This is a genomic window from Niveispirillum sp. GW835-FHT14G11 (assembly GCF_058793615.1).
Genome location: NZ_JBXAFZ010000003.1, coordinates 1 through 225,938, shown reverse-complemented (window position 1 = coordinate 225,938; position 225,938 = coordinate 1). Strand labels below are relative to the sequence as shown.

216 protein-coding genes, 2 tRNA genes and 6 pseudogenes (1 of these 224 running past the window's edge) are annotated in these 225,938 nt (G+C 64.7%); 128 read left to right on the top strand and 96 right to left on the bottom strand.

The annotated features are described in order from the left end of the window. The 15 genes from ruvB to AC1Q7F_RS07315 form a co-directional block, all read left to right on the top strand. A protein-coding gene (gene ruvB / locus AC1Q7F_RS07385; protein WP_492505709.1) for a Holliday junction branch migration DNA helicase RuvB crosses the window boundary here: on the top strand, positions 1–106 show its end. It extends 974 nt beyond the left edge of the window; 106 of the gene's 1,080 nt are visible here — the last part of the coding sequence; the start codon falls outside the window, past its left edge; its stop codon occupies positions 104–106. Further along, positions 99–653, top strand: coding sequence for a YbgC/FadM family acyl-CoA thioesterase (locus AC1Q7F_RS07380; protein ID WP_492505302.1), 555 nt, complete (start codon positions 99–101; stop codon positions 651–653). Before ruvB ends, AC1Q7F_RS07380 begins: the two co-directional genes overlap by 8 nt. Positions 654–658: 5 nt before the next feature. Then, entirely contained in the window at positions 659–1,396 is a 738-nt protein-coding gene (gene tolQ, locus AC1Q7F_RS07375) for a protein TolQ (protein ID WP_492505300.1), read from the top strand. Position 1,397: 1 nt separating this feature from the next. After that, entirely contained in the window at positions 1,398–1,862 is a 465-nt protein-coding gene (locus tag AC1Q7F_RS07370; protein ID WP_492505298.1) for an ExbD/TolR family protein, read from the top strand. A gap of 19 nt (positions 1,863–1,881) precedes the next feature. Continuing rightward, positions 1,882–2,805: an energy transducer TonB gene (locus AC1Q7F_RS07365; RefSeq protein ID WP_492505296.1), complete on the top strand. Its 924-nt coding sequence runs from the start codon at positions 1,882–1,884 to the stop codon at positions 2,803–2,805. Beyond that, positions 2,805–4,169: a Tol-Pal system beta propeller repeat protein TolB gene (gene tolB, locus AC1Q7F_RS07360; RefSeq protein WP_492505294.1), complete on the top strand. Its 1,365-nt coding sequence runs from the start codon at positions 2,805–2,807 to the stop codon at positions 4,167–4,169. The genes AC1Q7F_RS07365 and tolB overlap by 1 nt, the downstream gene beginning before the upstream one ends. A 156-nt stretch (positions 4,170–4,325) precedes the next feature. Then, entirely contained in the window at positions 4,326–4,826 is a 501-nt protein-coding gene (gene pal, locus AC1Q7F_RS07355) for a peptidoglycan-associated lipoprotein Pal (RefSeq protein ID WP_492505293.1), read from the top strand. A 300-nt stretch (positions 4,827–5,126) separates the two neighbouring features. After that, complete coding sequence (gene ybgF, locus AC1Q7F_RS07350) at positions 5,127–6,035, top strand: tol-pal system protein YbgF (protein ID WP_492505291.1); 909 nt, start codon at positions 5,127–5,129, stop codon at positions 6,033–6,035. Further along, complete coding sequence (gene tilS / locus AC1Q7F_RS07345; RefSeq protein ID WP_492505289.1) at positions 6,032–7,339, top strand: tRNA lysidine(34) synthetase TilS; 1,308 nt, start codon at positions 6,032–6,034, stop codon at positions 7,337–7,339. Before ybgF ends, tilS begins: the two co-directional genes overlap by 4 nt. Positions 7,340–7,394: 55 nt before the next feature. Beyond that, a complete protein-coding gene (gene ftsH, locus AC1Q7F_RS07340; RefSeq protein ID WP_492505287.1) occupies positions 7,395–9,323 on the top strand; it encodes an ATP-dependent zinc metalloprotease FtsH in 1,929 nt (642 codons plus the stop codon). A gap of 155 nt (positions 9,324–9,478) precedes the next feature. Then, positions 9,479–10,468 (top strand): dihydropteroate synthase, encoded by a 990-nt coding sequence (gene folP, locus AC1Q7F_RS07335; RefSeq protein ID WP_492505285.1) that lies wholly within the window; start codon positions 9,479–9,481, stop codon positions 10,466–10,468. Between the two features lie 55 nt (positions 10,469–10,523). Beyond that, positions 10,524–11,894, top strand: coding sequence for a phosphoglucosamine mutase (gene glmM / locus AC1Q7F_RS07330; RefSeq protein WP_492505283.1), 1,371 nt, complete (start codon positions 10,524–10,526; stop codon positions 11,892–11,894). 13 nt (positions 11,895–11,907) lie between these two features. Then, positions 11,908–12,708 (top strand): bifunctional hydroxymethylpyrimidine kinase/phosphomethylpyrimidine kinase, encoded by an 801-nt coding sequence (gene thiD / locus AC1Q7F_RS07325; protein ID WP_492505281.1) that lies wholly within the window; start codon positions 11,908–11,910, stop codon positions 12,706–12,708. Next, positions 12,705–13,139 (top strand): DUF3293 domain-containing protein, encoded by a 435-nt coding sequence (locus AC1Q7F_RS07320; protein WP_492505280.1) that lies wholly within the window; start codon positions 12,705–12,707, stop codon positions 13,137–13,139. Before thiD ends, AC1Q7F_RS07320 begins: the two co-directional genes overlap by 4 nt. Then, on the top strand, positions 13,136–13,849 hold the full coding sequence (locus AC1Q7F_RS07315) for an RluA family pseudouridine synthase (RefSeq protein ID WP_492505278.1): 714 nt from the start codon (positions 13,136–13,138) through the stop codon (positions 13,847–13,849). The genes AC1Q7F_RS07320 and AC1Q7F_RS07315 overlap by 4 nt, the downstream gene beginning before the upstream one ends. On the opposite strand, the gene AC1Q7F_RS07310 is transcribed toward AC1Q7F_RS07315, so the two are convergent. Then, the gene (locus tag AC1Q7F_RS07310; protein WP_492505276.1) at positions 13,837–14,664 is read right to left on the bottom strand and encodes an MlaA family lipoprotein; all 828 of its coding nucleotides are present in this window, start codon (positions 14,662–14,664) and stop codon (positions 13,837–13,839) included. The genes AC1Q7F_RS07315 and AC1Q7F_RS07310 overlap by 13 nt on opposite strands. 218 nt (positions 14,665–14,882) lie before the next feature. Between AC1Q7F_RS07310 and AC1Q7F_RS07305 the strand changes: the two genes are divergently transcribed. From AC1Q7F_RS07305 to AC1Q7F_RS07270, 8 genes are all read left to right on the top strand, one after another. Then, positions 14,883–16,244 (top strand): lipopolysaccharide biosynthesis protein, encoded by a 1,362-nt coding sequence (locus tag AC1Q7F_RS07305; RefSeq protein ID WP_492505274.1) that lies wholly within the window; start codon positions 14,883–14,885, stop codon positions 16,242–16,244. Next, positions 16,241–17,374 (top strand): CDP-glycerol glycerophosphotransferase family protein, encoded by a 1,134-nt coding sequence (locus AC1Q7F_RS07300; RefSeq protein ID WP_492505272.1) that lies wholly within the window; start codon positions 16,241–16,243, stop codon positions 17,372–17,374. Before AC1Q7F_RS07305 ends, AC1Q7F_RS07300 begins: the two co-directional genes overlap by 4 nt. Before the next feature lie 169 nt (positions 17,375–17,543). Continuing rightward, on the top strand, positions 17,544–19,277 hold the full coding sequence (locus AC1Q7F_RS07295) for a fatty acyl-AMP ligase (RefSeq protein WP_492505271.1): 1,734 nt from the start codon (positions 17,544–17,546) through the stop codon (positions 19,275–19,277). 1 nt (position 19,278) lies between these two features. Then, positions 19,279–20,223, top strand: coding sequence for an NAD-dependent epimerase/dehydratase family protein (locus tag AC1Q7F_RS07290; RefSeq protein WP_492505269.1), 945 nt, complete (start codon positions 19,279–19,281; stop codon positions 20,221–20,223). Positions 20,224–20,435: 212 nt separating this feature from the next. Then, a complete protein-coding gene (locus tag AC1Q7F_RS07285; protein WP_492505267.1) occupies positions 20,436–20,687 on the top strand; it encodes an acyl carrier protein in 252 nt (83 codons plus the stop codon). A 3-nt stretch (positions 20,688–20,690) separates the two neighbouring features. Then, the gene (spt, locus tag AC1Q7F_RS07280) at positions 20,691–21,908 is read left to right on the top strand and encodes a serine palmitoyltransferase (protein WP_492505265.1); all 1,218 of its coding nucleotides are present in this window, start codon (positions 20,691–20,693) and stop codon (positions 21,906–21,908) included. Between the two features lie 125 nt (positions 21,909–22,033). Further along, complete coding sequence (locus AC1Q7F_RS07275; RefSeq protein WP_492505263.1) at positions 22,034–22,327, top strand: type II toxin-antitoxin system TacA family antitoxin; 294 nt, start codon at positions 22,034–22,036, stop codon at positions 22,325–22,327. A gap of 4 nt (positions 22,328–22,331) precedes the next feature. Further along, a complete protein-coding gene (locus AC1Q7F_RS07270) occupies positions 22,332–22,823 on the top strand; it encodes a GNAT family N-acetyltransferase (RefSeq protein ID WP_492505261.1) in 492 nt (163 codons plus the stop codon). Here AC1Q7F_RS07270 and AC1Q7F_RS07265 read toward each other — a convergent pair. Genes AC1Q7F_RS07265 through AC1Q7F_RS07250 form a run of 4 tightly spaced genes read right to left on the bottom strand, consistent with a single transcriptional unit; the run spans position 22,767 to position 26,451 of the window. Next, a complete protein-coding gene (locus AC1Q7F_RS07265; RefSeq protein WP_492505259.1) occupies positions 22,767–23,432 on the bottom strand; it encodes a class I SAM-dependent methyltransferase in 666 nt (221 codons plus the stop codon). The two genes, AC1Q7F_RS07270 and AC1Q7F_RS07265, sit on opposite strands and share 57 nt — an antisense overlap. Further along, positions 23,429–24,367, bottom strand: a complete 939-nt coding sequence (locus tag AC1Q7F_RS07260; RefSeq protein ID WP_492505257.1) for a hypothetical protein — start codon at positions 24,365–24,367, stop codon at positions 23,429–23,431. Before AC1Q7F_RS07260 ends, AC1Q7F_RS07265 begins: the two co-directional genes overlap by 4 nt. Next, complete coding sequence (locus AC1Q7F_RS07255) at positions 24,364–25,317, bottom strand: diacylglycerol/lipid kinase family protein (protein ID WP_492505255.1); 954 nt, start codon at positions 25,315–25,317, stop codon at positions 24,364–24,366. Before AC1Q7F_RS07255 ends, AC1Q7F_RS07260 begins: the two co-directional genes overlap by 4 nt. 6 nt (positions 25,318–25,323) lie before the next feature. Beyond that, on the bottom strand, positions 25,324–26,451 hold the full coding sequence (locus AC1Q7F_RS07250; RefSeq protein WP_492505253.1) for a CDP-alcohol phosphatidyltransferase family protein: 1,128 nt from the start codon (positions 26,449–26,451) through the stop codon (positions 25,324–25,326). Positions 26,452–26,580: 129 nt separating this feature from the next. Between AC1Q7F_RS07250 and AC1Q7F_RS07245 the strand changes: the two genes are divergently transcribed. The 7 genes from AC1Q7F_RS07245 to AC1Q7F_RS07215 all read left to right on the top strand — a co-directional run bounded on the left by AC1Q7F_RS07245 (position 26,581) and on the right by AC1Q7F_RS07215 (position 33,174). Next, positions 26,581–27,498: a metallophosphoesterase family protein gene (locus AC1Q7F_RS07245; RefSeq protein ID WP_492505251.1), complete on the top strand. Its 918-nt coding sequence runs from the start codon at positions 26,581–26,583 to the stop codon at positions 27,496–27,498. 91 nt (positions 27,499–27,589) lie between these two features. After that, complete coding sequence (locus AC1Q7F_RS07240; protein WP_492505249.1) at positions 27,590–28,036, top strand: HIT family protein; 447 nt, start codon at positions 27,590–27,592, stop codon at positions 28,034–28,036. Continuing rightward, positions 28,033–29,280, top strand: a complete 1,248-nt coding sequence (locus AC1Q7F_RS07235; protein WP_492505247.1) for an LptF/LptG family permease — start codon at positions 28,033–28,035, stop codon at positions 29,278–29,280. Before AC1Q7F_RS07240 ends, AC1Q7F_RS07235 begins: the two co-directional genes overlap by 4 nt. Then, entirely contained in the window at positions 29,277–30,359 is a 1,083-nt protein-coding gene (gene lptG / locus AC1Q7F_RS07230; protein ID WP_492505245.1) for an LPS export ABC transporter permease LptG, read from the top strand. Before AC1Q7F_RS07235 ends, lptG begins: the two co-directional genes overlap by 4 nt. Positions 30,360–30,473: 114 nt before the next feature. Then, positions 30,474–31,256, top strand: a complete 783-nt coding sequence (locus AC1Q7F_RS07225) for a sterol desaturase family protein (protein ID WP_492505243.1) — start codon at positions 30,474–30,476, stop codon at positions 31,254–31,256. Further along, complete coding sequence (locus tag AC1Q7F_RS07220; RefSeq protein ID WP_492505241.1) at positions 31,253–32,407, top strand: dATP pyrophosphohydrolase; 1,155 nt, start codon at positions 31,253–31,255, stop codon at positions 32,405–32,407. The genes AC1Q7F_RS07225 and AC1Q7F_RS07220 overlap by 4 nt, the downstream gene beginning before the upstream one ends. A 5-nt stretch (positions 32,408–32,412) precedes the next feature. Next, the gene (locus tag AC1Q7F_RS07215; RefSeq protein WP_492505239.1) at positions 32,413–33,174 is read left to right on the top strand and encodes an NTP transferase domain-containing protein; all 762 of its coding nucleotides are present in this window, start codon (positions 32,413–32,415) and stop codon (positions 33,172–33,174) included. Here the strand turns inward: AC1Q7F_RS07215 and AC1Q7F_RS07210 are convergent, their stop codons facing one another. Next, entirely contained in the window at positions 33,175–34,596 is a 1,422-nt protein-coding gene (locus AC1Q7F_RS07210; RefSeq protein WP_492505238.1) for an aminotransferase-like domain-containing protein, read from the bottom strand. Positions 34,597–34,793: 197 nt separating this feature from the next. On the opposite strand from AC1Q7F_RS07210, the gene AC1Q7F_RS07205 reads away from it, so the two are divergent. The 11 genes from AC1Q7F_RS07205 to AC1Q7F_RS07155 all read left to right on the top strand — a co-directional run bounded on the left by AC1Q7F_RS07205 (position 34,794) and on the right by AC1Q7F_RS07155 (position 46,483). Continuing rightward, a complete protein-coding gene (locus AC1Q7F_RS07205; protein ID WP_492505235.1) occupies positions 34,794–35,396 on the top strand; it encodes a LysE family translocator in 603 nt (200 codons plus the stop codon). Between the two features lie 103 nt (positions 35,397–35,499). Then, entirely contained in the window at positions 35,500–36,858 is a 1,359-nt protein-coding gene (locus AC1Q7F_RS07200; RefSeq protein ID WP_492505233.1) for a pyridoxal phosphate-dependent decarboxylase family protein, read from the top strand. Positions 36,859–36,876: 18 nt separating this feature from the next. Further along, complete coding sequence (locus tag AC1Q7F_RS07195; RefSeq protein ID WP_492505231.1) at positions 36,877–37,665, top strand: PhzF family phenazine biosynthesis protein; 789 nt, start codon at positions 36,877–36,879, stop codon at positions 37,663–37,665. Next, positions 37,658–38,302 carry a LysE family translocator gene (locus tag AC1Q7F_RS07190; RefSeq protein WP_492505230.1) on the top strand — a complete coding sequence of 215 codons (645 nt, stop codon included), beginning with the start codon at positions 37,658–37,660 and terminating at the stop codon, positions 38,300–38,302. The genes AC1Q7F_RS07195 and AC1Q7F_RS07190 overlap by 8 nt, the downstream gene beginning before the upstream one ends. A gap of 12 nt (positions 38,303–38,314) precedes the next feature. After that, entirely contained in the window at positions 38,315–38,752 is a 438-nt protein-coding gene (locus tag AC1Q7F_RS07185) for a GNAT family N-acetyltransferase (protein ID WP_492505228.1), read from the top strand. Positions 38,753–38,950: 198 nt separating this feature from the next. Beyond that, positions 38,951–40,657, top strand: coding sequence for a hypothetical protein (locus AC1Q7F_RS07180; protein WP_492505226.1), 1,707 nt, complete (start codon positions 38,951–38,953; stop codon positions 40,655–40,657). A 547-nt stretch (positions 40,658–41,204) separates the two neighbouring features. Then, positions 41,205–42,362 (top strand): phosphoserine transaminase, encoded by a 1,158-nt coding sequence (locus AC1Q7F_RS07175; RefSeq protein WP_492505224.1) that lies wholly within the window; start codon positions 41,205–41,207, stop codon positions 42,360–42,362. A gap of 186 nt (positions 42,363–42,548) precedes the next feature. Then, positions 42,549–44,129 carry a phosphoglycerate dehydrogenase gene (gene serA / locus AC1Q7F_RS07170; RefSeq protein WP_492505222.1) on the top strand — a complete coding sequence of 527 codons (1,581 nt, stop codon included), beginning with the start codon at positions 42,549–42,551 and terminating at the stop codon, positions 44,127–44,129. A gap of 198 nt (positions 44,130–44,327) precedes the next feature. Beyond that, positions 44,328–44,690: a methyl-accepting chemotaxis protein gene (locus AC1Q7F_RS07165; RefSeq protein WP_054167173.1), complete on the top strand. Its 363-nt coding sequence runs from the start codon at positions 44,328–44,330 to the stop codon at positions 44,688–44,690. Between the two features lie 97 nt (positions 44,691–44,787). Continuing rightward, on the top strand, positions 44,788–46,005 hold the full coding sequence (locus tag AC1Q7F_RS07160; protein WP_492505220.1) for a TIGR03862 family flavoprotein: 1,218 nt from the start codon (positions 44,788–44,790) through the stop codon (positions 46,003–46,005). Between the two features lie 4 nt (positions 46,006–46,009). Then, a complete protein-coding gene (locus tag AC1Q7F_RS07155) occupies positions 46,010–46,483 on the top strand; it encodes a hypothetical protein (protein ID WP_492505218.1) in 474 nt (157 codons plus the stop codon). A gap of 40 nt (positions 46,484–46,523) precedes the next feature. Here AC1Q7F_RS07155 and AC1Q7F_RS07150 read toward each other — a convergent pair whose 3' ends face one another. Next, complete coding sequence (locus AC1Q7F_RS07150) at positions 46,524–48,125, bottom strand: bifunctional aminoglycoside phosphotransferase/ATP-binding protein (RefSeq protein ID WP_492505216.1); 1,602 nt, start codon at positions 48,123–48,125, stop codon at positions 46,524–46,526. 226 nt (positions 48,126–48,351) lie between these two features. Between AC1Q7F_RS07150 and AC1Q7F_RS07145 the strand changes: the two genes are divergently transcribed. Continuing rightward, complete coding sequence (locus AC1Q7F_RS07145) at positions 48,352–51,387, top strand: phosphoenolpyruvate carboxylase (protein ID WP_492505214.1); 3,036 nt, start codon at positions 48,352–48,354, stop codon at positions 51,385–51,387. Between the two features lie 85 nt (positions 51,388–51,472). On the opposite strand, the gene AC1Q7F_RS07140 is transcribed toward AC1Q7F_RS07145, so the two are convergent. Continuing rightward, complete coding sequence (locus AC1Q7F_RS07140; RefSeq protein WP_492505212.1) at positions 51,473–51,679, bottom strand: hypothetical protein; 207 nt, start codon at positions 51,677–51,679, stop codon at positions 51,473–51,475. 127 nt (positions 51,680–51,806) lie between these two features. Here AC1Q7F_RS07140 and gcvA point away from each other — a divergent pair, with 127 nt between their 5' ends. Then, the gene (gene gcvA / locus AC1Q7F_RS07135) at positions 51,807–52,775 is read left to right on the top strand and encodes a transcriptional regulator GcvA (RefSeq protein WP_492505210.1); all 969 of its coding nucleotides are present in this window, start codon (positions 51,807–51,809) and stop codon (positions 52,773–52,775) included. Between the two features lie 6 nt (positions 52,776–52,781). Here gcvA and AC1Q7F_RS07130 read toward each other — a convergent pair whose 3' ends face one another. From AC1Q7F_RS07130 to AC1Q7F_RS07070, 13 genes are all read right to left on the bottom strand, one after another. Then, complete coding sequence (locus AC1Q7F_RS07130) at positions 52,782–53,141, bottom strand: hypothetical protein (RefSeq protein WP_492505208.1); 360 nt, start codon at positions 53,139–53,141, stop codon at positions 52,782–52,784. A gap of 292 nt (positions 53,142–53,433) precedes the next feature. After that, on the bottom strand, positions 53,434–53,817 hold the full coding sequence (locus AC1Q7F_RS07125; protein WP_492505206.1) for a hypothetical protein: 384 nt from the start codon (positions 53,815–53,817) through the stop codon (positions 53,434–53,436). Between the two features lie 108 nt (positions 53,818–53,925). Next, complete coding sequence (mutL, locus tag AC1Q7F_RS07120) at positions 53,926–55,785, bottom strand: DNA mismatch repair endonuclease MutL (protein WP_492505204.1); 1,860 nt, start codon at positions 55,783–55,785, stop codon at positions 53,926–53,928. Between the two features lie 65 nt (positions 55,786–55,850). Beyond that, positions 55,851–57,140, bottom strand: coding sequence for a pentapeptide repeat-containing protein (locus AC1Q7F_RS07115; protein WP_492505202.1), 1,290 nt, complete (start codon positions 57,138–57,140; stop codon positions 55,851–55,853). Between the two features lie 69 nt (positions 57,141–57,209). Next, positions 57,210–59,939 (bottom strand): cation-transporting P-type ATPase, encoded by a 2,730-nt coding sequence (locus tag AC1Q7F_RS07110; RefSeq protein ID WP_492505200.1) that lies wholly within the window; start codon positions 59,937–59,939, stop codon positions 57,210–57,212. Positions 59,940–60,050: 111 nt separating this feature from the next. After that, positions 60,051–60,932 (bottom strand): DUF817 domain-containing protein, encoded by an 882-nt coding sequence (locus AC1Q7F_RS07105; protein ID WP_492505198.1) that lies wholly within the window; start codon positions 60,930–60,932, stop codon positions 60,051–60,053. A gap of 79 nt (positions 60,933–61,011) precedes the next feature. Then, a complete protein-coding gene (locus AC1Q7F_RS07100) occupies positions 61,012–61,398 on the bottom strand; it encodes a type II toxin-antitoxin system VapC family toxin (RefSeq protein WP_492505196.1) in 387 nt (128 codons plus the stop codon). Continuing rightward, positions 61,395–61,658: a type II toxin-antitoxin system Phd/YefM family antitoxin gene (locus AC1Q7F_RS07095; RefSeq protein ID WP_492505194.1), complete on the bottom strand. Its 264-nt coding sequence runs from the start codon at positions 61,656–61,658 to the stop codon at positions 61,395–61,397. The genes AC1Q7F_RS07100 and AC1Q7F_RS07095 overlap by 4 nt, the downstream gene beginning before the upstream one ends. Positions 61,659–61,729: 71 nt before the next feature. Further along, complete coding sequence (gene pgi, locus AC1Q7F_RS07090) at positions 61,730–63,373, bottom strand: glucose-6-phosphate isomerase (protein WP_492505192.1); 1,644 nt, start codon at positions 63,371–63,373, stop codon at positions 61,730–61,732. A 185-nt stretch (positions 63,374–63,558) separates the two neighbouring features. Beyond that, entirely contained in the window at positions 63,559–64,107 is a 549-nt protein-coding gene (locus tag AC1Q7F_RS07085; protein ID WP_492505190.1) for a hypothetical protein, read from the bottom strand. Next, positions 64,107–64,736, bottom strand: coding sequence for a hypothetical protein (locus tag AC1Q7F_RS07080; protein ID WP_492505189.1), 630 nt, complete (start codon positions 64,734–64,736; stop codon positions 64,107–64,109). The genes AC1Q7F_RS07085 and AC1Q7F_RS07080 overlap by 1 nt, the downstream gene beginning before the upstream one ends. 302 nt (positions 64,737–65,038) lie before the next feature. Next, on the bottom strand, positions 65,039–65,773 hold the full coding sequence (locus AC1Q7F_RS07075) for an SDR family NAD(P)-dependent oxidoreductase (RefSeq protein ID WP_492505187.1): 735 nt from the start codon (positions 65,771–65,773) through the stop codon (positions 65,039–65,041). A gap of 166 nt (positions 65,774–65,939) precedes the next feature. Next, positions 65,940–68,945 (bottom strand): Rne/Rng family ribonuclease, encoded by a 3,006-nt coding sequence (locus AC1Q7F_RS07070; protein WP_492505185.1) that lies wholly within the window; start codon positions 68,943–68,945, stop codon positions 65,940–65,942. Between the two features lie 676 nt (positions 68,946–69,621). Here AC1Q7F_RS07070 and AC1Q7F_RS07065 point away from each other — a divergent pair. From AC1Q7F_RS07065 to AC1Q7F_RS07055, 3 genes are all read left to right on the top strand, one after another. Next, entirely contained in the window at positions 69,622–70,779 is a 1,158-nt protein-coding gene (locus AC1Q7F_RS07065; RefSeq protein ID WP_492505183.1) for an N-acetylmuramoyl-L-alanine amidase family protein, read from the top strand. Between the two features lie 107 nt (positions 70,780–70,886). Beyond that, complete coding sequence (locus tag AC1Q7F_RS07060) at positions 70,887–73,403, top strand: penicillin-binding protein 1A (protein WP_492505182.1); 2,517 nt, start codon at positions 70,887–70,889, stop codon at positions 73,401–73,403. 180 nt (positions 73,404–73,583) lie between these two features. After that, positions 73,584–74,957 (top strand): hypothetical protein, encoded by a 1,374-nt coding sequence (locus AC1Q7F_RS07055; RefSeq protein ID WP_492505181.1) that lies wholly within the window; start codon positions 73,584–73,586, stop codon positions 74,955–74,957. A 7-nt stretch (positions 74,958–74,964) separates the two neighbouring features. Here AC1Q7F_RS07055 and AC1Q7F_RS07050 read toward each other — a convergent pair whose 3' ends face one another. After that, positions 74,965–76,386 (bottom strand): methyl-accepting chemotaxis protein, encoded by a 1,422-nt coding sequence (locus tag AC1Q7F_RS07050; protein ID WP_492505179.1) that lies wholly within the window; start codon positions 76,384–76,386, stop codon positions 74,965–74,967. 309 nt (positions 76,387–76,695) lie between these two features. Between AC1Q7F_RS07050 and lpdA the strand changes: the two genes are divergently transcribed. Then, entirely contained in the window at positions 76,696–78,105 is a 1,410-nt protein-coding gene (lpdA, locus tag AC1Q7F_RS07045; RefSeq protein ID WP_492505177.1) for a dihydrolipoyl dehydrogenase, read from the top strand. Positions 78,106–78,361: 256 nt separating this feature from the next. Then, positions 78,362–80,149 (top strand): SUMF1/EgtB/PvdO family nonheme iron enzyme, encoded by a 1,788-nt coding sequence (locus tag AC1Q7F_RS07040; protein WP_492505175.1) that lies wholly within the window; start codon positions 78,362–78,364, stop codon positions 80,147–80,149. A 6-nt stretch (positions 80,150–80,155) separates the two neighbouring features. Here the strand turns inward: AC1Q7F_RS07040 and ruvX are convergent, their stop codons facing one another. Further along, entirely contained in the window at positions 80,156–80,668 is a 513-nt protein-coding gene (ruvX, locus tag AC1Q7F_RS07035) for a Holliday junction resolvase RuvX (RefSeq protein WP_492505173.1), read from the bottom strand. Positions 80,669–80,766: 98 nt separating this feature from the next. On the opposite strand from ruvX, the gene gatC reads away from it, so the two are divergent. Beyond that, on the top strand, positions 80,767–81,069 hold the full coding sequence (gene gatC, locus AC1Q7F_RS07030; protein WP_416571386.1) for an Asp-tRNA(Asn)/Glu-tRNA(Gln) amidotransferase subunit GatC: 303 nt from the start codon (positions 80,767–80,769) through the stop codon (positions 81,067–81,069). After that, on the top strand, positions 81,069–82,550 hold the full coding sequence (gene gatA / locus AC1Q7F_RS07025; RefSeq protein WP_492505170.1) for an Asp-tRNA(Asn)/Glu-tRNA(Gln) amidotransferase subunit GatA: 1,482 nt from the start codon (positions 81,069–81,071) through the stop codon (positions 82,548–82,550). Before gatC ends, gatA begins: the two co-directional genes overlap by 1 nt. A gap of 187 nt (positions 82,551–82,737) precedes the next feature. Here gatA and AC1Q7F_RS07020 read toward each other — a convergent pair whose 3' ends face one another. Beyond that, the gene (locus AC1Q7F_RS07020) at positions 82,738–84,030 is read right to left on the bottom strand and encodes a calcium-binding protein (protein WP_492505707.1); all 1,293 of its coding nucleotides are present in this window, start codon (positions 84,028–84,030) and stop codon (positions 82,738–82,740) included. Positions 84,031–84,074: 44 nt separating this feature from the next. Continuing rightward, the gene (locus AC1Q7F_RS07015; protein ID WP_492505168.1) at positions 84,075–84,419 is read right to left on the bottom strand and encodes a helix-turn-helix domain-containing protein; all 345 of its coding nucleotides are present in this window, start codon (positions 84,417–84,419) and stop codon (positions 84,075–84,077) included. Positions 84,420–84,603: 184 nt separating this feature from the next. Here AC1Q7F_RS07015 and AC1Q7F_RS07010 point away from each other — a divergent pair, with 184 nt between their 5' ends. Continuing rightward, positions 84,604–85,212, top strand: a complete 609-nt coding sequence (locus tag AC1Q7F_RS07010) for a hypothetical protein (protein ID WP_492505166.1) — start codon at positions 84,604–84,606, stop codon at positions 85,210–85,212. Between the two features lie 153 nt (positions 85,213–85,365). On the opposite strand, the gene AC1Q7F_RS07005 is transcribed toward AC1Q7F_RS07010, so the two are convergent. Both AC1Q7F_RS07005 and AC1Q7F_RS07000 read right to left on the bottom strand, forming a co-directional pair. Further along, positions 85,366–86,847, bottom strand: coding sequence for a calcium-binding protein (locus AC1Q7F_RS07005; RefSeq protein WP_492505165.1), 1,482 nt, complete (start codon positions 86,845–86,847; stop codon positions 85,366–85,368). A gap of 79 nt (positions 86,848–86,926) precedes the next feature. Then, complete coding sequence (locus AC1Q7F_RS07000) at positions 86,927–87,256, bottom strand: helix-turn-helix domain-containing protein (RefSeq protein WP_492505163.1); 330 nt, start codon at positions 87,254–87,256, stop codon at positions 86,927–86,929. Positions 87,257–87,947: 691 nt separating this feature from the next. Between AC1Q7F_RS07000 and AC1Q7F_RS06995 the strand changes: the two genes are divergently transcribed. Next, entirely contained in the window at positions 87,948–88,982 is a 1,035-nt protein-coding gene (locus AC1Q7F_RS06995) for a cache domain-containing protein (RefSeq protein WP_492505162.1), read from the top strand. 543 nt (positions 88,983–89,525) lie between these two features. Here the strand turns inward: AC1Q7F_RS06995 and AC1Q7F_RS06990 are convergent. The 3 genes from AC1Q7F_RS06990 to AC1Q7F_RS06980 all read right to left on the bottom strand — a co-directional run bounded on the left by AC1Q7F_RS06990 (position 89,526) and on the right by AC1Q7F_RS06980 (position 92,136). Then, positions 89,526–90,188 carry a redoxin domain-containing protein gene (locus AC1Q7F_RS06990; protein ID WP_492505160.1) on the bottom strand — a complete coding sequence of 221 codons (663 nt, stop codon included), beginning with the start codon at positions 90,186–90,188 and terminating at the stop codon, positions 89,526–89,528. Positions 90,189–90,308: 120 nt separating this feature from the next. Next, the gene (locus AC1Q7F_RS06985; RefSeq protein WP_492505158.1) at positions 90,309–91,613 is read right to left on the bottom strand and encodes a methyl-accepting chemotaxis protein; all 1,305 of its coding nucleotides are present in this window, start codon (positions 91,611–91,613) and stop codon (positions 90,309–90,311) included. Beyond that, entirely contained in the window at positions 91,588–92,136 is a 549-nt protein-coding gene (locus AC1Q7F_RS06980) for a PAS domain-containing protein (protein ID WP_492505156.1), read from the bottom strand. Before AC1Q7F_RS06980 ends, AC1Q7F_RS06985 begins: the two co-directional genes overlap by 26 nt. Positions 92,137–92,323: 187 nt before the next feature. Between AC1Q7F_RS06980 and AC1Q7F_RS06975 the strand changes: the two genes are divergently transcribed. Next, entirely contained in the window at positions 92,324–93,724 is a 1,401-nt protein-coding gene (locus AC1Q7F_RS06975; RefSeq protein WP_492505154.1) for a hypothetical protein, read from the top strand. Between the two features lie 114 nt (positions 93,725–93,838). Continuing rightward, on the top strand, positions 93,839–95,161 hold the full coding sequence (locus tag AC1Q7F_RS06970; protein WP_492505152.1) for a nucleotidyl cyclase domain-containing protein: 1,323 nt from the start codon (positions 93,839–93,841) through the stop codon (positions 95,159–95,161). A gap of 19 nt (positions 95,162–95,180) precedes the next feature. On the opposite strand, the gene AC1Q7F_RS06965 is transcribed toward AC1Q7F_RS06970, so the two are convergent. From AC1Q7F_RS06965 to AC1Q7F_RS06955, 3 genes are all read right to left on the bottom strand, one after another. After that, positions 95,181–97,463 carry an ATP-binding protein gene (locus AC1Q7F_RS06965; protein WP_492505150.1) on the bottom strand — a complete coding sequence of 761 codons (2,283 nt, stop codon included), beginning with the start codon at positions 97,461–97,463 and terminating at the stop codon, positions 95,181–95,183. 4 nt (positions 97,464–97,467) lie between these two features. After that, entirely contained in the window at positions 97,468–98,445 is a 978-nt protein-coding gene (locus AC1Q7F_RS06960) for an ABC transporter substrate-binding protein (RefSeq protein WP_492505148.1), read from the bottom strand. A 187-nt stretch (positions 98,446–98,632) separates the two neighbouring features. Next, a tRNA-Val gene (locus tag AC1Q7F_RS06955) sits at positions 98,633–98,707 on the bottom strand. 174 nt (positions 98,708–98,881) lie between these two features. Here AC1Q7F_RS06955 and AC1Q7F_RS06950 point away from each other — a divergent pair. Then, positions 98,882–99,811, top strand: a complete 930-nt coding sequence (locus AC1Q7F_RS06950; RefSeq protein WP_492505146.1) for an N-formylglutamate amidohydrolase — start codon at positions 98,882–98,884, stop codon at positions 99,809–99,811. Between the two features lie 18 nt (positions 99,812–99,829). Then, positions 99,830–100,375, top strand: coding sequence for a GNAT family N-acetyltransferase (locus AC1Q7F_RS06945; RefSeq protein ID WP_492505144.1), 546 nt, complete (start codon positions 99,830–99,832; stop codon positions 100,373–100,375). On the opposite strand, the gene AC1Q7F_RS06940 is transcribed toward AC1Q7F_RS06945, so the two are convergent. Then, complete coding sequence (locus AC1Q7F_RS06940; protein WP_492505706.1) at positions 100,372–101,289, bottom strand: mitochondrial fission ELM1 family protein; 918 nt, start codon at positions 101,287–101,289, stop codon at positions 100,372–100,374. The two genes, AC1Q7F_RS06945 and AC1Q7F_RS06940, sit on opposite strands and share 4 nt — an antisense overlap. Before the next feature lie 174 nt (positions 101,290–101,463). Here AC1Q7F_RS06940 and AC1Q7F_RS06935 point away from each other — a divergent pair, with 174 nt between their 5' ends. Next, positions 101,464–101,985, top strand: coding sequence for an Lrp/AsnC family transcriptional regulator (locus AC1Q7F_RS06935; protein WP_492505142.1), 522 nt, complete (start codon positions 101,464–101,466; stop codon positions 101,983–101,985). Positions 101,986–102,027: 42 nt separating this feature from the next. Here the strand turns inward: AC1Q7F_RS06935 and chrA are convergent, their stop codons facing one another. Continuing rightward, entirely contained in the window at positions 102,028–103,290 is a 1,263-nt protein-coding gene (chrA, locus tag AC1Q7F_RS06930) for a chromate efflux transporter (protein WP_492505140.1), read from the bottom strand. Between the two features lie 141 nt (positions 103,291–103,431). Between chrA and AC1Q7F_RS06925 the strand changes: the two genes are divergently transcribed. Then, positions 103,432–104,022, top strand: a complete 591-nt coding sequence (locus AC1Q7F_RS06925; protein ID WP_492505138.1) for an FMN-binding negative transcriptional regulator — start codon at positions 103,432–103,434, stop codon at positions 104,020–104,022. Here AC1Q7F_RS06925 and AC1Q7F_RS06920 read toward each other — a convergent pair whose 3' ends face one another. Together AC1Q7F_RS06920 and serB are read right to left on the bottom strand one after the other, a co-directional pair. Continuing rightward, entirely contained in the window at positions 104,023–104,658 is a 636-nt protein-coding gene (locus AC1Q7F_RS06920; RefSeq protein ID WP_492505136.1) for a LysE family translocator, read from the bottom strand. Positions 104,659–104,712: 54 nt separating this feature from the next. Further along, entirely contained in the window at positions 104,713–105,612 is a 900-nt protein-coding gene (gene serB / locus AC1Q7F_RS06915) for a phosphoserine phosphatase SerB (protein WP_492505704.1), read from the bottom strand. A gap of 346 nt (positions 105,613–105,958) precedes the next feature. Here serB and AC1Q7F_RS06910 point away from each other — a divergent pair, with 346 nt between their 5' ends. From AC1Q7F_RS06910 to AC1Q7F_RS06885, 6 genes are all read left to right on the top strand, one after another. Further along, positions 105,959–106,369: a PIN domain-containing protein gene (locus AC1Q7F_RS06910; RefSeq protein WP_492505134.1), complete on the top strand. Its 411-nt coding sequence runs from the start codon at positions 105,959–105,961 to the stop codon at positions 106,367–106,369. Positions 106,370–106,435: 66 nt separating this feature from the next. Then, a complete protein-coding gene (miaA, locus tag AC1Q7F_RS06905) occupies positions 106,436–107,410 on the top strand; it encodes a tRNA (adenosine(37)-N6)-dimethylallyltransferase MiaA (protein ID WP_492505132.1) in 975 nt (324 codons plus the stop codon). 100 nt (positions 107,411–107,510) lie between these two features. Then, positions 107,511–109,277: an acetolactate synthase 3 large subunit gene (locus AC1Q7F_RS06900; RefSeq protein WP_492505130.1), complete on the top strand. Its 1,767-nt coding sequence runs from the start codon at positions 107,511–107,513 to the stop codon at positions 109,275–109,277. A gap of 64 nt (positions 109,278–109,341) precedes the next feature. Then, positions 109,342–109,854, top strand: coding sequence for an acetolactate synthase small subunit (gene ilvN, locus AC1Q7F_RS06895; RefSeq protein ID WP_416571362.1), 513 nt, complete (start codon positions 109,342–109,344; stop codon positions 109,852–109,854). Positions 109,855–109,935: 81 nt separating this feature from the next. Next, on the top strand, positions 109,936–110,955 hold the full coding sequence (gene ilvC, locus AC1Q7F_RS06890; RefSeq protein ID WP_492505127.1) for a ketol-acid reductoisomerase: 1,020 nt from the start codon (positions 109,936–109,938) through the stop codon (positions 110,953–110,955). Positions 110,956–111,119: 164 nt separating this feature from the next. Continuing rightward, positions 111,120–112,013, top strand: coding sequence for a hypothetical protein (locus AC1Q7F_RS06885; protein ID WP_492505126.1), 894 nt, complete (start codon positions 111,120–111,122; stop codon positions 112,011–112,013). On the opposite strand, the gene alr is transcribed toward AC1Q7F_RS06885, so the two are convergent. The 8 genes from alr to AC1Q7F_RS06845 form a co-directional block, all read right to left on the bottom strand. Continuing rightward, a complete protein-coding gene (alr, locus tag AC1Q7F_RS06880) occupies positions 112,003–113,157 on the bottom strand; it encodes an alanine racemase (protein WP_492505124.1) in 1,155 nt (384 codons plus the stop codon). The genes AC1Q7F_RS06885 and alr overlap by 11 nt on opposite strands. Next, positions 113,132–114,637: a replicative DNA helicase gene (locus AC1Q7F_RS06875; RefSeq protein WP_492505122.1), complete on the bottom strand. Its 1,506-nt coding sequence runs from the start codon at positions 114,635–114,637 to the stop codon at positions 113,132–113,134. The genes alr and AC1Q7F_RS06875 overlap by 26 nt, the downstream gene beginning before the upstream one ends. A gap of 104 nt (positions 114,638–114,741) precedes the next feature. Further along, positions 114,742–115,974, bottom strand: coding sequence for a class I SAM-dependent methyltransferase (locus tag AC1Q7F_RS06870; RefSeq protein WP_492505120.1), 1,233 nt, complete (start codon positions 115,972–115,974; stop codon positions 114,742–114,744). 162 nt (positions 115,975–116,136) lie between these two features. Beyond that, positions 116,137–116,691, bottom strand: coding sequence for a 50S ribosomal protein L9 (gene rplI, locus AC1Q7F_RS06865; protein WP_492505118.1), 555 nt, complete (start codon positions 116,689–116,691; stop codon positions 116,137–116,139). A gap of 15 nt (positions 116,692–116,706) precedes the next feature. Continuing rightward, positions 116,707–116,994, bottom strand: a complete 288-nt coding sequence (gene rpsR, locus AC1Q7F_RS06860; protein ID WP_492505116.1) for a 30S ribosomal protein S18 — start codon at positions 116,992–116,994, stop codon at positions 116,707–116,709. After that, positions 116,991–117,458, bottom strand: coding sequence for a 30S ribosomal protein S6 (gene rpsF, locus AC1Q7F_RS06855; RefSeq protein ID WP_492505115.1), 468 nt, complete (start codon positions 117,456–117,458; stop codon positions 116,991–116,993). The genes rpsR and rpsF overlap by 4 nt, the downstream gene beginning before the upstream one ends. Before the next feature lie 258 nt (positions 117,459–117,716). Then, on the bottom strand, positions 117,717–118,025 hold the full coding sequence (locus tag AC1Q7F_RS06850) for a hypothetical protein (RefSeq protein WP_492505113.1): 309 nt from the start codon (positions 118,023–118,025) through the stop codon (positions 117,717–117,719). A gap of 47 nt (positions 118,026–118,072) precedes the next feature. After that, positions 118,073–118,504: a hypothetical protein gene (locus AC1Q7F_RS06845; RefSeq protein ID WP_492505111.1), complete on the bottom strand. Its 432-nt coding sequence runs from the start codon at positions 118,502–118,504 to the stop codon at positions 118,073–118,075. Between the two features lie 337 nt (positions 118,505–118,841). Here AC1Q7F_RS06845 and fabD point away from each other — a divergent pair, with 337 nt between their 5' ends. The 5 genes from fabD to mltG all read left to right on the top strand — a co-directional run bounded on the left by fabD (position 118,842) and on the right by mltG (position 123,415). Beyond that, a complete protein-coding gene (gene fabD / locus AC1Q7F_RS06840; protein WP_492505109.1) occupies positions 118,842–119,777 on the top strand; it encodes an ACP S-malonyltransferase in 936 nt (311 codons plus the stop codon). Between the two features lie 30 nt (positions 119,778–119,807). Continuing rightward, positions 119,808–120,548: a 3-oxoacyl-[acyl-carrier-protein] reductase gene (gene fabG, locus AC1Q7F_RS06835; RefSeq protein ID WP_492505107.1), complete on the top strand. Its 741-nt coding sequence runs from the start codon at positions 119,808–119,810 to the stop codon at positions 120,546–120,548. 205 nt (positions 120,549–120,753) lie between these two features. Then, the gene (locus tag AC1Q7F_RS06830; RefSeq protein WP_416571349.1) at positions 120,754–120,990 is read left to right on the top strand and encodes an acyl carrier protein; all 237 of its coding nucleotides are present in this window, start codon (positions 120,754–120,756) and stop codon (positions 120,988–120,990) included. Between the two features lie 140 nt (positions 120,991–121,130). Then, positions 121,131–122,396 carry a beta-ketoacyl-ACP synthase II gene (gene fabF / locus AC1Q7F_RS06825; RefSeq protein WP_492505104.1) on the top strand — a complete coding sequence of 422 codons (1,266 nt, stop codon included), beginning with the start codon at positions 121,131–121,133 and terminating at the stop codon, positions 122,394–122,396. A 71-nt stretch (positions 122,397–122,467) separates the two neighbouring features. Continuing rightward, positions 122,468–123,415 carry an endolytic transglycosylase MltG gene (mltG, locus tag AC1Q7F_RS06820; protein WP_492505102.1) on the top strand — a complete coding sequence of 316 codons (948 nt, stop codon included), beginning with the start codon at positions 122,468–122,470 and terminating at the stop codon, positions 123,413–123,415. A gap of 13 nt (positions 123,416–123,428) precedes the next feature. Here mltG and AC1Q7F_RS06815 read toward each other — a convergent pair whose 3' ends face one another. Beyond that, the gene (locus tag AC1Q7F_RS06815; RefSeq protein WP_492505100.1) at positions 123,429–124,166 is read right to left on the bottom strand and encodes a glutathione S-transferase family protein; all 738 of its coding nucleotides are present in this window, start codon (positions 124,164–124,166) and stop codon (positions 123,429–123,431) included. A 94-nt stretch (positions 124,167–124,260) separates the two neighbouring features. On the opposite strand from AC1Q7F_RS06815, the gene AC1Q7F_RS06810 reads away from it, so the two are divergent. Further along, positions 124,261–124,953 carry a helix-turn-helix transcriptional regulator gene (locus AC1Q7F_RS06810; protein WP_492505098.1) on the top strand — a complete coding sequence of 231 codons (693 nt, stop codon included), beginning with the start codon at positions 124,261–124,263 and terminating at the stop codon, positions 124,951–124,953. Here AC1Q7F_RS06810 and AC1Q7F_RS06805 read toward each other — a convergent pair. The 3 genes from AC1Q7F_RS06805 to AC1Q7F_RS06795 form a co-directional block, all read right to left on the bottom strand. After that, the gene (locus tag AC1Q7F_RS06805) at positions 124,950–125,849 is read right to left on the bottom strand and encodes a protein phosphatase CheZ (RefSeq protein ID WP_492505096.1); all 900 of its coding nucleotides are present in this window, start codon (positions 125,847–125,849) and stop codon (positions 124,950–124,952) included. The two genes, AC1Q7F_RS06810 and AC1Q7F_RS06805, sit on opposite strands and share 4 nt — an antisense overlap. A gap of 6 nt (positions 125,850–125,855) precedes the next feature. After that, the gene (locus tag AC1Q7F_RS06800; RefSeq protein WP_281262358.1) at positions 125,856–126,239 is read right to left on the bottom strand and encodes a chemotaxis response regulator CheY; all 384 of its coding nucleotides are present in this window, start codon (positions 126,237–126,239) and stop codon (positions 125,856–125,858) included. Positions 126,240–126,443: 204 nt separating this feature from the next. Further along, on the bottom strand, positions 126,444–128,114 hold the full coding sequence (locus AC1Q7F_RS06795; protein ID WP_492505094.1) for an NAD+ synthase: 1,671 nt from the start codon (positions 128,112–128,114) through the stop codon (positions 126,444–126,446). Between the two features lie 171 nt (positions 128,115–128,285). Between AC1Q7F_RS06795 and AC1Q7F_RS06790 the strand changes: the two genes are divergently transcribed. The 5 genes from AC1Q7F_RS06790 (at position 128,286) to AC1Q7F_RS06770 (ending at position 130,887) form a co-directional block, all read left to right on the top strand. Continuing rightward, a complete protein-coding gene (locus AC1Q7F_RS06790) occupies positions 128,286–128,927 on the top strand; it encodes a LolA-like protein (RefSeq protein WP_492505092.1) in 642 nt (213 codons plus the stop codon). Next, positions 128,924–129,412: an FKBP-type peptidyl-prolyl cis-trans isomerase gene (locus tag AC1Q7F_RS06785; RefSeq protein WP_492505090.1), complete on the top strand. Its 489-nt coding sequence runs from the start codon at positions 128,924–128,926 to the stop codon at positions 129,410–129,412. Before AC1Q7F_RS06790 ends, AC1Q7F_RS06785 begins: the two co-directional genes overlap by 4 nt. 79 nt (positions 129,413–129,491) lie before the next feature. Continuing rightward, on the top strand, positions 129,492–130,061 hold the full coding sequence (locus AC1Q7F_RS06780) for an FKBP-type peptidyl-prolyl cis-trans isomerase (RefSeq protein WP_492505088.1): 570 nt from the start codon (positions 129,492–129,494) through the stop codon (positions 130,059–130,061). A 109-nt stretch (positions 130,062–130,170) separates the two neighbouring features. Continuing rightward, the gene (locus AC1Q7F_RS06775; protein ID WP_094457733.1) at positions 130,171–130,371 is read left to right on the top strand and encodes a YdcH family protein; all 201 of its coding nucleotides are present in this window, start codon (positions 130,171–130,173) and stop codon (positions 130,369–130,371) included. A gap of 117 nt (positions 130,372–130,488) precedes the next feature. Further along, positions 130,489–130,887: a VOC family protein gene (locus tag AC1Q7F_RS06770; RefSeq protein ID WP_492505085.1), complete on the top strand. Its 399-nt coding sequence runs from the start codon at positions 130,489–130,491 to the stop codon at positions 130,885–130,887. Positions 130,888–130,944: 57 nt separating this feature from the next. Here the strand turns inward: AC1Q7F_RS06770 and AC1Q7F_RS06765 are convergent, their stop codons facing one another. Continuing rightward, positions 130,945–131,580 carry a LabA-like NYN domain-containing protein gene (locus tag AC1Q7F_RS06765; RefSeq protein ID WP_492505083.1) on the bottom strand — a complete coding sequence of 212 codons (636 nt, stop codon included), beginning with the start codon at positions 131,578–131,580 and terminating at the stop codon, positions 130,945–130,947. 240 nt (positions 131,581–131,820) lie between these two features. On the opposite strand from AC1Q7F_RS06765, the gene folK reads away from it, so the two are divergent. The 9 genes from folK to era all read left to right on the top strand — a co-directional run bounded on the left by folK (position 131,821) and on the right by era (position 139,315). Then, the gene (folK, locus tag AC1Q7F_RS06760; RefSeq protein WP_492505081.1) at positions 131,821–132,330 is read left to right on the top strand and encodes a 2-amino-4-hydroxy-6-hydroxymethyldihydropteridine diphosphokinase; all 510 of its coding nucleotides are present in this window, start codon (positions 131,821–131,823) and stop codon (positions 132,328–132,330) included. A gap of 85 nt (positions 132,331–132,415) precedes the next feature. Next, complete coding sequence (rpoZ, locus tag AC1Q7F_RS06755) at positions 132,416–132,802, top strand: DNA-directed RNA polymerase subunit omega (protein ID WP_492505079.1); 387 nt, start codon at positions 132,416–132,418, stop codon at positions 132,800–132,802. Positions 132,803–132,885: 83 nt separating this feature from the next. Beyond that, positions 132,886–135,078, top strand: a complete 2,193-nt coding sequence (locus AC1Q7F_RS06750; RefSeq protein ID WP_492505702.1) for a RelA/SpoT family protein — start codon at positions 132,886–132,888, stop codon at positions 135,076–135,078. A 28-nt stretch (positions 135,079–135,106) separates the two neighbouring features. Next, positions 135,107–135,655: a DUF2062 domain-containing protein gene (locus tag AC1Q7F_RS06745; RefSeq protein WP_492505077.1), complete on the top strand. Its 549-nt coding sequence runs from the start codon at positions 135,107–135,109 to the stop codon at positions 135,653–135,655. Continuing rightward, positions 135,655–136,404 (top strand): pyridoxine 5'-phosphate synthase, encoded by a 750-nt coding sequence (locus AC1Q7F_RS06740; protein ID WP_492505075.1) that lies wholly within the window; start codon positions 135,655–135,657, stop codon positions 136,402–136,404. The genes AC1Q7F_RS06745 and AC1Q7F_RS06740 overlap by 1 nt, the downstream gene beginning before the upstream one ends. Further along, entirely contained in the window at positions 136,401–136,811 is a 411-nt protein-coding gene (gene acpS, locus AC1Q7F_RS06735; RefSeq protein WP_492505073.1) for a holo-ACP synthase, read from the top strand. The genes AC1Q7F_RS06740 and acpS overlap by 4 nt, the downstream gene beginning before the upstream one ends. A 4-nt stretch (positions 136,812–136,815) precedes the next feature. Next, positions 136,816–137,664 (top strand): signal peptidase I, encoded by an 849-nt coding sequence (lepB, locus tag AC1Q7F_RS06730; protein WP_492505071.1) that lies wholly within the window; start codon positions 136,816–136,818, stop codon positions 137,662–137,664. Continuing rightward, positions 137,664–138,344: a ribonuclease III gene (gene rnc, locus AC1Q7F_RS06725; protein WP_492505069.1), complete on the top strand. Its 681-nt coding sequence runs from the start codon at positions 137,664–137,666 to the stop codon at positions 138,342–138,344. Before lepB ends, rnc begins: the two co-directional genes overlap by 1 nt. After that, complete coding sequence (era, locus tag AC1Q7F_RS06720) at positions 138,341–139,315, top strand: GTPase Era (RefSeq protein ID WP_492505067.1); 975 nt, start codon at positions 138,341–138,343, stop codon at positions 139,313–139,315. The genes rnc and era overlap by 4 nt, the downstream gene beginning before the upstream one ends. Positions 139,316–139,323: 8 nt before the next feature. Here the strand turns inward: era and AC1Q7F_RS06715 are convergent, their stop codons facing one another. Continuing rightward, a complete protein-coding gene (locus tag AC1Q7F_RS06715; protein WP_492505065.1) occupies positions 139,324–140,508 on the bottom strand; it encodes a flagellar motor protein MotB in 1,185 nt (394 codons plus the stop codon). A gap of 137 nt (positions 140,509–140,645) precedes the next feature. On the opposite strand from AC1Q7F_RS06715, the gene AC1Q7F_RS06710 reads away from it, so the two are divergent. The 4 genes from AC1Q7F_RS06710 to AC1Q7F_RS06695 all read left to right on the top strand — a co-directional run bounded on the left by AC1Q7F_RS06710 (position 140,646) and on the right by AC1Q7F_RS06695 (position 143,662). Further along, positions 140,646–141,125, top strand: a complete 480-nt coding sequence (locus AC1Q7F_RS06710; RefSeq protein ID WP_492505063.1) for a flavin reductase family protein — start codon at positions 140,646–140,648, stop codon at positions 141,123–141,125. 68 nt (positions 141,126–141,193) lie between these two features. Further along, a complete protein-coding gene (locus AC1Q7F_RS06705) occupies positions 141,194–142,051 on the top strand; it encodes an alpha/beta fold hydrolase (protein ID WP_492505061.1) in 858 nt (285 codons plus the stop codon). Then, a complete protein-coding gene (locus tag AC1Q7F_RS06700; protein WP_492505059.1) occupies positions 142,044–143,018 on the top strand; it encodes a YheT family hydrolase in 975 nt (324 codons plus the stop codon). Before AC1Q7F_RS06705 ends, AC1Q7F_RS06700 begins: the two co-directional genes overlap by 8 nt. 53 nt (positions 143,019–143,071) lie before the next feature. Then, positions 143,072–143,662, top strand: a complete 591-nt coding sequence (locus tag AC1Q7F_RS06695; RefSeq protein ID WP_492505057.1) for a hypothetical protein — start codon at positions 143,072–143,074, stop codon at positions 143,660–143,662. Here the strand turns inward: AC1Q7F_RS06695 and hemB are convergent. From hemB to AC1Q7F_RS06660, 7 genes are all read right to left on the bottom strand, one after another. Further along, on the bottom strand, positions 143,659–144,663 hold the full coding sequence (hemB, locus tag AC1Q7F_RS06690) for a porphobilinogen synthase (RefSeq protein ID WP_492505055.1): 1,005 nt from the start codon (positions 144,661–144,663) through the stop codon (positions 143,659–143,661). The genes AC1Q7F_RS06695 and hemB overlap by 4 nt on opposite strands. An 82-nt stretch (positions 144,664–144,745) precedes the next feature. Next, entirely contained in the window at positions 144,746–145,423 is a 678-nt protein-coding gene (locus AC1Q7F_RS06685) for an exopolysaccharide biosynthesis protein (RefSeq protein WP_492505053.1), read from the bottom strand. A 137-nt stretch (positions 145,424–145,560) separates the two neighbouring features. Further along, positions 145,561–146,328, bottom strand: a complete 768-nt coding sequence (locus AC1Q7F_RS06680) for an Hpt domain-containing protein (protein ID WP_492505051.1) — start codon at positions 146,326–146,328, stop codon at positions 145,561–145,563. Positions 146,329–146,490: 162 nt separating this feature from the next. Continuing rightward, positions 146,491–147,705, bottom strand: a complete 1,215-nt coding sequence (gene hemA, locus AC1Q7F_RS06675) for a 5-aminolevulinate synthase (RefSeq protein WP_492505049.1) — start codon at positions 147,703–147,705, stop codon at positions 146,491–146,493. 309 nt (positions 147,706–148,014) lie between these two features. Next, a complete protein-coding gene (locus AC1Q7F_RS06670) occupies positions 148,015–149,403 on the bottom strand; it encodes an aspartate aminotransferase family protein (protein WP_492505047.1) in 1,389 nt (462 codons plus the stop codon). 61 nt (positions 149,404–149,464) lie between these two features. Further along, on the bottom strand, positions 149,465–150,466 hold the full coding sequence (locus tag AC1Q7F_RS06665) for a GlxA family transcriptional regulator (protein ID WP_492505045.1): 1,002 nt from the start codon (positions 150,464–150,466) through the stop codon (positions 149,465–149,467). Further along, entirely contained in the window at positions 150,463–151,041 is a 579-nt protein-coding gene (locus AC1Q7F_RS06660; protein ID WP_492505043.1) for an isochorismatase family protein, read from the bottom strand. The genes AC1Q7F_RS06665 and AC1Q7F_RS06660 overlap by 4 nt, the downstream gene beginning before the upstream one ends. Positions 151,042–151,325: 284 nt before the next feature. Between AC1Q7F_RS06660 and AC1Q7F_RS06655 the strand changes: the two genes are divergently transcribed. The 15 genes from AC1Q7F_RS06655 to cysS all read left to right on the top strand — a co-directional run bounded on the left by AC1Q7F_RS06655 (position 151,326) and on the right by cysS (position 166,595). Continuing rightward, positions 151,326–151,871: a flagellar basal body-associated FliL family protein gene (locus AC1Q7F_RS06655; protein ID WP_492505041.1), complete on the top strand. Its 546-nt coding sequence runs from the start codon at positions 151,326–151,328 to the stop codon at positions 151,869–151,871. A 16-nt stretch (positions 151,872–151,887) separates the two neighbouring features. Then, entirely contained in the window at positions 151,888–152,973 is a 1,086-nt protein-coding gene (gene fliM, locus AC1Q7F_RS06650) for a flagellar motor switch protein FliM (protein WP_492505040.1), read from the top strand. After that, positions 152,970–153,509: a DUF6468 domain-containing protein gene (locus AC1Q7F_RS06645; protein ID WP_492505038.1), complete on the top strand. Its 540-nt coding sequence runs from the start codon at positions 152,970–152,972 to the stop codon at positions 153,507–153,509. Before fliM ends, AC1Q7F_RS06645 begins: the two co-directional genes overlap by 4 nt. Further along, positions 153,506–154,375: a MotE family protein gene (locus tag AC1Q7F_RS06640; protein ID WP_492505036.1), complete on the top strand. Its 870-nt coding sequence runs from the start codon at positions 153,506–153,508 to the stop codon at positions 154,373–154,375. The genes AC1Q7F_RS06645 and AC1Q7F_RS06640 overlap by 4 nt, the downstream gene beginning before the upstream one ends. Before the next feature lie 81 nt (positions 154,376–154,456). Beyond that, positions 154,457–155,107, top strand: a complete 651-nt coding sequence (locus AC1Q7F_RS06635; protein WP_492505034.1) for a protein phosphatase CheZ — start codon at positions 154,457–154,459, stop codon at positions 155,105–155,107. A gap of 6 nt (positions 155,108–155,113) precedes the next feature. Next, entirely contained in the window at positions 155,114–155,794 is a 681-nt protein-coding gene (locus AC1Q7F_RS06630) for a hypothetical protein (protein WP_492505032.1), read from the top strand. Beyond that, complete coding sequence (locus tag AC1Q7F_RS06625; protein WP_492505031.1) at positions 155,794–156,489, top strand: OmpA/MotB family protein; 696 nt, start codon at positions 155,794–155,796, stop codon at positions 156,487–156,489. Before AC1Q7F_RS06630 ends, AC1Q7F_RS06625 begins: the two co-directional genes overlap by 1 nt. After that, on the top strand, positions 156,486–159,716 hold the full coding sequence (locus tag AC1Q7F_RS06620; protein WP_492505029.1) for a tetratricopeptide repeat protein: 3,231 nt from the start codon (positions 156,486–156,488) through the stop codon (positions 159,714–159,716). Before AC1Q7F_RS06625 ends, AC1Q7F_RS06620 begins: the two co-directional genes overlap by 4 nt. 77 nt (positions 159,717–159,793) lie before the next feature. After that, positions 159,794–161,086: a replication-associated recombination protein A gene (locus tag AC1Q7F_RS06615; protein ID WP_492505027.1), complete on the top strand. Its 1,293-nt coding sequence runs from the start codon at positions 159,794–159,796 to the stop codon at positions 161,084–161,086. A 20-nt stretch (positions 161,087–161,106) separates the two neighbouring features. Continuing rightward, positions 161,107–161,445 carry a hypothetical protein gene (locus AC1Q7F_RS06610; protein WP_492505025.1) on the top strand — a complete coding sequence of 113 codons (339 nt, stop codon included), beginning with the start codon at positions 161,107–161,109 and terminating at the stop codon, positions 161,443–161,445. Continuing rightward, the gene (locus AC1Q7F_RS06605) at positions 161,442–161,750 is read left to right on the top strand and encodes a helix-turn-helix domain-containing protein (protein WP_492505023.1); all 309 of its coding nucleotides are present in this window, start codon (positions 161,442–161,444) and stop codon (positions 161,748–161,750) included. The genes AC1Q7F_RS06610 and AC1Q7F_RS06605 overlap by 4 nt, the downstream gene beginning before the upstream one ends. Positions 161,751–161,757: 7 nt before the next feature. Continuing rightward, positions 161,758–162,495: a DUF6250 domain-containing protein gene (locus AC1Q7F_RS06600; protein WP_492505021.1), complete on the top strand. Its 738-nt coding sequence runs from the start codon at positions 161,758–161,760 to the stop codon at positions 162,493–162,495. Positions 162,496–162,585: 90 nt separating this feature from the next. Beyond that, positions 162,586–163,752, top strand: coding sequence for an adenylate/guanylate cyclase domain-containing protein (locus tag AC1Q7F_RS06595; protein WP_492505019.1), 1,167 nt, complete (start codon positions 162,586–162,588; stop codon positions 163,750–163,752). A 59-nt stretch (positions 163,753–163,811) separates the two neighbouring features. Next, complete coding sequence (gene gltX / locus AC1Q7F_RS06590) at positions 163,812–165,170, top strand: glutamate--tRNA ligase (RefSeq protein WP_492505017.1); 1,359 nt, start codon at positions 163,812–163,814, stop codon at positions 165,168–165,170. A gap of 54 nt (positions 165,171–165,224) precedes the next feature. Then, positions 165,225–166,595 carry a cysteine--tRNA ligase gene (gene cysS / locus AC1Q7F_RS06585; protein WP_492505015.1) on the top strand — a complete coding sequence of 457 codons (1,371 nt, stop codon included), beginning with the start codon at positions 165,225–165,227 and terminating at the stop codon, positions 166,593–166,595. Positions 166,596–166,809: 214 nt separating this feature from the next. Here cysS and AC1Q7F_RS06580 read toward each other — a convergent pair whose 3' ends face one another. Continuing rightward, positions 166,810–167,766: an alpha/beta hydrolase gene (locus AC1Q7F_RS06580; RefSeq protein WP_492505013.1), complete on the bottom strand. Its 957-nt coding sequence runs from the start codon at positions 167,764–167,766 to the stop codon at positions 166,810–166,812. Positions 167,767–167,918: 152 nt separating this feature from the next. On the opposite strand from AC1Q7F_RS06580, the gene AC1Q7F_RS06575 reads away from it, so the two are divergent. Continuing rightward, on the top strand, positions 167,919–168,332 hold the full coding sequence (locus AC1Q7F_RS06575) for a hemerythrin domain-containing protein (RefSeq protein ID WP_492505011.1): 414 nt from the start codon (positions 167,919–167,921) through the stop codon (positions 168,330–168,332). A 58-nt stretch (positions 168,333–168,390) separates the two neighbouring features. After that, positions 168,391–168,735 carry an ArsC family reductase gene (locus tag AC1Q7F_RS06570; RefSeq protein ID WP_492505009.1) on the top strand — a complete coding sequence of 115 codons (345 nt, stop codon included), beginning with the start codon at positions 168,391–168,393 and terminating at the stop codon, positions 168,733–168,735. Positions 168,736–168,804: 69 nt separating this feature from the next. Here AC1Q7F_RS06570 and AC1Q7F_RS06565 read toward each other — a convergent pair whose 3' ends face one another. Together AC1Q7F_RS06565 and AC1Q7F_RS06560 are read right to left on the bottom strand one after the other, a co-directional pair. After that, positions 168,805–170,022 carry an NADP-dependent isocitrate dehydrogenase gene (locus tag AC1Q7F_RS06565; RefSeq protein ID WP_492505007.1) on the bottom strand — a complete coding sequence of 406 codons (1,218 nt, stop codon included), beginning with the start codon at positions 170,020–170,022 and terminating at the stop codon, positions 168,805–168,807. Positions 170,023–170,184: 162 nt separating this feature from the next. Beyond that, positions 170,185–170,784: an LOG family protein gene (locus AC1Q7F_RS06560; protein ID WP_492505005.1), complete on the bottom strand. Its 600-nt coding sequence runs from the start codon at positions 170,782–170,784 to the stop codon at positions 170,185–170,187. A gap of 252 nt (positions 170,785–171,036) precedes the next feature. On the opposite strand from AC1Q7F_RS06560, the gene AC1Q7F_RS06555 reads away from it, so the two are divergent. From AC1Q7F_RS06555 to AC1Q7F_RS06545, 3 genes are all read left to right on the top strand, one after another. Continuing rightward, positions 171,037–171,498 (top strand): c-type cytochrome, encoded by a 462-nt coding sequence (locus AC1Q7F_RS06555; protein ID WP_492505003.1) that lies wholly within the window; start codon positions 171,037–171,039, stop codon positions 171,496–171,498. Positions 171,499–171,569: 71 nt separating this feature from the next. Then, complete coding sequence (locus tag AC1Q7F_RS06550) at positions 171,570–172,223, top strand: cytochrome b/b6 domain-containing protein (RefSeq protein WP_492505001.1); 654 nt, start codon at positions 171,570–171,572, stop codon at positions 172,221–172,223. Between the two features lie 61 nt (positions 172,224–172,284). Continuing rightward, the gene (locus tag AC1Q7F_RS06545; RefSeq protein WP_492504999.1) at positions 172,285–173,253 is read left to right on the top strand and encodes a LysM peptidoglycan-binding domain-containing protein; all 969 of its coding nucleotides are present in this window, start codon (positions 172,285–172,287) and stop codon (positions 173,251–173,253) included. A gap of 33 nt (positions 173,254–173,286) precedes the next feature. Here AC1Q7F_RS06545 and AC1Q7F_RS06540 read toward each other — a convergent pair whose 3' ends face one another. Further along, complete coding sequence (locus AC1Q7F_RS06540) at positions 173,287–174,063, bottom strand: SDR family NAD(P)-dependent oxidoreductase (RefSeq protein WP_492504997.1); 777 nt, start codon at positions 174,061–174,063, stop codon at positions 173,287–173,289. Between the two features lie 20 nt (positions 174,064–174,083). Further along, positions 174,084–174,890: a nucleoside triphosphate pyrophosphohydrolase gene (gene mazG, locus AC1Q7F_RS06535; RefSeq protein ID WP_492504995.1), complete on the bottom strand. Its 807-nt coding sequence runs from the start codon at positions 174,888–174,890 to the stop codon at positions 174,084–174,086. Between the two features lie 183 nt (positions 174,891–175,073). Between mazG and AC1Q7F_RS06530 the strand changes: the two genes are divergently transcribed. After that, entirely contained in the window at positions 175,074–176,048 is a 975-nt protein-coding gene (locus AC1Q7F_RS06530) for a hypothetical protein (protein ID WP_492504993.1), read from the top strand. Here AC1Q7F_RS06530 and AC1Q7F_RS06525 read toward each other — a convergent pair. Further along, on the bottom strand, positions 176,032–176,445 hold the full coding sequence (locus tag AC1Q7F_RS06525) for a GNAT family N-acetyltransferase (RefSeq protein ID WP_492504991.1): 414 nt from the start codon (positions 176,443–176,445) through the stop codon (positions 176,032–176,034). The two genes, AC1Q7F_RS06530 and AC1Q7F_RS06525, sit on opposite strands and share 17 nt — an antisense overlap. 95 nt (positions 176,446–176,540) lie before the next feature. On the opposite strand from AC1Q7F_RS06525, the gene AC1Q7F_RS06520 reads away from it, so the two are divergent. Beyond that, a complete protein-coding gene (locus AC1Q7F_RS06520; RefSeq protein WP_492504988.1) occupies positions 176,541–179,042 on the top strand; it encodes a ligase-associated DNA damage response DEXH box helicase in 2,502 nt (833 codons plus the stop codon). Between the two features lie 147 nt (positions 179,043–179,189). Further along, on the top strand, positions 179,190–179,564 hold the full coding sequence (locus AC1Q7F_RS06515) for a hypothetical protein (RefSeq protein WP_492504986.1): 375 nt from the start codon (positions 179,190–179,192) through the stop codon (positions 179,562–179,564). Between the two features lie 117 nt (positions 179,565–179,681). On the opposite strand, the gene ald is transcribed toward AC1Q7F_RS06515, so the two are convergent. Beyond that, entirely contained in the window at positions 179,682–180,791 is a 1,110-nt protein-coding gene (gene ald, locus AC1Q7F_RS06510; protein WP_492504985.1) for an alanine dehydrogenase, read from the bottom strand. Between the two features lie 129 nt (positions 180,792–180,920). On the opposite strand from ald, the gene AC1Q7F_RS06505 reads away from it, so the two are divergent. After that, a complete protein-coding gene (locus AC1Q7F_RS06505) occupies positions 180,921–181,391 on the top strand; it encodes an Lrp/AsnC family transcriptional regulator (protein ID WP_416572023.1) in 471 nt (156 codons plus the stop codon). A 6-nt stretch (positions 181,392–181,397) separates the two neighbouring features. Here AC1Q7F_RS06505 and AC1Q7F_RS06500 read toward each other — a convergent pair whose 3' ends face one another. Next, positions 181,398–181,643 carry a phage tail protein gene (locus AC1Q7F_RS06500; RefSeq protein WP_492504982.1) on the bottom strand — a complete coding sequence of 82 codons (246 nt, stop codon included), beginning with the start codon at positions 181,641–181,643 and terminating at the stop codon, positions 181,398–181,400. A 115-nt stretch (positions 181,644–181,758) separates the two neighbouring features. On the opposite strand from AC1Q7F_RS06500, the gene AC1Q7F_RS06495 reads away from it, so the two are divergent. Beyond that, positions 181,759–182,151, top strand: coding sequence for an NUDIX hydrolase (locus AC1Q7F_RS06495; protein WP_492504981.1), 393 nt, complete (start codon positions 181,759–181,761; stop codon positions 182,149–182,151). Positions 182,152–182,349: 198 nt separating this feature from the next. Here the strand turns inward: AC1Q7F_RS06495 and plsY are convergent, their stop codons facing one another. Then, positions 182,350–182,961, bottom strand: a complete 612-nt coding sequence (plsY, locus tag AC1Q7F_RS06490) for a glycerol-3-phosphate 1-O-acyltransferase PlsY (RefSeq protein WP_492504979.1) — start codon at positions 182,959–182,961, stop codon at positions 182,350–182,352. Positions 182,962–182,998: 37 nt separating this feature from the next. Then, the gene (pyrC, locus tag AC1Q7F_RS06485) at positions 182,999–184,291 is read right to left on the bottom strand and encodes a dihydroorotase (protein ID WP_492504977.1); all 1,293 of its coding nucleotides are present in this window, start codon (positions 184,289–184,291) and stop codon (positions 182,999–183,001) included. 221 nt (positions 184,292–184,512) lie between these two features. Here pyrC and AC1Q7F_RS06480 point away from each other — a divergent pair, with 221 nt between their 5' ends. Next, positions 184,513–187,059, top strand: coding sequence for a M10 family metallopeptidase C-terminal domain-containing protein (locus AC1Q7F_RS06480; RefSeq protein WP_492504975.1), 2,547 nt, complete (start codon positions 184,513–184,515; stop codon positions 187,057–187,059). A gap of 10 nt (positions 187,060–187,069) precedes the next feature. On the opposite strand, the gene AC1Q7F_RS06475 is transcribed toward AC1Q7F_RS06480, so the two are convergent. The 4 genes from AC1Q7F_RS06475 to AC1Q7F_RS06460 form a co-directional block, all read right to left on the bottom strand. Beyond that, a complete protein-coding gene (locus tag AC1Q7F_RS06475) occupies positions 187,070–187,372 on the bottom strand; it encodes an SCP2 sterol-binding domain-containing protein (protein ID WP_492504974.1) in 303 nt (100 codons plus the stop codon). A gap of 124 nt (positions 187,373–187,496) precedes the next feature. Further along, entirely contained in the window at positions 187,497–188,108 is a 612-nt protein-coding gene (locus tag AC1Q7F_RS06470; protein WP_492504972.1) for a LysE family translocator, read from the bottom strand. 95 nt (positions 188,109–188,203) lie between these two features. Continuing rightward, positions 188,204–189,568, bottom strand: a complete 1,365-nt coding sequence (locus tag AC1Q7F_RS06465; protein WP_492504971.1) for a sensor histidine kinase — start codon at positions 189,566–189,568, stop codon at positions 188,204–188,206. Beyond that, complete coding sequence (locus tag AC1Q7F_RS06460; protein ID WP_492504969.1) at positions 189,558–190,964, bottom strand: sigma-54-dependent transcriptional regulator; 1,407 nt, start codon at positions 190,962–190,964, stop codon at positions 189,558–189,560. Before AC1Q7F_RS06460 ends, AC1Q7F_RS06465 begins: the two co-directional genes overlap by 11 nt. 187 nt (positions 190,965–191,151) lie before the next feature. Between AC1Q7F_RS06460 and AC1Q7F_RS06455 the strand changes: the two genes are divergently transcribed. Together AC1Q7F_RS06455 and AC1Q7F_RS06450 are read left to right on the top strand one after the other, a co-directional pair. Further along, the gene (locus tag AC1Q7F_RS06455) at positions 191,152–191,598 is read left to right on the top strand and encodes a (2Fe-2S)-binding protein (protein ID WP_492504967.1); all 447 of its coding nucleotides are present in this window, start codon (positions 191,152–191,154) and stop codon (positions 191,596–191,598) included. A 20-nt stretch (positions 191,599–191,618) separates the two neighbouring features. Further along, positions 191,619–193,817 carry a xanthine dehydrogenase family protein molybdopterin-binding subunit gene (locus tag AC1Q7F_RS06450; RefSeq protein WP_492504965.1) on the top strand — a complete coding sequence of 733 codons (2,199 nt, stop codon included), beginning with the start codon at positions 191,619–191,621 and terminating at the stop codon, positions 193,815–193,817. Positions 193,818–193,926: 109 nt separating this feature from the next. Here the strand turns inward: AC1Q7F_RS06450 and AC1Q7F_RS06445 are convergent, their stop codons facing one another. The 7 genes from AC1Q7F_RS06445 to AC1Q7F_RS06415 all read right to left on the bottom strand — a co-directional run bounded on the left by AC1Q7F_RS06445 (position 193,927) and on the right by AC1Q7F_RS06415 (position 203,102). After that, on the bottom strand, positions 193,927–194,613 hold the full coding sequence (locus tag AC1Q7F_RS06445; protein WP_492504963.1) for a class I SAM-dependent methyltransferase: 687 nt from the start codon (positions 194,611–194,613) through the stop codon (positions 193,927–193,929). A gap of 272 nt (positions 194,614–194,885) precedes the next feature. Then, complete coding sequence (locus tag AC1Q7F_RS06440; RefSeq protein WP_492504961.1) at positions 194,886–196,061, bottom strand: PQQ-dependent sugar dehydrogenase; 1,176 nt, start codon at positions 196,059–196,061, stop codon at positions 194,886–194,888. A 96-nt stretch (positions 196,062–196,157) separates the two neighbouring features. Then, positions 196,158–196,562, bottom strand: a complete 405-nt coding sequence (locus AC1Q7F_RS06435) for a response regulator transcription factor (RefSeq protein ID WP_492504959.1) — start codon at positions 196,560–196,562, stop codon at positions 196,158–196,160. A gap of 8 nt (positions 196,563–196,570) precedes the next feature. Further along, positions 196,571–199,726 (bottom strand): hybrid sensor histidine kinase/response regulator, encoded by a 3,156-nt coding sequence (locus AC1Q7F_RS06430; protein ID WP_492504957.1) that lies wholly within the window; start codon positions 199,724–199,726, stop codon positions 196,571–196,573. A 68-nt stretch (positions 199,727–199,794) separates the two neighbouring features. Further along, positions 199,795–200,244 (bottom strand): GNAT family N-acetyltransferase, encoded by a 450-nt coding sequence (locus AC1Q7F_RS06425; RefSeq protein ID WP_492504955.1) that lies wholly within the window; start codon positions 200,242–200,244, stop codon positions 199,795–199,797. Further along, positions 200,241–200,642, bottom strand: a complete 402-nt coding sequence (locus AC1Q7F_RS06420; protein WP_492504953.1) for a response regulator — start codon at positions 200,640–200,642, stop codon at positions 200,241–200,243. Before AC1Q7F_RS06420 ends, AC1Q7F_RS06425 begins: the two co-directional genes overlap by 4 nt. A gap of 63 nt (positions 200,643–200,705) precedes the next feature. Then, positions 200,706–203,102 carry a response regulator gene (locus tag AC1Q7F_RS06415; RefSeq protein ID WP_492504951.1) on the bottom strand — a complete coding sequence of 799 codons (2,397 nt, stop codon included), beginning with the start codon at positions 203,100–203,102 and terminating at the stop codon, positions 200,706–200,708. Between the two features lie 379 nt (positions 203,103–203,481). Here AC1Q7F_RS06415 and AC1Q7F_RS06410 point away from each other — a divergent pair. Then, positions 203,482–203,571, top strand: a tRNA-Ser gene (locus tag AC1Q7F_RS06410). 66 nt (positions 203,572–203,637) lie between these two features. On the opposite strand, the gene AC1Q7F_RS06405 is transcribed toward AC1Q7F_RS06410, so the two are convergent. The 5 genes from AC1Q7F_RS06405 to AC1Q7F_RS06385 all read right to left on the bottom strand — a co-directional run bounded on the left by AC1Q7F_RS06405 (position 203,638) and on the right by AC1Q7F_RS06385 (position 208,265). Continuing rightward, a complete protein-coding gene (locus AC1Q7F_RS06405) occupies positions 203,638–204,456 on the bottom strand; it encodes a hypothetical protein (protein WP_492504949.1) in 819 nt (272 codons plus the stop codon). A 410-nt stretch (positions 204,457–204,866) separates the two neighbouring features. After that, a complete protein-coding gene (locus AC1Q7F_RS06400; RefSeq protein ID WP_492504948.1) occupies positions 204,867–205,568 on the bottom strand; it encodes a 2OG-Fe(II) oxygenase in 702 nt (233 codons plus the stop codon). Positions 205,569–205,651: 83 nt separating this feature from the next. Beyond that, entirely contained in the window at positions 205,652–206,233 is a 582-nt protein-coding gene (locus AC1Q7F_RS06395; RefSeq protein WP_492504946.1) for a hypothetical protein, read from the bottom strand. Positions 206,234–206,307: 74 nt separating this feature from the next. Next, positions 206,308–207,282, bottom strand: coding sequence for an aspartate carbamoyltransferase catalytic subunit (locus tag AC1Q7F_RS06390; protein ID WP_492504944.1), 975 nt, complete (start codon positions 207,280–207,282; stop codon positions 206,308–206,310). Positions 207,283–207,389: 107 nt separating this feature from the next. Further along, a complete protein-coding gene (locus AC1Q7F_RS06385) occupies positions 207,390–208,265 on the bottom strand; it encodes a dienelactone hydrolase family protein (protein ID WP_492504942.1) in 876 nt (291 codons plus the stop codon). A gap of 212 nt (positions 208,266–208,477) precedes the next feature. Between AC1Q7F_RS06385 and AC1Q7F_RS06380 the strand changes: the two genes are divergently transcribed. Beyond that, positions 208,478–208,786 carry a hypothetical protein gene (locus tag AC1Q7F_RS06380; RefSeq protein ID WP_492504940.1) on the top strand — a complete coding sequence of 103 codons (309 nt, stop codon included), beginning with the start codon at positions 208,478–208,480 and terminating at the stop codon, positions 208,784–208,786. Here AC1Q7F_RS06380 and AC1Q7F_RS06375 read toward each other — a convergent pair. Then, complete coding sequence (locus AC1Q7F_RS06375) at positions 208,783–209,157, bottom strand: VOC family protein (RefSeq protein WP_492504938.1); 375 nt, start codon at positions 209,155–209,157, stop codon at positions 208,783–208,785. The genes AC1Q7F_RS06380 and AC1Q7F_RS06375 overlap by 4 nt on opposite strands. Positions 209,158–209,313: 156 nt before the next feature. Here AC1Q7F_RS06375 and AC1Q7F_RS06370 point away from each other — a divergent pair, with 156 nt between their 5' ends. Beyond that, entirely contained in the window at positions 209,314–210,069 is a 756-nt protein-coding gene (locus tag AC1Q7F_RS06370; RefSeq protein ID WP_492504936.1) for a substrate-binding periplasmic protein, read from the top strand. Positions 210,070–210,110: 41 nt separating this feature from the next. On the opposite strand, the gene AC1Q7F_RS06365 is transcribed toward AC1Q7F_RS06370, so the two are convergent. Beyond that, positions 210,111–212,351 (bottom strand): xanthine dehydrogenase family protein molybdopterin-binding subunit, encoded by a 2,241-nt coding sequence (locus AC1Q7F_RS06365; protein WP_492504934.1) that lies wholly within the window; start codon positions 212,349–212,351, stop codon positions 210,111–210,113. 3 nt (positions 212,352–212,354) lie between these two features. Next, on the bottom strand, positions 212,355–212,816 hold the full coding sequence (locus AC1Q7F_RS06360) for a (2Fe-2S)-binding protein (RefSeq protein ID WP_492504932.1): 462 nt from the start codon (positions 212,814–212,816) through the stop codon (positions 212,355–212,357). A gap of 288 nt (positions 212,817–213,104) precedes the next feature. Between AC1Q7F_RS06360 and AC1Q7F_RS06355 the strand changes: the two are divergent. Then, positions 213,105–213,953 (top strand): annotated as a pseudogene (locus tag AC1Q7F_RS06355) (YifB family Mg chelatase-like AAA ATPase); the annotation flags it as partial. A gap of 105 nt (positions 213,954–214,058) precedes the next feature. On the opposite strand, the gene AC1Q7F_RS06350 reads toward AC1Q7F_RS06355, so the two are convergent. The 5 genes and pseudogenes from AC1Q7F_RS06350 to AC1Q7F_RS06330 all read right to left on the bottom strand — a co-directional run bounded on the left by AC1Q7F_RS06350 (position 214,059) and on the right by AC1Q7F_RS06330 (position 218,595). Further along, positions 214,059–215,008, bottom strand: a protein-coding gene (locus AC1Q7F_RS06350) for an IS630 family transposase (protein WP_492504930.1) whose coding sequence is annotated in 2 segments (ribosomal slippage) — positions 214,059–214,669 and positions 214,669–215,008 — 951 coding nt in all. Because the reading frame shifts where the segments join, the coding sequence is not laid out codon by codon here. Between the two features lie 263 nt (positions 215,009–215,271). After that, the gene (locus tag AC1Q7F_RS06345; protein ID WP_492504929.1) at positions 215,272–215,502 is read right to left on the bottom strand and encodes a hypothetical protein; all 231 of its coding nucleotides are present in this window, start codon (positions 215,500–215,502) and stop codon (positions 215,272–215,274) included. Positions 215,503–215,688: 186 nt separating this feature from the next. Beyond that, positions 215,689–215,838 (bottom strand): annotated as a pseudogene (locus tag AC1Q7F_RS06340) (helix-turn-helix domain-containing protein); the annotation flags it as partial. 82 nt (positions 215,839–215,920) lie between these two features. Further along, positions 215,921–218,317, bottom strand: coding sequence for a hypothetical protein (locus AC1Q7F_RS06335; protein WP_492504927.1), 2,397 nt, complete (start codon positions 218,315–218,317; stop codon positions 215,921–215,923). An 8-nt stretch (positions 218,318–218,325) separates the two neighbouring features. Then, entirely contained in the window at positions 218,326–218,595 is a 270-nt protein-coding gene (locus AC1Q7F_RS06330) for a hypothetical protein (protein ID WP_492504925.1), read from the bottom strand. Positions 218,596–219,130: 535 nt separating this feature from the next. Between AC1Q7F_RS06330 and AC1Q7F_RS06325 the strand changes: the two genes are divergently transcribed. Then, positions 219,131–219,391, top strand: a complete 261-nt coding sequence (locus tag AC1Q7F_RS06325) for a type II toxin-antitoxin system RelE family toxin (RefSeq protein ID WP_492504923.1) — start codon at positions 219,131–219,133, stop codon at positions 219,389–219,391. Continuing rightward, positions 219,388–219,771 carry a helix-turn-helix domain-containing protein gene (locus AC1Q7F_RS06320; protein ID WP_492504921.1) on the top strand — a complete coding sequence of 128 codons (384 nt, stop codon included), beginning with the start codon at positions 219,388–219,390 and terminating at the stop codon, positions 219,769–219,771. Before AC1Q7F_RS06325 ends, AC1Q7F_RS06320 begins: the two co-directional genes overlap by 4 nt. Positions 219,772–220,325: 554 nt before the next feature. Here the strand turns inward: AC1Q7F_RS06320 and AC1Q7F_RS06315 are convergent. Continuing rightward, complete coding sequence (locus tag AC1Q7F_RS06315) at positions 220,326–220,517, bottom strand: response regulator transcription factor (protein WP_492504919.1); 192 nt, start codon at positions 220,515–220,517, stop codon at positions 220,326–220,328. Between the two features lie 13 nt (positions 220,518–220,530). Further along, positions 220,531–220,848, bottom strand: a pseudogene (locus AC1Q7F_RS06310) (transposase); the annotation flags it as partial. 267 nt (positions 220,849–221,115) lie between these two features. On the opposite strand from AC1Q7F_RS06310, the gene AC1Q7F_RS06305 reads away from it, so the two are divergent. Genes AC1Q7F_RS06305 through thcA form a run of 4 tightly spaced genes read left to right on the top strand, consistent with a single transcriptional unit; the run spans position 221,116 to position 223,979 of the window. Continuing rightward, positions 221,116–221,595 carry a TIR domain-containing protein gene (locus tag AC1Q7F_RS06305; protein WP_492504918.1) on the top strand — a complete coding sequence of 160 codons (480 nt, stop codon included), beginning with the start codon at positions 221,116–221,118 and terminating at the stop codon, positions 221,593–221,595. A gap of 16 nt (positions 221,596–221,611) precedes the next feature. Further along, positions 221,612–222,214 (top strand): TIR domain-containing protein, encoded by a 603-nt coding sequence (locus AC1Q7F_RS06300; RefSeq protein WP_492504916.1) that lies wholly within the window; start codon positions 221,612–221,614, stop codon positions 222,212–222,214. Further along, positions 222,214–223,395: a Thoeris type III anti-phage system protein ThcB4 gene (gene thcB4, locus AC1Q7F_RS06295; RefSeq protein WP_492504914.1), complete on the top strand. Its 1,182-nt coding sequence runs from the start codon at positions 222,214–222,216 to the stop codon at positions 223,393–223,395. Before AC1Q7F_RS06300 ends, thcB4 begins: the two co-directional genes overlap by 1 nt. Further along, positions 223,395–223,979 carry a Thoeris type III anti-phage system protein ThcA gene (gene thcA / locus AC1Q7F_RS06290; protein ID WP_492504912.1) on the top strand — a complete coding sequence of 195 codons (585 nt, stop codon included), beginning with the start codon at positions 223,395–223,397 and terminating at the stop codon, positions 223,977–223,979. Before thcB4 ends, thcA begins: the two co-directional genes overlap by 1 nt. Before the next feature lie 39 nt (positions 223,980–224,018). Here thcA and AC1Q7F_RS06285 read toward each other — a convergent pair. Continuing rightward, positions 224,019–224,303 (bottom strand): annotated as a pseudogene (locus AC1Q7F_RS06285) (transposase); the annotation flags it as partial. 109 nt (positions 224,304–224,412) lie between these two features. On the opposite strand from AC1Q7F_RS06285, the gene tnpA reads away from it, so the two are divergent. Together tnpA and tnpB are read left to right on the top strand one after the other, a co-directional pair. After that, positions 224,413–224,853 carry an IS66-like element accessory protein TnpA gene (gene tnpA / locus AC1Q7F_RS06280; RefSeq protein ID WP_492504910.1) on the top strand — a complete coding sequence of 147 codons (441 nt, stop codon included), beginning with the start codon at positions 224,413–224,415 and terminating at the stop codon, positions 224,851–224,853. Continuing rightward, a pseudogene (tnpB, locus tag AC1Q7F_RS06275) lies at positions 224,850–225,023 on the top strand (IS66 family insertion sequence element accessory protein TnpB); the annotation flags it as partial. The gene tnpA and the pseudogene tnpB, both read left to right, overlap by 4 nt. 68 nt (positions 225,024–225,091) lie before the next feature. Here tnpB and tnpC read toward each other — a convergent pair. Next, a pseudogene (tnpC, locus tag AC1Q7F_RS06270) lies at positions 225,092–225,859 on the bottom strand (IS66 family transposase); the annotation flags it as partial. Positions 225,860–225,938: the final 79 nt, after the last annotated feature.

Genomic DNA, 225,938 nt, shown 5'->3' with positions numbered 1-225,938 from the left:
GCCGGCCACGCCGGCGCGTCAATTGGACCTGCTGGGTGGTGTGCCGACGGTGGGAAAGGGGAGTGCGCCCGTGGGCGATCTGTTCGACGGGGATGACGATGCCTGACGCCGCCATGCCAGGTGGGGGCGCACCGTCTTCCGGCTGGTGGGAGCGGACATCCCACGTCTTTCCGACCCGCGTCTATTACGAGGACACGGACGCCGGCGGCATCGTCTATCACGCCAATTACCTGCGGTTCGCGGAGCGGGCGCGCAACGAGATGCTGCGCCTGGCCGGGTTCCCGCATGCCGCCATGGTGGCGGCGACCGGCATGGCGCTGACCGTGCGCCGGTGCGACATCGATTTTCGGCAACCCGCCCGTCTTGACGACGCGCTTGTGGTCGTCACGCGGATTGTCGATATCGGCGCCGCAACATTGGATATCGAACAGGATGTGTGCCGCGTGTCCGGGCTTGCCTGGGGCGGGGTGGCGGCCTCCACGGGGCCGCAGCCGCTGGTCCGCATGGGCTTGCGCCTGGCATGCATCAACGTACAGGGGCGGCCGGTCCGCCTGCCGGCCGCGTTGCGGGCGGTTCTGCTTACTGGTTTGCCGCCCGCCGACCGCGCTGCTGTTGGCAATGGTCATGAATTATCTACGCAAGGTCAGGACTGAACCCGATGTTTCCCACCCTTCTGCAAGCAGCGTCCGCGCTGGGCGGCACCACCGCCCCGGCCCATGAACTGACGGCGCTGGGCCTGTTCCTGCAGGCCGATTTCGTCGTGAAGCTGGTGATGCTGGGCCTGCTGGCCGCGTCGGTCTGGACCTGGGCCATCATCTTCAACAAGGTGACCAAGCTGCGCCGCCTGAAGGCGGCGGCTGCCGATTTCGAGGAACAATTCTGGTCGGGCGGTTCGCTGGACCAGCTCTATGACAAGGTCGGGCCCACCCCGGCCGACCCGTTCTCCGCCGTCTTTGCCGCCGGTATGCGCGAATGGCGCCATGCCAACGAGCGCGGCCTGTCATCGTCGGGCGCCATGCGCGCCAACCTGTCGCAGCGCATGGAACGCGTGATGTCGGTGACGGTGGGGCGCGAGATGGCGGAAACCGAACGCTACATGACGGTGCTGGCCTCGGTCGGTTCGGCCGGTCCCTTCGTCGGCCTGTTCGGCACGGTCTGGGGCATCATGGGCGCCTTCACCAACATCGCGGCCCAGCAGAACACCTCGCTGGCCGTCGTGGCGCCCGGCATCGCCGAAGCCCTGTTCGCCACCGCCATCGGTCTGGTCGCCGCCATCCCGGCCGTGCTGGCCTATAATTATTTCTCGTCGGAGATCGGGCGGTTCGGCGACCGGCTCGACTCATTTGTGACAGAATTCTCCGCGATTCTGCAGCGTCATCTGGAAGAGCGGGGCTGACATGGGGGCGAGCCTTCCCGGCAAGCATTCCGGTCGCGGGCGACGGCGTGGCCGCCGCGCCGCGATGTCGGACATCAATGTGACGCCCTTCGTCGACGTCATGCTGGTGCTGCTGATCGTATTCATGGTGGCGGCCCCGCTGCTGACCGCCGGCATTCCCGTCAACCTGCCCAAGGGGGCGGCGCAGGCCCTGAAGTCGGAGGAGGACCCGCTCTGGGTTACCGTCACGGCCCAGGGCCGCATCTCCTTCAAGGACAAGAAGGTCTTCGACAACGAGATGTTCGATCTGGCCGAACTGGGCCCCCGCTTGGCCGTGGTTGCCGAACAGACACCCGACCGCAAGGTGCTGGTCCGTGGCGACCGTGAGGCCACCTATGCCAGCATCGTCGATGTGCTGAGCGAGGCGCGCCGTGCCGGCCTGTCGGAGGCCAAGCTGATCATCGAATCCGACGGCCGCGGAAAGTAGGGGCGGAAGCCAACGCACCATGCGCAGCACCCTGATCCTTTCCGGCATCCTCCATCTGGCGCTCCTGATCCTGGCGCTGATCGGCCTTCCGCACCTGATCAAGGAGCGGGAGGTCATTCAGCTGCAGGAGGTTCCGGTCGAGGTGGTCGAGGTTGGGCCGATGACCATCGCCAAGCTGGCCGAGCCCAATCCCAAGCCGCTGCCCCCGCCGCCCAAGCCAACCCCGCCGAAGCCGGAACCCCCGCCCCCGCCGCAGCAGGCCAAGGAGGCGCCGCCACCGCCGCCCGAGGTGAAGGTGCCCGAGCCGCCCAAGCAGGTTGCCGAAAAGCCGCCTGAGCCGGAGCCGCCGAAACCCGATCCCAAGCCGGAACCGGAACCGAAGAAGGAAGAGCCCAAGCCGGAACCTCCCAAGAAGGAGGAACCCAAGCCCAAGCCGCCGGAGCCGAAGAAGGAAGAGCCCAAGCCGAAGCCGCCCAAGGAGGAGCCAAAGCCCAAGCCGCCCGAAAAGACGCTCGACAGCGTGCTGAAGAACGTCGCCAAGCTGAAGACGGACTCGCCGCCCGCCAAGAACCCGCCGAAGGAAACCGCGTCGGAGCCGCCGCAGCCGGTGGCCGCGAAGACGGGCGAGCGGTTGAGCATCAGCGAGGAGGACGCGCTGCGCCGTCAGATTCGCGATTGCTGGAACGCACCGGTGGGTGCCAAGGGCGTGGAAAGCATGCAGGCGGAAATCCGGGTCTTGTTCGATACCAACTTGCGCGTCACAAATGTGCAGTACGTGTCCGGTACGGGTAATCCCAACACCGATCCGCATTTTCGGGCTTTCGTGGAATCCGCCTTACGGGCGCCGCTTTTGCCCGGCTGTAATACGTTGAACATCCCGCGCGACAAATATGCGGATAAAGGCTCAATCCTGATGAAGTTCAGCCTGAAGGACATGTTCTGATGCAAGCCAACGCTCTTTTCTCCACGGGCGGCTGGCGGGTTGTTGGCCGCTTCCTCGCCCTGGTGGTGGCGGTCATGGCGGTCGGTTTCACCGCACCCGCCCGCGCCGAACTTGAGATTAACATCACGGAAGCCAATCCGACGCCGATTCCCATCGCCATCACCAATTTCGCCGGCGATAATCCCAATGCACAGCAGATCGGGAACAATATCGCCGCCGTGATATCGGCGAACCTGGAGCGCTCGGGCCTGTTCCGTCCGCTGGAGCCGGCCAAGTTCGTGCAGACGCCTGACAGCCTGAAGACCGGCGTGCGCTTCGCCGACTGGCGCTTGATCCAGGCCCAGGGCTTGGTGACGGGGACCGTGACCCAGTCGCCCGACGGCCGCACCCGTATCGAGTTCCGCTTGTTCGACGTGACGGCGGGCCAGCAGGTGACGGGTCTGGCCTATACCGTACAGGCCGATGGCTGGCGGCGAGTCGCCCACATCATCTCCGACGCCATCTATAAGCGCGTGACCGGTGAGGAAGGCTACTTCGATACCCGCATCGTCTATATCGCCGAGTCCGGCCCTGCGTTGCAGCGCGTCAAGCAACTCGCGATCATGGATCAGGATGGCCAGAACCATCGTTTCCTGACCGACGGCCGTGTCCTGGTGCTGACCCCGCGTTTCTCGCCCAGCACCCAGGAAATCACATATCTGAGCTACTTCAACAACAAGCCTCGGGTGTATCTGTTCAATATCGACACGGGCCGCCAGGAAGTGCTGGGCGATTTCCCCGGCATGACTTTCGCCCCGCGCTTCTCCCCCGATGGTAATAAGGTGATCATGTCGCTGGCCACGTCCGGCAACAGTGATATCTATGCGCTGGACCTGCGCACGCGCCGCCAGACACAGTTGACCAACCATCCCGGCATCGACACTTCGCCCTCTTACTCGCCCGACGGTAATAAAGTCGTGTTCGAGAGCGACCGTGGCGGTACACAGCAGCTGTACACGATGAATGCCGATGGCAGCGACGTGAAGCGGATTACTTTCGGGCAAGGCCGTTATGGTACGCCCGTCTGGTCCCCGCGCGGCGATCTCATCGCCTTCACCCGTCTGGCCGGTGACAAGTTCTACATCGGTGTCATTCGGCCGGATGGCTCAGGCGAGCGACTTTTGACCGAGGCCTTCCACGTCGAAGGGCCTACCTGGGCCCCAAATGGACGAGTGCTAATGTTCTTTAAGGAACGGCCTTCTGGACAGGGGGGCAAACAGCGCCAAGCCAAGCTATACTCAATCGACTTGACAGGGTTTAATGAACGGCAGGTCTTGACGCCCACCGATGCTTCTGACCCTGCATGGTCGCCCTTGATTCCGTGAGTGCGTCACACTAGTTTCGCAACGCAAGAACAGTGCTCAAATCCGCTGGTCCTCAAAGATCGCGTTCATGCGGCGGCTGGCTGTGGTTCGCACTGTTCCGTGGGGCAAAACGCAATTCCTAACCTGAACTCGAGTTCCACCTAGGGGGTCTCTCAAATGCGCTTCAAGATGCTCAGCCTCGTCGCGGTCGCCCTGCTGGCCACCGCCTGCTCCAGCAAGCCGGAACAGGCCGCGACCGCCACCACCGGCGGCACCACCGCCGCTCAGCCGGCCATGCCGGCCAAGCCCTCGGGCCCGGTTCCGGGCTCCGCCGAAGACTTCATCGTCAATGTCGGCGACCGCGTCTTCTTCGGCTTCGACAAGTTCGACCTGACCCCGGAAGCGACTGCTACCCTGGATCGTCAGGCCGCTTGGCTGAAGACCTACAAGTCCGTGACCATCACCATTGAAGGTCATGCTGACGAGCGCGGCACCCGTGAGTACAACCTGGCCCTGGGCGATCGCCGCGCCACGTCGGTCAAGAACTACCTGACCGCCCTGGGCGTCGAAGCCGCCCGCGTTCAGACCATCTCCTACGGCAAGGAGCGTCCGCAGGTCGTTGGTTCCAACGAAGCCGCCTGGACGCAGAACCGCCGTGGCGTGACCGTGATCAACTGATCACCGTCATCCGACAGGTTCGGGCGACAGCCTGAAGGAAGCGCCGTCCGGGAAACCGGGCGGCGTTTTCGTTTTCGTGGAGTCTCGTCAAGCCTCACCGAATGAATCTCCCAGGCCGGCGACTGCCGGCCCGCGCCCGCGTGGGCGCGCAAGCCCAGCCGCCGGATGGCGGTGCCCGGCGCCTGAGGGCGCCAAACACAAGCCGCCATAATCATGCCTTACCGCCTGTGGACACTTTCCCGGTCCCTGCCGACGCGGTAGGGTCGCGCCATCGCAATCCCCGCCAGACATTGGTCCCCGATGATCCGCCCCCTGCGTTCCGTCAGTCTCCGTTCCCGCCGTCTGTCCGTTGCCGCCGTTGCATTGGCGGTGGCCATCGCCACCATGCCGGCATCCGGCCAGTCTGACACGCGCGAGATAGCCAACCGGCTGCAACGGCTGGAGAACGAGCTGCAGACCTTGAGCCGCGAGGTCTATCGCGGCGGCGGCCGGCCTGCCGGAACGGCACCGGCGCCCGCCATGGGCGGCAATGTCGCGGCCGATTTCGAGGTGCGCCTGCAGCGCCTGGAGTCGGAGATGCAGACCCTGACCGGCCGCTATGAGGAATCCACCTTCCAGGTGGCGCAGCTGCGCGAACAGCTGGCCAAGATGCAGCAGGATCTGGAGTTCCGCCTGAGCCGGCTGGAGCAGGGCCAGGGCGGTGGCCTGTCGGCCGCCCCCGCTGCCGGTGGGAGTGACGCAGCGTCCCCCGGCAATGGCGCCCCGCCGCCGGTGTCGCCCTCCGCCAGCGTTCCTCCCCCGCCGGCCGACCTGCCCAGCGGATCGGCGCAGGAACAGTATGACAGCGCCTTCAACCTGCTGCGCCAGGCGGAGTATGACAAGGCCGAGACCGCCTTCAGCCGGTTCATCAGTGCCAACAGCGCCAGCCCGCTGGCCAGCAACGCCCAGTACTGGCTGGGTGAGACCTTTTATGTGCGTGGCAAGTACAAGGAAGCGGCGGTGGCCTTTGCCGAGGGGTACCAGAAATACCCCAAGAGCCAGAAGGCGCCCGACGCGCTGCTGAAGCTGTCATTGTCGCTGTCGGCCATGAAGTCGACCGAGGATGCGTGCGCGGCGTTGGGCGAGCTTTCCAGACGCTACAAGGACACCGCCCCGCAAACCATCCTGCGCCGGGCCGACGCGGAAAAGAACCGCCTGAAATGCAAGTGAGCGGGCCCATCGGGCCGGTCGGGTTCGATCGGCTGATGCAGGCCCTGGGTCCGTTCGAGTCGGCCCCGCATATCGCCGTCGGTGTTTCCGGCGGTGCCGACAGCATGGCGCTCGTCCTGCTCTTGCATCGCTGGCTGGCCGGCTGCGGCGGTCATCTGCTGGCATTGACCGTCGATCACGGACTGCGCCCCGACAGCGATGCGGAGGCGAGGCGGGTTGCGGCATGGATGGCCGCGCGGGGGATCGACCATCGCATCCTGTATTGGCAGGGGGCGAAGCCCGTCACGGGTATTCAGGCCGGCGCGCGCCATGCCCGCCTGCGCCTGCTGGCCGACGCGGCGGCCGATGCCGGCATCCTGCATCTGGCCCTGGCCCACCATGCCGACGATCAGGCGGAAACCCACCGGCTGCGGGCCGACCGGTCCAGCGGGCGCCAGGGCTTGGCCGGCATGCCCGCCATCCGGGAGATGGAACGGCTGCGGCTGATCCGGCCGCTGCTGCCCGTGGGCAAGGACCGGCTGGTCGCCACCTGTCAGGCCATGGGGCAGGAATGGGTGGAGGACCCGTCGAACAGCAATCCCGCCTTCGCCCGTGCCCGGCTGCGCCTGTCGGAGTCGGTGGGAGAGGGGGAGATGACGGGGGCACTGGCGGCGGCGCGCGACCGTGCCCGCGACGATGACGAAGCGGCCTCCCTGCTGGCCGCCCATGCGCGGTTCCAGCCGGCGGGCTGGGTGATCCTGGACCATGCCCTGGTCGATCATCCACCGGCCCTGGGCCAGCGATTGGTCGCAACCCTGCTGCGCGCCGTGGGCGGGGCGACCTATCCGCCGTCGCCCGCTGCCGTGGCCCATCTGGTCGCGGGTCTGGTGGCGCAGCCTGGGCAGGGGCGGACCTTGGCCGGCTGTCGCTTCACGCCGATTGCCGGCGGCTGGCGGCTGATGCGGGAGGCGCGCAACCTGCAAGGGCCGGTCCGGTTTGGCGGCGGCGGGCCACCGGTCACATGGGACGGCCGATTTCGCCTGTGGGCTGAACGGGTTGGCGACTATATCGTCCGCGCGCTGGACGAGGATCTGTGGCGTCGCGCCCTGGCCGACCGGCCGGCGCTGGGGCGCCTGGACCTGCCGGCGGCGCTGCGCTGGACACTGCCGGCGGTGCTGTCCGGGGATCGGCTGATTGCCATATCCCATATGGACTATCGGGTCGTCCCCCTGGCCGATCCCGGTCTCCATATAGTGCCATTGGTATCGGTTCCGGCAGTTCCCGCGCGGTTCGCTGTTGTCACCGCCGCAGATGACATTATCTAATGGAAGGAGTTCCCCCGGCCAGTCCTGGGGGTGCGGTCGATGAAAGGTCAGGGCTGTGAATAATTTCGGTAAGAATCTGGCGCTGTGGCTGGTGATCGGGGTGCTGTTGATCGCCCTGTTCAACCTGTTCCAGACCTCCTCCACCCGCTCGTCCCAGTCCGGCATGGCCTATAGCGACCTGCTGTCGGAAGTGTCGCGCGGGTCGGTGTCGGCCGTGACCATCAAGGGCGACCAGATTTCCGGCACCACCAATGACGGCCGTCCCTTCACCGTGACGGTGCCCCCGGGTGCCAATGTGGCCGACCGCCTGGTCGACAAGAATGTCCGTGTGTCGGTGGTGGCCGAGGATAACAGCCCGACGCTGTTCTCCATCCTGCTGTCCTGGTTCCCGATGCTGCTGCTGATCGGCGTCTGGATTTTCTTCATGCGTCAGATGCAGGGTGGCGGCGGCAAGGCAATGGGCTTCGGCAAGTCGCGTGCCCGGCTGCTGACCGAAAAGGTCGGGCGCGTCACCTTCGACGATGTCGCCGGCATCGATGAGGCCAAGCAGGAGCTGGAGGAGGTCGTTGACTTCCTGAAGGACCCGCAGAAGTTCCAGCGCCTGGGCGGCAAGATCCCCAAGGGCGTGCTGCTGGTCGGCCCGCCGGGTACGGGTAAGACCCTGACGGCCCGCGCCGTGGCCGGTGAGGCGAACGTTCCCTTCTTCACCATCTCCGGCTCCGATTTCGTGGAGATGTTCGTGGGCGTCGGTGCGTCCCGTGTCCGCGACATGTTCGAGCAGGGCAAGAAGAACGCGCCCTGCATCATCTTCATCGACGAGATCGACGCCGTCGGCCGCCATCGCGGCGCCGGCCTGGGTGGGGGCAATGACGAGCGCGAGCAGACCCTGAACCAGCTGCTGGTGGAGATGGATGGGTTTGAGGCGAATGAGGGGGTGATCCTGATCGCCGCCACCAACCGTCCCGATGTGCTGGACCCGGCCCTGCTGCGTCCCGGCCGCTTTGACCGTCAGGTCGTGGTGCCCAATCCCGACGTGCTGGGCCGCGAGAAGATCGTGAAGGTCCATATGCGCAAGGTGCCGCTGGCGCCCGATGTGGACCCTAAGATCATCGCCCGTGGCACGCCCGGCTTCTCCGGTGCCGATCTGGCCAATCTGGTGAACGAGGCGGCCCTGCTGGCGGCCCGTGCCGGCAAGCGTGTCGTTGGCATGGCTGATTTCGAATCCGCCAAGGACAAGGTCATGATGGGCGCGGAACGCCGCTCCATGGTGATGTCGGAGCGGGAGAAGAAGCTGACCGCCTATCACGAGGCTGGCCACGCGCTGGTGTCGCTGCTGGTGCCGGAATATGACCCGCTGCACAAGGTCACCATCATCCCGCGCGGCCGCGCGCTGGGCGTGACGATGAACCTGCCGGAACGCGACCGCACCAACTACACCAAGCGGGAGATGGAATCCCGTCTGGCCGTGCTGTTCGGTGGTCGCGTGGCCGAGGAGATCATCTTCGGCGGCGAGAACGTGACCACCGGTGCCGCCAGCGACATCCAGCAGGCCACCCGCTGGGCCCGCGCCATGGTCGCCGAGTATGGCATGTCCGACAAGCTGGGCCGCGTGCGCTACAATGCCAATGAGCAGGAGGTGTTCCTGGGTCATTCGGTGTCGCAGCAGCAGAATGTGTCGGAAGCAACCGCCCAGATCATCGACGAGGAAATCCGTCGCCTGATCGAGGAGGGTGAGGCCCAGGCACACCGGCTGCTGACCGAGCATCTGGACGATCTGCACAAGGTGTCGGAAGCGCTGCTGGAGTTCGAGACGCTGTCGGGCGAGGAGGTGAAGGCCCTGATGCGTGGCGAACAGGTGGTCCGCACCGATCCGCCGGCCCCGCGCCCCCAGGCGCCGGAGCCGCCCAAGTCCACAGGCCGCCGCGCGTCGGTCCCCACCTCTGGCAAGGACGGCATCGAACCGGAGCCGCAGCCGGGTGTGTGAAACGGTTTGAGTTGAGGTAGCAGACCCCCGGCATGCCAAGTGCCGGGGGTTTGTTGTTTGTGCATCGTTTCTTAAATGTCTCGCTTCTTTCTCCTTTCACGTCATCCCGGCTTTCGCCGGGATGACGTGAAAGGAGAGCATTTTTTCGAGGCCTCATGCCCCGCCCCCTCGCCATCCTTTCCGGCCCCGCCGCCCGGGTCGCTGTTGCTGCTGGCCATGCAAGCCCCCTGGCTGGTGGCCCCCTGGCCTTCGCGCTGGCTGAAACCGCGGACGGTATCATACCGGCCATGGCGTTGCCGCCCGATCACCCGCTGATCACCCCGCGCGCGCTCTGGGCTGGATTCGACCTCGCCCGGCCGGTGATCATGGGCATCGTCAATGTCACGCCCGACAGCTTCTCCGACGGGGGCGACCATGGCCAGACCGACGCTGCCATCGCCCATGGAAGCCGCCTGCTGGATGAGGGTGCGGACATCCTGGATATCGGTGGCGAGTCGACCCGGCCGGGTGCCGCCCCCGTGCCGGTGGATGTCGAGATCGCCCGCACGGTACCCGTCATCCGGGCGCTGGCGGCCGAGGGTGCCATCATCTCCATCGACACGCGCCATGCGGCCGTGATGAAGGCGGCGGCCGAAGCGGGTGCCAGGATCATCAACGATGTCACCGCCCTGACCGGTGACCCTGACAGCCTGTCCGTGGCCGCATCCACCGGCCTGCCCATAGTGCTGATGCATATTCAGGGTGAGCCGCAGACCATGCAGGATGCGCCGCATTACGATGATGTCGGGCGTGAGGTGCTGGACTGGCTGTCGGCCCGCATTGACGCGGCCATGGCCGCGGGCATCGCGCGGGACAGGATCGCCATCGATCCCGGCATCGGATTCGGCAAGGACCTGTCCCACAATGTCGATCTGCTGGCCCGCACCGGCCTGCTGCATAATCTGCGCTGTCCGCTGCTGATCGGGGTCAGCCGCAAGCGCTTCATCGCTGGCCTGTCGAAGGGGGAGGCGCCCAAGGACCGGGTCGCCGGGTCCATCGCCGCCGCCCTGCACACGCTAGGGCAGGGGGCCCATATCCTGCGCGTGCATGACGTGGCCGCGACGGTGCAGGCGGTCGCTGTGTGGCAGGCGCTGCAATCGGCGTGATATAGGGTGGATTACGATCAAGGCCCCGGTCGGGCCCTCTCCAGGACGAGAAGACATGTCGCGTAAATTGTTCGGTACAGATGGCATCCGCGGCACCGCCAATACCGAGCCGATGACGGCGGAAACGGCGCTGAAGGCTGCCATGGCGGCGGCGCTGCATTTCCGGCGCGGTGACCATCGCCACACGGTGGTGATCGCCAAGGATACCCGCCTCTCAGGTTACATGCTGGAACCGGCGCTGACGGCGGGTTTTGTGTCCATGGGCATGGATGTGATCCTGGTCGGGCCGCTGCCCACGCCGGCGGTGGCCATGCTGACCCGGTCGATGCGCGCTGACCTGGGCGTGATGCTGTCGGCCAGCCATAACCCGTTCCAGGATAATGGCATCAAGCTGTTCGGTCCCGACGGCTACAAGCTGTCGGATGAGATCGAGGCGGAGATCGAGGCGCGCATGGCGCTGCCCTTCACACCCGATCTGGCAGCACCCCGTGACCTGGGCAGGGCGCAGCGCATGGAGGATGCGTCCGGCCGCTATATCGAGGTGGTGAAGAGCAGCTTCCCGCGCGCCTTGCGCCTGGACGGGATGAAGATCGTCGTCGATTGCGCCCATGGTGCCGCCTATAAGGTGGCGCCGCGCGTGCTGTATGAGCTGGGGGCGGAGGTGGTAACCCTGTTCAACCAGCCCAATGGCTTCAACATCAATGACAAGTGCGGTGCCACGTCGGTGGGCGCCATGCGCGCGGCCGTGGTGGAGCACAAGGCCGACCTGGGCATCGCGCTGGACGGCGACGCCGACCGCCTGATCCTGGCCGACGAGACGGGCAGCCAGATCGACGGCGACCAGATCATGGCCCTGATCGGCCAGAGCTGGGCGGAAAGCGGCCGGCTGCGCGGCGGCGGGGTGGTGGCCACCGTCATGTCCAATATGGGCATGGAACTGCACCTGAAGAAGCTGGGCCTGACGCTGGCCCGCACGGCTGTGGGCGACCGCTATGTCGTGGAGCATATGCGCGAGCATGGGTTCAACGTGGGCGGTGAACAGTCCGGCCATGTCGTGCTGTCCGACTTCGCCACCACGGGCGATGGCTTGCTGGCGGCGTTGCAGGTGCTGGCCTGCATCCGCCAGTCCGGCCGGCCGGCATCCGACGTGCTGCGTGTGTTCCAGCCACTGCCCCAGCTGTTGAAGAATGTCCGCTACGACGCCTCCACCGGCATCCGCCCGCTGGACGCCGACAGTGTGCAGGCGGCGATCCGGGCAGGGGAGGAGAAGCTGGCCGGCGTGGGCCGCGTCCTGATCCGCAAGTCGGGCACCGAACCGCTGATCCGCGTCATGGCGGAGGGGGAGGACGACGATCTGGTGACAAGCGTCGTGGACGATATCTGCGACGCCGTGCGCAGCGTGACCCAGGCTGTGGCCGCAGAATAAGGGAGACCTTCCGATGAAGGGACGTGTCCTCATCATCGCCGGGTCCGATTCGGGCGGCGGGGCCGGCATCCAGGCCGACATCAAGGCGGTCACGGCGCTGAACGGCTATGCCATGACCGCCATCACGGCGCTGACGGCCCAGGATACGAACGGCGTCCATGGTGTGCTGCCGGTGCCCATCGATTTCGTGGCGCAGCAGATGCGGTTGGTGCTGGGCGATATCGGGGCCGACGCGGTGAAGATTGGCATGCTGGCCACGGCCGAGATCATCGATGCGGTGGCTGACACGCTGATCCAGGCCGCCCCCGGCGTCGCTGTCGTGGCCGACCCGGTGATGGTGGCCAAGGGCGGGCACCGGCTGCTGGATGAAAGTGCCACGGGTGCCCTGATCCGCCGTCTGCTGCCGCTGGCGGCCATCGTCACGCCCAATGTGCCGGAGGCGGAAGCCATGACCGGCATGGCCATCACCAGCGTGGACGATATGCGCCGCGCCGCCACCGCCATGCTGGAATATGGCGCCAAGGCGGTGCTGATGAAGGGCGGGCACATGGACGGGCCGGTGCTGACCGACCTGCTGGTCACACGCGATGGCGAACATGCCTTTACCGGTCAGCGGGTAGAGACGCGCCATACCCATGGTACGGGCTGCACCCTGTCATCGGCCATCGCCACCGGTCTGGCGCAAGGGCTGGACGTGGTGTCGGCCGTCGCCCGCGCCCGGCGCTATGTCGATATCGCCATCCGCACGGCCCCCGGCTTCGGCCGGGGCCATGGCCCCTTGAACCATGCCCATACCGTGGGGGACTTTGCATGAGCGGTTTCAGCTCTGACCTTCTGGCCGCTTACCAGCAGACCAGTTACGTGGCGCTGGACGGCAAGCGCACGGCCACGGCCCGCATCATGGCCGACGGCGCGGAGATCGATGCGCTGCTGGAGAAGCGGGGAGCGGCGGAGGTGGTGTTTGTCACCGCCTGGAATCCGAAGAGCAAGCGGGTGGGGGAGGCGGTCAATGTCGCCGCGCATGCCCGCCTGACCGACATCCTGGAGGATGAGGAGCTGGATTACATCCCGGCCGAACTGCGCCCGGCGACCAAGGACTGGCCGATGGAGAAGGGGGTGGCCATCTTCGATCTGGCACCCTTTGACGCGCTGCAACTGGCGGAGATGCTGGGCCAGTATGCCATCGTCTGGCAGGGGCAGGGACAGCCGGCGCAACTGCTGTTTACCCGCCTGGCGTTGGGGTGACGAACCCGTCCGCGCCCTATACGCAGCAGCAGATGCGCGACCGCGTGCTGTACCAGGATGAACGGGTGATCATCCTGGATAAGCCGCCGGGGCTGCTGGTCCATTCCGTGGGCGACGGGGATGCGGACCTGGAGCAGTATCTGCCCCTGATCCAGGGTGACCGGCCACACCCGCCGCGTCTGGCCCACCGGCTGGACCGCGACACGGCCGGCTGTCTGGTCCTGGCCCGTGATGGAGAGGCGGCGGCCCGGCTGGGCGCCATGTTCGTGGACGGCCGGGTGCGCAAGACATACTGGGCCGTCGTGCAGGGCGGGCCGAAGGCGGCGGAGGGGGTGATCGACCTGCCCCTGCACAAGGTCTGGGTGCCCGGCGGATCGAAGATGGTGCTGGATGCGGCGGGCAAGCCCGCCCTGACCCGCTGGAAGCGGCTGGGCGAAGCTGGGGGCCTGTCGCTGCTGGAACTGTACCCCCGCACCGGCCGCATGCACCAGCTGCGCGCCCATTGCGCCTATATGGGCATGCCGATCCTGGGCGATAAGATCTATGGGGCGGAGCGGCCGCCCCTGCTGCCGCTGCACCTGTTGGCCCGGTCGATCCGCTTTCCCAGCCTGGATGGCTCAGGGGCCGAAGTAACCGCAACCGCTCCCCCGCCGCCGCATATGGCGGCGACATTGGCGGGGGCGGGTTTGAGGCCGGATCAGTTATCGTAGTTGGGGATGTCCGGCATCTGCTCCACGGCGGGCTTGCCGTCGCGAATCCAGCCGTCCCGGCGCTGGCGGTAGAGGGAACGCATGGAGGCGTAATAGTCGAAGCTGTTGCGCTTCACATCGTCCAGCGCCTCGATATATTCCGCGCGCGTGTCCAGGGCCGACAGGCCGGCGCGGGTATAGTTGACCCAATCGCGGTCGGTGTTGGAGGCATAGTTCGATACCGGGTCGGCCAGGAACTCTCCCGCCGTGCCAGTGGCATCGCGCAGCGAGGACGGGCCCAGCAGCGGCAGCACCAGATATGGTCCCTCCGGAATGCCCCAGACGGCCAGCGTCTGGTCCAGGCTTTCATACTCGTAGGGGATGCCGTTATCGCCCGCCACGTCGATCAGGCCGACAATGCCCACCGTGCTGTTGATCAGGAAGCGCTTCAGCACATTGCCCGCCCCGTCCCAATCGCCCTGCAGCAACTGGTTGGTCAGGTCCAGCGGCGAGCGCAGGTTGCGCAGCGCGTTGCGCACGCCCTTCTGCGCCGGGTTGGGCAGCACGGTGCGATAGACCTTGGCCGCCGGCCGGATCAGCACGACGTCCAGCCCCTCATTCACCCAGAAGATGGCACGATTCACCGGTTCCAGCGGATCGTTCACATCTTCGGTCTGGATCTGGGCTACCTGGTCGTCAGTGAAGGCGGTTTGATCCACATTCAGCGCCGGGGCGGGTGTCTCCTGTGCAGCGGCCGGCAGCGTTGCGATGGACAGGGCCAACAACGTCGCCATCGCCGTGCGGCGCAGCAAAGGGGCGGTGGACGGGCGGAACATGCGGGGCAGCCTCGGCAATCTGGACGAATAGGCGGGAACGGTCGGTGCGAACCTTGTTCATTTAGGCCGCAACGCGGTGCAACAAAGTGATCACAGTCACAGTTAACGACGCCATTGCCAACGTTGCATTTCGTCTATCCCCGTATGCATGGCCTATGCGGCCGGGATACATGCTGCTAAATGGGCGGACATACCCATTTCAGACAGCTCGATCCTTCGTGATAGCCAAGCCCCCCCGTTCCGCCATCACCGCCTGGTTCCGCGACGACCGTTTGCGCCGGCTGTTCGGCAATGCCGGCATCCTGCTGGGCGGCAAGACCGTCAACGCCATCGCCGGTTTGGCCGGTCTGGCCATCGCCGCGCGCGCGCTGGGCGTGGAACAGTTCGGCATCCTGGTGCTGATCCACACCTTCACCCAGGCCATCGGCGAGATCGCCAAGTTTCAGAGCTGGCAGGCGGTGCTGCGCTATGGCACCCCTGCGCTGAACGAGGGGCGGATCGGCGATTTCCAGCGCCTGCTGCGCTTCACGGCCTATCTGGACGGATGGAGTGCCATTGCCGGCACCTTCCTGTCAGTGGCGGTGGCCTGGGCACTGGGTCCTTCTTTCGACTGGCCGGCGGAATTGATGCCGGCGGCGCTGATCTATGTGACGTCGGTGCTGTTCATGGTGCAGGCCACGCCCACCGGCATCCTGCGCCTGATCGACCGGTTCGACATCTTGTCGGTGCAAAGCACGCTGGGGGCCATCATCCGTATGGTGGGGGGCGGCATTGCCTGGATCATGGGGGGCGGCATCGTCGCCTTCCTGGTGGCCTGGTACATCGCCACGGCCATCGCCGGCATCTATCTGATCGCCAAGGGCTGGTCGGAATTGCGCAAGCGCGGCCTGCTGGAGGGCTATCGCTGGCGGGGCGACGGCACACCCATGACCCATGGATTCGATGGGGTCTGGGGCTTCGTCTGGTCCACCAACCTCTCCTCCACCCTGGAACTGGCCTATACCCATATCGGCACGCTGGCCGTGGGCTGGATGCTGGGCCCGCGGGAGGCGGCTTTGTTCCGCATCGCCCGCCAGCTGGGGGAGGCGCTGGCCAAGCCGGCCAAGCTGCTGATCCCCGCCATCTATCCTGAACTGTCCCGCATGATCGAGGCGCGGCGCTTCGGGGAGATGCGGTCGCTGATCGAGCGCTCGGTTCTGCTGGCCGGTGCCGGCGCCCTGCTGGCCCTGGTCATCTGCTGGGGCATCGGGGAGATCGGCCTGCGCCTGATCGTGGGACCGGAATTCGTGCCTGCCTATCCGGTGATGATGTGGCTGGTGGCCGCCGCCGTGGTCGGCATCTGGTCCTTCCCGCTGGAGCCGGTGATGGTGTCGGCCGGCGAGGCGCACAAGGCGCTGGTGGTGCGGCTATGGACCACGGCCATCTATATTCCCGTGCTTCTGGCCTGCATCCACTGGTTCGGCTTGATCGGTGCCGGCTGGGCCCGCATGTTCTCCGCATTGCTGGTGCTGGTGGCGTTCGCGGTGCCGGTGGTGCGCTGGTTCCGCCACCGGCTGGCGGAGGAACGGGACAGGGCATGAGGGTCGGTTTCCTCTATAACAGCCAGAACCATCAGATCCTGCATTCCCTGCCCACGGCGCTGGAACTGTCGATCCTGCGCCCCGACTGGCAGGTGGAGGTGCTGGCCCCGTCCCAGGCCCATCTGGATTATATCGCACAGTTCATCGACCTTTATCCCGGCGCCCGCATCGCCATGCGCCTGCTGCGTCAGCCATTGGCCGTCGATGCTTTCCGCTATTTCCGCCCGCTGCCGGTGCCGCCCAAGGTCTGGTCGCTTTTGCACAACCGATCCTATCTGAACCGGTTCGACGCGTTGGTGACGACGGAGAAGACCAGCCTGTGGATGCGCCGCTTCGGGGTCACTCACCCCAAGCTGGTCAATACCGAGCACGGGGCAGGCGACCGGGACGTAACCTTCGACCCAAGGGTGGCCAGGTTCGATTTCAACCTGATCCCCAGTCCGAAGACGGTCCGCCGGCTGCTGGCGGAAGGATATCTGACGCCCGGCCGCTACGCGCTCGCCGCCTATGCCAAGTTCGATGCCGTGCAGCGGATGGCGGTGACCCGGCCGCCCCTGTTCGCCAATGGCCGCCCCACCGTGCTTTACAATCCGCATTTCGAGCCGGCGCTGTCATCCTGGCCCGCGCTGGGGATGAAGGTGTTGGAGGTGATGGCGGCGCAGGACCGCTTCAACCTGATCTTCGCCCCGCATATGCGCCTGTTCGAACCGGTGACGCTGGCCCGGCAGATGGGATTCGACCGGTTCCAGGGGCTGGAGCATCTGCGTATCGACCTGGGGTCCGATGCCAGTTGCGACATGACCTATACGCTGGGTGCTGATCTGTATCTCGGCGATGTCAGCAGTCAGGTCTATGAGTTCCTGCGGCGGCCGCGGCCCTGCGTATTCCTGAATGCGCATGACGTCGTCTGGTGCGACAATGCGAACTACCGGTTCTGGACATTGGGGCCGGTGCTGAGCGCGGCGGATGTGGCGACGCTTCCCGACCGGCTGGCCGACGCCATCGCCCGTCATGGGGAATGGCGCACGGCCCAGGAGACAGCGTTCGCCGCCAATTTCGACCTATCCATCCCTGACCCCGGCCGGCACAATGCGCAGCTGCTGGCGGACTGGCTTTCCAGGGTCAATTAACACCCGGCAGGGTAGCCCCGACATCCGTGCCGATTGCCCGAACGGCCCCGCTCTGGTATGAGGCCGGCTGGCACGCGCCTTCATCCACCGGGGGCGCGCGGCTGTCCGTTTGCGCGTTGAACAGCCTTCAAGCCTTGTTTTCAAGTCTCTCTGTCCGGAACAGTACGCCATGGTCAGCCCCACCCCTTCTAAGCATGCGCTTGCCTCCCGCCTGGCGGATTTCGCCACGGTGCCGGAAGCGATCGAATACGCATCCCGCGGGGAGACCGGCCTGAATTTCTATTCCGGCAAGGGCGAGCTGACCGAGGCGCTGCCCTATGCTCGGATGTATGAGCAGGGCATCGCGCTGGCCCGGCGCATGCTGGCCAAGGGGCTGGTCAAGGGTGACCGCGTCGCCATCATCGCGGAGAGCGACGGCGACTTCATGCGCGCCTTCACGGCCTGCCAGTTCGCGGGCCTGGTGCCGGCGCCGCTGCCGCTGCCGGCGGCGTTCGGTGGCAAGGACGCCTATATCGACCATATCCGCCGCATGATGCAGGGCGCGTCGGCATCGGCCGTCGTTTCCCCCGCGTCCCTGGCCGACTGGGTGGTGCTGGCCGCCGACGGGCTGGACCTGAAGGCCGTGGGCACGCTTGCCGTGTTCGATGATGTCGATGGCAGCGGTATCGAACTGCCGGCCGTGGGGCCGGACGATCTCTGCTACCTGCAATTCTCGTCGGGTTCCACGCGCTTCCCGCTGGGCGTGGCGGTGACGCAGAAGGCGCTGATGGCCAATGCCCATGCCATCACCCATCACGGACTGAAGATCACCGCGGCCGACCGCTGTGTTTCCTGGCTGCCGCTCTATCATGACATGGGGCTGGTCGGCTTCCTGCTGACCCCGCTGGTCTGCCAGGTCTCTATCGATTATCTGCCCACGCGCGAATTCGCCCGCCGGCCGCTGTTGTGGCTGAGCATCATCTCCCGCAATGGCGGCACGCTCTCCTACAGCCCCAGCTTCGGGTATGAGCTGGCGGCGCGCCGGGCAGAGACGGCATCGACCGACGGCATCGACCTTTCGACCTGGCGCGGGGCCGGCATCGGTGGCGACATGGTGCGTCCGCGTGTGCTGCGCAAGTTCGCCGAAACCTTCGCTGCGCGCGGCTTCAACGCTGGGGCCCTGGTGCCGTCCTATGGCATGGCCGAGGCTTCGCTGGCCCTGTCCTTCGCACCGCTGGGCGCGGGGCTGGTTACCGACCTTGTCGATCTGGACAAGCTGGAGAACGAGGCCATTGCCGCCCCACCGGGACCGGATACGGAGCGGGAGCGCGAGTTCGTGCTGAACGGCCCCGTGCTGCCCGGCCATGCGCTGGAAGTGCGCGATCCCAATGGCAAGATCCTGTCCGGCAAGCAGGTGGGCCGCATCTTCGCGCGCGGCCCCTCCCTGATGCGGGAATATTTCAACCGGCCGGAGGATACCGAGGCCGTTCTGTCGGCCGATGGTTGGCTGGATACCGGCGACCTGGGCTATATCTGCGACGGGCAGATCGTCATCACCGGCCGCGCCAAGGACCTGATCCTGGTCAATGGCCGCAATATCTGGCCGCAGGATCTGGAATGGTCGGCCGAACATGCGGTCGAGTCCCTGCGCTCGGGCGACGTGGTCTCCTTCTCCATCGATGGCGATGGCGGGGAGCAGGTCATCGTCCTGGTCCAGTGCCGCCCCACGCAGGAGGAGGCGCGCGCAGCACTTGCCGCCCAGGTGCAGGGCGTGCTGCGCGCCGCCCATGGGCTGGAGGTTAAGGTGGTGCTGGTGCCCACCCATTCGCTGCCCCAGACCTCGTCGGGCAAGCTGTCCCGAACCAAGGCCAAGCAGATGCTGCTGGCTGGCGAGTTCGGTGCCAACGCCACCCTGTCCGCCTGAGATGGCTATCGCCGCCATCACCGGTGGCACCGGCTTTCTGGGCCGCTATGTCGTCGCAGCACTGCATCGCGCCGGTTTTTCCGTGCGCATGCTGGTCCGCCAGGACCCGGTGCACCCGCTGCTGGCCGATCTGCGACCGGAACTGGTACCGGGCGACCTGCGCGATGACGCGGCGCTGGCAAGGCTGGTCACCGGTGCTGATGTCGTCATCCATGCCGCCGGCCTGATCAAGGCGCGTGATCGTGCCGGCTTCTACGCGGTGAATGAGGGCGGGTCGGCCGCCGTCGGGCGCGCGGTGGCGGCACATGCGCCCCAGGCCCGGTTGCTGGTCGTCTCCAGCCAGGCCGCGACCCAGCCGCATCTGTCGCACTATGCGGCGAGCAAGCGTGCGGGGGAGGTGGCGGCGATCAAAGCCTATGGCGGCGATGATTGGGTCGTCGTTCGCCCGCCCGCCATCTATGGCCCTTGGGACCGGGAAACCCTGTCTTTGTTCAAGGCGGCAAGCGGTCCCGTCGTGCCGGTCCTGGGCGGGCGCGACGCGCGGCTGGCCATGGTGCAGGTGGCCGACGCGGCCGATGCCATCGCCGCCCTGGCCGCCCCCGGCGGGCCCGGCGGACAGGAATATGCCCTGTGTGATGGTGTCGCAGGGGGGTATGACTGGACGACGATTCTGGATTGCGCCGCCGGGGCGGTTGGTCGACGGGCGATGCGCCTGCCTGTACCGACGCCGCTGCTGCGCGTCATCGGTCTGGGCGGCAGCATCCAGGCCGCTGTGACCCGCAAACCCGTCATGCTGACCCTGCCCAAGACCCGCGAAATCACCCATTCCGACTGGTCCGTCGCGTCGCAGCAAATGCCTCCTGAATCGCTCTGGAAACCGCGTGTCGGGCTGGAGAAGGGCTTCGCGGATGCGGCAAAATGGTATCGGGAGCATCGCTGGATATAGCGATTTGAACGAAGTTCGCTGCAAACTGTTGCGGAATTGCCCGGCGGTGTGTCATCTGTCACAGGTGTTCCATGCATTGTGTGGTTTGTTCTTGCATCCGTGAGCGTTGCAATTACCTTACCGGAAAGTGACGCTTTTTAGGACATTGCCGGGGGGCACCGGCATGTTCGCCACTGCAACAACCTTGCTACGATAGATTACCGGGGCGCTTTATGACTGCCGACGTCAACGACATCGTCGAAACCATCATCGCAGCCCTGGTCAAGACCTTGCCAACGCCGGTCACCGTCACGACGGAGACCAGCATCACACGGGATCTCGGCCTGGATAGCCTGGCTGTCATGGATTTCGTGATGGTGCTCGAGGATAAGTTCGACGTCTCGATCCCGATGGAGCGGATCGCTGAGGTCGAAACCATCGGCGACCTGGCCAGGACCATATCGGAACTCCGGGGGCACGCCTGAGACATGACGATCCTTGCCAAGTACACCAAGCTCCGCGAGCATTATCACCGGATCGCCGGCGCTGGCCGTGATCCTTTCACGGTCAAGTTCGACAGCATGCTCTCCCCCACGGAAGGCATCCTGAACGGCCGTCGCACCATTCTGCTCGGCACCAACAATTATCTGGGCCTGACCTTCGACCAGAGCTGCATTGATGCGGGCGTCAATGCGCTGAAGTCGTTCGGCACGGGCACCACCGGGTCACGCATTGCCAATGGCAGCTATGATGGCCATGCGGCACTGGAGCGGGAACTGGCGGCCTTCTACGGCCGTGAGAACTGCATGGTCTTCACGACCGGCTATCAGGCGAACCTGGGCATCATCTCCACGCTGGTCGGCAAGGATGACCTGCTGTTCCTGGACAGCGACAGCCATGCCAGCATCTATGACGCCGCGAAGATGACGCCGGCCCAGGTCATCCGGTTCCGTCACAACGACCCGGAAGACCTGAACAAGCGCCTGCGCCGCGTGGCCGACCATCCCGGCAACAAGCTGGTGGTGGTGGAAGGCATCTATTCGATGCTGGGCGATGTGGCGCCCTTGAAGGAATTCGCCCAGGTCAAGCGCGAGAATGGTGTCTACCTGCTGGTGGACGAGGCCCATTCCATGGGTGTGCTGGGTGATACCGGCCGTGGTCTGGCGCAGGAAGTGGGTGTCGAGGATGATGTCGATTTCATCGTCGGCACCTTCTCCAAGAGCCTGGGTGCCGTCGGCGGTTTCTGCGTCTCCGACCTGCCGGATTTCGACGTGATGCGCGTGGCCTGCCGCCCCTACATGTTCACGGCCTCGCTGCCGCCGTCGGTCATCGCCACAGCGCTGCAGTCGCTGGTGCGGTTGCAGGAGGAGCCCGGCCTGCGCACCAAGCTACGGGCCAATTCCGAACGGCTGTATCACGGCCTGCGCAACCTGGGCTTCCAGGTTGGTCCCGACGTGAACCCGATCGTGGCCGTGTCGCTGCCATCCGTGGAGATGGCGATCACCTTCTGGAACCGTCTGCTGGAAGAGGGTCTGTACCTGAACCTCGCCTTGCCGCCGGCCACGCCCAACAGTCAGTCCCTGCTGCGCACCAGCATCAGCGCCGCCCACACGACCAAGCAGATCGACACCGCGATCGAACTGTTCGCCAAGGTGGCCCGTCAGCTGGGCGTGCAGCCGGCCCTGGTGCAGACCGCCGCCGAATAAGCCTAGTTCGTTCATGCATTGAAAACCCCGCGGACGCCGAAAGGTTCCCGCGGGGTTTTTGTTTTTGGGCCAGTGGCGTGCAATTCCGTTCCGGCTTATAGTGCTTGATAGGTAGGAGCAGGAACATGGCGCGCCCATCCCGCAAGTCGGAAACCCCGGAAGACAGCATGCAACTGCGGCTGGACAGTCGCACGCGTGGTTTGCTGGAGCGTGCGGCTGCCTATCGCGACCAGTCGCTGCCGGCCTATATCCTGGATCAGGCGGTACGAGCCGCCGTACGGGAGATCGAGAGCCGGGAACATATCGTTCTGGCGGATGCGGACTGGCAGGCGCTGACTGACGCCCTGGCGTCCCCGCCGGCCCCGTCGTCCGCGTTGCTTGCCCTGGCCAATCGGCATCGGGTGGGCGGTGACGGCTGAACGGATGGTTCTGCCCCTGGCCTCCCATCACGACCGGCTGGGCTTTTCCTGCGGTGTCGCTGCCCTTGACGACTATCTGCGCAAACAGGCTTCTCAGGATGTCCGCCGCCGCGTCGCCCGTGTCTATGTTGCCGCCTCCGGTGATGATGCGCGGATTGCCGGCTTTTTCACCTTGGGTGCGGCCTCCTTCGGTCGCGAAGTGCTGCCAGATGCTCAGGCGCGCCGCCTGCCGGCCTATCCCATCCCGGCGGCCTTGATCGGACGGCTGGCGGTGGATAAGGCGTTCCGGGGACAGGGCGTGGGCGGCCTGTTGCTGCTGACGGCGTTTCGGTTGGCTGTGCGGACCACTGATCTGATGGCTGTCCACGCAATCATGGTCGATGCCAAGGATGAAGCCGCTATCGGTTTCTATCAGCGCTACGGCTTCACACCCTTTCCATCAACGCCCAACCGTTTGTTCATCCCCGTCGAGACGGTGATCCGCGCCGGGATTTAACCGCCACAGCGTCGCCAGCCAATCCTGCCGGTGCCGGGCCAGCCCCTCCGGCCGGCGCCACTCGGCTTCCAGCTGGAACCCGGCACCTCGCACCGCCGCCTTCCAACTCTGGGGACGGCGGAATGCCAGGTGGCGGCCATCGTGCGCGATGCCCTCCATCCCGTCGCCCGTCGGATCGCAAGCATAGAATATCCCGCGCGGGCGCAGCCAGCCGCGCAGCCGGTCCAGGATGAAGGGCAGGGCGGGGCTGGGCAGATGGAAGAACAGGTGATGCGCCCAGATGCCGTCGAAGGCGGCTTTACCCCAGGGGGCAGTTGCACCTGACAGCAAGTCCAGCCCATGCACGGGACAGCCCGTGCGATCCGCCGCGATGGTGGCCAGCGGTGCCGCGCCATCGGCCCCCACCACCCGGCAGCCGGCATCGCGGAATCCCGCCATGTCGCGTCCGGCGCCGCAGCCCAGGTCCAGGATGTCGGGCGCTGCCTGCCCGATGGTGGCAATGAACCGGTCGCGGGCGCCGGCGCTGTCATGGTCGGCCAGCAGACCGGCATAAAGCGCGGCATGCGCGCTGTAATGGGCGAGTGTGGAATTCCCCGCCCGGCCCCTCACCGTATCGCCCCCATGCGCCTCAGCTTCCACAGGATGCCGGGGGCGGACAGGATGGGGTGGCGCCGCTGCCAGGAGGTCAGCTCCAGGCGCACGCCGGAATGGCGGTGCAGCTTCCACAGCAGGTAATCCACCCCGCCGGTGAAGGTGAAAGCCGCCTTCACCAGCCGAGCAATGTTCAGCGCCTTGCCGAACCGGCGACGCCAGCCCCAGGCCGCCGCTCCCCGCGCCCGTTCCGCCGGCGACAGCAGCGGCCGGTGCTGATCACCGGGCCGATCTTCGAACGGGATGCGCGCCGCTGCCCAGGCCGGCACCAGCAGGGCGGCATACCGGTCGGCGGCATGGTCCACCAGGCTGACCCCGCGCGACGTCTTCTCCACGCGCAGTTCGGCGCTGTAGGTCGCCTTGAAAAGCGCCTCCCAGTAATCGCGCGCCGTGCCCGTCTCCGGTCCCAGCAGCGCCGCCCAGCGCGCCGCCGACGCGACGGCCTGCGCCACGGCATCCAGCGCCTGTCCGCGCGCCGCACCGTCGCGGGCGAAGGCCAGCAGCACCGGCTGGGCGAAGCGGGCCCAGATGGTGGTATCCAGCCGGTCGAACCGCGTGCGCTGGGCGAACTGATCGCTGCCCATTATCGCCACCTTGGCGCGCAGCGTGTGGCCCTGCCAGGGCAGTTCCCAATATTCCACCGTGGGCGGCAGCAGGCGGGTGGCCAGCGCCAGCGACCGGCTGTCGCGCCAGCGGACCAGATCATCCACCAGCACATAGAAATCCAGCACCCCCTCCACATCGCCCGACCGCAGGTTGGACCCGTAGAACAGCACGGCGGACACCGTGCCGCCGCCATGATCGACGAGTGCGGCCACCATGGCGGCGGCCGGCGGTGGCAGGTCGGTCCTCCATTCGGTGCTAAGAAGGTCGGTGAGGGGGCTGGCGGTCACGGGATGATGAAATCGACGCTGTCGGAGGCCGACAGAATGACACGGCCGGCCGGATACGTCTCCCCATCCATGATCAGCGGGCGGGTCAGATGCAACTCGATCCGGTCCGCCCCGCCGGAACGATAGGCACCGGAGGTCCGCATGGCGTCGCTGGGATTTCCCTTCAGCAGCCGCGGTATTGCGGCCAGCAATCCGGGCGGGTTGGCCCCCAGATCCAGATAGCGCAGCCGTCCTTCCCCATGGTCCCAGAAAGGCCAGATCCCCATGATCAGCCGATGCAGGGTGGTGGCCAGGAACAGGAAGCGATGGCCTTCCTGCGGCGCTGCATCGTCGATGCCCACGCCACAGGGCTCTCCGGCCAGCCAGCCATGCTGGTCCTTGCCGATCAGTGCCCGGCCCAGCACACCGGCCATGGTGATGGCGACGGCCAGCTCCTGGGTGAAGCCTGCCTTGTGGACATGGCTGTTGGCCAGGTCGGTGCCGCGGGTAAAGGCACCGACGCCCATGAACATGCCACGCACATCGGCATGTTCGCCGTCGGGCCAATGCAGGGTCAGTACAGGCCGGCGGCTGATGCGCCCGCCCAACCGGCCCTGCCGCGCCTCGCCCATCAACCGGGCCAGACCCTGCCGGCCCCGACCGGGCGTGCCCACGTCGGCGGCGATCAGGTTGGTCTTGCCCGACGCCAGAATCGACAGCAGCGGCGGTCGATCCTCATAGACGAAGGGCAGGGCAGTCAGCACGTCGCTCACGGTGCCGTCGCCGCCATCAATGCATAGCACATCCACCCCGTCATCGCGGAAATCGGCCAGGATTTCGCGCAACTCCAGGGGGGTCGCGGGCTCGGCGAAGTAGAAGCCCAGCAGGGAGGCGGCCTGTGCCGCCTTGTCGCCACCCACCCCTTTGTTGCGCTGACTCATGGGGTTACGGATCAGTCCCAGACGCGCCATGATGGATCAGGAGGCCAAGTGCGAAACGATAGGGCCCTTCTTGGCCGCCTGATGCGCCTGGACGATCTGCGCCATATGCACGGCGAAGCAGGCCACGATCCAGAAGATCACCAGCGCCATGCCGATATCCGGACGCCCCAGCAGGGTGGCCAGGGTCAGGATCACCAGATTGGGGTTGCGCCGCGCGGTGATCAGCCGGAAGAAGCCGTCGAACGGCCGCCAGGTATGCATGTCGATCTTGAACTTCCGGATGAAATAGCCTTCCTGCAGGCGCTGGGAGACATAGCCCGTCCAGATGACGATCAGCGCGAAGGCCTCTCCCCCCGGCATGGCGAATCCAGCCGCCGGCAGACCCGCGACCCAGGCCCACCACCAAAACGGCGGGTGCACCAGATCGATGCCATGGTCAAAGATATTGCCCCATTTGCTGCTGGTCAGGGTGACGCGGGCCAGCTTGCCGTCCACCGTGTCCAGGAAGGTCATCACCCAACCGCAGGCCAGGCCCGGCAGATAGTGGCCCTGTGCGAACAGCCACAGGGCCAGCAGCATCAGCACCGCGCCGATGCCGGTCACCATGTTGGGCGTCATGCCGATGACGGCGCAGGCCTTGGTGACGTGCCGGGCCGGCAGGGGCCAGACATATTTGGTAATGACGTCCGTCACACCCTTGTAGCTGCCGGCGAACATCCGCTGTTCGATCCGGGGCAGCGCCTCCGGCGTCAGGCGCAGCAGGAACGGCACCTCGCGCTTGCGCAGCGCGTGGTTATAGGAGGAGGAAAGCTCGTCCGGCTCCAGCACGCGCAGCCGGGCCGACAGGCCGCCGGGCACGATTCGGCTGCTGGACAGCATTTCCGCCGCTTCCGCCGCGTCGTTCGCCGTCACATGCGCCGCCACCGGCTCCCTATTGCGGGCATCGACCAGGATGGTGCCCGGCCGCTTGGCCAGATCGCGCACCAGCACCTCGTCGAACACCCAGTCGGTGCGCAGCAGCAATTGTGCGTGGCCGCTATCCAGCCCGTCCCAGGCCCGCACATCCTTCACGCCGTTGCGCACGCATTGGCGGCGCAGGCGCTCGGCGGAGGTCATGCCCCAGAGGCGGACGGGATTGTCGCCGATGGTGGCAGCCATCGGCATTGTGGTCTCAGCGGAGGGATTGTCGGCGGACAAGGTCTTGAACCATGGTCAGGGGAGATTCCTGAACGACTTCATACATCCAGACGCGGCCTTTGCCTATGGGCCGCGCGGCATTGTAGGTTGGCGTCCATGCAGCCCTTCCGCTTCGCCCATCTGTCCGATCCGCACCTGCCGTTGGCGCCTGACCGGCCCCGGGGCCTTGAATGGCTGTCGAAACGCACGCTCAGCTATCAGTCCTGGCAGCGCAAGCGCCGCCATGCCCATACGCCCGCCATGCTGGCCGCCATCGTCGCGGACATAAGGTCGCAAGGCGTGGACCATTGGGCCGTGACCGGCGACATCGCCAACATCTCCCTGCCGGGGGAGTTCCAGCGGGGGGCCGACTGGCTGCGGTCCATCGGGCCGGGCCGGGGCGTCAGCTATGTGCCCGGCAACCATGACGCCATGGTGCCGGTTCCCTTCGACCAGGGCCTAGGCCTGTGGGCTGACTACATGACCGGCGACGGTCTGGCAGCGGTCGCCTTCCCCTATCTGCGCCAGCGCGGGCCGGTGGCCTTCATCGGCGCCAATTCCGGGGTGCCCACCGCACCGCTGCTGGCCCAGGGGCATCTGGGGACCGAACAGATCGAACGGCTGGGCGACATGCTGTCCGATGCCGGGCGACGCGGGCTGTTCCGGGTGCTGATGGTGCATCATCCCGTGGCCGACGGTGTGGTTTCCAACCGCAAGGGCCTGACCGACCGCAAGGCGCTGCGCGCCCTGCTGGCAAGGACGGGGGCGGAGATGCTGCTGCACGGCCATGCCCACCATGCCGACCTGTCGATGATCAGGGGACCGCTGGGCCCGATCCCCAGCCTGACGGCGCCGTCGGCCTCGGCCATCGGCTATCGCCATGACATGCCGGCCCGCTGGCACCTTGTGACGGTGGACACAGACGGGCCCGATTGGCGCGTGCAGGTGGAGGTGCGCGGCGTCGAACGCCGCGATGCGCCCGTCACGGCGCTGGGTGGCTGGTCCCTGCGGCTGCCGGGTACCGGTGCTGGATGAATCGGCTACGTTTGAGCGTTCGTTGCCACATCCGGCGTTAATCTCTAAAGTGGACGCTTGCCCGCATGCCTGTCCCCGAGTTCCGCCTGCCATGACCATACCCAACGCCACCATGCTGAAATTCGGCCATCCGGCCAGTGTCGTGGCGGAGACCGCGTTCTGGTCCGTGCAGGTGCGGCCGCACCAGCCGGCGCTGGGCGCCCTGGTGCTGGTCTGTAAAGAGCCGGCAACGGCTTTCGGCCAGTTAAGCCCGGCCGCCTTCGCGGAACTGCAGACCGTCGTGGCCAGGGTGGAGACGGTGCTGACCCGCTTCACCGCCTATCAGAAAATCAACTATCTGATGCTGATGATGGTGGACCCCGACGTGCATTTCCACGTTATCCCCCGGTATGAGGGTGTTCGCGACTTTGCGGGGCTCAGCTTCGCCGATGCCGGGTGGCCCGGTCCGCCGGCGCTGGGTCAGGCCGTGGCGCTGGATGCTGCGACACTGGCCGCCCTGGTCGCCGACCTGAAGGCCATCTGGATGGATGCGACGTGACCGGTTCCCCCCTTCCGGCTGAACAGCCGGGCCCGCTGCATTCAACGCAGCGGATCGACCGCTATATCCTGATTGAGACGCTGAAGCCGCTGTTCGCGTCGCTGGCCGTGGTGCTGGTGGCGCTGCTGATGGAACGGCTGTTGCGCCTGTTCGACCTGCTGGCCAACCATGGCGGGCCGTTCAACATGGTGATGTGGCTGGTCGCCAATCTGGTGCCGCATTATCTCGGTCTGGCCCTGCCCGCCGCCTTCTTCATCTCCATGTTCATTATCGTCGCCCGCATGGGGGAGGATAATGAGCTGGACGCGCTGCAATCGGCTGGCCTGTCCGTGCCGCGCATCGCCCGGTCCTTCCTGGCCTTGGGCGTGGCGCTGATGGTATTTTCCATCCTGCTGTTCGGCTATCTCCAACCCTATGGCCGCTATGGCTACAGCGCTATCTATCACATGGTGGTCAATGCCGCCTGGGATGCGACGGTGCCGCAGGGCACCTTCGTGGATGCCGGCGAAGGCGTCACCATCTCCGCCGACATCGTGGACATTACCGGCCGCCGGCTGGAGAAAGTGTTCGTGCAGCAGGAACGCGACAATGGCGAGAAATGGGTGACGACATCAGCCACCGGCGCCCTTGCCGCCACAGAGGACCGGCAGCGCGTGCTGCTGACCCTGCATGACGGTGTGCAGGTGCGCGTGCTGCCCGATGGCCGTCGGCAGGTGATGGAATTCGGGGAGTTGACGCTGGACAAGCCGTTCCAGCTGGTCACCGAACCGTTCCGCGACCGTGGTGGCAGCGAGCGCGAACTGACCCTGCATGAGCTGTGGACGGAAATGCAGGACCCGACATCGATCGTGCCGCACACAAGGCTGGAATCGGAATTTCATGCGCGGCTGGCCCGGTCGCTGTCGCTGCCGCTGCTGCCGCTGCTGGCTGTGCCCATGGGCATGGCGGCCAAGCGAGCGCGGCGCGGGCAGGGCATCGCGCTGGCCACCCTGATCCTGATCCTCTATCACCATTTGATCCAGCTGGGTGAAAGCCTGGGTGATGTCGGGCGCCTGTCGCCCATGATCGGCATCTGGGTGCCGTTCGGGCTGTTCTGCCTGCTGTGCGGCTGGCTGTTCCATCGTGCCGACGTGCGGCCGGGGGAGAACCCGTTCGCGGCCATGTTCGATGCCATCGACACGGTTGGCGCCATGATCGCCAAGCTGTTCAAGCGCAAGAAGAAGGCGGGGGGTGCCAAGTCATGAACCGCAGCACCATCACCCGCTACCTGACCCGCACCTTCCTGGTCCGTGTGCTGTCGGTACTGTTTGCCTTGTCGGCGTTATTGCAGTTGCTGGATCTGCTGGACGCCGCCTCTACCGTGCTTGAACGCGGATTGGGCGGCGGTGGGCTGATCTATTACACCATCATCCGCCTGCCCATGGTGGTGGAGCGGGTGGTGCCGCTGGCGGTGCTGATCGGCTCCCTCTCCACCCTTTGGACGTTCGCATCCACGAACGAGATCGTGGCCATGCGGTCGGTGGGCATGACGCCGTACCAGATCATGGGGGCGCTGCTGCCAGCGGCGCTGGTGGTCGCCATCGGCCATTTCCTGCTGTCCGACCAGGTGGCGCCGCGGGCCGAACGCGCCTTCGTCAGCTGGTGGGCCGCCACCGACAATGTAGCCGACAACCCCGATGACGACAGTCCGGACAAGCCCGTCTGGTTCCGTCTGGGCGACAACGTGGTCCGCATCGCCAGCATCTCCGACGATGGCCGGAAAATCACCGGGTTGGAAATGGTCAGCCGTGACGCGACGGGAAAGGCCACCGCCCTGATGTCGGCCGCGCGCGGGGAGCACGGGCCCGATGGTTGGCGCCTGTTCGATGTCAACCGCACCCGCATCGGCGATCCGGTACGCACCACGCATGAGGACAGCACACTGTGGCGCGAGGACCTGTCGCCCAACAACATGGTCGACCTGCGCAAGCCGATGGAAAACATCTCCTTTCACCGGCTGCTGCGCATCGTGCGGGGCACCTGGGCCGGTGGTGGCAGTCCGGCCTTCTATGCCACCCGCCTGCATTCCACCTATGCCGCTCCGTTGGCATCGCTGGTCATGCTGCTGCTGGCGGCCCCCGTGGCGCATGGCATGCGCCGGCGCGGCGGGGCGATGGGCAGCCTGGCGCTGGGCACTGTGATCGGCTTGGTCTTCCTGCTGTCAGCAGGCATCCTGGGCTCGATGGGCCAAGCCGGCGTGCTGCCGCCGGTCGTGGCGGTTTGGGCGCCGCTGATCTTCTTCGCCGCCATCGGCGGGGCGATCATGGTCTATGTTGAAGGATAGGCGGTACGGCGTCGCAATGCCGCATCGCCCTTGATGCCGGCCCTTACGGGGCCTAATTTGACGGCACGATGATACTGGCCTGTGGCTGGTACTGATTTTGGAAAGGGTAGGGGCATGTGGGGCGATGCCTGGAGCGGCCGCAGCTATGACCTCGGCAAGATGAACCTGCGGGAACTGGCGTTTGCCTATTCCACGTATCCGGCGATCCAGGCCTACGCGGCGCTGGCGGCGATCTCTGCCGTCTTCGCGCTGATCTGGACGGAGAATTGGGGCCGGATGGCGGTGATCGTGCTGGTCGCCTCCTTCATCTACCCGCTGGCCTGGTACCTGATCCACCGCTACATCCTGCATGGCCGCTGGCTCTACCGGATGAAATGGTCGGCGGCCCTGTGGAAGCGCATCCATTTCGACCATCACCAGGACCCGCACAAGCTGGAGGTGCTGTTTGGCAGCCTGGCCAACACCTTGCCCACCATCGCCCTGGTCACCGTCCCCGTCGGCTGGTCCATCGATGGCCAGGCAGGCGCGGCCACGGCGCTGGCCACCGGGCTGGTCACCACCTGCATCTATGAGTTCTTCCACTGCATCCAGCACCTGAACTACAAGCCGCGCTGGGCCTGGGTGGCGCGCATCAAGCAGCTGCACCTCTACCATCACTTCCATAATGAGGATGGGAATTACGGCATCATCTCCTATGGTCCCGACATGCTGCTGGGCACCTTTTACGGTGAGGCCAAGCAGAAGCCGCGCAGCCCGACGGTGTTCAACCTGGGCTATGACGTGGAGGAGGCGAAGCGTTATCCCTGGGTGATGGAACTGACCGGCGCCCCGCCGCGCGACCGGCCGCCGCGTCCGCCGGCATCGGGCAACAGCGATGGCGTGAAGGCCGCATCTTGACCGCCCGCCAGGGCGGGGACGCCGGCATCCGTATTGAACAGGTGGAACCCGGCTCCAAGGGCGTGGACCGGTTCATCGCCCTGCCATACCGCCTGCATGAGGGCGACCCCAACTGGGTCCCGCCCTTGTATATGGAGCGGCAGGAGACGCTGTCGCCCAAGCTGAACCCCTATTTCCAGCATGCCGAGGTCATGTTCTTCCTGGCCCTGCGCGGGGAGACGGTGGTGGGCCGCATCTCCGCCCAGATCGACCGCGCCGGGCTGCATATCCGCAAGGATGCCACGGGCCATTTCGGCCTGCTGGCGGTTGAGGATGACCAGGCGGTGGTGGACGCGCTGTTCGCCGCAGCAGCCGACTGGCTGCGTGCGCGGGGCATGGTCCATATGGTCGGCCCCTTCAACCTGTCGATCAATGAGGAGACGGGGCTGCTGGTCGATGGCTGGGACCGCCCGCCCATGCTGCTGATGGGCCATGACCGCCCCTATCTGGGGCCGCGGATCGAGGCGGCGGGCCTGACCAAGGCCAAGGATATCTACGCCTATCTCTATGACATCCAGCACGACCTGCCCAAGGCGGTGCGTCAGATCATCGACCGGCCGCTGCCGGCCACCTTGACCCTGCGCATGCTGGACATGAAGCGGTACGAGCAGGATCTGGAGAGCATCACCTCCATCTTCAACAATGCCTGGTCCGGCAACTGGGGCTTCGTGCCCCTGTCGGAGGCCGAGACCAAGCAGATGGCCAAGTCGCTGAAGCTGCTGATCAATCCCAAGCTGGCCTGGATCGCGGAGGTGAATGGCACCCCCGTTGCCTTCGGCGTCTGTCTGCCCAATCTGAATGAGGCGATTGCCGATCTGGGCGGCAAGCTGCTGCCCTTCGGCCTGATCAAGATGCTGTGGCGGCTGAAGGTGAAGGGCGTGAAGACGGCGCGTGTGCCCCTGATGGGGGTGCGGCGTGACGTGGGCGGCTGGATGCAGGCCGTCCTGCCCTTCCTGATCGTCGATAGCATGCGTCGCGAGGCCAGACAGCTGGGTTATGAATGGATCGAGCTGTCCTGGATTCTGGAGGACAATCTGCCCATGCGCCGCATCATCGAGGCGGTGGGCACCTCCCGCTACAAGACCTATCGCCTGTACGGCAAACCGCTGTGAGTGCGATGACGACCCTGGTCCTGGCGGGATCGCGCGGGCCCGACGATCCGGTGGCCAAGCTGATGGGCGTCAGCCACAAGGCGTTCGCCCCCATCGCTGGCGTGCCCATGCTGGTGCGCGTGGTGCGCGCCCTGATCGCGTCGCCGTCGGTGGGGATCATCCATATCGCCATCGAGCGGCCGGAGCTGGTGGCGGATCATCCGGAACTGGGCCTGTTGCTGGCCGGCGGACGTCTGGCCCTGCTGCCGGCGGAAGGCAGCCCCAGCCGTACCGTGTCGGCGGCATTGGCGGCGCTGGGCACGCCGCTGTTCGTGACCACGGCCGACCATGCGCTGCTGTGTCCGGAATGGGTCGATCATTTCCTGTCGCACCTGCCGGACGGGTCGGATGTCTGCGTCGGCCTGGCGCGGGACAGCGTCATCCAGGCGGCGGTACCGGAGACCAAGCGCACCTATCTGCGCTTCGCCGACGGGGCCTTTTCCGGTTGCAACCTGTTTGCCTTCCGCACGCCGGCATCGGAAGGCGTGGCCCGCATCTGGCGGCAGGTGGAGGCCCAGCGCAAGCATCCGCTGCGCATGATCCGCCTGCTGGGCCCGCTGTCGATCCTGAAATTCATCACCGGCCGCCTGACCGTGGCCGGTGCGCTTGACCGGCTGGGCCGCATTACCGGGGCGAAGGCCGCCATGGTCGAGATGCCCTTCGGCCTTGCCGCCGTCGATGTCGACAAGGCGGCGGATGTGGAACTGGCGGAGCGGTTGCTCTCCTGATCATACCCAGGCGGCACTGGTCGCCACGGGATTGCTGATCAAGCCTTCCACCACCGACAGGCCCTTTTCCAGCTGACAGGCATGGTCCACGCCCATCAGGCAGATGCGCACGGCGTTCTGCACTTCGCCCTTGCCCAGGCCGAACCCGTCGGCCGACGTGATCTTCACCCCGCGTTCCAGCGCGCCGCGCACCAGTTCCTCCCGCCGCACATTGTCAGGCAATGGCAGCCACAGATGGGTAACGGCGGGGTCGGAACCGGTGAGGTCCAGCCCCGACAGGGCGGCACGGGCCAGGGCCTGGCGTTCGGCCACCAGCAGGCGGCGGCGATGGGCGATGCGCCCGGCTTCCCCGCTGTCGATCAGTTCGGCCGCGATCACCGTGCCCATATGGGCCGGGGCCAGCACCGTGGCGCGCAGGATGGTGGCCAGCCGGTCGAACAAGGGCCGGGGCCCGACGACATAGCCGGTGCGCAGGCCGGGGAACAGCGATTTGGACAGGCTGGAAATATAGAGCGTCACGTCCGGCCCCAGGCTGGCCAGAGTGGGCGGTGCCGGCTGCTTCAGGAAGCCGTAGACATCATCCTCGATCAGCATCAGCCCGATGCGCCGCGCCACGTCGACCAGCGCCCGGCGCCGTTCCAGCGACAGGGTCACCGTGGTGGGGTTCTGCAAGGTCGGCATGCAATAGAGCGCGTGTGCGCCATGCGCGCGCGCCGCCTGTTCCACCGCGTCGGGCAGCAATCCGTCGGCATCCATGGAAACCGGCACCAGCCGCAGGCCCAGATGCAGCGCCACGGCCCGCAGGCCGGGATAGGTCAATTGTTCGACCAGCAGCGTGTCGCCTGGCCGGGTCACGGCGGACAGGGCCGTCAGCATGGCGCCCTGGCCGCCCACGGCCAGCAGCACCTGTTCTGGCGCCACATGCATGTTGGCGCTGTCAGCCAGCCAGTCGGCAATGGCGGCGCGCAGGCGCGGATGGCCCAGCGGCGTCTGATAGGACATCAGCGCCACCAGGTCCGGGCGAAGCGCCACGGCCTGGGTTGCGGCGGACAGCGCCTGGGCGTCGGGCCACAGCGCGGTCGCGTTCACCGACAGGTCGATCAGCCCGACATTGACATCCATCAGGCTGCCGCCGGCTTCCACCACCGGTTCCGTCAGCCGCCGCGGGTCGCGCACGAAGGTGCCGCGCCCCACCTCGCCGCCGATCAGGCCCTGGCGCTCGGCCTCCTGATAGGCCCGCGTGATGGTGCCGACGGTGACCTTCAGGTCCCAGGCCAGGTCACGATGGGTCGGCAGGCGGGTGCCGGGCGGCAGGGTGCCGTTGGCGATATCCTCCGCCAGCGCCGCCGCGATGGCGCGGTACAGCGGTCCGGGACGGCTGGCGATGGCGGGCTGCCAGCGGACGGTGGCGGGCTGGTTCATGGCGCATCCCTCCGTGGCGGAAATTGTCCCCCATTGTCGCATGGGTGTCAGGAACAATCCGCACATTGACGCTTGATTGTCTCCACAATATCCAGAAGAGGCGGCTGGCTCAACCCGGCAAAAATGCGAAGCAGGGTGACAATTACCGCAACTCGACGGTGACAATATGGATTGTCACCCTTCCCATGGAGGGCGCGATGGATAACAGCCTGACCGAAATCCTGTTGGCCTTGGCCGCCTATTGCATCGTCACCTCCGTCACGCCCGGCCCCAACAACATGATCGTGGCCGCATCCGGCGCCACCTTCGGCTTCCGCCGCACCGTGCCCAACATGCTGGGGATCGTCGTCGGCTTCGGTTCCCTGCTGCTGCTGGCCGGCGTGGGGGGAGAGGCGTTGATGCATGCGGTGCCGGTGTTGGAACCGGTGCTGAAATATGCCGGCGTGGCCTATATGCTGTATCTGGCCTTCAAGATCGGCACGGCGGGCCGGCCGGAAGCGGGATCGCGAGCCAAGCCGCTGACCTTCATGCAGGCTGCTGCCTTCCAGTTCATCAATCCCAAGGGCCTGGCCATGGCCTTGTCGGTGCATGCCATCTATCGCATGCCGCAGCTGGGCGAATGGGGCAGCATCCTGACCATCACGGCCGTCTTCCTGCTGCTGGGCATGCCCTGGACCCTGCTCTGGGTGCTGTTCGGCCAGGCCATGGGCAACTGGCTGCGCGATGACCGCCGCCTGCGCCTGTTCAACGGCTTTCTGGGCTTGGCCACTGCGGCGAGTGCGCTGCTGTTGCTGCTGTGATCTTGTTATGGGTACAATTTCGGCATTGAGCCCTCATTGTCCTGATTGTACCTAATGATTGTGCTGCTTGCTTGCGGCGTTGCCCTTTCTGACAGGGACAATCATGGACGAGCTTGCCCTGATCCGCGATGCGGACAATCGCGCCGCCGCCTATCTGGCAGGCGTGGCCGATCGCCGGGTGTTTCCCGATGCCGATGCGCTGGCGGCCCTCTGGGCCTTCCAGGAACCCATGCCACGCCATGGGCGTCCGGCGGCGGAGACGCTGGACTTGCTGGACCGGATCGGCACGCCCGCCACGGTCACCAGCAATGGCCCGAACTATTTCGGCTTCGTCATCGGTGGCGCCCTGCCGGCTGCGGCGGCAGCCGAACGGTTGATGCTGGCCTGGGATCAGTGCGCATCCTCCTTCGACAATTCACCCGTGGCGGCGACGCTGGAGAAGCTGGCGGGGCAATGGCTGCTGGAAGCACTCGACCTGCCGCGTGATGCCGCTGTGGGTTTCGGCACCTCTGCTACGGCCTGCGGCCTCGCCTGTATCGCGGCGGCACGGCGGTCGCTGTTGGCGCACAAGGGCTGGGATGTCGACCGGCAGGGACTGGCCGGATCGCCGACCGTGCGGGTGGTGGTGTCGGAGACGGTGCATGTCACGGTGCGCAAGGCCCTGCGCATCCTGGGCTTCGGCCTGGACAATCTGGTCATCGCCACCACCGATGATCATGGCCGCGTCGATCCCGCCCGTCTGCCGCCGCTGGACGACATGACCATCCTCTGCCTGCAGGCCGGCGAGGTGAATATGGGTGAATTCGACCCGTTCATCCCGCTGATCCAGGCTGCCCGTGCGGCCGGGGCCTGGGTGCATGTCGATGGCGCCTTCGGCCTCTGGGCCCGCCTGTCATTGGACGCCGTGCGCCTGACGGCCGGGCTGGACGGTGCGGACAGTTGGACCACCGACGGGCATAAATGGCTGAACACGCCCTATGACGGGGCCATCGCCATCTGCCGCGACGCGCGTGCCCTGGCCGATGCCATGAACAGCGACGCCGCCTATGCCGCCGCCGATCCGTTCGCACAGAAGAACCTGACTTTGGAATTCTCCCGCCGGGCACGCGGCGTTCCCATATGGGCGGCGCTGCGTACGCTGGGTGTGGATGGGATCGCCGCCATGGTGGACCGCCACCGCGCTCTGGCCCGTCGTCTGGCCGATGGCCTGCGCGCCACGGGTTTCGAGGTGCTGAACCGTGTCGTCCTGAACCAGGTGCTGATCCGGCTGGAGGGGGATGAGGATGGCGCCCGTCTGACCCGCATCCGGAAGGCCGCCGAAGCATCCGGCGAACTCTGGTTCGGCCCCACTGTCTGGCGCGGCCGGCCTGCCGCCCGCCTGTCCATTTCAAGCTGGCGCACGGGGGAGGCGGAGATCGATCGCGCCATCGCCGTGCTGGCCAGCCTGCGCGAAACCGTCTGACCCTTCGAGGAACCGATCATGCGCCTGCCCCTCTATCAGGTCGATGCCTTCACCGACACATTGTTTGCCGGCAATCCGGCCGCCGTGGTGCCGCTGCAAGACTGGCTGCCTGACACCGTGATGCAAGCCATCGCGGCGGAGAACAACCTGGCCGAAACCGCCTTTTTCGTCCGTGATGGCGATGGCTGGTTCATCCGCTGGTTCACGCCGGCCAATGAGATCGACCTGTGCGGCCATGCCACGCTGGCCTCGGCCTTCATCAGCCGGAACTTCATCGACACGGACGCCACGGAATTCACCTTCCGCACCAAGGTGGCGGGAAGCCTGCGTGTGCTCTATGCCGACGATCTCTACACGCTGGATTTCCCCACCCGCGCCCCACAGGCGATCGATGTGCATCCCGACCTGATCAAGGCCCTGGGCGGGCCACCGCCGGAACTGGTGCAGGCCGCGCGCGACTGGTTCGTGGTCTACAAGGATGCGGCCACGGTGCGGGCGCTGTCGCCGGACTTCGCCCTGCTGAACGGTGTGGGCCGCATGACCATCGTGACGGCGCCGGGGGATGAGCCGGGGGTGGATTTCGTTTCCCGCTTCTTCGCGCCCATGGATGGCATTCCCGAAGATCCGGTCACCGGCTCCGCCCATTGCACCCTGATCCCTTATTGGGCCGACCGGCTGGGCAAGGACGTGCTGGAAGCGCGCCAAGTCTCTGGGCGCGGCGGTAAGCTGCAATGCCGCCTGCTGGGTGACCGGGTGCATATTGCTGGCAATGCCGTGCTGTACCTGGAGGGGACGATCCATGTCTGACCTTTTCGCGCTGGTGCCGCCGCCTGTTCTAGGTGGTTTCGCGGCCTTGTGCCTGGGCATGGTGCTGACGCCCGGCCCCAACATGGCCTATCTGGTTTCCCGCTCCATCTGCCAGGGGCGGGCTGCGGGTCTGGTGTCGCTGCTGGGTGTGGCGACCGGCTTCATCATCTTTCTGACCGCTACGGTGCTGGGGTTGGCGGCGATGCTGAAGGCCGTGCCGCTGGCCTTTGAGGTCATCCGCTGGGCTGGTGCCGCCTATCTGGCCTGGCTGGCCTGGAACGCCCTGCGTCCTGGTGGCCATTCCCCCTTTCAGGTGCGCGACCTGCCCCCGGACGGACCCTGGCGGCTTTATTCGATGGGATTGCTGACCAACCTGCTGAACCCCAAGGCGGCGATGCTGTACCTGTCGCTGCTGCCGCAATTCATCGATCCGGCACGCGGCTCTGTACTGGTCCAGGGCCTGACGCTGGGTGCCATGCAGATCGCCATCAGCCTGTCCATCAACAGCGTCTTCATCCTGATCGCCGGTGAAATCGCACGGTTTCTATCGGGCCGGCCGCTGTGGGCACGGGTGCAGCGTATGGTGATGGGCTCCGTCCTGGCCGGGCTGGCAGCCCATATGGCCATCAACCGCTAGGGAGTAGACGAGGTGGATATCTGGGAAGTCCGTCACGCTGACGGGCACGTCATCAGCAATGATCCGGCCCGGCTGGATTTCGATTTCATCCATCCGGCATTGGCATCCAGCTACTGGTCGCCGGGAATCACCCGCGAAAAGGTGGAGCGTGCGGCCCGCCATTCCGTGGCCATCGGGCTCTATGATTTCAATTGTTTCCAGATCGGCTATTGCCGGGTCATCACCGACCACACCAGTTTCGCTTATCTGGCCGATGTCTGGATGGACCCGCCGCGGCGGGCCGGCGGGCTGGGAACCTTTCTGGTGGACACGGTGGTGAACCGTCCGGAATGGGCGGATTTGCGCCGTTTCATGCTGTTCACCGCCGACGCGCAAGGGTTGTATGCGAAGTTCGGCTTCTGTCCGATCGATACACCGGAAAGAGTAATGACACGGTCGGCGCGGACCTGAACTGTCGCTTTGGTTGCTCTCATAGGTGGTAAAACAGTTCTATGCCTTTCGGCCTAAACTGCTCAGCCGTTATTCCACTGTTTACCCCGGATGGAGAATTGAGCAAGATAGCCCGGCTTTCAGACCTGCCAGCCGTTGGCGTCGACCGCGACCCGCCACGTGGTCGGCGTTGCGGACGGTTTTATCGAGCCCTTGCCTGTGGACAAACAGAAACTCATCGGTACCGTCCAGACGGTCTATGAACTGCACAGTTTCCACGGCGACCTGTGGCTGGTGGTGCGGGAGTCGCCCGACCTGCGGCAGCTGGAGCCGTCTGCGGCCATGCTGGTGCAGCGCAACGAGGTGGATGGCATCCGCCTTGTCCGCCGGTCCGACTACAAGGATCATGAGTTCCTGACCACCGTGACCATGGTGAAGCGCCTGCGCAATGGCGTGCAGGAGGCGGACCCTCTGGCACGCGCCAATCCCGGCCGCGACGCGTCCTGGTGCGACAAGCCCGAAGACCTGATGGGCGATATCCAGCGGCAGATGTTCCGCGCCTTCTTCGCCAGGTTCCTGGACGAGAAGCGCCTGACACCGCTGGAAATCCTGAATTACGAGGTGCATGCCCGTGTCCTGGACCAGGCCGGCACCACCGTGCAGGGCGCCTTGCAGCGACTGGCATCCGTGCAGGTGCGCGGCACGAAGCAGACGGCTGTGTCGCGCATGAAGGAGTTGATGAACATCGCCGATAACGGCTTGGCGGTGCTGGTCAAGGAAGGCAAGGGCAACCCGCCGCTGAAGATCGGCCCCGGCGGCCTTCTGGATGTAGTTGCGGCGTATAAAGGTCCGGCCGACGGCCTGTCCCGTGCTCTCTACCGCGCCGTGGCGGCGCATCTGGCCGATGCCAAGAGCTGGGTGGAAAAGCTGGACCGGCTGTTCCTGCTGTCCACGCCGGACCTGTCGGTGCGGGAAATGCGCATCTTGGACAGCATAGCGGCGGAAATCCTGGCCTCTCCCTTCGCGTTGAAGGAACTGGCCGGGCAGGAGAAGCAGCGGCTGGAACTGGTGCTGAGCGCCGTGGATCTCTATGTCGGCAATATGGGCAGCGGGCAGGGGGAGCAGCCGGCGGGCGTCAAGGCGCTGTCGATGCTGCTGTCGGAAGGTGTGCTGCCCCGCACGCTGGCCGAACTGCGCCTGGGCCTGTTGCGCCATCTCCATTCCCGCCTGCCGCTGCGCAGCGACCGCGGTATCCGGGACGAGATGGAAGCGACGGTCGAGGTCATCACCTATCTGCGCAAGCATGCACCGACCCTGGCGAGGGACGAGGAAGTGCTGGAGGCGCTGGCCCAGCGCGCCGACCGCTTGATCCAGCCCGAGGCCATGTCGGAACTGATCGGCCCGATCCGCAGCCCCATGGGCAAGGCGGAAACCGTGCTGTCCCTGGCGGAGACCGCCCCCGGTGATGCTCCCAAGGCCAAGATCGCCACCTACCTGCGCAGCCTGATCGTGCCGGAGGATCTGATCCGCGAGATGGGCAACCGCATGGAGTCGATCAAGACCCTGGGCGGATTCGCGCGGCGCATCGTGATGTCGGGCATGCCGGCCGCAACGAAGCGCGAGATGGCGGAAATCCTGGACAGTTCGATCTTCGACAGCATCCGCACGGAGATCCTGGCCAATAACAGCATGCCGTTCGCCGATCGTATCCTGACCATCGTGCGCTTGTGCGGCGGCCTGCCGGAGGGACGTGCCCGGCAATTGGCGGCTGATCAGCTGACCCAGGCATTGAAGCGCCCGGAATTCATCCTGAACTATCTGGAGCGCTTCCCCGGCGCCCAGGAACGCCGCGACGCCTATTTCAAGCTGTGCAACGCCATGCTGGAATCGGGGCTGGTGGACAAGTCGCTGCTGCCGATGGGATAAGATCGATGAAGCCCATTTTTCCCATCGTTTGGAATAATATTCATCGAGTTGATGCGGTTTTTCTATTTCTGTCACTTGCCCTGCTCATGCCATACATACCGTCGAACGATGAGTGCCCGGAGCCAGTTTCCAATATTCCTCTCGTGTATTTTTTCTTCGTGATGTCAAGATTAATGAGGCATCGTGTAAATAGCCATCCATATTGCTCTATTATCGTTCTTTTGGAAACAGTTGTATTTTCCTTCTTTATTGAAGGCTTAGATATGGACTTCGATTTTCTTGCCGACGGGACCGAGAAGTACTGCAGAAGCCGTTTCTTCTGACCTAAGCCACGGCTTACGCTTGGCGGTGTATCGGCGCGTTGTAGGTTAACGATCCCTGGCGAGCGGTAACGTCTGTCGTGTTCTTTCCCCCGCGTGCTTCGCAGAGCAGAAATCTGATCCGTGCGCAGCGATGCCCCATTGACGGGCATCTGCCCAAGCAATAGCTTCGGCGGCGGGTCACATCCCCCCAACGGGATGCTACTATTCTGGAAGGAATAGCCATAATGGCTGCGCCGAAGCCGGGCAATCGCCCCGCTAATCCGCAATTCTCGTCCGGTCCCTGCGCCAAGCGCCCGGGCTGGTCGATCGAAGCCCTGAAGGGCGCCCTGGTGGGCCGCTCGCACCGCTCCAAGCCCGGCAAGGCCAAGCTTGAGCAGGTGATTACCCTCTCCAAGGAAATCCTGGGCATTCCCGCCGATTATCGGCTGGGCATTGTTCCGGCCTCCGACACCGGCGCCGTCGAAATGGCCCTGTGGTCGCTGCTGGGTGCCCGCGGCGTCGACATGGTCGCCTGGGAAAGCTTCGGCAAGGACTGGGTCACCGACGTCGTGAAGCAGCTGAAGCTGCAAGACGTCCGTCAGCTGACCGCCGGCTATGGCAAGCTGCCCGACCTCAAGACCATCGATTTTTCCCGCGATGTGGTCTTCACCTGGAACGGCACCACGTCGGGCGTCCGCGTCGCCAATGGCGACTGGATTCCGGCCGACCGCGAAGGCCTGACCATCTGTGACGCGACCTCTGCCGCGTTCGCCATGGACCTGCCCTGGGACAAGCTGGATGTCGTCACCTGGTCCTGGCAGAAGGTGCTGGGCGGTGAGGCGGCACACGGCATGCTGGCGCTGAGCCCCCGCGCCGTGGAACGGCTGCTGAACTACACGCCCCCCTGGCCGATGCCGAAGATTTTCCGCATGGCCAGCGGCGGCAAGCTGTCGGAAGGCATCTTCAAGGGTGAGACAATCAACACGCCTTCGATGATCGCGGTCGAAGACGCGCTGGACGGCTTGAACTGGGCCAAGTCCGTCGGCGGTCTGGAAGGGTTGATCGGCCGGTCGGAAGCCAACCTGAAGGCCGTGGCCGACTGGGTATCCGCGACCGACTGGGTCGACTTCCTGGCCGAGACGGCGGAGAGCCGTTCCTGCACCTCCATCTGCCTGAAGATCGTCGATCCCTGGGCGACGGAACAGCCGGCCGAGGCGCAGGCGGAAATCGCCAAGAAGCTGACCAGCCTGCTGGAAAAGGAAGGCGTGGCGCTGGACGCCGGATCCTACCGCGATGCGCCCCCGGGCATCCGCATCTGGGGTGGCGCCACGGTCGAAAACGCCGACATCGTGGCCCTGCTGCCCTGGCTGGACTGGGCCTACGCCACGGTCAAGGCCGGCTGATCCAGCGCTCGCAGATCTATTCCGCGTCATCCCGGCGAAAGCCGGGACCCAGGGGCCACCGGTTCTACCCTTCCGGCAATAGACAGTGACGCAGCGTCACCCACTGTTCCCCCGACCCCTGGGCCCCGGCTTACGCCGTGGTGACGAGAAAATTCAATCCCGCATCTTCATGCGAAGGACCCCCAAATGCCCAAGGTTCTGATTTCCGACAGCCTAAGCCCCCGCGCCGTTGAGATTTTCAAGGAGCGTGGCGTCGAGGTCGACGTCAAGGTCGGCCTGAAGCCCGACGAGCTGAAGGCCATCATCGGCGAATATGATGGTCTGGCCATCCGGTCCAACACCAAGGTGACCAAGGATATCCTGGCCGCCGCCACCAACCTGAAGGTTGTCGGCCGCGCCGGTATCGGTGTCGATAACGTGGACATCCCGGCCGCCACGGCCCGTGGCGTTGTCGTCATGAACACGCCGTTCGGCAACTCGATCACCACCGCCGAGCATGCCATCGCCATGATGTTCGCGCTGGCCCGTGAGATCCCGGCCGCCAACGCCTCCACCCATGCCGGCAAGTGGGAAAAGAACCGCTTCATGGGCGTGGAGCTGTTTGGCAAGGTGCTGGGCGTCATCGGCTGCGGCAATATCGGGGGCATCGTCGCCGACCGCGCCATCGGCCTGAAGATGAAGGTCATTGCCTTCGACCCGTTCCTGTCGCCCGAACGCGCCACGGAAATCGGCGTGGAGAAGGTGGAGCTGGACGAGCTGCTGAAGCGCGCTGACTTCATCACCCTGCACACGCCCCTGACCGAGGCCACCAAGGGCGTTCTGGACGCCAAGGCCCTGGCCAAGACCAAGAAGGGCGTGCGCATCATCAATTGCGCCCGTGGCGGCCTGATCGTGGAAGAGGCCCTGCAGGCTGCCATCGAGGCCGGCCATGTCGCCGGCGCCGCCCTGGACGTTTTCGCGGAGGAGCCGGCCAAGGCCCACCCGCTGTTTGGCAATGAAAAGGTCGTCGCCACCCCGCATCTGGGTGCCTCCACCACGGAAGCGCAGGAGAATGTGGCCCTGCAGGTGGCCGAGCAGCTGGCCGACTATCTGGTCAGCGGTGCGGTCGTCAACGCCCTGAACATGCCGTCGGTGACGGCCGAGGAGGCCCCGCGCCTGCGCCCCTACATGAAGCTGGCCGAACAGCTGGGCGGCTTCGTGGGCCAGCTGATCGACGGCAACCTGAAGGGCGTGACCATCGAGTATGAAGGCCAGGCCGCGACGCTGAACACCCGTCCGCTGACCGCCATCGTCCTGAAGGGCCTGCTGGGCCCGCTGATGGAGTCGGTGAACATGGTCAACGCCCCCGTCATCGCCAAGGAGCGTGACATCAAGGTGGCGGAGACCAAGCGCGCCGTGGACGGCGATTACCACACCCTGGTTCGCATCATTGTCACCACCGACAAGGGCGTCAGCAGCGTGACCGGCACCCTGTTCGGTGGCGACAAGCCGCGCCTGGTCGAGATCGACGAAGTGCCGATCGAAGCCGAGGTGACGCCCTTCATGCTGTTCGTCCGCAACGAGGATAAGCCGGGCTTCATCGGCAAGCTGGGCACGACGCTGGGCAATGCCAGCGTCAATATCGCCACTTTCCACCTGGGCCGCACGGCGCCGGGCGCCAACGCCATCTGTCTGGTGTCGGTCGATCAGAAGGTGGACGAGGCCCTGCTGGCCACCATCCGCGCCCTGCCCAGCGTGGTGCGCGTGACGGAACTGGCATTCGCATAAACCTTCCCGATCATCGGGGAATGGTGAAGGGGGAGGGCTTCGGCTCTCCCCTTTTTCGTTGGTCGCGCCCTATCCGAAAGTGGTGCGCGATGTGGAAAATCGTAACCATGCCGTTCGATAGTTTGTGCTATGTAATCTGTCGGACCCGGCAGGAAGCGGGTTCAAGACGGGCAACCCATAGACGCAAGGCCTTTGCAGATGAAGTACGGCAGCGAATCGAGCAATCTCTCCGGCGCTGGCAAGAGCGAGGTTTCCTCCGCCTTGCAGGAAATCAGCCGCGAGTTGGAAGGCCTGCGGACCGAAATTGAAAAGGTCGGCACGGTGGCGCAGCAGATCGACGCCATCGCCAAGCAGACCAACCTGCTGGCCCTGAACGCCACCATCGAAGCCGCCCGCGCAGGTGAGGCCGGCAAGGGCTTCGCCGTCGTGGCCGGTGAGGTGAAGAACCTGTCGGGCCAGACCGCCGCCGCCACGGCCGAAATCTCCGCCGTGCTGCAGAGCCTCACCAAGCGCACCCAGCATCTGGGTCAGCTGGTCGAGCGCGCGATCACCCACGCCTGATTTCGGCACCGGGTTTGGATAAAGGGCGGTGCCGGCGACGGCGCCGCCCTTTCTCGTTCACAATGCTTCTCCCGCCTCACCGTTCGGAACTTTGCCCATGACCCGCCCCATCCTGATCATCGGTGCCGGCCCGGCGGGCCTGATGGCAGCTGAAATACTGGCCGGTGCCGGGCATGCGGTGGAAATCCACGACGCGATGGCGAGCCCGGCGCGCAAGTTCCTGATGGCGGGACGCGGCGGGCTGAACATCACCCATTCCGAACCGCTGGACCGGTTCATCACCCGCTATGGCGCTGCCCGACCCTTCATGGACCCGCATATCCGCGCCTTTACACCCGCGCAGTTGCGCGACTGGTGCCACGGGCTGGGGGTGGAGACATTCGTGGGCAGTTCCGGTCGCGTCTTCCCCAAGAGCTTCAAGGCCTCCACCCTGCTGCGCGCTTGGTTGCAGAGGCTGGATAAGATGGGCGTGGAGCTGTTCACCCGTCACCGCTGGACGGGCTGGGCTGCCGACGGCGCCGTCAGTTTCGACACGCCGGCGGGCGTGATCACCGTTGAACCCGCCGCCACGCTACTGGCGCTGGGCGGGGCCAGCTGGCCGCGTCTGGGCTCCGATGGCGGTTGGGCGTCGCTGCTGGCGGATCGGGGTGTGCCACTGGCGCCGTTCCGCCCGTCCAACAGCGGCTTCGACGTGCCCTGGAGCCCGGGTTTCCTGGAGCGGTCGGAGGGGGAGCCGCTGAAGCGAATCGCCATCGCCTTCAAGGACCGCACGGTGCCGGGCGAACTGGTGGTGACGAAGACCGGGCTGGAGGGCGGGGCGCTCTATGCGCTGTCCACCCCCCTGCGCGATGCCATCGATCGGGACGGCAAGGCCCTGGTGCATCTGGACCTGAAGCCCGACCTGTCGCTCGCCCAGGTACAGAACAAGCTGGCCCGCGTGCCGCCGGCCGACAGCCTGGCCAACAAGCTGCGCAAGGGGCTGAGTTTGGCCCCGCCCATGGGTGCCCTGATCCGCGAATTCGCCGGCGATGCCGATCTGGGTCGGACGTCGGTGCTGTCGGGTCTGGTCAAGGCGCTGCCCGTGCCCCTGTCCGGCCAGCGCGGCCTGGACCGCGCCATCTCATCCGCGGGCGGCGTCAAGCTGTCGGCGCTGGATGGCAACCTGATGCTGCGTGACATTCACGGCACCTTCGCCTGCGGGGAGATGCTGGACTGGGAGGCGCCGACCGGCGGCTATCTGCTCCAGGGCTGCTACGCCACCGCCGTGGCGGTGGCCAGGGGTGTCGAGAATTTTCTCCTTCCAGCCGTAAGGTGACACGATGGGCTGGGGGATCGTTGAAACGGTGTTGGCAGCGTTTGGCGTCCGCACCCGGTCATCCAATGGCACGACTGATGAGGTCAAGACAAGGCTGATGGAGTTGCCTTTCAGTGACCCGGCCATCACCTCGGGACCCGATTTCAGGACGGAGGGTGGCGGCGCTTCATTGCTGGCGCGATATTATGACGAGAATCGGCAGATGGAGCGGCCATTCCAGCTTCATTTCGATCGGGTGCGTGCGTTTCGCAAGCGCGCGGACGGGCATTGTACCGCTTGGCACATCAGTGATTGTTATGAAGTGCTATGCGAAGTGCAGGATTCCGTTTGGATCCGGGAGTTGCGCGAGGCGCAATCGCCGCCGCGATATCCCTGGGTCTTGCGGCATTTCATCCTTTATATTGAAGAGATCGGGTGTCTGGAAATTATGGCGGAATCCTTTTCCGTTATTACGGACGAGGTCGGAACGGCGGCGTGATCGCAGCCGCACTGTCTGGTCGTCGGCTTGGAAGGCGCCACTATTTTGCGATATGCCGCATGGCAATCGCTGTCGTCTCATCGGCGTCGCCGCTGGCCGGGATCACTTCCCACCGCATCTCGCCCAGGTCATAGGCGGCCTGCCGGCGTACCACCTGCGCGGTGGCGTCCGACGCATCGCCCCGGCGTCGCGCGACGCGGGCCATGGCCACTGCCTGATCAGCGACCAGCCACAGGCCGGTGAAGCCAAGGCCCGCCGCCCTAGCCACATCCTCGATGGCCTGGCGCTGGTCGGGGCGCGCATAGACGGCGTCGCAGATGACGCCGTGATGCCCGTCCAGCACCAAGCCGGCCTGTCCCGTCAGTTCCGCGTAGGTCTGGGCGGAATGATCGGGGCCGTAGAAGTTTTCCGGCAGATGCTGGCTTTCCTCCACCCCGGCCAACCGTTTGCGCAGCGCGTCCGACCGCAGGATCACCGCCCCCGGCGCCGGCCCCAGGTTGGGGGCCAGGGCGCGGGCCAGGGTCGTCTTGCCCGTGCCCGACAGGCCACCGATGGCGACCAGAGAAGGCGGCGGCGGGTCCAGCAGCCGGTGGGCCAGCTCCAGATATGAGGCCGCCTCTGTCTTCAATGCCGCCGCCTGCCGCGCATCGGATTGGCCAGCCGCAGCCGACGCTGTCAGGTGCGCCCGGATACCGGCCCGCACCGACATGAACAGGGGCAGCAACGACAGGCCGGCCAGATCGCCGGTAATGTCCAGATAGCGGTTGAACAGGATATTGGCCAAGCCCCGCAGCCGCCGGTGCTCCAGATCCATCAGGAGAAAGGCCAGGTCGTAGAGCACATCGGTCACCGCGATTCGGTCGCCGAACTCCACGCAGTCGAAAGGCACCGGCCGCCCCTCCAGCATCACGATGTTGCGCAGGTGCAGGTCGCCATGGCAGTGGCGGATATAGCCTGCATCGCGGCGCCGGTCGATCAGGTCCGCCCCCGTCGCCAGCGCCGTCTCCGTGGCCCTGTCCAGCCGATCCACCATGGCAGCATCGAACAAGGCGCCATGTTTGCGCATCTCGCTGATGTTGGTGCGGGCCAGGTCGGCCATCTCCTCGGCGCCCGGCGCCTTGGGCCTGGGTTCCGCCGTCTCGTGGAATTCCGCGATGGTGGCAGCCAGATCCCGCATGATGGAAGGGGACAGGGTGCCGTCGCCGGCCATGCAGTCCAGCAAGGCCGCCTGTGGGAAGCGCTTCATGGTGACCAGATACTCGATCACCGTCGGGTCGGGCCCGCCATCGGCGGCCACCGGTGCCTGTTCGACCAGTTGCACCTTGCCGTCGGCCCCGCGCACCAGCCCGCCCACGCCTAGATACAGATCGGGCGCCGTGCGCCGGTTCAGCGCCAGTTCCGCCTCGCACGCGTCCAGCCGCTGCGACAGGGTGGCATAGTCGAAGAAGGGATAGGTGACGGCGCGCTTCATCTTGAAGGCACGGCTGCCGGCCATGAACACGCGGGCCGCATGCGTATCGATACGATCAACCGAGCCACCGGGCGGCAGCCCATGGGTGGACGCGTCAGACAACAGGGCGATGGCCAGGGTCTGGCCGCCCTCTCCGATCTCTTCGCGGTCGCGTGCCGGACTGCTGTGCATGCGCAACACCCTTGTACTGATCTCACCTGTAAGCGAATGACGTTACAAGTAATCTATCGCCAGCGGACCCCACCTCAATTATTCTATCGCTTCAATCCGAGGCGCAATGCGGACTGATTATGTCCGTCATTACCCATTCGGCGTTGACAGATGTAACGGAGTTACCTCACCCTGCGACGCTGCGCCGCAGCAGAATGCCGCCTTCGCGTATAAGATGGAAGCCCCCATGCCGCTGGATCCCGCCATGCCCCAAGCCGCCGCCCCGTCTGATCTGGAATTCCTGGGCACCACGACGGCCAAGGGGGCATTGCTGTCCACCAAGCAGGCCCGCTTCCCGGCGCCCAAGGGCCTGGATGTGCGGACCCTGGCATCGGACCTGATGGGCCAGCTGGACCGGTTCAGCACCGAAGGGGCGAAGGATCCGTTTGCCAATCCCGTCATGCTGCTGGCGCTCGACATTTCCCGCCGCGTCGCGTCAGGCGAATTGTCGCCCGGCGCGCTGGAGCAGTTGATCCAGTACCTGTCGGCCGAAGGTTTCCTGGCCCGTTCCGCCCGCCTCTCCAATTACTTGGGCGAGGCATCGCCCGAAGCCAATGCCAGCCGCATGGAAGAATTGCTGGACGTGGCCGCGGCCGGCAGCGGTGGCGATCCCCTGACGTTCGAGGCGTTCCAGAAGCTGGTGGAGAAGGAGGTGTTCGGTATCGTTATTACCGCGCACCCGACCTTCAACCTGTCGGGGACGCAGATGGTGACCATGGCCTGTCTGGCCACGGGCCGCGACCAGACCGGCAAGCCGCTGACCGCCGAGGCGCGCGAGGCCCTGATCCGCCAGATGGCGACGGCCGAACACGCGCCCGAAGACATGTCGCTGACGCGCGAGCATGAGCTGTCGCTGGACGCCATCGCCAATATCCAGATCGCCATCCGCGCGCTCTACCGCGCCGTGCTGCGCGTGGGTCGCCGGCATTATCCGGAACGCTGGACGGAACTGACGCCGCGGCTGCTGACCGTAGCGTCCTGGGTCGGCTACGACCTGGACGGACGGTCCGATATCCGCTGGTCCGACACGCTGCACAAGCGCCTGATCGTGCAGCAGCGTCAGTTGCGCTATTACCTGTCCAACCTGCGCGACATCCGCGCCGGCGCGCCGGTGCTGGAGGATTTGCGCCACACACTGGCTTTGATCGAAAGCCGGCTGGCCCTGGCGCTGAACCAGGTGACGGACGAGATCGCGGCCTTCGGCGGATCAGAGGCCCAGGATCTGGAGCATCTGCGCCGCATCGCCAAGCGCATGCATGAAGGCCTGCCCCTGCGTCTGGTCGATGCCACCGAAGCCATCGAATTTGTGAACCGTGCCATCCGCCTGTCCGCCGCGATCGAGGGTGACAAGGCCTTGGACACGGTGGAACAGCTGGCCGTGCTGCGGGCCGAACTGGCGACCTTCGGCCTGGGCATGGCCCATACCCATGTCCGACTGAACAGCACCCAGGTCCACAATGCCATCCGCAAGGCGGTTGGTCTGGATACGGCGGCGGATGACCCGCGCTACCGCCAGTCCTACCTGGCCACCCTGACCGACCTGTTGGACAAGGTGGAGCCGGTCGATATCAATTTCGGCTCCGTCGTGGCCGAACGCACCAGTGCCAAGCGCCTGTTCATGGTCGTGGCGCAGATGCTGAAATATTCCGATGCGCGCACGCCGATCCGCTTCCTGATCGCGGAGAGCGAGAGCGCCTTCACGGTGCTGTCGGCCCTCTATTTCGCCAAGCTGTTCGGGGTGGAGGACCGGGTCGATATCAGCCCGCTGTTCGAAACGGAAAAGGCGCTGGAGACCGGCAGCCGCATCATCGAACAGCTGCTGGAAAACCCGCATTACCGCGCCTATGTGCAGAAGCGTGGGCGCCTGTGCATCCAGACCGGCTATTCCGATGCCGGCCGCTATCTGGGCCAGACGCCGGCCAGTGCGTCCATCGAACGCCTGCGCCTGCGCGTGCTGCGCCTGTTCACCCGCCATGCGCTGACCAATGTGCAGCTGGTGATCTTCGACACCCATGGCGAAAGCATCGGCCGCGGCGGCCACCCCGCCAGCTTGCATAACCGTCTGGCCTATGTCAGCCCGCCGGCGACGCTGGCTTTCGCGGCCAAGCACAATATCGATCTGAAGCAGGAGGTCAGCTTCCAGGGTGGTGACGGCTACACCTATTTCGTGACACCGGCTTCGGCCATGGCCGTGGTCACCCGCATTCTGGAATATATGATCGGCACGGCCAAGCCGGACCTGGACCATGACGTGTTCTATGCCAAGGGCGATTATATCCGGGAATTTTTCACCACCGTGAAGGCCTTCCAGGTCGGGCTGGTCGAGGACCCGAACTATGGCGAGTTGCTGGCCGCCTTCGGCACCAACCTGCTGTTCCCCAGCGGCAGCCGCGCCATCAAGCGCCAGCATGATGCCGCCCCCGATCCGGCGGCCCGCGTCATGGCCGGGCAGTTCCGTGCCATTCCGCATAATGCCGTGCTGTTGCAGATGGGCTTGGCGGCCAATGTGCTGTCGGGTGTGGGCGAAGCCATCGACCGTGATCCCGAACAGTTCCGCACACTCTATGCCACGTCACCGCGCTTTCGCGAACTGATCGGCATCGTCATCTATGGCACGGCGGTCAGCTGCCCTGATGCGCTGAAGGCCTATGTCGACACGCTGGACCCCGGTCATTGGCTGACGCGGGCGGCGCGCACCGACAATCCGCTGGAAGCCGACGATATGCGCCGCATCGCGGCCGTGCTGGAGGAGACGCCGACCCAGGCCCGCCTGATCCGCATCTTCCGCAAGCTCTATCGCGATTACGGCGTGCTGCGGCAGAATCTGGAGCGGGCGGGGGCAGCACCCAAGCCCAATCCGGAGCTGGACCGGCATCTGGCCCTGTTGCATGCCGTGCGTCTGTCGCTGATCCATCAGGTCTATCGCTTGGCCGTGCATATCCCGGAATTCTCCAGCCAGCATTCCATCACTAATCAGCGGCTGGTGACCCGCCTGCTGCACCTGGATATTCCCTGGGCCCTGGAACAGCTGGCCCGCATCTTCCCGGCGCGTACCGAGGCCACCCTGGACGAAGGGTTCGGGGAGGTCGCCACCTATGTCAGCGACGAGAGCCAGGATTATAGCCAGGAGAATCAGAACATCTTCCGGCCGCTGGCCTCGCTCTATGAACTGATCCGCCGGACCAGCAACGCGCTGACGCAGCGGATTGGGTTCTTCGGATAAGCCAAACGTCGAAGCTGAAACGAACAGGGCGGATCGGTTATCCCGATCCGCCCTGTGCTGCTTTCCGGGGACTGCACCGTCGCGCTCAACCCCAATACCCCACATCCCGCTTCAATTGCGGCGGGATGCCGTGGCGATAGGCTTCGCCGGCCAGCAGTTCGGTCAGCACTGCTTGCAACTGCGCGGCCAAGCCCGACAGGGCCGTCATCCGGCGGGATGGGGGTGTGGTGCAGGCAAGCACCAGGGTTTGCGGCCGCGATGCAGCCCCATGGACCAAGTTCAGCTTTTGCATTGTCAGGGTTCCTTTCCGAACCGCCATTGGGTCTCTGTTGGACCATTTTTTGCCCATTCCGGCCTGGACGACAAACGAGTAATCCCGATAGGATGCAATAACTGGCCTTGTGCATAGGGAGCTGTTCATGGACAAGCGTCTGCCGCCGCTGAATGCGCTCCGTGCCTTTGAAACTGCTGCCCGCCACCTGTCCTTCACCAAGGCGGCGGACGAGATGGCCGTCACCCAGGCGGCCGTGTCCTATCAAATAAGACAGCTTGAGGACCATGTCGGGCGGGAACTGTTCCGCCGCCTGACGCGCAAGCTCGAACTGACGCCGGCCGGGCTGGAATTGCAGGCGGCGGTGGAGGATGCGTTCGACCGTATCCGCTCTACCATGCACAAACTGACCGACGCGGCGCAGGACAAGGTACTGTCGGTGACGACGCTGCCCACCTTCGCCTCGCACTGGCTGGTGCCGCGCCTGGGCCATTTCCAGCTGCGCCGGCCTGACCTTGCCGTACGGCTGGACAGTTCGGTGGGGATCGGCGACCTGAACCACCAGTTCGACGTCGCCATCCGGTCGGGCCATGGGCAATGGTCGGGTACGGTGTCGGAAAAGCTGGTGCAATACCGCCTGACCCCGGTGATCAGCCCGATCCTGGCCGACCGCATGGGCGGCATCCGCCACCCGTCGGACATCGCGCGGTTGCCGCTGCTGGATTATAACGACCAGGAGGATATCCGCTATTGGCACCAATGGTTCGCCCAGGCCGGGGTGGCCGTGGACCGGATGCGCAGCGGCCCGCAATATGACATGCAGTCGATCACGGGGCAGGCGGCGGTGATGGGCCAGGGCGTGGCGCTGGTCTGCCCCGCCTTCTTCGCTGCCGACATCGCCTCGGGCCGGCTGGTGGTGCCGTTCCCGGATCTGGTGCTGGTCACCGACCGGTCCTATTGGCTGGTCTGTTCCCAGCGCCGGGTGGACGAGCCGAAGATCAAGGCCTTCCGGGACTGGATCCTGTCGGAGGTCAATGCCTGTGAGGGGCAGTGCGGGGCGCTGGGTGGGATATTGAATATCCCCCTGGCCGGGCCGCGTCTGGCGGCAAATGGCTGAACCGCTTCAGTCCGCGCTGCGCAGCCCGAAATGGGCGGCCGTTCGGGCGACGAGGATGCCGGCCAGGGCGCCGGCGGCGGCCGGCAAAAGCGCCACGGCCGCGGCGATCAGCCCGCGCTCCAGTACGGGCAGGGAACTGCCCGGTGGCGGATAGGCCATCAGATGCGCCAGCAGCACGCCGCCGGCCAGGCCCATCACACCCAGGGCGGCGAGCCGCGGCAGGAACAGGGCGAAGAGAAAGGCCGAGGCAGCCAGAATGGCCAGCGTTCCCGACAGCGTGTCGGCGGTCATGTCCCATAGGCCGGCGCACGCCCCCAGCAGGGCCGCCAGGCAGGAAAGGACCAGGATTTTCATCGCGAAACTCATAACCGCCACCTTGTCGTCATCGGCGCCAGCTGGCGTCCATGGACAAAGATGGAGAGAGATTGCGGCGAAACCCGGTCAAGCACCGGGCGGTGGCGGGGCGGGCCGGCGGATTTGCCATGGCCCGTCCCGCACTCACCGGACTTGTCACAGCCCATACACACGCTGCATTGTTCATGACTGTTGGTCACGATCAATGCCCTCAATCGCCGGCGCGGCCCTCCGGCCGTTTGGCGACGCGCGCATGGGCGCGCGGGCGCTCAATGCGCCAACCAACCTGCGTCGCAGGTTGGTATTATTCTGCCGCGACGATCCCGCGCGATGGCGGCGTGAACATCGCCACCTTGGGCAACGGCCGATCAGCGCGCACGGAGGCGGCGTTGGACGGCAGGTTCATGGCCGCCCGGGTCAGTTCGGCATGTTCGCGCACCAGGTTGCGCAGTACGGCCCAGTGGCGGCGGATGCTGTCTTCCACCTCGCGCAGGCGCATGTCGGGCTGGGCAGGTTCTGCCGTCAGGGCGGCAAGAATTTCCGCCAGGCCGACATTATCCTTGGCGTCGTCCAGCAGCCGCAGCCCGGCGGGCAATCCGTCGAAACCGCCGGCGGGCTTGGTCTCCTTGGTACGCAGGAAGGAGGCTGTCGGCTTGGCAACCCCCGGGCGCTGTAGTCGGTCGTGCATGTGGACCCTCCCGGTGAAAAGGACGGGAGGGTATAAGCAAGCCACATGCCGGCTTTTATCAGGAAAATTCTGCCGGGTTTCGGGGGGGGGGCAGTTTCAGGAACAGATTTACCTTCTCCCGAACAGTCTTTCGATGTCGCCCAGTTTCAATTCGACATAGGTGGGGCGGCCATGGTTGCACTGGCCGGAATGGGGCGTGGCCTCCATCTGGCGTAGCAGCGCGTTCATCTCCTCCACATTCATCGGCCGGCCGGCACGGACCGAGCCGTGACAGGCCATACGGGAGCAGATGGCGTCCAGCTTCTCCTTCAAGGCATGGGCGTCACCCATCTCCGCCAGTTCGTCGGCGATATCCTTGATCAGGCCGCGCACATCGGCACGCGCGCCCAGCATGGCCGGTACCTCCCGTACCACGATGGCCCCCGACCCGAAGCTTTCCAGGACCAGGCCCAGTTCCGCCAACTCGTCCGATCGCTCGCCCACGCGCTCGGCATCGGCGGGGTCCAGTTCCACCACTTCGGGGATCAGCAGGCCCTGCCGCTTCACTCCGCCGCCCAGCATCTCCTTCTTCATCCGCTCATAGACCAGCCGTTCATGTGCGGCGTGTTGGTCGACGATGACGATGCCATTGTCGGTCTGGGCCACGATGTAGGTCGCGTGCAACTGCGCCCGTGCGGCGCCTAAGGGAAAGCTGGGTGCGGTGGCGGCGATGGCATCGGCTTCCTCCATCCGCGCCGCCGGGGCGAAATCGGTGGGGGCAGGGGGTGCGCCCATGGGCTGCGGCGCCTGGAAATGCCAGGCGGCCTCTGCCATCTCCCGGCTTACCGGCGGCGCGGCGTGATGCTGCTGGGCATAGGGCGGCGGATTGGTGGGGCGCTGCGGTTCCCAGAGCAGGCTGCTCTGCGGGGCGATGCGCGGCGTCAGGCTGGCCAGCGTGTCGGCGGCGACGGTGGTGCTGGCGCGGTGGCCGGCGGCGGCCAGGGCATGTTTCAGGGCGCCGACGATCAGGCCGCGGATCAGCGCCTGGTCGCGGAACCGCACCTCCGTCTTGGCGGGATGGACATTCACGTCCACGTCATGCGGGTTCAGCGTCAGGAACAGGGCCAGCACGGGATGCCGGTCACGGGCCAGGAAATCGGCATAGGCGCCCCGCACCGCCCCCACCATCAGCCGGTCCTTCACCGGCCGCCCATTGACGAACAGGTACTGACCGGCCGATGTCGGCTTATTATAGGTGGGCAGACCGATATGCCCGACCAGCCGTACGCCGGCCCGTTCGGCATCCACGGGAATGGCATTCTCCTGGAACTCCCGTCCCAGCACGGCCCCCAGCCGGCCCAGGCGGGCCATCGCCGCCTCGCCCGTGCTGGCGGTCAGGCGTACCGGTGTGCGCCCGTCGTCCGTCACAGTGAAGGCGACATTTGGATGGGCCATGGCCAGGCGTTCGACCACATCGACGGCATGCTGGCTTTCGGTGCGGCTGCCCTTCAGGAATTTCAGGCGGGCCGGCGTGGCGAAGAACAGGTCCCGCACCTCCACCCGCGTGCCCAGACCGCCCGGCGCCGGGCCCACCGGATGCACTGTGCCGCCCTCTACCAGGATGGCGCTGGCATGGTCGGCATTTTCGGTACGGCTGGTGATGGTCAGGCGGCTGACGGCACCGATGCTGGGCAACGCCTCGCCCCGGAAGCCCAAGGTGCGGATGTCGGTCAGGTCGCCATCAGGCAGCTTCGACGTTGCATGCCGTTCCACCGACAGGGCCAGTTGCTCCGGCTCCATGCCGCACCCATCGTCGGCGACGGACAGCAGCGCCTTGCCGCCGTCGCGCAGGGTGACATCGATGCGCCGCGCCCCGGCATCCAGCGCATTCTCCACCAGCTCCTTCACAGCGGCGGCAGGACGCTCCACCACCTCGCCGGCGGCGATCTGGTTGACGAGATTATCGGGAAGGCGGCGGATGGTCGGCATGGGACGGTCATAGCACCGATGGGGGCTGTCCGCCAAGCCAGCCACAAGTTATGGGAAGCCGGGGTCTAGCCTGGAATCTTGATCCCTACCACTTCCGCCATCTGCTCCCGCTTGACCTTAGCGCCCGACAGACGAACCCCCGTCAGGTCCGCCTCCTTCAAATCCGCCTGCAGCAGATTGGCGAAGGACAGGTCGGCACCGGCGAAATTGGCCTTCACCAGCCGCGCGCCCGACAGGTTGGCATAGCGCAGCTTGGCGCCCGCCAGTTCGCTGCGCACGAAGCGGGTGGCGTCGATCTTCAGATAGCCCAGATTGGCCTCCGACAGATTGGCATTGCCCAGCATGGCGTCGGTCAGGTTGATGCCGCGCAGGTCGCAGCCCGACAGGTTGGCCCCGCGCAGATCGGCACCCGCCAGATTGCCCACCTGGATCTGCGCGGCCGACAGGTCCATGCCATAAAGGATGACGCCCGGTGCGTGCAGGCGTGTCAGGCAGGCATGCGACAGGCTGCCCGCGTCGCGCAGATCATATCCGGTCAGGTCCAGCGCCAGTCCCGACTGTCCCGCCGTGCCCACCCATTCGGCATGCAGCTTCAGCATCTGCTCCAGAGGGCGGGGCAGGGCGCTGGCGGGCTTGCCGGCCGGCTTGTCGGTCAAGGCCCCGGCCATGTCGGCATTGGCCATTTCCGTCATCACCAGGACCGCTCCGGTCAGCACAGCCCCCTTCAGGCTGGCGCCGCGCACATCGGCGCCCGACATGTCGGCCCCTTCCAGGATGGCGCCGTCCAGGGTGGCGTTGCGCAGGTTGGCGCGTACCAGTTTGGTCCCGCGCATCACCGCGTCGGTGAAGTCGGTATGCATGGCCACCGCACCCGACAGCTTGGCCTGTGACAGGTTGGCATTGGCCAGTTTCGCCCCCTGCATGTCGGCCGGGCTGGCATCGCTTTCCACCACCACGATCTTCAGGCTGCCATCGGCGCCGCGTTCGGCCAGCGACCCGTCGCGCAGATCGGCGCTGACCAGATTGGCACCTGTCAGGTCGGCCCCGCGCAGGCTGGCGCCGCGCAGATCGACCTTCACCAGGGACGCGCCGGTCAAGGTCGCCTCCCGCAGGTCGGCGGCGAACAGGGTGCAGCAATCCAGATTGGCGCCGGCCAGGTTGGCGCGGCGCAGGATGCAGCCGGTCAGGTCGGCATGGGCCAGGTCGCGGCCCGACAGGTTCAGCCCCGACAGGTCGTAATTGGCCAGCACGGCGCGGGCCCCGCCCATGCGGGCGTTCCGGAACATCTCGTGCCGCTTCAGGATGGCGTCCAACTGTTCCTGGGTCGCCTTGTAATGGGCCCTCTGGTCGGCCAATTTCGCTTCTCCCGGCTGGGCAATTTTCAATACATGATGAGCCATCCTTGGTCGGGATTTACAAAAATTTTATGAATCAAGGTCACTGAACAGTCCGAAACGGCGGATCAGCGCCTTCTCCGCCTCCAGCACCAGCAGCAGCAGGATGCCCGTGGACACCACCAGCAGCGCGTCCAGCAGCCCCAATGGCCTTGTGTCGAACAGCACCTGCATGAAGGGGAGATAGGTGAAGGCTGCCTGCGTCACGGTGATGACAGCCACCGCGATCAGCACAACGCGCGTGTCAATGATCCCGCGCCAGATGATGGAGCCCGCATGCAGACAACGCACATTGAACAGATAGAACACCTCCAGCACCACCAGGGTGTTGGCCACCATGGTCCGCGCCGTCTCGATGTCCAATCCTCCTGCCAGCGCATAAAAGAAGACGGAGAGGGTGCAGGCCAGGAACAGGCCGGAGACGAAAAACAGCCGCCAGACCATGAAGGGCGACAGCAGGGCCGCTTTGCCGGGCCGGGGAGGACGGCGCATGATGCCTGGTTCCGCCGGTTCGAACGCCAGCACCAGACCCAACACGACGGTGGTGACCAGATTGACCCAGAGGATCTGGGTCGCGGTCATCGGCATGGCAAAGCCGGCCAGGATGGCGGCGATGACGGTCAGCACCTCGCCCCCGTCGGCCGGCAGTGTCCAGACGATGACCTTGCGGATATTGTCATGCACCGCCCGGCCTTCCCGCACGGCGGCGACGATGGTGGCGAAGTTATCATCCAGCAGGACGATCTGCGCCGCCTCCTTCGCCGCTTCCGTGCCCTTGCCCCCCATGGCGATGCCGACATTGGCCTGTTTCAGGGACGGGGCGTCGTTCACCCCGTCCCCCGTCATGGCGACGATGCCGCCTTCGGCCTGCAGCGCCCGGACGATGCGCAGCTTATGTTCAGGGTTGGTGCGGGCAAAGACGTCGGCCCGGCTGGCCACAACGCGCAACTCACCCTCCGACAGCGGGTCCAATGCCGCCCCGGTCACCACCTCCGGTCGTTCGGCGAAGCCCAACTGGGTGGCGATGGCGGCGGCGGTGGTGCCATGGTCGCCGGTGATCATCTTCACCTTGATGCCGGCGGTGCGGCATTCGGCGATGGCGGCCACGGCTTCCGGCCGGGGGGGATCGATGAAGCCGATCAGGCCGATGAAAACCAAGCCCGCCTCCAGTCCGATGACGGACAGACGATCCAGCCCGTCCGGGGTGGGTTTCACCGCGAAGCCCAGCACGCGTTCGCCCTGTTCGGCCGCCCGGGCAATGCCGGCCTGCCAGAAGGCGACATCCAGCGGCTCCGGCCCGTCTGCACCCATTTGCGCCGCCGCCATGGACAGAAGCTTTTCCGGGGCGCCCTTCACAAAGATCCGTCCCCCTTCCGGCCCCCGGTTCAGGGTGGCCATGAAGCGGTGTTGCGCATCGAAGGGGATTTCGTCCAGGCGCGGCCACTCGCCGCGCACATGCGTGGGGTCCAGCCCGGCCTTCATCACCAGGCAGATCAGTGCCCCTTCCATCGGGTCGCCGTCCACCTGCCAGCCGGTGGCACCCTGGCGCAGTTGTGCGTCGTTGCACAGAATGGCCGTGCGCAGCAGTGGCGACGCCATGGCCAGCGATAGCACATCCTCGTCCCCGCTACCGGCGCTGAAGCTGCCTTGCGGGAGATATCCGGCCCCGCTGACCTTCACCTCATGCCGGGTCGTGATCAGACGGGTGGCCATCATCTCGTTGCGGGTCAGGGTGCCGGTCTTGTCCGAACAGATGATGGAGGTCGACCCCAGCGTCTCCACGGCCGGCAGGCGGCGGACAATGGCCTTGCGCGCCGCCATGCGCTGCACCCCGATGGCCAGGGTGATGGTGATGACGGCGGGCAGCCCCTCCGGGATGGCGCCCACGGCCAGTGCCACGACGGCGATCAACGCCTCTTCCCAGGCATAGTGCCGGACCAGAACGGCGAAGGCGAACAGCAGGGCCGCGACAATGGCGCATATCCAGGTGAAACGCCGGCCAAAGCTGTTGATCTGAACCAGAAGCGGGGTGGTGATCTCCTGCACCTGGCTGATCAGGCGGCTGATATGGCCAATCTGCGTGTCGCTGCCCGTGGCCACCACAACGCCCGTCCCCTGGCCCGCCGCCACCAGCGTGCCGGAAAACGCCATGCAGGTGCGCTCCGCCAGCGGGGTTTCCGGCGTCACCGGGGCGGTCCGCTTTTCCGATGGCATCGACTCGCCGGTCAATGCCGCTTCCTCCACCAGCAGGAAGCGGGCCTTGATCAGTCGCAGGTCGGCGGGTACGCGGTCGCCGGCCTCCAGCAGCACCAGATCACCCGGCACCAGATCGGCCGCGGGCACCGTGCCGCGCACGCCGTCGCGGATGATGTTGGCATGGGGGGAGATCATGGAGCGGATGGCGTTCAGCGCCATTTCCGCCTTGCCCTCCTGCACGAATCCGACAAGGGCGTTGAGGATGACGACGGCCAGGATGACTGCTGAGTCGATATGATGCCCCAAGGTCCAGGCGGCGATGGCGGCGGCCAGCAGGAAATAGATCAGGGCATTGTTGAATTGCGCCAGGAAGCGCAGCAGCGCGTGCCTGCCGGGGGTGGCAGGCAACTGGTTGAGACCGAAACGGTTGCGCCGCGTAGCGATCTCCGCCGCAGTCAGCCCGGCCGGCCCGCAGCCCAGTGCCGCCTGCACGTCATCGGCCGGTAATGTGTGCCAAGCCCTGTCGTCGGTTGCAACAACCGGCGAGGCCGCCATTTTGACCATTTACACCTGACTGCTATTTTGTTTCCCGGAAGTGACGCAGGGTCGGCGCGTTTCGTTCCGCAATCTTACCTGCGCTTTGATGGCATGCCGTTGATCCCTGTCAAACAGGGTTCAGTTTCCCATCCGTTCGGCCGGGCGCCGGACCAGCGCCACCAGGGCGTAGGAAATCAGCATCAGCAGGAACCAGGACCCGAACTTGGCGACGGAAACCATCGCCCATCCCTGTTTCTGGCTGGGATAGATCCAGGCGCCGGCAAAGGTACCCAGGTTTTCCGCGAACCAGATGAACAGGGCCACCAGCGCGAACCCGACCAGCAGCGGCATGCGCCGGTCCTGTTGCCACACCCGGAAATAGATCCAGCAGCGCCCGAAGATCAGCCCCGCCAGCGCGAACAGGCCCCAGCGCAGGTCCCACCAGAAATGATGCAGGAAGAAATTGGCATAGACGGCGATTGCAAAGCCCAGCACGGCCCAGAGGGGCGGATGGTGGCTGAAGCGAAAATCGAACAGCCGCCAGGCGCGCGCGATATAGGAACCGACGGCGGCATACATGAAGCCGGTGAACAGGGGCACCCCGCCGATGCGCAGGAAACTGTCCTCCGGATAGACCCAGGAGCCCATCGCTGTCTTGAAGATCTCCATGCCGGTGCCGACCAGATGGAAGATCAGGATGACCAAAGCCTCCTCCCGCGTCTCCATCCGCAGCCGGATCAGTGCCACCTGCAGCGCCAGGGCGGCGATGGTCAGGAAATCGTAGCGGGGCAGGCCGGCATCGCGCGGATAGAACAGGTAGGTGGCCAACAGCAGGGCCAGCATCAGCCCGCCATAAAGACAGGCCCAGGCCTGCTTCACCCCGAAGCGCAGGAATTCGTAGGAACCTGCCGCCCAGGGACCACGCGCCTTCGCGGCCGCGCCCAGGGCGGCCTCACGCGCGATGAACCGGGTCAGCAGAGGCCAGTCGCTGGTGGCGCTGGGCGGATGGGGTTTCAGCATGGGCCGGGGCGCTGCGCATGGGGGGAAGGAACGGGGGCTTTGTGGCAGGCGGGCGCGGCGGAAAGATGGCGTGATGCCGTCAACGTCCGATAGCGGGCACGATATCGGTGCGGCTGAAGTCTGACCCGACAAAAAGTAACGGCCAGTCCCGTTGCTTGGCCAACGCATAGGCGAAGCAATCGCCATAGTTCAAGCCTGCCGGATGGTTGCCCTTTCCCCAGCGGGCGTAAGCGGTGCCAACAGATCGGGCAAAGCGTTCATCGACCTTGACGACTTCCACGGCCAGTTCGTCAATCATCTGCTCTGCTTTCTCTGCGACACCCCGCTGGCCGGCGACAATCAGCAGTTCAGCCAAGGTGCCGGCGGAGATGGCCATATCCGGCGTGCATAGCGCCTGCATGCAGGCCACCGCGGCGGGTTCATCCAGCAGGACAGCCATGAAGGCTGATGTATCGACGACAATCATCGCGGCAGGCCGTCATCCCCATAAAGGAAATGGTCCGCCAGTTCCGCCGGCGGGCCGGCCTTGACGATGGCGGCGGATTGGCGGGCAAGATTCTGCAAAAAAGCCATGCGCCGGTTCATGTCGATGCCCGGCTTTGTGGCCATGGGCACAAGCCGGGCCACGGCATGTCCATGGCGGGTCAGGACAATATCCTCCCCCGCCTCGGCCCGCCGGACCAGTTCGGTCAACTGTGCCTTCGCATCACTGACAGGGATTTCCATGGCACACCTCCATCACATGTCCAAATATGGACCAGATAATGGTCCATGACAATGTGATGGCGGCCGCAACCTCATCCCACCTTGCCGGCATTCACCACGCCGATCAGCCCGGCCGTGCTGGCATCGTGCGCCTTGGGTGCCTCGCCCTCCAGTTCCGGCAGGATGACCTTGGCCAGTTGCTTGCCCAGTTCCACGCCCCACTGGTCGAAGCTGTTGATGTTCCAGACGATGCCCTGCACGAACACCTTGTGCTCATAGAGCGCCACCAGCATGCCCAGGCGGTAGGGGTCCAACTGGTCGACCAGGATGGTATTGGTGGGCCGGTTGCCGGTGAACACCTTGTGCGGGGCCAAGGCCTCCAGGATGTCGCCGGCCTTGCCCTCCTTCTCCAGCTCCGCCCGCACCTCGGCCGGGTTCTTGCCGCGCATCAGCGCCTCGGTCTGGGCCAGCGTGTTGGACAGCAGCATGGCATGGTGCCGGCCGTTCGGGTTCTGGCTGTTGACCGGCGCGATGAAGTCGCAGGGGATCAGGTGGGTGCCCTGGTGGATCAGCTGGTAGAAGGCATGCTGGCCGTTGGTCCCCGGCTCACCGAAGATGATGGGGCCGGTGGTGTAGTCCACCGCGTTGCCGTCACGATCCACCGACTTGCCGTTGCTCTCCATATCCAACTGCTGAAGATAGGCGGGCAGCCGGGCCAGATACTGGTCATAGGGCAGAACGGCATGGGCCGTGGCCCCCCAGAAATTGCCGTACCAGACGCCCAGCAGGCCCAGGATCACCGGCATGTTCTGTGCCAGCGGCGTGGTGCGGAAATGTTCGTCCATGGCATGGGCGCCGGCCAGCAGTTCCCCGAACTTCGACGGCCCCACCATCAGCGCGATGGGAAGGCCGATGGCGGACCACAGGCTGTAACGCCCGCCGACCCAATCCCAAAAGCCGAACATGTTGTCGGTATCGATGCCGAACTTGGACACTTCCGCGGCGTTGGTTGACACGGCCACGAAATGCTTGGCCACCCCGGCCTCGTCCCCGCCATTGGCCAGGAACCAGTCGCGCGCCGTGTGGGCGTTGGCCAGCGTCTCCTGCGTCGTGAAGGTCTTGGACGCGATGATGAACAGGGTGGTAGCGGGATCGACGTGGCGCAGCACCTCAGCAATGTGGGTGCCGTCGACGTTGGAGACGAAATGCGCCTGCAAATGCGGGTGGTGCCACGGGGTCAGCGCCTGGGTCACCATCACCGGCCCCAGATCGGACCCGCCGATGCCGATATTGACGATGTCGGTGATGGGCTGCCCGTCGAAGCCGCGCCATTCGCCGTCGCGCACCTTGTGGCAGAAGGCATACAGGCGGGCGAGCACATCATACACGCTCGGCATAACGTCCTGCCCATCCACCAGGATCGGGCGGTCGACACGGTTGCGCAGGGCCACATGCAGGACGGCGCGGTCCTCGGTGATGTTGATGCGCTGGCCACTGAACATGGCGTCGCGCATCTCCTCCAGCTTCTGCTGCTCTGCCAGATCGATCAGCAGCGACAGCGTTTCATCCGTCACGCGGTTCTTGGCATAATCCAGCAGCATGCCGTCGACCGTGATGCGATAACGGTCGAAGCGGACGGGGTCGGTGGCGAACAGGTCGCGCATCGTCACCCCATCCAGGGTGCTGCGGTGGGCGGCCAGGGCCTGCCAGGCGGGGGAACGGGTCAGGGCGGACATAGGGGCTCTCTCCGGCCGAAGCGTGACGGTCTGCCTGCGATTGATAGCATGCCCGATCAGGCCGACAAGCCCGCAACCACGACAAAATCCGCGATGGTTACCGATTTCGACGATGCGTGGTCGTGTTGCGACAGTAAAGATATCCGGCTGACATTCATGTAACTGCGTTACATTACGCGATCTGCTCAGAACGCCTCCGGATCGCCTTCGAACGGGGTGATCGCCCCGACCCGATAGCCCTTGTCTTGGTTGAAGCGCATGCCGGCCTTGGCCATGGCCATCTTTTCGCTGGCGGCCCAGACCATGTAGCGTCGGCCCGATTTCCAGGAAAGGGTCACCTCTTCGGGCGCATTACGGGCAAGGTTGTTGAAGTCGGGATGGCTGATGGACAGGACGTAGGCCATGTCGCCGACATTCTTGCGCTCGTCGAAGACATAAATCTGCGCTTCCATGGATTTGTCGTGTTCGGCCTGGACTTCGCCCTGGTCGATCTGGCTGTTCAGACGTACCAACTCTTCGCGCATCTGCCGCTCCTCGCGCCGCAATGCCAGTGTGGCGGCTGCGCGTTCGCGCACGGCCCTGCTGGCATTGCCTACGCGGTTTTGCTGGCCCTCATGCATCTTGCGGGCACGGCGCAGGCGCTTGCGGGTATGGGCGGTCATCTGCAGGGCAACGACCCCGCCGCCTAGAATGCCGAACCAGAGCGGCAGACTGTCGAAAAGGGCGGCCAGCATCAGTTCAGCCCCCGTTCATGCGCCGCGGCGTGCAGTTCCGCACTCTCCAGCGCCGTCAAATCCTCTTCTCCACCGCTATTCGGTTCAGAGATTTCGGCGATGAAGAAGCCGGTAGCGGGCGGGAAGGCCTTCTCCGCCAGGATCTTGGCATCGCCGATGGTCGGGGCCCAGATCACCGCCTGCTGGGTGCGTGACCAGCCGCGTGACAGGAACGGATGTTCCTTCTGGTCCATCTGGGCGCGTTGCACATGGCGGTTCACGATCTGCGCGACGAATTTGCGCGCCGGCCGTTCCGCCCGCAGAAAGGCGTCCTCCTCCCCCAGCGCGCGCATCAGCTGTGACCGGGCGACCTTCAGGTCCATGATCTTCTTATTGACCATGTAATGCCGGCGGCGGGCGGACTTCACCTCGGCATCCAGCTTCACCAGCATGGGCAGCATCTTGTCCTTTCGCGCCTGCAGGCGCTGGGCCAGGATGTTCAGCTTCTGCATGCGCCCGTCCAGGCCCACGCCCTGCTGCCGGTTGCGAATGGCATTCTCCGCAGCGCTGGCGATGCCGGACCCTAAAAGATAGGCGATACCGGAGATCACGAAGAAGGCGATCACCGCTTCGGTAAGTTTTTCGAGCATGCTTGACGGTCCCCGGCGGCCATGCTGGACGCCAGATTGATTATAGATCGAAGCCTGGGGTTGGCGGAAGATTTTGTTAACCGTGTGCGAACGGGGCGGATGCCCTTGGCCGTTGGCGGAGACCAACCGACAGACGATGCGACAGGGAAAAAAGAAAACCCGCCGGCCCGGGGCGGGGCGGCGGGTTGAAGGCGGGGTCGTCGGCGGGATGGGAAAGGGATGGAACCCATCCGCCACTGAACGGGGAACGGTCAGTGATCAGATCCTATACCGGCGGGGGCGGTACGCCACTGTGACCCTGGTCACGCCGTGCGCAGATCAATCAGATCGCCATGCAGGGCGCAGGCGGGCACCGCAAATTCCACGATGGCGCGGGCCGTTTCGGCCGGCGTGGCGATGGTCGCCGGGTCTTCGCCAGGGAATGCCTTGGCGCGCAGGCCGGTGGCCACGGGACCGGGATCGACCAGATTGATGCGCAGTCTGGTGTTCAGCGTCTCTGCGGCCCAGGTGCGGGCCATCATGTCCAACGCGGCCTTGGATGCGGCATAGGCCGACCAATAGGCCGTGGGCTCACGCCCCACCCGGTCGGTCAGGAATATCGCGCGGCCGGCATCCGACAGACGCAGCAGCGGGTCGGTGGTGCGGATCAGGCGCATGGCGGCGGCGATGGACACACCCATGACCTTGTCCCAGTCCTTGGGGTCGGAATGGGCGATGGGACCCAACGTGCCCAACTGGCCCGCGGCATGAACCAGCACATCCAGGCGGCCGAACCGCTCGTAAAGGGCCGGGCCCAGGCTATCCAGCTTGGCGCTGTCCATCAGGTCCTGGGGGATGATGGTGGCAGCCCCGCCCAGCGACTTGATTCGGTCATCCAACTCCTCCAGCGCGCCTAGCGTGCGGGCCAGAAGCACGACATGGGCCCCCTCACGCGCCAGCTGCTCGGCTACGGCGGCACCGATACCGCGCGAGGCGCCGGTGACAAGCGCGACGCGATCAGTCAGGCGCGGATTGGGAAGGGCGGCAGCACCGGTCATGGCAGATCTCTTCAAACTGAATTGCGCGGTTGATTACCGCATTCACGCGCAAGGCGACAAGCGGCGGATCGCCGCTATGCCCCGTTTGGTTATCATTACGAGGTCGAAATGAAATGGGGGAGGTGTTCAACACCTCCCCCATTTCATTGCGTATGTGGAACAAGCCTTACGACTTGCGGCTCCACCAGCCTCGCTTCGGCTTTTCAGCCGACGGGTTGACCTCTGTGGCCGGTTCCGCCGGGGTCGGTACCTCTTCGGCAACCGGCTCCGCGACCGCTTCCACCACCGTCTCGGCCACGGTCTCAGCCGGCGCGGCCTCCGCCTCGGCAGCCTTCTTGCGGCTGCGGGTAGCACGCTTCTTCGGGGCCGGGGCTTCCTCCGCCACAGGGGCGGCGGGTGCTTCCTCGACCAGCACGGGGGCCGGCTCCAGCACCGGTGCGTCGGCCGGCGCGGCTTCAGCTTCCGCAACCTTCTTGCGGCTGCGGGTTGCCCGCTTCTTCGGGGCCGGGGCTTCCTCCGCCACAGGGGCGACGGGCGCTTCCTCGACCAGGACGGGGGCCGGCTCCAGCACCGGTGCCTCAGCCGGCGCGGCTTCGGCGTCCGCGACCTTCTTGCGGCTACGGGTGGCGCGCTTCTTGGGCGCCGGGGCGTCTTCCGCCGCAGGCTCCGTCACGACCGGTTCGTCAGCAACAGCGGGGTCCACGGCAGCAGCAGTGGGTGCCGTCTCAGCTGCCGCCGAGACGTCGCCCTCGGCCGCGGCCTCCTCGTCGCCCTCATCCTCACCGGCGGAATCGGTCGTTCCATCCTCCCGACGGCCCCGCCGACGACCACCACGCTTGCCGCGACGACGCTTCTTGCCGCGCGCATCCTCGTCTTCGCCGGCCACGGGAGCAGCCGGGGGCTCACCCTCGCTGGCCTCGGTGACGTCGCCCTCAATGGCGGCTTCGGCTTCCTCGCCGGACTCGCTTTCGGTCTCATCTTCGGCCTCACCGCCCTCGGACGTACCACCATTTTCGCCGCGTTCCCCGCGGCGGCGGCGGCGGCGGCGGCGGCGGCCGCGGATGTCGCGGTCACCGTCCCGGTCGGCACGACCCTCACCGCGACCCTGGGGCTTGGCTTCCTCGGCCTCGTCTTCCGCCTCGATCTCGGCGGCTTCCTCGGCTTCGGCTTCCTCGATCTCGATGGCGCGTTCGGTCTGGGCCATCACCCGCTCCGCGCTGACCGGGGCCGCGGTGACCAGATCATCGGCGGCGGTGCGTGCGCGCAGACGATCGATATGATGGTTGGGGCCGATCAGCTTGTCGTCACCCTGCAGGTAGACGCGCAGCCCATGACGCCGCTCGATATCCGCCAGCGCCTCGCGCTTGTGGTTCAGGATATAGAGCGTGACATGGCTGGCGCAGGTCACCGTAATCTCGGCCGACCGCTTGCGGATGCCCTCTTCCTCCACGGCGCGCAGTACGGCGAGAGCGGCGCTCTCCAGGCTGCGGACCATGCCGGTGCCTTCGCAATGCGGGCAGCGTTCGAAGTTGATTTCCTGCAACGAGGGGCGCAGCCGCTGACGCGACAGTTCCAGCAGGCCGAAGGCAGAGATGCGACCCAGCTGGATGCGGGCCCGGTCGGCCTTCATCGCTTCCTTGATGCGCTTCTCGACCGCTGCATTGTTGCGCGGGTCTTCCATGTCGATGAAATCGACTACGACCAGACCGGCTAGATCGCGCAGGCGCAGCTGGCGGGCTACCTCTTCGGCGGCCTCCAGGTTGGTGCGCACCGCCGTCTCTTCGATATTCCGCTCCTTGGTGGAACGGCCCGAATTGACGTCGATGGCGACCAAGGCCTCGGTCTGGTTGATGACGATGTATCCGCCCGACCGCAGCTGGACGATGGGGTTGAACATCGTCTCGATCGCCCCTTCCACCTGGAACCGGTGGTACAGCGGGATGGAGGTGTCGTTATAGAGCTGGATCTTCTTGGCATGGCTGGGCATCAGCATGCGCATGAAGTCCTTGGCCACCCGGAAGCCGGCCTCACCCTCGACATGCACTTCGTCGATGTCGCTGGAATAGAGGTCGCGGATGGTGCGCTTGATGAGGTTGGCTTCCTCATAGATCAGCGCCGGTGCGACGGACTGCAAGGTCGTCTCGCGGATGCTGTCCCAAAGGCGCATCAGGTATTCAAGGTCACGGCGGATTTCCGGCTTGGACCGCTCGATACCCGCGGTGCGCAGGATGACCGACATGCCCGACGGGATATCGAAATCCTCCAGCATCTCCTTCAGGCGCTTGCGGTCGGCCGGGTTGGTGATCTTGCGGCTGATGCCGCCGCCGCGCGGCGTATTGGGCATCAGCACGGCATAGCGGCCGGGCAGCGACAGGAAAGTGGTCAGCGCGGCCCCCTTGTTGCCACGCTCCTCTTTCGTCACCTGCACCAGCAGGATCTGGCGGCGCTTGATAACTTCCTGAATCTTGTAGGATTTCAGGGGGCGGCGGCGCTGCTGGTTGCTGCTGTGGTGGTGATGGGGACGCTCCTCCACCTCCTCCTCGACGCTTTCCTCAGCACCCTCAACCGCGGCGGGCTGGGGGCGATAGCGGCGGTTGCGCTCGCGGCCCGACGAATGCACGAAGGGCGAACCTTCGCCGGTATCTGCGGTTTCGCCATCGGCGTCACCGCCGACATGTTCACCCTCGGTCGCAATACCCTCGGCATCGCCGGCTTCAACGACTTCGGCGGCGATCAGGGGCTCACCCGCATCCTCGGCCACGATGGGGGCCGGGGCCGCACCGCCGATTTCTTCAGGCGGCAGGGTGGGGGGCGCTTCCTCGATATGGCCGTTCTCGGCGATATCATCCTCGCCACGCTCGGCGCGGGCCTCCCGCTCCTCCGCCAGCTCCTGCTGCTCGCGCAGCAGCGCCTCGCGGTCGGCGACCGGGATGCGGTAATAGTCGGGGTGGATTTCGGAAAAGGCCAGGAAACCGTGCCGGTTGCCGCCATATTCCACGAAGGCCGCCTGGAGCGACGGTTCGACCCGGATGACCCGGGCCAGATAGATATTGCCCTTGAGCTGCTTCCTGGAGGCGATTTCGAAATCGAGCTCTTCCAGGCGGTTACCATTGACCACAACGACCCGGGTTTCCTCCGGATGCGTGGCATCGACAAGCATACGCTTGGCCATATGTCTTCCCCGTGGCAAAGGGCACCGCAGCCTCCGCGCGACGGGACGGAACAACGGGCCTTGCCACCATAGCGGTGCGAGACTTGTCGGCAAAGACGGGGAAGGTCATCGAACAGCGCGCCCACCAAAGCCCCGCGAAGGACCCGTGGAACGCAGCCAGGATGAACCAGCGCCAATGCCGGGCCCGTGCCGGATGAACCGGACAGGCCAGCCTCAAGGTTTCCACTGCACCGCGCGCCGCTGGGGTCGAACCCTTGTGGCGTCACATCCAGGGGGCCGCTGCATGTCGGCAATCACAGCCGGCGGCGGGTCCCAAAGGGCGACGCCGATGCCCGTTTCAGGGCCCTGGCGAAGCGCGGTTTGTCGCGACTGTCACCATAAACACACACCCCCCGGTTCCACAATGATAGAATTGCGGTCGATGCGTTTGTTTGCACCGATTCCCGACCTTCATCGCGATACCATCGGTGCCAATTGAGTCGTCAGGTGATGATAGGCGTTGAAGTCACTGATTCGGCGTGTTTATAGTGCGATCGAACAAATCGCCGTTTTCGATTCGCCCGAAGGGGGAAGGGCAACCGTGCCGCAGAACGGGGCAATCCGGACCAGGGCCGCAAGGTCAGTGTCAACGGCGTGCGCGCTGTTGGCCGGGTTGCTGCTATGCCTGTGCTTGGAAATGGTCGCAACGGCCCAGGCGCCTGTGCAGACAGCGTCGGTGGTGTCGTCGATGGTTCTGCCGGACGGTCCGCGGATCGGGGCCGCCCGGCTGGGCGATCATGGCGACAAGACCCGTTTCGTCTTGGAACTGACGCGTGATGCGCCTTTCACCATCGTGCCCGATGCCAAAGCCGTGGTGGTGGAGATGGAGGCGGCGCTGGACGCTCCCCTGCCGCCGGCCAAGGGGCTGGTGCGGGCCGTGGGTGTCCGGCCGGGGAGTAAAGCCGGGCGCCTGCGCCTGGTGCTGACCACCGCCGTGCCAGTGCGGGTGCTTCTGGCCGAGGTGATCCCGCCGCGCGACGGCAAGCCGCCCCGTTTCATCATGGATCTGGCCGCGGGCACAGCCGGGCCGGGGGCCGTGCTGACGCCGGCCAGCGTCAGCACGCTGAACCCGCCGGTGCCCAGGGAAAAGCCCAAGCCGCCCTTGCCCATGATCGTCATCGATCCCGGCCATGGCGGCCAGGACCCCGGCGCCATCGCGGTCGGCGGCGCGTATGAGAAGGACATCACGCTCGCCATGGCCAGGGAGGTGCGGCGCCAGCTGCTGGCCACCGGCCGCTACCGGGTCGCGCTGACCCGGGACAAGGATGTATTCATCCCCCTGCGCGACCGGTCGGCCATTGCGCGTGCCAAGGGGGCGGATCTGTTCATTTCGCTCCATGCCGACAGCATCAATTCCAAGCAGATCAGGGGCTTGTCCATCTATACCCTGTCCGACAAGGCATCGGACAGGGAGGCGGAGATGTTGGCCCAGCGCGAGAACCAGTCCGACGCCATCGTGGGCATGGACCTGTCGGGCCACCGTGCCGACGTCGCCACCATCCTGATCGGCCTGTCGCAGCGCGAGACGATGAACCAGTCCCGCCGCTTCGCTGCCACCCTGCTGAAAAGTCTGGACCCCAACATCGCCGTGCTGCCCGGCCCGCTGCGCTCGGCAGGTTTCGCGGTGTTGACCGCGCCCGACGTGCCGGCCGTGCTGGTGGAGATGGGGTATCTGTCGCACAGCCAGGATGCCAAGCTCCTGACCAGCGATACCTATCGCAAGCGTGTGGCGTCTTCCCTCCTGCGTGCCGTGGATGGCTTCTTTACCGGCAATGCGGCCTCACCCCGGTCATGACCGCGACATAATCCCGTTTGCATTGTTATACTGCTGACGTGGCGCCGCCCCCGACCGGGCGGCGCTTGTTCTATGGGCCGTTGCCGGCCGTTCGGGTGGGTTGGGAAATGAATCGCGTCGTTAAGGGCTTGTTGATCGCCGGTGTCTCGCTGGGTGTATTGGGGGTGGCCACCGCGGGAGGGGCCTGGATCTATTTCAGCAAGGACCTGCCCGACCATACGACGCTGGCCAATTACAACCCGTCTGTGGCCACCCGTGTGCATGCCGGTGATGGCCGCCTGGTGGCGGAATTCGCCAGTGAGCGCCGGGTCTTCGTGCCCATCGCCGCCATTCCCAAGCGGGTCAGCAATGCTTTCGTGTCGGCGGAAGACCAGAATTTCTACACCCATCACGGGGTGGACTGGATCGCCGTGGTCCGCGCCCAGCTGCAGAATGTGAAGAATATCGGCCAGGGCCGCCGGCCCATCGGCGCCAGCACCATCACCCAGCAGGTGACGCGTATCTTCCTGCTGTCGAACGAGGTCTCCTACGTCCGCAAGATCAAGGAAGCCATCCTGTCCGGCCGCATCGAGGAGGCGATGGGCAAGGACAAGATCCTTGAAATCTATATGAACGAGATCTTCCTGGGCAACCGGGCCTATGGCGTGGGTGCGGCGGCGCTGAACTATTTCAACAAGTCGATGGATGAATTGACCATTGCGGAGGCCGCCTTCCTGGCCAGCCTGCCTAAGGCGCCGGATCGCTATTACCGCGAGCGCCATCGCGACGCCGCCATCGCGCGCCGCAACTATGTCATCGGCCGCATGCAGGAGGATGGCTATATCAGCCGGGAGGAAGCGGATATCGCCCGCGCCGAACCGCTGAACTTCGCCGACCGGTCCAATGACAGCAATGTCCGCGCCGAGTATTTCGTGGAGGAGGTGCGGCGCGAGCTGGCCAAGCTCTATGGTGAGCAGACGCTCTATGCCGGCGGCCTGTCGGTGCGCACCACGCTGGAGCCCGACATCCAGGCCGCTGCTTCCACGGCGCTGCGCAACGGATTGCTGGCTTATGACCGCCGCGACGGCTGGCGCGGCCCCGTTACCCGGTTCGAGAGCCTGGAAGGCTGGCAGGAACAGCTGGAGGATGTCCGCGCCCCGGCAGGCGGGGAGGAATGGGATCTGGCCGTCGTGCTGTCCGCCGGGACCGATGCGGTGGAGGTCGGCTTGGCTGACGGGTCCAAGGGCCAGATTCCGCTGTCGGAACTGAAATGGGCGCGCAAGGTCAGGGACGGCAAGTTCGTCGGCCCCAGCATCCAGAAGGCGTCCGACGCCCTGTCATCGGGCGAGGTGGTGTTCGTGGAGCCGCTGGACGACAAGGCCCATAATCTGGGCCTGCGCCAGATCCCCGAGGTGCAGGGGGCGCTGGTGGCCATGGACCCGCATACGGGCCGTGTGCTGGCCATGTCCGGCGGGTTCAGCGCCCGCATCAGCGTGTTCAACCGCGCCACCCAGGCCTATCGCCAGCCCGGTTCGGCCTTCAAGCCGTTTGTCTATCTGGCGGCCCTGGATGAGGGATTCACGCCCAGCACCCTGGTGCTGGATGCGCCCTTCGCGCTGGACCAGGGTGGTGGGCTGGGCAAGTGGAAGCCGTCGAACTACACCGAGAAATACTATGGCCCCACGCCGTTGCGGGTGGGGATCGAGAAGTCGCGCAATGTCATGACCGTGCGCCTAGCCCAGTATGTCGGCATGGACAAGGTGGTGGACGTGGCACGCCGCTTCGGCATCAAGGATGATCTTCAGCCCACGCTGGCCATGGCGCTGGGGGCGGGGGAGACGACGGTGCTGCGCCTCACGGCCGCCTATTCCATGCTGGTCAATGGCGGGCGCAAGATCGACCCCAGCTTCATCGACCGGGTGCAGGACAAGGCCGGCAAGACCGTCTATCGCCATGACAACCGCGACTGCACCGGCTGCCGCAGCCCGCTGGCGACAGAGGTGGCGGCGACACCCCCCGGCATGGTGCCGGTGTCGATGCCGGCCCCGGTTCCAATGGAGCCCGTGCTGGCTGCGGACCCGAACATGCTGCCGTTGATCCCCGACACGCGTGAGCAGATCGCCGATCCGCGCAGCGTCTATCAGATCGTCTCCATGCTGGAAGGTGTGGTGCAGCGGGGGACGGGTGTGCGCCTGCGCGAGATCGGCAAGCCGCTGGCCGGCAAAACCGGCACCACCAATGACGCCATGGATGCCTGGTTCGTAGGCTTCTCCCCCGATCTGGCCGTGGGCGTGTTCGTGGGCTATGACCAGCCGCGGTCGATGGGCGACCATGAAACCGGCTCGACCATCGCGGTGCCCATCGTCAAGGATTTCATGACGGCCGCACTGAAGGACGCGCCGGCCACGCCGTTCCGCGTGCCGCCGGGCCTGCAGCTGGTCCGCGTCGATGCGGAAACGGGCCGCCCGGCCAGCCCCGGCCAGCGCAACGCAATCTGGGAAGGCTTCATCCCCGGCACGGAACCCCGCGGCCAGCAAGGAGTGCTGGATGGCGGGGATAGCGGTGCCGGATTCGTCCAGGGCCAGCCCGCCGGCCCCGGCCAGCCGCAGCCGACGGTGGGCACGGGCACGGGCGGGGTTTACTGAACCGCGATCCGGTGAGGGCGGGCCCGAATCCCGCCCCGGACTTCAATTCTTAACGTGTCTTGCGGTGTCAGGTGACGGATTTGTCATAGCTTTGACATCAACCAATCTTTAACCATTATCATCTTCGTTTGTCTGCTGGACAGTCACGGTCGCCTTTGTATAGTGCCGGTCCTTCCGCCGATGCGCCTGCCCATGCCTGCCGACCGCCACACGCCCCTCTCCTTCAACCGCCTGCATATCGTCCGTACCGCGGGCGGGGCCGATGCGTTGCGCCGGGGGCTGGCGGCCTTGTCGGATGCCGATGTCCGGCATCTGGCCCGATCGCTGGAGTTCCAGGGGGTGCTGGAAGGGGAGATGCCGGACCTGCTGGCCACGCTGCGCCCGCGTTTGCGCGACCTGCGACCGGAGCGGGTGGGGTCGGTGGAGCGCATGTGCTGGCGCCCGCTGGAACGGTTCCTGACGGACGAACCCGGGATCGTGCCCGACGCGCCCTGGATCGTGCCGCGCCACCTGTTGCGACCCTTGTGGGAACTGGTGGAGGCGGCCAATACCGATCTGGTGGATCAGTTGCGCCGCCGCCACCTGACGGCCTGTTTTGATGGCGACCAGTTGGCTCTGGACCAGGTGGCGCATCAGATCACCGACCTGGCGGCCTTCATCTTGAACAATGCCGCCAATATCCCGGCCCGCCTGAAATTGTCGGTGCATGAGGCGGCGGTGGTGCGGTTCGCGGCCCGTGTGCTGAAATGGCACCGGCTGGTCATGCCCAATGTCCGCTATTTCCAGCAATCGCACGCCCGCCAGACCGACCAGGTGCAGGCCTTGCGCCTCTATTCCAACTGGTACGGTGTGTTCGAATTGCTGGAAACGCAGTTCGACCTCTATGTGCTCTACCTGTTCGAGATGACGCCCAACCCCGTGGATGTCATCGACGCCTTCCCTTTTTACTTCGATACGTTGGCCGAGCCGGTGGGGCTGGCGGTGCAATGGCTGCACCACCGGCTGGATAATCTGGCCGCCGATCTGGCGACGCTGCTCTCGCGTCCGCCGCGCACCCAACCCACGGAGGTTCTGCTGGAACTGGCTGACCGGGTATTCCTGCTGAACAGCCTGGTCACCCGTCTGCGCCGCATCCCCCTGTTCGGTACCGAAGGGGCGGGGGCGGAGGGGATCACGGCCCTGCTGCGCGGTCGTCTGGGCTTTGACAGCGTCGAACGGCTGGGGGAGGGGCTGATGGACTGGCTGCATGACGTGCTGATGGGCCCGGCGGAAAAGCGCATGCGCGCCACCATGGTACTGGGCCCGCTGGCCGGTATCTATCCGGCCCTGTTGATGCTGATTGATAGCGGGGAACGCGGCAGCCGCGCCTATCGGCTGCGCACGCGTCTGGGTGACAAGGCGGTGGACGATGTCGACCGCTATCTCCGCAGCCACGAAATGGCCCCCAACGCCCGCCACACCACTGCCGCCAACATCGCCCCGCTGATGGAGATGTGCCGCGCCTTCGGCAAGGCGGAAGCGGTGACGGACCTGGAGCGGAGGCTGCGGCGGTGATGCAAACTCACACCCGGTACGCCAGCCGCACCGATCCCCAATGTTTGCCCGCCACGATGATGGGGGCGGAGCAGTCCTTCATCAGGGCGAAACTGCCATTGCCCATGTCGCGGCGATAGGCCTGCAACAGGAATGGGCTGGTGTTGCGCCCCGCCGCCAGGCCGACCCGGTCGTCGAAGATGCGGCGGTTGCGGCAGTTGGCGGTGTTCCAGGCCACGTCGCCCGGCCGCTGCGGCTGGCTGAACTTGCGGTTATGGGTGGGCAGATAGCCGTTGCGATCCACGGCGGCGCAGAACACCACCTTGTCGGACAAGGCCAGCGCCGGCTCCTGGATGTCCGGCAGCAACCGGTCGGTCAGGTCGGTGAAGCGGGTGCGGTGCTGTACCGGGTCGGTGCCGGGAATGGGCTGGTATTTGTCATCGAACAGGTCGGCGACACTGACCACCCCTTCGGCCACTGCGCGCTCGAAACCCGCGGCCACGCGGGCCGCGATCTCGCGCACGGTACGGATATAGGGCGTGTCCACGGTTTCCACATCCAGTTCGGCCGAATGCCCGATCAGCCGTTCCGACGTGGACAGCAGCTTGTTCAGCCGGTCGCCCGCCACGGACAGGCCGGCGGCGCTGTCCTTCACATCGCCGGCCAGCCCGTCGATGCGGCCATCCACGGCGGCTATGGAGCCGGCGATGGCGCGGGCGGCGCGATCGATCTGGTCCTGCTGGCCGTCAACCTCCGCCATGGCCTTGTCCAGCGTGTTCATCACGTCGCCGATGCGGGTGGTGTCGTTGCGCACGGCGGTGGCCTTGGCGGCCCCGGCAGCCCCCTTGGCCGACAGGGCCTTCACCTGTTCGCCCAGGTCGCGCATGGTGGCGTCGATCTCCTGCGTCGCCTCCGCCGTCTTGTTGGCCAGCGCCTTAACCTCCGTCGCCACCACGGCAAAGCCGCGGCCGGCGTCACCGGCCCGCGCCGCCTCGATCGTGGCATTCAGCGCCAGCAGGTTGGTCTGCTTGGCGATGGTGTTGATCTCCGCCGCCACGCGGCCCACCCGGGTCAGCGCCTCGGTCAGGCCGGATAATTGCCGCTCGATGCCGTTCACATCCTCCGCCAGGGCGCGGATATCGGCCAGGGCGTGGTCCACCTGGGATCGGCTCTGCGCCACCTCGCGTCGGGCGCGGATGGTGGCCTCGCGGGCGGCCGATGCCGCCTCGGTCACACGGGTGTTGCCGCCGGCCATTTCGTGCGCCTGATGGCGCAGCTCCTCGAAAATGGCGGCCTGGCGGGCGATGCGGATGGACACATCGCCGACATGGCCGGCGACGTCGGCGATGGCGACGCCCAGCGTTCCGACCTCCTGCGCCAGTTCGGCGATGGCGTTCTGCGTGCGTTGCGCGGACGTGGCGGTGTCCCGCCAGGGCGTGGCGTGGTCCATGTTTCCTCCCAACTCCTGCGCCATTGTCGTTCACCTTTTGGTGGAACCGGCTTTGTGCTTATAAGGCACAAGCATGGCACCCTTTCCTGTCCGAAGGTAGATCGCCTTTGGTCGATAATTTCCTAAAACGCCTGTGATTTTTCCCGGTTGTTTTACTAAAACGTGTTGCCCCATCTCAGCCATGTGCGGCGGCGGCATCTGTCCCCAGGGCCGCGCGATGGACATGGGCGCCGGGGATTGCCATAAATCCCGCGACAAGAACCCAGGGCCTCGGCGATCGGGGTCGCACAATAACGGATGGTCATTCCCATGGCTGATACGCAGTTCGACCTCGTCGTCATCGGTGCCGGTCCCGGCGGTTACGTGGCCGCCATTCGCGCCGCCCAGCTGGGCATGCGCGTGGCCGTCGTGGAAAAGCGCAAGACCCTGGGCGGCACCTGTCTGAATGTTGGCTGCATCCCGTCCAAGGCCCTGCTGGTGGCGTCGGAGAAGTACAGCGAGGCCAAGCACCATCTGGGTGCCTTCGGCGTGAAGGTGACGGGTGTGGAACTGGACCTGCCCGGCATGATGAAGCACAAGGACGAGGTGGTGAAGTCCAACGTCACGGGCGTGGATTTCCTGTTCAAGAAGAACAAGATCACCCGCCTCATGGGGCTGGGCTCGATCAAGGCTGCCGGCACCGTGACGGTGACCAAGGATGATGGCAGCACGGAAGATGTGGCGGCCAAGAACATCCTGATCGCCACCGGCTCCGATGTCGCCCCGCTGCCGGGTGTGACCATCGATGAGAAGACCATCGTGTCGTCCGATGGCGCCATCGCGCTGGACAAGGTGCCGGGCCGTCTGGTCGTCATCGGCGGCGGCGTCATCGGCCTGGAACTGGGGTCGGTGTGGCAGCGCCTGGGTTCGCAGGTGACCGTGGTCGAATTCTTCGACCGCATCCTGCCGACCATGGATGGCGAAGTGTCCAAGCAGATGCAGCGCATCCTGGGCAAGCAGGGCATGGGCTTCAAGACCTCCACCAAGGTCACGTCGGCCGTGACCGAGGGCGGGGCGGTGAAGCTGACCCTGGAGGCCGCTGCTGGCGGCAATGCCGAGACGCTGGAAGCCGACATCGTGCTGGTCGCCATCGGTCGCCGTCCCTTCACCACCGGCCTGGGCCTGGAAGAAGTGGGCGTGGCGCTGGATGAGCGCCGCCGGGTGAAGATCGACCATCATTTCCAGACCAACGTGCCCGGCATCTATGCCATCGGCGACGTGGTGGCCGGCGCCATGCTGGCCCACAAGGCCGAGGAAGAGGGCGTTGTTTTCGCCGAGATCCTGGCCGGCCAGACGGGACATATCAATTACGACGCCATCCCCGGCGTGGTCTATACGTGGCCGGAAGTGGCCTCTGTCGGCAAGACGGAGGAGCAGTTGAAGGCCGAAGGTGTCGCCTACAAGGCCGGCAAGTTCCCCTTCACCGCCAATGGCCGCGCCCGGTCGATGAACGCCACCGACGGTTTCGTGAAGATCCTAGCCGATGCCAAGACCGACCGCATCCTGGGCGCCCACATCATCGGTGCGTCGGCTGGCGAGATGATCGAGGAACTGGGCCTGGCCATTGAGTTCGGCGCGTCGGCCGAGGACGTGGCCCGCACCAGCCATGCCCATCCGACCCTGACCGAGGCGATCAAGGAAGCGGCCCTGGCCGTGGACGGTCGCGCCATCCATATGTGATCGGGTTGGTGGACAGGGTAGAAAGGGGCCGGGGCGAAAGCTTCGGTCCCTTTTTCTTTTGTAGCATTATAGTGTAACCGTCGGTGTGGTGCAAAAAAATAGACTTGTATTTGTTAAAATTGACCATGATCAATAGTGTATTTTGATTCCAGGATATTTACATTAAACTTGCACGTGTTGCGATCTCTCACACAATATGTTCCAGCCGACCGGCAATGCTTGGCTTGCCGGTGCTTGACCATGGGTGGGGATGGACATGCGCAGCCTGTTGGTGTTTCTGGCCGGTCTTTTCCTGCTGCTTCTGGCATCGACAGTGCAGGCCGGCCAGAATGTGGCGCTGGTCATCGGCAATGGCGCCTATCGGGAGGCGTCGGCATTGCCCAATCCGCCGTCCGATGCCAAGGCCATGGCCGCCTCGCTGCGGCGTATTGGGTTCAAGGTGGTGGAAGGCCACGACCTGACCCTGGCCGGCATGCTGGAACAGCTGAACCGGTTCGAGGGCATGGCCCAGACGGCCGATATTGCCATCATCTTCTATGCCGGCCACGGCATGCAGGTGGAGGGGCGCAATTTCCTGCTGCCCGTCGATGTCAAGCTGGCGCATGAGCGCGACCTGCCGCGTGAGGCGGTGGCCCTGGACGAGATCATGTCGCGCGTTCCCGACAGCCGTGTTCTGCGGCTGGTGGTCCTGGATGCGTGCCGCGACAATCCCTTCGTGCGCAAGCTGGCGCAATCCATGGGCACACGGTCCAGCATGCTGGGGCGCGGCCTGTCCGCGATCGATGGGGAAGGGCGCAATACCCTGGTCGCTTATTCCACCAAGGCCGGGCTGGTGGCGGAGGATGGGGAGGGGGCCAACAGCCCCTATACGGAGGCGCTGCTGCGCCATCTGGAAACGCCGGGGCTGGAGGTGGCCAAGCTGTTCGGGCGCGTGCGCGACGATGTGGTGCGTGTGACGCAGGAACGCCAGCAGCCCTTCACCTATGGCTCCATCGGTGGCGATGCCATCTATCTGGTGCCGCCCAAGGTGGTGCCGGCAGTGCAGGTCGCCGAGGCCCCGCAGGCGCCGGCCGTCAGCGGTTCGGCCCTGGAACTGTCCTTCTGGGAGACGATCAAGAACAGCACCAATCCCGCCGACTACCAGGCCTATGTTGATCGATTTCCGGGTGGCACCTTCGTTGACCTGGCCCGCAACCGGCTGGCTGGTGGGGCCAGGGGGCCTGCAACCTTGGCAGCCGTGCCGTCGATGGGTGGCATGTCGCGCGCGCCGACGGTGGCGCTGCCCGGCAATGCCGCCGGGGCCGGCAGCACGTTCCAGGATTGCCCCTTCTGCCCGTCCATGGTGGTCATGCCCGCCGGCAGCTTCCTGATGGGCAGCCCCCTGGGGGAGCCGGGGCGCGAGCCGGATGAGGACCCGCACAGGGTGGAAATTCGCCAGCCCTTCGCCATCGCCCAGTTTGAGGTGACCTTCCAGGAATGGGACATGTGCCGGGCCGAAGGCGGGTGTAACGGCTATGCCCCCCCGGACCAGGGATGGGGACGCGGCCGCAAGCCGGTAATCAATGTCAGCTGGCTGGACGCGCAGGCCTATATCGCCTGGCTGAACAACAAGCTGGGCCTGTCGGGCCGGCCGGATCGGTTCCGGCTGCCGACGGAGGCGGAATGGGAATATGCGGCCCGTGCCGCCGGCCAGGACTTTAATGCCGGCGCGATTACGCCGATGGCCATCAATTACAAGCCGGACGCCAAGGACACTTTCCGCGCCCAGACCGTGATCGTCGGCAGCCTGCCGGCCAATGTGCTGCACCTGCATGAGATACTGGGCAATGTCCGGGAATGGGTGGAGGATTGCTATGGCAACTATGCCATCGCGCCGACCGACGGCAGTGCTGCCGCCAGCGGCGACTGCAGGGAACGGGTGCGGCGCGGCGGCTCCTGGAACAATCCATTCTCCGGCGTCCGGCCGGCCAACCGCGCCAAGGATGATCCCAAGGACCGGGGCAATGATCTGGGATTCCGTCTGGCGCGCTCGCTGGTGCCGTAAGGAAGGTTACTCCTCCCCGGCCTCATCATCCTGTTCCTCGGCCTTCTTCAGGAAATCCAACGCGCCTTGCAGGATGTAGGCGGCGGCCATCTTGTCCACGACCTCGTCCCGGCGTTTGCGGGTCATGTCCCATTCGATCATCATGCGGTCGACGGCACTGGTCGACAGCCGTTCGTCCCAGAACGCGATCTCCGGCTCGACATTGCCGAAGAATTGCGGCCGCAGCAGCAGGTTGCGGGCGAATTCGCGCACCGACTCACAGCGCGGCCCCTCCGTCCCGTCCATGTTGACGGGCAGGCCAATGACCAGGCCGCGCACGTCGCGGTCCTTCATGGCACGGGCCAGTTCCTGCGCATCCTGGGTGAATTTGGTGCGCTTGATCGTGCCGATGGGCGAAGCGACGGTGAAGCCGGGGTCGCATACCGACATGCCGATGGTCTTTTCGCCGATATCGAGCCCGATAAGGCGTGCGTGCCGCGGCATGACCGCTTTCAGTTCCACAAGGTTGCGGATGGACATGATGGGATGCTAGCTTCCTGACCGCTTTCACGCCCGCGTCTTCCATATCGGCGGACGGCCGGGGCGACAGGCCCGCAGCAAGGATGAGATTTAGCACCATGTCGCAGGACAAGGCCACCCTGGACGCCAAGACCGTGGCGAAGATCGCCCATCTTGCCCGCATCAAGGTCCCCGCCGAGGAGCAGGAGCACCTGGCGGGTGAGTTGAACAAGCTGCTCGACTGGGTCGAGCAATTGGGCGAGGTCGATACCGACGGGGTGGAGCCGATGACGTCGGTCGCGGCCCAGACGCTGCGCCGCCGGCCCGACGCCGTGACCGATGGCGGCTATCCGGACAAGGTCGTGTCGAACGCCACCGACGCCGCCGAACATTTCTTCTCCGTGCCCAAGGTCGTCGAATAATGACCAACCTGACCCATCTCTCCATGTCCGAAGCCCTGGCCGGGCTGAAGGCCAAGGATTTCACGGCGCTGGAACTGACCAACGCCTATATCGCCGCCGTCGAGGCAGCACGCCCGCTGAACGCCTTCATCACGGAGACGCCGGACATCGCCCTGGAACAGGCCAAGGCGTCCGATGAGCGCTATGCCAAGGGTGAGGCGCTGCCGCTGGATGGCATGCCGCTGGGCATCAAGGACCTGTTCTGCACCAAGGGTGTGCTGACCACCGCGGCCAGCCATATCCTGGACGGGTTCAAGCCGGAATATGAAAGCACGATCACGGAGAACCTGTTCCGTGACGGTGCGGTGATGCTGGGCAAGCTGAACCTTGACGAATTCGCCATGGGTTCGGCCAACATCACCAGCTATTACGGCCCCGTGCTGAACCCCTGGACAGGTGAGAACCCGGCCGCGGCCGAGCGCAAGCTGGTGCCCGGCGGTTCATCCGGCGGTTCCGCCGCGTCGGTCTCCGGCCGCTTCGCCATTGCCGCCACCGGCACCGATACGGGCGGTTCGATCCGTCAGCCGGCCAGCTTCACGGGCATCGTTGGTCTGAAGCCCACCTATGGCCGCTGCTCCCGCTGGGGCACCATCGCCTTTGCCAGCTCGCTGGATCAGGCCGGCCCGATGACCCGCACGGTGCGCGACGCCGCCCTGATGCTGCAGAGCATGGCCGGCTTCGACCCCAAGGACAGCACGTCCGTCGACATGAAGGTGCCGGACCTGCTGGCCTCCCTGACCGGCGATATCCGTGGCCTGCGCATCGGCATTCCCAAGGAATATCGCGTCGATGGCATGCCGGCGGAGATCGAGCGGGTGTGGCAGCAGGGGATCGACTGGCTGAAGGAAGCCGGCGCCACGCCGGTGGAGGTCAGCCTGCCGCACACCAAATACGCCCTGGCCACCTATTACGTGGTCGCCCCCGCCGAATGCTCCTCCAATCTCGCCCGCTATGACGGCGTGCGCTTCGGCCTGCGGGTCGAGGGCAAGGATCTGGCGGAGATGTATGAGAATACGCGCGGCGAGGGCTTCGGCAAGGAAGTGCGCCGCCGTATCCTGATCGGCACCTATGTGCTGTCGGCCGGCTATTACGATGCCTATTACCTGAAGGCGCAGAAGGTCCGCGCCCGCATCGCCGAGGATTTCGCCAAGGCGTTCGAGCAGTGCGACATCCTGCTGACGCCGACGGCCCCCAGCACGGCATTCGCCATCGGGGAGAAGCAGGACGACCCGATTTCCATGTACCTGAACGACGTGTTCACGGTGCCGGCCTCGCTCGCTGGTCTGCCGGGCATGTCGGTGCCGGCGGGTTTGGCGTCAGATGGTCTGCCGCTGGGTCTGCAGCTGATCGGCCGTCCGTTCGATGAGGAGACGCTGCTGCGCGTAGCGGACGTGATCGAGAAGGCCGCCGGCCCGCAGCCGCTGCCGCCCTTCTGCCGGTGATGTCTACCATTCGTAGGTCGAGGGTGAGGTGAAACCGAGCCCCGACAAACGACGGTGAGGGCAAATGTCGGGGTTCGCTTTGCTTACCCCGACCTACGGCGAATGACCGCTAATATCTAAATACACAAAGGCCCCGTCGCTCGTCAGCGGCGGGGCCTTTGCTTTCCCGGCCAATGGGGTGGGGCTGTTAACCCCAGAAGCCGGTATCGGGTGGCGTGATGACGCCGGTGGTTTGCAGGCCGGGAAGGCTGATCGCGCCCAGCATCGACACGTCGTCAGTCCGCAGGGTCAGACTGCCGCTGTTGGCGGCGCTCAGCACCGTGTCGATCTGGCCATCACCGTCGATATCGATCTCGATCTGGACATTCATGCCGCCGACGCGGCCGTCATCCTGCGGCACCTCGAACCCTTCACCCCCGGTCAGGATGGTGACGTCCCAGTCAATGGTGCCGAAGGACAGGCGGTCGCCTTCCGACAGGGTGAAATCCTTTAACTGTTCCAGCAGGTTGATGGTCCCGCCGCTTTGTGACACGGACACCCACTGGCTGACCACGCTGTCGGTGATGACAAACATGTCGGCCCCGGCGCCGCCATAGGCGATGTCGTCGGCATCCAGGACCAGCACTTCGTCGCCGGCCCCACCCACCAGCGTGTCATGCCCGGCCCCACCGATCAGGGTATCGTTGCCGGCCCCGCCTTCCAGCCGATCGTCGCCATCGCCGCCGATCAGCAGGTCATGCCCGTCACCACCGCGCAGCGTGTCGTTGCCCGCCCCGCCGACCAGGGTCGCGTCGGGTGCATCGGGCAGGGGGGCGGTCTCGATAATCAGCCCTTCGTCATGATGGACGGGCAGGGACAGCGGCCGCACGGCAAGGGCGGCCGGAAGCGGCAGGAGGCTTGCGTTCCGATCCGGAACCACTAGATCCGGGGTCCCGGCCAGCAGCAAGGCGCCATGCGGCCGGTCACCATCGACGTCTGCCACGGCGTGGGTGCGGGCCTCGACGATCTGCGCATCGGCCAGCAGGCCGGCAAGCGGGAGGATGGCGGCCAGTGCCATGTCGTCATCGGATACTGCCACCGCCGACGTTTCCGCGGCCTCGGCCGGCTCCGTCGTCAGATAGAACTCCACCACCATGGCCAGGGCCGCCAGCACCACGACATTCTGTGCCTGGGCGAACAGCTCCTCGCCCCGACCGGACGCACGGCCCAGCAGACGACGCAGATCGTCGCCTTCCACCAGCAGGTCGCGTGACATCTCATGCACGACGAACTTGCCGGCGATGCGGGCCACATGCACCAGCACATCGCCGGTCACGGCGTGATAGATCACGAACCAGGGATCGCCCGCATCGCTGATGCCGGCCGCCGTCTCGATCTCCACATTATCGTCCGACAGCGTGTCGGTCAGGCGGAACAGCGCGGCCTTTTCCTGGTTGGTCCATTGTCCGGTCTGCCGCACGGCCCGGATGAAATTCAGCACGTCGCCCAAATGCGTCCTCCCCAAAAACGCGTCGGTCTGATTGTTCAGGCGGGAATGGCGGCCGCATCGCCCGGAAACAGCAGGCGATAGACGTCGGGCTCATAGAAGCGCAGCAACTGCTTGGCGAAGTCGCGGCGTTCAACGCCGATGCAGTCGGCCCATTGTTCGAAATGTTCGGACGGCACGCGGCCATGGCCGCCTTCCACCTGGCTGACAAAGGTGTAGTAGCGATAGCCGACCTGTTCGGCCAGCTGCGCCTGGGTGATGCCCGCCGCCTCGCGCCGCCCGGACAGCCACTTGCCCGCCTGCTTGCGCATCTCCTTGGTCAGCTTGCTTTTCGGATTGTCCGCGCTACGGGCTTTGCCCCGCTGCTCCGGTTCCGTGCTCATCACAGCCTCCACCTCAAACCGGGCCCAAGGCTGGCACAGGGGACGGACATGCGCAACAATGAATTTCGTAGATCATAGTTTCAAAAATGCTTGACTGTAATTTTAAGTTTCAAGATTACTGTACATCGCGACGACCGACGCGATAGGGGTAACCCGCCAGCGCCGGGTGCTCGTAAAACCTTGTTTGCGCATGGAGCATAAAATGTTTGTCGAAAATGGCGCCCAGCCGATCGCGGGCGAAGTCACCATCATGAGCCTGCCGGCCGATGATGGCGTGTTCACCATTCAGCCGTATCCCCTGCCCACGGATGACGGCGTCTTCACCATTCTGCCGTTCGATGGCGATGTCAGCATTCAGCCGATCTCGGCCGAAGACGGCGTTGTCAGCATTCTGCCGTTCCCCATGCCGGGCGACGACGGCGTGTTCACGATCCTGCCGTACTTCCCGGAAGGTGAGATGAGCATCATGCCGGTGTTCGACGAAGGCATCTTCGCCGTCCGTCCGCTGAGCTTCAATTTCGACTTCAGCGCCCTGGCGATCGGCAGCATCGATCTGTCGGCCGTGGACTGGACCAACCTGCTGCCGGCCGACCTGGCCGCCACGTCAGGCTTCGGCTTCCAGTCCTTCGTGCTGACCGATGAGGGTGTGAGCCTGACGCTGCTGGATGGTTCGGTGTTCAACCTGACCTTGGGCGAGACCCCGATCGACATCGTCGGCACTGGCCGCCTGGCCATCGACCCGGCGGGTCTGTCGGGCGCCCTGCTCGACGGGTTCAACGCGGGTTGGATCTGATCCCTGGGCGCGGAAATTCTTCGCGCTTAAGGCCAAGTAACCGGCCGTCAAGGCGTCTGACAGGCTGTTGACGGCCGGGCGGCGGACCGCGGGATACGAACCATCCGTCAGGATGGGACGTCAATGCGGTCCGCCGCAACTGGTAGCGGGCATTCAGCCCCAGTAACCCCAATCATCCGTGGGTGACAGGCCCGCCAATCCCGAAAGATCGACGTCGCCCGCCGCATCGTCGGCCGTTGATGCGGGGCGCACCGTGATGATCGTGTCCACGACCCCGTCATTGTCGGTGTCCAGTTCCACCACGGTGCTGGGGCCGGGACCGGGGACAAGGCTGGTACCGCCGGAGGGCAGCAGGCTGGTGCTGAAATCATCCCCATCGCCCGAACTGATGGTGAAATCGCCGACACCATTATCCTTGTCGCCACCGTCGATCTGGCGGTTGCCACCGTCGGCAGGGCGGGTCAGGTCGTCGCTGCCACTTTTCGCTTCACTCTCATCGGTGGCGGGTCGCACAGGTCGCGTACTGATCAGGTGGTCAACCGTCACCTGCCATTGCTTGACCGCGAAGGACAGGCGGTCGCCCTCGGCAAAGCTGAAATCCTGCACATTGTTGGCAAAGACCACTTCCTTGCCGGCCTGGGCCAAGGTCATCCACTGACCGACCAAGCTGTCGGTCATCACGAAACGGTCGGCCCCCGAGCCACCGTGAGCCACATCCTGGGCATTGACCACCAGTGTGTCATTGCCGGTCGCGCCTTCCAGCGTGTCACGCCCAGCGCCACCCACCAGCGTATCGTCGCCATTCCCGCCGATCAGCAGGTCATCGCCGACGCCACCCACCAGCAGGTCGTTGCCATCCCCGCCGCGCAGCGTGTCGTTGCCGGTGCCACCCACCAAGGTGTCGTGCCCCGTTGAGCCCGTCAGATCCAGCGGCGTGCTGTCCGTCCCGACTGCGGGCAGGACGGATAGGATCGTCGGCAGGGGCAGGGTGGCGGCGCGCGTATTGTCCGCTATCAATGCCAGTTGCGTTTCTGTCTGGGCCGGGCGTTCGCCGCCGGGGGTCAGCAGCATGCTTTCGCCGACAACGGGCAGGGTGGCCCATTGCACCTGTCCATGGGTACGGTCGCTGGAACCCGCCCGTTCCCCCGGCACCGCATCGGGCGGCGGCAGATCAAGATGCATATGGGCAAGGGCAAGCGTGGCAAAGGCACCGGGCAGATCGGCACCCGACGACTCCTCAGCCGCCTGCGCCTTCTCCGTATTGAGGAAGAAATCGACGACCAGGGCCAACGCCGCCAGCACCACGACATTATTATAGCTGCCGCCCGCCAGTTCCGCCGCTTCGGCGCCCGCCGCGCGGCTGACCAGGCGTCGCAGGTCGTCGCCTTCCAGCAGCAGGTCGCCCGACATGTCATGCACGACGAACTTGCCAGCGATGCGGGCCACATGCACCAGCACGTCGCCCGACGCGGCGTCATAGACGATGAACCAGGGATCGCCAGTATCGCTGATGCCGGTCGCTGTTTCGATCCCCAACCCCTGGCCAGACAGTTCCTCGGTCAGGCGGAAAAGCTCCGCCTTCTCCTGGTTGGTCCAGTAGCCGGTTTGCGTCACGGCCCTGATGAACCGCAGCACGTCGCCCAATTCCGCCCCCCTGTCGGCTGCCGCGAGTTGGAGGCCCCAGCCCCACCGCGCAGCTCAACGCGTCAGTCGCTCATTCCTCGCCGCCAAACAGCAGGCGATGGATTTCCGGTTCATAAAATCCCAAAAGCTTCCGGGCGAAGACCGGTGGCGACACGCCGATGGCCTGGGCCCAGAGTTCGAAATGCTCGGATGGCACGCGGCCATGCCCGCCTTCAACCTGTGAGACGAAAGTGTAATAGCGATAACCGACATGATCGGCAACCTGCGCCTGGGTCACACCAGCCTTCTCCCGCTGCGCGCTCAGCCATCGGCCGGCATCGCGCCGCATCTGGCGGGTCAGCTTGGTCTTTTCACTTTCCTCACCACGCGGTTTGGCGCGCGGGGTCACGGCTGCGGCCATGCTCAATATCTCCGAACTCACTGATATCCAAGGTCGCATGCCGGGCGTGTGGGGGCAAGGGGCAAAAATTCAGGTTCGCTCATTAGAATTTTGCTTGACATAAACTCTACGTTTCAGGATTACTGGACATCGTTCGAGGCACGAAGCATCGCCCCTGTCTTCGGGTTTCGAACAAAAAGCTCCGGGGGCGGCGCTCGCGCCGTCCCCGGGACTAAAATTTCAGAATACCGCCGATGCAGAGCCCCATCCCGCATCGGTGGCGAAGGCGCCGATACCCTGTGATGCCCCAATTGCGCGGTATCGGGTGGCGGGCCGGCCGGGGAACCTATTCGCCCCTTGGAACCCTGGCCGGTCCGTCACACGTCCTTCACGGTTGCAGCCATAGGCTCCCGTTATGGGGTTATGCAAATCCGGTATGACAGCCCCCAGCCGCGTTTCCGCACTGGCAAAATCAGAAAGTGCCGTTCCAGCGGTACTTTTGGGGATTGTTTCAATTGTAACCGCCATCCAGTACAGCATTTTCTACCGTTCTGTCTAAAATATAGGCAAACGAAAGGTTTGTACCGTAACGCCGACATTTAACTTCTTTAAAACTTCTTAAATGAGTCAAAGGGTTAAGTTTCCGTAACGGAAGGGCATGCAAATTGCTTTTGTCGGGGTGGAATGTTTGCGCAAGGCAAGGGCACCGACCATGGATAACAGCCTGATCGACCTGACGAGGAACGTGCTGGATGTGGCGAGCCAGAAGGTTTCCGCCATTGAGGACATCAACCGCACCACCAAGATGCTGGCCTTCAACGCCCTGATCGAGGCGGGCCGTGCAGGCGATGCGGGTCGCGGATTCGCTGTGGTGGCCAATGAGGTGAACTCCATCTCCCGCCAGGTCAGTGTGGTGGCCAGTGAACTTCGCTCAGAAATTGGGCAGCTGGTTGATCGCATGGCCACGGTGGGCGAAGACCTGATGGTCCGGTTCCGGGGACAGCGGCTGGCCGATCTGGCCCTGAACATGATCGAGATCATCGATCGCAATCTTTATGAACGCTCCTGCGATGTGCGCTGGTGGGCGACCGATAAGGCCGTGGTGGACTGTCTGGCGGACCCCTCAACCGATGCCACCGCTTTCGCCTCGTCCCGTCTGGGTGTGATCCTGGACAGCTATACGGTCTATCTGGATCTCTGGGTGGCGGACCGCCAGGGCCGGGTCATCGCCACGGGCCGGCCGCGCCGCTTCCCGCAGGCCATCGGCACCAATGTCGCCAACGAGCCCTGGTTCCGCCAGGCGCTGAATACCCGCGACGGGTCGGACTTCGCGGTTGTCGATGTTACGGCCAACCAGGTACTGGATGGTCGCACGGTGGCGGCCTATTCCACCGCCGTCCGTCGCGACGGTGCCGTGGATGGCGAAGTGATCGGCGCCATGGGCATCTTCTTCGACTGGGAACCGCAGGCCCGTGCCGTGACGTCCGGTGTGCGCCTGGATCGCAGTGAGGAATCGCATACGCGCTGTTTGTTGGTCGATGCGTCGGGCCGCATCATCGCGTCGTCTGATGGACGCGGGCAACTGACGGAAAGCTTCCCGCTGGAAACCCAGGGCCGTTCCATGGGCCATTATGTCGACCGGTTCGGCCGGCTGGTGGGCTTTGCCCTGACGCCGGGATATGAGACCTATCGCGGTCTCGGCTGGTACGGCGTGATCGTCCAGAATGGCGGCGAGACGGCGCATTGATCGCCGCCTGTTGATATATCTGCCGGGTAACCGGTGGCAATCGGGGCGTCGGCTGCAGGCCGGCGCCCTTTTTGTTTGAGTTGGGACGGGGTGCGACAAACCGTCCTGTACCTGTGTTACAGACGTTTCGGGATGTGAACCAAATGGCCGCTGCCGGAAATGATGTGGTCAGTCTGAAACCGGCCGTTCGTGCCATTTTTCGGCGCCAAATGGCGCTTATGCTGCGGTGCAATACGTATCGACTTTAGTCGAATGCCATCTAAGCTGCTGTTTCTCTTGGTTGCGCTAGAACCTATTCGCATGGCCACTGTACGATTTTGCACTTGCACAATGGCCTTCAGGCGCGCATATTCTGTCTTGCGACACGGCCCTATGCCCTCTGTCGTAACGCACTTCTTGGGCGTTTCCTCCCTAAACTCAGGCCGTGGCAATGCCACGGCCTTTTTTTCTGCCCGAAATGTAGCGGAATTACCTTGTATGGTAGGCTGAAATGGAAGCCGCCTAACAAGATGGACGGCTTCCCCGGTTGACCGACGCGCGGGATCAGGCGGTGGTCTTGGCGTACTTCACCGAACAGCCATAAGCGCGGCTCGAACTGACGGCGACGGGCCTGCCGGCGGCGATATCGGCCAGCGCGGCGCGGACATAGTTCTTGGAGCCGGGAATATCCGCCTTCTCGGCCGTCGGCTTGTCATCGATGGCGCCGTCATAGAGCAGGGTGCCATCCTTGCCGATGATGAACAGGTGCGGCGTGGTCTTGGCCGCATAGGCGCGGCCGATGGCGCCCGTGGGGTCCAGGATGGTGGTGGTGGCGGCCCATTTCTCCGCTGCGGCGCGGGCCTTGGCATCGGCGGGGCTGACATTGCCCTGCTCGCCGGGGGCGGAGCTGATGATGTTCAGCCAGACGGCGCCGGCGGCGACGGCTTCCGCCTGCACGGCCTGCATATTGCCCGAATCATAATGTTTGCGGACAAAGGGGCAGCCATGGTTGGTCCATTCCAGGATCACCAGCTTGCCCTTGAAGTCGGCGAGCGACACGGCCGCGCCGTCGACATTGGTGCCGGTGAAGGCCGGGGCGGCCTTGCCGATCACAGCAGCGGCCGGGGACCCGAAGGCGGGCAGGGACAGGATCGGCGTAATGGCACCGACCCCGGCGACGGCCGCGGTGCTGTTCAGGAATGTGCGGCGGGTGAGATGAAACGACATGGCAGACCTCCCGTTCATGCAGGTGGCCTTCATCTGGTATCGCAACCGGCTAAGATCAAACCCCGTTCGCCTGGAATCCGCATGATTTTTCAAGCGAACGGGATATTTTGTTTCCCGGCGTCAAATCACCCGGCGCAGTGCCCCCAGGAAGTCACCCATGGCGGCGCCCAACTGGCCCGACCGCTGGGACAGGCGACCTGCCGAACCAAGCACCTGGGTGGAGGCGGCACCGGTTTCAGATGCTGCGCGGGTCACCTGGGCGATGCGTTCGGATACGGAACGGGTGCCGACGGCGGCCTGTTCGACATTGCGGGCGATCTCCGCTGTGGCGGCACCCTGCTGTTCCACGGCGGCGGCGATGTTCACCGTGGTGCCGTTGACGTCGGCGATGACCTGGGTGATCTCACTGATACTATCTACGGCCGACTGGGTGGCAGCCTGGATGTCGGCCACCTGATGCTGGATGTCCTCCGTGGCGCGCGCCGTCTGCCCGGCCAGATTCTTCACCTCCGACGCGACGACGGCAAAGCCCTTGCCGGCCTCTCCGGCGCGGGCGGCCTCGATGGTCGCATTCAGCGCCAGCAGGTTGGTCTGGGCGGCGATCTCCTGGATGAGGCCCACAACCTCCCCGATGCGGAGGGCGGCTGCCGACAGGGTGGCGACGCGGTCATTGGCGGCCCGCGCCCGGCCCACGGCGGCATTGGTGATGTCGCGTGACCGGTCCACCTGCTCCGTAATCGACCGGATGGCGGCCGTCAGTTCCTCCGCGGCGGCGGCCACGGTCTGGACGTTGGAACTGGCCTGCTCGGCGGCGGCGGCGACAGCCATGCTCTCATGGTTCGTACCTTCGGCCGCATGTGTCATGGTATCGGCCGCGCCCTCCATCTCGTGCGCGGCGCGACCCAGATCGTCGGCGACGGACTTGATCGTCACCTCGAATTCGTCCGCCACGCCGCGGAAGCCGGTCACCTTGGCCGCCATGGCGTTGTTGGCTTCGTTGATGGCGCGGCTGCCCACCAGGAAGGTGCCCAGCATGCCCTTCTCGATCACCCGGCGGTGATAGTTCTGGTTGGTGATGGCCTGGAGCGAGGCCGTGGCTTCACGGACGAAGGCGTCGGCGCGGTCGGTCACGTCGTTGATCCGATGCAGCAACTCGCCCAACGGCCCGCCTTCGCGGATACCGATGACGCGCGCCTCGTAATCGCCCCTGGCCAACCGTTCCAGTACCTCGCCGGCGCCGGTCAGCACCCGGTCGACGCGGGCCAGATAATAGAAGCTGGCCAAAGCCGCCAGCAAGGTGATGACGCCGCCGGCCACAGCGACCCCGTGCACGCCCAGGAAATTGCCCACCAGATCGACCGCCGACCCGGCCAGCACGGCCACGCCCGTCAGGCGCGCCTTAAAGAGAGAAGATGAGTTGTTCATAGCTCAAACCCCGGTCGCGCAGCAGTCCCACCAACATCGCCTCGCTGGCCGCCATCCCTTCACGGATGCGGCTGTGTTTGGCCTCCTCGGCCAGCAGCGATTTGTAGAGGGGGCTGATGATGTCGTTCACGATGCGCTTGTCCGCCGTGCGGCGGCTGGAATGGAAACCGATGATGTTGCCGCCTGTGTCGCGCGATGGCGTGACATGGGCGAAGACCCAGTAATGATCGCCGTTCACCGCGCGGTTCAGCACATAGGCGAAGATCTCGTTGCCCGCCCCCAGTGTGTCCCACAGCAGCTTGAACACCACGCGCGGCATGTCGGGATGGCGGATCAGGTTATGTGGCTGGCCCAGCGCCTTCTCCTCTGTCAAGGCGGCGACGCGCAGGAAGGTGCGGTTGGCATAGGTGATACGGCCCCCCTTGTCGGTCTTGGTGACGATCAATTCGTCATCGTGGAACGGGCGTTCCATCCCGGTCAGGAAAGGCCGGGATTTTCCCGGTGGCGCGTCGGCAATGGTCATGACGTTTCCATCCTTTTCCATCTGCCCTCAGGCAGTCTGCCATTTGCATGCCTGAATGGTTGGTTGGCCGCATTGATCCAAATCAGGTTCGCGGCGGATGGCCCTGTACCGAAAGTCAGCTTGACCCGCCGCCCAAAGCGGCAAACATGAAGGTGACCCGTCGGTTGCGGCGGGAGGGGGCAAGTCGATGCGTAAATTCATGGCTTCCATCCTGAAAACGCTGTTCGGTGCCGAAGGCCGGCCGGAGCGGCCGCGGCCGATGCCGCGCCCGCAATTCCGCCGGGTCGAACCGCTTGCCCCGGCGCCTGCCGCCACGGTGCCGTCGGATCAGTCGCAAGGACATGATCACGATCTGGCGCTGCGCCTGCGGCGCATCTTCGACGGCCGTGACCCGACGCAGGCCGGCAGCCTGCACCTGCTGGGTCTGGGCAGCCTGCATGAAAAACTGGGGGCGCGCTGGGCCGACGTGGCGGCCCGTGTCCACACCTTGGCGGACAAGTTGCTGAACCAGCATCTGTCGGATCAGGATGCCTGGTTCCGGCATGGCGAGGAAAGCTATGTCGTGGTCTTTGCCCATCTGGGGCCGGAGCAGGCCAGGCTTGTCTGCGCCAAGGTGGTGGAGGAATTGCAGGTCCTGCTGCTGGGCCATGCCGATACCGACAGCATCAAGGTGCTCACTGCCGTACATGAGATCGGGTCGGACATCGTGCTGGTGCCGGCCAGCCTGACGGAGATGCTGGCCGCCGCCCGCCACGCGGCCGAGGGGGCGACGCAGGGGGGGGCCATGCTGATCCGGCCCACCGGCTTCCGCGACCACCTGCTGGCCCGCGCCAGCCCGCCGATGGTGCGTTACCGCCCCGTCTGGGATGTGCGCAAGCAGGTGCTGTCGCTCTATATGGCCCGCTGTTGCCGCGAGCGGGAGGGGCGGGCGCCGCTCTGGGGCTATGAATGCCTGGATGATCCCGACGATGTGGCCGGTATCTTGGAGTTGGACCTGCATGTGGCGCGTGATGCGCTGGAAACCGCGCTTGAGCTTTACGACAACCGCTTCCGTTTCTTCCTGTCGCTGCCGTTGCATTTCGAAAGCCTGGCCGTGACGGCGCGGCGGCAGGAGGTGATGAACACTCTGCGATCCATCCCGCGCCACCTGCTGCCCTTCATGACCTATCACCTCTATGGCGTGCCGGCGGGGGTGCCCGGCGGGCGCCTGTCGGAACTGGTCGCTGCCGTGAAGCCTTTCGGCCGCACGGTGATGTTGGAACAGCCGGCCCCCGGCATGGGGCTGGCGGCGGCGGAGACGGCGGGTGTGCGCGTCATCAACATGACCCTGCCACCAGAGGCGTCCATGGAGCGCTGGCGGCCCGAGGTCACCCGCTTTGCCGCCAATGCCGCCCGTCATCGGCTGCTGCCCGCTCTGGAAGGAGTGGGGAGCCTGGCCATGGAGGATCTGTGTGAGGAAGTGGGCGTGCGTTTCCTGTCCGGCGACCTGATCGGCGGTTGGGTGGACGTGCCCGAGCATGTTGTCCGTCGCTCCCGCACGGATTTCGAGCGTCAGGGTGTTATGCCGCGCCCTGGAGTGCCAGACTGAAAAAAGGGTCATATAACCCTTCGCGCGCTACCATCGCCGGGCACCGGGAGTACCATCAGACCATCCTCGCAGATGGAAAGGCGGCTCCCCATGCTCAGGCTGATCGGGAAGGTTATGACGGCATTCCGTGGTGAAGCCGGCCAGGGCTCTATGCATGCCGGCTCCTCCGATTGGGCTCGCATTTCCTCAGGCAAGCAGGCGGAGACTACCCCGCCCCAGGCGGATACGAACGCAGCAGACGCCTTGCGCCGCATCTTCTCACGCCGTGATCCGGTCCAGGCCGGCAGCATCCACCTTATGGGGTTGGAGAGTTTGAGGGACCGGCTGGGCTCGCGTTGGACCGCCGTCGCCGACCGGGTCCATATGCTGACGGCTCGGCTGCTGGAGGGCTATCTGTCACCGCATGACACCTGGTTTCGTCATGGCGGGGAAGCCTATGTCGTGGTCTTCGCCCAACTGGCCCCGGAACAGGCTCGCCTGATCTGCGCCAAGGTGGTGGAGGAATTGCAGATCCTGCTGCTGGGGGAAGCGGATACCGCCTCCATCATGGTGCGTACCGCCGTACATGAGATCGGATCGGACATGATGCTGGTGCCGGCCAGCCTGCAGCAGATGCTGGATGAAGCAGCCGGTCGCCTGAAACGGGAGGCGACGGAGGCCAGCAACTCCCTGGACCGGCCTGCCGTCGCCCGTGCGCATCCGGGCGAAAGGCCCAGCCGGATAGAGGTGCGCTATCGCCCTGTCTGGGATGTGAAGCAGCAGGTCGTCTCCGTCTTCATCGCCCGTGGCTGTCGCCTGCGCGGGGGCCGTACGCTGGTCTGGGGCTATGACGGGTTGGACGATCCGGAGGACCCGCAGCAGATCCTGGCCATGGACCTGCAGGTGATCAAGGAGGCGGTCGGCGAGGCGTTGGAGCTTTACGAGAACCGGTTCCGCTTTTTCCTGTCGGTGCCCGTACATTTCGAAAGCCTGGCTGTGCTGGGCCGGCGACGGGAAATGGTGGCCGTCCTCCAATCCATCCCGGTACATATGCGGCCCTTCATGACCTATCACCTCTATGGCGTGCCGCCGGGCGTACCCACAGGCCGGCTGGCGGAGATGGTGGGAACGCTGCGCCCCTATGGCCGCACAACCATGGTCGTGGTCGATCCCAATACTAGTGACCTGCCGACCCTGGCCGCTGCCGGTGCCCGCGTGGCCTGCGTGCTGCTGCCCTCCGGGGCCACGGCAGACCGCCACCGGGCCGAGCTGCAGCGCTTCGGCGCCGTCGCCGCCAAGAACCGCCTGCAGATGTCGGTGGAAGGTGTGGATGACCTGGCGATGGAGACGTTATGCGAGGAGGTGGGGATCAACTATTTGTCAGGCAATCTGATCGGTGACTGGTCGGAAGTCCCTGAGCATGCCGCCCGCCGCTGCCTCGCCGATTTCCAGCGGTAAACTGGGCGCAAGTCCCGGCTTATTCCGCCGCGGAGGCAGAAAGTTTGGCGATGATGCGGTGGCCCATGGCCAGTGCCGCGTCGCATAATGCGGGCATATCGGCGCTCAGCAGGGCAACCTGGGCCGCATCGCCGTCATTGGCGGCGTTCATCAGCGCGCGCGATCGCCGTGATAGAACCATGAAGCCCAGATTGCCGGCGGATGAAACCAGGGAGTGTGCCTCCCGCTCCACTTGTGCCAGATCGTCCCCGGCCGCCATGATCGCGTCCACCCGCGTGCGGAAGGATGACAGCGCGTCGGTCAGCAGCTGTATGCCGATATCGTCGCCCACCACCAGCAGCAGATTGTCCAGAATCTCCTGGTCCAGTGCCGGCTCAGCCGGTCCCGCCACGGGTTCCGGGCGGGGCCCCGCATCCATCCTGGTGGGACGGAAGCCGGCGATCTCCGCAATGGCCTGGTTGAGCGCTTGTGGCGTCACCGGCTTGGCGACATGGCCGTTCATCCCCGCTTCCAGGCAGGCTTCCCGCTCCTCACGCAGGACATTGGCGGTGAGCGCCAGGATGGGCAGGGTGAAGCCGGCTTGGCGGATGCGGCGCGTGGCCTCCATCCCGTCCATCACCGGCATCTGTACATCCATCAGCACCAGATCCAGCTCGTCCTCATCACGGGTCACGGTGATGATGGCATCGGCCCCGTTCTCCACCACGATGACGCTGTGCCCGGCTTTTTCCAGGATCGTTCGTACCAGCATCTGGTTGGCGAACACGTCCTCCGCCAGCAGGATCGACAGGGGCCGGAAGGAGGGCAGGGTGGCCGGCGGCGACAGCGACTCCGCTTCCGGCGGTGGGGCCGTGGTGACGGCCAGCGGCAGCGTCACCTCGAACCGGCTACCGGAACCGGGCTGGCTCTTCACCTCGATGCGGCCCTGCATGGCCTCCACAAGGCGCTTGGTGATGGCCAGCCCAAGGCCCGTCCCACCGAAGCGCCTTGTGACCGATGCGTCCAACTGGCTGAAAGGCATGAACAGATGCTTCAGCCGGTCGGTGGGAATGCCCATGCCGGTGTCGCTGACCATCAGCCGCAGTTGCACGCCCATGCGGGCCACGGACAGCACGACGCTGCCCTTGGCTGTGAATTTCACGGCATTGGACAGCAGGTTCAACAGCACCTGCCGCAACCTTGCCTCGTCCCCCAGCACCCATTCCGGCAGGTCGGACGATATCTCCGTGCGCACGGCCAGCCCCTTGTCGGCGGCGCGCGGCGCCAACAGGGCCATGCAGCTTTCCGCCAGCCGCGCCGGGTTCAGCGGTCCCATCTCCAGTTCCAGCCGTCCCGCCTCGATCTTCGACAGGTCCAGCACGTCGTCGACAATGGCGACCAGGGCGCGCGACGCCTCCATCTGCAGGGCAAGCCATTTCTCCCGCTCCGCCTCCGGCGCCTTCTCGTCGCGCAACAGGTCGGCGAAGCCGATGATGGCGTTGAGCGGTGTGCGGATCTCATGGCTCATATTGGCCAGGAAGGCGCTTTTGGCGCGTTCGGCGGCTTCCGCCTGCACCTTGGCGGTGGACAGCGCCTCCACCTTGCCGCCGATGTCGGCATAGAGGTTCTGCAGCTGTTCGGCCATGCGGTTGACACCGGCCGAGAGCACTGCGAACTCATCCTTGCCGGACACTTTCAGCCGGTGGTCCAGCCGGCCCTGGCCGATGGCGGCGATACCGTCGGCGATTCGGTCCAGACCGGCCAGAACCCGCCGGCTGGCAGCGGTGGCCAGCGCCACGGTGACGGCGAGCAGCAAAAGCGGTAGCACCTGCAGCACCAGCAGTAGCCGGCCCCAGGCGTTCACCCGCTCATTGGCATGGGCGGCCAGCCGGTCGGCATCCGACGCCATCACGTTGTATCGCAGTTGCAGTGTGTCCTGTGCCACCCGTGCCGTCTGCGTGGTGGTGCGCGACTGGGTGAGGCGCAACATGCCGTCCAGCATCAGTGCGTTGTCCGCAGACAGCCGGTGCAGCAGCGCCAAATCCACCGGGTCCTGGATGCCGGCGCGAAGCCGCATCAACTCGGTCGACAGCCGCTCATGGGAGCGCTGCCACTGGAACAGGGCCCGTTCGCTGCCCGTGTCGGCATATTCATGGACCAGCAGGCTCAGCTCGAAAACGGAGCGGACCAGGGCTTGGGCTTCCGTCACACGCGTCGTGGACTGGCCCATCCATTGCCAGGACCACAGGGCCGATGCCACCGACATGGCCAGGGCGACCGCCGCGAAGACCAGGGTCGTGGTGATTCGCGTGCGGATTTTCATCAGTTCAGTCCAACACCGTAACGCGTGTAGGGTCGACCTCCCTCAGGATGTCGCTTTGTAGATAGGCCAGCATTGCCGGCCCAGGATTGTCGCCCGCCCGGCGCAGATGCCCTTCCAGCGAGAGCAGCAACGCCTGATCCAGACGCAGATTGAAACCATAACTCCCCCAATGGTTCCGGACCAGCGTCTCGTCAAGGCCGATGGCTTCCGCGACAATGCGGATGGCCTGTTCACGGTCTTTCATAATGGCCCATTCCGCTGCCAGCAGGGCGCGTACGAAACTCACCAGGGCTGGGCGTCGTGCCTCGACAACATCCATGCGCGACGACAGAATCCAGCTCCCGGTATAGAGACCGGGCACAGAAAGGTTGTCCAGGCCCCGGGTGAACGGGCCACTGCCGGCGATGCGCACCGTTGTCCAGACCGATGCCGCATCGATCTTCCCCTCCGCCATGGCTTGCATGATCTGGTCGCTGTCATAGGCAAGCGTGGCAACCTTGCCGACCAGTCCGGTCTGCATCAACAGCAGGTCCAGGAAATATTGGGAGTTCGTGTCGGGCGTATAGCCAATGCGCTTGCCGACCAGGGCGTCGGCATGGGTCAAACCGGCACCAGCCGGCGAAGCGATCACCACGTCGCGGTCTGAGGTCTGCACAGTCGATATAATTCGCACAGACTTGCCAGCCAACATGGCACTGGAAGCCGGCACGTCTGACGATAGGGCCAAGTCGGCCTTACCGTCGATCAGCGCCTGCATCGCCACCTTGCCATTGGTCACGGGCAGCAGATCGACCGTCAGGCCCTCATCGGCGAAATAGCCATTGGCCCGTGCCACGAAAATAAGAGCCGACATCATCTGCCGGCTCTCGGCCACCACCAGATGCTGCGGCTCTTCGTGGCCACGCAGGATAAAGGCGCCTACGGCCGCGGCGGCTGCAAGGAGCAGAACAAGGATCAGTTCCCGGTAACGCCCGACATTCATGCCTGCACCAGAACCCTATCCTTGGGCGCGATCGGCGCCGGTTTCCAAGAAGGACAAGCCTATCAGGACCGACCCCAGCGGGTCGCAGGACAGAACCTATCCTTTTGGTCAGCAGGCGTGCAGGCTGGGCGTAAAAAGCCAAAGGGCCGGCCCCTGGCGGGTACCGGCCCTTTTGGTTTGGAACGGATGGTGGGCGCGACAGGGATTGAACCTGTGACCCCTACCATGTCAAGGTAGTGCTCTCCCGCTGAGCTACGCGCCCATCCGTTCATCGCCCCGCTTCGTGCCGTTCGTCGGCAGCGCCGTCGGGGTGGGCGTGCTTATAGCGACCTGATCCGGGCATTGCAACAGTCTGTTTTCAGAAAATCGCCGATTTTTTTCCAACCGCTTTCGTTCGGCTGGCGACGCATCTCGCAATTCGATACATCTGTCAGGCATGAGCAGCCTGGGCCCTACCTTTTCCAGCGACAAGCCTGGCGCCCGTCCCCCGGACGTCGGCACGGGCGGCGGCGTGTTCCGGATTTCCCGGCCGCCGCGACAGGTGCTGCCGGTTGTCATGGCGTCCCCGCATAGCGGACGCGACTATCCGGAAAGCTTCGTGGCCAGGTCGCGGCTGGATGCGCGGGCACTGCGCCGGTCGGAGGATTGCTTCGTTGACGAGATTTTCCGGCCAGCCGTGGATTTGGGCGTGCCGTTGCTGGAGGCCTTGTTTCCCAGAGCCTATCTCGATCCCAACCGGGAGCCGTTCGAGTTCGATCCCGGCATGTTCGAGGGCGCGCTTCCATCCTATGTGAATAGCCGCAGCCCCCGCGTGGCGGCGGGCCTGGGCACCATTCCCCGCATCGTGGCCAGCGGGGAGGAGATTTATCGTCAGCGATTGCGCTTTGCGGAGGCGGTGGAGCGGGTGGACCGCTGCTATTACCCCTATCATGCCGCCCTGCGCGCCCTGATCGACCAGACGCGGGCGGCGTTCGGCTTCTGCATCCTGATTGACTGCCATTCCATGCCCTCCATCGACCTGCCGCCGGAGGCGGCCGCCAGCGGTGCGATGGACATGGTGCTGGGCGATTGTTTCGGCAGTGCCTGCGATGCGGTCTTGACCCGTGTCGCTGAAGAGACGTTGACCGACCTGGGGTATGTCGTGGGCCGAAACGCGCCTTATGCCGGTGGCTATACGACGCGCCATTACGGGCGGCCCGGCGATGGGGTGCATGCCCTGCAGATTGAACTGAATCGCTCCCTTTACATGGATGAGGTTGCCTTGGCACGCCGTCCCTATCTCGACACTCTGGCCGACCATATGTGCCAGCTGGTCTCTCGCCTGGCTGCGGTGCCGGCCCCGGCATTGCATCCGCGTGACCGCTGAGCCGGGGAGGGGAGAGGGATGCTGATCCGGACCGCCGGTGCGGGTGACGCTGCCGCCATCGCCGCCATCTATGCCCCGCATGTCAGCGAGGGTACGGCCAGCTATGAGTCGGTTCCTCCCGACGCGGGTGAAATGGCGCTGCGCATGGCGGCGATCCAGGCCCAGGGCTTTCCTTATCTGGTGGCCGAGCGAGCTGGGCATATTCTAGGCTACGCCTATGGCAGCCCCTTCCGGTCGCGCCCCGGCTATCGCTTCACGGTGGAGAATTCCATCTATGTGGCACCCCAGGCCCAGGGGGCGGGGGTGGGGCGGGCCCTGCTGAAGGCCCTGATCGACCAATGTACCCGCGCCGGCTTCCGCCGCATGGTGGCGGTGATCGGCGATGGCAGCAACGAAGGGTCGGTGGGTCTGCACCGTGCCTTGGGCTTCGAACTGGCGGGGACGGTGCCCGGCCTGGGGGTGAAGCATGGCCGCTGGCTGGATTGGGTGCTGATGGTTCGTCCCCTGGGCGACCCTGCGGCCCCGCCGCCGGGTGCGGATGAATATCCGGGATTGAGCATTTAACCCGCGCGGCGATCCATCAGCGCCCGTACCCGCTCCGCCAAATGCCGCGTATCGTCCAGCGGCTGGTAAGTCCAGGTCTCCAACGCGCCCCTGAACGCCCGGGTCACGCCCGTTTCCCGCAGCAGCGCGTGGAAGCGCTCGAATTTCGGTGCGTTGCCGGGCAGGTCGATGACATGCACGGGTTTGCCCGTGCTGGCTGCCTCCGAGACCATGGCCACGCTGTCGGACGTGACGATCAGCGCATCGGCCAATGCTAGCATCCCGAAATAGGGATTGGGGTCCGTGCCATCCCAGATGAAGACCGGTAGCCCCGCCAGCCGATCCTTCAGGATTGCCTCGTTCTCCGCACCCGTGCGCCGCGAGGTGGTGATCAGCATGCCGACATGGCGGTCGCGCACCAGTGCTGCCAATTGGTCGGCCAGGTTCGCCATCATCGCGGGTGTCAATGTGCAGAACCGGTTGGACCCGCCGATCATCACCGATACCAGTGGCCGGCTGCGTCCCTCCGCCAGGGGCGCGAATTCATCCGCCGCCGCATTCAGCTTCTCCTGCGTGACCCGATGGATGGCGCCGATGCTTTCAGCCAGATTGACGCCCGACTTGCCGTCATGGCGGGGCAGAGAGACCAGGTCGAACCGGTCGAAGGGCACGCCCGGATTCTGGATATGCACCCGCACCGTCGCCGGCGACCGCCGCCCCACGGCCATAGACAGGGCCACCGCCTGGCGGCCTGAACTGATCAACAGGTCCGGCCAGGGTGCCTCCAGCCGGTCGGATGCCGGGGCCAGCGGCAGACGGATACCCGGCAGCGGCAGATAGGGTGTCGCCTGCCGCCAGGGCGTACGCAGCTTCACCCGTTTCACCATGGGCACCAGCCCCAGTGCGTCGGCCAGCCCCAGGCACGGATTCTCGATTCCCGCCCTTCCGTCGGAGACTACCCAGCAAGTCGGGCCTTTGTTGTTCGCATACGTATGCGAAGACTTGTCCCCAGGAAATTTTGTGTCGCAAACCGGGTCGCCCTTGCGGGGCGGAGCGTCCCGTGTAATATCCTTGCTCAAATCGAGAACTCCTGGAGTTAAAAAATCACCATGCGGCGGGTCAAACTCGACCGAATTGATCGGCGCATCCTGCGCGACCTGCAGGCGGACGGCCGGATGACCAATGTTGAATTGGCGCGGCGTGCCGGCATTTCGGCCCCTCCCTGCCTGCGGCGCGTTCGCGCGCTCGAGGAGGCGGGCTATATCCGGGGCTATCATGCCGACATCAATCCGGAATCCATGGGCTTCCATGTCACGGTTTTCGCACAGGTCGGTCTGTCGTCCCAGGCGGAAAGCGACCTGAAGCGCTTCGAGGCCCTGGTCAATTCCTGGCCGGAGGTGCGGGAGTGCAACATGCTGGCCGGTGAGACGGACTTCCTGTTGAAGGTTGTCGCCGTCGATTGGGACAGCTATCAGCGCTTCCTGACCACCAAGCTGACGGCGGCCCCCAATGTCAGCCATGTGAAATCGGCACTCGCCATCCGTCAGTCCAAATACGCTCCCGGCGTGCCCATCGATGTCGATGTCGGCCCGGAGTCGAAGGACGATGACGACGAGGATTCAGAAGTCTGATTCACGGAAGCATAGGGCGCCCCACCGGGCGCCCTTTCTATTTCAGCTCCAAACCATTCGGGCCAGGCCAAAGCCCGCTCCGGCCAGCACCAGCCAATGCACGGCCAGCTTGAAGCGCAGCAGCGCCACCATGGCGACCCCCGCCACCGCAAGCGCGACCCAATCCATCCGCCCGCCGGGCAACAGCACCTGTTGCCCCAGCACGACGCCGAGGTTCAAGATCACCCCCACCACGGCGGCGGTGATGGCGGCCAAGGCACCGGCCGCAGCACGGTTATGCACCAGCGCCTCCACATAGGGCGCGCCCGCGAAAATGAAGAAGAAGCAGGGCAGGAAGGTCACATAGGTGGTCAATGCCGCCCCCACCAGCCCGGCCAGACCCGGTGACAGGGTGCCGGGATTATTCCAGCCCGCGAAGAAGCCGACATATTGCGTGACCAGGATCAGCGGGCCCGGCGTGCTTTCGGCCAGGGCCATGCCGTTCAGCATGTCGGCCGGCGTCAGCCACTGATAGGCCCCCACCGCCCGTTCGGCGATATAGGGCAGCACGGCATAGGCACCGCCGAAGGTGACGAAGGCCGCACTGGTGAACAGGTCCGCCACATCGACCCAGGGTGTGCGCCCCAGCAGCAGCACGATGGCCACCACCGGCACCAGCAGCAGGACGGCGAAGATCAGCGACAGGCGCAGCAGGCGTTTGCCGTTGCGGTCCACCGGCCGGTCATCGGGCACGAATTCATCCCCGCCCGCATGCCCGGCCGGTGCGAAGAGCGGCTTTCCAGCCTTGGCCGCCAGATAGCCCACCAACGCCGCCGCCGCGATCAGCAGGGGGAAGGGCATATGGCCCAGGTAAAGCCCCAGGAAGGCCGCAGCCGCCAGGGCCAGCGGCGCCGGCCCCTTCAGCGTGCGCCTTCCCAGGCGCCAGACCGAGGCCGCGATGATGGCGATGACCACCGGCTTCACCCCGTCGAACAGGGCCGCCACCCAGGCCAGATCCCCATGTTCGGCCGCCAGCCAGGACAAGGCCAGCAGCACCACCGCCCCCGGCAGTACGAACAACCCGCCGGCCGCCAGCCCGCCGATGGTGCCGTGCAGCCGCCAGCCGATATAGGTGGCCAATTGCTGCGCCTCCGGTCCCGGCAGCAGCATGGCGAAGTTCAGCCCATGCAGGAACCGCGTGCCATCGATCCAGCGGCGCTTATCCACCAGTTCCTGTTGCATCAGGGCGATCTGCCCCGCCGGCCCGCCGAAACTGACGCAGCCCAGCCAGAACCAGAACCGCAGCGCCTCTCTGAAATCGGGCATCGCATCTTCCCCCGTTGAAATCCGGGCGATGCTGCGGGTCGGCGGGTCCGGATGCAACCTTGTCCTTATGACAAGACAAAGAATGCGCGCCCGCCCGTTCTGCGTCAGGAAGACAGCGCCCCCGATCCAGGACCGCCCAGCATGTACATGCCCACGCATTTCAAGATGGAACAGGAGGACGCGCTTGCCGTCCTTCAACAGCAGAGCTTCGCCACCCTGGTCAGCTTTACGGCTGGCGGCTTGATGTCCACGCCGCTGCCGCTGCTGCTGGATCGCTCGCACGGCGACATCCGTCTGATCGGGCATGTGGCCCGCGCCAACCCGCATTGGAAGCGGTTCGACCCGTCGGTGCCGTCGCTGGCCATCGTCAATGCCGGTGACGGCTATGTCGCACCCGCCTGGTACGTGGCAAAGGCGCAGACGGGCAAGGTCGTGCCCACCTGGAACTATGTCACCGTGCATGCCCATGGGCGGCTGGAAGCAGTGGAGGATGCCGATGCCCTGCTGGACATCGTCACCCGCCTGACCGACCGACATGAGAATGGGCGGGCAATCCCCTGGAAGGTCTCCGACGCGCCGGCCGATTATATTGCCGCCAATCTGCGCGGCATTGTCGGGCTGGTGCTGCATGTGGACAGGCTGGAGGGCAAGGCCAAGCTGTCGCAGAACAAGGACGCGGCCGACCGCGCCACCATCCGCACCGGAATGGAAGGCGTGTTGGATATCCCGTGATTACACCCGGCTCATCAACCCCAACCGCACGGCCAGGCCCAGGAACACCGTGCCCGACGCCCAGTTCAGCACCTTGGCCGCCATCGGGTTGCGGGCCAGCTGCCGGCCCAGCCCACCGGCGCCGATCCCTACCAGGGCGTTCACGATGGTGCCGGAAATGTTCAGCATCGTGCCCAGGATCAAAGCCTGGATGATGACGCTGCCCCGCGCCGGATCGATGAATTGCGGCAGGAAGGCCAGGAAGAAGATGGCCACCTTGGGGTTCAGCAGATTGGTGACCATGCCGCGCAGGAAGATGCGGCGGATGTCCTTCTGCGTGACCTTGGTGCCCTCCGCCGCCGGCGGCGCGGCGCGGAAGGTGTTCCAGGCCAACCAGACCAGATAGGCCGCCCCCGTCCAGCGCACGATCTCGAACAGGGTCGGCGAGGCCATCAGCAGTCCCGCCAGCCCGAAGGCGGCGGCGGCCGTATGCACCATGGCCCCCAATGCCACACCCAGCGATGCGGCCACCCCTGCCTTGGGTCCGCGATGCGCGCCGCTGCCAAGGCAGAACAGCATGTCCGGTCCCGGCGTCAGGTTCAACGCCAGGGCGGCGGCCATGAACAGCAGCAGCGTGTCGATGGGGAAGTCGGGCATTGCGGGCGCTCCATCAAGGACCGGATGCCCGATATGCTGCCGTTGCCGACGCCCTTAGACCACCACGATTTCGGCAGCCCTGTATCCCTGGATATAGAGCAGGGCGGTCAGGTCGCCATGGTCGATGCGGGCCCGCGCCTGGGCGGCGACGCTGGGCTTGGCGTGATAGGCCACACCCATCCCGGCCGCCAGCAGCATGGGCAGGTCGTTGGCGCCGTCGCCCACGGTGATGCTGGCCGCCACCGGCACGCGCTTGGCCGCCGCGATGCGGATCAGGGCCTGATGCTTGGCATCCTTGTCCAGGATGGGCTCGAACACGGTCCCCGCCAGCTTGCCGTCCGCCACGATCAGGTCGTTGGCCTGATCTTCGTCAAAGCCCAGGGTTTCGCGGACATAGGCCGTGAAGGTCTTGAACCCGCCCGACACCAGGGCGCAATAAACGCCATGCTTCTTCAAGGTGGCGATCAGGGTGGCCGCACCCGGCATATAGGTGATGCGGCCGATCATGTCGGTCAGCACGCCCGCATCCAGCCCGGCCAGCAGGGCCACGCGCTCGCGCAGTGCGCCCTTGAAATCGATCTCCCCATTCATGGCGCGATGCGTGATGGCGGCGATGCGGTCGCGCGCGCCGACCAGCTCGCCCAGCTCGTCCAGCATCTCCTGCTGGATGATGGTCGATTCCATGTCGGCGACCAGCACCGACTTGCGCCGCCCCTCCACCGCCTGGGCCACGATGTCGATGGGTCGGCCGGTCAGCGCCTTGGCCACCGCCGCCTGCGCCTGATCGTCGTTCAGCCCGTTGAAGCCAATGTCGCAAGCGATGCCGGCCGCCAGCCAGTCCGCGGGTGCGGTCTCCGCCCCCAGATCGGCCAGGGCGGAGCGCGCACTTTTGGCGATAGCATCATCCAGGGCAGGCGCCGCCGGATCGGCGATCAGGGTCAAGACTTGGCGCAGCATCGGATATCCCGTCCATCAGGGTTGGTCGATTGCCGCCCTTATCGCCGCTGCCGGGCGGGAGCGCAATGGTGCCTGGGCGGGGGGCGGGGGTTTGCTAAATGCGGGGCAGGGGGTAACATCATGAATAAAGCGAGGGAGCTTTCCATGCCTGCGCTGCCTGCCAGGAAGAGTGGTACAGATGCGACACCCGCCAGGACAGCCGGCAGGCAGAGATGGTGCGCCTGAAAGCCCTTATGGACCAGTCCCCGCTGCCGGCTGAATTGGGTGGCTTATCGGAAGAGGAAATAGCCCTTATGGCGGATGACATGGTGAAGGAGGTCAGATCCTCCCGCTGTGGCGCCGCATGACATGCGGGTGGATCGACTGCAACGTCGTCGTTTCCGCTGCATTGGGAAGCACTGTTTATCAGGCCGCTTTGGCCGAATGCGAGCTTCGGCACATCATCCTGCTGGATCAGGCGATCCTGGCCGAGTATCGGCGGGTCGCAACATATCCGAAATTCAAGCCGGTCGTGCGGGAGCGCATGTCGGTATTGGTCGATGAACTGGCCGGTATTGCCGACAAGGTTTTTGTCTCGGATGGCCATGTCGCTGAAAGTACGATCAAGGACAGGGACGATCTGATCTATCTGATCGTCGCGGAAGTGGGCCAAGCCGATTTGATCATGACCGGCAACAGCCGCGATTTCGTCGAAACGCATTACGGGCGCACCCGTGTCATCACGGCCCGGCAGTTTCTGGCGGAGTTCGGCTGATCGACAGCTTGCGAATCCGAGGGGTGGGCGCTACCACAGCCCATGCACTCCGATCCCGATCTCCCCATGCCCGAACCGGCTCCCCCCCGCCCCGTCCTCGTCATCGGCGGCCCCACCGCTTCGGGCAAGTCGGGCTTGGCTTTGGCCTTGGCGAAGCGTGCCGGCGGCGTGGTGATTAATGCCGACAGCATGCAGGTCTATGCCGATCTGCGCATCGTCACCGCGCGCCCGTCGGCGACGGACGAGGCCGAGGCGCCGCACACTCTCTATGGTGTCGTGCCAGCCTCCACCCGGATGAGTGCGGCGCGCTGGCGGGAACTGGCGCTGGCGGAGATCGACAGGGCGCATGCGGCCGGGCGTGTTCCCATCGTGGTTGGCGGCACGGGGCTCTACCTGCGGTCCCTGATGCAGGGCCTGTCCGATATTCCCGATATCCCGGCAGACATCCGTCAAGCCGCCATGGATTTGCAGGCGGAAATCGGCAGTCCCGCCCTGCATGCTCGTCTGGCAGAGATCGATCCCGTTACCGCATCCCGCCTGCACCCGACCGACAGCCAGCGCCTGATCCGCGCCTGGGAGGTGATCCAGGCCACCGGCCGGTCGATCAGCGACTGGCAGGCCGCCCCGCCCACCGATGCACCCACGCATCTCTCCTTCACCACCCTGGTGGTCGAACCGCCGCGCCCCCGGCTCTATGCCCAGTGCGACCAGCGGTTCCTGATCATGCTGGAGCAGGGGGCGGAGGCGGAGGTGGCGGCCCTGATGGCCCAGAACCTTGATCCGGCATTGCCGGCATGCAAGGCGCTGGGCGTGCCGGAGATCGCGGCGATGCTGTCGGGTGCGCTGGATCGGAATGCGGCGACGCAAAAGGCCCAGCAACTGACCCGCAACTATGCCAAGCGCCAGCTCACCTGGTTCCGCAACCAGATGCCTGCCGCACTGCGGTTGGATTCGACGGAACTTGCATCTGAAACAGCGTTCACGAAATTTTATGACCAGATCATGACAGGCATGACTAAGAACATTGCTAAAACCGGTTGACCAACTTTCCGGTTCCATCTAGGGTGCCGCCACGTCGCCCTTCGCCCTTGCGAGAGGCGGCGTTTTTCAACCCCGTTGGAACTGTTTGAAAGCGTCTGCCATGTCTTCGGGAACCATCCTCTCCGGTGCGGAAATCGTCATCAAGGCCCTGCGGGACCAAGGTGTAGATACGATCTTCGGGTATCCGGGTGGGGCGGTACTACCCATCTATGACGCGCTGTTCAAGCAGAACCAGATCAAGCATATCCTGGTTCGCCACGAACAGGCCGCCGTGCATGCGGCGGAGGGCTATGCCCGTTCGTCCGGCAAGGTCGGTGTCGTGCTGGTCACGTCCGGCCCCGGCGCCACCAATGCCGTCACCGGCTTGGTCGATGCGCTGATGGACAGCATCCCCATCGTCTGTCTGACGGGCCAGGTGCCCACGCACCTGATCGGCAACGATGCGTTCCAGGAATGCGACACGACCGGCATCACCCGGCCCGCGACCAAGCATAATTACCTGGTCAAGGACGCCAACAATCTGGCCCGCACGCTGCACGAGGCGTTCTATGTGGCCAAGAATGGCCGTCCGGGGCCGGTCGTCATCGACATCCCCAAGGATGTGCAGTTCGCCGACGGCGTTTATCGCACGCCGGGCGAAAGCCAGCCCAAGTCCTACCGCCCGCAGGTCAAACCTGATCTGAACAAGGTCGAGGAAGCGGTGGAGATGCTGGCCAATGCCAAGCGTCCCATCTTCTATGTCGGCGGCGGCGTCATCAATTCCGGCCCCGTGGCCAGCCAGCTGCTGACCCAGCTGGTGCGCATGACGGGCTATCCCTGCACCACCACCCTGATGGGCCTGGGCGCCTATCCGGCGCATGACCAGCAGTGGCTGGGCATGCTGGGCATGCACGGGACCTACGAGGCCAATCTGGCCATGCATGGCTGCGATCTGATGATCTGCGTCGGCGCCCGCTTCGACGACCGCGTCACCGGTAAGGTCAGTGAGTTCAGCCCGCATTCGAAGAAAATCCATATCGATATCGATCCGTCGAACATCAACAAGAATATCCGGGTCGACCTGCCCATCGTCGGCGATGCGGCCTATGTGCTGGAAGACATGATCCGCATCTGGAAGGCGCGCAACAAGCGGGCCGACCAGACGGCGCTGAAGGCCTGGTGGGACCAGATCGCCGTCTGGCGGTCCAAGGATTGCCTGAAGTACGAGAAGACCGACAAGGTCATCAAGCCGCAATATGCGCTGGAGCGTCTGCGCGCCGCCATCCAGGGCCGCGACGATGTGTTCATCTCCACCGAGGTGGGGCAGCACCAGATGTGGGCGGCCCAGTTCCTGCCCTTCAACAAGCCCAACCGCTGGCTGACCTCGGGCGGGCTGGGCACCATGGGTTACGGCCTGCCGGCCGCCATCGGCGCCCAGATCGCCAATCCCGGTGCCTTGTGCATCGACGTGGCGGGTGAAGCCTCGATCCAGATGAACATCCAGGAAATGTCGACGGCCCTGCAGTACCGCCTGCCGGTCAAGGTGTTCATCCTGAACAATCAATGGATGGGCATGGTCCGGCAGTGGCAGGAACTGCTGCACGGCTCGCGCTATTCGGAAAGCTATTCCGAAGCGCTGCCCGACTTCGTGAAGCTGGCAGATGCGTTTGGCGGCGTGGGCCTGCGCGCCAGCAAGGTGTCGGAAGTGGATGATGTCATCGCCGAGATGATCGCCACCCCGCGCGCCGTGATCGTCGATATGTGCGTGGATCAGAAGGAAAACTGCTTCCCCATGATCCCCGGCGGCAAGGCGCATAACGAAATGCTGCTGGGCCCGGCGGACCGCGTGTCCGAGGCGACGCCGGAGGAGGGGATGGTGCTGGTGTAACCGGCACCTGTCCTCAAGCCCCCTTCCGCACCCCAGAACAAGACCTCACTGGAGCCTTTCGCCCGTGACCCAAGATACCAGCATCCGCCGCCACACCATCTCCGTGCTCGTCGATAACGAGCCGGGTGTGCTGGCCCGCGTCATCGGCCTGTTCTCTGGCCGCGGCTATAATATCGAAAGCCTGACGGTGGCGCAGATCGATGCCGGCGACAGCCTGTCGCGCATCACCGTCGTTACCTCGGGCACGCCGATGATCATCGAGCAGATCAAGGTGCAGCTTGAGCGCCTGGTGCCCGTCCACAAGGTCAAGGACCTGACATTGGAAGGCCCGTTCATCGAACGGGAGATGGGGTTGGTCAAGGTCGTGGCCAATGGCGAGAAGCGGGTGGAGAGCCTGCGTATCGCCGATGTGTTCAAGGCCCGCGTCGTGGACGCCACGATTTCCAGCTTCGTGTTCGAGATTACCGGCACCGCCGACGATCTGGACCGCTTCATCGACCTGATGCAGCAGCTGGGCGAGGTCGATATCAGCCGTACCGGGGCCGCTGCCCTGTCGCGCGGCACCTCGACCCTGTAAAAGAACACCCATCACCGCAATGCCGGACCCCGTGTCGGGGCCGGATATGACAACAGCAGAGCAAGACGAAGGAACATTCCCATGCGCGTCTATTACGATCGCGACGCCGACGTGAACCTGATCAAGGGCAAGAAGGTCGCCATTGTCGGCTATGGCAGCCAGGGCCATGCCCATGCCCAGAATCTGCGGGACAGCGGCGTTTCGGACGTGGTCATCGCGCTGAAGGCGACCTCAGCCACCCGCGCCAAGGCCGAAGCCGCCGGCTTCAAGTGTGTGACCCCGGCCGAGGCTGCTGCCACTGCCGACGTCATCATGATCCTGACGCCGGACGAGCATCAGGCCGAGCTGTACAATAACGAGATCGGCCCGAACCTGAAGCAGGGCTCGGCCATTGCCTTCGCGCACGGCCTGAACGTGCATTTCCGCCTGATCGAGCCGCGTCCCGATACGGACGTGTTCATGATCGCGCCGAAGGGCCCTGGCCACACCGTGCGCGGCGAATACAAGAAGGGCGGCGGCGTTCCCTGCCTGGTGGCCGTCCACCAGAATGCTTCGGGCAATGCGTTCGATGTTGCTCTGTCCTACGCGTCTGCCGTTGGCGGCGGCCGTTCGGGCATTATCGAGACCACCTTCAAGGAAGAGTGTGAAACCGACCTGTTCGGTGAGCAGGCGGTGCTGTGCGGCGGCCTGACCAAGCTGATCCAGGCCGGTTTCGAGACCCTGACCGAGGCTGGCTATGCCCCGGAAATGGCCTATTTCGAGTGCCTGCACGAAGTGAAGCTGATCGTGGACCTGATCTACGAAGGCGGCATCGCCAACATGCGCTACTCCATCTCCAACACGGCCGAATATGGTGACTATGTCACCGGTCCGCGCATTGTGACGGACGAGACCAAGGCGGAGATGAAGCGCGTTCTGGACGATATCCAGTCCGGCCGCTTTGTGCGCGACTGGATGCTGGAAAACAAGGCCGGCACGCCGTCCTTCAAGGCCACCCGTCGTCGCCAGGCCGAACACCCGATCGAGGAAGTGGGCGCCAAGCTGCGCGCCATGATGCCCTGGATCGCCGCCAACAAGCTGGTGGACAAGTCGAAGAACTAAGCTGTTTCAACGGTTTGGTGCTCAAGTTGCCGCCCGGCGGAGCGATCCGCCGGGCGGTTTCCGTTTCGGTGACTATCACTAAAGATACAATTTTAGCTTCTTGAGCCTATCGCGCGAATGGCTTACCTTTTATGCGGATCAAAATGATCGCATCGGGGGAGCCCATGATCTCGCTAAACGCGGGTTCGCTCTTCAACGCCACGAATGCGCAGGCGATGAAGACGGCTATCAACCGCCATGTCGACAAGGCGGTTGAGGAGCGGTTCAAGAAGGTCGACAGCCCGGAATATCAGGGCACGTCCCAGAAGGACATGTTCAAGCGGCTGATGGATATCGGCATCACGGGTGGCGCCTTTGAGGATGCCGCCAAAAGCGCCGCGCGTGTCGAGGAACTGGGCAAATATATGGACATGGCCCGGTCCGAGATCGACCGCAAAGCCGCTACCGAGAAGCTGAACCAGGGCAAGCGCCGCATGGGCGAACTGGAGCAGGAAGCGCGCCAGGCCGCAGCCAAGGGCGATGCCCGCAAGCTGGCCCATATCGCCCGTGAAGCGTCGGGTATGACCCGCAATCTGGCGGATGAAGCCAAGAATCTTGTCGAAGGTCGCGCCGTCGATCCGGCAGAGCGCGCCGCCGCCATTGCGCGTGGTGAACCGGACCCCGCCAAGCCTGTCGAACAACAGCCTGGCATGACCGCCGGTGGCGTCCCCGTCTCCTTCGCCCGCGCCTATGTGCAGGAGGTTCGCGATGTTACGGGCCGCGCCCGCACCTTGCTGACCCAGGCCGAAGCCAACAAGGGCAATACGCTCTGGATGAGCGAGGAGGACAGGAAGGAATATGAGGAGACGCTGAAGGCCGCCCGCGACGATCTGGCAGCGGCGGGAGAGACGCTGGAACGGCTGAACGGCACGCTGGAGGGGCTGGACCCCGGTGGCGCATCGCAGACGGGGGGCGTGGATGCCGGTGCTGTGTTGGATGTGACCTACACCTATACCTATACGGAAACCATGACCGTGGCGGTGCAGACGTCGGAAAGCTTCGTGTCGATCACGGCGTAGGGTCGATATAGATCCGGTGGTACCGCGAGCCCAGCCGTGTCAGCACCTCGTACCCGATGGTGCCGGCCTCTCTGGCGATCTGATCGATATCGCGGTGCGGCCCGATAATGTCGGCCCAGCCCCCGACCCGCAACAGAGAGTCCGGCACGCCCGTGACATCGGCGGTCAGCAGATCCATCGATACCCGCCCGATCAGCGGCGCCCTGTGCCCGCCGATCATCGCCACGCCCTTGCCGGCCAGTGACCAGGGATAGCCATCGGCATAGCCCATGCCCAGGGCAGCCACCTTGCCCGGCGCGGTGATGCGATGCGTGGCATCATAACCGACGCTGTCAGGCGGGGCCACGTCGCGGACCTGAAGGATGCGGGCCAGCAATCGGATCACCGGCCGCATCGGGTTGGGCAGCCAGGGGGCGGGGTTGGGGCCATAAAGCGCGATGCCCGGCCGTACCAGATCGAAATGATAATCCGCGCCATGGAAGATGCCGGCGGAGTTCGACAGGCTGACCGGTGCCTTGGGCAGACGCGCCAGTGCCGCCTTCACCCGCCGCAACTGTTGCGCCGTCAACGGGTTGGTGGGATCGTCGGCGCAGGCCAGATGGCTCATCCACGCCTGAAGATCCAGACCGGCCAACAGCGATGCTTGATCGTTGCATAGCCGGTCCAGTTCGCCCGCCGGCAGGCCCAGGCGGTTCATTCCGGTATCGATATGGATCAGGGCCGGCAGTTTGCGGCCCAGCCGGCGGGCATAGGCACCCCATCTTTCGATCTCGCCCAGGCTGCTCAGCACCGGCACCAGTTGCCGCCTGGCCAGTTCTTCCTCAGTCCCGGACGGCACGCCGTGCAGGATGATGGTTCGTGATTGAGGCAGGGCGGTCTTCACCCGCACCCCGGCCTCGATGTCGGCCACGAAGAAGGTCCGGGCCCCGGCATCCCACAAGGTCGTGGCCACGGCGACGTCGCCCAGGCCATAGCCGTTGGCTTTCACCACGGCGGCGCATTCCGCCCCGGCGGCGCGGGCCACCATGGCACGCCAGTTCCCGACCAGCGCGCCCTTGTCGATAACCAGCACGGCGCCCACGCGGGCGGCATCGGGGCTGTCCAGCAGCCCCGCCAGCTCACTCGTCATAAGACCCGACGCCATGCTGGGTTTCCAGGTCGCCGAAGCGGGTGTAATTGCCGTCGAAATACAGGCGGACAGTGCCGACCGGGCCATGGCGCTGCTTGCCGATAATCACGTCGGCAGTGTTGTGAACCTGGGCCAACCGGTCCTGCCATTGCGCATAGCGGTCATTGTACTTGTCTTCCGACTCGTCGGGGCGGCGGCCCGGCTCGGCGCGTTCAAGATAATATTGTTCGCGGAACACGAACATGACCACGTCGGCATCCTGCTCGATCGAGCCCGATTCACGCAGATCCGACAGCTGTGGCCGTTTATCCTCGCGGTTCTCCACCGAGCGCGACAGCTGCGACAGGGCGATGACGGGCAGTTCCAGCTCCTTGGCGATGGCTTTCAGGCCGCGCGTGATCTCGGAAATCTCCTGCACACGGTTCTGTTCGCCTCGGCTCGATCCGCCACCGCGCAGCAGCTGCAGATAGTCGACCACCACCAGCCCCAACCCGTGGGTGCGCTTCAGGCGGCGGGCGCGGGTGCGTACGGCGGTGATGGTCAGCGCCGGCGTGTCGTCCACGAAGAAGGGTACGCGCGCCAGATATTGGCTGGCCTCAACGAATTTCGGAAAATCGCTGCCGGAGATTTCGCCGCGGCGGATCTTGTCACCCGACACTTCCGCCTGGTCGGCCAGGATACGCATGGCCAGCTGTTCGGCCGACATTTCCAACGAGAAGAAGCCCACCGGCGCCCCTTCCTTGCCGCCCGACAGCATATACGCCTTGGCGGCGTTGAAGGCGATGTTGGTGGCCAGCGCGGTCTTGCCCATGGACGGCCGGCCCGCAAGGATCAACAGGTCCGATGGGTGCAGGCCGCCCAGCTTGCCATCCAGATCGCGCAGGCCGGAGGTCACGCCGGTGACGTGGGACGTGCGGCGGAACGCGGCTTCGGCGGTGGCGATGGCGGCCGTCAGGGCCCGGTCGAAGGGGATGAAGTCGCCCTTGATGTCGCCCGTGGCTGCCAGTTCGAACAGCTTCTTCTCGGCATCCTCGATCTGGTCGTTGGCGGCGATGTCGATGTCGTGCTTATAGGCCTGATTGACCATATCCTCGCCGACTTCGATCAACTGCCGGCGGAGATAGGCGTCGTGGATAACCCGGCCGTAATCCTCCAGATTGTGAACGGAAACAATGGCGGCGGCCAGGCGTGCCAGATATTCCGGCCCGCCGATTTCCGACAGGTCGCGATCCTGTTCGAAATAGGCTTTCAGGGTGATCGGGTTGGCCACCTGGCCCCTGTCGATCATCTTCAGGACCGCCTGATAGATCTTCTGGTTGGCGGGGTCGAAAAAATGCTCTGGCCGCAGGAATTCGCCAACCTTTTCAAAGGCCTTGTTGTTCACAAGAATGGCGCCCAGCACCGTTTGCTCCGCCTCCTCATTATGGGGCGGCGTGCGATAGGCGACGGGGGCGGCGCCGGAAAAACCGGACGGGTCGATCAACTTTGTATCCATGGCGGGCGTACTTTAGCCGCCCGCATGGGCGCCGTCATGCCGTCGCAAGGATGGGGGGGCAGAAAGACGGGGACCGATCTGGGGATAAGTTGTGGATAATTTGCTCAGGCGGCCCGCGTCTGCCGTTCCTCGATCTTACGCTCGTCAGTCAGCATGTAATCGCGGGCCACCGGCAGGGCGTGTACGTCGCGCGCCATCTGCACCTGGAAGACCATGTGTCCCTGATGACGGAAGGCGCATTCCGATCCGACCAGATAGAATTCCCACATCCGGCAGAATCGCTCGTCATAAAGCTCCCGTGCCTTGTCGCGGTTGGCCAGGAACCGTTCCCGCCAGTGACGCAGCGTCTGCGCATAATGCAAACGCCAGACCTCCATATCGGTCAACCACAGCCCCGCCCTTTCAATGGCTGGCGTCACTTCCGACAAGGCGGGTGAATAGCCGCCGGGGAAGATATATTTGCGGATCCAGGGATTGGTGGTGCCCGGCCCCTCGGCCCGGCCGATGGAATGCAGCAGCGCCACCCCATCATCGGCCAGCAATTCGCGTATCCTATTAAAAAAGATGGGATATTGCGGCACGCCGACATGCTCGAACATGCCGACGCTGACGATGCGGTCGAACCGGCCCGGCAGTTCCCGATAGTCGCACAGTTCGAACCGAACCCGGTCGGACAGGCCGGCAGCATCCGCCCGTTCCCGCGCCACGGCCAGTTGTTCGGTGGAAAGGGTGATACCGGTGACGTGTATATCCGCCAGTTTGGCGAGGGTCAGCGCCATCCCGCCCCAGCCGCAGCCGATATCCAGCACATTCTGCCCCGGCCTCAACAGCAGCTTGGCGGCGATATGCCGTTTCTTGGCCTCCTGCGCCGCCTCCAGGCTCATTCCCGGTTCGGGGAAATAGGCACAGGAATATTGGCGATCCCCATCCAGGAACAGGTCATAGAAGCGTCTGGACAGGTCGTAATGATGGGCGACGTTCCGGCGTGACCGGTCCAGCGGGTTGCGCTGCTGGATGAAGCGTTGCAATCTCACGCCGAACCGCTGAACGAATCCGGCCGGGCCCATATGGCTGAACCCGACATTGCGGGTGATCACATCAACGAAGTCGTAAAGGCTGCCATCGACCATCTGGAGGGTGCCGTCCATATAGGCTTCGCCAGCGTAAAGGCCAGGATGCAAGCCCAGCTTCCATTCCAGGGACGGGTCTGTCAGGCGCACCGTGACCGGCTTCTGGCCGGGCGCATCGGTGCCGAACCGGTGCCGCCGCCCCCGTGCATCGATGACGGTTAGGTGTCCTGTATGGAAGATGGAACGCAGGAAACGAAACAACAGCATGTCGGATCACCGTCTCAGCCGCTGGTACGTCCTGGAAATGTAACCTTGTTATGCGGTGCCGCAAAGGTAGCCAAAAGAAAAAGGGCGGCTCCGTGAAGGAAACCGCCCTTATCCCGTCTACCAAAAGGCCGGATGTCACCACCCGGCACCCGGGGCCTGAAATCAGGCCTCGGTCTCCTCGGTGGCTTCGGTCTCTTCGACCGCCTCTTCTTCGTCTTCCTCGTCGCGGCTGTTGACCATGCCGCCACGCTGGGCCTGAACGGCCGCTTCCTCAACCGAACGGGCCACGTTCACCGTGATGGCGACGGACACTTCCGGGTGCAGGATGACGCGAATCTTGAACAGACCCAGCGTCTTGATCGGATCGGGGATCGCGACCTGAGCGCGGGAAATGGTCGTGCCGGCGGCGGTGACAGCGTCGGCGATATCGCGCGAGCTGACCGAACCGTACAGCACGCCGGACTCGGCGGCCTGACGAACCACGACGACGGACAGGCCGTCGACCTTGGTCGCCACAATTTCGGCTTCCTTCTTCAGCTCCAGATTGCGCGCTTCCAGCTGCGCCTTCTGGGCCTCGAAGACGGCCATGTTTTCCTTGGTGGCGCGCAGGGCCTTCTTCTTCGGCAGCAGGTAATTGCGGGCATAGCCCGGCTTTACCTTGACCACCTGACCGAGCTGACCCAGCTTCTCGACGCGTTCCAGCAGAATGACGTCCATGTCTTTTCTCCTGGCTTACTTGACGATGTACGGCAGAAGAGCCAGGAAGCGGGCGCGCTTGATTGCACGGGCCAGCTCACGCTGCTTCTTCGCCGACACGGCGGTGATACGGGACGGGACGATCTTGCCACGCTCGGAGATGAACCGGGACAGCAGCTTGATATCCTTGTAATCGATCGCCGGCGCGTTCGGGCCGGAGAACGGGCAGGTCTTCCGGCGACGGAAGAACGGACGACGGCCACCGCCGCCGGAGCGGGGGGCGCCACCGGCGGGAGCACCGCCCTGGGGACGTTCGGTGGTCATGCGCGGTCTCCTTCACCTTCCACGGCGGCGTCACGACGCGGGCCACGGCTGAAGCCGCCCTCGCGCGGACCACGATCGCCGAATTCACGACGGGGGCCACGGTCGCCGAAGCCACCGCGGGGGCCACGCTCCGCGCGCTCGCCCTTGTTGGCGAGCATGGCGGTCTGGCCTTCGTCGATCTTCTCGACCTTGACGGTCATGACGCGCAGCACGTCTTCGTTGATCGACAGGTTGCGTTCCATTTCGGTGACGGCGGCGGCGGGCGCATCCAAGCCGAGATAGACGTAATGACCCTTGCGGTTCTTATTGATCCGGTAGGTCAGGGTCTTCAGACCCCACTGTTCGGTCTTGACGACGGTGCCGCCATTGTCCTTCAGGATCGTGCTGAAGGTCTCGGTCAGGCTTTCAACCTGAGTCGAGGAGATGTCCTGACGGAAAATCAGGATGGTTTCATAGAGTGCCATAAAACTCCCCATGGCTATTGATGGTCCGCCGCTGTGGCCTGGACCCAGGTCCAGGTTCAGCCGCACGGTCCTAGCCGGCGCCTTGGCAAAGCACCGGCGGGGTTTCGGAAGGCGCGCACTATACAGAATGGCGGGCGCGGCGCAAGGGGGCGTGGCGGTCCGGTCCGGCATGGGCGGGCCGAGCCTGCCGCATGGGCCGTGGGTACTTGGTGGCCGCGGGTTGCCGGACACTGCGTCCGCCCAGCGCGCCGCAGCCCGTCAGTTGACGGGGGTTGCCGGGCGCGGCGCTTCGCCCATGGCCAGGCGGCGCAGGCTCTCCGCCTCCTCCGTCCGTAAAGCATCTGCAAGGGGCAGGGCGATGCTGTCGGGCATGCGTGGCGAACAAGCGAACCAGAACTGCACGAGTGGCAATTCCGCCACGATGCGCAGGCGCATGGCCTGGACCTCCGGGGCATTGAGCGTGCCGGCCACCAGCATACCGAAACGGATGCGCCCTGCCTGGACCATTCGTGCCAGCGAACGCTGATCATCGATCGCCTGATAGGCGACGCCGTGCTGCGCCAACACCTCACGATAGACACCGCTGGGAACTGCGATATTGCCACCGGCTTCCCTCAGAAAGGTCTCCAGCCCGCCCTTGAACGGATCGTCGGGTCGGGGCGGGCCACGAAGACTATGCGGTCGCGCCGCACCTCTGCCAGCCAGCGGGCATTGGCCTCGCGCGCCGGCAGGCGTGCATAGCCCAGCACGCAATAATCGGCGTGGCGGCCCATATCCGCGCTGCGCCGATCAAAATTGGCGGCCTGGACCTTCAGGTGGATGGCTGCTTTCAGCGATATGAACGACAGCCAGTGCCGCATGGGCGGCACCAATGTTCCCTTGTCGTTGATGATGGTCGGCATCACGGGAACGGCCAATGTCACCGAAGGCAGGGCGCTATCGCCGAAACTGTCCGCCGCTTCCTGGGCAGGCGCCGGAGACGGGCAGGACAGAATCCAGGTCGAGAGCAGGATTGCCACCGCGCGGTGGGCATCGGTCTTCGGCATTTGGGGCCGCGGGTCTGCCATGGTGCATCCCGGCTTGTGGTTGACGGACAGTATAGGCTGGATGATCGACCCTCGCAAAGGGCAGCGAAAGGCAGCGGTAGATTCGATGTTATGCGTTACAGTTCGGTTAAGAGCCGTCACATGCGCATCCGTCCCTTGCGCGCGCGCCGGCCAGCCGATGGGAGGCAGCGCGCGCTGCTGCCAGTATTTCCATCTACTTAGCCCCACCTTCCGTAATCGTTATAAGGTCATGAGCCTGTTTTGCGGGACCGGATGGCTTGACAGGGCCATTCGCCGCTGTATCAAGGCCGCATCGGATTTATTGCAGGACTTATCCATGACCCGCGCTTTCGTCTTTCCCGGCCAGGGCAGCCAGGCTGTCGGCATGGGCCGCGAATTGGCCGAGCGGTTCGCTATCGCACGTGAGACCTTTGCCGAGGTGGACGAGGCGCTGGGCCAGAAGCTCTCCTCCCTGATGTTCGAGGGGCCCGGCGACGAGCTGACCCTGACCGAGAATGCCCAACCGGCCCTGATGGCCGTATCGGTTGCTGTGACGCGCGTGTTGCAGGCCGAAAAGGGTCTGGACCTCTCCGGGGCCGCTTTCGTGGCTGGGCACAGCCTGGGCGAATATTCCGCCTTGTGCGCGGCGGGTGCCATTGCCTTGTCCGATACGGCGCGCCTGCTGAAGCTGCGCGGCCAGTCGATGCAGAAGGCCGTGCCCGTGGGCGTGGGCGCCATGGCCGCGATCCTGGGTGCCGACCTGGACGCAGCGCGCGAGATCGCCGCTGAGGCTGCCCAGGGCCAGGTCTGCACGGCCGCCAACGACAATGCCCCCGGCCAGGTTGTGGTGTCGGGCCATCGGGAGGCGGTGGAGCGCGCCATCAAGATCGCCGCCGAGCGCGGGTTCAAGCGCGCCATGCTGCTGCCCGTGTCCGCGCCCTTCCATTGCCCGCTGATGCAGCCGGCCGCCGATGCCATGGCAGAGGCGCTGGCCGGCACGACGATCCTGTCGCCCGCCGCTCCGCTGGTCGCCAATGTCACCGCGTCGGCCGTGACCGATCCGGAGATCATCCGTCGCCTGCTGGTGGAACAGGTCACCGGTGCCGTCCGTTGGCGCGAAAGCGTGCTGTTCATGAAGGGACAGGGCGTGACGGAGCTGGTGGAACTGGGGGCCGGCAAGGTGCTGGCGGGCCTGGCGAAGCGCATCGACAAGGAACTGCTGGCCAGTTCCATCGGCCTGCCTGCCGATATCGACGCCTTCACCCTGGGCTGAACGGCCTCATCTTCCCTGAAGGAGATTTTCATGTTCGACCTGAGCGGCAAGACGGCCCTGATCACGGGTGCATCGGGCGGCATTGGCGCCGCCATCGCCCGCACCCTGCATGCCAAGGGTGCCAAGGTCGCCCTGCATGGCACCAAGGTGGAAGCGCTGGAAGCGCTGGCCGCCGAGCTGGGCGAGGGCGCGGTCGTTGTTCCCGCCAACCTGTCCGATCCCGCCCAGGTGGAGGATCTGTACAAGAAGGCGGAAGCCGCCCTGGGTGGCGCTGTCGATATCCTGGTCAACAATGCCGGACTGACGCGCGACGGTCTGATCCTGCGCATGAAGGATGATGACTGGGACAGTGTCATCAATGTCAACCTGACGGCCGGCTTCCGGCTGGCGCGCGCCGCCGTGAAGGGTATGATGAAGCGCCGCTGGGGCCGCATCATCGGCATCACGTCGGTTGTCGGCGTCACCGGCAATCCCGGCCAGGTGAACTATGCCGCCAGCAAGGCGGGCATGATCGGCATGTCCAAGGCGCTGGCCCAGGAAGTGGCGACGCGCGGCATCACGGTGAATACCGTGGCGCCCGGCATGATCGCCACCGCCATGACCGACGTGCTGACCGATGCCCAGAAGGAGGCGATGAACAGCCGTATCCCCGCCGGCCGCCTGGGTACGCCCGATGACATCGCCGCCGCCGTGCTGTATCTGGCGTCGGTCGAGGCAGCCTATGTCACGGGCCAGACGCTGCATGTGAATGGCGGCATGGCCATGATTTGAGGAAGGGTGTGGTGGGCCGGCGCATGCGGGCCAGCCCTATCCTTCTGCTGCGAATGCTGGTCAGGGGCCGCCGTTCATGTTAAGTGACGGCACTTTCCTGACCGGCGTCGCGGGCCGGGCAAGGAATGCGCTTGTTCGTTCCCCGCGGTGACCCTCAACAACCGGCTCCGGCCGGTCCCACCGGAAATTCTGAAAGGTCAAATAAATGAGCGATGTTGCTGAACGCGTGAAGAAGATCGTCGTCGAGCACCTGGGCGTGGACGAGGCCAAGGTCACCGACACCGCCAGCTTCATCGACGATCTGGGCGCCGACAGCCTGGACACCGTCGAGCTGGTCATGGCGTTCGAAGAGGAATTCGGCATCGAAATCCCCGATGACGCCGCCGAGAAGATCCTGACCGTGGCTGACGCCATCAGCTTCATCAGCTCCAAGCAGGGCTGATTTCCAAGGTGGGATGAGGCAGGGGCCGGCTTGATGCCGGCCCCGATCCTGGCAATCCCGCCTGGGCGTCACCATGTTCTGTCCGGGCCCGGCATTGGCCGCCGCCCGTCTTCCGTTTTCACTTCTGCAGGTTCGGATACATGCGCCGCGTCGTCATCACCGGTATGGGTCTCGTGACTCCGCTCGGGGTCGGGGTGCAAACCAACTGGGATCGGCTGATCAAGGGTCAGTCGGGCCTTCGCACCATCCAGGGCTTCGAGGTTTCCGATCTCCCCTGTCGTATCGCGGGCCAGGTGCCGCGCGGTGACGGCAGCGACGGCACATTGAACCTTGACCTCTTCATTCCGCCGAAGGAACAGAAGAAGATGGATGACTTCATCATGTTCGCCATCGCGGCGGCGGATGAAGCCATCAAGGACAGCGGCTGGAAGCCGTCCAACGACGAGGAATTCGAACGCACGGGCGTTTCGGTCGGCTCGGGCATTGGTGGCCTTCCCGGCATCTATGACACGTCGGTGATCCTGGCCGAAAAGGGTCCGCGTCGTGTTTCCCCCTTCTTCATCCCGTCCAGCCTGATCAATCTGGCGTCGGGCCACATTTCTATCAACCATGGTTTCAAGGGCCCAAACCATGCCGTGGTCACGGCCTGTTCCACGGGCGCCCATTCCATTGGCGACGCCGCGCGCATGATCGCGCTGGATGATGCCGATGTGATGGTGGCCGGTGGCACAGAGGGGGCGGTCAGCCGCCTGGGCATGGCCGGCTTTGCTGCCGCCCGTACGCTGTCCACCGCGTTTAACGACACGCCGGAGAAGGGCAGCCGCCCTTACGACAGGGACCGCGACGGTTTTGTCATGGGCGAGGGCGCGGGCGTCGTCGTCCTTGAAGAGTTGGAGCATGCCAAGGCGCGCGGCGCCAGGATCTATGCCGAAGTCGTGGGCTATGGCCTATCGGGCGACGCCTACCATATCACCTCCCCGTCGCCGGATGGCAATGGCGGTTTCCGGTCCATGCGCATGGCGCTGAAGCGTGCCGGCTTCAATCCGGGCGATGTGGATTACATCAACGCGCACGGCACCTCCACGCCCGTGGGCGACCTGATCGAGCTGGGGGCCGTGAAGCGGCTGTTCGGCAATGATCTGGCCGGTGCCTCGATGTCGTCGACCAAGTCGGCCATTGGCCACCTGCTGGGTGCCGCCGGTGCGGTTGAGGCCATTTACTCGGTCCTGTCCATCCGGGACCAGATCGTCCCCCCGACCTTGAACCTGGACAATCCGGATGAGGGAACCGAGGGTGCCGATCTGGTGCCGAAGGTGGCGAAGGAGCGCCGGGTACGCGCGGCCCTGTCGAACAGCTTCGGCTTCGGCGGAACCAACGCCTCGCTGGTGTTCAAGGCCCTGTCCTGATATCCGGCGTGAACGGCGCGACGCACAATCAGACGAAACCGCGCCGCCGTTGGCTCCTGCCGACGGCGGCGTTGTTTTTTGTCCTGGCCCTGCTGGGTGTCGGCAGCGCCTGGTTCGGCTGGGGGATCTATACGGGCCCCGGCCCGCTTGCCACGGACACCGCCATCGTCATCCCGCGCGGCGCCGGCGTGCAGGGCATCGCCCAGAAGCTGGCCGACGGCGGGGTGGTGCGGCATCCGGTGGCCGTGCTGGCCGCGTCCCGTCTGCGCGGCGACGGAGCAAAGCTGAAGGCCGGTGAATATCTGTTCCCCGCCGGGATCAGCGTGAAAGACGCGCTGGACCTGATCATCAGCGGCAAGGTCATCGTCCACCGTGTCACAGTGCCCGAGGGCCTGACCAGCTGGCAGATCGTGGAACGGCTGCGCGCGGAAGCCAGGCTGGCGGGGGAAGTGGCGTCCATCCCCCCTGACGGCACCCTGCTGCCGGAAACCTATCAGTTCCTGCGCGACGATACCCGCGCCGACCTGCTGTCCCGCATGTCGGCGGACATGGGCAAGGTGCTGGAGCGGCTATGGGCGGAGCGTGATCCCGACCTGCCGCTGAAATCCCCGCTTGAGGCCATCATCCTGGCGTCGATCGTGGAGAAGGAAACCGGCGTGGCCGCCGAGCGCCCCCGCGTGGCCGGCGTGTTCATGAACCGGCTGCGGATCGGCATGCGCCTGCAATCCGATCCCACCATCATCTATGCCCTGTCCCAGGGGCGGGGTCAGATCGATCGCGATCTGACCCGGGCCGACTGGAAGCTGGACAGCCCATACAACACCTATGTCGTCGCGGGCCTGCCACCCGGCCCCATCGCCAATCCCGGCCTGCTGTCCTTGCAGGCTGTGCTGAGGCCGGAAGTCCACCGCTTTATCTATTTTGTAGCCGACGGCACAGGTGGTCATGCGTTTGCGGAAACGCTGGAAGAGCATAACCGCAATGTCGTGAAATGGCGGCGGGTGCGGGACGGGGAATGAGGGCGTGTGGCCCTCACGCTGCCGCTACAGCAATGCCCTGCCACCACCAGGCATGTTCGGGATAGAACCGCGCGGCCATGCGCCGGACATAGGGGCCGAAGGCACCGTGGGCCTCCGCTGCCTGGCGTAGCGGCGTTTCGAACAGAGGCGACATAAGCCCGGCCAGCAGGGCGAAGGTGAAGGCATCGATGCCCGTGGGCCGGTCGCCCATCAGGAACGGCTTGTCGCCCAGTAGCACCGCCAATGCCGACAGCGACCGGTTTGCCAGCTCCAGCCGCTCCACCGTACTGTGCCGGCCGATACCGTGGGCATGCATGTTGGCGGCCACCCGGGCGCGCACATCGGTGATGATCCCATCGCGCAGATGTGCGGGCACATCCTGGAAGAACAAGACGGGCCCGCGCTGGAAGTTGCAATCATCCATCCAGCGTTCATGCACCATGGCCCAGCAGAGATGGTCCTCCAACATGCGCTCGATGGCCCATGCCTCCGCCCGCTCCCGCACGCTCAGCCCTTCATCCAGGTCGATGCCGCGCGTGCGCTCGATATGGGCGCGGATGAAGGTGCTGTCGGCGACCACTTGGGCGCCATCCTCGATGATCGGCAGCTTGTGCTTGGGCGTCTTCTCCAGGTCACCCTTCACCTTCTCGTACTCCAGTCCGGCCATGCGCAATTGCACCTCGGTCTTGGTGATATAGGGGCTGGGGTCGGGCAGGCCGAAGGCCGGGCCGAAAGCGTGCAGCTTGATCATGTCGGGCTCCATCATCGCGTTATCGGGTGATGGGAACGGTTTACAGCAACCCTGCTGCCACCCTACTGTCAGCAGCAAAGCGAACGAGGGTGCGATGCGGCGGGCGGACAGGCTGTTCCAGATCATCCAGATCCTGCGCCGGACACGCCAACCGGTGACGGCCGACTCCATAGCCGGTGAGCTGGAGACTTCCAAGCGCACCATCTATCGCGATATCGCCACCCTGATCGGCCAGCGCGTGCCCATCCGGGGGGAGGCCGGGATCGGCTATATGCTGGAGGGCGGATTCGATATGCCGCCTTTGATGCTGACGCCCGACGAGATCGAGGTGGCGATGCTGGGCGCACAATGGGTGTCACACCAGGGCGATCCCGTGCTAGCACGAGCTGCTGCGGACCTGATGGCCAAGATCGAGGCGTCGGTGCCCGAAGATTTGCGCCCGATGGTGCAGCGGCCGGCTGGCGTTGCCCCGCCGCGTCCAAGCGTCATGGTGGACAGTATCGACATGGTGGCCTTGCGCGCCGCCATCCATGCCGGGCACCGGCTTCGGCTGCTCTATCGCGATGAACAGGGGCGGGAGACGGAGCGCGTCGTCTGGCCTGTGCTGGTCGCCTATTTCGACAATGTCCGCATGGTCGCCGCCTGGTGCGAGATGCGGGGCGATTTCCGCCATTTCCGCACGGACCGTGTGGTCAGGGCCGACTTCACAGGCGAGCGCTATCCGGAGCGGCCCGCCAGCTTGCGGACACGCTGGCGCAGGTCACTGCGTCGGAACGATGATTGCTAGGGGAAAAGGTCGTCCACAGCCGATTGTGACATGGCCGCACCGGTATTGCCGCCTTCATCATCATCCTCGACCTTCGCGGCCAGCTTGGGTGCTGCCGGTGGTGGGGGAGGGGGCGGCGGTGAAACCGGGACAGCGGCCACGGGCTGCGGGGCCAGCGGATCGGCATCGGCGCCGGCCGCGCGAACGGCCGCAGCACCGGACAGCAGCATGTCCACCGCGTCCTGGTTGATCGCGCCCTTCAGCGGGGGGCCATTCATCAGGTTCGCGTCGGGGCGCGTGTCCTTGGGCTCGTTGACAAGGGCGGCCTGCATCTCCGCCTCGTCCAGGTTCTCCAGGCCCCAGATCTGGATCATGGCGTGCACGCGGCGCTCGATATAGCGCAGCGTGTTCACCACCTTGGTCATGCGCTGGCCTGTGATGTCCTGGAAGGAACAGGCCGTCATGATCTCCGTCACCTCGTTATCCAGCATCTGGGCGAGGTCGGGGCGATCCTTGCGGAGCTTGTCGGCGACCGACTGGATGCGCTCCGACCCGTTCAGGATCTCGGTGGTCGCATGCTCGGTCGATTGCAGGATGGCATCCAACTCCTCCGTCGCACGCATGATGCGGTCGGCGGACGGGTCGTCAGGCTTCAGCGCGGCGATTTCGCGCCGCGTTTCGGAGATATGCGAAGAAAGGTCCTGCAGCTCGCGCCGCAGAACCTTGATATGGGCCTTCGGATCGACATCCGGATGTTCGCGATGCTCCCGCATCAGGCGACGGACATCGTCCACCGCCACCACCCGGTTTCGCCGGTCGCGGGCGCGCAAAAACGCGCGACCGCGTGGACTGGACATCAACGCGTCCTCGATCTCGTCATAATCCTGATCGGACAGATCGAAGATCGGTTCAGACACGGCGGATCAGCCCAACGCGCCGAGAACGCTCTCGATCTTCTTTTTCAGCGTATCGGCGTTGAACGGCTTGACGATGTAGTTGTTCACACCGGCTTCCTTGGCCGCGATGACGTTTTCCGTCTTCGATTCGGCGGTCACCATGATGAACGGCGTGGCCTTCAGACGAACGTCGGCGCGCACTTCCTTCAGAAGCTGCAGGCCGGTCATCGGCTCCATATTCCAGTCGGAAATCACCAGGCCGAAGGCAGCTGAGCGCAGCTTGGAAAGCGCTTCGGCCCCATCGGCAGCTTCATCGATCTTCGTGAACCCGATCTGGGTGAGCAGGTTCCTGATGATACGCCGCATCGTCGCGTAATCGTCGACAACCAGCACCTGAATGTTCAAGGACACTGCGGAACCCCCACCTGAACGTGTTGCACCAAGGGAATTAAACCAAATATTCACTAGAGCGATCAATCCTGACCGCCCATTACCCATCCAGGGTACCCGATCCGGCCTTGCAAGCCAATCAAGTTCACCCCACTCCGGGTCACACGGCCGCACTTTGGTAGGCGGCCCCTGGCTTGTCAAGCCATGAGCCCAGGCAATCTATGCTTATGAACCGCGGACCAGTGACAGAAGCCCGCTCGTGATGGGATAGCGGCGGTCGCGTCCGAAGCTGCGGGACGTGATCTTCACGCCCGGCGGCGCTTGTCGGCGTTTATATTCCGCCCGATCCAGCATGCGCCAGACGCGGTTGACCGTTGCCGCATCATGTCCGCGGGCCACGATATCGTGCAATGAAAGGTCGCGCTCCACCAGGCATTCTAGAATGTCGTCCAGCTCCGCATAGTCGGGCAGCGTATCCTGGTCCTTCTGATCGGGTTTCAGTTCCGCCGTCGGAGCCTTTGTGATGATCCGATCGGGAATCACCCGGCCGGCGGGGCCCAGCGCGCCGTTAGGGCGATTCTGGTTGCGCCAGTGTGTCAGCTTATAGACGGTCGTTTTGTAGACATCCTTCAACACGGAATAGCCCCCGCACATGTCACCATAGAGGGTGGCATAGCCGACCGACATTTCCGACTTGTTGCCCGTTGACAGGACCATGCTGCCGAACTTGTTGGACAGCGCCATCAGCGTGACCCCGCGCGAGCGGCTTTGCAGGTTCTCTTCGGTGATATCGGGCGCTTTGCCCGCGAAGGCGGGGGCCAGCATGCCGGCAAATGCCTCCATGGCGGGGCCGATGGAGATGGTGTCGATGCGGCAGCCCAGCAGGGCGGAACATTCGGCGGCGTCGTCCAGGCTGTCCTGGCTGGTATAGGGGCTGGGCATCATCACGCAATGTACCTTGTCCGGCCCCAGCGCATCGACCGCCACTGCGGCGGAGATGGCCGAATCGATACCGCCGGACATGCCCAGGATGACGCCCGGAAACCGGTTCTTGGCCACATAGTCACGCAGGCCCAGGACCATGGCGCCATAGATGGCGCCCAGCGCGTCGGGCGGGGCCACCTTCTCCGCTGATGATCCCGTCCAGCCGTTGGCGCCGCGCGTCCAGCGCGTGATGGCCAGCCGGCTGTCGAAGGCCGGCAACTGTGCCACCAGCGACCGGTCGGCGTTCAGCGCAAAGGACGCACCGTCGAACACCAGTTCATCCTGCCCGCCCACCTGGTTCAGATAGATCAGCGGCAGCCCCGTCTCCACCACCCGCGCCACGGCCAGTTCCAGGCGGCGGTCGGTCTTGTCGATTTCGAACGGGCTGCCATTGGGCACCACCAGGATTTCCGCCCCGGTCTCGGCCAGGGTTTCCGCGACGTCCGCGGTCCACATATCCTCGCAGACCAAAACCCCCAGGCGAACACCGCGGAAATTGACGGGGCCGGGCAGGGGGCCGGGCACGAATACCCGCTTTTCATCGAACGGGCCGTAATTGGGCAGGTCGTATTTCAGACGGATGACGGCAATGGCACCGCCATCCAGCAGCAGGGCGGCATTATGGCGCCGGCCATCCACGCGCCAGGGGGCACCCACCAGCATGGCCGGGCCGCCATCGGCCGTCTCGGCCGCCAGCGCCTTGACCGTATCCTCCACCTTGTCCAGGAAGAAGGGCTTCAGCACCAGATCTTCGGGCGGATAGCCGCAGACTGACAGTTCCGGATAAACCACAAGGTCGGCACCCTCGGCCGCCGCCTGTTGCCGGGCGGTGCGGATCAGGGCGGCGTTATGGTCCAGCGCCCCCACGGTGGGGTTGATCTGCGCCAGCGCGATGGTCAAGTGATCTGTCATGGTGCCTTGTCCTGCCGGCGCGGGTACCTGGATCTTTCCCGTCCGTCCCTTCTTTTGCTCTTGTTGAGTATAAGGGGTCAAGCGGGGTACGGCATGGCCGCTCTGCTTCAGGCGTCTTGCAGGCCGGGTTCCGTCCCCTTAACGTGCCGGCAACTGCACCGGGAGCCCGCCATGGTCCGAACCTTCCCCACCCTGATGCTGGGGCTGTCGCTGATGGCGGCATTGCCGGCCTGGGCCGAGAAGCTGCCGGCCCCCGCCGCCGCATTCACCGCCGGCCAGAACCTGACCGTGGAAGGTGCCGTGCTATCGGCCCGCATCTTCCATGACAAGGGGCTGGAACGCCGGGAAAGCCGGGTGGATGGCCTGAACAATCTGCTGATCATCCGTCCCGACCGGCAGGAAGCGCTGGTGATCCAGCCGGAAAGCAAGGTCGGCATGAAGCTGGCCTTGACCGATCCGGAGGTGGGTCTGGTGGCCACCACCCTGTCGCTGCTCTCCGGTACGGCGGAGGGGACGGAGCGGATCGGTGGAGAAGCCGTCACCCGTTATCGCGTGCAGGACATAACCCCCGATGGCGGGGGCTTCGATGGTCGCGTCTGGGCCACCAAGGACGGCATCTATGTGAAGATGGAGGGACGCATGGGTGGGGCGGGGGCTGCCAATGTCGCCATGATCCTTTCCGACATACGCCGCAGCCCCCAGGACCCGGCCTTGTTCGAGGCGCCTGCCGGCCTGTCGATCATGACGCTGGACCCGCTGGAGGGTCGTATCCCGCCCGCCTTTCAGGCCGACAAGGAGAAGCCGGTGAAATGAGACGCCGTGACCTGATGGTGGGGTTGGGACTGGCCGCCCTGCTGCCCGCCTCCGTCGCCCGCGCCCAAACGCTGACGCCGGCTGAACAAGCCTTTCTGAGCCTGTTGGGTCCTGAATGGCGCACCGTACCCACCGGCCCCACCCGCTACCGGATCGTGAAATCCGGGCCCGCCACAGGGCCGCAGCCTGCCCTCAACGTGAATGCGACCCTGCATTACCAGGGGCGGCTGGAAAACGGGAAAGTGTTCGAGGATACGCGCGACGCGGACAAGCCGGCACAGCTGATGCTGACCCGTGTGATCCCAGGCTGGAAGCAGGTCCTGCCGTTGATGCGGCCGGGCGACGTGTGGGAACTCGCCGTGCCCGCTGGCTCCGGCTATGGCGCCACGGGGTCGGCCAGCGGCAAGGTGCCACCCAATGCCAACCTGTTCTTCACCATCGAACTGCTGTCCTTCGTGAAACCTAAACTCAGCAGCGGCCATTAAGCAGCAACCCACGTGACCCGTGGGCCAATCCATGCTAACCCGCTGTCTCGAATTTCAAGCATCGTTGCGGAGCGTTGACATGATCGGCCGCCACCAGACCGTCGTTCCCCTGGCAGCATTGGTTCTGGCGCTGGCAAGCCCCGCCAATGCCCAGCAGGTCCAGCCGGCGCAGCAGCCCCCAGCCAATGTCAATGACGTGCTGTCCATGCCACGCCTTGACCCGCAGATGCAGTATCTGGTGGAGAATCAGAAGAAGCCGGGCTGGCAGGTGACACCGTCGGGCCTGCAATACCGTGTCACACGCCGCGTGGCCGGCAACGCCCCCCGGCCTTTGCTGTCGGATGATGTTACTGTGCATTACCGGGGCATCCTGATCGACGGCAAGGAATTCGACAGTTCCTATGGTCGCGGCCGTCCCGCTACGTTCCCCCTTGGCAAGGTCGTGCGTGGCTGGCAGGAGGCGCTGGTCATGATGCGTGTGGGCGAGCAGTGGGAGCTGGCCATTCCCGGCAATCTGGGTTACGGCCTGCGCGGCCAGCCCGATGGCGGCATCCCGCCCAACGCCACGCTGCTGTTCACGGTGGAGTTGCTGGGCATCCGCAAACCGGACACCACCAACCTGCTGGCCAAGCCGGGTACCGTCCGGTAACCCCAACCCACGTTTACGAAAATTGCGTGCCCCACGGGGCGTGCGATTTGTGGTATGGATGCGCCCAGGCGTTGGATCGCCTGGGACAAGGTGTGCGACGCGGAACCCGATGACCGACCAGCTCGTGTTGAGAGAGAAGCTTGCGGCTCTAAAAACGGAGCATCGCGACATGGACGACGTCATCCAGCGGCTGACGGAGCAGTTCCCTGTCGACCAGCTGCAAATACAGCGTCTGAAAAAGCGCAAGCTTCTGCTGAAGGACATGATCGCCCGGCTGGAAAGCCAGCTGGTGCCCGACATCATCGCCTGATGCGCCGGGGCATGGCAATGCCGGCTTGCGTCACCATCAATTCATGGGACAGGTTCCTGCCTCTTTGACACACTCTCCCTGCCGCCCAATTCGGGCCAGCCAACAGGGAGAGCGTCAATGTCCGGTCAACCGGTTCCTCCATCCGGCAGTTTCGTCTGGCACGAACTGAACACATCCGATCCCGCCAGGGCGGAAGCCTTCTTCGGCGCGCTGCTGGGCTGGACCTTCACCCGGAAGGATATGGGTGAGATGGGTACCTACACGCTCTGCTCTCAGGGCGGGCTTGAAATTGCCGGCATGATGAAGATGGAAGGCCCCATGTGGGACGGTATTCCGCCCCATTGGATGAATTACATCAGCGTCGCCGATGTCGATGCCAGCGTCGTCAAGGTCGCCGAATTGGGTGGGGAGATCTGCGTGCCGCCCTTCGACGTGCCCGATGTCGGCCGTATGACAGTGATCAAGGACCCCACGGGTGCTGCCATCAGCCTGATCCAACTGGCGCCGCAGCCTTGAAACAAAAACGCCGCGCGCAGGTCTTCTGCGCGCGGCGTCGTCGGGGGCCGGAAAAGCTCAATCCATCTGATCGGGATGGTGAGCGTCGGGCTGCACCGGATGGTCGTCGCTGCCGGCATGTTCATGCGTCAGCGGGGACTGCTGATAGCGATTGGAATGGCTGCGCTGGATGCTGGGCGCCAGATCCTGCAGTTCCAGGAAATTATCGGCCTGGCGGCGCAACTCGTCCGCCACCATCGGCGGGGTGGAGCGCACAGTGCTGATCACCGTGACGCGCACGCCCTTGCGCTGCACGGCTTCCACCAGCCGGCGGAAGTCGCCATCGCCGGAAAACAGCAGGATATGGTCGACATTCTCCGCCATCTCCATCACGTCGATGGCGAGTTCGATGTCCATATTGCCTTTGATCTTGCGTCGGCCGGACGCGTCGGTGAACTCCTTGGTCGGTTTGGTGACCATGGTGTAACCGTTATAGTCCAGCCAGTCGACCAGCGGACGGATCGGCGAATATTCCTGATCCTCAACCAGTGCCGTATAATAGAAGGCGCGAATCAGGCGGCCTTCCGCGGCAAAAAGCTCCAGAAGACGCTTGTAATCGATGTCGAAACCGAGGGATCGGGCAGCCGCATAAAGGTTGGCGCCATCGACGAACATCGCCAGCCGTTCCTGCTGGTAGAATATCTTTCTCGCCATTTCTTTCCTCTAAAGAAGATGTGTAAAATGCTTTTCCCGTATTATTCCACCACCGATCACCCCGCCGGGACGGAGGGATCGGGTGCCGCAGGAACATGTGCCGGGCATTGGTGCCAGGAACAAGCGGCAGGTGACGAATGATTTCCGGCACGGTATGCCATCGCATGGTTGGCAGCAAGCGCCGTGACGCATCCCCCTTGGAGATAGGCGCTCCCGCTTGCGATTTCCAGGAAAACATTCGTGATTTTGATCGCTGTCGGTTCCAATCTTTCTGTTCCCGGCCTGGGAACGCCCGCCGAAATCTGCGTCCGCGCGCTGGCTCGGCTCGACTCCATGGGAATCCGCATCGCCGCCACCTCCCGCTTCTACGAAACGGCCCCCGTTCCCGCCTCTGATCAGCCCTGGTTCGTGAACGCGGTAGCAGCCGTCGCGACCAGCCTGAGCGCGCCGGAATTGCTGGGTCGTCTGCATGAGGTGGAGCGGGAGTTCGGCCGCGTTCGGCGGGAACGGAACGAGGCGCGGGTGCTTGACCTGGATCTGATCGATTACGATGGTGTGGTTGCCGCCGGTCCGCCCATCCTGCCGCATCCGCGCATGACGGAGCGGGCCTTCGTCCTTCTACCTCTGCGCGATGTCGCGCCGGGTTGGCGCCATCCGCGAACGGGGGAGGGGGTGGACGCGCTGATTGCGGCCCTGCCCGCAGAACAGGCTATCCGACCCCTGTCGGGGTTCGTGTCGGGGCTGGAATGACGCTGGCGAAGGGCGGGCATCCTTGCAATGGCCGTTTGGGGCTTCTATAAATCAAGGCTTATCCGTCGCTGGAGAGTATCTGGATATGGCCCGCGTTACCGTTGAAGATTGCGTCCTGAAGATCCCGAACCGGTTCGAACTGGTGATGATGGCCGCCCAGCGCGCCCGCGACATCGCGTCGGGCTCGCCCCTGTCGATTGACCGGGACAATGACAAGAACCCCGTTGTGGCGTTGCGCGAGATCGCCGATGAGACCGTGGTTCTGGAGCATCTGAAGAACAGCTTGATCAAGGGCCATCAGCGCGTGCCCGAGCAGGACGAGCCCGAAGAAGAGATCGTCGAGCTGATGGCCGGCGAGACCGCCTGGGGCGCCGATGCGGCGCGTGCCGAGGCCGAGGATGAGCTGGGCGGCGATATGGACTTCACCGAGGGTGATGTCGGCGCGGCCGATCTGGCCGACGAGGATCTCTAAGCCGACGGAATCGGGAAGATGGAATGCCCGTGTTGGCGCGATAAGACCCGGAACGGCGGTTTAGCATGAGCCGCCAGACCAAGATCATCCGCCAGTACGAACTGGTTGAGCGCGTGATGGGGTATGACCCCAACGCCGACGAGGACGCGCTCAACCGCGCCTATGTCTTCACCATGAAGGCCCACGGCTCGCAGACGCGGGCCAGTGGCGATCCTTATTACGTCCATCCGATCTGGGTCGCCTGGCTGCTGACCGAGCTGAAGCTCGACGCCAACAGCATCATCACGGCCCTGCTGCATGACACGGTCGAGGATACGCTGACGACGCTGGATGAGATCCAGCGCCTGTTCGGCCCGGAGGTGGCGCGTCTGGTTGATGGCGTCACCAAGCTGTCGCGCATCGAGCTGCAGAATATCGGCGAGCAGAGCGAAAGCACCAAGCAGGCGGAGAATTTCCGCAAGCTGGTGCTGGCCATGTCGGAGGATATCCGCGTCCTTCTGGTCAAGCTGGCCGACCGCCTGCACAATATGGGCACGATCGAGTATCTGAAGCCCGAGAAGCGCCGCCGCATAGCGCGCGAGACGCTGGAGATTTATGTCCCCCTGGCCGAGCGCATCGGTATCCAGCGCTGGAAGGACCAGCTGGAGGACATGGCGTTCAGGGAACTCAATCCCGAAGCCTATGAAAGTATCAGGATTCGCCTGGATGATCTGCAATCCACCGGCAAGGCCCGCGTGGACCGCATCATCGAGGAACTGGACAAGACCGTCCGCTTCAACAACGAATCAGCTGTCGCCAATGCGGAGATCTATGGGCGCCTGAAGTCGCCCTATTCGATCTGGCGCAAGATGCACGCCAAGAACGTGGCGTTCGAACAGCTTTCAGACGTGATGGCCTTCCGCATCGTCGTCGACACGCTGGGGGAGTGCTATCAGGCGCTGGGCATCATCCATGCCCGCTATCCCGTCGTGCCGGGCCGGTTCAAGGATTACATCTCCACACCGAAGCCCAACGGCTATCAGTCGATCCACACGACCGTGATCGGGCCGGAGAAGCAGCGCATCGAGGTGCAGATTCGCACCCGCAACATGCATGATGTGGCCGACATGGGGGTGGCCGCCCACTGGTCCTATAAACAGGGCGCACCGGTCGAACAGCCCAAGACCGAAGGCCGCCAGTATCGCTGGCTCCGCGAGTTGCTGGACATCCTTGAGCATGCGACACGGCCGGAAGAGTTCCTGGAGCACACCAAGCTGGAGCTGTTCCAGGACCAGGTGTTCTGCTTCACGCCCAAGGGCGACCTGATCGCCCTGCCGCGCGGCGCCACGCCGGTGGATTTCGCCTACGCCGTCCACAGCCAGGTGGGCGACACCTGTGTGGGCGCCAAGATCAATGGCCGCATGCAGCCGCTGCGCAGCCATTTGCAGAATGGCGATCAGGTGGAGGTGCTGACCTCGAAGAATTCCTCGCCCTCGCCGGACTGGGAAAATTTCGTCATCACCGGCAAGGCGCGCGCGCGCATCCGCCGCTTCATCCGCACCCAGCAACGGGGCGAGCATATCAAGCTCGGACGCGGCCTGATGGAGCGGGTGTTCAAGCAGGAAGGCTACGAATACTCCGAAAAGGCCTTCGAAGGCGTGCTGAAGATCTATCAGCAGCCCAGCGTGGATGATCTGCTGGCCGCCGTCGGCGCCGGTACGACCGGCGTGCGCGATGTCTTCAATTCCATCTTTCCCGGCCACCGCAACGTCAATCCCGTCGTGGCCGACGAAAAGGTGGTGGCGCTGGGCAGCAAGCCCAAGCCGGTGGTCAAGGGCAAGGGCACGGCCCCCCTGGCCATCCGCGGCCTGATCCCCGGCATGGCGGTGCATTATGCCCGCTGCTGCCACCCGATCGTGGGCGACCGCATCGTCGGCATCGTCACCACGGGCAAGGGTGTGACGATCCACACGATCGACTGTGAGACGCTGGAAAGCTTCCATGATAGTCCGGAACGCTGGATCGACGTCTCCTGGGACCCGGATGCCGACGCGCCGAACGATCTGGTGGGGCGTCTGTCGGTGGTCGTGGCGAACGAGACGGGGGCATTGGGTACCTTGTCCACGGTCATTGGCAAGAATGCCGGCAACATCACCAATCTGAAGATCACCAATCGCACCAATGACTATTTCGAGATGTTGATCGATGTGGACGTGAAGGACGTCAAGCATCTGACCAACATCATGGCGGCGCTGCGGGCCACGCCGGTGATCCATTCGGTTGAACGCGGACGCTGACACGGGCCGCATAAGGAACTGACACATCATGTTCAGGCGGCGAGTACCGTTGACCCCGGCCCGGCGTCTCGCCCGGCTGCTCTGGCCTTCCATGGGGCTGGTGCGGTCCGGGCGTTATGTCGCCTATCGGGTCGCCCGCATCCAGGGATCGCCCCATTCCATCGCATTGGGCATTGCCTGGGGTGTGGCCGTGGCCATGACGCCGCTGCTGGGCCTGCATTTCCCTATCGCCTTTGTCCTGGCCTGGGCCACCCGGGCCAGCATCATGGGTGCGATGGTGGGCACCGTCACAGCCAACCCCTGGACCTTCCCGGCAATCTGGTATTCCAGCTACCGGCTAGGCTGCACGCTTCTGGGCATGGCGCCGGGGCATGATGATCAGGCGCGCCTGACGCTGGCCTTCCTGATCGATCATCCCTGGCAGGTGTTTCTGCCCATGCTGGCGGGCGGTGCCGTGCTGGGATTGGGGGCCGGGGTCATCGCCTATGCGGTTGCCAAGCCTGTGATCCAGTTCTATCAGGAGAAGCGGCGGGAACGGCGGCGGGCCGTCATCCTGTTGCGGGGGAAGGAAGTGTGATGGGTGCCAAGCCATTGCGTCTGGGCGTGAACATCGACCATGTGGCCACCGTGCGCAATGCACGGGGCGGCGACAATCCCTGTCCTGTCCGCGCCGCGCTGCTGGCTGTGGCCGCTGGTGCCGATGGCATCACCGCCCATCTGCGTGAGGATCGCCGCCATATCCGGGATGAGGATATCGACCGGCTGATGGCGGAGCTGCATAAGCCCCTGAATCTGGAGATGGCGGCGACGGAGGAGATGCTGGCCATCGCCCTGCGCCACCGTCCCCACGCCGTCTGTCTGGTGCCCGAGAAGCGGGAGGAGCGGACGACCGAGGGCGGGTTGGATGTCATTGGCAACCGTGCACATTTGGCGCCTTACGTCGCCAAGCTGACCGATGCCGGCATCCGTGTCTCCATCTTCATCGGCGCTGACGTCGACCAACTGGATGCCGCCCGCGCCCTGGGCGCCCCCGTCGTGGAACTGCACACGGGTGCCTATGCCGACGCGGCCCCCGGCCCGGTGCGTGATGCCGAACTGGCCCGCCTGGTCACCGCCGCCGCTCATGCCGAAAAGATTGGTCTGGAATGCCATGCCGGCCACGGTCTGACCTTCGCCAATGTCGGCCCGGTGGCTGCCATCCAGTCGGTTATGGAACTGAATATCGGGCATTTCATGATGGGAGAGGCGATCTTCATCGGCCTGCCCGCTACCATCGCAGAAATGCGCGCGCGCATGGATGCCGGCCGCCGGTCGGGGTCCGCATGATCCTGGGCATCGGCAGCGACCTGGTCGATATCCGCCGCATCCAGGCCAGCCTGGACCGGTTCGGCGACCGTTTTGCCGCCCGGGTCTTCACGGATGCCGAACGGGCCCGCGCCGATGCGTCGGGCAGCGCCACCGTGCGTGCCGCCACCTATGCCAAGCGTTTCGCCGCCAAGGAGGCGGCGACCAAGGCGCTGGGCACCGGCTATGCCGCCGGCGTGCATTTCAAGGATATCGAGGTGCTGTCCGATGGCAAGGCCAAGCCCGTGCTGCGCCTGACCGGCGGGGCTTTGGACCGGCTGAACGCTCTTGTGCCCGTCGGCATGGCGCCGCGCATCGACCTGTCGATGACCGATGAACTGCCCTATGCCCAGGCCTTCGTCGTCATCTCCGCCCAGGCGCCGGTGTGATCCCATGGAACAGCCGCAGCGCCGCCCGCCCGTCCTGGAGCAAGAGAGCCTGCCGCCCCTGGTGGAGACGCGTCCTCACCACGTTGGCGGCGGTTGGGGAGAGACGCTGCGTATCGTCCTGGCCACCATCGCCATCGTCATCGGCGTGCGCACCCTGACATTCGAGGCGTTCAACATCCCCAGCGGGTCGATGGTGCCCACCCTGCTGGTCGGTGACTATCTGTTCGTGAACAAAGCCGCCTATGGCTATAGCCGCTATTCGCTGCCCGGGTTCCTGCGCTTCGGGGATGCCGCACCGCCCGTCACCAAGGATTGCAAGGCGGTACCCGGCCGCCTGTTCGGCAGCCTGCCCGAACGTGGCGACGTGGCGGTGTTCAAGCTGCCAAAGGATACCGGCGTCGATTACATCAAGCGCATCGTGGGCCTGCCCTGTGACCGGCTGCAGATGATCGGTGGTGCGCTTTATGTGAACGGGGAGATGGCGGCGCGGGTCCGTGCCCCGGACTTCGTGCTGTATGAAGGGTTCGGCGGCGCTTTCACCGCCCCGCAATATATCGAGACCTTGCCCGGTGGCCGCACCCATCCGGTGATCGAGATGTCGGGTGATCAGGGCCTGCTAGATGATACACCGGTCTTCACGGTGCCGCCCGGCCATGTCTTCGGTATGGGCGACAGCCGCGACAATTCGCAGGACAGCCGCGTGCCGGAGGTGGTGGGTTTCATCCCCGTAGAGAATCTGGTCGGCCGCGCCACCTATATCTTCCTGTCGGTGAAGGAGGGGGAAAGCCTGTGGCGCTTCTGGCGCTGGGGCCGGTCCATCCGCACCGAACGGTTCTGGGAAAGGGTCGAGTGATGGAACTGGATGCGTTGCAGGAGATTCTGGGCCATCGCTTCAAGGATACTGCCCGCTTGAATGAGGCGCTGACCCATCCGTCGGTGGGCGGGGTCAGCCGCAAGGCTGTGGGCAAGGGCTATGAACGGCTGGAATTCTTAGGTGACCGCGTGCTGGGGCTGGTGGTGGCCGAATGGCTGCTGGAACGGTTCCCCAAGGAACAGGAAGGAGCCTTGGCCCGTCGCCTGACGGCCCTGGTGCGTGCCGAAGCCCTGGTGGTCGTGGCCGGCCGCATCGGGCTGGGCGCCTATCTGCGGCTGGCGCCGGGCGAACAGGCGGGCGAGGTGAAGCCCGCCATCCTGGCCGATGCGTGCGAGGCGGTGATCGGCGCGCTCTATCTGGATGGTGGATTGGGCGCGGCAAAGGGCTTCATCCGCCGGCATTGGGATGCAGCGCTGGAGGGGGCCAAGGCGGCACCCCCGCAGGACCCGAAGACCGGCCTCCAGGAATGGGCGCTGGCGCGCGGACAGAAACTGCCGCTTTATACGGATATCGGCCGCACCGGGCCGGACCATGCCCCCCTGTTCCAGGTCAGTGTGACCGTTGAGGGGCATGAGCCGTCGGTGGCAACCGGCCCTTCCAAGCGCGCGGCGGAAAAGACTGCCGCCGAAGCCCTGCTTTCCCGGATCCGGAATACATGACCGACAGCGACGATATCGTTTCCCGTTTTCTTTCCGGCCAGGATGCCGGCGGCGATGCCGCCCGCCCGGCCCCCACCCATCCGCGCTGCGGCTTCGTGGCGCTGGTGGGGGCGCCCAATGCGGGCAAGTCCACGCTGCTGAACGCGCTTGTCGGTACCAAGGTCTCCATCGTCAGTCCCAAGGTCCAGACCACGCGGAGCCGTGTGCTGGGCATCGGCATGGTCGATGACAGCCAGCTCCTCTATGTCGACACGCCCGGCATCTTCACGCCCAAGAAGCGGCTTGAACGCGCCATGGTCGCCGCCGCCTGGCAGGGGGCGACGGATGCCGATCAGGTGGCCGTGCTGTTCGATGCCAGCCAGCGCCGCATCGACGACGACACGCGCGGCATCGTCGATAAGCTGAAGGAAGCCGGGCGCAAGGCGGTACTGGTCCTCAATAAGATCGACCTGATCAAGCGCGAGCGTCTGTTGGAACTGGCCACTGAATTCGCCGAGTTCGGGATTTTCACCGACACCTTCATGGTCTCCGCCCTGAAGAGCGACGGCCTGGAGGGGCTGCTGAAATTCTTTGCGGCCGCGGTACCGGAAGGCCCCTGGCTCTATCCACCCGACCAGCTTTCCGACATGCCCGAACGCCTGCTGGCGGCGGAGATCACGCGTGAGAAGCTGTTCCTTCAGCTTCACCAGGAAGTGCCCTATGCCACCTCGGTGGAGACGGAGAGCTGGGAGGAGTTCGAGAACGGCTCCGTCCGTATCGGCCAGGTCATCTATGTCCAGCGCGATACGCAGAAGGCCATCATCCTGGGCAAGGGTGGGGCTCGCATCAAACAGATCAGCACGGCCGCCCGCGTGGAGATGGCTGAATTCCTGGGCCGCTCCGTCCACCTGATGCTGTTCGTGAAGCTGCGCGAGAACTGGGCCGAGGAGCGCGACCAGTACGAACCCTGGGGGCTGGATTACAACGCGTGATCACGCGTTTACCGCGGCGTTCCCACCACGGCCGGGGCCGGCTGCACGGCGGGGCGTGGTGCCGCGGCCGGCGGGCCTGAGCTGCCGGCACCTGGCGGCGGTGCCACGGCGCCGCTGTTGGTGGCGCCATTGCCTCTGCCGCCGCCCGCTGCCGATCCGCTCAACAGGTTCTCGCGCAGCAGCACGATGGAGATGCGGCGGTTGCGGGGTGAGTTCGGCTCGTCCTTGAACAGATGGTCGCGGTCGGCGCGGCCGACCACCGTTTCGAACCGGCTGTCGGGCACGCCCGTAGCCTCCAGCGCGCGGCGCGTGGCGTTGGCGCGGTCGGTGGACAATTCCCAGTTGGTATAGGATGCGCTGGCCCCGAAGGGGATGCTGTCCGTATGGCCGCTGACCGACAGCTTGTTGGGGAGCTTGCTGACCGCCTGCGCCACCTGCGACATCAGTTGCGCCGTTTGCGGCAGCATTTTGGGGCTGCCCGACGGGAACATGGAATAGCCCTCCTGATCGACCAGCTGGATGCGCAGGCCCTCCGGCGTCTTGTCGATGATCAGGTTCTGGGCCAGGTCGCGCAGTTCGGGGATCTGCTGGATCGCCTGGCGCAATTCCGCCTCGGCCTGCGCGAATTGCGCGTCCTCATGCTTGGCCAGCGCTTCCTTCAGCTCCTGCTCGTCTACCTCGCCATCCTTGTTCTTGTCGGCGGCTTCCTTCTCGCCGGCGCGTTCCAGAACGGCCAAGCCGTTCACCACGTCGCCGCGGGTCCAGCCGCCTTCCTTCTCGCCTGCACCCTTGCCGGTCACGTCCTTTTCGGTGGGCTTGCCGGACGAGCTGTCCTGGCTGTCGTCGGTCTGTTCCTGCGAATTGGCGGCGGCGGGCATGGTGGGGGTGGGGACGGTGACGCCGGGCGGGCTGCTGGCATTGACCATGGCGCCATCGACGCGGATGGTCTGGCCGCCCAGGATGCCACCGGAACCGCTGGTCTGTTTGGACGCGCTGGCCGGGCTGAAATAATCGGCGATGCCCATCTTCTGTTCGGCCGTGGTCACGTTCAACAGCCAGAGCAACAGGAAGAAGGCCATCATCGCGGTCACGAAGTCGGCATAGGCCACCTTCCAGGCGCCGCCATGGTGTCCCTCGGCGCTCTTGTTGATCTTCTTGATGATGATGGGGGCTTTTTCTTCGCCGCCTGCCACGATGCCGTCCCATTGTAATGATGATCGGACGGCAGTGTAGCAAGTGGCGGCGCCCCGGTCACGGGGCTTGCGGCTTGCGCGACGGACCCAAGCCGGGTTAACCCGTAGTATGACAGAGGATGGGGAGCCTGCACGGCATGAGTTTCGACCAGCGCGCCTTCCGTGACACCCTGGGCTGCTTCGCCACCGGGGTCTGCATCGCATCCGCCATGGGAGCCGATGGGCTGCCCGTGGGCCTGACGGTGAATTCCTTCACATCCGTGTCGTTGGACCCGCCGCTGGTGCTGTTCTGCCTGGATAACCGTTCGGAAAGCCTGAGCACCTTCCTGGAAGCGCCGGGCTTCGCGCTGTCCATCCTGGCCGATGACCAGCGGCCTTTGTCCTCCACCTTCGCCCGGGCTCCACAGGCTGTGCGCTGGGAAGGGGTGCCAGCGGTTCCGGGGCAGGGCGGGGCACCCCTGATCCAGAATGCCCTGGCCGTGCTGGATTGCACGCGCCATGCCCTGCATGAGGGCGGGGATCATACGATCCTGGTCGGCCGTGTTCTGGGCTTTGCCAACCGGCCCGGCGCGCCGCTGCTCTATTACCGGGGCACCTACGCCGCCATCGCATCATGAACGATGTTGAAACATGATTCATGTTTCAGTAATTAGAAACACCGTATCACGCCGGAGTGTCCTGTCCCATGTCCAGTTTTGTCGATAAATCCTGCCAGGGCCTGTCGGCGACCGGGTTTCATCGCATTGCCTATCGCGAGTGGGGGTCGGGCCCGCGCGCCATCGTCTGCGTGCATGGGCTGACGCGCAACGGCCGCGATTTCGACGTGCTGGCCGCCGATCTGGCCGACAGTCTGAATGCCCGCATCATCTGTCCGGATGTGGTGGGGCGGGGCCGGTCGGGCCGGCTGGCCAATCCCGACAATTACAGCTATGCGCAATATCTGGCCGACATGGCCGTGCTGCTGGCCCGGCTGGATGTGGACCGGGTGGACTGGGTCGGCACCTCCATGGGCGGGTTGATCGGCATGATGCTGGCGGCCCAGCCGAACAGCCCCATCCGTCGTCTGGTTATCAATGATGTCGGCCCCTTCATCCCGCAGCGTGCGTTGGAACGGATCGGCGATTATGTCGGCCTGGACCCGGTCTTCGCCGATGTGCCGGCCGTGGAAACCTATCTGCGCAAGCGGTACGAGGGGTTTGGCAATCTGACTGACGCGCAATGGCGCCACATGGCGGAGACCAGCAGTGACGCGCAGCCCGATGGCAGCTATCGCCTGGCCTTCGATCCCGGCATCTCCCGCATCTTCCGCACCAGCGCCATTACCGACCTGGATCTCTGGCCGCTCTGGTCGATGATCCGCCAGCCGGTGCTGGTGGTGCGCGGTGCCCGGTCCGACCTGCTGCTGACGGAGACGGCGGAGCGGATGACGCGGGAGGGGCCGCGCGCCAGCCTGTATCTGGTGCCCGATGCCGGCCATGCACCGGCTTTGATGGCGGCGGACCAGATCGCGGTTGTGCGTGGCTTCCTGACCGACAATGGCTGAAGGAACGGCATTCCCGCCCTTCCGGCCGCGCTTCCCCTGGTGGGGTCGGCATCTGCAGACCGTGCGCAATACCCTGGCCAAGCCCGCCCACCCGGTGCCGCCGGGGCGGCAAATGCGCTTTGCCATGCCCGATGCCAGTGGGGACGTGCTGCTGGGTCGTCTCAACTTACCCGATGATGCACCGGAGTCCGAAAAACCTCTGGCTGTATTGCTGCATGGTTTGACGGGCAGCGAGGACAGTTTCTATGTCCGCGCCACCACGCGCCTGCTGCTGGGGCGCGGACATGGGGTCCTGCGCCTGAACCTGCGCGGGGCAGGGCCGTCGGCGCCGCTCTGTTCACGCCGCTACCATGCCGGACGCACGGGCGACGTGCGGGCCGTGCTGGCCTCGCTGTCCCCGGACCTCGCCGCCAACGGCGTCATCCTTGTCGGCTGGTCCCTGGGCGGCAACTGCACTCTGAAATTCCTGGGTGAAGGGGATTTTCCGGTGCCCGTACGGGCCGGTGCCGCCATCTCCGCCCCCATCGATCTGGCGGCCAGCAGCCGGTTGTTCGGCGCGCGTCCCAACCGGCTTTACCATAACCGCCTGCTGGGCCAGATGAAGGCCGACATGCAGGTCAACCGCGCCCTGGTGGGTGACCGCTGGGCGGATGCGGCCCTGTCGGCCCGCGACCTGTGGGATTTCGATGACAAGGTGGTGGCCCCCTGGAACGGCTGGGCCGACGCGCCGGAATATTATGCCGTCAACTCGGCCCTCTCCTTCCTGCCGCGCATCGATGTGCCCACCCTGGTCGTCCATGCCCTGGACGATCCCTGGATCCCGCCGGAGGCCTATCGCGACTTCCCTTGGTCCGCCAACCCGTTCCTTTATCCGGCCATCAGCCGGGCTGGAGGCCATGTCGGGTTTCATGGGGCCGGTGGCATCTGGTCCGACCATTGTCTGGACCTGTTCCTGGCGGGTCTGTAACAGGATTGTCATCTGACGCGACTACCCTGTCCGCCGGATCAGGGGAGGGGTTGATGCGTGTCCTGTGGGTATTGTTGCTGTGCTGCCTTCCACTGGCCCTTCCTGCCCATGCCCAGGACAAGCCCGTCGATCCGGCCCTCACGTCATTCCTGTCCAACACGCCGGCCACCCTGCTGGACTGGGGCATGCTGCGTCTGGACCGGGAAGTGCGGCAGGCGGCCGTCGCTCTGGGCGTGAAGGATGGGCGTGACGGGCCGGTGAAGGTGGGCACGCTTTATCGGCCCTTCGACCGCCGCGTCCTGGCCTATCTCTCGCTGCCCATGAATGCGCGCGAACGCAGCCTGGCCCGCTGCCGGGACCTCTACGCCCTGCTGCGCGACCATTTGCTGGCCGGTGCGCCTGCCGGCATGTCGGGTGCCGGCTGGTATTTGCAGCGCGTTTTCGGCTCCGACGCGCGCGGTCCGGGCGGCAACCGGCCGGAACCGTTCGGGGAGATGCTGACCAACATGGTGCTGCTGGAGGTGACCCTGCGCGTGCCCGAGGCCGACGCCTTCGGCAACGGCCCGCCCAAGATCACCTGCGCTGGCCGCCTGGACCAGGATGAGGCGGCGGAGGTGCCGCCCTGGCGGCCGCCGCCCGGTTAACCCCGCTCGCGCAGCAGCCTCGCCGCATCGACGGCGCCATAGGTCAGCACCGCATCGGTACCCGCCCGCTTGAAGCCTAGCAGTGTCTCCAGCAGGGCCGCGTCATAGTTCAACCAGCCATTGGCCGACGCGGCCTTCAGCATCGCGTATTCGCCGCTGACATGATAGGCGAAGGTGGGGACGCGGAATTCGTCCTTCACCCGGCGGATGATATCCAGATAGGGCGTACCCGGCTTGACCATCACCATGTCCGCCCCTTCGGCGATGTCCAGCGCCACCTCGCGCAGGGCCTCGTCGCTGTTGGAGGCATCCATCTGGTAGGTCTTCTTGTCGCCCTTCAGCAGGCCACCGGTCTGCACTGCCTCGCGGAACGGGCCGTAGAAGGCGGAGGCATATTTGGCGGCATAGGCGCAGATGCGGGTCAGGCCATGTCCTTGTCCCTCCAGCGCGTCGCGTATGGCGCCGATGCGGCCATCCATCATGTCCGACGGGGCCACGATATCGCACCCGGCTTCGGCCTGCACCAGGGCCTGGCGCACCAGGGCCTCCACCGTCTCTTCATTCAGGACATAGCCGTCCTTCACGATGCCGTCATGGCCGTGGCTGGTATAGGGGTCGAGCGCCACATCGCCCAGGATGCCGATATCCGGCACCTCGCGCTTGATGGCACGGATGGCGCGGCACATCAGATTGTCGGGATTGCTCGCCTCGCGCCCCTCCGGGTCCTTCTTGTCCAGCGGCAGCACGGGGAACAGGGCCACACAGGCGATACCCAGATCCCGCGCCTCCGCCACCGCCGGCACCAACAGGTCCAGTGACAGACGTTCCACGCCCGGCATGCTGGCAATGGGCTGGCGCTGGTTCTCCCCATCCACGGCGAAGATCGGCCAGATCAGATCATCGACCGACAGCCGGTTCTCCGCCACCAACCGGCGGGTCCAGCCATCCACGCGGTTGCGGCGCGGGCGGGTGCGGGGAAAGCTATGGGTGGGGGTCGGCATAAGAGCAGCCTTGCTGGAAGACGAAAAGCTGGCCGGATGCTACGCCCGGCCGGCCCCATCGGGCAACAGCGCTGCGTGCGGCTCAAAGCCCCAGGAATTCGTGTACCGCATAGATCATCACCTTGAAGGTGACGACGATGAAGCCGAAGGCCACGATGGTGCTGGCCACGGCGGCGACATAGCCGGCAATGACCGCGATGCCGTCGCGTTCCATCACGGCCAGCGCGATCAAGGCGACGGCGACCGACGGGAACATGTTGCCCATAAAGATCGGCAGGACCAGGACGCCGGCCAGGAACAGCACCACCAGGCCCGCGAACCGTTCCATCCAGCCTTCCACCAGATAGGTCAGGCGCGGCCGGGTGATCCGCTCCACCTTGCGCAGCCAGGGCGCACATTTGTTCAGGACAGACAGCAGATCGGCGCGCGCCACGCTGCGCCGGCGCAGGACGGACGGCAGCCAGGGATGGGGATGGCCGATCACCATCTGCAATGCGAAGAACAGCATGGGCGCGCCGGTGACGGCCGACATGCCCGGCGGGGCCGGAATGATGGTGGGCAGGGCCAGCAGCATGAACAGGATGCCATAGGCCCGCTCGCCCAGCCCGTCGATCAGCTGGCCGATGCTGACCCGATCCCCCTGCACCTGTGCAATCGTGTCGAACAGCACGTCGGTGGTCCGCTTAGGCGCCGGCTTCCCGGTTCCTTCGTCCCTGATGGTACTGGCCTCAGGCGACAGTCCATCGGCGTCAGGCGGCAATTGCGTGTCCAATATCAACCTTCAATCCCGACGGGACCGCGCCCGCCGGCCCCCTATACGCCATCCGGGTTACCGGATCGTGATGGTTCACCTGTGGCGTGATGTCCCATCATAGCAAACGCGGGATATGGGGGTCTTCATCCCAGATTGAAACGGGTGATGGTCGCTGCAATGTCGTCGCCGAATGTCGCACCCAGCCGGATGATGCCCGCATCGGCCGGAACGCCCTTCAACTGGTCTGCCCCCATGCTGGTCATCAGGGCGGCAGGCACATGGCTGGTCACCGACATGGCCCTCAGGCCGCGGATCAGGTCGATGCCGCCCAACCCGTCCATGACGGCGGACGCGATCACCATGTCGGGCGGCATGCGCACAGCGATGGAGATGGCTTCGATCGGGTCTGGCACGATATTGACGCGGAAGCCGCAGGCCGCCAGTTCGGCGGCGGCCTTGCGGGCCACCAGCTTGTTGGGCGTTACCAGCATGATTTCCACGTCGCGCACCTCGACATCGGTGATGTCGAATTCAAAGCGCGTGGGCAGACGGCGGATGATCTGGTTGGTGGCAGGGATGTCGGGCTGTTCCTCCAGCTCCGCCATTTCCGCGATGCGGTCGGCGAAGGTCTGGATATCGGCGACCTGCTTTTCGTCCAGATCCTTCAGGTCGGAGCAATAAGTCTCCAGGCGCTGGGCGATCAGGGAGACGATGGGGTAGCCGAAGGTGGAACCGGCACCCTTCAGCGAATGGATCTCGCGGCGCAGTTCGCGCAGGGCGTCGCTACCCTTGACGGTCCCGGCCTTCATCTGGTCCAGCGTGCCGTATATGGAGGACAGCCGGTCGCTGATATAATCGCCGAACTCGGACTTCAGCTGTTCAAGCAGTTCGTCCATATCGACTTCGGCCATTTTTATCTCTCCCATCTGTAGCAGGTAATCCTGTACCCCGGCGGCAGGGCCGCTATCAAGCCTACAGGGGTAACCCTTGGGTTACAGCATCCATGCTGAAATGCCGAAAACCCGGACGCGGGCTGCATCCGGGCCTTCGATCTGCTGGAAATGGCGGCTTGATCAGGCGGCGCGCTGCAGTTCCAGGTTCTTCCATACCGACAGCAGGGCATCGACCAGATGGTCCATCTTGCGGTCGTCATGGAAGGGGGTGGGCGTTAGGCGCAGCCGCTCCGTCCCACGCGGAACCGTGGGATAATTGATCGGCTGCACATAGATGTCGTGATAGCGCAGCAGATCGTCACTTGCCTGCTTGCACATATGCGCGTCGCCGACCAGCAGCGGCACGATATGGCAGACCGACGGCATGACCGGCAAACCCGCCTGGGCCAGTCGGCGCTTCAGGGTGGCGGCACGCTCCTGATGGCGGATGCGGATCTCGTTATGCTCCTTCAGGAACATCACGGATGCCAGCGCACCGGCGGCCAGCACGGGGGCCAGCGACGTGGTGAAGATGAAGGAGGGCGCGAAGCTGCGCACGCAATCGACCAGGGCGGCGGAACCGGTGATATACCCGCCCATGACGCCGAACGCCTTGCCCAGCGTGCCTTCGATGACCGTCAGCCGGTCCATCACGCCTTCACGCTCGGCCACGCCGGCGCCGCGGACGCCGTACATGCCGACGGCATGGACCTCATCCAGATAGGTCATGGCGCCATGCTTTTCCGCCACATCGCAGATTTCCGCGATCGGGGCGATGTCGCCATCCATGGAATAGACGCTCTCGAACGCCACCAGCTTGGGCTGGTTCCTGGGATATCGGGACAGCAGCGCGTCCAGGTGCGCCACATCATTATGGCGGAAGATATGCTTTTCCGCGCCCGAGTGGCGGATGCCCTCGATCATCGAATTATGGTTCAGCGCGTCGGAGAACACGACGCAGTTCGGCAGGATGCGGGGCAGGGTGGAGAGGGTGGCCTCGTTGCTGATATAGCCTGAGGTGAACAGCAGCGCCTCTTCCTTGCCATGCAGGTCGGCAAGCTCACGCTCCAGCATCACATGGTAGTGATTGGTGCCGGAGATATTGCGGGTCCCCCCGGCGCCGGCGCCACACTTGTGAAGGCTGTCGACCATGGAACCGATGACGACCGGATGCTGGCCCATGCCCAGATAATCGTTGGAGCACCAGACGGTGACATCCTTGGGCGGCCCCTCCTCGCCATGGAAGGTGGCGGTGGGGAACTCCCCGACGCGGCGTTCAAGATCGGCGAAGATGCGATAACGCCCCTCGCGCTTCAGACCGTCGATCTGGCTCTTGAAAAAGCTCTCGTAATCCATGGGCCGTTGTCCCGTATACGCCACCTTGAGGAGTGTCACGCCGGCTATGCCGTTTGTCCACCCCTGTTTATTATACCAAGGGATGATCAGGCAAAAGCCTGCGCGACGGCTTGTCGCGCCGTCTCCCGACATTGCCGACGGGAGACTGGCCCGGACCATGACGCGAAACCGTGAACACTGCGTTGATTTCGGTCAATTCATCGTTCTCTCCAAGAGGCATTTTGTGCATGGCTACGCTGTGGTCGGATTTTGCCGGCTGGTGGGGTGCGCGATGGGATAAAATCGTCGGCACGGAGGGTTGGACATAGGCTACGAAACCTTCACCCCTTCGCGCACCAGCCAGTCTGCCGTGTCCGCCAGCGATTTCTCGAAGCGGAACAGCAGCGTCTCGATCTCTTCCTCATTGATGATCAGCGGCGGGGAGAAACCGACACTGTCGCCGATGGGGCGCAGGATGGCGCCATGCTGGTGGCTGAACGACACCAGTTTCGTGCCCACACCCAGCGCCGGGTCGAAGGGCCGCTTCGTCGCCTTGTCGGCCACCAACTCCACACCGCCGATCAGGCCGGTGCCCCGCACCTCTCCCACCAGCGGATGGTCGCGGAAGGCGCGCAGGCCCTGCTGGAGCGTCGGTGCCATGGCCCGCACATGGCCGACAATGTCCCGTTCCTCGTAAATCTTCAGGGTTTCGAGCGCCACGGCACAACTGACCGGGTGGCCGGAATAGGTGTAGCCGTGCCCGAAGGTGCCGATCTTGGCACTTTCATCCACGCAGGCCCGGTAGATGGGGTCCGACACCAGCACGGCCGACAGCGGCAGATAGGCCGATGTCAGCGCCTTGGCCGAGGTCAGGATGTCGGGCCGCAACCCATAGGTCTGGCTGCCCCACATGTTGCCTGTGCGACCATAGCCGCAGATCACCTCATCGGCGACCAGCAGTACGTCGTATTTCGCCAGGACCGCCTGGATCTTCTCGAAATATGTTGCCGGCGGCAGTATGACGCCGCCGGCCCCCATGACGGGTTCGGCAAAGAAGGCGGCCACCGTTTCCGGCCCCTCGCGCAGGATCAGGGCTTCCAGATTGTCGGCCAGCCGCGTGGCGAAATCCGCCTCGCTCTCCCCCTCAAGGCAGAACCGGTAATGGTGCGGGCAGTCGGTATGCAGGATGCCGGCGATGGGCAGGTCGAAATCACGGTGGCAATTGGGCAGTCCCGTCAGGCTGGCCGCCGCGACGGTGACACCGTGATAGGCCTTGTGCCGCGCGATGATCTTCTTCTTCTGCGGCCGGCCCAGGGCATTGTTGTAGTACCAGACCAGCTTCACCGCCGTGTCATTGGCCTCCGACCCTGAGCAGGCGAAGAATACCTTGCTCATCGGCACGGGCGCCAACTGGATCAGCCGCTCCGCCAGATCGATGGCCGGTTCATGCGATTTGTGGGCGAAGGCGTGGTAGAAGGGCAGGGTGCGCATCTGGCGGATGGCGGCCTCCACCAGTCGCGGCTCGTCGAAGCCCAGGCTGGTGCACCACAGGCCGGCCACGCCCTCGATATAAGTCTTGCCGGTCTCATCCGTCACCGTCACGCCCTTGCCGCTGGCAATCACCAGCGGCCCCGACGTTTCATGCGTCTTCAGGTTGGTATAGGGGTGCAGGTGATAGGCGATGTCGCGGCTGCCGGCGGAATTTCCCAGATGCGTCATGATGGGGCGTCCTGTTGTAACAGGATCCCATGGTGAAGCGGGCTGGGGGTTGAAGCAAGCCTTACCCCGCCCGCCGCGCCGCACTGGGCGGTGCCTCATGCAGCCGGCCCCAGGCCCGGCGCAGCTGTCTTGTGGAACCAAAGCCGGCCCGCTCAGCCACCGCCTCCATGTCCAGGCGCGAGTTCTCGATCATCCGCCGCGCCAGACCCACGCGCAGCCGGTTCACATAATCCGGTACGGTCATGCCGGCATGCTCGCGGAACAGGCGCGACAGGTGGCGCGGGCTGGCATGGGCGATATCGGCCAATGCTGGCAGCGACCAGTCGCGCGTCGGGTCGGCGGAAATGGCATCCTGTACCCGGTGGATGGCGGGGTGCAGATGGTTGCGCCCCTCCAACCACGGCGACAGCTGCGGATCGGCCCCCGCCCGACGCATATAGACCACCAGATAGCGGGCGACGGCGGCGGCCACACCCGGTCCGCAGCGCCGCGCGATGAAATGCAGCGCCAGGTCGATGCCGGCGGTGATGCCGGCACTGCTCCAGCATTGCCCATCTTCCACGAACAGCCGGTTTTCCACGACGCGGCAGCTGGGTGCCGCCTCACGCAACTCGTCATAGGATGAATGATGGGTGGTGCAGACCCGCCCCTCCATCAGCCCGGCGCGGGCGGCCAGCACAGCGCCCGAACAGATGGACAGGATCAGGTGCCCCGGCCGCACCGTGCGGCGCAGCCAGTCCACGATCACCTGTTCCTGCACATCGTCGGCCCGCACATCCTGTCCCGGCAGCGGGTCGATATTGCCCGACAGCATGATGATGGCGTCGCCGGGCACACGGTCGGGCAGGGGGGCGATGTGGGACAGGACCAGGCCCACCGAACTGGCCAGTTCCGGCATAGGCCCCACGAACTGCATGTCGAAATGCAGCTTGTCCTGCTCCACGCCCGCGCGCCGCAACACCTCCGCCGGCCCGGCCACGTCCAGCAGCATGGCACGCGGGGGCAGCACCACGAAGACAGGGACGGTCTTGCGGGCTGGGGGCGTCGCATCGGCCATGGTCATGCTGCCTCTTGATTGGCCACACCCACCGCGGCACGCGCCAGGGCCTGTTCGACGCTGGTGATGGTGGCGAAGCGGCCGGCCAGGACCAGCTCCGTGCGTGCCCGGATATCGTCGGCCGACCAGGTGCGGCCGGCGGCGTCGGTCATGGCAAAGGTCAGCGTCGCTTCCGTCACGTAATCCACGTCATACCCAAGGTCCGATGCATGGCGCGTTGTCGTCTCGCAGCATTGTTCGGTACGGATGCCGCAGACGATGACGCGGCGGATGCCCCGGGCCACCAGCCAGACATCCAGCCCGCTGCCCACCAGGGCGCTGTGGCGGGTCTTCTCGAACACCGCGTCGGCCGTGATCCGCACCGGCGCTAGCAGCTTCACATGGCCGGACGCCTTGGAAAACGGGCCGTCAGGATCGACATGGAAGATCTGGGCGGTGGGCAGGCCTGCCTTTCTCGCGCCGTCGATCAGCGCCTGGATGCGGGGGAAGAAGCGTTCGGCCTCCGCGTCGCGCCAATAGGCACGCTGGCGGAAACTTTCCTGAACATCGACGACCAACAGGGCGGTATCGGGGGCGGACATTTCATGCTCCAGGTTCTGGATTGTCATAGCCCCACGATAAGTGGGTTTTAGCCTATCCGAAAGACACGCCCCGGACCAGGAGCGGACGGAAAAGGACATGTTGTTAAGGGGGGCGGGTTCGGCCGTGCGGGATTTTCAGTCCGAAATATACGGAATTCCTTCCTGAGCTACCGCAAATCCATGGAAAGCGCTGAATCGGCTTGGTATCATTCCGGTTCGACAGCGATGCCGGATTCCCTTGGGGCCTAAGGGGCAGGGCGCTGGCCGGTTAGGGGTGGTGCAGTATGACGTCGATGGAGACCGATGGCGGCGGCTCGTCCGAAGCCGATTTGCCGCGCAAGAAGCTGAGCGGCAAGAAGATCGTTCTGTTCATCGTCCTGCCCGTCGTCCTGGTGGTGGCGGGTGCTGCCGCCGCCTTCTTCACCGGCGCGCTTGACGGCCTCCTCGGCAAGAAGCACGAGGGGGAGGGTGAGCATGTGGAGGAGGAGCACAAGGAACCGGACCTGCCGCCCTATACCGGGCCGCCGGTTTTCGTTGATGTGCCCGATATGCTGGTCAACCTGAATACGGGCGAACGGCGGGCCACCTTGCTGAAGTTGGGTATCGCTGTGGAAGTGTCGCGCCCTGAGGAGCGGGTGCCGATCGAACAGGCCATGCCCCGCATCACCGATGCGTTCCAGGTTTACTTGCGCGAATTGAAGGTCGATGACCTGCGCGGCTCCGCCGGCATGTATCGGCTGCGGGAGGAATTGCAGATGCGGGTAAACGCGACTGCCGCGCCCGTGAAGGTCAAGGATGTGTTGATCAAGGAATTCCTGGTCCAGCAATGATGCGAGAGGATGCGTGATGGCCGGGCCCGAGGAGCTTAGCGAAGAAGAACGGATGGCGGCCGAATGGGCCGCCATGGCCGATGAAGGGGCCGGTGACGCCTTTGGTGACATGGGTGGCGGCGGTGGCGGCGGTGCCACGCGCGTCCTGAACCAGGATGAAATCGACAGCCTGCTGGGCTTCGACAAGGACGGGGCCGGCGACGGCGACAATACCGGCGTCATGGCGCTGGTCAACTCCGCCCTGGTCAATTACGAACGCCTGCCCATGCTGGAGGTGGTGTTCGACCGCCTCGTCCGCATGATGTCGACCAGCCTGCGCAACTTTACCTCGGACAATGTCGAGGTGTCGCTGGACCAGATCAGCTCCGTGCGCTTCGGCGACTACCTCAACTCCATCCCGCTGCCCGCCATGCTGGCGGTGTTCAAGGCGGAGGAGTGGGACAATTACGGCCTGATGGTGATCGACTCGGCGCTGATCTATTCCATCGTGGACGTGCTGCTGGGCGGGCGCCGTGGCACGGCCGCGATGCGCATCGAAGGTCGCCCCTATACGACCATCGAACGCAATCTGGTCGAACGCATGGTGCATGTGGTGCTGTCCGACCTGTCGGCGGCATTCGACCCGCTGTCGCCCGTGACCTTCCGCTTTGATCGGCTGGAAACCAATCCCCGCTTCGCCACCATCGCGCGCCAGGCCAATGCCGCCGTGCTGGTCAAGCTGCGCATCGACATGGAAGACCGTGGCGGGCGCCTGGAGCTGCTGATCCCCTATGCCACCCTGGAGCCCGTGCGCGAACTGCTGTTGCAGATGTTCATGGGTGAAAAGTTCGGCCGCGACAGCATCTGGGAAACCCACCTGGCCTCGGAACTGTGGATGACGGATGTGCACCTTTCGGCCGTGCTGGACGAGATTGTGCTGCCGCTGTCGGAAGTGATGTCCTGGCGGGTGGGCAGCCGCGTGCTGCTGAACGTCGCGCCGGACGAGACGATCGAATTGCGCTGCGGCGATGTGCCCATGTTCCTGGGCCGGATGGGCCGCAAGGGCGGCAACATCGCGGTACGCATCGACAAGGAAGCCCCCAAACCGGAGACGCAGCCATGATCGCCTCCATCCTGTCCCTGTTGCTGGACGTGGCCATTGTCGGCCTTCTGGTGGCCACCATCATCTACGCTCTGCGGCTCAACAAGCAGCTTTCCGCCGTCAAGGAGAGCCGGGCCGAACTGGAGGAACTGGTCAAGGGCTTCGCCGAAGCCACGGCCCAGGCCGACAGTTCCGTGAAGGGCATGCGCAAGACGGCGCAGGAATCCGGTGAACAGCTCTCCGCGCTGATCCACCGGGCCCAGACCCTTAAGGAGGAGATGGAGCTGATCGTGCAGTCGGCCGACGGTCTGGCCAACCGGCTGGAATCCGCGTCGGGTAAGGCCCGCGCCGCGGTGATGGCGGCTCCGGCTGCGGCACCGGCACCTTCCCCCACCGCGGCCCGTCCCGGCGCCCCGGCCCCACAGCCGGCCCCCCGTCAGGCTGCCTCACAGCAGCCACAGCAACCCGCACCGTCCCAGCCGGCCCCCGGTGGAACTGAACCCCGCTCGCGGGCGGAGAAGGAACTGCTGCAGGCGCTGGAGAATTTGCGGCAATGACCGACGCGCCCCGCCCCCCCGCCCCCCGGCCGGCCGCCAAGCCCGTCGCGAAGCCGGCGCCCAAGCCCGCCGCGCGCAAGATTCCGGCCAAACCGGCCAAGCCGCGCCGCGCCCTGATGCGGCCCGGTCTGTTGCCGGCGACCATTCTGGTGGCGACCCTGGTGCTGGGCTTCAAGGTGGGCGATATCTGGCTGACCGTGACCACGGGCAAGGGCCTGTCCCTGATCCCCGCTTCGGTGGCGGAGGAGACGGTGCCGCAGGGCCTGCCAGTGGCGAAGCCGGTTGGTGTGTCGTCTGCGCCGTCCTTGACCCCGCCGCCCACCCAGGTTGCCCAGGCCCCTCCGGAACAGGCGCCGCCCGCCACACCGGCCGGCGGTGACCACGCCCCCGCTGCCCAAGCGCCGGCCGATCCCGGCAGCCCGGCGCCCCCCGGCACGCCGGGCCAGGGTTTCACGCCCACGGAGGTGGAACTGCTCCAGCGTCTGCAGGAGCGGCGCGAGCAGTTGGACAGCCGCGGGCGCGAGTTGGATCAGCGTGAAGCGATGCTGCAGGCAGCGGAAACGCGATTCGACCAGAAAATCACGGAACTGCAGAACCTGAAGAAGGAAATCCAGGGCCTTCTGACCCAGGCGAACGCTGAACAGCAGGCGCAATTGGACAGTCTTGTGAAGATTTACGAGACGATGAAGCCTGCCGACGCTGCCAAGATCTTCAACAACCTGGAGAACAACGTGCTGCTGAACGTCATCAGCCGCATGAAGGAAGCCAAGGTTGCTCCTGTGTTCGCTGCCATGGACGAGAAGCGGGCCCAGGAAGTTACCATCCTTCTGGCTGCACGGAAGAGGCTGCCCACCGTGCCCGAATGATTGTATGAAGTCCCTGGGGGAGCTGGTCCCCCATTCCCGGCTCCGGCCGGCCCCGACTATTTGCGCTTCGAAGGTGTCCCTATGTTCCGCACCGCCACTGCTGCCGATCCCGTTCTTCAGGAACGGCTGGACAATGCTCGCGCCGAGGCGCGCCAGCCGCTGTCGCGTGAAGAGGTGGCGACCATCGTCGGCTCCGTCCTGTCCTCCATGGGCGGGGACATGGGCCAGCACGACCTGCATCTCTATGCGGAGCTGGAGGGGCTGGCCCGGTTTATCAACAATGCCAAGCGCGAGATCGCCAGCATCCAGCCGGCCGACATCCATTCCGAGCATATTCCGCTCGCCACCGACGAACTGGACGCCGTGGTCGGCGCCACGGAGGATGCCACCAACCGCATCATGGACGCCTGCGACCAGATGATGGGTCTGGCCGGCGATGTTCCGGCGGAGGTGTCGAACAAGCTGATGGACATCACCACGGGCATCTACGAGGCCTGCAATTTCCAGGATATTACCGGCCAGCGCATCACCAAGGTGGTCCGCGCCCTGAAGCATATCGAGCAGAAGGTGGAAGCGCTGCTGGTGGCGCTGGGCGAGGAGGTGCAGCGCCGCCACCCGACCATGGAAACCGCCGCCAGCAAGGATACCGCTTCCGACACCAAGCTGCTGAACGGTCCGTCGATGCCGGGGACCGGTATCGATCAGGCCTTCATCGACAGCCTGTTTGATTGAGGTTGAATGCCCGAGACCCGCACATCCGGCCGCACCGACCCTGACATGGCGTTTCCCCTGCGGTCCGGCGCATCCGGTGGCCGCCCGGAGGGCGGGGACGGGGCGACTTTGCTCTATCTTGGCGTCTTCATCCTGCTGCTGGCCTTCTTCATTCTACTGAACAGCATCTCCCACTTCCATGACGAGAAGGTGGGGGCGGTGATGCGCAGCGTCGATGACGCCTTCTCACCTCAGGCGCTCCTCACCGGATCGCCCGGTGACCGGCAGCAGGCGCGGCGCGAGGCGGCGCGTGCGCTGGCCGATCTGGGTGACCTGATCCGCGCCGAACTGCCGCTGGCCAAGGTGGAGGCGGGGACGCAAACGGGCACGCTGTACATCACCCTGCCGGCCGCCAGCCTGTTCTCCGGCGATGGATTGACGATCCGGCCCAACCGGCAGGCCCTGATGGACCGGCTGGCCCGCGCGCTGGAGGCACGGCCGCGTGATGTTGCTGTTCGCGGGGAATTCCTGTTTTCCACCAAGGATGCCGCCGACCAGACCCCGTTGGTGGCCCGGGCCGGTGCTCTGGCGCGTGCCGTCACGGCGTTGGGGGCCGATCCCGCGTCCTTGTCGGTGGGGCTGGAAACAGGGACGGAGGCGGGGCAGCTTCGTCTTTTGTTGTCCCTGCCACCGGGGGAGGGAACCTGATGTCCGCTCCCGGTCGCCTCTACCCGTTCAGCTTTGCGTCGTCTGCCACTCCGGCGGGCAAGGCTTGGCTGCTGACCTTCACCGATCTGGTCTGCCTGCTGCTGACCTTCTTCGTCATGCTCTATGCGATGTCGGAACCCGACCCTGCCCGATACCGGGCGCTGGCCGCCGGCATTCCCGGCGCGCAGCCCGAACAGCAGGGGCAGGAGCGGCCGGAAGCCGCCTTCTCCGCCGCCAGCCTGGACCGGGGCACGGCGATCGAGCTGGGTTATCTGGGCCGGGTCTTCGAAAGCCAGATGGCGGGCAATCCCGAACTGGCCGACATGCGCGTCCGGCGGGTGGAGGGCACTTTGATCCTGTCCCTGCCATCGGACCTGCTGTTTCTGCCGGGCGACGCCACCTTGTCGGAACAAGGCAAGCGCGCCCTGTTCGTCATGGGCGGCGTGGCGGCCAATATCGGCAATGCCATGGATGTGGTCGGCCATGCCGACGCCTCCCCCGCCGGGCCGAGCTGGACCAGCAACTGGGAATTGTCATTGGCCCGCGCCCAGGCCGTGGCCGACGCCCTGCACGAGACCGGATATCTGCGCGACATCACCATTCGCGGCCATGGTGACGGCCAGTCGGGTGGCGAGGTGAAGGAGGCGGCGCGGCGCGTCGATCTGGTGGTGCGCGAGCATGGTGGTGCGCCATGAGGACCGCCCGTCTTCTGGCCGGCACCCTAGCCTTGTCGGTGGCGGCATCGGCCCTGCTGCCCGCATCGGTGGCCGCACAGCAGCCGCCGGCAACCGCCACGACCCAGCCGGCATCGGCTGCCTCAGCGCCAGCCGCAACGCGTGTGCCCGTGCGCAGCGGCGTGCATCCCGACTATAGTCGCCTGGTCTTCGACTGGCCCCGTGAGGTGCCGTACACTGTCGAACAGAGCGGCGCATCGGTTACCATTCGCTTTCCCGTCGCGGCCCAGGTCGATCTGGCCGGCGTCCTGCGCGCCAGGCCCACCCGTGTGGCAGGTCTGGCGCAGACCGCTTCCGACGGTGGGGTGACGGTGCGGTTCGACATACCCGCCGGGGCCGGCATCAAGCATGGCCGCGCGGGCAACCGCATCCTGATCGACGTGCTGGACAAGGCTCCGCCCGGTGCCACACCCGCCCCCGTCAGCCCGCCGCCGCCGCCGGCGGCGCAGACAGCCGTTGCAAATCCGCCGGCCCCTGTGGCCGCAACGGCGCAGCAGGCGCCGCCCAGGCCCGTCGATCCGCGCTCGGCCAGGGAAGGTTCCCCGCTTTACCAACTGCGCGGCAATCCGGCCGCTTCCGCTCCGGCGGCCACCGGCACGCCGACGCCGCTGACGCCGGCTCCGGCTCCGGTTTCACCCCCGCCGCCGCCGGCCACGGTGCAGGCGCCGGTCGCCGCCGCCTCGGCCACCGCCGCAGGCCGGACCCAGTCACCGCCGCCCCCGCCGGCCCCCGCCACGGCCCAGACCCTGCCCCTGGCCGCCGATGCGGCTGCCCCCATGACTCCGGCCGAGCCGGTCATGTCACCGATCATGCTGTCCTTCGATCCGAAGGCGGCGCGGACGGCGGCCATTTTCGAACGGGCAGGCTTTCTCTATGTGCTGTTCGGGGAGCCGGTGCCACCGGAAACCGCCCCGGCCGTTCCGCCGGAATTGCAGGTTTCGATCGAACCGGTTTCGGTGGATGGCGGCGGCGGCTTCCGCCTGCCCATGCCGGCCGTGCTGCAGGCCGCGGTGAAGCGCGACGGCACCGCCTGGCAGGTGATTTTGTCGCGCACCAGCGACAGTACCCCGCGCGAGGCGTCGGGCACATCCATCCAGCCGCGCCCCGATCCCGATTTCGCCCTGGGCCCCCGTCTGGTGGTGCCGGCGGCGGACGCCGAACGGGTTATCGCCTTCAAGGACCCGGTCGTGGGTGACACGCTTTCTGTCGTGCCCCTGCCGCTGCCGGGCCAGCATGTGGAGGCACCGCTGCGCTATACGGAGGCGCAGTTCCTGCCCACGCTCCAGGGCCTGGTCATCCGCCCGCTGGACGACCGATTGACCGTGCAGCCGGTGCGCGAGGGGGTGGAGGTGACGGCGCCGGGCGGCCTTCACCTGTCGCCACCGGCCGATGTGCAGGCAGCCGTCCCACCGCCTCCACCGCCCGTGGAACAGGCCAAGCTGTTCGATTTCAAGCGTTGGGGCCAGGTGGCGGCCAAGGATTATATGAAAACCCGTCAGGCCCGCTGGGACCGCCTGACCGCCCTTCCGGAGGAGGAGAAGACCCGCGGACGCCTGGATGTCGCCCGCTTCTACCTGGCCAATGGCATGGGGTACGAGGCACAGGGCATGCTGACCCGTGTGCAGGGATTGCAGCCCGATGTCGATCGGCGGCCGGAGTTCCTGGCTGCGCGCGGTATCGCCCGTGTGCTGACCGGCGATTACACCGGTGCCACGGCCGACCTGTCCAGCCGGCAACTGGCGGCGGAACCCGATGCCGCCCTGTGGCGCGCGGGTGCCCTGGCTGGTCAGGGCGACTATGCCGGTGCGCATGCCGCCTTCCAGGCTAGCAAGGACCTGCTGGATCGTTATCCGGAACCGTTCTACACGCCCCTGGCTTTGGCGGCGACCGACGCGGCCCTGCGCACGGGCCAGCCGGAGGCGGCGGCCATTACCATGGACAAGCTGGCCAAGCGTGGCGGCGAAAGCGGCAATCAGGCCGCTGCCGTGCAGTATTTCCGCGGTGCGGTCTTCCGCGCCCTGGGCGACAATGACAAGGCCATCCCCTATTACAAGCAGGCCCAGGCCGGCCGGGACCGGCTTTATGCCATGCGGGCCAAGCGCGACTTCATCGACACTTCGCTGGCTGCCGGCAAAATGGCGCCCAAGGAAGCTGCCAAGCAGATGGAGACGATGCGGTTCGCCTGGCGCGGCGACGCGTTGGAACTGTCCAACCTGCGCCGCATCGGTGAGGTACATGCCATCGCCGGCAATTATCCCCAAGCCTTCGACGCGATGCGCCAGACGATCACCAGCTTTCCGGACACACCGGAAGCCAAGGAGATTGCGGCTGACATGACGCGCACCTTTACCGACCTGTTCGCCACGGACGGTGCCGCGAAGATGTCGCCGCTGGAGGCCATGGGGCTTTACGAACAATATCGTGAACTCACCCCCCCCGGCCCCGACGGTGACCGCATCATCCGCAAGTTGGCCGAACGGCTGGTGGAGATCGACCTGCTGGACCGCGCCGCCCAACTGCTGGACCATCAGGTGCAATACCGGCTGGCGGGGCTGGAAAAGGCGCAGGTCGGGACACGTCTGGCCGGCATCCGCCTGTTGGATGGCAACCCGCAGGAAGCGGTGGCCGCATTGGACAAGAGCGTGGTACCGGAGATCACGCCGGAACTGGCGGAGGAACGCAAGCTGCTGCGCGCCCGCGCCCTGTCGCAGATCAACAAGGGTGCCGAAGCCGTGCAGCTGCTGGCTGCCGACCAGTCGCGCAATGCCAACCTGCTGCGCATCGATATCGCCATGCGCGACAAGCAATGGAAGGCGGCTGCCCAGGCCCTGGCCGATGTCATCGGCCCACCGCCCGCCGTCGGTGCGGCCCTGGACCCGCAGGTCTCCAGCCTGGTGGTTAATCGCGCCACGGCCCTGTCACTGGCCGGCGACAATGCCGGGCTGGACGCGCTGCGCCGCGATTTCGGGCCGGCCATGGAAAAGTCGAAAGACGCATCCTTTTTCCGCCTGCTGACGCGGCCGGAGGAATCGGCCGGGCTGGCCGATGCGGCCACCATCCGCCAGCGCATCACGGAGATCGACCTGTTCCGCAGCTTCCTGGACAATTACCGCACCGGCCGTCAGGAAGCGGCCACGCCGCCGCCCGCGGGCCAACCGGCGGCGGCTCCGGCGCAGCCGCCGTCATGACCATGGACATTGCGTCGCCGGCGGCCCATCTGGGATAGTGGGAACGGAACGGGATCGGCTGCTCAGGGAATTGCCAAGTGTCGGGTTTGTTCGAAGCACAGGCGCCCAGGCCGCTGGCTGACCGGTTGCGGCCGCAGAGCCTGGACCAGATGGTGGGCCAGGATCATCTGCTGCGCCCCGACGGCCCGATCGGCCGCATGATCGGGTCACGCCGCCTGGTCTCCATGATCCTCTGGGGGCCGCCCGGCTGCGGCAAGACCACCCTGGCCCGCCTGCTGGCCCAGACCACCGATCTGCATTTCGAGCCTTTGTCGGCGATCTTCAGCGGTGTGGCCGACCTGCGCAAGATATTCGAGGCAGCGAAAGCACGTCGCCTGGGCGGGCAGGGCACGCTGCTGTTCATCGATGAGATCCATCGTTTCAACCGCTCCCAGCAGGATGGATTCCTTCCCTATGTGGAGGATGGGACCGTCACCCTGGTGGGGGCGACCACGGAGAATCCCAGTTTCGAGTTGAACGCCGCCTTGCTGTCCCGCGCCCAGGTCTTCGTCCTGAACCGCCTGGACGACGCGGCCTTGGAAAAGCTGCTGGTGCGGGCGGAGGTTGAGGAAGGACGCGCGCTGCCACTGGATGCAGATGCCCGCGCCTCCGTCAAGGCGCTGGCCGATGGCGATGGCCGCTATTGCCTGAACCTGTGCGAGGAACTGTTCGCCCTGCCGGCGGACAAGGTGCTGGACACCAATGCGCTGGCCGCCGCCGTGCAGCGGCGCATGCCGCTTTATGACAAGGCGCAGGAAGGCCATTACAACCTGATCTCCGCCCTGCACAAATCCCTGCGCGGGTCGGACACCGATGCGGCGCTGTACTGGTATGCCCGCATGCTGGCCGGCGGGGAGGACCCGCGTTACATCGCGCGGCGCCTGACCCGTTTCGCGGTGGAGGATATCGGCATGGCCGACCCGGCGGCCCTGACCCAGGCCACCGCCGCCTGGGATGCCTATGAACGGCTGGGCAGCCCGGAGGGCGAGTTGGCCATCGCCCAGCTGGTGATCTATCTGGGCACCGCACCCAAATCCAACGCCGCCTATACCGCGTACAAGGATGCCGTGCGGTCGGCCAAGGAAACCGGCAGCCTGTCCCCGCCCAAGCATATCCTGAACGCCCCCACCAAGCTGATGAAGCAGCTGGGCTATGGCCATGGCTATAATTACGACCATGACACGGCCGAGGGTTTCAGCGGCCAGAACTATTTCCCCGAGGAGATGGGGCGGCGCGATTTCTACCGCCCCGTGGAACGCGGGTTCGAGCGGGAGATCAAGAAGCGTCTGGATTACTGGGCCCGGCTCAGGGCGGAGAAGGGCGGGGCGTGATTGCGCCAATGGCGCATTGTATGCTATTCATCTATCCAATGAAGATCGTCCGGACCCTCCGCTATCAACGCGACCTGAAGCGCCTGGGCGCGACACAGGCCGATATTGATCGGCTGGAGGTGATGATTGCCGGCAACCCGACGATTGGCGACGTCATCCCAGGCCTGGGCGGTATACGCAAGGTGCGGTTCCGGTTGGGGGCGAAGGGCAAGAGGGGCGGCGGTCGCGCGATCTATTTTCTGATGATCGCCGATGACGTCGCCGTGATGCTTTTCGCTTATGAGAAAGCCAGTCAGGCGGATCTGAGCGAAGATCAACGGCGCGCGGCATTGGCGCTGTTGCAGGAGTTGAAGAAATGAGCGTGGAAGAAGAGGATTTCGGTGCGGCGCTTCTAGAGGGGTTGTCCGAAGCTGTTGCCTGGAAGAAGGGCGAACTGGTGTTGGAGGTGGTGGAGATCGACCCCATGCCGCCGGAGCGCGTCCGTGCCATCCGCCATTCCGTCGCCAGATCGACGCGGGAATTCGAGCGCCGTTTCGGCATTCCCGCGGCCACCATGAATAATTGGGAACAGGGCCGGCGCAAGCCCGATCCCGCCGCCCGCATCCTGTTGCAGGTGATCGAAAAGTCGCCTGAAATGGTTGAAGCTGTCGTTGCAAAAGCCTGATCCGACCATGTTCATGCATCCGACCCGCCGCACCTTCCTCACCGCTGCCGTCGGCCTCGCCGCGCTTTCCGCGTCGCGCCCGGCCAGCGCCGCCGCCCCGCCCGGCCTGTCCCTGAGAGAGGTCGTGCATGCCGATGATTTCCGTGCCGGGCTGGACAATTGGCTGCTCCAGGCGCATCGGCCCGGTACGGTCAGTGCCGCTGATGGCATCCTCGATATTGATGTGCCGGCCGGAACCTCTCTCTGGTTCCGGCCCCGCCTGTCCGGCCCCATCGCCATCCGGTATGAGGCGCTGATGGTGGCCGAAGGCGGGCCTAATGACCGGCTGTCTGATCTGAACGCCTTCTGGATGGCCACCGACCCCGCCGCCCCTGGTGGCGATGCCCTGGCCAAGTCGCGCAGCGGAAAGTTCGAGGATTATGACGACCTGATACTCTATTATGTGGGTCAGGGCGGCAATACCAACAGCACCACCCGTTTCCGCCGCTATACGGGCCGGGCGGGCGACCGGCCGCTGCTGCCGGAGAATGACCGCAAGCTGCCGGCCGACATGCTGGTCGGCAATGTCTGGCAGACCATCACCCTGGCCGCCATCGGCCCTCGCATCCGTTACTGGCGTGACGACAGGCTATTGTTCGATTTCCTTGATCCCGCGCGCCTGACCCAGGGCCATTTCGCACTACGCACCACGCAGAGTCATCTGCGCATTCGGAATTTCCGCGTCCATACCGCTGGTTACATCTGATTTGGTCGGGCCACGCCTGCGTAAGCGGACCTTGCGCCGGGCGGGTCCGCACCCCACTCTATGGGCGCTTGATGCCGGAGTGCCCGCCCCTTGACCTTCATCCTGTCCGACCGCGTCCGCCCCATCGCTGACTGGCTGCTGATCGAGGGCAACCAGCTGTTCGATATCGACCAGCTGTTCGCCCAGCTGGTGGATCGTGTCGCCAAGTCGGGCATCCCCATCGGTCGCGTCTCGCTCAACCTGGAACTGCTCCATCCGGAAGTGGTGGGGGAGGGGCGGGTGTGGGTCTGCGGTCAGACGACGGGCACCCATCGGCTGAACCGTGTCGACACGGATATGAGCGAGTATTTGCATAGCCCCGTGCATCGCGTCGATGAAACGGGAGAGCCCTACCGTGTCCGCCTGGCGTTGGAGGAGACGGAAATGCCACTCCTGGCCCGGCTGAAGCGGGAGGGGTTCCACGATTATTTCATCGCCCCCATCCAGGTGCAGGACAAGCACCGGTCGGCCGCCATGTCCTTCGCCGCCAAGTACCGGCCCTTCTCCGACCAGGATATCGCCGACCTGGCCCATGTCGTGGCGGCTGTGTCGCCGATCCTGGAGGCGCGCGTGGTGCGCAACATCGCGCGCGACCTCCTGGCCACGTATCTGGGCGCCGGGGCTGGCGACCGGGTCTATGCGGGCCAGATCTCCCGCGGGGATGCTGACAATATCTTCGCCGCCATCCTGTTCGCCGACCTGCGGGGTTTCACCAGCTTCACCGCCGACAATCTGTCGACCACCGTGCTGGAGCGGCTGAACCATTGGTTCGACCTGGCCGTTGACGCGGTGGAGGCGCATGGCGGCGAGGTGCTGAAATTCATGGGCGACGGTATGCTGGCCATCTTCCCGGCCGACATGCTCAACCCGCGGGAGGCCTGCGGTCATGCCCTGGCGGCGGCGGCCACCCTGCACGACGCCGTGAACGAATGGAACGAGGCCTGCCCCAACGGCCAGACCCGCATCGATTACGGCCTGTCGCTGCATCTGGGCCATGTCGCCTTCGGCAATATCGGTGGCAAGCGTCGGCTGGATTTCACGGTGGTCGGCCCCGCCGTCAATCTGGCCAGCCGGTTGCTGGAGGTGGCGAAGGTGCTGGACAGCCATTTCGTCGTATCCACGGCCTTTGCCGGCTGCTCCGGCCGCGTGATGCGGTCGGTCGGCGTGCATGAGGTGCGGGGATTGGAGCAGCCGGAAGAGATTTTCGTGCCCTGTTGATGGTGCCCATGCTATCGCTGCACGCCCTTCTTTTCCCCTGACCAGCCTGATCACAGACCATGAACGTCGCCGTCCGCTTCGCGCCCAGCCCGACCGGCCATCTGCATATCGGCAATGTCCGCACCGCCATCATGAACTGGCTGTTCGCGGCCCGGCATGGCGGCAGCTTCATGTTCCGCCTGGACGATACGGACGAGGAACGGTCTACGCAGGCCTTTGCCGACGCGATTGCCGAGGATCTGACCTGGCTGGGCCTGACCTGGGACCGCCATGCGCGCGAGTCCGATCGGTATGGTCGCTATGCCGAGGCAGCGGAAGCGTTGAAGGCGGCTGGGCGCCTTTACCCCTGCTACGAGACGCCGGAAGAACTGGGCCTGAAGCGCAAGGCCATGCTGGCGCAGCATCGCCCGCCCATCTATGACCGCTCAGCCCTGCGCCTGAGCGAGGCGGACCGCGCGCGGCTGGAAGGCGAGGGACGGCGTCCGCATTGGCGCTTCAAGCTGGAGCATACCGACATTACCTGGAACGATCTGGTGCAGGGGCACAAGCATTTCCGGGGTGCCGACCTGTCCGACCCCGTACTGATCCGCGAGGACGGGCGCCCGCTTTATACCCTGACCTCTGTTGTGGATGATCTGGACTTCGCTATCACCCATATCGTGCGCGGTGAGGACCATGTCACCAACACGGCGGTGCAGGTGCAGTTATTCGAGGCCCTGATCGGGGTGGAGGGGAAGGGTGCCGTGCCGACCTTTGCCCATCTGCCCCTGGTGGCTGGGGCGGATGGGGAAGGGCTGTCCAAGCGTCTGGGCTCTCTCTCCGTCCGTTCGTTGCGTACCGAGGAGGGGGTGGAGCCGCTGGCGCTGACCGCCTATCTCGCGCGGCTGGGCACGTCGGACGCCATCGCCGCCGCCGGTAGTCTGGCCGAACTGGCCGAAGGCTTCGACTTCGCCAAGTTCGGGCGCGGCACGCCGAAGTTCGATGCCGACGAGCTGATGCGCCTGAACGCGCAGGTGCTGCATGCGGCCCCCTTTGCCGCCGTCGCCGACCGTCTGGTGGCGCTGGGCATGGATGGCGTGGATGAAGCCTTCTGGCTGGCCGTGCGGCCCAACCTGTCGCGTCTGTCGGACGCCCAGGAATGGTGGGCCGTGACCAAGCAGGCGGTGACGCCGCTGGTCGATGACGCCGCCTTCCTGGCCAGGGCCGCTGACCTGCTGCCCGAGGGTGTGTGGGACGAGACGACCTGGGGTATCTGGACCAAGGCCGTGTCGGCGGCCACGGGGGCCAAGGGCAAGGCCCTGTTCCTGCCTCTGCGCCGCGCCCTGACCGCCCATGACCATGGGCCGGAGCTAAAGACCCTGCTGCCGCTGATCGGGCGCGAGCGGGCCCTGGCGCGACTGTCGGGCTGTACGGCCTGACATTCTCCCGCTATCTCTGACGACGATCTTTCTGCTGACGGAAAGCCTGCTCCCATGACCCTGTCGCTTTACAACACGCTGCTGCGGACCAAGGAAGTGTTCGCGCCCATCGACCGGACCCATGTGAAGCTCTATGTCTGCGGCCCCACCGTCTATGATTATGCTCATATCGGCAATGCCCGCACCTTCAGCGCCTTCGACCTGCTGGCGCGGCTGCTGAAGCATCTGTACCCGCAGGTGACCTATGCCCGGAACATCACGGATGTGGATGACAAGATCATCGAGCGGTCGAACCAGTCGGGTGAACCCATCGACAGCGTCACGGCCCGCACCACGGCGCAGTTCCATGCCGACATGGACGATCTGGGCCTGCTGCGCCCGGACATCGAGCCGCGCGCCACCCGCCATATCGGCGACATGGTGGCGATGATCGGGACGCTGATCGAAAAGGGCTTCGCCTACGCTGCTGAAGGCCACGTCCTGTTCAACGTGCCCGCCATGTCCGATTACGGCCAGCTGTCGCGCCGCAGCCAGGACGAGCTGATCGCCGGTGCGCGCGTGGAAGTCGCCCCCTATAAGAAGTCGCCCGCCGATTTCGTGCTGTGGAAGCCCGCCAAGGAAGGCGAACCCGGCTGGGACAGCCCCTGGGGCAAGGGTCGCCCCGGCTGGCATATCGAATGCTCCGCCATGACGGCGGCGCATCTGGGGCAGGTGTTCGACATTCATGGCGGCGGGCTGGACCTGATCTTCCCGCACCATGAGAACGAGATCGCGCAAAGCCGTTGCGCCCATGGCACGGCGGTGATGGCCAATGTCTGGATGCATTCCGGCTTCCTGACCATCGCCGGCGACAAGATGTCCAAGTCCCTGGGCAACTTCTACACCGTGCGCGAATTGCTGGATAAGTATCCGGGAGAGGCCCTGCGCTTGGCCATCCTGTCGGCCCATTACCGCCAGCCGCTGGATTTCAGCGAGGACAAGGTCACCCAGGCCCGCGGGGCGCTGGATAAGTGGTATGGCATTCTTGATAAAGCGAAGAAGTTTGGTGATCTGCCGACTGTCGAGGTGCCGGCGGAATTTCTTGCGGCGTTGATGGATGATCTGAATACTCCAAAAGCTATTTCGGTCTTGTATGAGCAAGTGAACGCCTATTATGGGGCCGATATTAAAGATGATAAAGCTGGTGCGGCAGGTGCTGCTGCTCGTCTTAAGGCAGCCGCAAATTTGCTGGGCTTCTTGACTCAAGAGCCGAAGGTTTGGCTACAGGGTGATGACGACGCAGCCATCGAACAGGCCATCGCCGACCGCCTGGCCGCCCGCAAGGCGAAGAACTTCGCTGAGGCCGACCGCATCCGCAACGACCTAGCGGCCCAGGGCGTCATCCTGGAGGATGGGCCCAAGGGCACGACCTGGAAGCGGGGGTAAATCAGCGGTTCATCGACCGATACCGGTGCTCGCTTCTGCCTTTTTCGCCTTCCCGGCGCAGGCCGGGATCCAGGGCCGCAGACCCGACCGCTCGGCAGCTTTGATCAATGCTGCTGAAAAGGTTTTTCCTCCGGCCCCTGGGCCCCGGCTTCCGCCGGGGAGGCGGTATATGCATTTTCAATGGGTTGCAGTAAGATTCAATCGCGACCCCACTTTACCCCCGCCCGTACCACTCCACAAACAGTTCCGGCCAACGCTTCAGCGGGTTGTCCGCCGCGATGCGGGCGCCATGGCCGAAGCCGTGGCCGCCCTTGGCATAGACATGCATCTCCACCGCCACCCCTTCCTTGCGGCAGGCGGCATGGAACAGCAGGCTGTTTTCCACCGGCACCGCCGTATCGTCCGCGGCATGCAGCAGGAAGGTCGGCGGCGTCTGGGCTGTCACGTTGCGGTCGGCGGAAAACCGCGCCACCGCATCCTCCGATGGGTTCGGCCCCAGCATCCGGTCGCGCGACCCGGTATGCGCTGCCAGACCCATATCGATGACCGGATAGACCAGGGCCAGCTTGCCCGGCCGCGCCGACAGCGTGTCGGTCGCATCCGTCGGTGGGTAGACGGTTTCGGTGAATTTCGTGCCCAGCGTGGCGGTCACATGCCCGCCGGCGGAAAAGCCCATGGCACCCAACCGGTCGGGATCGATCCGATAAGTTTTGGCATTCTGCCGGATCACCCGCATGGCCCGCTGCGCATCCTGCAAAGCTACCGTCGGTCCATGCTGCGGTGCCTCCCCTGGCAGTCGATAGGTCAGCACGAAGATCGTGAATCCCTGGGCGGTCAGCAGTGCTGCCAACTCGTCACCTTCCTTGTCCACCACCACCCGCTGGTACCCGCCGCCCGGCATGATCAGCAGGGCGCGGCCATCGGGCTTGGCCGGGCGGTGGATGGTCAGATAGGGGCGGGTGATGCCTTCCATATAGCGGTCGGGCCGGGCGGGGTCCGTGCTGCGCTCCACCATCTTCTGCGCCAGCGCCACGCCCTTCGAACCGGGGCCGAAGCCGCCGGGCCAGATTTCCAGCACTTCCGGCGTATCGGCCAGCGCCACCGCTGGCAACGCCGCCGTCATCGCCATCAAACCCGCCCCGCGCAACCAGTCGCGCCGCGAAACCGACATGTCCATCCCTCAGGTTCTTCTTATGGTAACCGGTGGACAATGATGCATGTCCATCCGGTTCCAGGCAAGCCCCGCCGCGACACCCCGCCACATGGTTTACTCCCCGACCTAGCAATAAGATGTATATAAAATACATATTATTGGAGATCGCAATGAACCGCATCGTCCCGCAACTGAAGCATGACCATGCCGAACTGCGTCTCGTCCTGGACCGGGTGCGCCAGCAGGGAATCGGCACGGCCGAAGGCCGCCGGACGCTGATGGCGGCGCGCGATCAGTTCGTGGATCATATCCGGCGCGAGAACGAGGAATTCTACCCCGACTACCGTGAGTTGGCCCGTCAGGACCCTGTCCGCGCCGCCACGGCCGACCAGTTCAGCCAGGAGATGGTGGCGCTGGGCGATCAGATCCTGGGTTTCTTCGACAAGTACCGGGATGGCGGCTCGGGCATGGAATTCGCCATCGATTTCGGCCGCATGCACGCGCTCTTGCAGTCGCGCTGGCACAAGGAGGAAGCGATCCTCTATGCCCGGTACGAGGAGATGGTTGCCCGCCGCGCGGCTTGAACCGGCGAGGCGGCCGGGTTACATCCGGCCATCACCCGAGACCTGACGGAGCGGCCCCATGCCGATCACCCTTTACGGCATCAAGAACTGCGACACGATGAAGAAGGCCCGCGACTGGCTGGCCGCGAAGGGTGTTGTCTATCAGTTCCATGATTACAAGGTCTCGGGCATCGACCGGGCGCACCTGTCCGCCTGGGTGGATGCGCTGGGCTGGGAAGTGGTGCTGAACCGGGCCGGCACGACCTTCAAGAAGCTGCCGGACGAAGCTAAACAGGGGATCGACCGCGACCGCGCCATCGCCCTGATGTTGGAACAGCCTTCGATGATCAAGCGCCCCGTGCTGGACCGCGACGGCACCCTGATCGTCGGCTTCAAGCCGGAAATCTACGGCACGCTGTTTTAAAAACGAAAACCCCGGCCGCGTTGCCACGGCCGGGGTTCCATATTCTCAACCCTTGCAGTCCGTCCGGCCTTACTTGGCGCGGGCGGCCTGCAGGTTCTCGTCCAGCTTGGCCAGGAAGTCCTGGGTGGTCAGCCACTTCTGCTCCGGGCCGATCAGCGTGGCCAGATCCTTGGTCATGTAGCCGGCTTCCACCGTATCCACGCAGACGCGTTCCAGGGTCTTGGCGAAATCCACCACGTCCGGCGTATCATCGAACCGGCCGCGATATGTCAGGCCCTGCGTCCATGCGAAGATGCTGGCGATGGGGTTGGTAGAGGTGGGCTTGCCCTTCTGGTGCTCGCGGTAATGGCGGGTCACGGTGCCATGGGCGGCTTCCGCTTCCACCGTCTTGCCATCGGGCGTCATCAGGACGGACGTCATCAGGCCCAGCGAGCCGAAGCCCTGCGCCACCAGATCGGACTGCACGTCGCCGTCATAGTTCTTGGCAGCCCACAGGAAGTTGCCCGACCATTTCAGGGCCGAGGCCACCATGTCGTCGATCAGGCGGTGTTCATAGGTGATGCCCGCCGCCTTGAACTTGTCGGCAAATTCGGCGTCGAACACTTCCTGGAACAGGTCCTTGAAGCGGCCATCATAGGCCTTCAGGATCGTGTTCTTGGTCGACAGATAGACCGGGTAGTTGCGCAGCAGGCCGTAATTCATGCAGGCCCGGGCGAAACCGCGGATCGATTCGTCCACGTTGTACATGCCCATGGCAACGCCCGGCCCGTCAAAGTCGAAGACGGTGTGGCGGATATTGCTGGTGCCGTCGGCGCTGGTGAAGGTGATCGACAGGCGGCCCGCACCGGGGATGATGAAGTCGGTGGCCTTGTACTGGTCGCCGAAGGCGTGACGGCCGATGACGATGGGCTGGGTCCAGCCCGGCACCAGGCGCGGCACGTTCTTGCAGATGATGGGCTCGCGGAACACGGTGCCGCCCAGGATGTTGCGGATCGTGCCGTTGGGCGACTTCCACATCTGCTTCAGCTTGAATTCCTTCACCCGGTCTTCGTCCGGGGTGATGGTGGCGCACTTCACGCCCACGCCGTAATGCTTGATGGCCTCGGCGGACTCCACGGTGACCTTGTCGTCCGTGGCGTCGCGATGCTCGACGCCCAGATCGTAATATTTCAGGTCAACGTCCAGGTACGGAAGGATCAGGCGGTCCTTGATGAACTGCCAGATCACGCGGGTCATTTCGTCGCCGTCCAGCTCCACGATGGGATTGACGACTTTGATCTTCGACATGGGGGCGCTCTCCCAGGGTAAGAAGGGTGCCGGCGGCGATCCAGCGTCCGGCCCGGCATTGGTCAATAAAGCTCATTCGCGATCCGGTCGCAACCGGCCGCTTCCGGGACATTTTCATTCAAGATGCGGGGCTGGGCTGCGACAAAAACAATGCCTGGGCCCTCACATCCGATCAGTTTGAACCTTATGCGCCGCCTCCGTCAGGCGGGCAAGCAGGCTGACGGCCTCTTCCACATTGTCGACCACGTGGTAGAGGCGGTCTTCCGCACCCGGCAGGTTTGGCTTGCGCATGAAGCCGGTCTCCGTCATATGCTCCATCAGCGCCACCAGCGGGTTCCAGAACCCGTCCGTGTTGACGATGACCACCGGCTTGCCGTGCAGGCGCAGCTGGCGCCAGGTGATGATCTCGAACATCTCGTCCAGGGTGCCGATGCCGCCGGGCAGGATGAGGAAGGCGTCCGACCGCTCCACCATCATCTGCTTGCGGATATGCATGCTCTCCACGACGATCAGCTCGGTCAGGCCGGTATGGTCGACCTCGTAGCGCTTGATATGGTCGGGGATGATGCCGATGACCTTGGCGCCGCCCTTCAGGCCGGCATCGGCCACGATGCCCATCAGACCCACGCGCCCGCCGCCATAGACGATGTCATAGCCGTTCTCGGCCAGCAGCGCGCCGGTTTGGCGGGCGGCCTGCTTGAAGCTGTCGGCAACGAAGTCGGAGGAGCCGCAATAGACGCAGACGGTACGGATGGACGACATGGACGTGCTTTCCTGAACAGAACAGACGGGCCCGCGCCCCTTGGCGCGGCTTGCAAATGGACACCGACAACGGGCACTCTCCCGCAGGTGCGATAAGGGTACGCTGTCGATCCCTTCGGCCCTACACCATATGTTGATCGGACACAAGCGCACCCCATCTCTTGTGTGGTGACCTTCCCTTCGAAGGGCGCCGCTCTACCCCCAGCCTGGGCTGCCCCCGCGCCCCGGTACCGCAGACGGAGGAGTTGAGTAATGAAGCATCGTTTTGGCGCGCTTGCGGCCAGCATCATCGCCGCGGCCAGCCTGACCGGCTTCGTGGTTACTGCCCAGGCGCAGGACCCGACAGCCGTGATCGACGCCCGCAAGGCCGAACTGAAGAAGGCCGGCGGCGCCCTGAAGGCCATCGGCGGCTTCGTCAAGGATGGCAATGGCACCGTAGCCGATGTGCAGGCCGCTGCCGCGACCATTGATGGCGTGGCCAAGGCGTTCCCCGGCTGGTGGCCGGCGGGTACCGCCGTGGGCGTCGCCAAGAGCGAGGCCAAGCCCGAGATCTGGGCCAAGATGGACGATTTCAAGGCCAAGGCGGCGGCCTTTCAGACCGAAGCCGCGACCCTGGTGACCGTCGCTGCCGGCGGTGACAAGGCCGCTATCGGCGCCCAGCTGGGCAAGGTGGGCGGCACCTGCAAGGCCTGCCACGAAGCCTATCGCGAGTAAGCAGGTCCCGCGCGGCCCTCGCACTTGGCGGGGCGGGGGCCGTCCTTTCCGCTGCCGACGGAGATCGGCCCATGCGCAAGATATTGATCTGGGACCTGCCGACGCGGCTGTTCCACTGGCTGTTGGTTCTTTGCATCGCGGGCGCCTGGATCACCGGCGAGAAGGAGGCGTTCGACTGGCACATGCGCTTCGGCTATGGCGTGCTGGGGCTGGTGCTGTTCCGTATCCTCTGGGGCCTGATCGGTTCCGACACCGCCCGCTTTACCCAATTCGTGCGCGGCCCCGCCGCCATCCGGCGCCATATCGCCGAATTGCGCGCACCCGGCCGGCTGGCCCCGCATGCGGGTCATAGCGCGCTGGGGGCCCTGGCCGTGCTGGGTCTGCTGCTGGTCGTGGCGGTACAGGCGGCATCGGGCCTGTTCACCAGTGACGGCATCATGACCGACGGGCCGCTGGTGGAACGTGTCAGCGGCTCCACGGCGTCGCTGATGCGCTTTATCCACCTGAACAATTTCAACATCTTGCTGGGGGTCGCCGGCCTGCATATCGTGGCCGTGCTGGCCTATGCGGTCTTCAAGCGGCTGGATCTGGTGCGCCCGATGGTGACGGGGTGGGTAACCCTCCCGGCGAGTAGCCCGGCACCCCGGATCGTTTCCCTTGTCCGCGCCGTGATTGTCGCGGCAATATCGGCCACCACCGTCTGGGCCCTAGTCAGCTTCGCCTGACATTCCGGCCGCGCCCATCCTGTCCCGTTCCGTGCCGGGCCCGAGAAAGGTTATCCTTCCCGTGAACCGCAAGATCCTGATCCCCATCGCCGTCCTGGCCGTCGCCATTGTGGGCATCGCCGCCTGGCAGTTGCAGTCGCCGGGTACCGGCAGCGGCTCCAAGCAGGGGGCCCAGGCCCCCAATCCGAAGAAGACCAGCCTGCCGGCCTTCGACGTGGTGCGGGTGGAACCGACGGGCAGCGCCGTCATCGCCGGGCGGGCGCTGCCGGGGGCAAAGGTGAACATTCTCGACGGGGACAAGCTGCTGGGCAGTGTCGTGGCCGATGCGCGCGGGGAATGGGTGTTCCTGCCGTCCGACGCCCTGCCGCCCGGCGCGCGCGAACTGCGCCTGGAACAGGTGGGTCCCGACGGTGCCCTGACGCGTGGGGAATCGACCGTCGTCCTGGCCGTGCCGGAGCGTGACCGCGATCTGGCCGGGCGGCGCGGGGAGGGGGATGCGCTGGCCGTGCTGTCGGGCAGCGACGGCAGCCGCGTTTTGCAGGCCCCCCGGTCCCTGTCCCAGGGCGGCGCCCCGCGCCCGGCGGGGGAGGTGACCATCGACACCGTCGATTACGACCGCGGGGGCAAGGTCAGCGTCGGCGGTCAGGCCAAGCCGGGGACGGAGGTGATGCTCTATCTCCAGAACAATCTGGCCGGCCGCACCAAGGTGGGCGAGGATGGCCGCTGGTCCATCACGCCCGACCGTATCTTCGATGACGGCCAGTACAGCCTGCGCGTCGATCAGGTGGGCGCCGACAGCAAGGTGGTCAGCCGGGCCGAGGTGAATTTCAGCAAGCTGCCGATCCCGGAGCAGGCTTTGGCCGGCCGCGCCGTGGTCGTGGTGCCGGGCAACAATTTGTGGGCCATCGCCCGGCGCTCCTATGGCGAGGGCATCCGCTACACTGTGATCTTCGAGGCCAACCAGGCCCAGATCCGCGATGCCGACCTGATCTATCCGGGCCAGATATTCCTGATCCCGGAAGGGCAATGAGGCGGGGGACGGTTCACCATCCTCCTTTCCCGATCACCCCTTCGGCGTGCGATACACACCCAACGCCCCCGGTCCCTGGGTGGTGGGCATGATCTCCACCCGGTTCACGTTGAAGCGTGGTGGCAGGGTCGCGGCCCAGGTCACTGTTTCGGCTACGTCTTCCGCCGTCAACGGTACCGTGTCGGCATAGACCTTGGCCGCCTTTTCCGCATCGCCCTTGAAGCGCACCAGGCTGAAATCGGTCTGCACCATGCCGGGTTCGACGGAGGTGACGCGAACGCCGGTGCCGATCAGGTCGGCGCGCAGGGCTAGGCTGAACTGGGTGACGAAGGCCTTGGAAGCGCAATAGACATGGCCGCCGGGGTATGGGTACGACCCGGCCGTGGAGCTGATATTGATGATATGGCCGTGGCCGCGCTCCACCATGCCCGGCAGGATCAGGCCAGTGATGATGGCCAGCGCCTTGTCGTTGGTGTCGATCATCACCTCCCAATCGTCCAGATTGGCCTTGAAGGCGGGATCGGCGCCCAGGGCCAGACCGGCATTGTTGATCAGCAGGTCGATATCGCGGAACTCCGCCGGCAGGACGTCCAGTTCCGCCTCCACCGCCTTGCGGTCGCGCACATCGAACTTCATCAGGTGAACCGGCGTCGTGACCTCATCCAGCAGGCCATTGAACTTGCTGAGATCACGGCCGGTCAGGATCAGTTTCGATCCCAGGGCCGCGAAGCGCCGGGCAAAGGCGGCACCGAAGGCACCGGTGGCGCCGGTGATCATCACCACCTTGGGGGCGTAGGGGACGTTCGTCATCTTCTTAAACCCTTCCTGATTCAACTGCGTTCGGTCTGTTTGGCATCGACCCACAGCGCTTCCATCTCGTCCAAGCTGCTGTCGGTCGGGGTTTTGCCTTTGGCGGCCAATGCCTGTTCGACAAAGCGGAACCGTCGGTCGAACTTGGAATTGGTCCCCCGGAGTGCTGTTTCAGGGTCGACATCCAGCCGTCGGGCCAGGTTGACCAGCGCGAACAGCAGGTCACCCAACTCGTCCTGCACCCGTGCCTTGTCCTGGCGTAGCGCCGTGATCTCGGCCCGCAGCTCCCCGATCTCCTCCTCGATCTTGTCCAGAATCTCGTCAGCCTGGGTCCAGTCGAAACCGACACGGGCGGCGCGCTTCTGCAACTTCACCGCCCGCGTCAGGGCCGGCAGGCCCGGCGTGACGCCGTCCAGGGCGGATGGGGGGATGCCGCTGGCGGCGGCCTTTTCGGCCCGCTCCCGCGCCTTCAACTCTTCCCAGTGCTTTACCTGGTCGTCGGCCGTATCAACCGAAACCTCACCGAAAACATGGGGATGGCGGCGGATCATCTTGTCGGCGATATGGCCGGCGATCGCGTCGAAATCGAACAGCCCACGCTCCTTGCCCATCTGGGCATAGAACACGGTCTGGAACAGCAAATCGCCCAACTCGTCCTTCACTGCCATCATGTCGCCGGACTGGATGGCGTCCGCCACCTCATAGGCTTCCTCGATCGTGTGCGGGGCGATGGTAGCGAAATCCTGCTCCAGGTCCCAGGGGCAGCCGCCATTGGGGTTGCGCAGCCGGGCCATGATCTCCAGCAGGCGGGTGATATTCTCCGTCATCGCGCGTCACATCCGTGGGGGTCGTCGGGTCCGGACCCGACCTTATCGGACGGGGCTGGACGACGCCAGGGCAGGGATAGGCGGCACCGCGAATTGGCCCCATGCGCATGGCTTCAAGCGACATTGCCGCGGCACGCGCCTTGGGTCATGGCTGGTGGCGGATGGTCAAGGTGGTTGCGGATCATGAAGACAGGTTTGGGATGGATGATGGTGGCGGCCCTGGCCCTGTTGCCGGGGTGCCTGGTGGTGGACAGCATGCGGTTTCAGCAGGCGCGGGAATCGGCGGTGGCCGTGCCGGCTGGCCCGTTGCCGTTGGACCTGCCCATGCAGGATACCGACGGGCTGATCACCTTCCCCGGCAAGGTGGATGGCAAGGCCGACCTGCTGTTTGCCCTGGATACGGGTGCCCCGGTATCCGTCCTGCTGGCCGGGGCGGAAACGGCACCGCTGGGTCTGGACCTGTCGGACGCGCAGAAGCTGGGTGACAGCCCGGCCAGCCCCATCGGCTCCTTTCGCTTCGGCTTCACCGTCGATTTCGGGCCGGTGGTCCTGCGCGACCTGCCGATGATCGCCGTGCCCATCGACACCATGCCGTGCCGCGACCGGCTGGACAAACTGGGTGTGCGCGGCATCGTGGGCGCCGACCTGCTGCGCCATTACGTGGTGGAGGTGGATTTCGATGCCGGCCGCCTGCGCCTGCATGATCCCAAAGCCTGGTCACCACCATCCGGTGCCGCCATCCTGCCGCTGCAATTCAAGGATGGGCATATCTATGTCCAGGCCGGCGTCACCCTGCCGGACGGGCGCCAGGCCGACGGCTTGTTCCATGTCGATAGCGGCAAGAACACGGCCCTGCTGCTGCGCGTGGGCACCGACCCGGCCTTCGTGATGCCGCCGCCGGGCGGCAAGGCCCGCCAAGCCTGCTATATTAACGGGCTGGAGGAACAGCGCGAGGGGGATGCCGTCATCCTGCGCGCTGCGGGGGCGGCCATGCCGGCGGTGCCCAGCCTGTACAGCCCGCCCGGCAGCCTGAAAATGGGGGGCAGCATCGGCACCATCGGGGCGGGCGCGCTGCGCCGCTGGAACGTCACCATCGATTATCCGGGCAAGCGCCTGATCCTGAAGCCGCGCGCGGCCGCCGTCACAGTACCTTCGTGAAGCCCTGTTCCCCGCCCTCGGTTACATGCGACGGCTCCCATCCCTGGCGGCGGTAGAAGGTATCGGCACGGGTGCCGGGCGCGGTGGACAGGTGTGCCTCGTCCCAGCCGGCCAAGCGCAGATCGCCCAGTGCGTGCGGCAGCAGCGCCTTGCCGATGCCACGCCCTTCCGCTGTGGGGTCGGTGAACAGGGCCCAGATGCTGCCATCGCGCGGGTCGGCGGCGCTGAAGCCCTGGATGCCGCCCGCATCCTCGAACAGCCAGATATGGCTGAAGCTCAGGAACTCCCGATAGGCCGATGCCGGCACGCGATCCGGGTTGCTCAACCGGTTTTCCCGCACGGCGGCGCGGATGCGCATCAATTCGGGGATATCGGCGTCGGTGGCGGGGCGGATCATCGGATTTCCGATCATTTCATTGAGGAATGAATACACCATCATTCCCGGCCCGCAACGCCCTTTCCGTTCGTGCTCCGTTCCGCCATGATGCGCGCATGCAGCCCACGCCCATCGCCCCAGATGACAATGACCTGATCCCCCCTGGCATTGCCGGCTGGTTCCGGGCCCAGGGCTGGGCGCCGCGTCCGCATCAGTTGGGGATGGTGCAGGCCGCACGGGACGGCATGCATGCGCTGCTGATCGCGCCCACAGGGGCCGGCAAGACGCTGGCCGGGTTTCTGCCCAGCCTGATCGACCTGTCCGAACGCCCGCGCGAGGGGCTGCATACGCTGTATATCTCGCCGCTGAAGGCGCTGGCCGTGGATATCCAGCGCAATCTGGAGGCTCCCATCGCCAGCTTGCGCCTGCCCATCCGGGCGGAGACGCGGACGGGCGACACGCCCGACGCCAAGCGGGCACGGCAGCGCACGCGGCCGCCGCATATCCTGATGACGACGGTGGAAAGCCTGGCGCTGATGCTGTCTTATCCGGAGGCGGCGGAGATTTTCCGGTCGCTGCGCCGCGTCGTCATCGATGAGCTGCATGCCCTGGCCGGGACCAAGCGCGGGGACCAGCTGGCGCTGTGCCTGGCGCGGCTGTCCAGTCTGGCGCCGCTGGTCCTGCGCGCTGGCCTGTCGGCGACGGTGGCGGACCCGGATGCCCTGACCGCCTTTCTGTCGCCCACCGGGCGTCTGCATGATGATGCGGGTGAATTGGCGCCCGTGCGCGTCGTGCGCGGCCGGCCGGGGTCGCCGCCGGTGGTGGAGATCCTGGCCACCAAGGAACATCTGCCCTGGGCCGGCCATATGGCGCTGCATGCCATGGGGGAGGTGTATCAGCGCATCCGCGACCATGGCACGACGCTGGTATTCGTGAATACCCGCGCCCAGGCGGAACTGGTGTTCCAGGAACTCTGGCGCCTGAATGAGGCCAACCTGCCCATCGCGCTGCATCACGGGTCGCTGGCCGTGGAGCAGCGGCGCAAGGTGGAGGCGGCGATGGCGGCCGGCAAGCTGCGCGCCGTCGTCGCCACCTCCTCCCTGGATCTGGGCATCGATTGGGCGGAGATCGATCTGGTGGTGCAGGTGGGGGCACCCAAGGGCGTGTCGCGCCTGTTGCAGCGTATCGGCCGTGCCAACCACCGGCTGGACGAGGCGTCCAAGGCCCTGCTGGTGCCCGGCAACCGGTTCGAGGTGCTGGAATGCGCGGCGGCGGTGGCGGCCATCAAGGCCGGCACCCTGGATGGCGATCCCCCGCGTCCCGGTGCCCTGGACGTGCTGGCCCAGCACGTCACGGGCGTGGCCTGTTCGGCCCCGTTCAGTGCCGACGCGCTGTATGCCGAAACGGTGCGGGCCGCACCCTATGCAGACCTGTCGCGCGACGAGTTCGACGATGTTTTCGATTTCGTGGCCACGGGCGGCTATGCGCTGGGGGCGTATGAGAAGTTCAAGCGGCTGGCCCAGGACCCGGAGACCGGCCTATGGCAGATCGCTAGCCCGCTGGTGCAACGCCAGTTCCGCCTGAATGTCGGCACCATCGTGGAAGAGGTGATGCTGACCGTGCGCCTGAACCGGGGGCAGGTGCTGGGTCGGGTGGAGGAATATTTCGTCAATGGTCTGGCGCCGGGCGACACGTTCATCTTTGCGGGCCAGCTGCTGAAATTCGTGGGCATCCGCGACAATGATGTGATCGCCGCCAAGGGCGGGGAGGGGACGCCGAAGGTGCCGGCCTATGCCGGTGGCCGCTTGCCGCTGTCCACCCATCTGGCTGACCGGGTGCGGGCCCTGCTGTCGGACCCGCGCCAATGGAGCGGTTTTCCCGATGCCGTGCAGGAATGGCTGCGCCTGCAGCAGTATAGGTCCGTCCTGCCCGACGCGGGTGGGCTGCTGGTGGAGAGCTTTCCCCGCAACGACAAGGAATATCTGGTCGCCTATTGCTTTGAGGGGCGCAATGCGCACCAGACGCTGGGCATGCTGCTGACACGGCGCATGGAACGGGCCGGCCTGCATCCGCTGGGCTTTGTCGCTACCGATTATGTGCTGGCCATCTGGTCGCTGAAGCCGGCCACCAACCTGGACCTGCTGTTCGATCAGGACATGCTGGGCGATGATCTGGAGGCATGGATGGAGGAAAGCTCCATGCTGAAGCGCCTGTTCCGGTATGTGGCCGTCATTTCAGGCCTGATCGAGCGCCGCCATCCGGGGCAGGAGAAGACGGGGCGGCAGGTGATGTTCAGTGCCGAACTGATCTATGACGTGCTGCGCCGGCATGAGCCGGGGCACGTGCTGCTGCGCGCCACGCGGGCCGATGCGGCGGCGGGCCTGACCGATGTGCGCCGCGTGGCCGGGATGCTGGCCCGCGTGCAGGGCCGCATCTGCCACCGCCGCCTGGACCGCATCTCCCCCCTGGCCGTGCCCGTGATCCTGGAGATCGGACGCGAGCAGGTGCAGGGCAGCGCCATCGACGCCCTGCTGGACGAGGCGGTGAACGAGCTGCTGGAAGAGGCAGTGCCGGAATTGCTGCACCCGCAAGAGGATCGGCAGGCGCGGCTGCTATAACTGGTAATGCCGCTGCTGCATGACTGTCCCCCCAAACCATCCTGGGATCTGTGGGGCGCATCACAGCCCCTTCCACCGCAGTGCGGCATAACAAGGGTATGTCGAAGGGCTGAAGCCCTCGCCCCAAAGCATGCGAAGAGAAACGCCATGAAAACGGTCCTGTCCGTCGGCGCCCTGCTGTTGGCCGCCGCCCTGTCCTTGCCGGCCCATGCCGCACCTGCTGATGATCTGGCGGCCCGTCTGGACCGTGCCTGCGTGGCAATGCCGGCGCCGACCGCCGCGGCTTCACTGGCCGATCATGCCAAGGCTGTGGACGCCTATGCCGCCGGCATCATCGCCTATCAGGATTGCCTGAACGCCGAACTGCGTAGCCGCCGCGCTGACTTGACCCAGAGCGAGCAGGCGGTCATCGCCGGGCGGCTGAGCCGCAGCGCCTATGATCTGAGCAACGCCCGCCAGCAATATGCCAGTGCCGTGCGCACGGCCCGCGCTGCGGTACAGGTGGCCGAACGCCCGCTCTGATCGGATTTCCTGCCTCACCACAGGGGGCATATGGAAAAGGCCGGGTCCCGCGACAGGACCCGGCCTTCTTTTATTGTAACGGTACCGGAACGATTATCCGTTCCGGTACCGTCATGATCAGCCCAGCAGGCTTTCGGCCGCGACGATCTCACCCAGATGGGCGATGCCGGGATATGTGAGCTGGCCCTTGGCGACGTTCAGGCCGTGGCGCAGATGCACATCGTCCTTCAGCGCCTGCGCCCAGCCCTTGTCGGCCAGGGCCAGCACGAAGGGGGCGGTGGCGTTGTTCAGCGCGAAGGTGGAGGTGCGGGCGACCGCACCCGGCATGTTGGCGACGCAATAATGGATCACGCCATCGACCACATAGGTCGGGTCGGCATGGGTGGTGGCGTGGCTGGTCTCAAAGCAGCCGCCCTGATCGATGGCGACGTCAACCAGCACCGCACCCTTCTTCATGCGGCTGACCAGATCACGGGTGACGACCTTCGGCGCCTCCGCACCCGGCACCAGCACGGCGCCGATGACCAGATCGGCCTCAAGCACGGCCTGCTCGATGGTTTCGACGTTGGCATAGACGGTGTTCAGGCGGCGGCCGAACTGCTGGTCCAGCTGACGCAGCCGGTCCAGCGACTTGTCCAGAACGGTGACATGGGCTTCCAGGCCCATGGCCATGCGGGCGGCATTGGTGCCGACCACGCCACCGCCGATGATGGCGACCTTGGCCGGGGGCGTGCCGGGCACGCCACCCAGCAGGATGCCGATGCCGCCATAGGACTTTTCCAGACAGTGCGCGCCGGCCTGGATGGACATGCGCCCGGCCACTTCCGACATCGGCGCCAGCAGGGGCAGGCCGCCATTGCGGTCGGTCACGGTCTCGTACGCGATGCAGATCGCGCCGCTTTCCTGCAGCAGCTTGGTCTGCTCCGGATCGGGCGCCAGATGCAGATAGGTGAACAGGACCTGGCCGGGGCGCAGCATCTGGCATTCCACCGGCTGCGGCTCCTTCACCTTAACCACCATGTCGGCACGGGCGAAAATCTCGGCGGCGGTCTCGACGATGGTGGCGCCAGCGGCGACATACAGATCATCGGTCAACCCGATGGCAGTGCCGGCATCCTTCTGGACGATCACCTGATGGCCATGGACCGTCAGCTGGCGCACGTTGCCGGGGATCAGGCCGACGCGGTACTCGTGATTCTTGATCTCTTTCGGAACGCCGATGAGCATGATTTTTCTCCCTGTTCGGATGTGGGGAAAGAATACGCCCGAAGGCCGGTGAATGTCCTTGCAAAGACCGGGTCTGCCATGGCCCTATTTCGACGTTTCGTGCATGAAATCGGATGTTTGCGGTGGAAGATGCGGCCAGCCGACCTTGACGCCATTGATCGTAAGATTCTGACCCAGGTGCAGGCCGATGGCCGCATCTCCGTCGCCGACCTAGCCGACCATGTGGGATTGTCGCCATCCGCCTGTCATCGCCGCCTGAAACGGCTGGAGGATGAAGGCGTGATCGAGGGCTATGTGGCGCTGGTCAGCCCGGCGGCGCTGGGCCGCGGCACCTCGGTCTTCGTGCAGATCACCCTGGACCGGCAGCAGGACCAGGACTTGCGCGCATTCGAGGCTAAGGTGATGGAATGCCCGGAGGTGATGGAATGCTATCTGATGGCGGGCGATGCCGATTTTATGCTGCGTGTCGTCGTGGCCGATGGCAGCGACTATGAGCGCCTGCACACCCAGACGCTGACCCGCCTGCCGGGCGTGGCGCGGGTCAGGTCCAGCTTCACCCTGCGCACGGTGGCCAAGCGCACCACCGTGCCGATGCGATAATGGGGATCAGGGGCGCGGGGGGTAATAGCCGTTCAGGCAGATGATGGGTAGATGATCCTTGGGCGTGCTGGGGGCACCGACCAGATTCGGCAGGCCGAACGTATTGATGCCATCGCCGCCGAAACGTGTTCCCAGCAGGGAGAAGAGAGCTTGGTTCTGCATGACATTCAGCAATTGCCCCTTGCAGACTTCCCAGCCGGTGGGAGCGTAAGTGAAAGCGACATACAGTACCGTGCCAATAAAGGATTCCATGTTTCCACCTCATGCTTCAGGTGCGGCGTGCCGCGGGCAGCGGGAGAGTGCAAGGTTGATAGAAATTAATCAATGACGCGCATAAGTAATATGCAAATCGAGAAGGAGTATCTGGGTGAGCACCATTCGCGTCGGCTGTGGCGCCTTTATCACCGATGGGCAGGGACGCCTGCTGCTGGTCAAGCGCCGCCGTGACCCGGAGGCAGACCATTGGGGCCTGCCGGGCGGCAAGGTGGATTTCCTGGAACCCGTTCCTGTGACCATCGTGCGGGAAATCCGGGAGGAACTGGGCGTGGGGATCGACCTGACGGGACTGCTCTGCGTCGTCGATCAGATCGATAAGGCCGCGCCCAGCCACTGGGTCAATCCCGTGCATCGGGCGCGTATCGTGGAGGGCGAACCGCGCGTGATGGAACCCGACGCCCTGTCCGACTGGGGATGGTTCCCCCTGGACGCGTTGCCGGAACCGCTGACGGTATCGACCAGGACGGCGGTGGCGGCCACGTAGCGCCAGTCAGGTTTAGATGGGATATTCTCTTTCGCCTTCCCGGCGCAGGCCGGGACCCAGGGGCCAAGCGCCCGACCTGTCGGCAGCTTTGATCGGCATTGCGTAGAGGTTTGGTCCTGGGGCTCCTGGGTCCCGGCCTGCGCCGGGAAGGCGGGTAAAGTCTTGATTCCTTTTAAACCAGACAGGCCCCAACCCGCCTTACGCGTCCTTCTTCTTTGCCCCGATCTTCGGTTCCGTCCCCTTCAGCAAGCGGGCGATATTGTCCTTGTGGCGGATATAGACCAGAACCGCGATGAACAAGGCCAGCCCGGCGATGGCAGGACCGGCCAGGAACCAGGCGACCACCGGGCTCAACCCCACAGCGATCAGGGCCGACAGCGAGGAAATGCGGAAGATCGCCGCCGCCAGCAGCCAGGTGACGCAGGCCGCCAAACCCACGGGCCAGGAAATGGCCAGCAGCACGCCCAGCGAGGTGGCAACCCCCTTGCCACCCTTGAAGCCCAGCCAGACCGGGAAGCTGTGGCCCAGCATCGACCCCGCCGCCGCCGCGATCCCGGCCTCGGTCCCCGCCAGGTAAACTGCGATCAAGGTGGCGATGGCGCCCTTGCCGCTGTCCAGCAGCAGGGTGGCGAGCGCCAGCGGCTTGTTACCGGTGCGCAGCACATTGGTGGCACCGATATTGCCACTGCCGATCGTGCGGATATCGCCATAGCCGCCCAGGCGGGTGAGGACGAGGCCGAAGGGGATGGACCCCAGCAGATAGCCGCCAACAAGGGCGATGATCAGCACCAGCGGGGAGAGGTCGGCCATGGTCGTTTCTTCTTGGTTGGCGCGGCAGAGGCGGTCGTTACACGGTACGGGCGAACACCGTGCGCCCATCCACGACCGTGCGCAAGACCATGCCCTGTACGGGGCGGCGGTCGAAGCAGCTGTTCTTGGACTTGGATGCCAGTTTTTCGGCCTCCACGCACCAGGGACGGTCGGCATCGAACAGCACCAGATCGGCCGGACCACCGACCGTCAGTCGGCCCAGCTTACCCAGACCCAGGATGGAAGCGGGCACAGACGTCACGGCTGCCAGGGCACGGGGCAGGGGCAGGGCACCCTTGTGCACCAGCTCCAGGGTCAACGGCAGCAGCGTTTCCAGACCGACCGCACCAAAGGCGGCTTGCGCGAAGGGTACGCGCTTGCTGTCCTGGTCATGGGGCTGGTGGTCGGAGGTGATGGCGTCGATGGTGCCGTCGGCCAGTCCCTCGATGATAGCGCGGCGATCCATTTCGCCCCGCAAGGGCGGCGACAGCTTGAAGAAGGTGCGGTAATCGCCGACATCGGTTTCGGTCAGCGCGAAATAGGGCGGGGCCGTATCGCAGGTGATTTTCAGCCCGCGCTGCTTGGCCCGGCGGATGACGGCGACGGATTCGGCCGTGGAGATGTTGGCGGCGTGATAGCGCCCGCCCGTCATCTCCACCAGGCGCAGGTCGCGCTCCAGCATGATCACCTCCGCCATGCCGGGAATGCCGGCCAGGCCCAGGCGGGTGGCCAACTCGCCGGCATTCATCACCCCGCCGGCCAGACGCGGCTCGCTGGGATGCTGGAAGATGGTCTGGCCGAAGCCGCCGGCATAGGCCAGCGCACGGCGCATCAGGGCCGGGTCGGCGATGGGCCCCCCATCGGTGAAACCCACCGCGCCGGCCTCGGCCAGCAGGCCGATCTCCGCGATCTCCTTGCCCGCCGTTTCCCGCGTGACGGTGCCATAGGCGAAGATTTTGACCAGCTTCACCTCACGCGCGCGCCGCGCGATGAATTCCAGCCCGGCCTCGTCATCGATGACGGGGTCGGTATTGGGCAGGGCCGCCAGGGCGGTGATGCCGCCGGCCGCGGCACTGCGGCTGGCGGTCAGCAGGGTCTCGTTATGCTCCAGCCCCGGTTCCCCCACCTGGGCGCGCAGATCGACCAGACCGGGGGCCAGGATCAGGCCGCTGGCATCGACGATTTCCGTGCCGTCCGGCATGCCGTGGGATTCGGCATCGGGGCCCAGGGCCGCGATCTCCTCCCCCACCGTCAAAAGGTGGCCCACCTGGTCCAATCCGCTGGCCGGGTCGATCAGACGGGCATTGCGGTAAAGCACGGGCTGGGTCATGGCGGGTCGTCTCCCTGGCGGCGTCGGGGTTCTTTACCAGAGGCGGGTGCGGCGCGGCTTGCTGATTTCGCGGACGTTGGTTGAAATAATAATGGCGGCCGCTGGTGCCGCGCGGGATGGACCGTGATAAGCGATGGGCCATCCTTATGCTCTGCTGTCACCGCGTCGCCGGCATCTGGTAGGCTGAAATACAGGCGCGTCTTTCCGGGGTGTGGAACATCATGTGCGTTCTGTGCGGCAGGCCCGAGGTAACCCACGCCGTCACCACGGCCGAACTGGCGGCCAATGCCGCAGCGGCGGGCGGCAAGCCCGTGCTGTCGGACGCCGATTTCATCGAACGCCTGCAGGATGCCGATGGCGGTGCCTGGGCCCCTTATCAGACCATCGGTTTCAGCTTTCCCACGACCAGACCGGCGGGCAGCAACGGTTCCGACTATACCGGCTTCAATGCCTTCACCGACGCACAGAAGGAATCGGTTCGCCTGGCCCTGGAACTCTGGTCGGACGTGGCAAATCTGCGCTTTTCGGAGAATGCCACCGCGTCGGCCCGGCAGGGACAGATCACCTTTTCCAATTCCGACACGATCGGGGAGGGGGTGTGGGGCTTTGCCTTCACCTCGGGCGGCACCCGTCCGGTCTGGGTGAATTTCGACGGGGCCACCGATACATGGGGTGGCCGCACGCCGGGCAATTACGATTTCTCCGCCCTGCTGCATGAGATCGGGCACGCGCTGGGCCTGCTGCATCCAGGTGATTACAACGCGTCCGACGATGGCAGTGATGAGGTCACCTACGCCAGTAACGCTGATTTCATGCAGGACAGCCGGCAATACACCATCATGTCCTATTTCTCCGCCTCGGAGACGGGCGCCAGCCATGGCCGCAAATATGCGGCCACGCCCCTGATCTACGATGTGCTGGCCGTGCAGGATTTTTATGGCCGCAACTATGCCACCCGCAGCGGCGACACGGTCTATGGCTTCAACAGCACGGCCGGGCGCAGCGTCCTGGATTTCACGGTAAACACCCAGCCCGTGGTCACCATCTGGGACGGTGGCGGGCGCAATGTGCTCGATCTGTCGGGCTTCACGGCCACGTCGAATGTCGATCTGCGGCCCGGTTCCTTTTCCGATGCGGCGGGCCTGACCCGCAACCTGTCCATCGCCTTTGCCACCTATATCGCTGACGTGACCACCGGGGCGGGCACCGACACCGTGCGCGACAATGGTCTGGCCAACCGCATCGTTACGGGAACGGGCGACGATCTGATCATCCTGGCTGGTGGCGGCAATGACAGTGTCGATGGTGGGGCCGGCACCGATACGCTGCGCCTGCTGGGCGGCAGCGATGTCTATCGCACCATCGCCAATGCCGACGGCACCCTGACCCTGAAGGGCCCGACGGGAAGCCTGCTGGTCAGCAATGTCGAAAGCTTCGTCTTTACCGCCGGGGCCGGCCAGACGCTGAGCCGGGAACAGGTGGCGGCCCTGGATTTCAACGGGCTGCTCTATGTCGCCTCCAACCCTGATCTGATCACCGCCTTCGGGGCCGACCCGGAGGCGGGCAAGACGCATTGGCTGACATTCGGGCAGAATGAGGGGCGCAGCCTGGACAGTTTCAACCCGCTGGACTATCTGGCCAGCAACAAGGATCTGATCGCCGCCTTCGGCCTGGATTTCGGGGCGGCCACCCGCCATTATATCACCTATGGCTATAAGGAAGGCCGGCCGCTGGGCGGTTTCGACGGGCTGTCCTATATCGCCAGCGACACGGGCCGCATCGACAGCATCGGTGTCAGCGCCGTGGGCGGCATGCTGGATTTCGTGCAGAACGGGTTTGCCGCAGGGGCGTCGATCACCTTCAACGGGCTGGCCTACATCGCCTCATACGCCGACCTGCGCGCCGCCTTCGGCATGAACGCGTCCGCCGGCCTGTCGCATTACCTGAATTACGGGGTGAAGGAATATCGGGAGGTGCGGTTCGATGCGGCCCAGTATCTGGCATCTAACCCCGACCTGGTCCGCGTCTTCGGCTATAATCTGGATGCGGCCTACAGCCACTATTTCAGCAATGGGGCGGCGGAGGGGCGATCCTATCAGAGTTTCAATGCCTATGATTATGCCGGGTCGAACCCGGACCTGGTCGGTGTGCTGGGTTATGATGTGGCCGCATTGACCCGCCATTACCTGACCAACGGTTTTGCGGAAGGGCGTGCCACGACATCCTTCGATGTCACCGCCTATGCGATGAGCAACAACATCACCGGCGATGACTGGCAGGTCCAGGCCACCAGGACCTATCTGGCCGGCAACCGCACGGCCAGCACGCCGTTCGGGACCGACCAGACCAATCACCGGCTGGTGGTGGGCACGGCCACGACGGACGCCTTCGCCGGCACCAGCGACAGCGACTGGTTCCTGTTCCGGGGGGAGGCTTTCACCAACTACAAGGTGGTGCTGGAATTCCTGAACCAGTCGGGCAACAGTTCGACCACGCTCGCGGAACTGAGCCTGCGCGGGCAGGACAATGTCATCGTGGATTTCGATTACGGCCGCTATCCGTCCGTGACGATGCAGTTCTTCACGCAGGAGGCGGAGGACGTCTATCTGGAGCTGGCCGCCTTTAGTGCCAGCGCCCGCAACTATCGCATTACCGTGTCCGTGGTCACGGACAAGATCGCTGCCGTGGCCGCGGCGGCGCCTGCTGAGGCGGCGGCCACCATCGTCGGACAGGCGGATATCCTGTCCGACGACTATTGGATGATGTAGCCGCTGGGGATCAATCCTCCAGCATATTGGACAGCTTCATGGCAATGCCCATGTTGCCGCTGACCTTCAGCTTGCCGGTCATGAAGGCCAGCGTCGGGGCCAGCTTGCCCTCGGCCAGCTTGGTCAGGTTCTCCCCGGAGATGGTCAGGGTCGTGTCGGGGGCCACACCCTCGCGCGACACTACGGGCGGGGTCTTGCGGCCATCGATGAACACGGCATCGCCGCCGCCCAGGTCGAACTTCACCAAAGCACCCAGGCCCACGAAATTCAGGGCACGGGCCTTCATCTGGGCTTCGATCTGGTCGATGGTCATCGCGTCCTCAACATTCTTGAATATGACGTTTACGTAAGCGGAATATATCGTATCCGCGCCATCCAGACAAGCAAAAGGCCGGGATGCGGGGCATCGCCGGCCTTCGCAGAAGGATAGGGGGGCTTTAGCGGGCAGCGACGGCCACGGCGACGCCGGCCATCACCCCGCCCGTGGCACGGTTGACGGCTCGCATACGCTCCGGCGTGGCGATGAAGCGCCGGGCGCTGTCGGCCAGCATCGCATAGCCCGTCATGATCGCGCTCAGCACCACCACCATGACAAAGCACAGTTCGGCGATGACCACCGGCGTCATGGCGGAGATCGAGATGACCTGCGGCAGGATGGCCAGGAAGAACACCATGGTCTTGGGATTGCCCAGGGTCAGGCCCAGCCCGCCCAGCACCAGCCGGAAGCCCTCACCCTTCACCTGCGGCTGTTCCTCGATCCCCCGGGCCGGGGCGCGCCACAGTTTCCACGCCATGTAGAGCAGATAGGCGGCACCGGCATATTTGATGATGGTGAAGATGATCTGGAAGCTCTGCGCCAGCACGGCCAGCCCGCCCACCACCAGCGCGAACCAGGTCAGGTCGCCCAGCACGATGCCCGCGATGAAGGGCAGGGTGCGGCGCGTGCCTGTCCCCATGGCACGGGCCACCACGGCGGCCACGCCAGGACCGGGGGAGGCGACGGCGACGGCATAGATGCCGACGAAGATCAGAAAGGCGGTCAGATTCATGGAGTGTCACCGGCGGGGGTGTGAAGACAAACCCATCCTACCACGGATCAATTGGGGTGCACGTGCCATCAATGACAGGGCGGCCATGTGTTTGATCAGAACCGCAGCGTGAATACCGACCCGCCATCGGGGTCCGGTGTCAGGTTGATGGAACCGCCATGGGCCAACATCACCTGACGGGCCAGCGACAGGCCCACGCCCGACCCTTCGCGTTTGGTGGTGTAGAAGGGGATAAAGATCTTTTCCGCCACGTCGGACGGGATGCCGGGCCCATTGTCGGCGACATTGACGACGACGTGCCCGCCCTCGTCCAGGTGCGCGGTCAGGCGGATGCGGTGGCCGCCCTCGCGCCCCTCGCCCATGTCACGCATGGCCTCCACCGCATTCTTCAGCAGGTTGATCAGCACCTGTTCCACCATGTCGGCATCGGCCAGCAGTTCCAACTGCGGCGGCAGCACCAGCACCTCCATGGTGACGCAGTGGCTTTGCGTGGCCGGGGCCATCAGGCGCTGCAGGCGCTCGGTGATGTCCTTCATCTTGATGCGCGACAATTGCGGCTTGGGCACCGACGTGAACTGACGATAGCGCTCCACGAAGCGTAGCAGGCTGTTGGACCGGCGGGCCACGGTGTCGATGGCCATTTCCGCGTCCTGCATCTCGTCCACCAGTTCCGGCTTGCCCGCCACCTTCTGCTTCAGGTCGGCCAGAACCCCCTGCGCCGTGCGGGTCAGCGACGAAATGGGGGTCAGGGAATTCATCATCTCATGCGTCAGGACCCGCACCAGATCCTGCCAGGCACGGACCTCCGTCGCCTCCAGGTCACCGGCGATGTTCTGCAAGGACAGCAGCAGGCGGGACTCGCCGCCCAGGATCAGGCGGGTGGCCGTGACGGTCAGCTGCTGTGGCCCGCCCGTGCTGCCCGCGGCCACCCTGATCAGGGTGCGGGTACCGGGCGCCAGCCCGCGCAGGGCGTCGGCGATCAGCTGCCCATCCGTCGTCCGCCGGCTCAGCTCCTCCGGCCCCAGCAGCCGGTGGGCGAAATTGTTCAACAGTTCGACGCGGTTATCCTCATACACCGCGGCCAGCGCCACGGGCACCTGGTTCAGCATGGCGTTCAGGTAATCCGCCTGCTTTTCGGAATTGGCACGGCTGGCGCGGAACTTGTCCATCACCTGGGTGATGGAGGCCCCCAGCTCGTCAAAAGCCGATCCCTGATCCGGCTGGCGGAAGGTCTGGCTGAAATCGGAATGGGCGATGGCACCCAGGAACCGCGCCACCTCGCGGTTGGTCTTCGTGACGGCGCGCAGCAGCCCGCCTACCTGGGCCAGGATGGCCAGACCCACCAGGAAGCTGGTGGCGCGGTACGTCGTCTCCACCAGCATGATGCCCAGCAGCATGGAGGAAAGCGCCAGCAACGCCACGCGCAGCGTGACATTCAGCTCGAACCGCCTATAGCCCATGCTTTTCCATCCGGCGATAGAGGGAGGCGCGGGTGATGCCCAGATCCTGGGAGGCGTGGCTGATATTGCCCTGATGCTTGGCCAGCGCCCGGCGGATCGCCTCGCGTTCCACCGCCTCCAGGTCCAGCGTGTCCAGCACCAGTGCTCCTGCCGCCGGGACTGGGGCCGTGGGAGCCGGAGTCTGGCCGCTGGTCGATGGCAGAGAGAAATCTTCCGCCTCCAGCAGCGCGCCACCCGACAGGATCATCGCCCGTTCCACCGCATGGCGCAGCGCGCGGACATTGCCGGGCCAGCGATAGGCCATGAGCCGGGGTAATGCTGCCGGCGCTACTTTCTTGGCAGGCATATTGTATTTGCGGGCATAGATGGCGACGAAATGCTCCACCAGGGCCGGGATGTCGTCGGCCCGATCGCGCAAGGGGGGAAGGTGCAGTTCCACCGTGTTGATGCGGTAGAGCAGATCCTGGCGGAACACATCCTCCCGGCCCAACTGATCCAGCGGCATGTTGGTGGCGCTGACCAGACGGACATCGATGGGTACTGGCTTGGTGCCGCCCACGGGGATCACCACGCGCTGTTCCAGCACCGACAGCAGCTTGGATTGCAGGTAGAGCGGCAGGTTGCCGATTTCGTCCAGGAACAGGGTGCCGCCATTGGCGGCGACCAGACGGCCGACCCGATCCTCCTTGGCATCGGTGAAGGCGCCCTTCTTGTGGCCGAACAGCTCGCTCTCGAACAGGCTTTCGGAGACGGAGCCCAGATCGACCGATACGAACACTTGCGAACTGCGCTTGGACCGGCGGTGGATTTCCCGCGCGATCACTTCCTTGCCCGTCCCGTTCTCGCCCAGGATCAGGACATTGGCCTCTGTCGGGGCGGCGCGGTCCAGCAGGGCGAAGATGCGGGCCATGGCGGGGGCAGACCCGACAATGGTGTTGGGCGTGCCGTCCAGGGCGGCGCTGGCCAGTTCCCTGGCCGTGGCGGCCGATTGCAGCGCGTCGCGTTTGGAGGCGGTCAGTTTCAGGGCAGAGGAGAGCGTGGCCAGCAGCCGTTCATTCTGCCAGGGCTTCAGCACAAAATCGGCGGCCCCCTGCTTCATGGCTTCCACCGCCGTGCCGACATCGCCATAGGCGGTGATCAGCACCACCGACAGGGTCGGATCGATCTCCACGATGCGCTTCAGCCACTGGAATCCCTCACGGCCCGTATTGGCGCCGATGGCGAAATTCATATCCAGCAACACGGCGTCGAAGGTGCCGTCCTTCAGCAATTGCGGGATGCGGTCGGGCCGGGTTTCGGTGTGGCAGAGGATGCCTTCGCGTTTCAGCATCAGGCGGGCGGCGACCAGGATATCCTCGTCATCGTCAACAATCAGAACGCGCGGCTGGTCGGCCATGATCCACCAAGGCAGGGACGGAACTGTCCGGAAACGTACAGTCTTTGCCGGGTAATGGCGAGGGGGATGCGGGTCGACAAGTTTTGACATGTCATTTACCGACCCGAAACAAAATGCCGGCCCTCTGACACCGGTGTTATCATTATCCTGTCGGCAAATAATATCCTTGGCAGAAGGGTTTGAGGCGATGATCGAACTGACCATCAATGGCAAGCAGCAGCGCCTGGATGCCGATCCGGACATGCCGCTGCTGTGGGCCATCCGCGATCTGGTGGGGCTGACAGGCACCAAGTTCGGCTGCGGCGTGGCCCAGTGCGGCGCCTGCACGGTCCATGTCGACGGGGTCGCCACCCGTTCCTGCTCCATCCCGCTGCAGGCGGTGGCCGGATCGAAGGTCACGACGATCGAAGGGCTGGGCGGTACGCATGTCCTGCAAAAGGCGTGGGAGGAGATGCAGGTACCGCAATGCGGCTACTGCCAGTCCGGCCAGATCATGTCGGCCGCTGCCCTGCTGAAAGACACGCCCAAGCCCACCGATGCCGATATCGACGCTGCCATGGATGGCAACCTGTGCCGCTGCGGCACCTATCCGCGCATCAAGGCCGCCATCAAGCGCGCCGCCGGCGTGTCGTAAGCAGGGAAGGGGAACCAGCCATGGACAGCCTGAACCACGACATTGCCCTCAACCCCGACCTGTCACGCCGTGCCATCCTGGCCGGCATGGGCGGGTTGGCCGTCACCATTGCCCTGCCGCTGCTGGCCGCCGCACAGAACGCGCCACCGGCCCCGCCGCCGCTGGGGGCCGCTGCTGCCGGTGCCAATGCCAGGGCCGGCATGGTCACAGCACACCTGGTGGTGAAGCCGGACGGCAAGGTCGTCATCATCTCCCCCACCACGGAGATGGGGCAGGGCACCCACACGGCCCATGCCGCCATCATCGCCGATGAAGTCGGGGTGGATTTCACGGATGTGAGCGTGGAGACGGCCATTCCCGCCGATGCCTATCGCTGGGGCGGCTCCATGGGATCGGGCGGTAGCCAGGGTGTGCGCCGCTGGAACGACCATCTGCGCAAGGGGGCGGCCCAGGCCCGCGCCATGCTGGTCCAGGCCGCTGCCGACCGTTGGAAGGTCGAACCCGTCAGCATTACCCTGGACAATGGCCGTCTGTCGCATGCGCCCAGCAAGCGCAGCCTGGGTATCGGGGAAGTGGCGGCCGACGCCGCCAAGCTGACCCCGCCGGAGAACCCGGTGCTGCGTGATCCCAAGACCCGCCGCTATGTGGGAAAGGACGTGCCGCGCCTGGACATCCCGCCCAAGACGCGCGGCGAGACCATCTATTCCATGGATTTCCGCCTGCCCGGCATGCTCTATGCCTGCGCCCGGCTGAACCCGGTCTTCCACGGTGACGTGGCCAGCTTCGACGCCGCCCCGGCCCTGAAGGTCAAGGGCGTCAGCAAGGTGGTGAAGATCCAGGGCGGCGTGGCCGTGGTGGCCGACAGTGTCTGGGCCGCCATGAAGGGCGCCGATGCCGTCACCGTGACCCTGGCGCCGTCGCCCCAGGACGGCATCAACAGCACCGATCTGGCCGCTGCGATGCGCGAAGGGCTGGGGGCGGGCAACGCGATTCCGGCGACATCCACGGGCGATGTGGCTGCCGCCTTCAAGGCAGCTGCCAAGACGGTGACCGCTGATTACGGCGTGCCCTATATCTGCCATGCCCCGATGGAGGTGTGGAGCTGCACGGGCCTGTTCAAGGACGGCAAGCTGGAACTGTGGGCCCCGACCCAGGTGCAGGACCGGTGCCGCCGCACCGCCGCCGGCACCATCGGCATCGATGCCGAAGCGGTGACGGTCAATACATTGCTGCTGGGCGGCGGCTTCGGCCGGCGGCTGATGGATGACGGTATCCCCGGTGCGGCCCAGGTGGCCAAGGAGATGGCGGGCACGCCGGTGAAGTTCTTCTGGCGGCGGGAGGATGAGTTCGACCGCGGCTATTACCGCCCGGCCCAGATGGCCCGCCTGACGGCATCGCTGGATGCGAAGGGCGAGGTGACGGGCATGGCCATCCGCATCGCCGGTCCCTCCATGCGCACCGAATTCACGCCCGGCAGCCTGAAGGAGGAGGATCTGGACACCTCTTCCGTCCAGGATCTGTCAAACCTTCCCTACAAACTCCCCAACTTCAAGCTGGACTGGGCCCGCCGGCATGTGCGGGTTACCGCCGCCCCCTGGCGGGCGGTGGGGGCCACGCACAATGCCTTCTTCCTGGAATGCTTCATCGACGAACTGGCGGCCGCCGCCGGCAAGGACCCGGTCGCCTTCCGCCGTCAGCTTCTGGCCGGGAACAAGCGCGCACTCGCCGTCATCGATCTGGTGGCGGAGAAGTCGGGCTGGGGCAAGAAGCAGCTGCCGGCGGGCCATGCCCAGGGTATCGGCTTCTTCGCCAGCTTTGGATCGCTGTCCGCCCATGTCGTGGAAGCGTCGGTATCCGACGGACAGCCGAAGATCCACCATGTGACGACCGTGCTGGATTGCGGCGATGTGGTGCTGCCCGATGGTGCGCGCAGCCAGATGGAGGGTGGGGTGATCATGGCCCTGTCGGCCGGGCTGTACGAGGCGGTGACGGTAAAGGATGGCCGCACCGAACAGCGCAATTTCGACACCTACCGCCTGATGCGCCATTCCGAGGCACCGCCCGTTATCGATGTGCATTTCATCAATTCCGGGCAGGCGCTGGGTGGTGTGGGCGAACCGGGCCTGCCGCCCACCTTCCCGGCGGTGGCCAACGCCCTGTCGGCCGCGACGGGCAGGCGGTTGCGGCATTTGCCCTTGGTGGAGGCACTGCAGGCGTAGAGTTTGTCAGGTTCAAGATGGAAGGTGAACTTTATTCGCCTTCCCGGCTTTCGCCGGGAAGGCGAGAAGAAAAGCTCCACCTAAACCGGACAGAATTTAGCGCCGCCGGTCACGCCCGCAGCACCCAGATCTTCAGCATCGGCTGGCCCTGGTGGCGTTGCCATTTCGGGTTCAACGCCGTCAGGGCGGCACTACCCAGCACGTCGCGGCTTTCCTCAACCGCCAGGCCGGCAGCCTGCGCGGCCTGTTCCACCTCCGCCACGCTGTGCGGATATCCCGCCAGCGCCACCTCCTGCCCATCCTCATCCTTGAAATGGGCGAAGGTGCCGGCGGCTGTGCGGTCTGGATGGATTTCGCAAATGTAGAAGGCGGCGCCGGGCTTCAGCAGCGTCTTTATCCGTGCGAAGAACGCGGCCAAGTCACCGATATGTTCGATGACCAGGGCGGTGAGCGCCGCATCGAACGGCCCGCCGGGAATGCCGGTCCCCGCCATTACGTCGCCCTGGATCAGCGTCACGGGCCATCCCGCCAGCTTGGGTGCCGCCTGTGCCAGCATGCCCGGCGACAGGTCGATGCCCGTCACCCGGTTGCCCGCCCTGGCCAGCCTTACCGTGTGCCGCCCCGTGCCGCAGCCGATCTCCAGCACGTCCAGCCCGGAAAGATGCGCCCAGAAGGGCGGAAAGGCCAGGTCGTCGGCCGCCACCGTCGGATTGGGATAGGCATCATAGAGGTGCGACCAGCGATCATAGCCGGCTTCGTTGGTGGAAACGGTCTGGTCGTGGTTGGAATCGGTCATGGCGTGCGTCCCCTGTCTCCCGTTCACCGGTACGGAAAGGGGCGTAGATTTAGGTCCGGACAACCGGAAAGCAGCGCCACTGCGGGGCGGACATTATTCAGCCCCGCTTGCCCCGTCAATAATGCTTATGCCCGTTCCCGCTGATCGTAACCGATCAGCGGGCCTCAATCGCCAGCGCCCGCATCTGTGGGCTTGGCTACGCGGCATGGGCCGCTCGGCGGCAGTCGCCGCCGGACCAATTCCCGATGAGCGGGGCTCATCGGGAATTGGTCTTACTTCCGGTCGATGCGCACCAGCTTGCCATCGGTACCCGGCGCCTCAATCAGGGCATAGAGGCGACCGTCGGGACCCACGGCCACGTCGCGGGTGCGGGGCAGTTCGTCGGTCAGCAGCCGTTCGGTGGCCACCACCTTGTCTCCCTCCACATCCAGTCGCGCGATACCGCCGGCCAGCAGGCCGACGATCAGGTCGCCACGCCAGAAGGGCAGGGCGCCGCCTTCATAGAAGGTCATGCCGGCCAGGGCCAGCGAGGGCACGAAATAAAGCTCGGGCTGTGCCAGCCCCTCCTTCTCCGTGCCTTCACCGATCTTCAGGCCCAGACCATAGGTCTTGCCATAGGTGATGACGGGCCAACCGTAATTGGTGCCGGGGCGGATGATGTTGATCTCATCCCCGCCCTGCGGCCCATGCTCGCTTTCCCAGATCAGGCCGGTGCCGGGCTGGGTGGCCAGGCCTTGCGGGTTGCGGTTGCCATAGGTGAGTATTTCCGGCAGCGCGTCCTTGCGGCCGACGAACGGGTTGTCGGCCGGCACGCTGCCATCGCGGTTCAGGCGGAACACCTTGCCGGCGGCATCCAGCAGATCCTGCGCCCGATCCTGCGACCCGCGTTCCCCGATGCCGAAATAGAGGTGGCCGGCCTGGTCGAAGGCGAAACGGCTGCCGAAATGGAAACCACTATCGACCAGCGAGCCCTTGTACAGCACCTTCATGTCGTTGAAGGAGGTGCCATTATCGGTGAAGCGGGCAATGACGGTGCGGTTGCCCTTGTCCTGGTCGCGCGGCTTGGCGTCCGGGCCCTTCACCGCCTTTTCCATGAAGGACAGGTAAACGTGGCGGTTGCTCGCATAGTCGGGGTCCAGCGCGATGTCCAGCAGGCCGCCTTGCTTGAATTCCTCGATCTTCGGCAGGCCGGCGATCGGGTCGGGCAGCAGTTTGCCATCCTTGATGATGCGGATATTGCCCGTGCGCTCTGTCACCAGGATGCGGCCGTCCGGCATGAAGGCGATGGCCCAGGGCGTATCCAGCCCCTCGGCCACAACCGTCACCTTTACATCGTGCCGTGCCTTGGGCACGGGGAAGGTGGTGAACTCCTTGGGCGCCGCGACGGCGGCGGTGCCGGCCAAAAGGGTGACGGCAAGGGCGGCCAGGGCGTTCTTCATCACGGACATGGGCGCGGTTTCTTTCATTGAAACATGGGTTTGCCAGCAATGTGGGGATTTTGCCCCCGCCTGCCAAGTAACAAACTGTGCCATCGTCTGGCGGTGTCAGACCGTCCGCGTCTGTATCGCCACTGTCAGCCGCTTCTGGATGTCGGTCAGCGACACCGGCTTCACCAGATAACCCGATGCCTGGAACTCCACCGCCTGTTTCACCAGGTCGCTGGTGGCGTGGCTGGTGACCATGACGATGGGGGTGGTGGCAATCTGGGGCACGTCCACGGCGCGGACGCGGCGCAGCACCTCGATGCCGTTCACCGGCTCCATCTCGATATCACACAGCACGGCGTCCGGCTTCAGCCGGGTAATGGCGGTCAGGGCCGCCTCGCCATTCTCCGCCTCCGCGATCATGCGCACCCCGGCCTGGAACAGCAGGCGTTTCAGGATGCCGCGATAGAATTGGTCATCATCGACGATCAGCACCTTCAGCTTGGTGAAATCAACATCCGCCATGGGTCTGCTCAGCCTTTCAATATGCGTATCTGGTGGCGCAGGGCCTCGAACGCGTCGGCGATATGCCAGCGCAAATCCTGCGCGGTCCCTTCATCATCCTGCTTCAGCGCCGTTTCGATCCGGGCGAACAGGTCGCCCACGGCCACAGCACCCACGCCGTTGGCGGAGCCCTTCAGCGAATGCGATCCGTCCTTGGCTGCTTTCAGGTCGCCCTGGTTCAGGGCTTCCTCCACCGCTGCCGCCCGCTCCTCCGCCTGGACCATGAAATCGTCCAGCAGGGCCAGGGCTTCGGCGTCCAGGTGTCCGAACATCTCCTTCAACCGGGCGGGGTCGAAGATGGCGGGGTCGGTCAGGAGTGCGGTGGGGGCGGCCGTCGCAGCGGCCACGGGCGGCGCATGCTTGGCAGAGACCCGTTGGCGCAACGCGCCGGTGGCCGGCACCCAGCGCAGGATGGCGGCTTCCAGCTTGGCCAGTTCGATGGGCTTGGTCAGGTAATCATCCATGCCGGCGTTCCGGCATTTCTGGGCGGCGTCGCTGACCGCGTCGGCCGACAGGGCGATGACGGGCACATGGCGACCGTCGCCGGTGGCACCCTCATCCATACGGATGGCGCGGGTCATGTCATACCCGTCCATCTCCGGCATGTGGCAGTCGGTGACCACCACGCCGAACCGGCCGGTACGCCAGGCCGCCAGACCTTCCACGCCATTGCCCGCGATCTCCGCCGCGAAACCCAGCTTGCGCATGGCCTGACGGATGACGATCTGGTTGGTGGCATTATCCTCCACCACCAGCACCAACCCGCCCGCCGCCACGGCTTCATCCGTCTGCGGCGCCTGCCAGACGGTTTCGCTGCTGCCCATGGTGGCCGTCACGTCCAGCGATGCCCGGCCGTCGGAGGCCGCCACAACCTTGACCAGCCGCGCCTGGCGCACCGGCTTGGGGATGGCGGCGAAGATGCCCTTGGCGCGGCCTGCTTCCGACAGGGTGGAGACGAGCGAAACAGGAGCGACCAGCACTGTCCTGGCCCCGCCGGTCCCGTCCGCCAGACCCAGCCGGCGGGCGATGTCCAGCCCGACCCCGTCGCCGGGATAGGCATCGACCAGCACGGCATGGAACGCCATGCCCTCATCCGCGGCGGCGCGCAGGGTGGCCAGTGCCGCCGCCTCGTCCCCCGTCTCGGCCACCTCCGCCTCGCGTGCGGTCAGGATACGGGTCAGGGAAGCGCGCTCCGCCGGTAGCCCGCCCAGCAGCAGCACGCGCAGGCCCCAGAGCGAGGGTTCGTCCAACACGTCCTCATCCGCCGCCCCTTCGGCCAGACGTAATTCGACCCAGAAGGTCGATCCCTCGCCGGCCTCTGACGTCACGCCGATCTCCCCGCCCATCAGTTCCACCAGACGGCGGCAGATGGACAGGCCCAGGCCGGTGCCGCCAAAGCGGCGGGCCGTGGACCCGTCGGCCTGGGCGAAGGGCTGGAACAGCTTGCCCTGCTGATCGGGTGTCAGGCCGATGCCGGTATCGACGATCTCCGCCCGCAGGCCGACCTTGCCGTCGCCGGCATCCTCCAGCCGGCGCAGCCGGACGGTGACGCCGCCGGCCTCGGTGAACTTGATGGCATTGCCGGTCAGGTTCAGCAGCACCTGGCGCAGGCGGGTGGGATCGGCGACCAGATGGCGGGGCAGGGCGGGGTCGACATCGATGGTCAGGGCCAGCCCCTTCTCCTCCGCCCGCCGGGCCAGCAGGTCGCCCACCCCTTCGGCCAGGGCCAGGATATCGGTGTCGATCCATTCGATATCCAGCTTCCCCGCCTCGATCTTGGAGAAGTCCAGGATGTCGTTGATGATGGTCAGAAGCGCACCGCCGCTGTCGCGGATCACCTTGACCATGCCCTGCTGATCCTCGTTCAGGGGCGTGTCGGCCACCATTTCCGCCATGGCCAGCACGCCGTTCATCGGCGTGCGGATCTCGTGGCTCATGGTGGCCAGGAAGGTGGATTTGGCGCGGGTGGCCTGCTCCGCCTCGTCACGCGCACGTGCCAGGTCCAGGTTGGTGGCGGCCAGGTCCTTTGATTGGCGGCGGATGCGGGCACCCGTGCGGCGGCGGAACTCCATGCCGCCGATCAGGCCCAGCAGCATCAGCGCCACCAGGATGGGCGGCGTGCTTTCCCGCGCCACGGATTGCAGATGCCCGGCCCCGTCCTGGGCCATGACCATGCGCCAGGGGGATTTGCGCAGGACATGGCTGGTGAAGGTCCAGCCATCCTTTTCCAGGCGCATCGGCCCGTCGCGGCCGATGGTCTCCTTGATCGCGGCCTGCATGGCGCCGTCCGGCGGATGGCGCCGGCCCTCACCGCCCGACCGGCCCAGCACCTGTCCGTCGGGTGCCACCAGCACCAGGGCACCGAACCTGGCCGGGAACCCGTCCAGGAGCGAAGAGAGGTAGCCCACCGTCATGTCGAGCGCGACCACGCCCAGGTGCCGGTCACCGCGATAGACCGGCATGCCGATGGTCGCCATCATGCCCTTGCCGCCATCATCCTCGTACAGTTTGGAAAAGAACAACTCGCCCGACGGGTTGTTGGCGGGCAGGGAGGCCTGGAAATATTCCATCTCCAGATCCGCGTCGGCGAAATGCAACTCGGCCGACGATATCCAGGGATAGACGAATTCGAACCGGTTGGCGGAGATGTAATAGACCCAGGGGATGTTGGGCAGGCGCCGCTGTGCCTGGGCAAAAGCGGTGTGCAGGGACAGCGCCGCCTCCACCTCCGCCTCGAAATCCGCCCCGCGGTTCTTCAGTCCGCCCAACCCCGTCAGGTTGCCCACCATGTCCTTGTCATAGGGCGGGGGCGGGATTTCCAGGCGATAGGCACCGTCCGCATCCTCCCCCATGGCGTCACGCAGCGGCGAGGGCGGGGCGCCCGGTACGGCCCGGACCAGCCCTTCCTCCATCTGCGCATGCATCAGTTCCAGGAAATCCAGCGCGGTGCCCACGGCCTGTTCCACGCGCCGTGCCACGTCCACGCGCGCCGTCTGGCGCTGTTCCTCCAGGCGCTGGTTGGCCTCGGCCACCTGCAGCCATAGGAAGGTGATCACGGCCGTGATGGCCGCCACATAGAATAGAAGGTGGCGGTAAAACAGCAGGTGCCGCACTGTTATCCGCACGATCAGTGCTCCATTCGCTATCTTGGATAGTGAACGGACCACACTTGTTGCTGGATTTCAACCGAACGTCAGCGCCGTCCCATGGTCACGTGCGGAATGCCGCCATCATCATAGGGCTCGCCTTCCGTAACGAAGCCGAAGCCGGCATAGAAATCCGCCAGATGCTGCTGTGCGCCGATCTCGATCGGTTGGCCGGGATAGGTTCGGTCCATGAAGGACAGCCCCTCTGCCACCAGCCGGCGACCAAGGCCGGTGCCGCGTCCGGCGGGACCCACCACGATGCGGCCGATGAAGGCGGGGCTGTCGCCCACCGCACCGCGCGCCCGCAGATAGGCGATCAGGGTGCCAGCCGCATCGCGCACCAGCAGATGGTGGCAGTCGGGGTCCAGCCCGTCCAGGTCGGGATAGGGCGAATGCTGCTCCACGATGAACACGTCCTGGCGAAAACGCAGCATGGCGTAGAGCCCGGCAATGTCGAAATCGCCGAATCCCTGCCAGGTGAAGGTGAACCCGTTCAACGCCGGCTGCTCAGCAGCACGGCCAGCTTGTCGCGCAGACCGACGACGGTCACCGGCTTGGCGATGAAGGCGTTGACGCCCAGATCCTTGGCCTTCAGCACCATGTCCTTCTGGGCATGGTTGGTCAGGAAAACCACCGGCGTGCGCCGTCCCAGATCCTCCCTCTGCCGCAACTGCTGCAGGAAGGTCAGCCCGTCCATGGGCGCCATTTCGATATCGCAGATGATGATGTCGGGCTTGCGCTCCAAGGCCAGGGTCAGGCCGCCCGTGCCCTCATCCGCTTCCCAGATCTGGTTGAATTCCAGCTGCTTCAGGATGCGGGCCACGACGGTGCGGATGAATGCCTGATCCTCCACGATCAGGGCGTTCATCCGACTGAAGCTGGTATAGGCCGCCATCGCAAACTTCCCCATCGACGCGCATGCGGTCCGGGTCTTGCGACCAGGGCCGCAGACAGTTGACTACAGAGCGTCGATGGCGGCAACCACCCGATCAATCATGCCGGGTATTTTCAAGGCACTCATGCGCGCATCCGCATGCTGGCCGGCCTTGATCGCCTTCTCCACCGTGTCCGCCAGGGCGCCCAGGGCGGGGGAACCGCCATTCTTGGCCACACCGGCCAGGGCATGCACGCGGGCCCGCGCGATGTCCATGTCATCAGCGGCGAAGGCGGCCTCCGCCTCCTGGCCCAGGCTGCGCAGGGAATCAGTGAATTCCTCAAGGAAGCCGCGCGCTTCCCCCTCCAGCCCGCCAAACAGGTCGATGGTCATGCTGGGATCGAAAAGGACCGTCGCCGGTTCCGCCGCAGTCGCAGCCGCTTTGACAGCCGGGGGCGCGCCCAGCCAGCGACCCAGGCAGCGTTCCAGATGGGCCAGGTCCAGGGGCTTGGCCAGGAAATCATCCATGCCGGCATTGATGCAGCGCTGATCCTCGCCGGCCATGGCATTGGCGGTCAGGGCGACGATCGGCAGGCGCGGCAGGCCTTGCGCCGCCTCCTGCGCCCGAATGGCGGCCGTCAGTTCGTACCCGTCCATCTCCGGCATGTTGCAGTCGGTCAGCAGCATTCCGTGGGCGCCGGGGCGCCAGGCGGCCAGGGCAGCCGCCCCGTCTGGATGCACCTCCGCCGCGAAGCCCAGGATGGCCAGCTGCCGGCGGATGACCATCTGGTTCACCCGCTGATCCTCCGCCACCAGGATCAGACGGCCCGTAGCCGCCGCTTCCTCCGGCGTGGGCGCATGGGTGGCGGCGCGGGGGGCGGGCTGGGCGCTGGTGGTACCCACGGCGCGGCCGGCGGCCAGTGCCACGGCGCGCAGCAGGGCCGCGCGGCGCACTGGCCGTGCCACCAGTTGGGTGCCGGCTGGCATCTCCGCCGGGCGGCGCGAGTCCGCGTCGGCGATCAGCACGGCCGGTAATGTGCTGTCCGGTATGGGCCAATCGGCCCCGCTGCGTCCGGCGCAGATGATGATGGCAGCGGTCGGATCATCCGCCGCCACCGGCACGCAACCGGCCTTGACCAGATAGGCGCCGACGGTCTGTGCCAGTTCCGGTTCCGCGACGTCCAGGGACACTTTCAGGCCGGCAATGTCGGCGCCGGTGGCCGAATCGGCCGTTTCGGTACCGGTGATGTCCAGGTCCAGGGTGAACCAGAAGGTGGAACCGTGGCCGGCCACGCTGTCCAGCCCGATATGGCCCTTCATCAGGTCGATCAGCCGCCGGCTGATTGACAGGCCCAGGCCCGTGCCGCCGAAACGGCGGCTGGTGGAAATCTCCGCCTGGGCGAAGGGCTGGAACAGCTTGGCCTGCTGGTCCGGCCCGATGCCGATGCCGGTGTCGGTGATGGCCACCCGCACCCGTGCCGTGCCGGGTGAGGGGTCCGGATGCCGTTCGGCCCGAACGGTGATCCCACCATGTTCAGTGAACTTGATGGCGTTGCCCGTCAGGTTGAACAGGATCTGGCGCAGCCGCACCGGATCACCCATCAGCGCGTCGGGAATGGCCGGATCGATATGGATGTCGAAGGACAGGCCCTTCTTGCGTGCCGCCGGGGCCAGGGTGTCGGCCACCCCCTCGATCACCGTACCCAGATCGACCGGATGCCGGTCGATATCCATGCGCCCGGCCTCGATCTTGGAGAAATCCAGGATGTCGTCGATGATGCGCAGCAGGGCGCCGGCCGATTCCTGTGCCGTCAGCAGCATGTCGCGCTGGTCGCCATCCAGGTTGCTATGGCCCAGCAGTTCCAGCATGCCCAGCACCCCGTTCATCGGCGTGCGGATTTCATGGCTCATGGCGGCCAGGAAGCTGGATTTCAGCTTGGATGCGCTCTCCGCCATACGCGCGCTGCGGATATTGTCGTAGGAGCGCAGGCCGGTGATGATGGTGATGAACAGCTTTTCCGACGTCAGTTCGGTCTTCGACTTGTAGTCGTTGATGTCGTAATTGACGATGACGTCACGCACCGGCGCCTGCCCCGGCTGGCCGGTGCGCAGGATCAGGCGGGTGTCGCTGTTGGCATGTTCCTCACGGATACGCCGCGCCAGCCGCAGGCCGGCATCGTCGGTTTCCATCACGATATCCAGCAGCGCCACGGCGATGTCGTCGCGCTGGCGGAAGATGGCGTCGGCCTCTATCCCCGACCGGGCGGTCAGCAGTTCCAGCGGCCGGTCCTTGTAGCGCAGCTTGGACAGGACCAGCCGCGTCATGATGTGCACCTCCTCGTCATCATCGACGACCAGGACGGGCCAGGGGGGCGGGGGGGGCGGTTCGACGGCGGCAAGGCCGTTCAGCCCGGCGGGCGCACCGGCCGGCACCTCGCCCTCTTCGGGGGCGAACAGGTCATCGGCATCATCCCCACCCATGAAAGCACGACCTTCCCTGTCATTCATGCGGGCGCACTGCGCGGGGCGAACTGTAAACGCAACATTAACCATCCGTCTTGCGTCAATGCGTCCGACCCGCATCCCAGGGTAAGCATATCAAGGCTCTCGTGTCCATTTCCCACGCGAACGCTTCAGAGGACTTGCCCCTGACGCGCGTTTGGGCTAGGCGTTGGCCCGGAAGAAGGAAGTGTGGCCGAGTGGTTTAAGGCAGCGGTCTTGAAAGCTTGCGGGGGTTAACCGGCCCTGTGGCACTGGACCCAAAAACAGGATTGTGGTTACAAGGGGTTCTAGGTGGGTCTCCGACAGGCTGCGGTGGTGATGAAAAAAAGACCGTAAGCGACGCCCCCCTGAACGGTATGGAAGAGTGGCCGAGTGGTTTAAGGCACTGGTCTTGAAAACCAGCGACGGTGCGAGCCGTCCGTGGGTTCGAATCCCACCTCTTCCGCCAGTTCGGTTTCTTGCCAGCGCTATTTGAGGCTGATTTTCTATGCCGAGCGCATTGATGGCCTGTCGATTATCTTTCTCTCACTATTTCCGTCTCTTTCAATATATATTCTATAAGATCATTTATCATTTCGATGGTGAATTCATTTGCTCCTTGCGCTTGTTTGAGTGTGCTAGTGAAAATCTCGCTTTCATAATTCTCTATTTTTTGTAATTTTTGCATTCTTATGATTTGATTTTTTAATAGATTTATAATGCTAGTACAATGACCTTCTCTATTTTCTATGAATACATTTGATCCAGCTATTCTGCCAAAATGCTCTCCAAGGTTATGGATTTCAACGTCAGATAAGATTGAATTTGGCAATGTTATTTTGGCTTCCTCAATAATATTGAGGATAATTTCCGGTGGAAACTCTGTGCAATTTATTTCATTCATTGTTTCCAATGTATCTTTTCGGTCGAGGAGATGTTGCCTCCATCTGATCGCATTAATATATGTTTTTACAATCGAGATATTGCGTTGGGCGGCGGCATTGGATTCAGCTTCGGCATCTTCGCGATCAAATCTCTCGTTTCTATCTCTTGCTACTTCGTCAGCAGTAACCTGAGCTGCACGAATGGCTGCTTGAGCGGTTAATTCTGCACCTTTAACAGCACCACGATAAGCAATGGCGCTGGCAAAGATTGCACCAAACCCACCAATTACAGCAAATATTCCGGCAATTAAGGTTTGGTATCTTTCTAATAACGGAGGCTGATATGGCACGAACACAGTTCGCTCTGGCGGCTGCTGCGGGCGTCCCGGATGTTGCAACATGGCGCCGCCAACTATGGCGACTGCTACGACGATACCAATGTACCATTTTTGTCGTGTCGTGACTGGCATTCCATACCCGTAAATCACAAAACTAGTAGTCTGTCTGGGCCTGTTCGATTCGCAAAAGCTGCCCTGGGAGAGAAATTGCTAAATTCTGCTCAGGAGAAGCGATGTAAGCTCTAAAATCAACCAATCCTACCCCATGCCTCTCGAAATTCAATCCGATCATATGCTGAGGGTACAAGCCAGTGGGCTCCCTCATCCTTGTCCCGTACAGCGAGGGTGCGAACCTCTCCGAGCCGCATTACGAAGAAAATTTGATTATATAAGTTAGCGAAACCCACCGCTTCCGTCAATTCCCCCATCAGTTCCGGCATTGTTACAGTCCTGCCTTCCCGTTGGGTCTTCCCCAGTAATGTCCGTCCATAAGCCGGTTACGCAGTGAGAATCGTTGTTCGACAGTAACAACGCGGCCTTGATCACCGCGCATCGTGGAAGATCACCCCCAGCGTATGCCGTTGTCCTGATCGTATCCGGCTGACCCCGTGGCGCATGGTGACGCGATAGGGGCCGCGGCTTCCCTGCACGGGCCTTTCACTGACGGCGAAGATCACCGCGTCGCCCTGGTTCAGCCCCACCACCTCCGCCCGGCTCTGCATGCGCGGGCGCTGTTCGGTCAGGACGAACTCGCCGCCGGTGAAGTCGCGGCCCGGCTGCGACAGTAGTACGGCCGTCTGCAACGGGAAGGACAGATCGCCATAGAGGTCCTGGTGCAGGCAATTATAGTCGCCTGGGCCATATTGCAGCAGCAGCGGCGTCGGCCGCGTCTGACCCGCCCCATGGCAGCGGGCCAGGAAATCGGCATGGGTCGCCGGATAGCGTGTTTCCAGCCCCATCCGCTCACACCAGCCATTGGCGATGGGGACCAGCCTTGGATAGAGCGCGGTACGCAGTCCCTGCAACAGGTCCGGCAGCGGATAACGGAAATAGCGGTATTCCCCGCGGCCGAAACCGTGGCGGGCCATCACCACATGGCTGCGAAAATGCGCTTCGTCGGGATAGAGGCCGGCCAGTGCCGTACATTCGGCGGGGGATAGCAGCCCCGGCAGCACGGCGCAGCCCTGTGCGTCCAGGTCGCGCGCCACGCCGGGCCAGTCACACCGCCCGACGCGTTTCGCCATTTCTTCCATCATCATGTCCCCGGACGATCACCGATGGCCGATGATGGCCCGGCCACCGATCCGGCGCATTCCGATCCTTGCGATCACTTTCCGCGCGCGGCGGCGGACTGCATGCACCGGGCGATCTGGTCGCTGATGATGGATTTACCGATCTCCCGGAAAGACGGCATCTGGATCTGCGGGTTGTCGGCGATGCCGGCCAGCGTCAGGGACAGCAGGAAGCCATCCATGGAGCTGTTGAACAATTCCATGAAGGACCGGTCCTTCAGGGTGCCGGTGGCCAGATAGTAATCCTCCACCCGCTGCCCATCCGCCTTGCGACTGCTGACCGTCTGGTCCCTGGACGCGATGGCGGAATAGAGGACCCGCCGCCGTCTGATCTCGTACCGGTTGTCGCTATAGCTCGCCGCGATGCTCTTGTGGGTATAGAGCGAGGGTTCCTTGCCACCGCTGAACACCAGGTTCACGGCCCCCATGGCGGCCTGGGTCCTGCCGTTATTGTCCTTATAGACGGCGCGGTAGCTGTAGCCACAGGTGATGATCCCACCCTTGCTGTCGACCTGCACCTCATAATCGACGGTGTCCGGCCGGATCAGCGCCGCCTGGGCCTGTACAGGCACCGCCAACAGGGCGCACAGGGCCAGTGCCGACATCTGGAACGTCACCCTCTCCTCCATCCGGATGGTTGTTACCACCCACAACGGATGATGATGCGTTCAGTTCCCCTTAATGCAGCCCCTCATTGCGGGTTGATATTCGGCGCGCTGGTCAGCAGGTCCAGGCAGGCCATGCGCACGGCCACACCCAATTCCACCTGCTGCAAGATGACGGAACGGTGGATATCGTCGGCCACCAGGCTGTCGATCTCCACGCCGCGGTTCATGGGGCCTGGATGCATGATCAGGGCGCCGGGCTTGGCCACCGCCAGCTTGTCGTAATCCAGGCCGAAGAAACGGAAATATTCGCGCTGGCTGGGCAGGAACGAACCCTGCATGCGCTCCAGCTGCAAGCGCAGCATCATGACGATGTCGGCGTCCTTCAGGCCGGTCGCCATGGAATGGTGCACCTCCACCCCCATCCGGTCCACGGCACCGGGGATCAGGGTCGGCGGGGCGACAACGCGGACGTTGGCGCCCATAATGTTCAGCAGGTGGATGTTGGACCGGGCCACGCGGCTGTGCAGGATGTCGCCACAGATGGCGACGGTCAGGCCCTTCAGCGTGCCGAGATTGCGACGGATGGTCAGTGCGTCCAGCAGCGCCTGGGTCGGATGCTCATGCTGCCCGTCGCCGGCATTGATAACGGCGCAGTTCACCTTGCTGGCCAGCAGCATGGGCGCGCCCGATTCCTGGTGGCGGACCACCAGCGCGTCCAGATGCATGGCGTTCAGCGTCATGGCGGTGTCGATCAGGGTTTCGCCCTTCTTCACCGAACTGCCATCCACGGCCATATTGATGGCGTCGGCGCCCAGACGCCGGGCGGCCAGTTCAAAGCTGGTGCGGGTACGGGTCGAGTTCTCGAAGAACAGATTGACGATGGTCTTGCCGGCCAGCTTGTTCGTGACCCGGTTTTCGCCGCGATTCTGCTCGACATAGCGGTCGGCCGTATCCAGCAGCAGATTGATCTCCGGCGCCGTCAGCCCCTCGATCCCCAGCAGGTGACGATGGTTGAACGTCAGGGCGCGGGCATCGATATCGTGCGGATGGACGGCCATGGGACGGGCTCTCGGCAACGGCGTGGATCGGCGGGGCGGGACTATGGTGTCCCGCCCCGGCCCTGGCAAGCGTCAGAACGGCCGGTCGGGCATGAACCCGACGGGGGTTACCTTACCCCGTTCGCCCGGAACCATTCCAGGCAGCGCTTCCAGCCATCCTTGGCGTCGTCCGGCCGATAGCTGGGCCGGTAATCGGCATGGAAGGCGTGCGGTGCTTCTGGGTAGACATGAATGGTACTGCGGGAATGCACGGCTTCCAGTGCCTTCTGCATCCGTACCACATCGGCCATGGGGATGCCGCCATCCTTGCCGCCATAGAGGCCCAGCACGGGGGCGGTCATTTTCTGGACCAGATTGACCGGCACCAGCGGCTGCAGCTCCGTGGGTGCGCTGGTCAGGCGGCCGTACCAGGCCACACCGGCCTTGAGTTTGGGGTTGTGCGCGGCGTAGAGCCAGGTGGCCCGCCCGCCCCAGCAGAAGCCGGTGATGCCCAGCCGGTCCGCGTCGCCGCTATCCTTGGCGGCCCAGGCCACCGTGGCATCCAGGTCGGCCAGGACCTGGGCATCCGGCACCTTGTTCACCAGATCGCGGATCAGGGCTCCGGTGTCGGTGAAGGCGGCGGCGTTGCCCTTGCGGGCGTAAAGCTCCGTCGCCACGGCCAGATAGCCTTCCTTGGCAAAGCGGCGGCAGACATCCTTGATATGCTCATGCACGCCAAAGATTTCCTGCACCACCAGCACGATGGGGAAGGGGCCCTTGCCGGCCGGCTTGGCGCGATAGGCGGGCAGGGTGCCGCCTTCCACCGGGATCTGCACCTCGCCGGCCACCAGCCCATCGGTGGGCGTGGTGATGGTCTGGGCGGAGACCGGCAGCGTGGACAGCGCGAAGCCGCCCGCCAGCGTCGTCATGGCGAACATCCGTCGTGAAAGCGTGGGATTGAGGGGGGACAGCAGGCACTGGGCCTCGGCATCAACGCGATCCATGGGTTTCTCCCGTGTTTCTTCCGGTACCGGAGTGCGATCCCTGGAAAGGTTTCAGGCGTCAATCGCACGAAGGGCCACTACTGGACGCCCAAGATAGGCAAAGGATCGGTTCGCGCAACCATCCATTCACCCATCTTGCTGATTTGATTGCCGCTTGCCCCGAAGGCCCGGTTGCGCGCATCCTGATATACTGCCAAACCGGGACCAGACCGATGACCACCGACGCGAAAGCAGAGTTGCTGCGCCAGATCCGCACCATCCGCCGCCGCATCGATCCCGATGTGCTGGCCCGCGCCCAGAAGGCGGCCGAAGCGGCGGAGGCTGCACGCACCCTGCCACCCGATCAGGTGCCCTATGACAAGGATGCCGCACGCGAAGTGGTCGCCGCCTTCCTGCGGTCGCGCAACGATGGCGGGCGCTTCGCCATGACGCTGATGGAAAACCTGAAAAAGCCTGAAGCGGCGACTAAAGCCTATACCGACCCACGCCACGCGCCGCGTCCCGGCGGGAAACGGATTTAGGTTTTTTCGGTCGCGGGCGGTGCTTCCCACAGTTCGATCTTCAAGCCCCAGGGATCAATCAGCCAGCCGAAGCGACCATTGGGGTCGCTGTCATCGCGGCCCAGCGGCTCCACCCCGGCTTCCTTCGCCCGTGCCAGCATCCCGTCCAGATCATCGACGATCAGGTTCAGCATCACCGGCAGCGGCGACGGATCGAAATAGGTGGTGGTGTCCTTGAACCCGCTGAGCAGGGTGAAGCCGCGGTCGGGATGGGCGAACATGGCGCCGAAATCGCTCCAGTTGATGCCCAGCACCTGCCGGTACCATTCACCCATCGCGGCCGGATCGGCCGACTTGATGAACAATCCGCCCAAACCCAGAACTGCTGCCATCACATCCTCCGGACAAGTGGTCCGGGGGGCAGCGTCTCACGACCGGTGCTTGGTTAACAAGTCTGGTCTCCCCAAGTTCCGGGGATCGTGCCTATATCTCTTTCGAGATACGGGCGGGCAATCATGATGAGCAGGCGGGTCGATAACAGGATGAAAATGCGCTGGCTGGTTGCGGCATTCCTGTGCGTGCCGGCCGCTGTTTGCACCACCCGTGCGGCGGAGCCCGTGCCGATCCTGCGCCTGCTGGTCGCCGACAGCCTGCCCCCGCCCTATCTGATCCAGAAGGAAGGACAGGCGGAGCCGGCGGGCCTGGCTATCGCGCTCTGCCGAAAGGTGGCCCAGCGTCTGGGATATGCGTCCACCGTCCGCCTGGCCCCGCCAAGACGGGTGCCGGAACTGATGCGGGCGGGGGAGGCGGACATGCTCTGCCATGTGGCGCCGGAATGGTATGCCTACCCGGACGATCTCTGGTTCGGCCGTCGGCTCTACAGCGCCGACAATGTGTTCATCGCGCCCAAGGGAGCGAAGGAGATTTGCGACACATGCGCCCCGCCGGCGGAACTGGCCACCGTCATCGGCTATGAATATGGCGAGCGGGTGGGCAAGGCCCTGACGGAGGGCAGATCGGTGCGACGCGATGTGCGTATGGAAGAGAATGTCTTCCGTCTGGTCGAACATGGCCGCATCGAATATGGCGTCGTGTCGGAATACACGTTCCACTATTTCGCAGGCGACCGGCGGGACTTGGCCATCAAGGGATATGCCGCCCGCTACCACATCACGGTGGGTGTGCCGAAGAAGGGCAGGATCACCCGCACCGCCTTGACGGCGGCGACCGCCTCCATCCACCTACCCGAGGATGTGGCGCCCGAATACCGTGCCTATCTGGGTTCGGCGGGACATCCCCGATAGGAAAGAAAGGCGGGGACCGGCGAACCGGCCCCCGCACCTCCTCACACCACGCCAGCCTTGCTGAAGGGCAGGTCGTGCAGCTTCTGGCCCGTGGCCCGGAACACGGCATTGGCGACAGCCGGGGCCGCCGTGGGCACACCGGGTTCGCCCACACCGGTGGGGCGGGCGGTGGACTTCATGATATGCACCTCGACATCCGGCATGTCGGACAGGCGCATCGGCTCGTACCCGTCAAAATTGCTCTGGTCGACCAGACCGTCTGTCATGGTGATCTGGTCGCGCAGCGCATGGCCGATGCCGAAGCCGGTGCCGCCTTCGATCTGGGCCTTGATGACGTCGGGGTTCACGGGCACACCGCAATCCACCGCCACGACGACACGATCCACCTTGATCTTGCCGTCCTTGGACACCGTCACCTCCGCCACATGCGCGACGAAGCTCTGGAAGCTTTCATGGACGGCAACGCCGCGCGCCCGCTTCGACCCGTCGGCCGCCGGGGACAGCGGCTTGGACCAGCCGGCCTTCTCCGCCGCTAGCTTCAGCACGCCCGTCAGGCGCGGATGGGCATCGCCCAGCAGTTCCAGGCGGAAAGCCACCCCGTCCTTGCCAGCCGCCGCCGCCAGTTCCTCAATGAAGGCTTCCTTGGCGTAGGCCGTGTGCGTGTGGCCCACTGACCGCCACCACAGCGTCGTCACCGGTGACGACATCTGGTGGTAATCGACGGACAGGTTCGGCACGGCATAGGCCATGTCGGATGCCCCCTCCACCGCCGTGCCATCGACGCCGTCCTTGATCATCACCTGGGCAAAGGGCGTGTCGGCGATGAAGGACTGGGTCACGATGGCCTGTTCCCAGGCCACCAGCTTGCCGTCCTTGTCCAGCCCGCCCTTGACGCGATGGACAACCAGCGGGCGGTAGCGACCGCCCTGGATGTCATCCTCGCGCGTCCAGACCAGATGCACCGGTACCTTCCTGCCCTTGGCCGCCAGCGCCTTGGCGATGATCGCCACCTCCGCGATATAGTCGGCATTGGTGGTGGCGCGGCGGCCGAAGCTGCCGCCGGCCCACAGCGTGTTGATCTTCACCTTGTCGGGCGTGGTGCCCAGGATGCCGGCCACGACCGGCTGCTCGACCCCCTGGAACTGCGACCCGGCCCAGATTTCAGCGCCACCATCGGCGGTGATTTCAAGGGTGGCGTTCAACGGCTCCATCGGTGCGTGCGCCAGATAGGGGAAGCTGTATTCCGCCTCGATCACCTTGGCGGCATTCTTGAACGCGGCACCTGTGTCGCCCTTGCGGGCGGCCTTGGTGCCGGGCTTCTTGGCCTGGGCGCGGTATTCGGCCAGGATCTGGTCGGTGCCGCGCTTTTCGGCCTTGGCATCATCCCACTGGACGGACAGCGCCTCCCGCCCCTTGATGGCCGACCAGGTGTTCTTGGCGACCACGGCCACGCCGACCGGCAGGGTCAGCACGTCGATCACGCCGGGAACCGCACGGGCGGCCTTGTCATCCACCGACTTGACCGTGCCGCCGAAACGCGGGCTGCGGGCCAGAACGGCCGTCACCTGGTTCGGGCGCCGGATATCCAGGGAGAAGATGGCGGTGCCATTGGTCTTGGACACATGGTCCAGACGGTGCAGCGTCTCGTTGCCGATCAGGCTGTACTGGCCGGGATCCTTCAGCGTCACCTTGGCGGGGATCGGCTGCTTGGACGCGGCTTCGGCCAACTGGCCGAAGGTGGCGGACTTAGCGGATGCCTTGTGGCTGACCACGCCCTTGGCGACACTGATCTGGTCGGCCGGAACCTTCCACTGGGCGGCGGCGGCATTCACCAGCATGACGCGGGCGGCCGCACCGGCCATCCGCAGCTCATCCCAGCTGTTGGCGACAGCGGTGGAACCGCCGGTACCCTGGATGCCGAAGAAATGGTTGCCATAAAGCTTGCTGTCGGCGGGCGCATGCTCACCGCGCATCTGGGCCCAGTCGGCGTCCAGTTCCTCCGCCACGATGGTGGTCAGGCCGGTCATGATGCCCTGGCCCTTGTCCAGATGCTTGACCAGCACGGTGACGGTATTGTCCTTGGCCACGCGCACGAAAACGTTGGGGCGCGGGTCGGCCGGGCCGACGATGGCAGGGCCGGCCGCTTCGGCCGCGAAGCTACCCAGCGGCACGGTGGCACTGATGATCAGGGCCCCGCCGGTACCCTTCAGGAAGGCACGACGGGAGGGGGCGGGTTCGGCCACGTTGGACGCGGCCTGGCGCAGCAATTGACGCAGCATCATGGCTCAGGCCCTCGCCAGCTTGGCGGCCACTTTCACGGCCGCCTTGATCCGCACATATGTCGCGCAACGGCAAACATTGCCGTCCATCGCCGCTTCGATATCGGCATCGCTGGGATTCTGGTTCTCGGCGATCAGGGCCGTGGCCGCCATCACCTGACCGGATTGGCAATAGCCGCACTGCACCACGTCCAGGTCGGCCCAGGCCTTCTGCACGGCCGCCGCGGCCTTGCCGGAAATCCCCTCGATCGTCGTGATCTTCGATCCCACGGCTGCCGATGCCGGCAACTGGCAGGACCGGGTCGGTTGCCCGTCCACATGCACCGTGCAAGCGCCGCACTGGGCGACACCGCAGCCGAACTTGGTGCCGGTCATGTTCAATTCATCGCGCAGGACCCACAGAAGCGGCATGTCCTCCGGCACGTCCACTTCGCGGACCTTGCCGTTGATCTCCAGGCTTATCATCATTGACCCCAATCAAGAATGAAATGCCGCAGGCCCTCGCCAAGCCCGCGTTCGGAAAGGAGAATGACGGGGCAGGGGTATGACGGTCTTCCAGATTTCGATCATTTCGTCCGTTGCCGATCGGGCAGCGCCATTACTTTGTCTCATCGTTATATCCGCATAGATACATCGATGATAACTTGATCCTGCCCGGCACCCTGGACTCTCGGCCATAAAGGCTCCGCAGGACCCTTTCCGCCTGCAAGTCTAATCGCCTATACTCACCTCAAGACGAGTGCGGGCGGGGATGGAATGGCGGCGCGTGTTGGGACGGTGGCCTTTCAAGGCATAGATGTGCTGGACATCGATGTGCAGGTGCAGATGACCGGTGGGCCCATCACCTTCACTGTTGTCGGCCTGCCCGACAAGGCGGTGGGGGAAAGCCGGGAGCGGGTGCGCGGCGCCCTGCATGCGCTGGGCATTGCCTTGCCGGCGCAGCGGCTGATGGTCAATCTGGCCCCGGCGGACGTGCTGAAAGAAGGCAGCCATTTCGACCTCCCCATTGCGCTGGCCCTGCTGGTGATGATGGGCATCCTGCCCGACGATGCCATGGCGGGGTATCAGTCGCTGGGTGAACTGGGGCTGGACGGGTCCATCACCACGGTTGCAGGCGTGTTGCCCGCCGCCATCAACGCCTTGGCCGGCGGCAAGGGCCTGATCTGCCCGGCGGCCAGCGGGGGGGAGGCGGCCTGGGCCGGCGACGGGCTGGACATATTGGCACCGCCCTCGCTGCTGGCGCTGATCAACCATTTCAAGGGCACGCAGCTTCTGTCCCGTCCGGAACCGAAGCTGCAGGTGGAAGCGCCCGGCAGCCTGCGCGACCTGCGTGACGTCAAGGGCCAAGAGACCGCAAAGCGGGTGCTGGAGGTGGCGGCCAGCGGTGGTCACAACATGCTGATGCTGGGCCCGCCGGGATCGGGCAAGTCGATGCTGGCCGCCCGCCTGCCGGGTCTGCTGCCGCGCCTTGACGCGACGGAGGCGCTGGAGGTCTCCATGGTTCATTCCATCGCCGGCGGGCTGGAGGGTGGGCGCCTGATCCGGACAAGGCCGTTCCGGGAGGTGCATCATTCCGCCACCCTGGCGGCCATGGTCGGTGGCGGCTGTGAGAAACAGTTAAAAATCTGACTCATCAGCTTATTAGATGACCAGTGTCAGCATAAGATCAGATTCGTGCGGTTGAGTATGCGTTGCTAGAGCGAATTCCGATCATTCTGGTTCATAGCCAGCGGCTGTGAAGTAGCCCCGGCAATCATCGGGCGTCACCGCATCGATGGCATCGCGGATGGCGTCCCAGAGATCCGGCAGAGTTCGTGCGGCGATGGCGCGCAGCCGGGTTTTGATCTTGGAGAAAGCCATCTCGATCGGATTGAAGTCAGGGCTGTAGGGCGGCAGAAGCCTGAACACGGCTCCGGCTCTTTCGACGGCCTTGCGGACGGCGGGCAGCTTGTGGGCCGGCAGGTTGTCTAGCACGACGATGTCGCCGGGCATCAAGGTTGGAACCAGAACCCGTTCGACGTAGGTGAGGAAGGCGGCACCGTTCATAGCGCCGCTCAGGGTCATCGGCGCGGTGACGCCGGACAGGCGCAGCGCGCCGACGAAGGTGGTGGTGTTCCAGTGGCCGTGCGGGACCGGAGCACGGCACCGCTCGCCCCTGGGCGCCCGGCCATACATCCGGGCCATCTTCGTCGATGTGCCGCACTCGTCGATGAACACCAAGCGGTCCGGGTCCAGGTCCGGCTGACCGTCGAACCATGCCTCGCGCTGTTCCGCTATGTCCGCTCGACCCTGTTCGGCAGCGTGCGCCGTCTTTTTTTGCGCGTCACGCCGTGGCGCTGGAAGAAGAGGCACACAAGGCTGGGCAGAGGCCGATAGCCCGTCGCCGCGTCGAGCCGCTCGGCCACTTCCGCCAAGGTCAGGTCGGGGTCCGCCGCGATCAGGGCCAGGATGAATTCCCGATGGCCGTCGATCCGATGCGACCGCACGTTCCCGCCCCGTTTGTCGGGGGTCAGGTCACCACGCGTGCGCGCCCGCGCCACCCACCGGATCGCCGACGACACGCCGACACCAAAGCGAGCCGCCGCCGCGCGGCAGGACGAGCCGGAGAAAACCGCGTCAACGACGCGCTGGCGCAGATCAACGGACAGGGCCTTGGACATGGCGGGCTGGCCTCCATCACCAGCCCCAGTTTTGAATCACAAACCTTGCCGCTTGGGAATCCCACGATTCACAAGCCGCTCAATCCGCTCTAAACCCGTTTCGGATGATTTCGTGCGCGTTCTGCTCTGCTGTAACCGACCAGGCGCCTAGTAAATCAGCGCGGAGCGTAAAAGTATTACCTAATCGCGGGGGTATTAAATTCATAAATATATTCAATATAAAGTGCATTTTTTTTGTGACTCGATTGGCACATAGAGTTTAATCACCCAAAGAATTCTTTATATATTTCTTCCGTGGTTTTACCCTTTATCTCAACGAATGTGCCATTAACGCGGCCATCCATGACTGCATTAGCCAAACCTTTAAGATGCCGATAGATTCTCTGTTCGGCTGTATACCTTAAGTCATCGCCTGCGGTATTAACAAAGACCTTTGCACTTTCGGAGTGTATACGAACCAAGAGATTTGTCATGTAGCGCTTTGCGGCTGGCATGTTTCCCGCCCCCGTGAATAGAAGGCCGGCGCATTTGCCGGCAAACGGACAATATAGCACATCAGGACGGTTGCCTGTCCCTCCGCGATCACGGTTCTTTGCATCCTGACGTGCGCGTTCGTCCAGTCGATATCAGCGCCAAAGGCGTCTTCAACGGCTTCCAGATATGCCTTGTGGCCGTCCGTGCTTGCTGGGGCGCTCCGGTATCGAGAACTTCGGCTCGGTCATCCCGGCATTCAGATACTTCTTGATGGTATTCCGCGCCAGACCAGTCCGACGCGCAATCTCTCGGATCGGCACAGTCTCCCGCAGGGCCAAACGGCGGATGACATTCAAAAGTCCCGTGTGATCACTCCGATGCCCCCCGTCGTTCGCCGAGCCCGGGGGAAGGGTCACATGGGGCAATTCTCAGTGGAAATCAGTCGCCATCCCGGGTCAATTTCGCGTGGAAATCAACAGCTCTGTACCGCTGAATATTTTCCTGCATTGCAGCCGCTGCGTTCTCGGACTGGCTGCCCGGATAGGCAATAGCATGAGGATAGACCAGCGCAAAGGCTCGCTCTGCCAACTTAATCGCTCTCGTCCATTCTCCATTTCTAAACACACATTCCGCCAATACGGAGATGCTTATCGCCAACTGGTGATTGAAAAGACGCTCATCTTCCTTAGATAATGACTCATAAATTTCTACTGACTCAATTGCGTGCTCTATGGATGCCCCTAAGTTATCCGAATTCAATGTTAATAAAGCATAATTCTTCAGGCATTCCGCAAGCAGCTCTTTGTTCAGTGCGGGATCATCATTCGCCACGATCCTACACAAGCTTTCAGACTCTTCAATTGCCTTCAGTGCGTCACTGATATTTCCTGATTGGGCGCAACGCAATGCAAAATTATTTAAGCTTCTCGCAAGTTCCCTTTTATAGTTCTTCGGGTCTTCTGAGTGGAGCTCTCGATATATTTCCACGGACTTACTACTTATAGCCATAGAATACTCATAATTACCATGCCTAACATCCGGCATTTCGGATATAATTATTGCGGAAGTGTCAAGCGACAAGGCAATTTCCTCTTTGCATTCAGCATAGCTTCCCGGATCCAGTTTCACGATAATTGACGTTGCTTCATGAGCCGCCACATAAGCTTCGCTTTTCTTTCCCAAGCCGCGCAAACAAGCAGAAAGATTTAACAAGCTGCGCGCCAAGCTTATGGTGAATTTTCCCTCTGTACTACCTGATATAGATCTCCATATTTGTACAGCCTCCGCAACAGCATTGTGGGCTTCTTGGATTTTTCCAATTTTAAGTAGATGCTGCGACTGGTCGCTGAGCACTTGAGCTCTTTTATATTTTTCAGCTGACCCATCCGAAGCCATCAAATTTGCTACTTCGGATGCGAGATGGGAGAGTCGATGGGACCGCCGCTTGGCAGCGAAGCCGGACAATGAACTTGCACGTTCAGGGCTGCCGGTCACCATCTTTAGCAGCATGCGGCTGATCCTGCTGTCTGGTTGATCAGTCAGTAGCTGAAGCGTACCCTCAGCATCGTTGCACACTTGTTCCAGCCGAGACTCAATGCCTATCGGGCTGTCAGCGATGGCCTGCCATATCCACTCGGGGGCCTTGTCCGATCTCTCGGCCAAAACCAGAGCCGCAAAGGCTGCGCCTGGCAGGTCAGGTTCCAATGCCGGCATGGAGTTGTGCCTGACTCGACCGTCGCATTCGTTGCGCAGGCGGTCGCAAAGGTCCGGCCACGCCGGGGCTCCCAGCATTTTCCCCAACTCGTTCATCTTGTCAGCATCCGCACCGCCGCGCAGGGTGGCGAGCGCCAGTAGGCGCGGCAGGACATTCCTGTCCCAGCCCAATGCTTCGCTTTCCTTTTCCGCGCGCGCCCATTCCCTACGGACCAAGGCCGTTACCGCCTCTGGCCCGCCCAGGCTCAGCCCCTGCTCTGGACGAAGGCAGAAATGCAGGGCCGCAGCGGCCAGGAACAGGGGTTGTTGGTAGGCGTCGTTGGCCGCCAGCCAGCGATCTGCCTCCCCCGCTGACAACAATGGAACTGCCTTGCCTAGAGCCGTAGCGAAACCACTCAGCATGGATGTCAACTGCAAGGCGGGGTCGTCGGAGCGGCCCAGATTGATTGGACTGGCCTGGAAAATCCCATTGGCTTGCGCCCTTGTGATCGTGGATTGCCATTCACGGTCATCCTGCCGGGACAGCAGCAGCAGGCGGATGCGCAGGTTGGCCTCGGACGTATAATCGCGCAGCGATTCCAGCAGCCGTTCAACCAGTGCTACCCGGCCCTCCGGATAATCCAACACGATCAGCAAACCGCCTTTCAGCGCAGGCGTGCCGGACCGCTTTTTGCCAAGCAACCGATTCAAGGAGGACTGTTTTGGCCACTCCCGCTTGAGGCTTCCGAGGGGTAGCACCGCTTGCGCTGTCAGGTTATCGGTCAGCTTTTCGGCACGCCACCCGCGTTCGACCAACTCCTGTGCCAGATCTCCGGCAAGTCGGCTTTTGCCTGCACCGCCATCCCCCGAAATCAACCGTGCCTGGACACCGGCTTTGCCGCCATCAGTCCAGGCCAGAAGATCGTCGAACTCCGCGTCGCGCCCTAGGCGGCCGCTGATACGGCTGTCCCAGCGCAGCAGGGACAGCAGATCCTTCGGGTTCGCATCCTTCGTCTTGAACCACGGCGACTGGTGTGGAATCTGTGTCCATCCCTCCAATGAGACCGTAGCGTTGCCTGCTGCGTTGATAATAACGCAATTATTGTTGTTGTTCCCGATGCGGGTTCCTGCCTTGCGTGCCATCTACCGGCTCATTTCAGCAAGTTCCGAAGTTGTATAGCAGCGAGAACGAGCCCGATTGCGGCACTTGCGATCCCGAGGCTCCGTTGGAGCCCGACCGGGGTAGGAGGCGTTTCGCCGCCGCCGGCGTAGTCCCCGGCAACGTTCGTGATGGTGTTATTGCTATTGTTATCGCCAAGCCGCACGTCGGCTTTCCGGCCCGGCCGCGATGACAGCAGCAGTACAGCGAGCGCCAGCAGCACGATGGTGCCGATCAGCAGCCAAGGTTGAAGATAGCCCATTTAAATCCTCCCCGGCGGATTGGAGAAGCATATCCAATCGGTCGTGGCGCGGCAATCCTAGCGGTGCACTCTTGCCTGCTCCATCAACTACTCGGGCATCCTGGACGTCAGGCTAGGCAGCATGCCGTCCGCCGGGGGTGGGATTTGCAGGCTGCCGGGTTCAGGAGGGAGGAAGGGAATCCGGCCGGACCCCTGCATCCGCCTCTCGCTCACCGGGCGCTCCGCGCCCGGTGCTCCCGGCGCCGCAGATGCCGGTGGATGCTGGCCGCACCAATCTCTCTCCTGAGTTTCCGGCCAAACGGCGCGTACCTCCCATTTCCCCACCGATGGTCATCACCACCGTTCTCGGTGAATTATGCCGGCATGTTCGATGTCGCCCGCTGCACGGTCGCCCGGCACAAGGTGAACCGGCAGTTCCGGGCAACCGTGCTTTGTATCTGTGAAACGTGTCACAGGCTGTCACCCAAGGACCATTTATTTCGCTATTTGCGAAAAGTATCCTTGCAGAAGTGTTCGCTATTTGCGAACATGACCTATGAAACTGGTCATCGAAAAGGCGGCCCTGAAGGGCATGGACAAGATGCCCCCCACGGCACGCAAGGCCTTGCTGGCAAAGCTGCGGATTGTGGCGGCGGAACCGTTTGCCCCTCATCCCTTCGATGTGAAGGCGATGAAGGGCGAGAAGGATACCTTCCGCATCCGCCAGGGCGACTGGCGGGCCGTGTATGTCGTGATCCGCATCGATGACACGATGCGCGTCCGCGTCGTTGAAATCAGAGGGGAAATATACAAATGAACGCCATCCGCCCAATCGCTACCACCGACGAAACCGTCACCCTGTCCAAGGCCGACTATGAGGCGCTGCTGGATGAGCTGGAGGAGGCCCACGACCGTGCGCGGCTGCGTCAAGTCGAAGCCGACCTGGCCGCCGGACGGACGGAGGAAATCCCCCTGGATATGGCCGAAGCACTGCTCGAAGGCGCGAACCCGGTTCGCACTTGGCGCAAGTACCGCGGCCTGACTGCGGGCGATCTGGCTGCACAGGTAGGCATCTCCAAGGCCTACCTGTCCGAAATCGAAAGCGGCAAGAAGCCCGGCTCCGTGGCCGTGCTTGCCCAGCTCGCCAAGGCTCTGATGTTGGACATGGACGATCTGATGCCACGCAACGCGGGTTGATCCTGCCGGGTCGGTAACGCTGTCACCATAGAACCTTAGCAATGAGAGGAGCGCCTTATGCTGTATTCAGTTCAATCTGTATCCCGTAGGCTACGGGGCTTGCCGTCCAGCAGATCAAGGGCCGCCAGGTCGGGCATGCGCGTGTATCGGACGGATTTCCGGATTGCCTAACCGGCCCGCTGGTAATCCGTCTCATCACCCAGGATGACAGTATACTCCGATGGGTCAAAAACCTTGGCCGCCGCTTCAACGGTGTCGACCTCTTGGAGTGCGATGACATCGGCGTCGAGCTGGCGCACATAGCCTCGTAGCGCCTCGAAATCCTGCTCATTGATTGTTCCGGTTATGTTCTATTATTTGCAGCATAATGGAGGATGCCATGGAACCGACAGATGCCCCTGCGTTACCGCCGCTCCCTCATATTCCAGCTGCCGACGAGTTCGTCGGCAGCCCGTTCAAATTGCTCGGGCCGGCACGCGGTCAGCCCCCTCGCAACCGGCAAATTCCTGAGATGATTTGGGATTGGGGATGAAGTAGGCACTCATGGCCAGCCATCACGGATCGATCAACCGCAGTTGAACCGCCCGAACGGCCGCAGCCGTCCTGTTGCTGGCTCCTAACTTGGCCATGGACGCCCTGACATGGGATTCAACGGTTTCGGTCGAGATGTCGAGAATGGCGGCAACAGCCCGCGTGGTCTTGCCGCGTGCAATCCAGGACAGCACATCCCTTTCGCGGTCGGTCATCCGCGATCATGCTTTTTTTGAGCAGGCGGTTTTCCAGCGTCAGGTCGGCGACCACTTCCTTCAGGTCGCGCATCTCCCGCCGCAGATCCTTGACCTCGCCGGTGCTGGCCTGGCGGGCCGTGTCGCCCGACAGGCGCTTCTTGCCGGCCTCCAGGAATTCCTTGGACCAGCTGCAATACAGGCTCTCGGCGATGCCTTCGCGCCGGCACAGTTCCGCGATGCTGTCCTCCCCGCGAAGGCCAGACAGCACGATGCGGATCTTCTCCTCCGCCGAGTATTGTTTGCGCGTCTGCCGCCGGATAGCCATGGCAGCACCATGCGCCGCTTCCATGTTGTTGATAAAGGCGTCGGCCTGGGCCGAGCGGCCGGGTTCCCGGACAAAAATTCTCCTTTTGTTCGCGCACGCCGGACAATGTGCTCACCTTGTGTCAGCACACTTGGTGGGGCTAAGTCGTCCGTCATGACACAATGGTAGACGTCAGGTGAGGGGCTTGTCATAATACCACCACTGCGTTCCGCAGAGGACAACAATACTCTCGCTACTGCCGTCCGAGATGGAAACGCCGGTAGAGATTGGGTTAGTTTCGGGGAGGTTCTCTTGGCAAAAAAATGCTTTCTAAGTTTTCACTACAAGCCGGACAACTGGCGAGTATCGCAGATAAAGCAAATCGGCGCCATAGAAGAACAGACCATCCTTGATGCAAATAAATGGGAGGAAATCAAGAGAAAGGGGGATGCTGCCATTGAAGCATGGATCGCCAACAACATGAAGGACAAGGAGTGCCTTGTCGTTCTCGTTGGGGAAAAGACCTCGGGGCGGCGTTGGGTCAAGCACGAGATCAAAAAGGCATGGAAAGATGGACTGGGCGTGTTGGCCATCCATATTCACAACCTTAAAGATGCGGCTGGGGCACAAGCAAGCAAGGGCTCGAACCCTTTCACTGGTCTTACCGTTGATGGGGTTGTGGTGACTGGAAAGGTCTACGATCCTCCCTATACGACAAGTACGAATGTATACGATTATATCGCCTCGAACATCGAGACGTGGGTCAACGACGCTGTGAAGGCTCGTAAATAGCTGTGGAGATAACGTCTTGCCACGCCGAACTTTCTTCTCTTTCCATTATAAACCAGATGTCTGGCGTGCTTGGAATGTGCGCAATAGTTGGGTTGTGAGGGAAGCGGATGAAGAGAGCCGCGGATTTTTCGACAGTAGCGTTTTTGAGGCTTCGAAACGGGAAAGCGAGGAAGCCCTGAAGCGCTTCCTTCGCGAGGGCCTCGAAAATACTTCTGTTACATGCGTCCTTGCTGGTACGAACACATGGAACCGACGCTGGGTCCGATATGAAATCGCCCGAAGCGTCGTGAAAGGCAACGGCCTTTTGACCGTCTTCATCCATGGTGTGCAGAACAATAAAAAAGAGCTGAGCGAGAAGGGAGCAGACCCTCTTGCCCAGATGGGTCTCTACAAAACTAGCAACGGCATATATCTCGCTGAATGGTCTGACGGAAAGTGGATCACCTACAGTGACTATACTCGTGCTATTAATACAAGCGATCTTTGGTTTGACACGCCAACGACGAATTCGGTCGTTCAACTCTCGAAACATTATTTATCCTACGACTTTGCAGCGCAGAACGGGAGAGCCAACATCGGTGGATGGATCGAGACAGCCGCTGCAATGGCTGGCCGATGATGTCCGATCTACCCATCCGCTTCTCCTATCAGTTGGTGGTGCTCGGAGCACCCAATAGCGCTATTCAGCATCTGCGCTCAGAAGTCGAAAGTGGCCTCAAAAGTTTGGGATTGCCGAAAGACGCGATCCGCTTCTTCGATGCCGAGGACGCGCAATATCGGAATCTCAGCGTTCCAGTAATGGCCGTTTTCTTTGGGCATACCTCGGTTTCAAATGATACAAAACTCATAGCTGAGCTGCTGGAGGATTCGGCGGTCATTGCTCCCGTAGTTTCCGACTTAACCCAAGTCAGCAAAGAAGTTCCCCCTCAGTTGCGTCACATCAATGCGATAGCCCTTGATCCGGGCGGCAGTGCGGTCCTCCGGCTCACGAACCTGGTCTTCGAGACATTCCGACTGCTGCGGCGGGAAAGGCGACTATTCATCAGCTACAAGCGCTCTGGTTCGCAACCTCTCGCGAATCGACTCTACGAGGCCCTAGATGCTCGGGGCTTTGACGTTTTTATCGACGTGCGCTCTGTCCCACCGGCTCTGGATTTTCAGAACGAGCTTTGGCATCGGATGACGGATTCGGACGTCATTATCCTTATTGATACACCGGGGTTTCGCGAGGGGCGATGGACCGCGGCCGAGCTAACCCAAGCGAACGCTACGAACGTCCAAATCCTGCATGTACTTTGGCCTAGCCTTGAGGAAGATCCCACCTCGGCATTCAGCCATTTCCTAAAGCTGAAGCGATCGGATTTCCTGTGCTACCTTCCCTTTCGGGGGCAATTCATTAAGCGGCGTAGCCTTGTTCGCATCTGCGACCAAGCGGAGCGCCTTCGGGCTCGCGCATTGGCTGCACGGCATCTCTATCTCGTTGACAGTTTTTGCGACGCAGCCAGGGATCTCGGCCTCACCGTTTCTGTTCAGGTGGAGGGGTGGATTTCCTTGGCGGTGGCATCGGGAAAAAAGCTCGCCGTCGTTCCCGCAGTCGGCGTGCCCAAATCCGATCGCATCAACGAGATATTCTCGAAAGTCTCCGATCCGAACTTGGGATCGGATGAAATCTGGATCATCTACGACAGCCGAGGTATCCTTCAATCTTGGCTGAAGCACCTTGCCTGGCTGGACGCACATTTGCCGATTCGAACCGTACAGATGGCCAAGGTGACCGAGCGTCTTTCTGAGACAGTATGATGATTGAGATTTTCCTTTCAGCGAGTGTGCCGCTTCCACAGCGCAACCGTATATTCTTCAATACGGCCGATGTTCTCGCCATACGGGAAGCCATCAAGGCGCTTGTCGAAGTCGTCCTGCCGGTAGGGCGAATAACTTGTGGTGGGCATCCGGCCATCACTCCTCTTTTAGCATTGTTCGTTCGAGAAGCGGAACTCAGTTCTGATCGCGTGACAATTTATCAAAGTCGCCTTTTCCAAGGGGTGCTGCCGCCTGAGCTTGCGAACTTCGTCAATGTGACGATGACCGATGCCGTAGAGAACGACAAAGCGAAGAGCCTCACGGCCATGCGGCGGGCGATGATAACTAGCCGTCCCTTTACCGCTGCAGTGATCATCGGTGGCATGGAAGGCATTCACGAAGAATGCGATCTTTTCATCGCGTCACACCCCAACGCTCCGGTTCTGCCGATTTCTTCTACCGGTGCGGCTGCGGCGATCGTGCACCAAAACGGCAGCTATGATCGTGAACTGGCTCGTGAACGGACTTATGCCAGCTTGTTCCGGCGCAGACTACTTACGATCGCGTCCCCGGCGGTACTCTAGGGACGCGATCGCGCTCTCCAGCGTGTCCAGCCGAGTTTATCATGCGGCCACGGCGGACAGCGTGATGATGGGCTTATCGATGAGCGGAGCGATGGTTTCCAGTGTCATGTAGGCGGGCTCACTGGACGGCCTATTCATCATTCTATTCGGGCAAGATAGCAACGACCGGCCTGGTGACGGCGACCTCTATTGGAAAGATGCGGACGACCTCGGTGCGGCGCTTGATCTCATCGTTGAGGCGTTCGATGGGATTGGTGTTGTGGATATTGTTGGCCCTTTGTTCCGGGGAATGGTCATGTAGAGCAGTATGTCATTCTCAGCCTCGTGCGGCGGAGTTGTACGCCTCCGGTGAAGGCCGCCTTGTCGGGCATGGTTGATGTGGGGATGTTTGTGTGGCGCGTCATCGCGCGGACGCAAACGAGTAGCAAACGTCATGTCTTACCAGCGTGTTGAGTTTCTGACAGGTACGGAGCGCCGCCGGTTCTATAGCCGGGACGAGAAGGCCCGGCTTGTGGACGAGGCTTTCCGTCCGGGGGTTATGGTGACGGCGGCAGCGCGCCGGCTGGGTGTTCACGAAAGCCTGCTGTACCGCTGGCGGCGTGAGCTTTCCGTGTCGGTGGAGCCGGGGGGAGAGGATACAACAGGCTTTCTGCCCGTGACTGTGGCGCTGGATGATGGCCCGGCACCGTCAGTTCCGCCGCCGTCCATTTGCACCGAACCAGCGGTTGCTGAGGATCCGTCGGTGCCGTCGGTGCCCGCGATACTGGAGGTCACGCTGCCTGGCGGGACGTGTGTGCGGATGCAGGGTGGCGTTGATCCGGCATTGGCGGTCAGCGTGCTGAAGGCCCTGGCGATTCCTGGGCGGTGCCCATGATCCCGGTTGCATCGGATGTGCGGGTGTGGCTGGCGGGTGGGGTGACTGACATGCGCCGTGGGATGAATTCGCTGGCGCTGAAGGTGCAGCAGGGTCTGGGCCGGGACCCGCACGCCGGTGATCTTTACGTGTTCCGAGGCCGCAGCGGCGCGCTGTTGAAATGCCTGTGGCATGACGGTAAGCGCTCATTTCTCGGCACGTTGAGGCCCGGTCCATGCCATGACGGCACCCGGCTTGGTCAGGCGGCCTGGGTTTTGGCGAAATTGAATGGCAGCAGATCGTCGATGTCGGCTTCAGCTGCGTGCTTTGGTAGTTCGGTGAGGACGTGGTGCAGCCAGGCGAAGGGCTCGACGCCGCAGGCCCGGCAGGTCAACATCAGGCTGTAGACGACGGCGCTGGCCCTTGCGCCCTCGACGGTGTTGCTGAACAACCAGTTCTTCCTGCCAGTAGCAAAGATTCTGATGTCGCGTTCCAGGAGGTTGTTGTCTATCGGCATTCTGCCGTCTTCGGTGTAGCGCGTCAGATATGGCCATTGGTTCAGGGCATAGGAGACGGCATCACCAAGCTTGCTGTCCGGCGGGACCTTTGGGGCGATGGTGTCGAGCCATTGCTTAAGGGCGTTCAGGACGGGGATGCTGTGCTGCTGACGGAACCGGCGAATGCAGTCTGCCTGGGTTTCACCTGTATCCGGCTTTTCGTTTTGCGCCTGCCTCTCGACTCTGTAGAACTGCTCGAAGAATTTCAGCGCCTGCTCCGGCGGCCCACCGGGTTTGGGTCTCGCCTTGAGGGCATCGACAAAGCGCCGTCTTGCATGGGCCATACAGCCCAGGTGGGTGGCCCCCGCCAGCGTGCGCTAGGCGGCATAGCCGTCGCTCATCAGGATGCCGCGATAATCGCCGAGAAATGCCTGTGGGTAGATCTGGCCGCGGCCCGGTTGATAGTCGAGCAACACGATCGGCTCGTCACTGTCCTCGCTACTGCGGTAGGCCCACATGTAGGATGTGCTGGGGGACTATCGGGAATTCCGTGCTCGGCTGGGCGGTTTCAAATCAGGCGTTCATGGCCTTTGTGAACCTGTCGCCGAA

Bases quoted from the DNA above. Each gene is read 5' to 3' on its own strand.
- AC1Q7F_RS06335 (WP_492504927.1), bottom strand. From the start codon at position 218,317: ATGGCACGCAAGGCAGGAACCCGCATCGGGAACAACAACAATAATTGC.
- AC1Q7F_RS06770 (WP_492505085.1), top strand. From the start codon at position 130,489: ATGTCCGGTCAACCGGTTCCTCCATCCGGCAGTTTCGTCTGGCACGAA.
- lepB (WP_492505071.1), top strand. From the start codon at position 136,816: ATGGAACAGCCGCAGCGCCGCCCGCCCGTCCTGGAGCAAGAGAGCCTG.
- AC1Q7F_RS07195 (WP_492505231.1), top strand. From the start codon at position 36,877: ATGCGCCTGCCCCTCTATCAGGTCGATGCCTTCACCGACACATTGTTT.
- miaA (WP_492505132.1), top strand. From the start codon at position 106,436: ATGCCCGAACCGGCTCCCCCCCGCCCCGTCCTCGTCATCGGCGGCCCC.
- AC1Q7F_RS06965 (WP_492505150.1), bottom strand. From the start codon at position 97,463: ATGAAAATCCGCACGCGAATCACCACGACCCTGGTCTTCGCGGCGGTC.
- AC1Q7F_RS07275 (WP_492505263.1), top strand. From the start codon at position 22,034: ATGGCGCGCCCATCCCGCAAGTCGGAAACCCCGGAAGACAGCATGCAA.
- AC1Q7F_RS06405 (WP_492504949.1), bottom strand. From the start codon at position 204,456: ATGCCAGTCACGACACGACAAAAATGGTACATTGGTATCGTCGTAGCA.
- AC1Q7F_RS06525 (WP_492504991.1), bottom strand. From the start codon at position 176,445: ATGATCCGCCCCGCCACCGACGCCGATATCCCCGAATTGATGCGCATC.
- rplI (WP_492505118.1), bottom strand. From the start codon at position 116,691: ATGGACGTCATTCTGCTGGAACGCGTCGAGAAGCTGGGTCAGCTCGGT.
- AC1Q7F_RS07200 (WP_492505233.1), top strand. From the start codon at position 35,500: ATGGACGAGCTTGCCCTGATCCGCGATGCGGACAATCGCGCCGCCGCC.
- ybgF (WP_492505291.1), top strand. From the start codon at position 5,127: ATGATCCGCCCCCTGCGTTCCGTCAGTCTCCGTTCCCGCCGTCTGTCC.
- AC1Q7F_RS06695 (WP_492505057.1), top strand. From the start codon at position 143,072: ATGCGTGTCCTGTGGGTATTGTTGCTGTGCTGCCTTCCACTGGCCCTT.
- pyrC (WP_492504977.1), bottom strand. From the start codon at position 184,291: ATGACCCAGCCCGTGCTTTACCGCAATGCCCGTCTGATCGACCCGGCC.
- AC1Q7F_RS07370 (WP_492505298.1), top strand. From the start codon at position 1,398: ATGGGGGCGAGCCTTCCCGGCAAGCATTCCGGTCGCGGGCGACGGCGT.
- AC1Q7F_RS06460 (WP_492504969.1), bottom strand. From the start codon at position 190,964: ATGGCCGACCAGCCGCGCGTTCTGATTGTTGACGATGACGAGGATATC.
- AC1Q7F_RS06790 (WP_492505092.1), top strand. From the start codon at position 128,286: ATGGTCCGAACCTTCCCCACCCTGATGCTGGGGCTGTCGCTGATGGCG.
- AC1Q7F_RS06480 (WP_492504975.1), top strand. From the start codon at position 184,513: ATGTGCGTTCTGTGCGGCAGGCCCGAGGTAACCCACGCCGTCACCACG.
- AC1Q7F_RS07290 (WP_492505269.1), top strand. From the start codon at position 19,279: ATGGCTATCGCCGCCATCACCGGTGGCACCGGCTTTCTGGGCCGCTAT.
- AC1Q7F_RS06385 (WP_492504942.1), bottom strand. From the start codon at position 208,265: ATGGATCGCGTTGATGCCGAGGCCCAGTGCCTGCTGTCCCCCCTCAAT.
- AC1Q7F_RS06745 (WP_492505077.1), top strand. From the start codon at position 135,107: ATGTTCAGGCGGCGAGTACCGTTGACCCCGGCCCGGCGTCTCGCCCGG.
- AC1Q7F_RS06780 (WP_492505088.1), top strand. From the start codon at position 129,492: ATGATCGGCCGCCACCAGACCGTCGTTCCCCTGGCAGCATTGGTTCTG.
- AC1Q7F_RS06740 (WP_492505075.1), top strand. From the start codon at position 135,655: ATGGGTGCCAAGCCATTGCGTCTGGGCGTGAACATCGACCATGTGGCC.
- AC1Q7F_RS07225 (WP_492505243.1), top strand. From the start codon at position 30,474: ATGTGGGGCGATGCCTGGAGCGGCCGCAGCTATGACCTCGGCAAGATG.
- hemA (WP_492505049.1), bottom strand. From the start codon at position 147,705: ATGGATTACGAGAGCTTTTTCAAGAGCCAGATCGACGGTCTGAAGCGC.
- ruvX (WP_492505173.1), bottom strand. From the start codon at position 80,668: ATGTCCATCCGCAACCTTGTGGAACTGAAAGCGGTCATGCCGCGGCAC.
- rpsR (WP_492505116.1), bottom strand. From the start codon at position 116,994: ATGACCACCGAACGTCCCCAGGGCGGTGCTCCCGCCGGTGGCGCCCCC.
- AC1Q7F_RS07270 (WP_492505261.1), top strand. From the start codon at position 22,332: ATGGTTCTGCCCCTGGCCTCCCATCACGACCGGCTGGGCTTTTCCTGC.
- AC1Q7F_RS06320 (WP_492504921.1), top strand. From the start codon at position 219,388: ATGAACGCCATCCGCCCAATCGCTACCACCGACGAAACCGTCACCCTG.
- AC1Q7F_RS06920 (WP_492505136.1), bottom strand. From the start codon at position 104,658: ATGCCCGACTTCCCCATCGACACGCTGCTGCTGTTCATGGCCGCCGCC.
- AC1Q7F_RS06990 (WP_492505160.1), bottom strand. From the start codon at position 90,188: ATGTCGTTTCATCTCACCCGCCGCACATTCCTGAACAGCACCGCGGCC.
- AC1Q7F_RS07160 (WP_492505220.1), top strand. From the start codon at position 44,788: ATGACCCGCCCCATCCTGATCATCGGTGCCGGCCCGGCGGGCCTGATG.
- AC1Q7F_RS07285 (WP_492505267.1), top strand. From the start codon at position 20,436: ATGACTGCCGACGTCAACGACATCGTCGAAACCATCATCGCAGCCCTG.
- AC1Q7F_RS06440 (WP_492504961.1), bottom strand. From the start codon at position 196,061: ATGTCCGTGATGAAGAACGCCCTGGCCGCCCTTGCCGTCACCCTTTTG.
- AC1Q7F_RS07300 (WP_492505272.1), top strand. From the start codon at position 16,241: ATGAGGGTCGGTTTCCTCTATAACAGCCAGAACCATCAGATCCTGCAT.
- AC1Q7F_RS06870 (WP_492505120.1), bottom strand. From the start codon at position 115,974: ATGCTGTTGTTTCGTTTCCTGCGTTCCATCTTCCATACAGGACACCTA.
- alr (WP_492505124.1), bottom strand. From the start codon at position 113,157: ATGGCGTCGGGTCTTATGACGAGTGAGCTGGCGGGGCTGCTGGACAGC.
- AC1Q7F_RS06635 (WP_492505034.1), top strand. From the start codon at position 154,457: ATGTTCCGCACCGCCACTGCTGCCGATCCCGTTCTTCAGGAACGGCTG.
- AC1Q7F_RS06565 (WP_492505007.1), bottom strand. From the start codon at position 170,022: ATGTCGAAGATCAAAGTCGTCAATCCCATCGTGGAGCTGGACGGCGAC.
- AC1Q7F_RS07145 (WP_492505214.1), top strand. From the start codon at position 48,352: ATGCCGCTGGATCCCGCCATGCCCCAAGCCGCCGCCCCGTCTGATCTG.
- AC1Q7F_RS07095 (WP_492505194.1), bottom strand. From the start codon at position 61,658: ATGGAAATCCCTGTCAGTGATGCGAAGGCACAGTTGACCGAACTGGTC.
- AC1Q7F_RS06815 (WP_492505100.1), bottom strand. From the start codon at position 124,166: ATGATCAAGCTGCACGCTTTCGGCCCGGCCTTCGGCCTGCCCGACCCC.
- AC1Q7F_RS07215 (WP_492505239.1), top strand. From the start codon at position 32,413: ATGACGACCCTGGTCCTGGCGGGATCGCGCGGGCCCGACGATCCGGTG.
- thcA (WP_492504912.1), top strand. From the start codon at position 223,395: ATGATTGAGATTTTCCTTTCAGCGAGTGTGCCGCTTCCACAGCGCAAC.
- AC1Q7F_RS06570 (WP_492505009.1), top strand. From the start codon at position 168,391: ATGCCGATCACCCTTTACGGCATCAAGAACTGCGACACGATGAAGAAG.
- AC1Q7F_RS06580 (WP_492505013.1), bottom strand. From the start codon at position 167,766: ATGTCGGTTTCGCGGCGCGACTGGTTGCGCGGGGCGGGTTTGATGGCG.
- AC1Q7F_RS07075 (WP_492505187.1), bottom strand. From the start codon at position 65,773: ATGACCGGTGCTGCCGCCCTTCCCAATCCGCGCCTGACTGATCGCGTC.
- gcvA (WP_492505210.1), top strand. From the start codon at position 51,807: ATGGACAAGCGTCTGCCGCCGCTGAATGCGCTCCGTGCCTTTGAAACT.
- AC1Q7F_RS07110 (WP_492505200.1), bottom strand. From the start codon at position 59,939: ATGGTCAAAATGGCGGCCTCGCCGGTTGTTGCAACCGACGACAGGGCT.
- AC1Q7F_RS06935 (WP_492505142.1), top strand. From the start codon at position 101,464: ATGCGGCGGGTCAAACTCGACCGAATTGATCGGCGCATCCTGCGCGAC.
- AC1Q7F_RS07250 (WP_492505253.1), bottom strand. From the start codon at position 26,451: ATGCCGATGGCTGCCACCATCGGCGACAATCCCGTCCGCCTCTGGGGC.
- mutL (WP_492505204.1), bottom strand. From the start codon at position 55,785: ATGCCGACCATCCGCCGCCTTCCCGATAATCTCGTCAACCAGATCGCC.
- ald (WP_492504985.1), bottom strand. From the start codon at position 180,791: ATGCTCATCGGCGTTCCGAAAGAGATCAAGAATCACGAGTACCGCGTC.
- AC1Q7F_RS07150 (WP_492505216.1), bottom strand. From the start codon at position 48,125: ATGCACAGCAGTCCGGCACGCGACCGCGAAGAGATCGGAGAGGGCGGC.
- AC1Q7F_RS06315 (WP_492504919.1), bottom strand. From the start codon at position 220,517: ATGACCGACCGCGAAAGGGATGTGCTGTCCTGGATTGCACGCGGCAAG.
- AC1Q7F_RS06560 (WP_492505005.1), bottom strand. From the start codon at position 170,784: ATGTCGTCCATCCGTACCGTCTGCGTCTATTGCGGCTCCTCCGACTTC.
- AC1Q7F_RS06700 (WP_492505059.1), top strand. From the start codon at position 142,044: ATGGCTGAAGGAACGGCATTCCCGCCCTTCCGGCCGCGCTTCCCCTGG.
- AC1Q7F_RS06925 (WP_492505138.1), top strand. From the start codon at position 103,432: ATGTACATGCCCACGCATTTCAAGATGGAACAGGAGGACGCGCTTGCC.
- AC1Q7F_RS06610 (WP_492505025.1), top strand. From the start codon at position 161,107: ATGCTATTCATCTATCCAATGAAGATCGTCCGGACCCTCCGCTATCAA.
- rnc (WP_492505069.1), top strand. From the start codon at position 137,664: ATGGAACTGGATGCGTTGCAGGAGATTCTGGGCCATCGCTTCAAGGAT.
- AC1Q7F_RS07380 (WP_492505302.1), top strand. From the start codon at position 99: ATGCCTGACGCCGCCATGCCAGGTGGGGGCGCACCGTCTTCCGGCTGG.
- AC1Q7F_RS07255 (WP_492505255.1), bottom strand. From the start codon at position 25,317: ATGGCGCGTCTGGGACTGATCCGTAACCCCATGAGTCAGCGCAACAAA.
- AC1Q7F_RS07100 (WP_492505196.1), bottom strand. From the start codon at position 61,398: ATGATTGTCGTCGATACATCAGCCTTCATGGCTGTCCTGCTGGATGAA.
- AC1Q7F_RS06665 (WP_492505045.1), bottom strand. From the start codon at position 150,466: ATGACCATGGCCGATGCGACGCCCCCAGCCCGCAAGACCGTCCCTGTC.
- AC1Q7F_RS06970 (WP_492505152.1), top strand. From the start codon at position 93,839: ATGACGGCATTCCGTGGTGAAGCCGGCCAGGGCTCTATGCATGCCGGC.
- AC1Q7F_RS06600 (WP_492505021.1), top strand. From the start codon at position 161,758: ATGTTCATGCATCCGACCCGCCGCACCTTCCTCACCGCTGCCGTCGGC.
- lptG (WP_492505245.1), top strand. From the start codon at position 29,277: ATGAACCGCAGCACCATCACCCGCTACCTGACCCGCACCTTCCTGGTC.
- AC1Q7F_RS06625 (WP_492505031.1), top strand. From the start codon at position 155,794: ATGTCCGCTCCCGGTCGCCTCTACCCGTTCAGCTTTGCGTCGTCTGCC.
- AC1Q7F_RS06830 (WP_416571349.1), top strand. From the start codon at position 120,754: ATGAGCGATGTTGCTGAACGCGTGAAGAAGATCGTCGTCGAGCACCTG.
- AC1Q7F_RS07365 (WP_492505296.1), top strand. From the start codon at position 1,882: ATGCGCAGCACCCTGATCCTTTCCGGCATCCTCCATCTGGCGCTCCTG.
- plsY (WP_492504979.1), bottom strand. From the start codon at position 182,961: ATGGCCGACCTCTCCCCGCTGGTGCTGATCATCGCCCTTGTTGGCGGC.
- AC1Q7F_RS06505 (WP_416572023.1), top strand. From the start codon at position 180,921: ATGCGGCCAGCCGACCTTGACGCCATTGATCGTAAGATTCTGACCCAG.
- AC1Q7F_RS06360 (WP_492504932.1), bottom strand. From the start codon at position 212,816: ATGATGATAAGCCTGGAGATCAACGGCAAGGTCCGCGAAGTGGACGTG.
- AC1Q7F_RS07015 (WP_492505168.1), bottom strand. From the start codon at position 84,419: ATGAGCACGGAACCGGAGCAGCGGGGCAAAGCCCGTAGCGCGGACAAT.
- AC1Q7F_RS07175 (WP_492505224.1), top strand. From the start codon at position 41,205: ATGGCTGCGCCGAAGCCGGGCAATCGCCCCGCTAATCCGCAATTCTCG.
- AC1Q7F_RS07155 (WP_492505218.1), top strand. From the start codon at position 46,010: ATGGGCTGGGGGATCGTTGAAACGGTGTTGGCAGCGTTTGGCGTCCGC.
- AC1Q7F_RS06370 (WP_492504936.1), top strand. From the start codon at position 209,314: ATGCGCTGGCTGGTTGCGGCATTCCTGTGCGTGCCGGCCGCTGTTTGC.
- AC1Q7F_RS07130 (WP_492505208.1), bottom strand. From the start codon at position 53,141: ATGAGTTTCGCGATGAAAATCCTGGTCCTTTCCTGCCTGGCGGCCCTG.
- gltX (WP_492505017.1), top strand. From the start codon at position 163,812: ATGAACGTCGCCGTCCGCTTCGCGCCCAGCCCGACCGGCCATCTGCAT.
- AC1Q7F_RS06765 (WP_492505083.1), bottom strand. From the start codon at position 131,580: ATGGCGAGAAAGATATTCTACCAGCAGGAACGGCTGGCGATGTTCGTC.
- AC1Q7F_RS06680 (WP_492505051.1), bottom strand. From the start codon at position 146,328: ATGGCCGAAGTCGATATGGACGAACTGCTTGAACAGCTGAAGTCCGAG.
- AC1Q7F_RS07060 (WP_492505182.1), top strand. From the start codon at position 70,887: ATGAATCGCGTCGTTAAGGGCTTGTTGATCGCCGGTGTCTCGCTGGGT.
- AC1Q7F_RS06660 (WP_492505043.1), bottom strand. From the start codon at position 151,041: ATGTCCGCCCCCGATACCGCCCTGTTGGTCGTCGATGTTCAGGAAAGT.
- AC1Q7F_RS06995 (WP_492505162.1), top strand. From the start codon at position 87,948: ATGGATAACAGCCTGATCGACCTGACGAGGAACGTGCTGGATGTGGCG.
- gatC (WP_416571386.1), top strand. From the start codon at position 80,767: ATGTCGCAGGACAAGGCCACCCTGGACGCCAAGACCGTGGCGAAGATC.
- AC1Q7F_RS06975 (WP_492505154.1), top strand. From the start codon at position 92,324: ATGCGTAAATTCATGGCTTCCATCCTGAAAACGCTGTTCGGTGCCGAA.
- folP (WP_492505285.1), top strand. From the start codon at position 9,479: ATGCCCCGCCCCCTCGCCATCCTTTCCGGCCCCGCCGCCCGGGTCGCT.
- fabF (WP_492505104.1), top strand. From the start codon at position 121,131: ATGCGCCGCGTCGTCATCACCGGTATGGGTCTCGTGACTCCGCTCGGG.
- gatA (WP_492505170.1), top strand. From the start codon at position 81,069: ATGACCAACCTGACCCATCTCTCCATGTCCGAAGCCCTGGCCGGGCTG.
- lpdA (WP_492505177.1), top strand. From the start codon at position 76,696: ATGGCTGATACGCAGTTCGACCTCGTCGTCATCGGTGCCGGTCCCGGC.
- AC1Q7F_RS06550 (WP_492505001.1), top strand. From the start codon at position 171,570: ATGCGCAAGATATTGATCTGGGACCTGCCGACGCGGCTGTTCCACTGG.
- AC1Q7F_RS06810 (WP_492505098.1), top strand. From the start codon at position 124,261: ATGCGGCGGGCGGACAGGCTGTTCCAGATCATCCAGATCCTGCGCCGG.
- pgi (WP_492505192.1), bottom strand. From the start codon at position 63,373: ATGTCCGCCCTGACCCGTTCCCCCGCCTGGCAGGCCCTGGCCGCCCAC.
- tolQ (WP_492505300.1), top strand. From the start codon at position 659: ATGTTTCCCACCCTTCTGCAAGCAGCGTCCGCGCTGGGCGGCACCACC.
- AC1Q7F_RS06445 (WP_492504963.1), bottom strand. From the start codon at position 194,613: ATGACCGATTCCAACCACGACCAGACCGTTTCCACCAACGAAGCCGGC.
- AC1Q7F_RS07000 (WP_492505163.1), bottom strand. From the start codon at position 87,256: ATGGCCGCAGCCGTGACCCCGCGCGCCAAACCGCGTGGTGAGGAAAGT.
- AC1Q7F_RS06530 (WP_492504993.1), top strand. From the start codon at position 175,074: ATGAAGACAGGTTTGGGATGGATGATGGTGGCGGCCCTGGCCCTGTTG.
- era (WP_492505067.1), top strand. From the start codon at position 138,341: ATGACCGACAGCGACGATATCGTTTCCCGTTTTCTTTCCGGCCAGGAT.
- pal (WP_492505293.1), top strand. From the start codon at position 4,326: ATGCGCTTCAAGATGCTCAGCCTCGTCGCGGTCGCCCTGCTGGCCACC.
- AC1Q7F_RS07085 (WP_492505190.1), bottom strand. From the start codon at position 64,107: ATGCTGGCCGCCCTTTTCGACAGTCTGCCGCTCTGGTTCGGCATTCTA.
- AC1Q7F_RS07210 (WP_492505238.1), bottom strand. From the start codon at position 34,596: ATGAACCAGCCCGCCACCGTCCGCTGGCAGCCCGCCATCGCCAGCCGT.
- AC1Q7F_RS06400 (WP_492504948.1), bottom strand. From the start codon at position 205,568: ATGGCGAAACGCGTCGGGCGGTGTGACTGGCCCGGCGTGGCGCGCGAC.
- serA (WP_492505222.1), top strand. From the start codon at position 42,549: ATGCCCAAGGTTCTGATTTCCGACAGCCTAAGCCCCCGCGCCGTTGAG.
- AC1Q7F_RS06420 (WP_492504953.1), bottom strand. From the start codon at position 200,642: ATGGCGGCCTATACCAGCTTCAGTCGGATGAACGCCCTGATCGTGGAG.
- AC1Q7F_RS06775 (WP_094457733.1), top strand. From the start codon at position 130,171: ATGACCGACCAGCTCGTGTTGAGAGAGAAGCTTGCGGCTCTAAAAACG.
- AC1Q7F_RS06345 (WP_492504929.1), bottom strand. From the start codon at position 215,502: ATGCCAGCCGCAAAGCGCTACATGACAAATCTCTTGGTTCGTATACAC.
- AC1Q7F_RS07295 (WP_492505271.1), top strand. From the start codon at position 17,544: ATGGTCAGCCCCACCCCTTCTAAGCATGCGCTTGCCTCCCGCCTGGCG.
- acpS (WP_492505073.1), top strand. From the start codon at position 136,401: ATGATCCTGGGCATCGGCAGCGACCTGGTCGATATCCGCCGCATCCAG.
- cysS (WP_492505015.1), top strand. From the start codon at position 165,225: ATGACCCTGTCGCTTTACAACACGCTGCTGCGGACCAAGGAAGTGTTC.
- spt (WP_492505265.1), top strand. From the start codon at position 20,691: ATGACGATCCTTGCCAAGTACACCAAGCTCCGCGAGCATTATCACCGG.
- AC1Q7F_RS06435 (WP_492504959.1), bottom strand. From the start codon at position 196,562: ATGGCGGATGTTGATTTCACCAAGCTGAAGGTGCTGATCGTCGATGAT.
- AC1Q7F_RS06875 (WP_492505122.1), bottom strand. From the start codon at position 114,637: ATGGATACAAAGTTGATCGACCCGTCCGGTTTTTCCGGCGCCGCCCCC.
- AC1Q7F_RS06640 (WP_492505036.1), top strand. From the start codon at position 153,506: ATGACCGACGCGCCCCGCCCCCCCGCCCCCCGGCCGGCCGCCAAGCCC.
- AC1Q7F_RS06630 (WP_492505032.1), top strand. From the start codon at position 155,114: ATGCCCGAGACCCGCACATCCGGCCGCACCGACCCTGACATGGCGTTT.
- AC1Q7F_RS06785 (WP_492505090.1), top strand. From the start codon at position 128,924: ATGAGACGCCGTGACCTGATGGTGGGGTTGGGACTGGCCGCCCTGCTG.
- AC1Q7F_RS06710 (WP_492505063.1), top strand. From the start codon at position 140,646: ATGAGTTTCGACCAGCGCGCCTTCCGTGACACCCTGGGCTGCTTCGCC.
- AC1Q7F_RS06375 (WP_492504938.1), bottom strand. From the start codon at position 209,157: ATGGCAGCAGTTCTGGGTTTGGGCGGATTGTTCATCAAGTCGGCCGAT.
- AC1Q7F_RS06950 (WP_492505146.1), top strand. From the start codon at position 98,882: ATGAGCAGCCTGGGCCCTACCTTTTCCAGCGACAAGCCTGGCGCCCGT.
- AC1Q7F_RS07125 (WP_492505206.1), bottom strand. From the start codon at position 53,817: ATGCACGACCGACTACAGCGCCCGGGGGTTGCCAAGCCGACAGCCTCC.
- thcB4 (WP_492504914.1), top strand. From the start codon at position 222,214: ATGTCCGATCTACCCATCCGCTTCTCCTATCAGTTGGTGGTGCTCGGA.
- tnpA (WP_492504910.1), top strand. From the start codon at position 224,413: ATGTCTTACCAGCGTGTTGAGTTTCTGACAGGTACGGAGCGCCGCCGG.
- AC1Q7F_RS07080 (WP_492505189.1), bottom strand. From the start codon at position 64,736: ATGCTCGAAAAACTTACCGAAGCGGTGATCGCCTTCTTCGTGATCTCC.
- rpoZ (WP_492505079.1), top strand. From the start codon at position 132,416: ATGGCCCGCGTTACCGTTGAAGATTGCGTCCTGAAGATCCCGAACCGG.
- thiD (WP_492505281.1), top strand. From the start codon at position 11,908: ATGAAGGGACGTGTCCTCATCATCGCCGGGTCCGATTCGGGCGGCGGG.
- AC1Q7F_RS06575 (WP_492505011.1), top strand. From the start codon at position 167,919: ATGAACCGCATCGTCCCGCAACTGAAGCATGACCATGCCGAACTGCGT.
- AC1Q7F_RS07050 (WP_492505179.1), bottom strand. From the start codon at position 76,386: ATGGACCACGCCACGCCCTGGCGGGACACCGCCACGTCCGCGCAACGC.
- AC1Q7F_RS07055 (WP_492505181.1), top strand. From the start codon at position 73,584: ATGCGCCTGCCCATGCCTGCCGACCGCCACACGCCCCTCTCCTTCAAC.
- AC1Q7F_RS06945 (WP_492505144.1), top strand. From the start codon at position 99,830: ATGCTGATCCGGACCGCCGGTGCGGGTGACGCTGCCGCCATCGCCGCC.
- AC1Q7F_RS06845 (WP_492505111.1), bottom strand. From the start codon at position 118,504: ATGCCGAAGACCGATGCCCACCGCGCGGTGGCAATCCTGCTCTCGACC.
- AC1Q7F_RS07245 (WP_492505251.1), top strand. From the start codon at position 26,581: ATGCAGCCCTTCCGCTTCGCCCATCTGTCCGATCCGCACCTGCCGTTG.
- AC1Q7F_RS06620 (WP_492505029.1), top strand. From the start codon at position 156,486: ATGAGGACCGCCCGTCTTCTGGCCGGCACCCTAGCCTTGTCGGTGGCG.
- AC1Q7F_RS07140 (WP_492505212.1), bottom strand. From the start codon at position 51,679: ATGCAAAAGCTGAACTTGGTCCATGGGGCTGCATCGCGGCCGCAAACC.
- AC1Q7F_RS06985 (WP_492505158.1), bottom strand. From the start codon at position 91,613: ATGAACAACTCATCTTCTCTCTTTAAGGCGCGCCTGACGGGCGTGGCC.
- mazG (WP_492504995.1), bottom strand. From the start codon at position 174,890: ATGACGGAGAATATCACCCGCCTGCTGGAGATCATGGCCCGGCTGCGC.
- chrA (WP_492505140.1), bottom strand. From the start codon at position 103,290: ATGCCCGATTTCAGAGAGGCGCTGCGGTTCTGGTTCTGGCTGGGCTGC.
- tolB (WP_492505294.1), top strand. From the start codon at position 2,805: ATGCAAGCCAACGCTCTTTTCTCCACGGGCGGCTGGCGGGTTGTTGGC.
- AC1Q7F_RS06885 (WP_492505126.1), top strand. From the start codon at position 111,120: ATGATCTCGCTAAACGCGGGTTCGCTCTTCAACGCCACGAATGCGCAG.
- AC1Q7F_RS06645 (WP_492505038.1), top strand. From the start codon at position 152,970: ATGATCGCCTCCATCCTGTCCCTGTTGCTGGACGTGGCCATTGTCGGC.
- AC1Q7F_RS06910 (WP_492505134.1), top strand. From the start codon at position 105,959: ATGACATGCGGGTGGATCGACTGCAACGTCGTCGTTTCCGCTGCATTG.
- AC1Q7F_RS06330 (WP_492504925.1), bottom strand. From the start codon at position 218,595: ATGGGCTATCTTCAACCTTGGCTGCTGATCGGCACCATCGTGCTGCTG.
- AC1Q7F_RS06705 (WP_492505061.1), top strand. From the start codon at position 141,194: ATGTCCAGTTTTGTCGATAAATCCTGCCAGGGCCTGTCGGCGACCGGG.
- AC1Q7F_RS07240 (WP_492505249.1), top strand. From the start codon at position 27,590: ATGACCATACCCAACGCCACCATGCTGAAATTCGGCCATCCGGCCAGT.
- ilvC (WP_492505127.1), top strand. From the start codon at position 109,936: ATGCGCGTCTATTACGATCGCGACGCCGACGTGAACCTGATCAAGGGC.
- fliM (WP_492505040.1), top strand. From the start codon at position 151,888: ATGGCCGGGCCCGAGGAGCTTAGCGAAGAAGAACGGATGGCGGCCGAA.
- glmM (WP_492505283.1), top strand. From the start codon at position 10,524: ATGTCGCGTAAATTGTTCGGTACAGATGGCATCCGCGGCACCGCCAAT.
- AC1Q7F_RS07205 (WP_492505235.1), top strand. From the start codon at position 34,794: ATGGATAACAGCCTGACCGAAATCCTGTTGGCCTTGGCCGCCTATTGC.
- AC1Q7F_RS06900 (WP_492505130.1), top strand. From the start codon at position 107,511: ATGTCTTCGGGAACCATCCTCTCCGGTGCGGAAATCGTCATCAAGGCC.
- AC1Q7F_RS06380 (WP_492504940.1), top strand. From the start codon at position 208,478: ATGACCACCGACGCGAAAGCAGAGTTGCTGCGCCAGATCCGCACCATC.
- AC1Q7F_RS07165 (WP_054167173.1), top strand. From the start codon at position 44,328: ATGAAGTACGGCAGCGAATCGAGCAATCTCTCCGGCGCTGGCAAGAGC.
- AC1Q7F_RS06475 (WP_492504974.1), bottom strand. From the start codon at position 187,372: ATGACCATCGACCAGATCGAAGCCCAGATGAAGGCCCGTGCCCTGAAT.
- AC1Q7F_RS06670 (WP_492505047.1), bottom strand. From the start codon at position 149,403: ATGACGCATCTGGGAAATTCCGCCGGCAGCCGCGACATCGCCTATCAC.
- fabG (WP_492505107.1), top strand. From the start codon at position 119,808: ATGTTCGACCTGAGCGGCAAGACGGCCCTGATCACGGGTGCATCGGGC.
- AC1Q7F_RS06390 (WP_492504944.1), bottom strand. From the start codon at position 207,282: ATGGCCGTCCATCCGCACGATATCGATGCCCGCGCCCTGACGTTCAAC.
- AC1Q7F_RS06655 (WP_492505041.1), top strand. From the start codon at position 151,326: ATGACGTCGATGGAGACCGATGGCGGCGGCTCGTCCGAAGCCGATTTG.
- AC1Q7F_RS06450 (WP_492504965.1), top strand. From the start codon at position 191,619: ATGGACAGCCTGAACCACGACATTGCCCTCAACCCCGACCTGTCACGC.
- AC1Q7F_RS06520 (WP_492504988.1), top strand. From the start codon at position 176,541: ATGCAGCCCACGCCCATCGCCCCAGATGACAATGACCTGATCCCCCCT.
- AC1Q7F_RS06795 (WP_492505094.1), bottom strand. From the start codon at position 128,114: ATGACAGATCACTTGACCATCGCGCTGGCGCAGATCAACCCCACCGTG.
- AC1Q7F_RS06465 (WP_492504971.1), bottom strand. From the start codon at position 189,568: ATGGGCTATAGGCGGTTCGAGCTGAATGTCACGCTGCGCGTGGCGTTG.
- AC1Q7F_RS06470 (WP_492504972.1), bottom strand. From the start codon at position 188,108: ATGAATCTGACCGCCTTTCTGATCTTCGTCGGCATCTATGCCGTCGCC.
- fabD (WP_492505109.1), top strand. From the start codon at position 118,842: ATGACCCGCGCTTTCGTCTTTCCCGGCCAGGGCAGCCAGGCTGTCGGC.
- AC1Q7F_RS06415 (WP_492504951.1), bottom strand. From the start codon at position 203,102: ATGGGTGGGGATGATGCCGATGACCTGTTCGCCCCCGAAGAGGGCGAG.
- rpsF (WP_492505115.1), bottom strand. From the start codon at position 117,458: ATGGCACTCTATGAAACCATCCTGATTTTCCGTCAGGACATCTCCTCG.
- AC1Q7F_RS06540 (WP_492504997.1), bottom strand. From the start codon at position 174,063: ATGACGAACGTCCCCTACGCCCCCAAGGTGGTGATGATCACCGGCGCC.
- AC1Q7F_RS06325 (WP_492504923.1), top strand. From the start codon at position 219,131: ATGAAACTGGTCATCGAAAAGGCGGCCCTGAAGGGCATGGACAAGATG.
- AC1Q7F_RS07310 (WP_492505276.1), bottom strand. From the start codon at position 14,664: ATGTTCCGCCCGTCCACCGCCCCTTTGCTGCGCCGCACGGCGATGGCG.
- AC1Q7F_RS07105 (WP_492505198.1), bottom strand. From the start codon at position 60,932: ATGCTGAAACCCCATCCGCCCAGCGCCACCAGCGACTGGCCTCTGCTG.
- AC1Q7F_RS07040 (WP_492505175.1), top strand. From the start codon at position 78,362: ATGCGCAGCCTGTTGGTGTTTCTGGCCGGTCTTTTCCTGCTGCTTCTG.
- hemB (WP_492505055.1), bottom strand. From the start codon at position 144,663: ATGCCGACCCCCACCCATAGCTTTCCCCGCACCCGCCCGCGCCGCAAC.
- AC1Q7F_RS07065 (WP_492505183.1), top strand. From the start codon at position 69,622: ATGGTCGCAACGGCCCAGGCGCCTGTGCAGACAGCGTCGGTGGTGTCG.
- AC1Q7F_RS06980 (WP_492505156.1), bottom strand. From the start codon at position 92,136: ATGACCATTGCCGACGCGCCACCGGGAAAATCCCGGCCTTTCCTGACC.
- AC1Q7F_RS07190 (WP_492505230.1), top strand. From the start codon at position 37,658: ATGTCTGACCTTTTCGCGCTGGTGCCGCCGCCTGTTCTAGGTGGTTTC.
- AC1Q7F_RS06960 (WP_492505148.1), bottom strand. From the start codon at position 98,445: ATGAATGTCGGGCGTTACCGGGAACTGATCCTTGTTCTGCTCCTTGCA.
- AC1Q7F_RS06555 (WP_492505003.1), top strand. From the start codon at position 171,037: ATGAAGCATCGTTTTGGCGCGCTTGCGGCCAGCATCATCGCCGCGGCC.
- AC1Q7F_RS07070 (WP_492505185.1), bottom strand. From the start codon at position 68,945: ATGGCCAAGCGTATGCTTGTCGATGCCACGCATCCGGAGGAAACCCGG.
- AC1Q7F_RS06500 (WP_492504982.1), bottom strand. From the start codon at position 181,643: ATGGAATCCTTTATTGGCACGGTACTGTATGTCGCTTTCACTTACGCT.
- AC1Q7F_RS06605 (WP_492505023.1), top strand. From the start codon at position 161,442: ATGAGCGTGGAAGAAGAGGATTTCGGTGCGGCGCTTCTAGAGGGGTTG.
- AC1Q7F_RS06455 (WP_492504967.1), top strand. From the start codon at position 191,152: ATGATCGAACTGACCATCAATGGCAAGCAGCAGCGCCTGGATGCCGAT.
- AC1Q7F_RS07320 (WP_492505280.1), top strand. From the start codon at position 12,705: ATGAGCGGTTTCAGCTCTGACCTTCTGGCCGCTTACCAGCAGACCAGT.
- AC1Q7F_RS06365 (WP_492504934.1), bottom strand. From the start codon at position 212,351: ATGATGCTGCGTCAATTGCTGCGCCAGGCCGCGTCCAACGTGGCCGAA.
- AC1Q7F_RS06515 (WP_492504986.1), top strand. From the start codon at position 179,190: ATGAAAACGGTCCTGTCCGTCGGCGCCCTGCTGTTGGCCGCCGCCCTG.